The organism is Dechloromonas aromatica RCB, from assembly GCF_000012425.1.
This window is the reverse complement of record NC_007298.1, coordinates 422,880-653,565: the sequence shown is the minus strand read 5'-3', so window position 1 is coordinate 653,565 and position 230,686 is coordinate 422,880. Positions and strand designations below refer to the sequence as shown.

General features: G+C 61.5%; 195 protein-coding genes, 3 tRNA genes, 1 other RNA gene and 1 riboswitch (2 of these 200 only partly in view). Of the genes, 76 read left to right on the top strand and 123 right to left on the bottom strand.

The annotated features are described in order from the left end of the window. The 5 genes in view from DARO_RS03020 to DARO_RS03000 are tightly spaced (at most 8 nt apart) and all read left to right on the top strand, a layout consistent with a single transcriptional unit that may run on beyond the window. A protein-coding gene (locus DARO_RS03020) for an alpha-amylase/4-alpha-glucanotransferase domain-containing protein (protein WP_011286349.1) crosses the window boundary here: on the top strand, positions 1-684 show its 3' portion. Its footprint begins 1,290 nt before the window's first position; the window shows 684 of its 1,974 coding nt (coding positions 1,291-1,974); its start codon lies off the left edge, out of view; its stop codon occupies positions 682-684. Beyond that, positions 681-3,251, top strand: coding sequence for an alpha-glucan family phosphorylase (gene glgP / locus DARO_RS03015; protein WP_011286348.1), 2,571 nt, complete (start codon positions 681-683; stop codon positions 3,249-3,251). Before DARO_RS03020 ends, glgP begins: the two co-directional genes overlap by 4 nt. Then, complete coding sequence (gene pgi / locus DARO_RS03010) at positions 3,248-4,828, top strand: glucose-6-phosphate isomerase (protein ID WP_011286347.1); 1,581 nt, start codon at positions 3,248-3,250, stop codon at positions 4,826-4,828. Before glgP ends, pgi begins: the two co-directional genes overlap by 4 nt. Before the next feature lie 2 nt (positions 4,829-4,830). Next, a complete protein-coding gene (gene glgA / locus DARO_RS03005) occupies positions 4,831-6,288 on the top strand; it encodes a glycogen synthase GlgA (RefSeq protein WP_011286346.1) in 1,458 nt (485 codons plus the stop codon). Positions 6,289-6,296: 8 nt separating this feature from the next. Beyond that, positions 6,297-6,788 (top strand): dihydrofolate reductase, encoded by a 492-nt coding sequence (locus DARO_RS03000; protein WP_011286345.1) that lies wholly within the window; start codon positions 6,297-6,299, stop codon positions 6,786-6,788. A 9-nt stretch (positions 6,789-6,797) separates the two neighbouring features. Here DARO_RS03000 and DARO_RS02995 read toward each other — a convergent pair whose 3' ends face one another. The 4 genes from DARO_RS02995 to DARO_RS02980 form a co-directional block, all read right to left on the bottom strand. Beyond that, positions 6,798-9,026, bottom strand: coding sequence for an arginine/lysine/ornithine decarboxylase (locus DARO_RS02995; protein ID WP_011286344.1), 2,229 nt, complete (start codon positions 9,024-9,026; stop codon positions 6,798-6,800). 71 nt (positions 9,027-9,097) lie between these two features. Continuing rightward, the gene (dcd, locus tag DARO_RS02990; RefSeq protein ID WP_011286343.1) at positions 9,098-9,664 is read right to left on the bottom strand and encodes a dCTP deaminase; all 567 of its coding nucleotides are present in this window, start codon (positions 9,662-9,664) and stop codon (positions 9,098-9,100) included. Positions 9,665-9,735: 71 nt separating this feature from the next. Next, entirely contained in the window at positions 9,736-10,827 is a 1,092-nt protein-coding gene (gene apbC, locus DARO_RS02985) for an iron-sulfur cluster carrier protein ApbC (protein ID WP_011286342.1), read from the bottom strand. A gap of 76 nt (positions 10,828-10,903) precedes the next feature. Further along, on the bottom strand, positions 10,904-11,587 hold the full coding sequence (locus tag DARO_RS02980; RefSeq protein WP_011286341.1) for a response regulator transcription factor: 684 nt from the start codon (positions 11,585-11,587) through the stop codon (positions 10,904-10,906). A gap of 196 nt (positions 11,588-11,783) precedes the next feature. On the opposite strand from DARO_RS02980, the gene metG reads away from it, so the two are divergent. Next, the gene (gene metG, locus DARO_RS02975; RefSeq protein WP_011286340.1) at positions 11,784-13,874 is read left to right on the top strand and encodes a methionine--tRNA ligase; all 2,091 of its coding nucleotides are present in this window, start codon (positions 11,784-11,786) and stop codon (positions 13,872-13,874) included. Positions 13,875-14,291: 417 nt separating this feature from the next. Next, a complete protein-coding gene (locus DARO_RS02970) occupies positions 14,292-14,618 on the top strand; it encodes a hypothetical protein (RefSeq protein WP_011286339.1) in 327 nt (108 codons plus the stop codon). On the opposite strand, the gene DARO_RS02965 is transcribed toward DARO_RS02970, so the two are convergent. After that, positions 14,615-14,809: a ribbon-helix-helix protein gene (locus DARO_RS02965; protein ID WP_011286338.1), complete on the bottom strand. Its 195-nt coding sequence runs from the start codon at positions 14,807-14,809 to the stop codon at positions 14,615-14,617. The two genes, DARO_RS02970 and DARO_RS02965, sit on opposite strands and share 4 nt — an antisense overlap. Before the next feature lie 105 nt (positions 14,810-14,914). On the opposite strand from DARO_RS02965, the gene DARO_RS02960 reads away from it, so the two are divergent. Further along, the gene (locus DARO_RS02960) at positions 14,915-16,606 is read left to right on the top strand and encodes a SulP family inorganic anion transporter (RefSeq protein ID WP_011286337.1); all 1,692 of its coding nucleotides are present in this window, start codon (positions 14,915-14,917) and stop codon (positions 16,604-16,606) included. 12 nt (positions 16,607-16,618) lie between these two features. After that, positions 16,619-16,957, top strand: a complete 339-nt coding sequence (locus tag DARO_RS02955; RefSeq protein ID WP_011286336.1) for a zinc ribbon domain-containing protein YjdM — start codon at positions 16,619-16,621, stop codon at positions 16,955-16,957. Between the two features lie 3 nt (positions 16,958-16,960). Here DARO_RS02955 and DARO_RS02950 read toward each other — a convergent pair whose 3' ends face one another. From DARO_RS02950 to DARO_RS02925, 6 genes are read right to left on the bottom strand one after another with little or no spacing between them, the layout of a single operon-like run. Beyond that, a complete protein-coding gene (locus DARO_RS02950; RefSeq protein ID WP_157037127.1) occupies positions 16,961-17,227 on the bottom strand; it encodes a hypothetical protein in 267 nt (88 codons plus the stop codon). Between the two features lie 39 nt (positions 17,228-17,266). Then, positions 17,267-18,724 (bottom strand): NADH-quinone oxidoreductase subunit M, encoded by a 1,458-nt coding sequence (locus tag DARO_RS02945; protein WP_011286334.1) that lies wholly within the window; start codon positions 18,722-18,724, stop codon positions 17,267-17,269. Then, on the bottom strand, positions 18,721-20,220 hold the full coding sequence (locus tag DARO_RS02940) for an NADH-quinone oxidoreductase subunit M (protein WP_041224683.1): 1,500 nt from the start codon (positions 20,218-20,220) through the stop codon (positions 18,721-18,723). The genes DARO_RS02945 and DARO_RS02940 overlap by 4 nt, the downstream gene beginning before the upstream one ends. A gap of 11 nt (positions 20,221-20,231) precedes the next feature. Continuing rightward, complete coding sequence (locus DARO_RS02935; protein ID WP_011286332.1) at positions 20,232-21,758, bottom strand: proton-conducting transporter transmembrane domain-containing protein; 1,527 nt, start codon at positions 21,756-21,758, stop codon at positions 20,232-20,234. After that, positions 21,755-24,793 (bottom strand): DUF2309 domain-containing protein, encoded by a 3,039-nt coding sequence (locus DARO_RS02930; RefSeq protein ID WP_011286331.1) that lies wholly within the window; start codon positions 24,791-24,793, stop codon positions 21,755-21,757. The genes DARO_RS02935 and DARO_RS02930 overlap by 4 nt, the downstream gene beginning before the upstream one ends. A gap of 1 nt (position 24,794) precedes the next feature. Continuing rightward, complete coding sequence (locus DARO_RS02925) at positions 24,795-26,240, bottom strand: NADH-quinone oxidoreductase subunit M (protein WP_011286330.1); 1,446 nt, start codon at positions 26,238-26,240, stop codon at positions 24,795-24,797. A gap of 200 nt (positions 26,241-26,440) precedes the next feature. Here DARO_RS02925 and DARO_RS02920 point away from each other — a divergent pair, with 200 nt between their 5' ends. The 3 genes from DARO_RS02920 (at position 26,441) to DARO_RS02910 (ending at position 29,677) form a co-directional block, all read left to right on the top strand. Then, on the top strand, positions 26,441-27,040 hold the full coding sequence (locus tag DARO_RS02920) for a peroxiredoxin (RefSeq protein ID WP_041224177.1): 600 nt from the start codon (positions 26,441-26,443) through the stop codon (positions 27,038-27,040). A 144-nt stretch (positions 27,041-27,184) separates the two neighbouring features. After that, positions 27,185-27,772 carry a response regulator gene (locus DARO_RS02915; RefSeq protein ID WP_011286328.1) on the top strand — a complete coding sequence of 196 codons (588 nt, stop codon included), beginning with the start codon at positions 27,185-27,187 and terminating at the stop codon, positions 27,770-27,772. Between the two features lie 387 nt (positions 27,773-28,159). Beyond that, positions 28,160-29,677 (top strand): methyl-accepting chemotaxis protein, encoded by a 1,518-nt coding sequence (locus DARO_RS02910; RefSeq protein WP_011286327.1) that lies wholly within the window; start codon positions 28,160-28,162, stop codon positions 29,675-29,677. Positions 29,678-29,761: 84 nt separating this feature from the next. Here the strand turns inward: DARO_RS02910 and DARO_RS02905 are convergent, their stop codons facing one another. Beyond that, positions 29,762-30,241: a WbuC family cupin fold metalloprotein gene (locus DARO_RS02905; protein ID WP_011286326.1), complete on the bottom strand. Its 480-nt coding sequence runs from the start codon at positions 30,239-30,241 to the stop codon at positions 29,762-29,764. After that, positions 30,238-33,708 carry a DNA polymerase III subunit alpha gene (dnaE, locus tag DARO_RS02900; protein WP_011286325.1) on the bottom strand — a complete coding sequence of 1,157 codons (3,471 nt, stop codon included), beginning with the start codon at positions 33,706-33,708 and terminating at the stop codon, positions 30,238-30,240. Before dnaE ends, DARO_RS02905 begins: the two co-directional genes overlap by 4 nt. Before the next feature lie 99 nt (positions 33,709-33,807). Here dnaE and DARO_RS02895 point away from each other — a divergent pair, with 99 nt between their 5' ends. From DARO_RS02895 to DARO_RS21505, 3 genes are all read left to right on the top strand, one after another. Then, positions 33,808-34,596 (top strand): enoyl-CoA hydratase, encoded by a 789-nt coding sequence (locus tag DARO_RS02895; protein WP_011286324.1) that lies wholly within the window; start codon positions 33,808-33,810, stop codon positions 34,594-34,596. A gap of 167 nt (positions 34,597-34,763) precedes the next feature. Continuing rightward, the gene (locus tag DARO_RS02890; RefSeq protein ID WP_157037126.1) at positions 34,764-35,912 is read left to right on the top strand and encodes an exo-alpha-sialidase; all 1,149 of its coding nucleotides are present in this window, start codon (positions 34,764-34,766) and stop codon (positions 35,910-35,912) included. After that, positions 35,909-36,457 (top strand): hypothetical protein, encoded by a 549-nt coding sequence (locus DARO_RS21505; protein ID WP_011286322.1) that lies wholly within the window; start codon positions 35,909-35,911, stop codon positions 36,455-36,457. The genes DARO_RS02890 and DARO_RS21505 overlap by 4 nt, the downstream gene beginning before the upstream one ends. Here DARO_RS21505 and DARO_RS02880 read toward each other — a convergent pair. The 3 genes from DARO_RS02880 to DARO_RS02870 all read right to left on the bottom strand — a co-directional run bounded on the left by DARO_RS02880 (position 36,435) and on the right by DARO_RS02870 (position 38,609). Continuing rightward, the gene (locus DARO_RS02880) at positions 36,435-37,235 is read right to left on the bottom strand and encodes a response regulator (RefSeq protein WP_011286321.1); all 801 of its coding nucleotides are present in this window, start codon (positions 37,233-37,235) and stop codon (positions 36,435-36,437) included. The two genes, DARO_RS21505 and DARO_RS02880, sit on opposite strands and share 23 nt — an antisense overlap. A 77-nt stretch (positions 37,236-37,312) precedes the next feature. Further along, on the bottom strand, positions 37,313-37,867 hold the full coding sequence (locus DARO_RS02875; RefSeq protein WP_011286320.1) for a flavodoxin family protein: 555 nt from the start codon (positions 37,865-37,867) through the stop codon (positions 37,313-37,315). Positions 37,868-37,901: 34 nt separating this feature from the next. Further along, the gene (locus DARO_RS02870) at positions 37,902-38,609 is read right to left on the bottom strand and encodes a pirin family protein (RefSeq protein WP_011286319.1); all 708 of its coding nucleotides are present in this window, start codon (positions 38,607-38,609) and stop codon (positions 37,902-37,904) included. 105 nt (positions 38,610-38,714) lie between these two features. On the opposite strand from DARO_RS02870, the gene DARO_RS02865 reads away from it, so the two are divergent. Continuing rightward, positions 38,715-39,626, top strand: coding sequence for a LysR family transcriptional regulator (locus DARO_RS02865; RefSeq protein WP_011286318.1), 912 nt, complete (start codon positions 38,715-38,717; stop codon positions 39,624-39,626). A gap of 88 nt (positions 39,627-39,714) precedes the next feature. After that, on the top strand, positions 39,715-42,795 hold the full coding sequence (locus DARO_RS02860) for a CHASE domain-containing protein (protein WP_011286317.1): 3,081 nt from the start codon (positions 39,715-39,717) through the stop codon (positions 42,793-42,795). A 21-nt stretch (positions 42,796-42,816) separates the two neighbouring features. Here DARO_RS02860 and DARO_RS02855 read toward each other — a convergent pair whose 3' ends face one another. From DARO_RS02855 to uvrD, 5 genes are all read right to left on the bottom strand, one after another. Further along, complete coding sequence (locus tag DARO_RS02855; RefSeq protein WP_011286316.1) at positions 42,817-43,443, bottom strand: ParA family protein; 627 nt, start codon at positions 43,441-43,443, stop codon at positions 42,817-42,819. Next, positions 43,440-44,765, bottom strand: coding sequence for a TAXI family TRAP transporter solute-binding subunit (locus DARO_RS02850; protein ID WP_011286315.1), 1,326 nt, complete (start codon positions 44,763-44,765; stop codon positions 43,440-43,442). The genes DARO_RS02855 and DARO_RS02850 overlap by 4 nt, the downstream gene beginning before the upstream one ends. Beyond that, positions 44,762-45,736: a quinone oxidoreductase family protein gene (locus DARO_RS02845; protein ID WP_011286314.1), complete on the bottom strand. Its 975-nt coding sequence runs from the start codon at positions 45,734-45,736 to the stop codon at positions 44,762-44,764. The genes DARO_RS02850 and DARO_RS02845 overlap by 4 nt, the downstream gene beginning before the upstream one ends. Positions 45,737-45,792: 56 nt before the next feature. Beyond that, a complete protein-coding gene (locus tag DARO_RS02840) occupies positions 45,793-46,551 on the bottom strand; it encodes a YdcF family protein (RefSeq protein WP_011286313.1) in 759 nt (252 codons plus the stop codon). Between the two features lie 80 nt (positions 46,552-46,631). Further along, positions 46,632-48,773, bottom strand: a complete 2,142-nt coding sequence (gene uvrD, locus DARO_RS02835) for a DNA helicase II (RefSeq protein ID WP_011286312.1) — start codon at positions 48,771-48,773, stop codon at positions 46,632-46,634. A gap of 250 nt (positions 48,774-49,023) precedes the next feature. Between uvrD and DARO_RS02830 the strand changes: the two genes are divergently transcribed. The 4 genes from DARO_RS02830 (at position 49,024) to holA (ending at position 53,942) form a co-directional block, all read left to right on the top strand. Continuing rightward, on the top strand, positions 49,024-49,374 hold the full coding sequence (locus DARO_RS02830) for a hypothetical protein (protein WP_011286311.1): 351 nt from the start codon (positions 49,024-49,026) through the stop codon (positions 49,372-49,374). Positions 49,375-49,628: 254 nt separating this feature from the next. Then, a complete protein-coding gene (leuS, locus tag DARO_RS02825; protein WP_041224677.1) occupies positions 49,629-52,241 on the top strand; it encodes a leucine--tRNA ligase in 2,613 nt (870 codons plus the stop codon). A gap of 9 nt (positions 52,242-52,250) precedes the next feature. Further along, a complete protein-coding gene (locus DARO_RS02820; protein WP_011286309.1) occupies positions 52,251-52,769 on the top strand; it encodes an LPS assembly lipoprotein LptE in 519 nt (172 codons plus the stop codon). A gap of 165 nt (positions 52,770-52,934) precedes the next feature. Continuing rightward, positions 52,935-53,942 carry a DNA polymerase III subunit delta gene (gene holA, locus DARO_RS02815; protein ID WP_011286308.1) on the top strand — a complete coding sequence of 336 codons (1,008 nt, stop codon included), beginning with the start codon at positions 52,935-52,937 and terminating at the stop codon, positions 53,940-53,942. On the opposite strand, the gene DARO_RS02810 is transcribed toward holA, so the two are convergent. Next, positions 53,943-54,185, bottom strand: coding sequence for a hypothetical protein (locus tag DARO_RS02810; protein WP_011286307.1), 243 nt, complete (start codon positions 54,183-54,185; stop codon positions 53,943-53,945). Between the two features lie 113 nt (positions 54,186-54,298). Here DARO_RS02810 and DARO_RS02805 point away from each other — a divergent pair, with 113 nt between their 5' ends. The 7 genes from DARO_RS02805 (at position 54,299) to ybaK (ending at position 59,337) form a co-directional block, all read left to right on the top strand. After that, complete coding sequence (locus DARO_RS02805) at positions 54,299-55,555, top strand: glutamate-5-semialdehyde dehydrogenase (RefSeq protein WP_011286306.1); 1,257 nt, start codon at positions 54,299-54,301, stop codon at positions 55,553-55,555. A 66-nt stretch (positions 55,556-55,621) separates the two neighbouring features. Beyond that, positions 55,622-56,797: an acyl-CoA dehydrogenase gene (locus DARO_RS02800; RefSeq protein ID WP_011286305.1), complete on the top strand. Its 1,176-nt coding sequence runs from the start codon at positions 55,622-55,624 to the stop codon at positions 56,795-56,797. 20 nt (positions 56,798-56,817) lie between these two features. Further along, on the top strand, positions 56,818-57,306 hold the full coding sequence (locus tag DARO_RS02795) for a methylated-DNA--[protein]-cysteine S-methyltransferase (RefSeq protein WP_011286304.1): 489 nt from the start codon (positions 56,818-56,820) through the stop codon (positions 57,304-57,306). After that, complete coding sequence (xerD, locus tag DARO_RS02790; protein WP_011286303.1) at positions 57,284-58,192, top strand: site-specific tyrosine recombinase XerD; 909 nt, start codon at positions 57,284-57,286, stop codon at positions 58,190-58,192. The genes DARO_RS02795 and xerD overlap by 23 nt, the downstream gene beginning before the upstream one ends. A gap of 10 nt (positions 58,193-58,202) precedes the next feature. After that, positions 58,203-58,604, top strand: coding sequence for an alternative ribosome rescue aminoacyl-tRNA hydrolase ArfB (gene arfB / locus DARO_RS02785; protein ID WP_011286302.1), 402 nt, complete (start codon positions 58,203-58,205; stop codon positions 58,602-58,604). Next, positions 58,601-58,810 (top strand): hypothetical protein, encoded by a 210-nt coding sequence (locus tag DARO_RS02780; RefSeq protein WP_041224176.1) that lies wholly within the window; start codon positions 58,601-58,603, stop codon positions 58,808-58,810. The genes arfB and DARO_RS02780 overlap by 4 nt, the downstream gene beginning before the upstream one ends. A gap of 35 nt (positions 58,811-58,845) precedes the next feature. Further along, a complete protein-coding gene (ybaK, locus tag DARO_RS02775; protein ID WP_011286301.1) occupies positions 58,846-59,337 on the top strand; it encodes a Cys-tRNA(Pro) deacylase in 492 nt (163 codons plus the stop codon). A 91-nt stretch (positions 59,338-59,428) separates the two neighbouring features. Here ybaK and DARO_RS02770 read toward each other — a convergent pair whose 3' ends face one another. Next, complete coding sequence (locus DARO_RS02770; protein ID WP_011286300.1) at positions 59,429-59,779, bottom strand: dihydroneopterin aldolase; 351 nt, start codon at positions 59,777-59,779, stop codon at positions 59,429-59,431. 75 nt (positions 59,780-59,854) lie between these two features. Between DARO_RS02770 and plsY the strand changes: the two genes are divergently transcribed. The 3 genes from plsY to DARO_RS02755 all read left to right on the top strand — a co-directional run bounded on the left by plsY (position 59,855) and on the right by DARO_RS02755 (position 61,657). Then, positions 59,855-60,451: a glycerol-3-phosphate 1-O-acyltransferase PlsY gene (gene plsY, locus DARO_RS02765; protein ID WP_011286299.1), complete on the top strand. Its 597-nt coding sequence runs from the start codon at positions 59,855-59,857 to the stop codon at positions 60,449-60,451. Between the two features lie 417 nt (positions 60,452-60,868). Next, positions 60,869-61,369: a thiol peroxidase gene (gene tpx / locus DARO_RS02760; RefSeq protein WP_011286298.1), complete on the top strand. Its 501-nt coding sequence runs from the start codon at positions 60,869-60,871 to the stop codon at positions 61,367-61,369. A gap of 9 nt (positions 61,370-61,378) precedes the next feature. Continuing rightward, entirely contained in the window at positions 61,379-61,657 is a 279-nt protein-coding gene (locus tag DARO_RS02755) for an AraC family transcriptional regulator (protein ID WP_011286297.1), read from the top strand. A 109-nt stretch (positions 61,658-61,766) separates the two neighbouring features. Here DARO_RS02755 and tsaD read toward each other — a convergent pair whose 3' ends face one another. Further along, positions 61,767-62,801, bottom strand: a complete 1,035-nt coding sequence (gene tsaD, locus DARO_RS02750; protein WP_041224676.1) for a tRNA (adenosine(37)-N6)-threonylcarbamoyltransferase complex transferase subunit TsaD — start codon at positions 62,799-62,801, stop codon at positions 61,767-61,769. A gap of 138 nt (positions 62,802-62,939) precedes the next feature. Here tsaD and rpsU point away from each other — a divergent pair, with 138 nt between their 5' ends. From rpsU to DARO_RS02715, 7 genes are all read left to right on the top strand, one after another. Beyond that, positions 62,940-63,152: a 30S ribosomal protein S21 gene (gene rpsU / locus DARO_RS02745; protein ID WP_011286295.1), complete on the top strand. Its 213-nt coding sequence runs from the start codon at positions 62,940-62,942 to the stop codon at positions 63,150-63,152. A gap of 83 nt (positions 63,153-63,235) precedes the next feature. Further along, positions 63,236-63,682: a GatB/YqeY domain-containing protein gene (locus DARO_RS02740; RefSeq protein WP_011286294.1), complete on the top strand. Its 447-nt coding sequence runs from the start codon at positions 63,236-63,238 to the stop codon at positions 63,680-63,682. Positions 63,683-63,688: 6 nt separating this feature from the next. Further along, a complete protein-coding gene (gene dnaG / locus DARO_RS02735; RefSeq protein ID WP_011286293.1) occupies positions 63,689-65,425 on the top strand; it encodes a DNA primase in 1,737 nt (578 codons plus the stop codon). A gap of 46 nt (positions 65,426-65,471) precedes the next feature. Beyond that, entirely contained in the window at positions 65,472-67,445 is a 1,974-nt protein-coding gene (rpoD, locus tag DARO_RS02730) for an RNA polymerase sigma factor RpoD (protein WP_011286292.1), read from the top strand. Between the two features lie 7 nt (positions 67,446-67,452). Next, positions 67,453-67,529 (top strand) — tRNA-Ile (locus DARO_RS02725). A 188-nt stretch (positions 67,530-67,717) separates the two neighbouring features. Continuing rightward, positions 67,718-67,969: a hypothetical protein gene (locus DARO_RS02720; protein ID WP_011286291.1), complete on the top strand. Its 252-nt coding sequence runs from the start codon at positions 67,718-67,720 to the stop codon at positions 67,967-67,969. 169 nt (positions 67,970-68,138) lie between these two features. Next, entirely contained in the window at positions 68,139-69,287 is a 1,149-nt protein-coding gene (locus DARO_RS02715) for an ABC transporter substrate-binding protein (RefSeq protein WP_011286290.1), read from the top strand. Positions 69,288-69,351: 64 nt separating this feature from the next. Here DARO_RS02715 and DARO_RS02710 read toward each other — a convergent pair whose 3' ends face one another. The 6 genes from DARO_RS02710 to DARO_RS02685 all read right to left on the bottom strand — a co-directional run bounded on the left by DARO_RS02710 (position 69,352) and on the right by DARO_RS02685 (position 74,048). Beyond that, entirely contained in the window at positions 69,352-70,350 is a 999-nt protein-coding gene (locus DARO_RS02710) for a catalase family peroxidase (RefSeq protein WP_011286289.1), read from the bottom strand. Between the two features lie 32 nt (positions 70,351-70,382). After that, on the bottom strand, positions 70,383-71,177 hold the full coding sequence (locus DARO_RS02705; protein ID WP_011286288.1) for an anti-sigma factor family protein: 795 nt from the start codon (positions 71,175-71,177) through the stop codon (positions 70,383-70,385). Further along, positions 71,174-71,674, bottom strand: coding sequence for an RNA polymerase sigma factor (locus tag DARO_RS02700; RefSeq protein WP_011286287.1), 501 nt, complete (start codon positions 71,672-71,674; stop codon positions 71,174-71,176). The genes DARO_RS02705 and DARO_RS02700 overlap by 4 nt, the downstream gene beginning before the upstream one ends. 9 nt (positions 71,675-71,683) lie before the next feature. Next, a complete protein-coding gene (locus tag DARO_RS02695) occupies positions 71,684-72,070 on the bottom strand; it encodes a hypothetical protein (protein WP_011286286.1) in 387 nt (128 codons plus the stop codon). 64 nt (positions 72,071-72,134) lie between these two features. Further along, entirely contained in the window at positions 72,135-73,289 is a 1,155-nt protein-coding gene (locus DARO_RS02690; protein ID WP_011286285.1) for a methyltransferase, read from the bottom strand. A 102-nt stretch (positions 73,290-73,391) separates the two neighbouring features. After that, the gene (locus DARO_RS02685) at positions 73,392-74,048 is read right to left on the bottom strand and encodes a hypothetical protein (protein ID WP_041224175.1); all 657 of its coding nucleotides are present in this window, start codon (positions 74,046-74,048) and stop codon (positions 73,392-73,394) included. Between the two features lie 276 nt (positions 74,049-74,324). Between DARO_RS02685 and DARO_RS02680 the strand changes: the two genes are divergently transcribed. The 3 genes from DARO_RS02680 to DARO_RS02670 all read left to right on the top strand — a co-directional run bounded on the left by DARO_RS02680 (position 74,325) and on the right by DARO_RS02670 (position 77,759). After that, positions 74,325-75,167, top strand: coding sequence for an AAA family ATPase (locus DARO_RS02680; protein WP_041224174.1), 843 nt, complete (start codon positions 74,325-74,327; stop codon positions 75,165-75,167). Further along, positions 75,168-76,343, top strand: a complete 1,176-nt coding sequence (locus DARO_RS02675) for a VWA domain-containing protein (RefSeq protein WP_011286282.1) — start codon at positions 75,168-75,170, stop codon at positions 76,341-76,343. 696 nt (positions 76,344-77,039) lie between these two features. Next, positions 77,040-77,759 (top strand): PEP-CTERM sorting domain-containing protein, encoded by a 720-nt coding sequence (locus DARO_RS02670; protein WP_011286281.1) that lies wholly within the window; start codon positions 77,040-77,042, stop codon positions 77,757-77,759. A gap of 71 nt (positions 77,760-77,830) precedes the next feature. On the opposite strand, the gene rnpB is transcribed toward DARO_RS02670, so the two are convergent. From rnpB to DARO_RS02655, 4 genes are all read right to left on the bottom strand, one after another. Further along, positions 77,831-78,213, bottom strand: an RNA gene (rnpB, locus tag DARO_RS22065) — RNase P RNA component class A. Between the two features lie 33 nt (positions 78,214-78,246). Further along, complete coding sequence (locus tag DARO_RS02665) at positions 78,247-78,912, bottom strand: thiopurine S-methyltransferase (protein ID WP_011286280.1); 666 nt, start codon at positions 78,910-78,912, stop codon at positions 78,247-78,249. Beyond that, positions 78,909-79,571 (bottom strand): hypothetical protein, encoded by a 663-nt coding sequence (locus DARO_RS02660; protein WP_011286279.1) that lies wholly within the window; start codon positions 79,569-79,571, stop codon positions 78,909-78,911. Before DARO_RS02660 ends, DARO_RS02665 begins: the two co-directional genes overlap by 4 nt. Before the next feature lie 167 nt (positions 79,572-79,738). Further along, complete coding sequence (locus DARO_RS02655; protein ID WP_011286278.1) at positions 79,739-80,215, bottom strand: Lrp/AsnC family transcriptional regulator; 477 nt, start codon at positions 80,213-80,215, stop codon at positions 79,739-79,741. Between the two features lie 132 nt (positions 80,216-80,347). On the opposite strand from DARO_RS02655, the gene leuA reads away from it, so the two are divergent. From leuA to infA, 3 genes are all read left to right on the top strand, one after another. Continuing rightward, entirely contained in the window at positions 80,348-82,054 is a 1,707-nt protein-coding gene (leuA, locus tag DARO_RS02650; RefSeq protein WP_011286277.1) for a 2-isopropylmalate synthase, read from the top strand. 281 nt (positions 82,055-82,335) lie between these two features. After that, entirely contained in the window at positions 82,336-83,217 is an 882-nt protein-coding gene (locus DARO_RS02645) for a transglutaminase-like domain-containing protein (protein WP_011286276.1), read from the top strand. Between the two features lie 30 nt (positions 83,218-83,247). Continuing rightward, positions 83,248-83,511, top strand: coding sequence for a translation initiation factor IF-1 (gene infA / locus DARO_RS02640; protein WP_011286275.1), 264 nt, complete (start codon positions 83,248-83,250; stop codon positions 83,509-83,511). On the opposite strand, the gene DARO_RS02635 is transcribed toward infA, so the two are convergent. The 5 genes from DARO_RS02635 to rsmI form a co-directional block, all read right to left on the bottom strand. After that, a complete protein-coding gene (locus DARO_RS02635; RefSeq protein WP_011286274.1) occupies positions 83,508-84,284 on the bottom strand; it encodes a DUF3025 domain-containing protein in 777 nt (258 codons plus the stop codon). The genes infA and DARO_RS02635 overlap by 4 nt on opposite strands. Further along, a complete protein-coding gene (locus DARO_RS02630; RefSeq protein ID WP_011286273.1) occupies positions 84,281-84,718 on the bottom strand; it encodes a hypothetical protein in 438 nt (145 codons plus the stop codon). Before DARO_RS02630 ends, DARO_RS02635 begins: the two co-directional genes overlap by 4 nt. A gap of 11 nt (positions 84,719-84,729) precedes the next feature. Beyond that, on the bottom strand, positions 84,730-85,764 hold the full coding sequence (gene pyrC, locus DARO_RS02625) for a dihydroorotase (protein WP_198134148.1): 1,035 nt from the start codon (positions 85,762-85,764) through the stop codon (positions 84,730-84,732). Positions 85,765-85,853: 89 nt separating this feature from the next. Then, positions 85,854-88,712: an MASE3 domain-containing protein gene (locus DARO_RS21500; RefSeq protein ID WP_011286271.1), complete on the bottom strand. Its 2,859-nt coding sequence runs from the start codon at positions 88,710-88,712 to the stop codon at positions 85,854-85,856. Positions 88,713-88,848: 136 nt separating this feature from the next. Continuing rightward, positions 88,849-89,688, bottom strand: coding sequence for a 16S rRNA (cytidine(1402)-2'-O)-methyltransferase (rsmI, locus tag DARO_RS02615; RefSeq protein ID WP_011286270.1), 840 nt, complete (start codon positions 89,686-89,688; stop codon positions 88,849-88,851). Between the two features lie 10 nt (positions 89,689-89,698). Here rsmI and DARO_RS02610 point away from each other — a divergent pair, with 10 nt between their 5' ends. The 6 genes from DARO_RS02610 (at position 89,699) to DARO_RS02585 (ending at position 93,877) form a co-directional block, all read left to right on the top strand. Further along, on the top strand, positions 89,699-90,061 hold the full coding sequence (locus tag DARO_RS02610; RefSeq protein WP_011286269.1) for a YraN family protein: 363 nt from the start codon (positions 89,699-89,701) through the stop codon (positions 90,059-90,061). Then, the gene (locus DARO_RS02605) at positions 90,039-90,404 is read left to right on the top strand and encodes an HIRAN domain-containing protein (RefSeq protein WP_011286268.1); all 366 of its coding nucleotides are present in this window, start codon (positions 90,039-90,041) and stop codon (positions 90,402-90,404) included. Before DARO_RS02610 ends, DARO_RS02605 begins: the two co-directional genes overlap by 23 nt. 41 nt (positions 90,405-90,445) lie before the next feature. After that, on the top strand, positions 90,446-91,036 hold the full coding sequence (locus DARO_RS02600; protein WP_011286267.1) for a phosphoheptose isomerase: 591 nt from the start codon (positions 90,446-90,448) through the stop codon (positions 91,034-91,036). Further along, entirely contained in the window at positions 91,036-91,701 is a 666-nt protein-coding gene (locus tag DARO_RS02595; RefSeq protein WP_157037268.1) for a BON domain-containing protein, read from the top strand. The genes DARO_RS02600 and DARO_RS02595 overlap by 1 nt, the downstream gene beginning before the upstream one ends. Before the next feature lie 82 nt (positions 91,702-91,783). Continuing rightward, positions 91,784-92,167 (top strand): DUF6394 family protein, encoded by a 384-nt coding sequence (locus DARO_RS02590; protein ID WP_011286265.1) that lies wholly within the window; start codon positions 91,784-91,786, stop codon positions 92,165-92,167. Positions 92,168-92,185: 18 nt separating this feature from the next. Further along, positions 92,186-93,877, top strand: coding sequence for a potassium channel protein (locus DARO_RS02585; protein ID WP_011286264.1), 1,692 nt, complete (start codon positions 92,186-92,188; stop codon positions 93,875-93,877). A 25-nt stretch (positions 93,878-93,902) separates the two neighbouring features. Here DARO_RS02585 and DARO_RS02580 read toward each other — a convergent pair whose 3' ends face one another. The 10 genes from DARO_RS02580 to DARO_RS02535 form a co-directional block, all read right to left on the bottom strand. Continuing rightward, positions 93,903-94,325 (bottom strand): nuclear transport factor 2 family protein, encoded by a 423-nt coding sequence (locus tag DARO_RS02580; RefSeq protein WP_011286263.1) that lies wholly within the window; start codon positions 94,323-94,325, stop codon positions 93,903-93,905. 1 nt (position 94,326) lies between these two features. Next, positions 94,327-95,082 (bottom strand): SDR family NAD(P)-dependent oxidoreductase, encoded by a 756-nt coding sequence (locus DARO_RS02575; protein ID WP_011286262.1) that lies wholly within the window; start codon positions 95,080-95,082, stop codon positions 94,327-94,329. Beyond that, on the bottom strand, positions 95,079-95,612 hold the full coding sequence (locus DARO_RS02570) for a DUF3833 domain-containing protein (protein WP_011286261.1): 534 nt from the start codon (positions 95,610-95,612) through the stop codon (positions 95,079-95,081). The genes DARO_RS02575 and DARO_RS02570 overlap by 4 nt, the downstream gene beginning before the upstream one ends. Continuing rightward, positions 95,609-96,832 carry an MFS transporter gene (locus tag DARO_RS02565; protein ID WP_011286260.1) on the bottom strand — a complete coding sequence of 408 codons (1,224 nt, stop codon included), beginning with the start codon at positions 96,830-96,832 and terminating at the stop codon, positions 95,609-95,611. Before DARO_RS02565 ends, DARO_RS02570 begins: the two co-directional genes overlap by 4 nt. Before the next feature lie 654 nt (positions 96,833-97,486). Next, positions 97,487-98,038: a chalcone isomerase family protein gene (locus tag DARO_RS02560; RefSeq protein ID WP_011286259.1), complete on the bottom strand. Its 552-nt coding sequence runs from the start codon at positions 98,036-98,038 to the stop codon at positions 97,487-97,489. Further along, entirely contained in the window at positions 98,007-99,191 is a 1,185-nt protein-coding gene (locus DARO_RS02555; protein ID WP_011286258.1) for an SAM-dependent methyltransferase, read from the bottom strand. Before DARO_RS02555 ends, DARO_RS02560 begins: the two co-directional genes overlap by 32 nt. Continuing rightward, on the bottom strand, positions 99,188-99,952 hold the full coding sequence (locus DARO_RS02550; protein ID WP_011286257.1) for a DUF1365 domain-containing protein: 765 nt from the start codon (positions 99,950-99,952) through the stop codon (positions 99,188-99,190). The genes DARO_RS02555 and DARO_RS02550 overlap by 4 nt, the downstream gene beginning before the upstream one ends. 7 nt (positions 99,953-99,959) lie before the next feature. After that, positions 99,960-101,279 (bottom strand): FAD-dependent oxidoreductase, encoded by a 1,320-nt coding sequence (locus DARO_RS02545; protein WP_011286256.1) that lies wholly within the window; start codon positions 101,277-101,279, stop codon positions 99,960-99,962. 10 nt (positions 101,280-101,289) lie between these two features. Beyond that, on the bottom strand, positions 101,290-102,090 hold the full coding sequence (folE2, locus tag DARO_RS02540; protein WP_011286255.1) for a GTP cyclohydrolase FolE2: 801 nt from the start codon (positions 102,088-102,090) through the stop codon (positions 101,290-101,292). Positions 102,091-102,115: 25 nt separating this feature from the next. Beyond that, a complete protein-coding gene (locus DARO_RS02535; RefSeq protein ID WP_011286254.1) occupies positions 102,116-102,673 on the bottom strand; it encodes a glutathione peroxidase in 558 nt (185 codons plus the stop codon). Positions 102,674-102,781: 108 nt separating this feature from the next. Here DARO_RS02535 and DARO_RS02530 point away from each other — a divergent pair, with 108 nt between their 5' ends. Together DARO_RS02530 and rfaE2 are read left to right on the top strand one after the other, a co-directional pair. After that, a complete protein-coding gene (locus DARO_RS02530) occupies positions 102,782-103,687 on the top strand; it encodes a MerR family transcriptional regulator (RefSeq protein ID WP_011286253.1) in 906 nt (301 codons plus the stop codon). 102 nt (positions 103,688-103,789) lie between these two features. Next, positions 103,790-104,278: a D-glycero-beta-D-manno-heptose 1-phosphate adenylyltransferase gene (gene rfaE2, locus DARO_RS02525; RefSeq protein WP_011286252.1), complete on the top strand. Its 489-nt coding sequence runs from the start codon at positions 103,790-103,792 to the stop codon at positions 104,276-104,278. A gap of 103 nt (positions 104,279-104,381) precedes the next feature. On the opposite strand, the gene DARO_RS02520 is transcribed toward rfaE2, so the two are convergent. The 4 genes from DARO_RS02520 to DARO_RS02505 all read right to left on the bottom strand — a co-directional run bounded on the left by DARO_RS02520 (position 104,382) and on the right by DARO_RS02505 (position 108,926). Beyond that, complete coding sequence (locus DARO_RS02520) at positions 104,382-106,274, bottom strand: potassium transporter Kup (RefSeq protein WP_011286251.1); 1,893 nt, start codon at positions 106,272-106,274, stop codon at positions 104,382-104,384. 76 nt (positions 106,275-106,350) lie between these two features. Further along, a complete protein-coding gene (locus DARO_RS02515) occupies positions 106,351-107,199 on the bottom strand; it encodes an HDOD domain-containing protein (protein ID WP_011286250.1) in 849 nt (282 codons plus the stop codon). Between the two features lie 37 nt (positions 107,200-107,236). Further along, positions 107,237-107,707: a single-stranded DNA-binding protein gene (locus tag DARO_RS02510; protein ID WP_011286249.1), complete on the bottom strand. Its 471-nt coding sequence runs from the start codon at positions 107,705-107,707 to the stop codon at positions 107,237-107,239. Between the two features lie 16 nt (positions 107,708-107,723). Continuing rightward, positions 107,724-108,926, bottom strand: coding sequence for an MFS transporter (locus tag DARO_RS02505; protein WP_497463020.1), 1,203 nt, complete (start codon positions 108,924-108,926; stop codon positions 107,724-107,726). A 279-nt stretch (positions 108,927-109,205) separates the two neighbouring features. Here DARO_RS02505 and aspA point away from each other — a divergent pair, with 279 nt between their 5' ends. From aspA to DARO_RS02470, 7 genes are all read left to right on the top strand, one after another. Next, the gene (gene aspA / locus DARO_RS02500; protein ID WP_011286247.1) at positions 109,206-110,630 is read left to right on the top strand and encodes an aspartate ammonia-lyase; all 1,425 of its coding nucleotides are present in this window, start codon (positions 109,206-109,208) and stop codon (positions 110,628-110,630) included. A 39-nt stretch (positions 110,631-110,669) separates the two neighbouring features. Next, complete coding sequence (locus DARO_RS02495) at positions 110,670-111,971, top strand: dicarboxylate/amino acid:cation symporter (protein WP_011286246.1); 1,302 nt, start codon at positions 110,670-110,672, stop codon at positions 111,969-111,971. Positions 111,972-112,075: 104 nt separating this feature from the next. Next, positions 112,076-112,831: a sulfite exporter TauE/SafE family protein gene (locus tag DARO_RS02490; protein WP_011286245.1), complete on the top strand. Its 756-nt coding sequence runs from the start codon at positions 112,076-112,078 to the stop codon at positions 112,829-112,831. Positions 112,832-112,870: 39 nt separating this feature from the next. Then, positions 112,871-114,721 carry an ATP-binding protein gene (locus DARO_RS02485; RefSeq protein ID WP_011286244.1) on the top strand — a complete coding sequence of 617 codons (1,851 nt, stop codon included), beginning with the start codon at positions 112,871-112,873 and terminating at the stop codon, positions 114,719-114,721. Continuing rightward, positions 114,718-116,049: a sigma-54-dependent transcriptional regulator gene (locus tag DARO_RS02480; RefSeq protein ID WP_011286243.1), complete on the top strand. Its 1,332-nt coding sequence runs from the start codon at positions 114,718-114,720 to the stop codon at positions 116,047-116,049. Before DARO_RS02485 ends, DARO_RS02480 begins: the two co-directional genes overlap by 4 nt. Positions 116,050-116,314: 265 nt before the next feature. Then, on the top strand, positions 116,315-117,274 hold the full coding sequence (locus tag DARO_RS02475; RefSeq protein ID WP_011286242.1) for a LysR substrate-binding domain-containing protein: 960 nt from the start codon (positions 116,315-116,317) through the stop codon (positions 117,272-117,274). Positions 117,275-117,543: 269 nt separating this feature from the next. Then, on the top strand, positions 117,544-118,110 hold the full coding sequence (locus DARO_RS02470; protein WP_041224170.1) for a hypothetical protein: 567 nt from the start codon (positions 117,544-117,546) through the stop codon (positions 118,108-118,110). A 412-nt stretch (positions 118,111-118,522) separates the two neighbouring features. Here DARO_RS02470 and DARO_RS02465 read toward each other — a convergent pair whose 3' ends face one another. Continuing rightward, positions 118,523-119,308, bottom strand: coding sequence for a M48 family metalloprotease (locus DARO_RS02465; RefSeq protein WP_011286240.1), 786 nt, complete (start codon positions 119,306-119,308; stop codon positions 118,523-118,525). 230 nt (positions 119,309-119,538) lie between these two features. Here DARO_RS02465 and uvrA point away from each other — a divergent pair, with 230 nt between their 5' ends. Continuing rightward, on the top strand, positions 119,539-122,364 hold the full coding sequence (gene uvrA, locus DARO_RS02460) for an excinuclease ABC subunit UvrA (protein ID WP_011286239.1): 2,826 nt from the start codon (positions 119,539-119,541) through the stop codon (positions 122,362-122,364). Next, positions 122,361-122,735 carry a diacylglycerol kinase gene (locus DARO_RS02455; RefSeq protein ID WP_011286238.1) on the top strand — a complete coding sequence of 125 codons (375 nt, stop codon included), beginning with the start codon at positions 122,361-122,363 and terminating at the stop codon, positions 122,733-122,735. Before uvrA ends, DARO_RS02455 begins: the two co-directional genes overlap by 4 nt. 8 nt (positions 122,736-122,743) lie before the next feature. Here the strand turns inward: DARO_RS02455 and DARO_RS02450 are convergent, their stop codons facing one another. From DARO_RS02450 to DARO_RS02415, 8 genes are all read right to left on the bottom strand, one after another. Continuing rightward, the gene (locus tag DARO_RS02450; protein ID WP_011286237.1) at positions 122,744-124,411 is read right to left on the bottom strand and encodes a phosphoethanolamine--lipid A transferase; all 1,668 of its coding nucleotides are present in this window, start codon (positions 124,409-124,411) and stop codon (positions 122,744-122,746) included. An 89-nt stretch (positions 124,412-124,500) separates the two neighbouring features. Next, positions 124,501-125,760, bottom strand: a complete 1,260-nt coding sequence (locus DARO_RS21495) for a GGDEF domain-containing protein (protein ID WP_198134091.1) — start codon at positions 125,758-125,760, stop codon at positions 124,501-124,503. 64 nt (positions 125,761-125,824) lie between these two features. After that, complete coding sequence (locus tag DARO_RS02440) at positions 125,825-126,577, bottom strand: ABC transporter substrate-binding protein (RefSeq protein WP_011286235.1); 753 nt, start codon at positions 126,575-126,577, stop codon at positions 125,825-125,827. Between the two features lie 81 nt (positions 126,578-126,658). Beyond that, the gene (locus DARO_RS02435; RefSeq protein ID WP_011286234.1) at positions 126,659-130,063 is read right to left on the bottom strand and encodes a UvrD-helicase domain-containing protein; all 3,405 of its coding nucleotides are present in this window, start codon (positions 130,061-130,063) and stop codon (positions 126,659-126,661) included. Between the two features lie 3 nt (positions 130,064-130,066). After that, positions 130,067-132,805, bottom strand: coding sequence for a PD-(D/E)XK nuclease family protein (locus DARO_RS02430; protein ID WP_011286233.1), 2,739 nt, complete (start codon positions 132,803-132,805; stop codon positions 130,067-130,069). A gap of 27 nt (positions 132,806-132,832) precedes the next feature. Then, positions 132,833-133,564: a helix-hairpin-helix domain-containing protein gene (locus tag DARO_RS23005; protein WP_083761470.1), complete on the bottom strand. Its 732-nt coding sequence runs from the start codon at positions 133,562-133,564 to the stop codon at positions 132,833-132,835. 49 nt (positions 133,565-133,613) lie between these two features. Continuing rightward, the gene (locus DARO_RS02420) at positions 133,614-135,803 is read right to left on the bottom strand and encodes a patatin-like phospholipase family protein (protein ID WP_011286231.1); all 2,190 of its coding nucleotides are present in this window, start codon (positions 135,801-135,803) and stop codon (positions 133,614-133,616) included. 61 nt (positions 135,804-135,864) lie between these two features. Continuing rightward, entirely contained in the window at positions 135,865-136,518 is a 654-nt protein-coding gene (locus DARO_RS02415; RefSeq protein WP_011286230.1) for an OmpA family protein, read from the bottom strand. A gap of 168 nt (positions 136,519-136,686) precedes the next feature. Here DARO_RS02415 and DARO_RS02410 point away from each other — a divergent pair, with 168 nt between their 5' ends. From DARO_RS02410 to DARO_RS02400, 3 genes are read left to right on the top strand one after another with little or no spacing between them, the layout of a single operon-like run. Further along, positions 136,687-138,747, top strand: a complete 2,061-nt coding sequence (locus DARO_RS02410; RefSeq protein WP_011286229.1) for a site-specific recombinase — start codon at positions 136,687-136,689, stop codon at positions 138,745-138,747. A gap of 9 nt (positions 138,748-138,756) precedes the next feature. Continuing rightward, the gene (locus DARO_RS02405; protein WP_011286228.1) at positions 138,757-140,436 is read left to right on the top strand and encodes an autotransporter assembly complex protein TamA; all 1,680 of its coding nucleotides are present in this window, start codon (positions 138,757-138,759) and stop codon (positions 140,434-140,436) included. Position 140,437: 1 nt separating this feature from the next. Continuing rightward, positions 140,438-144,094, top strand: coding sequence for a translocation/assembly module TamB domain-containing protein (locus tag DARO_RS02400; RefSeq protein WP_011286227.1), 3,657 nt, complete (start codon positions 140,438-140,440; stop codon positions 144,092-144,094). Here DARO_RS02400 and DARO_RS02395 read toward each other — a convergent pair. From DARO_RS02395 to DARO_RS02360, 8 genes are all read right to left on the bottom strand, one after another. Then, on the bottom strand, positions 144,091-146,598 hold the full coding sequence (locus DARO_RS02395; RefSeq protein ID WP_011286226.1) for an ATP-binding protein: 2,508 nt from the start codon (positions 146,596-146,598) through the stop codon (positions 144,091-144,093). The two genes, DARO_RS02400 and DARO_RS02395, sit on opposite strands and share 4 nt — an antisense overlap. Before the next feature lie 115 nt (positions 146,599-146,713). Further along, positions 146,714-149,797, bottom strand: coding sequence for an efflux RND transporter permease subunit (locus DARO_RS02390; RefSeq protein WP_011286225.1), 3,084 nt, complete (start codon positions 149,795-149,797; stop codon positions 146,714-146,716). Continuing rightward, entirely contained in the window at positions 149,794-150,930 is a 1,137-nt protein-coding gene (locus DARO_RS02385) for an efflux RND transporter periplasmic adaptor subunit (RefSeq protein ID WP_011286224.1), read from the bottom strand. The genes DARO_RS02390 and DARO_RS02385 overlap by 4 nt, the downstream gene beginning before the upstream one ends. Positions 150,931-151,040: 110 nt before the next feature. Continuing rightward, positions 151,041-153,044, bottom strand: coding sequence for an acyl CoA:acetate/3-ketoacid CoA transferase (locus DARO_RS02380; protein ID WP_011286223.1), 2,004 nt, complete (start codon positions 153,042-153,044; stop codon positions 151,041-151,043). A gap of 27 nt (positions 153,045-153,071) precedes the next feature. Beyond that, on the bottom strand, positions 153,072-154,469 hold the full coding sequence (locus DARO_RS02375) for a GntP family permease (RefSeq protein ID WP_011286222.1): 1,398 nt from the start codon (positions 154,467-154,469) through the stop codon (positions 153,072-153,074). 161 nt (positions 154,470-154,630) lie between these two features. Then, positions 154,631-156,037, bottom strand: a complete 1,407-nt coding sequence (locus DARO_RS02370; RefSeq protein ID WP_011286221.1) for a sigma-54-dependent Fis family transcriptional regulator — start codon at positions 156,035-156,037, stop codon at positions 154,631-154,633. A 15-nt stretch (positions 156,038-156,052) separates the two neighbouring features. Next, positions 156,053-156,637 (bottom strand): CBS domain-containing protein, encoded by a 585-nt coding sequence (locus tag DARO_RS02365; RefSeq protein WP_049758414.1) that lies wholly within the window; start codon positions 156,635-156,637, stop codon positions 156,053-156,055. A 186-nt stretch (positions 156,638-156,823) separates the two neighbouring features. Beyond that, positions 156,824-156,899: transfer RNA gene (locus DARO_RS02360), tRNA-Ala, on the bottom strand. Positions 156,900-157,011: 112 nt separating this feature from the next. Here DARO_RS02360 and DARO_RS02355 point away from each other — a divergent pair. After that, the gene (locus DARO_RS02355) at positions 157,012-157,350 is read left to right on the top strand and encodes a 4a-hydroxytetrahydrobiopterin dehydratase (protein WP_011286219.1); all 339 of its coding nucleotides are present in this window, start codon (positions 157,012-157,014) and stop codon (positions 157,348-157,350) included. 31 nt (positions 157,351-157,381) lie between these two features. On the opposite strand, the gene DARO_RS02350 is transcribed toward DARO_RS02355, so the two are convergent. The 7 genes from DARO_RS02350 to DARO_RS02320 form a co-directional block, all read right to left on the bottom strand. Beyond that, positions 157,382-158,377 (bottom strand): L-threonylcarbamoyladenylate synthase, encoded by a 996-nt coding sequence (locus tag DARO_RS02350; protein WP_011286218.1) that lies wholly within the window; start codon positions 158,375-158,377, stop codon positions 157,382-157,384. Then, the gene (locus DARO_RS02345) at positions 158,374-159,516 is read right to left on the bottom strand and encodes a 5-(carboxyamino)imidazole ribonucleotide synthase (protein ID WP_041224169.1); all 1,143 of its coding nucleotides are present in this window, start codon (positions 159,514-159,516) and stop codon (positions 158,374-158,376) included. The genes DARO_RS02350 and DARO_RS02345 overlap by 4 nt, the downstream gene beginning before the upstream one ends. A 17-nt stretch (positions 159,517-159,533) precedes the next feature. Beyond that, the gene (locus DARO_RS02340) at positions 159,534-159,863 is read right to left on the bottom strand and encodes an SMR family transporter (RefSeq protein ID WP_011286216.1); all 330 of its coding nucleotides are present in this window, start codon (positions 159,861-159,863) and stop codon (positions 159,534-159,536) included. Positions 159,864-159,875: 12 nt separating this feature from the next. Further along, positions 159,876-160,376 (bottom strand): 5-(carboxyamino)imidazole ribonucleotide mutase, encoded by a 501-nt coding sequence (gene purE / locus DARO_RS02335; RefSeq protein ID WP_011286215.1) that lies wholly within the window; start codon positions 160,374-160,376, stop codon positions 159,876-159,878. Next, complete coding sequence (folD, locus tag DARO_RS02330) at positions 160,373-161,227, bottom strand: bifunctional methylenetetrahydrofolate dehydrogenase/methenyltetrahydrofolate cyclohydrolase FolD (protein ID WP_011286214.1); 855 nt, start codon at positions 161,225-161,227, stop codon at positions 160,373-160,375. Before folD ends, purE begins: the two co-directional genes overlap by 4 nt. Positions 161,228-161,300: 73 nt before the next feature. After that, on the bottom strand, positions 161,301-161,912 hold the full coding sequence (locus tag DARO_RS02325; RefSeq protein WP_011286213.1) for an indolepyruvate oxidoreductase subunit beta: 612 nt from the start codon (positions 161,910-161,912) through the stop codon (positions 161,301-161,303). After that, complete coding sequence (locus DARO_RS02320; protein WP_011286212.1) at positions 161,909-163,783, bottom strand: thiamine pyrophosphate-dependent enzyme; 1,875 nt, start codon at positions 163,781-163,783, stop codon at positions 161,909-161,911. Before DARO_RS02320 ends, DARO_RS02325 begins: the two co-directional genes overlap by 4 nt. 186 nt (positions 163,784-163,969) lie before the next feature. On the opposite strand from DARO_RS02320, the gene DARO_RS02315 reads away from it, so the two are divergent. The 5 genes from DARO_RS02315 to lpdA all read left to right on the top strand — a co-directional run bounded on the left by DARO_RS02315 (position 163,970) and on the right by lpdA (position 171,239). Continuing rightward, a complete protein-coding gene (locus DARO_RS02315; RefSeq protein ID WP_011286211.1) occupies positions 163,970-164,569 on the top strand; it encodes a cytochrome c oxidase subunit 3 family protein in 600 nt (199 codons plus the stop codon). A 2-nt stretch (positions 164,570-164,571) separates the two neighbouring features. Further along, entirely contained in the window at positions 164,572-164,868 is a 297-nt protein-coding gene (locus DARO_RS02310; RefSeq protein ID WP_011286210.1) for a hypothetical protein, read from the top strand. Between the two features lie 254 nt (positions 164,869-165,122). Beyond that, complete coding sequence (gene aceE / locus DARO_RS02305) at positions 165,123-167,798, top strand: pyruvate dehydrogenase (acetyl-transferring), homodimeric type (RefSeq protein WP_011286208.1); 2,676 nt, start codon at positions 165,123-165,125, stop codon at positions 167,796-167,798. Positions 167,799-167,810: 12 nt separating this feature from the next. Further along, positions 167,811-169,451, top strand: coding sequence for a dihydrolipoyllysine-residue acetyltransferase (gene aceF, locus DARO_RS02300; protein ID WP_011286207.1), 1,641 nt, complete (start codon positions 167,811-167,813; stop codon positions 169,449-169,451). A 12-nt stretch (positions 169,452-169,463) separates the two neighbouring features. Further along, entirely contained in the window at positions 169,464-171,239 is a 1,776-nt protein-coding gene (lpdA, locus tag DARO_RS02295; protein WP_011286206.1) for a dihydrolipoyl dehydrogenase, read from the top strand. Positions 171,240-171,313: 74 nt separating this feature from the next. Here lpdA and DARO_RS21490 read toward each other — a convergent pair whose 3' ends face one another. Continuing rightward, positions 171,314-171,805, bottom strand: a complete 492-nt coding sequence (locus DARO_RS21490; protein ID WP_011286205.1) for a TssQ family T6SS-associated lipoprotein — start codon at positions 171,803-171,805, stop codon at positions 171,314-171,316. 8 nt (positions 171,806-171,813) lie between these two features. After that, positions 171,814-173,187 (bottom strand): serine/threonine-protein kinase, encoded by a 1,374-nt coding sequence (locus tag DARO_RS21485; RefSeq protein WP_011286204.1) that lies wholly within the window; start codon positions 173,185-173,187, stop codon positions 171,814-171,816. Between the two features lie 142 nt (positions 173,188-173,329). Between DARO_RS21485 and DARO_RS02280 the strand changes: the two genes are divergently transcribed. Genes DARO_RS02280 through DARO_RS02270 form a run of 3 tightly spaced genes read left to right on the top strand, consistent with a single transcriptional unit; the run spans position 173,330 to position 175,370 of the window. Next, positions 173,330-174,145: a Stp1/IreP family PP2C-type Ser/Thr phosphatase gene (locus tag DARO_RS02280; RefSeq protein ID WP_049758409.1), complete on the top strand. Its 816-nt coding sequence runs from the start codon at positions 173,330-173,332 to the stop codon at positions 174,143-174,145. Between the two features lie 15 nt (positions 174,146-174,160). Then, on the top strand, positions 174,161-174,853 hold the full coding sequence (locus DARO_RS02275; protein ID WP_011286202.1) for an FHA domain-containing protein: 693 nt from the start codon (positions 174,161-174,163) through the stop codon (positions 174,851-174,853). Positions 174,854-174,878: 25 nt separating this feature from the next. Next, positions 174,879-175,370 carry a thioesterase family protein gene (locus DARO_RS02270; RefSeq protein WP_011286201.1) on the top strand — a complete coding sequence of 164 codons (492 nt, stop codon included), beginning with the start codon at positions 174,879-174,881 and terminating at the stop codon, positions 175,368-175,370. On the opposite strand, the gene ppk2 is transcribed toward DARO_RS02270, so the two are convergent. The 12 genes from ppk2 to DARO_RS21480 form a co-directional block, all read right to left on the bottom strand. Next, entirely contained in the window at positions 175,367-176,485 is a 1,119-nt protein-coding gene (ppk2, locus tag DARO_RS02265) for a polyphosphate kinase 2 (protein ID WP_011286200.1), read from the bottom strand. The two genes, DARO_RS02270 and ppk2, sit on opposite strands and share 4 nt — an antisense overlap. Positions 176,486-176,541: 56 nt before the next feature. Then, entirely contained in the window at positions 176,542-176,997 is a 456-nt protein-coding gene (locus DARO_RS02260) for a histidine phosphatase family protein (protein ID WP_041224658.1), read from the bottom strand. A gap of 199 nt (positions 176,998-177,196) precedes the next feature. Further along, positions 177,197-177,934: a class I SAM-dependent methyltransferase gene (locus tag DARO_RS02255; protein ID WP_011286198.1), complete on the bottom strand. Its 738-nt coding sequence runs from the start codon at positions 177,932-177,934 to the stop codon at positions 177,197-177,199. Between the two features lie 50 nt (positions 177,935-177,984). After that, entirely contained in the window at positions 177,985-178,344 is a 360-nt protein-coding gene (locus DARO_RS22715) for a hypothetical protein (protein ID WP_157037124.1), read from the bottom strand. Continuing rightward, positions 178,335-178,410: transfer RNA gene (locus tag DARO_RS02245), tRNA-Phe, on the bottom strand. Before DARO_RS02245 ends, DARO_RS22715 begins: the two co-directional genes overlap by 10 nt. Before the next feature lie 85 nt (positions 178,411-178,495). Then, on the bottom strand, positions 178,496-180,001 hold the full coding sequence (locus tag DARO_RS02240) for a sensor histidine kinase N-terminal domain-containing protein (protein ID WP_011286196.1): 1,506 nt from the start codon (positions 179,999-180,001) through the stop codon (positions 178,496-178,498). Beyond that, entirely contained in the window at positions 179,979-180,650 is a 672-nt protein-coding gene (locus tag DARO_RS02235) for a response regulator transcription factor (protein WP_011286195.1), read from the bottom strand. Before DARO_RS02235 ends, DARO_RS02240 begins: the two co-directional genes overlap by 23 nt. Before the next feature lie 324 nt (positions 180,651-180,974). Beyond that, positions 180,975-182,654 carry a cation acetate symporter gene (locus tag DARO_RS02230; RefSeq protein WP_011286194.1) on the bottom strand — a complete coding sequence of 560 codons (1,680 nt, stop codon included), beginning with the start codon at positions 182,652-182,654 and terminating at the stop codon, positions 180,975-180,977. Between the two features lies 1 nt (position 182,655). Next, entirely contained in the window at positions 182,656-182,964 is a 309-nt protein-coding gene (locus DARO_RS02225; RefSeq protein ID WP_011286193.1) for a DUF485 domain-containing protein, read from the bottom strand. A 215-nt stretch (positions 182,965-183,179) separates the two neighbouring features. Further along, the gene (gene groL / locus DARO_RS02220) at positions 183,180-184,832 is read right to left on the bottom strand and encodes a chaperonin GroEL (protein WP_011286192.1); all 1,653 of its coding nucleotides are present in this window, start codon (positions 184,830-184,832) and stop codon (positions 183,180-183,182) included. Positions 184,833-184,872: 40 nt separating this feature from the next. Continuing rightward, the gene (locus DARO_RS02215; RefSeq protein WP_011286191.1) at positions 184,873-185,163 is read right to left on the bottom strand and encodes a co-chaperone GroES; all 291 of its coding nucleotides are present in this window, start codon (positions 185,161-185,163) and stop codon (positions 184,873-184,875) included. Between the two features lie 236 nt (positions 185,164-185,399). Beyond that, positions 185,400-187,547 (bottom strand): diguanylate cyclase domain-containing protein, encoded by a 2,148-nt coding sequence (locus DARO_RS21480; protein ID WP_011286190.1) that lies wholly within the window; start codon positions 187,545-187,547, stop codon positions 185,400-185,402. 147 nt (positions 187,548-187,694) lie between these two features. Here DARO_RS21480 and dacB point away from each other — a divergent pair, with 147 nt between their 5' ends. Genes dacB through DARO_RS02190 form a run of 3 tightly spaced genes read left to right on the top strand, consistent with a single transcriptional unit; the run spans position 187,695 to position 190,455 of the window. Beyond that, positions 187,695-189,134 (top strand): D-alanyl-D-alanine carboxypeptidase/D-alanyl-D-alanine endopeptidase, encoded by a 1,440-nt coding sequence (dacB, locus tag DARO_RS02200; RefSeq protein WP_011286189.1) that lies wholly within the window; start codon positions 187,695-187,697, stop codon positions 189,132-189,134. After that, complete coding sequence (locus DARO_RS02195) at positions 189,127-189,822, top strand: hypothetical protein (RefSeq protein ID WP_011286188.1); 696 nt, start codon at positions 189,127-189,129, stop codon at positions 189,820-189,822. Before dacB ends, DARO_RS02195 begins: the two co-directional genes overlap by 8 nt. A gap of 24 nt (positions 189,823-189,846) precedes the next feature. Beyond that, positions 189,847-190,455 carry a YitT family protein gene (locus DARO_RS02190; RefSeq protein WP_011286187.1) on the top strand — a complete coding sequence of 203 codons (609 nt, stop codon included), beginning with the start codon at positions 189,847-189,849 and terminating at the stop codon, positions 190,453-190,455. Here the strand turns inward: DARO_RS02190 and DARO_RS21475 are convergent. From DARO_RS21475 to DARO_RS02045, 32 genes are all read right to left on the bottom strand, one after another. Further along, positions 190,452-192,815 carry a response regulator gene (locus DARO_RS21475; RefSeq protein WP_011286186.1) on the bottom strand — a complete coding sequence of 788 codons (2,364 nt, stop codon included), beginning with the start codon at positions 192,813-192,815 and terminating at the stop codon, positions 190,452-190,454. The genes DARO_RS02190 and DARO_RS21475 overlap by 4 nt on opposite strands. A 65-nt stretch (positions 192,816-192,880) precedes the next feature. Continuing rightward, complete coding sequence (locus DARO_RS02180; protein WP_011286185.1) at positions 192,881-193,282, bottom strand: membrane protein; 402 nt, start codon at positions 193,280-193,282, stop codon at positions 192,881-192,883. A 3-nt stretch (positions 193,283-193,285) separates the two neighbouring features. After that, positions 193,286-193,783, bottom strand: coding sequence for a GNAT family N-acetyltransferase (locus tag DARO_RS02175; protein ID WP_041224653.1), 498 nt, complete (start codon positions 193,781-193,783; stop codon positions 193,286-193,288). 60 nt (positions 193,784-193,843) lie between these two features. Further along, entirely contained in the window at positions 193,844-195,217 is a 1,374-nt protein-coding gene (gene cbpB / locus DARO_RS02170; RefSeq protein WP_011286183.1) for a peptide-modifying radical SAM enzyme CbpB, read from the bottom strand. After that, positions 195,214-195,381 carry a modified peptide precursor CbpA gene (gene cbpA / locus DARO_RS23215; protein WP_011286182.1) on the bottom strand — a complete coding sequence of 56 codons (168 nt, stop codon included), beginning with the start codon at positions 195,379-195,381 and terminating at the stop codon, positions 195,214-195,216. Before cbpA ends, cbpB begins: the two co-directional genes overlap by 4 nt. Positions 195,382-195,466: 85 nt before the next feature. Next, positions 195,467-195,667, bottom strand: a riboswitch (cobalamin riboswitch). Between the two features lie 19 nt (positions 195,668-195,686). After that, the gene (gene ubiD, locus DARO_RS02165; RefSeq protein WP_011286181.1) at positions 195,687-197,150 is read right to left on the bottom strand and encodes a 4-hydroxy-3-polyprenylbenzoate decarboxylase; all 1,464 of its coding nucleotides are present in this window, start codon (positions 197,148-197,150) and stop codon (positions 195,687-195,689) included. Beyond that, positions 197,147-197,569, bottom strand: a complete 423-nt coding sequence (locus DARO_RS02160) for a cytochrome C (RefSeq protein ID WP_157037123.1) — start codon at positions 197,567-197,569, stop codon at positions 197,147-197,149. The genes ubiD and DARO_RS02160 overlap by 4 nt, the downstream gene beginning before the upstream one ends. Next, positions 197,566-198,456 (bottom strand): 4-hydroxybenzoate octaprenyltransferase, encoded by an 891-nt coding sequence (gene ubiA / locus DARO_RS02155; RefSeq protein WP_011286179.1) that lies wholly within the window; start codon positions 198,454-198,456, stop codon positions 197,566-197,568. The genes DARO_RS02160 and ubiA overlap by 4 nt, the downstream gene beginning before the upstream one ends. Positions 198,457-198,515: 59 nt before the next feature. After that, positions 198,516-199,277 carry a hypothetical protein gene (locus DARO_RS02150; RefSeq protein ID WP_011286178.1) on the bottom strand — a complete coding sequence of 254 codons (762 nt, stop codon included), beginning with the start codon at positions 199,275-199,277 and terminating at the stop codon, positions 198,516-198,518. A 108-nt stretch (positions 199,278-199,385) separates the two neighbouring features. After that, positions 199,386-200,339, bottom strand: a complete 954-nt coding sequence (locus tag DARO_RS02145; protein ID WP_011286177.1) for a sensor domain-containing diguanylate cyclase — start codon at positions 200,337-200,339, stop codon at positions 199,386-199,388. A gap of 29 nt (positions 200,340-200,368) precedes the next feature. Beyond that, complete coding sequence (locus tag DARO_RS02140; protein WP_011286176.1) at positions 200,369-201,193, bottom strand: hypothetical protein; 825 nt, start codon at positions 201,191-201,193, stop codon at positions 200,369-200,371. 128 nt (positions 201,194-201,321) lie between these two features. Further along, positions 201,322-202,746 carry a radical SAM protein gene (locus DARO_RS02135; protein WP_011286175.1) on the bottom strand — a complete coding sequence of 475 codons (1,425 nt, stop codon included), beginning with the start codon at positions 202,744-202,746 and terminating at the stop codon, positions 201,322-201,324. After that, the gene (locus DARO_RS02130; protein WP_011286174.1) at positions 202,743-202,979 is read right to left on the bottom strand and encodes a hypothetical protein; all 237 of its coding nucleotides are present in this window, start codon (positions 202,977-202,979) and stop codon (positions 202,743-202,745) included. Before DARO_RS02130 ends, DARO_RS02135 begins: the two co-directional genes overlap by 4 nt. Beyond that, entirely contained in the window at positions 202,976-203,734 is a 759-nt protein-coding gene (locus DARO_RS02125) for a prolipoprotein diacylglyceryl transferase family protein (RefSeq protein WP_011286173.1), read from the bottom strand. The genes DARO_RS02130 and DARO_RS02125 overlap by 4 nt, the downstream gene beginning before the upstream one ends. Next, the gene (locus DARO_RS02120) at positions 203,731-204,033 is read right to left on the bottom strand and encodes a hypothetical protein (protein ID WP_011286172.1); all 303 of its coding nucleotides are present in this window, start codon (positions 204,031-204,033) and stop codon (positions 203,731-203,733) included. Before DARO_RS02120 ends, DARO_RS02125 begins: the two co-directional genes overlap by 4 nt. An 85-nt stretch (positions 204,034-204,118) precedes the next feature. Beyond that, positions 204,119-205,999, bottom strand: coding sequence for an MFS transporter (locus tag DARO_RS02115; protein WP_011286171.1), 1,881 nt, complete (start codon positions 205,997-205,999; stop codon positions 204,119-204,121). Then, positions 205,996-207,243 (bottom strand): amidohydrolase family protein, encoded by a 1,248-nt coding sequence (locus DARO_RS02110; RefSeq protein WP_011286170.1) that lies wholly within the window; start codon positions 207,241-207,243, stop codon positions 205,996-205,998. The genes DARO_RS02115 and DARO_RS02110 overlap by 4 nt, the downstream gene beginning before the upstream one ends. Beyond that, a complete protein-coding gene (locus tag DARO_RS02105; protein WP_011286169.1) occupies positions 207,233-207,580 on the bottom strand; it encodes a hypothetical protein in 348 nt (115 codons plus the stop codon). The genes DARO_RS02110 and DARO_RS02105 overlap by 11 nt, the downstream gene beginning before the upstream one ends. 16 nt (positions 207,581-207,596) lie before the next feature. Then, positions 207,597-209,738 (bottom strand): bifunctional acyl-ACP--phospholipid O-acyltransferase/long-chain-fatty-acid--ACP ligase, encoded by a 2,142-nt coding sequence (gene aas, locus DARO_RS02100; RefSeq protein ID WP_011286168.1) that lies wholly within the window; start codon positions 209,736-209,738, stop codon positions 207,597-207,599. After that, positions 209,738-210,049: an ArsR/SmtB family transcription factor gene (locus DARO_RS02095; RefSeq protein WP_011286167.1), complete on the bottom strand. Its 312-nt coding sequence runs from the start codon at positions 210,047-210,049 to the stop codon at positions 209,738-209,740. Before DARO_RS02095 ends, aas begins: the two co-directional genes overlap by 1 nt. Positions 210,050-210,645: 596 nt before the next feature. Then, positions 210,646-210,954 (bottom strand): SDR family NAD(P)-dependent oxidoreductase, encoded by a 309-nt coding sequence (locus tag DARO_RS23000; RefSeq protein WP_198134090.1) that lies wholly within the window; start codon positions 210,952-210,954, stop codon positions 210,646-210,648. A gap of 124 nt (positions 210,955-211,078) precedes the next feature. Further along, complete coding sequence (locus DARO_RS22995) at positions 211,079-211,450, bottom strand: hypothetical protein (protein ID WP_198134089.1); 372 nt, start codon at positions 211,448-211,450, stop codon at positions 211,079-211,081. Positions 211,451-211,523: 73 nt separating this feature from the next. Further along, the gene (locus tag DARO_RS02085) at positions 211,524-212,336 is read right to left on the bottom strand and encodes a T6SS immunity protein Tli4 family protein (RefSeq protein WP_011286165.1); all 813 of its coding nucleotides are present in this window, start codon (positions 212,334-212,336) and stop codon (positions 211,524-211,526) included. A 50-nt stretch (positions 212,337-212,386) separates the two neighbouring features. Continuing rightward, positions 212,387-213,469, bottom strand: a complete 1,083-nt coding sequence (locus tag DARO_RS02080; RefSeq protein ID WP_041224166.1) for a T6SS immunity protein Tli4 family protein — start codon at positions 213,467-213,469, stop codon at positions 212,387-212,389. Then, positions 213,459-215,804 (bottom strand): phospholipase D-like domain-containing protein, encoded by a 2,346-nt coding sequence (locus tag DARO_RS02075; RefSeq protein WP_049758403.1) that lies wholly within the window; start codon positions 215,802-215,804, stop codon positions 213,459-213,461. Before DARO_RS02075 ends, DARO_RS02080 begins: the two co-directional genes overlap by 11 nt. A 110-nt stretch (positions 215,805-215,914) precedes the next feature. After that, entirely contained in the window at positions 215,915-216,133 is a 219-nt protein-coding gene (locus DARO_RS21470) for a hypothetical protein (RefSeq protein ID WP_049758399.1), read from the bottom strand. A gap of 48 nt (positions 216,134-216,181) precedes the next feature. After that, on the bottom strand, positions 216,182-218,617 hold the full coding sequence (locus tag DARO_RS02070; protein WP_011286162.1) for a type VI secretion system tip protein VgrG: 2,436 nt from the start codon (positions 218,615-218,617) through the stop codon (positions 216,182-216,184). A 384-nt stretch (positions 218,618-219,001) separates the two neighbouring features. Further along, positions 219,002-220,141, bottom strand: coding sequence for a T6SS immunity protein Tli4 family protein (locus DARO_RS02065; protein WP_011286161.1), 1,140 nt, complete (start codon positions 220,139-220,141; stop codon positions 219,002-219,004). Then, positions 220,138-222,444: a phospholipase D-like domain-containing protein gene (locus DARO_RS21465; RefSeq protein ID WP_049758394.1), complete on the bottom strand. Its 2,307-nt coding sequence runs from the start codon at positions 222,442-222,444 to the stop codon at positions 220,138-220,140. Before DARO_RS21465 ends, DARO_RS02065 begins: the two co-directional genes overlap by 4 nt. A gap of 41 nt (positions 222,445-222,485) precedes the next feature. Continuing rightward, on the bottom strand, positions 222,486-225,770 hold the full coding sequence (locus tag DARO_RS02055) for a type VI secretion system tip protein VgrG (RefSeq protein ID WP_011286159.1): 3,285 nt from the start codon (positions 225,768-225,770) through the stop codon (positions 222,486-222,488). Between the two features lie 157 nt (positions 225,771-225,927). Continuing rightward, positions 225,928-228,231: a penicillin-binding protein 1C gene (pbpC, locus tag DARO_RS02050; protein ID WP_041224164.1), complete on the bottom strand. Its 2,304-nt coding sequence runs from the start codon at positions 228,229-228,231 to the stop codon at positions 225,928-225,930. A 45-nt stretch (positions 228,232-228,276) separates the two neighbouring features. Beyond that, positions 228,277-230,686, bottom strand: partial view of an alpha-2-macroglobulin family protein gene (locus DARO_RS02045; RefSeq protein WP_011286157.1) — the end only. Its footprint extends 2,774 nt past the window's final position; the window shows 2,410 of its 5,184 coding nt (coding positions 2,775-5,184); its start codon lies off the right edge, out of view; the stop codon is at positions 228,277-228,279.

The window sequence follows — 230,686 nt, the reverse complement described above, 5'->3', positions numbered from 1 at the left end:
CACGAGTTGAGCAGCTACCCGCTGAAGCACAATTTCGGCGATACGCTGCGCCGCTACCACGAGCACTATCACGACAAGATCGCCCACGGCCCGAGCGAGCATAGCGGCGAAGGCATCGCCTCGGCCCACGACATCGTCCGCTTCAAACATCCGATCAGCGCTGAAGACATCGTGCCGGATGCCCTGCCGCGCGCTCTCTGGCTGGACAAACTGGATGGCGCCACACTGGGCGATTACGTCCAGGCCGAAGGCTCGCTCAGCTTTGCCCGCCCGCACATCACCAAGACGTACACGCTGGAGGATTCAACAGTGGCCATTACCTGGCAACTGAACGGTCTGGCCGGACACCACTTTGAAACCGCACTCAACCTGGCCATGCCCAGTTGCGATGGCTTCCTCGGCCGCTACATGCTGGCCGACGGCAGCATCCCCAGCGGCTTTGGGCTGCCCCTGCACCTGCCGGCAGCCACCACGCTCAGCCTAGACGACGGGGTACTGGGTGGTCGATTGATGCTACAAACCTCCCTGGCTGGCGAAATTCACGGCCAACCACACCAAACCGTCTCCCAATCGGAAGCCGGCTTTGAGAAAATCATGCAGGCGGTCGAACTCCGGCTCGGCTGGACCATCCCCGACAATTGCCAGACCCTGCAACTCCAACTGAACATAGAACCCAGACCATGACCGGAACTGTTTACAACCTCGAAGTCAATCCGCTGCTGCCGGAACGTCTGGAACGCCTCGAAGAACTGGCCAACAACCTCTGGTACAGCTGGGACCGCCCGACCCAGGGCCTGTTCGCCAGCCTGTCGCACTCACTGTGGAAGGCGACTAACCACAATCCCAAGGCCTTCCTGAAGCGGGCCGACCAGAAGCGCCTGGAAGCGATTGCCGAAGACCCGGTCTTTCTCGGCGCCCTGAATCGCGTCGTCTCGTCCTACGACACCTACCACGAGATGCCGAACATGGCCCACGTGCACGGCCAGCCCTTCGCCGACGACGACCTGATTGCCTACTTCTGCGCCGAATTCGGTTTCCACGAAAGCCTGCCGATCTATTCCGGCGGTCTCGGCATCCTGGCCGGCGACCACTGCAAGGCGGCCAGCGACATGGGCCTGCCCTTCATCGGCGTCGGCCTGCTCTACCGCCAAGGCTATTTCCAGCAGACACTGACCGCCGACGGCCATCAGCAGGCCACCTACAACGATTCGGATTTCGATGACCTGCCGGTCACTCCCCTGCTCGATGCCGACGGCCGGGAAGTTCTGGTCGCGGTCGACTTCCCCGGCCGGACCATCCAGGCCAAGGTCTGGGAAGTGACTGTCGGCCATGTCCGATTGATCCTGCTCGACACCTGGCTGCCGATCAATAGCGCGCGCGACCGGGAAATCACCCACCGCCTGTACGGCGGCGACAAAACGACGCGCATCGAACAGGAAATCCTGCTCGGTGTCGGCGGCACCCGCGCCCTGGCCGCCCTTGGCCTGAAACCAACGGTCTGGCACGTCAACGAAGGCCATGCCGCCTTCCTGATCCTCGAACGCATCCGCGGCCTGATCAAGGGCGGCCTGCCCTATGCCGCCGCCCTCGAAGCGGTCGCCTCGAATGTCGTATTCACGACGCACACGCCGGTGCCGGCCGGGCACGATCATTTCCCGGAAGAAATGATCCGCAACTATTTCAGCGCCTGGTGCCATGATCTCGATCTGAGTTGCGAACATCTGATGAACCTCGGCGCCGAACCGGGCAAGACAGACTTCAACATGACTGCCCTGGCCCTGCGCGGCTCGCGTCACCACAACGGCGTATCGCGCATCCATGGCGACGTTTCGGCCGACATCTGCCGCTACCTTTGGCCGCAAATCCTGCCGGAAGAGAATCCGATGGACTACGTGACCAACGGCGTCCACCTGCCCACCTTCCTGGCGCCGGAGTGGTTCGAAACCTTCGAGCACTATCTTGGTATCGGCTGGCAGGAAAGACAGACCCAGCCGGGCAACTGGCACGGCATCGACGACATCCCCGATGCCACCTACTGGAGCATCCGCCAGCAGTTGAAGTCCAAGCTGCTCAAGCTGGTCCGCGAACGCATCCGCGAACAACACCACCGCAATCAGGGCTCGCCGTCACACCTTGATCGCCTGCTCAAATACGCCGACCCGGACAACCCGAACATCCTGACCATCGGCTTCGCCCGCCGCTTCGCCACCTACAAGCGGGCCGCGCTGCTCTTCCAGGACCCGACCTGGTTACGCGAGATCATCACCCAGGCCAACCGGCCGGTGCTCTTCCTGTTCGCCGGCAAGGCCCATCCGGCCGACCTGCCGGGCCAGGAGATCATCCGCAAGATCGCCGAAATGGCCAAGCTGCCGGAGTTCGAAGGGCGCATCCTGCTCGTCGAAGGCTATGACCTGCACCTGTCGCGCTCTTTGGTCGCCGGCGTCGATGTCTGGCTGAACAATCCGATCTACCCGCTGGAAGCGTCCGGCACCTCGGGCATGAAGGCCGCGATGAACGGCGCACTCAACCTCTCGGTCCTCGATGGCTGGTGGGGTGAAGGCTATGACGAAGGCGACGGCGGCATCGCCAACGGCTGGGCCATCAAGCCGGTGCCCGGCCACCTCAGCGATGTACAACGCGACGCCGAAGAGGCCCGCACGCTGTACGAACTGCTGCAGGATCAGGTCATCCCGACCTATTACCGGACCGGCCCGATGGGCTATTCGCCGGAATGGGTAGCGATGTCGAAGCGCTCGATTTCGACCATCTCGCCCCGCTTCAATGTGACCCGCATGGTCAGTGAGTACGTCAAGAAGTTCTACTCGCCGGCCGCCGTCCACGGTCGCCACTTCGCGCAGGCCGACTTTGCCGTCGCCCGCAATGTGGCCGACTGGAAAGCCAAGGTCCGTGCCGCCTGGTCGGGCGTCCGACTGCAGCGCATCGACACGCCGGAGCGCCGCCTGAAGTTCGGCGGCTCGGTCCGCATCGAACTGGCCGTGCAACTGAACGGCCTGCGCCCGGAAGACGTGACGCTTGAAGCCCTGTTCGGCCGACCCGGCCGCGACGGAGGCATCGGCCGCGTCCGCCATTACCCGCTGACCTGCGACGGCCAGAACGATCACGGCGAAATGCGCTACCAACTGGAACTGACGCCGGAACTGTGCGGCAAGCTGGAATACCGCATCCGTATCTTCCCGACCCATGCGTCACTGACCCACCCTCTTGAAACCGGATTGATGATCTGGCTATGAACCCTATCGACTCCCCGGCCTGGCGGGCGCTCGCCGCCCACGCCGAGGCTATCCGCCCGCTGCATCTGCGCGACCTGTTCGCGACCGATCCGCAGCGCTTCGAGCTTTTTTCTCTACACCACGATGGCCTGTTGCTCGACTATTCGAAGCAACGCGTCAGTGTCGAAACGATGGCCCTGCTCCGCGCCTATGCCGAGACGGCCGATGTCACCGGCTGGCGCCGCAGGATGCTGGACGGCGAGAGCATCAACCACACTGAAGGCCGCGCTGTCCGCCACATGAGCTTGCGTGCCGGCGACCAGGCGCCGGCCGAAGTCCGTGCCGCACTGGCCCGCCAGCAGGCGTTCTGCGAAAGCATCCATAACGGCGTTTGGCGCGGTTTTTCCGGCGAGCGGATCACCGATGTCGTCAATATTGGCATCGGCGGCTCCGACCTTGGTCCGCGCATGGCGGCCCTGGCCCTGTCGGCGCGGCAACAACCGGATATCGCGGTGCATTTCATCGCCAATGTCGACAGCGCCGACATCGCGCCGCTGCTCGCCAGCCTGAACCCGCGTACCACGCTGTTCATCGTCGCCAGCAAGACTTTCACGACGCTGGAAACCCTGACCAATGCCCGCACTGCCCGCGACTGGCTACTCGCCACGGCCGGCCAGGAGAGCGCCATTGCCCGCCATTTCGTCGCCATCTCGACCAATCTCGAATTAACCAAGCAATTCGGCATTGCCGACGACAACGTCTTCGAGTTCTGGGACTGGGTTGGTGGCCGTTTCTCGATCTGGTCGGCCATCGGTCTCTCGCTGGCCCTCGCCATCGGCTGGAAGAACTTCGAGCAACTGCAGGCCGGCGCCCGGGCCATGGACCGGCACTTCATCGACACCCCGGCCGACGAGAACCTGCCGCTGACGCTGGCCCTGCTCAGCCTGTGGAACACCAATTTCCTCGGTGCCTCGACCGAGGCCATGCTGCCCTACAGTCAGTCGCTGCATCTGTTCCCAGCCTATCTGCAGCAACTGGAAATGGAGAGCAACGGCAAGCAGATCGACCGCGACGGCAAGCCGCTGAACATCGCGACCAGCCCGGTGATCTGGGGCGAGTCCGGCACCAATGGCCAGCACTCGTTCTACCAGCTCTTCCATCAGGGCGGCCACCTCATCCCGGCCGACTTCGTGGCGCTGCGCGAAGCTGATTTCCCCCTGCCCGGCCATCACGCCTCGCTGCTGGCCAATTGCCTGGCCCAGTCCGCCGCCCTGGCTTTTGGTCAAACGGCTGAAGAAGTCCGTGCCGCAGGCATTCCGGAGGCCCTGATTCCCTACAAGGTGTTCCCCGGCAATCAGCCGTCGAACACCCTGCTGCTGCCCTCACTCGATCCCTACACGCTGGGGCAGTTGCTTGCCCTGTTCGAGCACAAGGTCTTCTGCCTGGGTGTGCTGTGGAACCTGAATGCTTTCGACCAATGGGGCGTCGAACTCGGCAAACAACTGGCCGGCCAGCTGACCCCGCTGATCGAGGGCAACGGCGATCTGTCAGCCTTCGACAGCTCGACACGCGGCCTGATCACGGCCCTGAAAGGATAATCATGAGCTCGCTCTCGATTCTCTTTGCCACCTCCGAAATGGCCCCCTGGGTCAAGACCGGTGGTCTCGGCGATGTCGCCGCCGCCCTGCCTGCCGCCTTGCGCAAGGCCGGCCACGACATCCGCGTCCTGCTGCCGGCCTACCCGGCGCTGAAACAGGCTTTCCCGACAGCGACGACGGTCGCTGAACTGCCCGCCTTCGCCCCGGGACTGCCGGCCTCCCGGCTGCTTGCCGCCCAGACCGGCAAGCTGGAATTGCTGCTGCTCGACTGCCCGGAACTCTACGACCGCCCGGGCAACCCCTATCTCGATGCCACTGGCCGCGACTGGCCCGACAATGCGCTGCGCTTCGGCCTGCTGTCGCGGGTTGCCGCCCGCCTCGGCCAGCCGGATTCACCGCTGAGCTGGCAGCCCGACATCGTCCACGCCAACGACTGGCAAACCGCCCTCGCACCAGCTTACCTGCATTACCAGGGCGGTGCGGCCAGCGTCGTCACCGTGCACAACATCGCCTTCCAGGGCTGCTTCGGTCGCGAAATGCTGGCCGCCCTTGGCCTGCCGGAACACGCCTGGCGTTTCGATGGGGTCGAATATCACGACCAGCTATCGTTCCTGAAAGCCGGCCTGCAACTCGCCTCACAGATTTCCACGGTCAGCCCGACCTATGCCCGGGAAATCCAGGACGAGCATTTCGGCTATGGCCTGGCCCCGCTGCTGCGCCACCGCAGCGCGGAACTGCGCGGCATTTTGAACGGCGTTGATACCGACCTCTGGAATCCGGCCACCGACCCGGTACTGGCGACCGGCTATGCGGCCAACCGCCTGGCTGCCAAGCGGACCAACAAAGCGGCACTGCAAACCGAAATGGGGCTGGAGGTCACCGCTGACCGCCCGCTGTTCGGTGTGATCAGCCGTCTGACCAGCCAGAAAGGCCTCGACCTGCTGCTCACCGTCGCCGAAGGCCTGCCCGAGCTACCGGCCCAACTGGTCGTACTGGGCAGCGGTGACAAGCTTATGGAGGCGGGTTTCGTTGAGCTGGCCAAGCGCTTCCCGGCGCAGATTGTCGTCAAGATCGGCTTTGATGAAGGCCTTGCCCATCGTATCGAAGCCGGCGCCGACTGCTTCGTGATGCCATCGCGCTTCGAACCCTGCGGCCTGAACCAGATGTACAGCCTGCGTTACGGCACGCCGCCCATCGTTCGCGCCACCGGCGGCCTGGCCGATACGGTCGTCGATGTCTGTGAAGACACGCTGGCCGACAAGTCGGCCAACGGATTTGTGCTCGACGGCGACACGCCGCATGCACTCTGGCTGACCATCGAGCATGTATGCCGCACCTGGCAGGACAAGAAACTGTGGCAGCGCATCCAGCAGAACGGCATGCGCCGGGATTTTTCCTGGACGCACGCCGCCAACGAATACGTTGCGCTCTATCGCGACGCCATCGCTACCCGAGCTTAAGCACCAGCATGCCCGAAATCATTCTCATCGCCGCCGTCGCCAAAAACCGGGTGATCGGCAAGGACAACACGCTGATCTGGAACCTTCCAGAGGACATGGCGCACTTCAAGGCGCTGACCGCCGGCCAGACCGTGGTCATGGGTCGCAAGACCTGGGAGTCGCTGCCGCCACGTTTCCGCCCCCTACCGGGTCGCCGCAACGTCGTGATCAGCCGCCAGGCCGATTACGCCGCCCCCGGCGCCGAAGTTGCCAACTCGCTGGAAAACGCCCTGCAACTGGCGTCGACGGCTGAAAGCGTTTTTATCATTGGCGGCGAGCAGATTTACAAACAGGCGATGGCAGTCGCCGACCGCCTTGAAATCACCGACGTCGACCTCGAACCGGCAGGCGATGCCTGGTTCCCGGAAATCGCAGCAACCGACTGGTCAGTCACACAAAAAAACACCCCGCCCAGCCAAAGCGGAACGGGGTTTTCTTTTGTGACCTATCGCCGCAAATAGCGGCCGGGTTCAGCGCACGCAATCGACGTAGTAGCTGCCGTCCCCGCCCTTGACCAGACCGTGCACGTCGGTCTCGAAGCCGGGGAAGCGGGCGTTGAACTCGCGGGCAAACTTCAGGTAGCTGCAGATCGTCTTGTTGAAGCGTTCGCCCGGAATCAGCAGCGGAATGCCCGGCGGATATGGCGTCAACAGCACCGCGGTAACCCGGCCTTCAAGGGCATCGACTGGCACGCGCTCGATATCGCGATGCGCCATCTTGGCGAAAGCATCGGCCGGACGCATGGCCGGGACCATGTCCGACAGGTACATCTCGGTGGTCAGACGGGCGACGTCATTGTGTTTGTAGACGCTGTGAATCTGCGTGCATAGATCGCGCAAACCAACCCGCTCGTAACGCGGATTCTTCTGCACGAACTCGGGCAATACCTTCCACAGCGGCTGGTTCTTGTCGTAATCGTCCTTGAACTGCTGCAGCGCGGTGACCAGCGTGTTCCAGCGGCCCTTGGTGATGCCGATCGTAAACATGATGAAGAAGCTGTACAGGCCGCACTTCTCGACGATAACGCCGTGCTCGGCCAGGTACTTGGTCACAATGGCCGCCGGGATGCCGAATTCGTCGGCGAAATCGCCATCGACGTCGAGGCCCGGGGTGATGATCGTTGCCTTGATCGGGTCGAGCATGTTGAAGCCGTCGGCCAGATTGTTGAAGCCGTGCCAGCGCTCGCCCGGCTTGAGCATCCACGCCTCACGTTCTTCGATACCCTCTTCGGACAGGTCGTCCGGCCCCCAGACCTTGAACCACCAGTCGGCGCCCCACTCTTCGTCCACCTTGCGCATGGCGCGGCGGAAATCGAGGGCTTCGGCAATCGACTCCTCGACCAGCGCCGTACCAGCCGGCTCTTCCATCATCGCCGCCGCCACATCGCAGGAAGCGATGATCGAATACTGCGGCGAGGTCGAGGTGTGCATCAGATAGGCTTCGTTGAAGATGTCGCGGTCGAGCTTGTAGTTGTCGGCATCCTGCACCAGGATCTGCGAGGCTTGGCTGAGGCCGGCCAGCAGCTTGTGGGTCGATTGCGTCGAGAAAATCATCGACTCCTTGCAGCGCGGACGATCGGCGCCGATGGCGTGGTAATCGCCGTAGAAATCGTGGAAGGCGGCGTGCGGCAGCCAGGCTTCGTCGAAATGCAGGGTGTCGATCCTGCCGTCGAGCATGTCCTTGATGTCCTCGACGTTGTAGAGGATGCCGTCGTAGGTCGACTGGGTGATCGTCAGCACGCGCGGCTTGGCGGTCTTGTCGGTGATGAAGGGATTGGCGGCGATCTTCTTCTGGATGCTCTCCCAGGCGAATTCGCTCTTCGGGATCGGCCCGATGATGCCGAAATTGTTACGCGTCGGCATCAGGAAAACGGGGATCGCCCCGGTCATCATGATGGCGTGCAGGATGGACTTGTGGCAGTTGCGGTCAACAACCACGACATCGCCCGGTGCGACGGTCGAGTGCCAGACAATCTTGTTCGACGTCGAGGTGCCGTTGGTCACGAAATACAGATGGTCGGCATTGAAGATACGGGCTGCGTTGCGCTCGGAAGCGGCCACCGGGCCGGTATGGTCGAGCAACTGGCCGAGTTCCTCGACAGCATTGCAGACGTCGGCGCGCAGCATGTTCTCGCCGAAGAACTGGTGGAACATCTGGCCGACCGGCGACTTAAGGAAGGCAACGCCGCCCGAGTGGCCAGGGCAATGCCACGAATACGAACCGTCGGCCGCGTAGTGGGTCAGCGCCCGGAAGAACGGCGGCGGCAGCGAATCGAGGTAGGCCTGCGCCTCACGCTTGACGTTGCGGGCGATGAACTCCGGCGTGTCCTCGAACATGTGGATGAAGCCGTGCAGTTCGCGCAGCACGTCGTTCGGGATGTGGCGCGAAGTGCGCGTTTCGCCGTGCAGGAAGATCGGAATCTCGGCATTACGATTGCGGATTTCCTTGACGAAGGCGCGCAGCTCGGCCAGCGTTTCTTCGGGCTCCAGCGCCAGTTCCTCGTCGTCGATCGACAGGATGAAAGCCGAGGCGCGGCTCTGCTGCTGGGCAAACGAGGTCAGGTCGCCGTAACTGGTCACCCCGACCACTTCCATGCCTTCCTTCTCGATCGCCTCGGCCAGGGCGCGGATACCGAAGCCCGAGGTATTTTCCGAGCGGAAGTCCTCGTCGATGATGATGATGGGGAAGTGGAAGCGCATGGTGAATCCTTAAAAAGCGGCGACCCGCCGCAGCGGGTCACAGAATAAGACGTTTTCGTTACGGTCTGGCGTCAAATCTTGGGCAGGGTAACGCCTTCCTGCCCCTGGTACTTTCCGCCACGGTCCTTGTATGAGGTTTCGCAAATCTCGTCGGATTCGAAGAACAGCACCTGGGCACAGCCTTCGCCGGCGTAGATCTTGGCCGGCAGCGGCGTCGTGTTGGAAAACTCCAGCGTCACGTGGCCCTCCCATTCCGGCTCGAAGGGCGTCACATTGACGATGATGCCGCAGCGGGCGTAGGTGCTCTTGCCAAGACAGACGGTCAGCACCGAGCGCGGAATGCGGAAGTATTCCATCGTGCGGGCCAGGGCAAATGAATTTGGCGGAATGATGCAGACGTCAGACTCGATTTCGACGAAAGACTTCGGATCAAAGTTCTTCGGATCGACCACGGTCGAGTTGATATTCGTGAACACCTTGAATTCGCGGGCGCAGCGGATGTCGTAACCGTAGCTCGACGTACCGTAGGAAACAATTTTCTGACCATTGGCTTCGCGCACAAGCTCTGGCGAAAACGGCTCGATCATGCCGTGCTCTGCCGCCATACGGCGTATCCACTTATCTGATTTGATGGTCATTTTTCCGGTTCCGAACGACAAAAAACAAAGGCGGGATTTTACCCGCCTTTGTGTGTGGTTTTCACAAAAACTTAAGTGTTCTGAACCACGATATTGGGGAATTTCGAGGTCATGTCCTTGGCCTTCTCGGCAATCTTGACCGCCACACGGCGGGCGATGCCGCGATAGATCTCGGCCGTGCGCGAATCCGGGTCACCGACCACGGTCGGCTTGCCGCCATCGGCCATCTGACGAATGGCCATTTCCAGCGGCAGGCTGCCCAGAAATTCGACGTCGTAGTCCTTGCACATCTTTTCGCCACCGCCCTCGCCGAAGATATGCTCTTCGTGGCCGCACTTGGAACAGATATGGATACTCATGTTCTCGACGATGCCGAGGATGGGGATATTCACCTTTTCGAACATCTTCAGGCCCTTGCGCGCATCGATCAGCGCGATGTCCTGCGGCGTGGTGACAATCACGGCGCCGGTCACCGGCACCTTCTGGGCCAGCGACAACTGGATATCGCCAGTGCCTGGCGGCATGTCGACGATCAAATAGTCGATATCGTGCCAGTTGGTCTGGCCAAGCAGCTGGTCGAGGGCCTGGGAGACCATCGGGCCGCGCCAGACCATCGGCGTTTCGACATCGACCATGAAACCGATGGACATCGCCTGCAGACCATAGGCCTCGAGCGGCTCCATGCTCTGGCCGTCCTTCGATTCCGGCTGTTGACCGGCCAGGCCGAGCATTTGCGGCTGTGACGGACCGTAGATATCGGCATCGAGAATACCGACACTGGCGCCTTCCTGAGCCAGCGCCAGGGCCAGATTGACCGCTGTCGTGCTCTTGCCGACGCCGCCCTTGCCGGAAGCCACTGCGATGATGTTCTTGACGCCCGGCATCAGCTTGACGCCCATCTGCACCGAGTGAGCGACGATCTTGGTATAGACGTTGGCCGAAATATTGCCGACACCCGGCACCGAACGCACGGCAGCGATCACCTGCTTGCGGATGGGATCGATCTGGGTCTTGGCCGGATAGCCGAGCTCGATATCGAAGGCGACATCGTCACCGTCGATCTTGATATTCTTCACCGCCTTGCCGGCGACGAAATCCTTACCTGTATTGGGATCGACCGCAGCAGAAAGTGCAGCCTTGATTTGCTGTTCTGAAAGACTCATGAAATCTCCGGTTTTGGGTGACCGCCGGGAATACCCGACCAATTTTGTCTAGTATAACCCAAACCCGGAGAGAGGATCAGGCCTGCTGAACCGTATCCAGTCGATAACCCTGGCCATACACCGAGGAAAGCATCAAGCCACTTTCACCAGCCAGCCCCAGCTTCTTGCGCAAACGACTGGCATGCGTATCGACCGTGCGGGTATCGACCCCGGCTTCCTTCGACCAGACGCTGGTCAGCAATTCCTCCCGCGACAGCACGCGGCCCACGTTACGCAGTAGGATGACGGCCAGCTCGAATTCACGCTGGGTCAGTTCGACGTCCAGCCCGCCCAAACAGATGCGCCGCCCCTCAAGATCGATTTCGATGCTACCGAAGCGCAGGGTGCTGGAACGCGGCTTCCGGCGACGCAGCAAGGACTGAACCCGGGCCAGGAACTCCATGTAGCGAATCGGCTTCGGAACATAGTCATCGGCCCCGAGACGCAGGATATCGGCCGCCGCCTCTTCATCGGTACGAGCGGTGCAGAACAGGACCGGCACCTCCCAGCCACAATGTTCACGGACTTGCTTCAGAACTTCGTCACCACCGATATCCGGCAGATTCCAGTCAATGACGAAAAAGTCGAAACTCCGGCTCTTGAGGGCCTCGATACAAAGCTTGCCCTCGGCAAACACCTCAACCTGATGGCCTTCACTCTTTAAAAGCGCCTTCAGGACCTCAGCCTGGCTTCTGCTGTCTTCAACGACCGCAAAGTTCATATACCCTCCCATTTTTGTTGAATTTTGCGCCCAACCAGCCCCCGGAGCAACAATGCCACCGGCAAATTTACCAAGTGATCACACTCGTTTACTTTCCGTAACAAATTCAGGCGATGCTAATGAATCTCCGTTTGCAACTCATCACCATGATTCCTCGCGGTAAAATCGCGCTTTACCTTTAAAGCACCGGCCTCTCATGTCGCGCAAAATCCTTGTCACTTCCGCTCTGCCCTACGCCAATGGCGCCATTCACCTCGGCCATCTGGTCGAATATATCCAGACCGACATCTGGGTACGATTCCAGAAGATGTCCGGCAACGAATGCTGGTACGTCTGCGCCGATGACACCCATGGCACCCCGATCATGCTGCGCGCGGAAAAGGAAGGCATCACCCCGGAACAACTGATCGCCCGCGTGCATGGCGAGCATTCCCGCGATTTCGCCGGTTTCCATGTCGGTTTCGACAATTACTACAGCACACACTCCGACGAAACCCGCGACTGCGCCAATGACATCTATCTGAAGCTGCGCGCTGCCGGCCTGATCGAAACGCGGACCATTGAGCAGTATTACGACCCGGTCAAACAACTCTTCCTGCCGGACCGCTTCATCAAGGGCGAGTGCCCGAAGTGCGGCGCCAAGGACCAGTATGGCGACAACTGCGAGTCCTGCGGTGCCGCCTACGCGCCGACCGACCTCAAGGAACCGTACTCCGCCATTTCCGGCGCCAAGCCGGAACTGCGTACCTCTGAACACTATTTCTTCAAGCTGTCAGACCCGCGCTGCGAAGCCTTCCTGCGCCAGTACACCAGTCGCGACAACGGCGTGCTGCAGAACGAAGCGGCCAACAAGATGCAGGAATGGCTGGGCGCTCCCGGCGAGAACAAGCTGACCGACTGGGACATTTCACGCGACGCGCCCTATTTCGGCTTCGAGATTCCCGATGCGCCGGGCAAATACTTCTATGTCTGGCTCGATGCACCGATCGGCTACATGGGCTCGTTCAAGAACCTGTGCGCGCGCAACGGCCTCGACTTCAACGAATACTTCAAACCCGACGCCAAGACCGAGCTCTACCATTTCATCGGCAAGGACATTCTTTACTTCCACGCCCTGTTCTGGCCGGCCGAACTGGCCCATGCCGGCTTCCGCACGCCGACCAAGATCTTCGCGCACGGTTTCCTGACCGTCGATGGGGCCAAGATGTCCAAATCGCGCGGCACCTTCATCACCGCTGAGAGCTTCCTGAAGACCGGGCTGAACCCTGAGTGGCTACGTTATTACTATGCGGCCAAGCTGTCGGCGACGATGGAAGACATCGACCTCAGCCTCGATGACTTCGTCGCCCGCGTCAATTCCGACCTCGTCGGCAAGTACGTCAATATTGCCAGCCGTTCGGCCGGCTTCATCACCAAGCGCTTCAACGGCCAACTGGCCCCGGCCACTGCCGAGCTGCCGGCCATCAAGGGCATCCAGGAAGCCGCCAGTCGCATCGCCGAGCTTTATGAAGCCCGCGAGTTCGGCAAGGCCATGCGCGAAATCATGGCGCTGACCGATGCCGCCAACCAGTACGTCGACAGCGTCAAGCCCTGGGAGCTGGCCAAGCAGGAAGGCAAGGAAGTCGAACTGCACGCTGCCTGCACCAATGCGCTGAACCTGTTCCGCCTGCTGACCGTGCTGCTGAAGCCGATCCTGCCTATCGTTGCCGAGAAGGTCGAGAAATTCCTCAACATCGCCCCGCTGCACTGGGCCGACACGCAAAGCCTGCTCGCCGGCGGCCATGCGATCAATGCTTACGAGCACCTGATGACCCGCGTCGATCCCAAGCTGATCGAAAAGCTGGTCGAGGCCAACAAGGAATCGCTGGCTCCGGCGCCGGAAGCCCAGTCCCAGCAGCGCCATGCCGAACACCAGCAAAACGAGGTGACGGCCGAAAGCCCGTGGGAACCGTTCTGCAATATTGACGACTTCATGAAGGTCGATCTGCGCATTGTTCGCATCGCCAACGCCGAACACGTCGAAGGCGCCGACAAGCTGGTGCGCCTGACGCTGGATGTCGGCAACAACGAAACCCGCAATGTCTTCGCCGGCATCAAGGCGGCTTACGACCCAGCGCAGTTGATCGGGCGACTGACCGTCATGGTCGCCAATCTGGCACCGCGAAAAATGAAATTTGGCCTGTCGGAAGGAATGGTTCTCGCGGCCTCTGATGGCGAAGGAAAAACCCCGGGCATCTTCCTGCTATCGCCGGATTCCGGCGCTCAGCCAGGCATGCGCGTCAAGTAAATTGATGCCAATGGAAACGGCCCGCTTAGCGGGCCGTTTCCTTGCTGCGGCGCAACAAAAGCGCCCATCAACTTCAAGTATCACTTTAACTTAGCACCCCAATCTAGCTACAGGGTTTAGGCTTTTGAAACTATCCACAAAAACTGTGGATAAGTCTGTGAATGAAACTGGAGGCAATGCGCTAAGTGACCGTTCCACAAGGTTTTTTGTTACCCTGCCTGAAACTTAAGCTCATTCGCAACCTGTTGATTTAAAACGATATATCAAAATCACCGGTTAATTCAACAAATACACCAGCCCATAATCACCCCGTCTCAACAAGCGCCCCGTCACTGTGCATAACTCAAACCTTGACATTCAGTTTGTCAAGTCTTTTAGAAGACTATTTGCCAACCACCATCGAGTACCGCCAATCCCATGCTCAAACCATCAATCCGCCCGCCACGCCCGCAACTGACCGGACCGATCTTCGCCTATGCCCTGGCCGATGTTTTTGGCCTGTCTTGCGTTGGCATTGGCGCCAGCTGGTTTGCCGCCGGCAAGGGGGCCATCATTGCCAACTTTCCGACCTCAATGGCGGAGGCCGTCATCTGCACAGCCGGTGGTGCAGCGGTCATGCTCTGGTCGGTTGCCCGCATCCTGCGCGAGATCGCCAAGCAGGCGCCGGAAATGCAGGCCCGCTACGATGCCTATATCGCCGCCAACCACCCGGACAAAATTCGCCCAAGTAGCGAAACAGACTAGTCGCCAGCCTTGTTGTTTGGCTTGAGCCAGTCGGGCAACTCACGACTGCCGGCATTGTCGATGATGTACTGACGAACCAGACGACGCACCACCTGCGATGATGTCAGGTCATTGGCCGCGCAGATTTCCTCAAAAATTTTCTTCTTCTGGGGATCGATCAGGATCGTCAGACGTGCAGTTCGGTTCTCCATGCTTCGCTCATATTAGGGTTGTGTCACACCATATTAACATGTGATTAACATTGACGATTAATCATACACTCATATAATGCAGCGCTTACCCTGTGAGCCCATTCCATGAAAATCGCCTTCCACCCGAAGTTGCTGGATTGCCTGCCGACCTACAATCGAACGCAGCTAGGCCAGGACATCGCGGCAGGGATTACGGTTGGCGTACTTGCACTGCCACTGGCCATGGCCTTCGCCATTGCCTCCGGCTGCTCACCGACCGCCGGTATCTGGACGGCCATCGTCGCCGGTCTGATCACCTCATTATTGGGCGGCTCACGCGTGCAGATTGGCGGCCCGACTGGTGCCTTCATTCCCATCATCTACGGCATTGTCGCCATTCACGGTTTCAGCAACCTGCTCGGGGCGACCATGCTGGCCGGCGTCTTCCTGCTTGCCATGGGCCTGGCCCGCATGGGACAGCTGATCCGCTTCATTCCGGTGACCGTCGTCATCGGCTTCACCAATGGCATCGCGGTCGTCATCTTCCTCGCTCAGATCAAGGATTTTTTCGGCCTGAAAATCGAGAGCCTGCCCGCCGAATTTTTCCACCGCATCAAGACGCTGGCTGCCTACGCCGACACTGTCGACCTGCCAACCCTCGGGCTGGCCTCGGCCTGTTTCATCTTCCTGCTTTCGTATAACTGGCTGGCCCAGCGCATCGCAATACTGCGCCGCGCCCCGGGCCCGCTCGCCGTCCTGGTCGTCGGCACCCTGGTTTCCTACATCTTCGACCTGCCAGTCGAGACCATCGGCAGCCGCTTCCACGGCATTCCACAAGAACTGCCCCACTTCGGCCTGCCCGACCTGTCGATCCACGATTTTGGCCAGCTGATCTCGCCGGCCATCACCATCGCCCTGCTCGGCGCCATCGAGTCCCTGCTCTCGGCCCGCGTTGCCGATGGCCAGATTGACGATCGCCATGACCCGAACCAGGAACTGGTCGCCCAGGGACTGGCCAATATCGTCGCCCCGCTGTTCGGCGGTTTCGCCGCCACCGGGGCCATCGCCCGGACGACAACCAACGTCAAGAGCGGCGGCCGGACACCGATCGCCGGCATCATCCACGCCTTTGTGCTGCTCGGCGTCGTGCTCATTGCCGCCCCGCTCGCCTCCTACGTGCCGCTCGCCACGCTGTCGGCCATCGTCATGGTCGTTGCCATCAACATGGGCGAATGGCACGAGTTCAGGGAATTGCAGCGCTACACCTACAACTACCGGATCATCCTGCTCGCCACCTTCATCGTCACGGTGCTTTTCGATCTGACGATTGCCGTCGAACTCGGCATGGTGCTGGCCTGCCTGTTCTTCATCTACCGCATGTCGGAGCTGACCCGTGTCGAGCGCCGGCCGCTGCGCGAAGAGGCCAGCGAGCCGCAATTCCTCTACCCGGACGGCACGATGCGGGTTGCCGCTTGGCAACTCTTCGGCTCGCTTTTCTTTGGCGCGGTCAACAAGCTCGAAGCCCTGCTTGACCCAGCCGCCGGCCATCCGGAAGTCGTCATTCTCGACATGACGCAACTGATCCAGCTCGACACGACCGGCCTTGAAGGACTGGAAAGCCTGCTCGACAAGCTGAAGAAGCGCGGTTGCACGCTGCTCGTCTGTGGCCTGAACTCCCAACCCGGCTCGCTGCTTTATCGCTCCGGCTTCGTCGATCACCTGGGCGATGATAATGTCTGCCCGGACCTCTCCAGCGCCCTCCAGCGCGCCTACATCCTGCTGCCCAATCTGATGGGCAGCCATGAAGAAGACTACTGAAAAGGAATCACCATGAGCGGCTTGCCCACCTGCCCGAAATGCAATTCGGAATACACCTACGAGGATGGGGACAACTACGTCTGCCCGGAATGCGCCCATGAATGGCCGAAGACCGCCGTCGAAGCCAGCGAGGAAAAGCGCGTCTGGCGCGATGCCAACGGCAATGAACTGCAGGATGGCGATTCAGTGACCGTGATCAAGGACCTGAAAATCAAGGGCTCGTCATCGGTCGTCAAGGTCGGCACCAAGGTCAAGAACATCCGCCTGATCGAAGGCGATCACGATATCGACTGCAAGATTGACGGCATCGGCGCGATGCAACTGAAGTCAGAGTTCGTCAAGAAAGCCTGATTTTCAAGCGAACTGTTTGGCCAGCAGCATGTACAGCAAAGGGCCGAACAGGCAGATTGCCAAAATGATTGCCAACAGCGAGCCGACGCTCTTCCGGAGTTTCGGCTCGGCAATCAGCGTGCTCAGGGTAATCAGCGCCAGCACGAACCAGAAAGTCCCGATGTAATGTGCCGATGCGCCGTCTGCGGTATCAAATCCACGCCGGCCGATCACGAACGACCAGTCGAAAATGACTGCAACAATGCCCAGCAGGGCAAAGACCGCCGCCATCAGCCGAGTGGTTAATCGTTTGTCAGGCATACAACACTCTCAACGCACCAAACCAGCCGCCCAGACCTCGGCAGCCGGTCGGACAATCTCGATCCAGGGCCCGGGATAAATACCGATGCCGGCGATCATGACGATCAGCGCGACCAGCACCGCCCATTCGCGTGGTCTGAGGTCCGTTGCCTGAGCCACACTCTCCCGCTCGACCGGACCAAAGAAAGCCTTTCGGTAAAGCGCCAGAAAGCCCCCCGCAGCAATCGACAGGCCGAACAGGGCGGCCATGCCGGCCCCGGTATGGCTGTGCAGCGCGGCGATGATGAGCAGGAATTCACCGGGAAAACTGCTGGTCCCCGGCATGCCCACCCCGGCCAGGCCACAGATCAGGAAGCCGGTAGCGAGCAAGGGCATGGTTTTGGCCGCCCCGCCGAGCGCATGGATGTCGGTGGAGCCGGTGCGTTGGCGCAGGAACTCAAGCAGGATGAAAGCCCCGCCGGTGGCGACGGAGAAACTGAGCAACAGCGACACGGCCCCTTGCGCCCCTTGGGCCGTGTAAGAGGCCAGACCGAGCACGGCCAGCCCGACGTGGCAGATGCTGGCGTAGGCTAGGCCGACGCGCAAGTTGCTCTGGGCCAGCATGCCGACCGCGCCATACAGGATGGCTACCGTACCCAGGCCGGCGAGCAGCCAGTGCATGTCGAGCGCGGCGTCCGGCGCCAGCGGCACGGCAAAGCGGATCAGGCCGAAGGCCCCGAGCTTCAGGCCGACCAGCAGTGCGGTCAGCGAACCGGGCGCCGCCAGCGAAAACTGCGGCAGCCAGGTATGCAACGGCACCAGCGGCACCTTGACGCCAAAGCCGATCAGGCAAAGCAGGAAGACCGCCGTCTGGGTCGAACGCGGCAAGGGAGCCGCCAGTAGCGCCATCAGGTCGAAGGTCGGCACCGACTGGCTGACGGCGAGAATGACGAAGGCGAGTAACAAGGGAATACCGCCGGCCAGCATGATCAGGAAGTAGCGGGTCGCGGCTGCCGCACGGCCGGTCGTCACGCCCCAGCGGCCGAGCAGGAAGTAGAGCGGCACCAGCGTCAGCTCCCAGAAAACGAAAAACAGCGCGGTATCGAGCGCACAGAAAATACCCAGATTCGCCGTCTGGAGCAGAAGCAGCAGGCTGTAGTGCAAGCGCGGTGCATCGTGCACCGCATTCCAGCTGGCGACCAGCGAACCGAGGAAGAGCAACGCAGTCGCCGGCAGGAAGAGCACGGCAATACCGTCGATCCCCAACAGGTAATGCACATTCAGACTGGCAATCCACGACACCCGCTCGACAAGCTGGAAACGCGCTCCAGACGGCTCATAGGCTGCCAATGCCGCAACCCCGAGCGCCAGTGTGATGATCATGCTCAGCGCGACCACCGGCCGGGTGGCACGGGATGGCAACAACCAGATCAGGCCAGCCCCGGCCAGCGGCAGGAAAACCAGCAGAGAGAGCAGCGGCAAATTCATCGGGCGAACCTCGCTGCCGCTGCCTGGCTGGCCGTTTCCGTCAGATACAGCCAGGGTTCGGTGAAAAAGCCAATGGCCAGCATGGCGGCCAGCGCGATACCGCAGACGAGATATTCCATGGGCAGTGTCTTGTCGACATCGTGGCCGCCAGCCTTGGCCTGCGACAGAAAAGCCTTCTGGAAAGCCCAGAGCAAGAAACCGGCGGCAGCGACATTACCGAGTGCCGTCGCGACGGTCGACAGCGCACCGAACTGGTCAATCGAGGCCTCCAGAATCAGGTGGGCGGCATCGAAGCCCGGCGTCCCCGGCATGCCGACAATGGCCAGACCGAAGATCAGGAAGGCAATGGCCAGGAAGGGAATGCGCTCAAACAGGCCGGACAGTTCGTGCAACTCGGTTGTTCCCGTCCGCCGGAAGACGAAGCCGACGATGAACCACATGCCGGTCACCGCCAGCCCGAAGTTGGCGGCCAGCAGCATGCTGCCCTGGATGCCGGATTCGTGCAGGCTGAACAGGCCGATGACCAGCAGGCTGGTATGGCTAACCACGGCAAAGGCGAGCAGACGACGCAGATTGGTCTGCTGGAAGGCGAGCGCCGCCGTAAAGAAAACCCCGGCCATGGCAAAGCCGACGACGTAGGGCTGCCAGTACTGGACCGCCGCCGGGGTCAGCGGCAGCACGAAACGCAGCATGCCGTAGATGCCGACCTTGACGCCAACCATCAGCGCAGGGGCAACGGCGATCAAGCCATGCTGCGCCATGTTGGGCAGCCAGCCATGCAGCGGAAAGAGCGGCGTGCGCACGGCCAAGCCGTAGAAGAGCAGGTAGAAGGCCGCGGTCTGGAACTTGCCGACCGGGATGGCGCCAACCAGATCGAACAGGTCGAAGCTCCAGCGCCCACCGGTCGCCTCGGCATGCCCCCAGCCGAGCACGAGGCAACCGGCCGCGAACAAGGCCCAGCCAAAGGCCTGATACTGGACAAAACGGGCCAGCGCCTGGATTTCGGCCCGCGATGAAGCCCAGCGCCGCAGCAGGTAGACCACCGCCCACAGTTCCAGCGCCGAGAAGGCCGCGAACCAGGCGACATTGACTGTGACCAGCATACCGGCCAGCCCGGCCTCAGCCAGCAGTAGCACGGCAAACAGGCGGCCCGGCGAGATCATGCCGCGACTCATGCCGTATAGCGTCATCAGCAGGGTGAGCAGCGCAGCCACCAGCAAAAAGAGCAGGCTCAACCCGTCGACAGCGACGTGGTAGGCCAGCGGCACGAAGCGTTCGGCCAGTTGCAGCGACGGCGACAAGGGGTTGATATGGCTGACCGTGACGATGGCCAGAAGCAGTTCGGCCAGCGCGAAGACCTTGCCGGCGACCACCGCCGTCGCCCGCTCCTTGAAGGCGAACACGACTGCCGCCCCGAACAGCGGCAGCAATTGCAATAGCAGAAGCAGCGGCAAGCCGGCCTGCTGGTACCAGAAGATTTCGCTGAGCGGCTTCATGGCGCTGCCCATTAGAGGATCACCACGAAAGTCGCCATCACCGCCATCATCAGGTAGCGCGGCTGTTCGAGCAGATGTTCCAGCGTCCGCAGATAGGCACCGGCCCGGTGCATCAGTTTTTCCGCCATGCCGCCCTTGCCGCGCAGCAGCAGGCGATACTCGATATGTTGCAGCACATCGGAAACGGCCGCCAGCACTCGCCCCGGCAAGCCATCGGCGACGACCAGCGGACGATCGGCATGGACCGCCTTGCCTTGCCCGGGCTGGCCGATGGCATGGTCAATGAAATGCTCTTCGAGGGCGCGCACATCGCGGGAAAAGGATTCGGTCGGCTCAACGAGCAACGTATGCGACAGCTTGTCGAGCCAGAAGCGTTGCAGGGCAATCGTGTACAGCAACTGGTTGTGGCGCAGCCAGGCCGGCGGCGGTGGTGGTCGGTCGCGAGTCATGGCCAGCCACGACGGGGCAAGCAGGAACTGCCAGATTCGCCAGGCGGCATGCAGGCAGAGATGAACCAGCGCCAGCGTCGTCCAGCCCAGGCCGATGGCCACGAACATCAGCGAGACCTGGAACAGCGTCGCGAAGATCAGGGCCGACTTGACGTCGGTCTGCACCAGCCCGCACAGCCAGGCATAGATCGCCGTCAGCAGGCCAGCGACGACCAGCCCGAACATGACATCCGGCACCTGCACCAGCAGCGGCTCAAGACGCAGCATCAGATAAACCCCGGCGTGGATCATCACCGCGCCGTAGAAAATCGCCGACGAGGGCGTCGGCCCCTCGAGCGCCCTGCTGATCCAGGCCGAAAAAGGTAGTTGGGCCGACTTGGCCAGCGCCGCAATGACAAAACCGATGACCAGCAGGCGGTCGTTGACCACGCTGATCTTCGACGCCAGGGACAGGGCCGTCCATTCGAACCCGCCCAGCCAGGTGGCGGCCAGACCGAGACCGAGCAGGAAGCCGGCATCGCCGCCCCGGTTGGTAATGAAGGCGAACAAGGCATTACCGGTCGCCACCGGCCGATGCCAGGCGTAGCCGATCAACAGGAAGGATGAGACGCCGCACATTTCCCAGCCGACGAAAGCGAGCAAGCCGTTGCCGGCCAGCAGCACGAGCTGGATACCGGCCAGGAAAAAGCTGAGCGCGATGAAGAAGCGGTGGAAGCCTGCCTCACGGTGCAGGTAATTGGCCGAGAAGCGGATGACCAGCCAGCCGATCAGCGCCGTCAGCGTGCCCAGGGTCAGCGACAACGGGTCGAGCATGAACGAGAAGGTCGCCTCCCAGTTGCCGGTACCGAACCAGTGGCCGAGGCGGCGGTGGCCCGGCGCACCATGCAGCAAGGCCAGACCGTCGATGGCGAGCAGCAGGACCAGTCCACCGAACGCAGCCAGCGAGGACAGGCGGGCGGTCAGTGACTCGGCAGCATCGCCACTGGCCAGCCCAAGCAGCACGCGGGCACCGTTGATGACCACGACCAGCAACGGCAGGGCCGGTACCAGCCAGACCCAGTTCGGCAAATGGTTTAGCAAGGCACTCATCGAACGCCTCCAAGAATGATCGCCGGGGCCAATGGCTGGGACTCGCCGGCAAACCAGTCCACCGAGCGCGCGACCTGCGGCAGCACGGCCTGACCGGACCACGGCAGCCAGCCACGGCGTGGGCAATAGAGATCGATGGCGCCGGTGATCGGGTGTTTGGCGGCCACGATGATCCACTCGTTATTGATCAGTTCCTGCAGGGGAGGCTGACGGCCGACGATGGCAGTCAGTACTTCTGGCGTTTGCTCGACGACAACCAGCAGACGCATCGGCTCATGAATTTCGACCATCTGCCACGGCAGGCCGGTACGCAGGTCGGAATCGGCGCCTTCCATGACCCCGAACAGGCCGGTGATGTTGTGGGTGATCTTCGAACCACAACCGAAGCGCTCGTTGTCGACGGTCGAGAAATAGTATTCGAGAGCGATGCCGGCGCCGACCGGGCCGGCGGCAAGCAGGATGCCTTCGACGATGCAGCCGTCGTCATCGCCGACCGGATCATAGGAAATCAGGAAGACCCGGCGGTCGAGGAACAGGCCGCGACTCATCTGCCGGCGGCCGATAAAGGCAGCAGCGTTGGTCGCGTGGCCCAGTTCGGGCCGGGCCTGGGAAATATCGTTGGCGCGGCCGATCATGTGCTGGCGGGCCTTCCACGGCGACGGTTTGAATGGCGCCGAAGCCAGACGGCGACAGCGTTCTGCGGCGTGGGCCCGGCAGGCTTCGGCCATCTGGCCAAGCAAGCGATCGACGGCAGCCTGGAAACGCTCGGGCGTGCTGTCGAGGTCATACCACTCGATGCCATCGTCGCAAGTGTTGTGTTCCGCCGCAACAAACCAGGTGCTGTCGGGGATCGACAGACCGCGTGCTGCGAGTCCGGCACGCACGGCCGGCCGGTTGGCCATCGCCGCAAAAACCCGGGCATTCGGCCCGCCATGCTTGCCGGAACAGGCCCCGCAATCGTAGGCCGACAGATGCGGGTTGTTCTGGCTGCCCGAACCGTGACCAAACATCAGGACCAGCGGCGCAAAGCCCGCGGTCAAGCCGATCATGCGCAGGAAGGCTTCGACCCGTTCGATCTGCTCGGCATCGGTCAAGCCGAGCTGCGGCTGCTCCGGCGTGGCGGCCACCGGCTGCTCGGCGGTCAGCCCCAGGCGGGTCGACACCCGGCCTTCGTATTGCTCGCGCCAGCGCCGCGCCGTTTCGCCGAACCAGCCGGGTACCAGCGTCACCGCCAGCAGTGAAGCTAATGCGGGCACAGCGCCGAGCGCCGTCAGCACGGGACCGGCCACGGCACGGCGACGGGTCGCCTGATAGAGCCGCTCATTCCAGCGCAACCGTTTTTCACGGCGAGCCGCATGCCCGGCCAGCGAGCCCTCCTCGCCTGCGGCAGGCAGCTCGCGGAGCAGATGGGTCGGCTGGACGACGACCGGACAAAGCGCGGTTTTGCCGGCATCATCCAGCCCCTGCCAGAACATCGGCACGCCGAAGAAACCTGCCGCGCCATAGGTGGCGACATCGGGGGCTATTTCTTCGAGGTGGCGGCGTGTGCCCTCCTCCCGGTCATCCATGCACATGACGACCTGGGCCGATGGCGCGGCTGGCGTGGCCTGGCGTGGATGATTGGCGGTCAGCGCCGAGAAAAGCTGTTCGCGGTAATGGCGTTCGTAAGCCAGCAGCCAGATATGACCGCGCTGCAACGATGACAGGCTGGCGGCACAGGTTTGCAAGGCCGTCAGATCATCGCCACTCAGCATTTCCAGATCGGCTGGCGTCAAACCAAGTTGGCGACTCAGACCAGCCATTTGCCAGGCAGCACCATCGTCCTGCGCTGCCGCCATCGCGGGGGCCAAAGCCGCAGCCAGACGCCGCCATTCAGCCACGTCAACATGCCCTTCCCGAGCCAGCTGCACCAGATGTGCCGCCCGCCCCAACAAGTCCTCGGGCAGGCCAGGCTCATGCAGCGCGGCGCGAACCAGAAACTCCTCGGGTCGGGCGGCGTAATAGGCGTGCAATTCGGCCAAGCTTAGCGGCGACCCCGCCAGGCGGCGCAACAGATCGTCGGTCAGCAGGCGCTCGAGCAAGACGCGCACGGTCAGGTAATCGAGCATGGCAATCGGCGTGCCATCGCCGCGACCGGGATTGCGGTCACGCCACAGGAACATGCCGGACCAGCCAGGAAGTTCGAGACTCAGGCGCTCAAGATAGCCATACCACTGGCTGTGATCGGGCACCAGCCTGGGCAGTTCTTCGAGCAGCACATCCAGCGGGCTATCCGGCAGGTGCAGGATTTCGTCGCGCGCATTGGGCAACTCATCCATTTCCCAGGCCATATCGAGTCCGGCACTGGCCCGCCAGGCGGCGAAGAACCCCTGTCCCTGCGCCGGGTTGCGCCAGGCAGCAACGCCAAGATCGAGGTGGGCTGCCAGGTGACGCTGCAGGATGCTGCGCGTCCATTCAAGCACATCCTCCCCGCTCAGGTATTCAAGCAGGGCGCGCCAGGTCCACGTCCGGCCGACGCGACCACAAAGCGCGTCCCAGCGGGCCAGCGCCTGCACCTGCCAGTTTTCCGACGCCCCCTTGCTTGGTGCCAGCTCGACCGAGCGGCAGAAATAGGCAAAGAGCGGATCATCTGCGAGCGATGTTTCATCAAGCAGCCATGCCTGGCGGCAGGCATTGGGCGCTTCGCAACCGAATCTCAGACTGGCCAGCAGAATGTCGCGCCGGGTCAGGTTGCGGACGACCGGCTGATCGAGATCGCCGACGCCAAAATCATCCAGCGCCGCGCTCAGGTCATCCGGGCTGATCCGCCCGCTGGCCAGACATTCGCGGAAACGCGATTCCGGCCAATACGTTGTCGCCCCGGTCAGCGCCTGGGCAGAGGCCAGCGCCTCGGTAAAAGGCAGATGCTGGAAGCCATGCAGGGTATTGTGATGCACGAAATCGCGAATCGGCGCCTGAGCCGGCAGCACGTGCGTCAGATGCTCCACCCAGTGGGCCAGTCGTTCGCGGATGGGCAATTCGTGCGCGGCGCTCATATTAGCCCCCGAACAATCCGGCGACCCGGCCAACGCTACCGGCAATCAATTTAAGCAAGGGCGCCGGCCACAGGCCAAGGACCAGTATGCACGCGGCGAGCAGGCCGCCACACAAGGTTTCGGTACGCGTCATGTCCGGCAGATCCATCGTCTCGCCTTTCAGACATAGGCGGCCGATCACGCGCAAGCTGTAGGCAGCGCCCACCAGCATGGCCACCCCCAGCAGCAGTACCCAGCCTCCCCAGCGGGTGTAGCCGGCCACCAGCACATGCAGTTCGGCAATGAAGCCGGCGCTGCCCGGCAGACCGATGGCCGCCAGCAGGCCAAAGGCTATGAAGAAGGCAAAACGCGGCGCCTTGCCGAGCACTGAACCATAGTCGGCAAGGTCACGGCTGTGCGTGCGCTGGTAAAGCAGGCCGACGACCAGGAACAGCGTGGCAGCCGTCAGGCCATGCGCCACCATCTGCACCACCGCCCCGGTCAGGCCGGTGACGTTGAGCGTGGCAATGCCGAGCAGGACCACCCCCATGTGCGAAATCGACGAATAGGCGACCATTGCCTTCAAATCCTGCTGCCGCCAGGCGAGGATGCCGCCGTAGAGCAGGCTGATGAAAGCCAGGATGGCCAGCCAGTCCTGCGTCGCCAGCAGTGCAGCCGGCAAGGTTTCGGCTGCCCGGATCAGGCCGTAGGCGCCCATCTTGAGCAATACACCGGAGAGCAGGATCGAAACCGGGCTGGGCGCCTCGACATGGGCCAGCGGCAACCAGCCGTGCAGGGGAAAGACCGGCATCTTGACGCCGAAGCCAATGAACAGGCCGGCGAAGATCAGCAATTGTGTATTCAGCGGCAGCCCGCGCCCGCCCTCGGCCATATCGGCCATGGCAAAACTGTGTCCGGGCGCTGCGTCGTAGAGAAAGAGCAGCGCGACCAACATGAACACCGAGCCACCCAGCGTATACAGAAAGAAATTCAGCGCCGCCCGCTGGCGGTTCGGCCCGCCCAGGCGGTCGATCAGGAAGAACAGCGGCAGCAGCGTCGCTTCCCAGAAGACATAGAACAGCGACCAGTCGCGCGCCGTGAATACGCCGAACATGGCCGACTCAAGGAGCAGCACCAGCATGAAATAGAGGCGCGCCCCCTGCTCCATGCGCCGCGATACCAGCACCGCAATCAGCGACAGCAGGGCCGTCAACAAGACCATGGCCAGCGAAATGCCATCGACGCCCAGGGCGAAATAGGAACCGAGCCGGACATTCCAGGCCCGGCTTTCGAACATCTGCACCGCCGCTCCGGCCGGCTCGAAACGGGTGGCCAGCCAGAGGGCATAACCGAGCGAAGCCAAGGCAAAAGCCATCGCGACCTGCCACAAAGGCAAAGCGCGACGCGCCGGTAGCACCGCCAGCAGGACAGCCCCCACCACCGGCAAGAAAACCAGCACCTTCAGCATGTCCTGGCCCCTCCGCCAGTCAGCTCGGCTATCTTTATTTTCATACTGGGATTATGCCAGCGTACAGCACTTTCCAGACACGCCTTGCCAAAGCCAATGCAGCCGTATGAGCTGGAATGCTGGTTTGACACGACATGGCTGCTTGGTTAAATTGCATGTTTCCCCCCAACCTCAAAACCGATCACGATAAGGAGTTCCCCATGGCCGTTCTCGTTGGCAAGCAAGCCCCGGATTTCACCGCCACCGCCGTTTATGGCAACAACGAAATCAAGGAACTGAAGCTGTCCTCCTTCAAGGGCAAGCCTGTCGTTCTCTTTTTCTACCCGCTCGATTTCACCTTCGTCTGCCCGTCCGAACTGATCGCTTTCGATCACCGCCTGGAAGAATTCAAGCAGCGCGGCGTTGAAGTGATCGGCGTCTCCATCGATTCCCAGTTCACCCATCTGGCCTGGAAGAACACCGCCGTCAAGGAAGGCGGCATTGGCCCGGTTGGCTATCCGCTGGTTGCCGACGTCAAGCATGAAATCTGCCGCGCCTACGACGTCGAACTCGAAGCTGCCGGTGTCGCCCTGCGCGGTTCCTTCCTGATTGATAAAAATGGCACCGTCATGCACCAGGTCGTCAACATGCTGCCGCTCGGCCGCAACATCGACGAAATGCTGCGCATGGTCGATGCCCTGCAGTTCTTCGAAGAAAACGGCGAAGTTTGTCCGGCCGGCTGGAACAAGGGCAAGCCGGGCATGGTCGCCTCCACGGAAGGTGTCGCTGCTTACCTGGCCAAGAACGCCAAGAAGCTGTAACACTCGCCGTTTCCAGCCCACGCTGTGGGCTGGCCAGAAGAAAAACCCCGGTCGCATTTCTGCCGGGGTTTTTTTCCATTGTTATTTTCCTGAATAACAGGATAAAATTTAGAGAATTTGTAATTTCATCAGAGACAATCGATCATGGCAGAACCAGAATATCTCAGCACCCGGCAAGCCGCCCTGCGTCTGGGCGTTTCACTCGGCACTGTACAGAACATGGTGGAAAACGGAGCCCTTGAGGCCTGGAAGACTGCTGGCGGTCACCGCCGCATCCCGGTCGCCTCGGTCGATGCCCTGCTCGCCCGCCGGCGCAACCTGACGCCTAGTGCGCAAGAAGGTGGTGGCCAGCTCGACATTCTGGTGGCCGAAGATGACCACACGCTGCAAATGCTCTACCAGATGACCTTCGATAGCTGGGGGTTGCCGATCAAGCTGCGCATCGTTGCCAACGGCTTCGACGGCCTGCTGCAAGTCGGCCAGCGCGTTCCCGACATTCTGATCGCCGACCTGATGATGCCTGGCATGGATGGTTTCGAAATGATCCGTCGCCTGCGTGCCAATGCCGATCTGGCGAGGATGGACATCATTGTGGTCAGCGCCATCGACAGCGAGGAGATCAAGAAGCGTGGCCTGCCGAACGACATCACGATCTTCGGCAAACCGATCCCCTTCCACGAAATCAAGGGTTTCCTGCTCGGTCGCATTGCGGCTCGCCAGCGCGCCTCCTGACGGTCTGAAAAAAGCGTTTCCAGAAGCCTGATTTTCTGCAGTTACCGGAAGCAGGCGCTCTGAACGCATGCCTGTGCATCAAGCACCTTCGCACACACTTAACTGACGAAAAACTTATTTGGCAACACTTGCCCGATTGACTCGCCAAAAGAGGCAATCCCTGGTGCCCCCTGTCGATCAGGCACGGCCAATCGCCACACATTTGCTTTTTTATTTTTGGAACTTCGCCGGACTGTCCGGCGGCAGTAATGCGCCACGAGACAAGAAGCCGGCAACCACGTACCGACAAGCCTCGTCCTTAGTGACAAGCATCTGAGCGCAGGCGTATGATCTGGCCACCTTTTGCCCTATCCCGGCAGGCCATAAAAACAGATCAGGAGACGATCCATGGGATTATTCGGTAACAACGCAGCGCTCGAAAAAATTGACCGCGATATTGCGGCAATCGCCGAGGGTTCCGCAGATTTGTCACATTCGGTCGGCACAACCGGAAATGATGCGGCGGGAAGGATTTCCGGAAATATCAACCGTTTCTTTGGGCGTGTTCGCAGCCTGATTTCGCATTCCCGCGAACGAAGCGTCAGCATCGCTGCCGATGCGGCCCGGATGAACCAACTGGTCCAGCAGACGGACGATGCGGTACGCCGGCAGGAAGCCTTGGCCGCCACGGTTTTCGACTCAAGCAACCGCGTCAATCAGGCGGTTGGTGAAGTCGCCATGAACTCCGACGCCATCCAGTCGTCGACCCAGAACAACCTCGACCTCGCCCAACGTTCGCTTGAGCAGATGGAAACCGTCGCCTCGACGATGCGTTCGACCAATGCCCACATCGAACATTTCTCGTCGACGGTGAGCGAACTGCACACCAGCTCGATGAAAATCAACGAGATCGTCTCGCTGATCAACGACATTTCCGATCAGACCAACCTGCTGGCACTGAATGCCGCCATCGAAGCTGCTCGCGCTGGTGAGGCCGGACGTGGTTTCGCCGTCGTCGCCGACGAAGTGCGCAAGCTGGCCGAAAAGGTCAAGACCGCCACCCAGGTGATCGGCCAGAACACCCAGTCGATGATCAATCTGGTTTCCGACACCTCGGCCAAGACGCAAACCATTGTCGGCGAGGTGACCAGGGCCAACGGCTATATCGAAACCTCGGCCGCCGACCTGACGACCATGGTCGGCGATTTCAAGCAGACGACCGAGCAGCTTGCCACTATTTCCAGTGCCATCTACAACCTGCGCGAAAGCAACCAGGCCATCCATAGCGAAGTCGAAGAAATTCGCGATCACTCACGCGAGATTTCCGGCCGCATGCGGCAGTGCATCGACTCGGCCAAGACCTTGCGCGAATCGACCGAAGACCTGCAATGCACGCTGGCCGATTTCCGCACTGGCAACAACATGTTCGACACCCTGCACGACAAGTGCACTGCATTCCGCGATGACGTCGCCGGAATCCTCCAAAAGCTGGCCGACCGCGGCGTGAACATTTTCGACCAGGCCTACAAGGAAATCCCCGGTTCGAACCCGAAACGCTACACCACTGCCTACGATAACCAGTGCGACGGCGAACTCACCCGCCTTTACGATAATCTGCTGCGCGAGGTGCCTGGCCTGGTCTACTCGCTCTCCATGGATACCAACGGCTATGCCCCGGCCCATAACGCAGTGTTTTCCAACCCGCCGAGTGGCGATCCGGCCATCGACCTGGTGAAATGCCGGCACAAGCGCATTTTCAATGACCCTGTCGGCATGAAAGGTGCGAAGAACCAGAAACCTTCGCTGTTCCAGACCTATGTTCGCGACACGGGGGAAATCCTCGCCGACCTGACGATGCCGGTCATGGTCAACGGCCGCCACTGGGGCGGGGTGCGGATCGGCTTCAAAACCGATCTGGTCAAGTAATCCGAGTCCGGCAGCCAGCTGCCGGGCAATAAAAAGGCGCCGCAAGGCGCCTTTTTATTGCCCGGAGATCCATTCCCGCCCAGGTCACACTGATCCACCGAACATCTGGCGCAAACCGGCCAGATAAGCAGGCGCCTCGGCCGAGCCCTCGACCGGCGCCCAGGCAGCCCGTTCATCGGGCGCGATTGGCACATAGGGACCCGCCTTGGCTTCGAAGATGACAGTTCCCGGCTCAAGCGCGAATACGGTGTGGAAAACCCCATGCGGAATATCGACGCCCAGCACCTCACCGCCGGCACGCAGCGCCACCTGCTCTTCCGCCACCCCATCCGCATCGAAAAACACAACTCCCAGGCTGCCGCGCAGGACCAGTAGCGTTTCGTCCTTGGTCGGACTGAGATGCCGGTGTGGCGGCACATAGGAATCCGGCTCGATGGCAATCATCAGGCGATGCGCCGGATAGACGTCGTCGGGATGGAAATTGCGGTGCACGCGGCGGCGTGGCGCTTGCCGGGCCGAGTCGACTAGCGCCACCATCATCGATTGGTCGAGCCACCTGATCATTGGTATACGATCTCGACGTTTTCCGGCTGCAGCCAGCCGTTCAGCGCCTCGAGCAAGGCATCGTCGAGCCGGACGCGCGAGGCCGCGCCGAGCACCAGTTCGCATTCGGCAAGCTCGTTGCGATAACGGATACGCACTGGCGCCGAGCCTGGCGCGAAAGGCGTCAGCAACGACTTCAGCCGTTGGGCATCAGCGTTGCCGTTCATCTTGAGCAGCAGATGCCGGGCAAAACGCGCCCTGGCCTCGCCCAGCGTCATCAGCTTGTCGGCGACGACGCGGTTGCCACCGGAGAAGTCGTCGTAACTGACCTTGCCTTCGATCACCAGCACTTCATCGGTGACGATCTTGGCGCGTTCGGCCTCGAACAGTTCATTGAAGACCGAGACCTCGACCATCCCGGTCCCGTCGTCCAGCTGCACGAACAGCATCTTGCCGCGCCGGGTCATCTGGGTGCGGACGCCGACGACCAGACCGGCAATGGTCGTCATTTCCTTGGCCGGTTCGAGACGGTTGAGTGGCCGGCGAATGAAACGCGACAGCTCTTTCTTGCAAGTGTTGTAGGGATGCCCGGAGAAGAAGAAACCGAGTGCCGTCTTCTCTTCCATCAGCTTGGTCTTTTCGTCCCATGGCCGGACGTTGACGTATTCCGGCGCATGCTCATCGGCCACGTCAGCCATATCGAACAGGCTGGTCTGCATCGCATTGCGCTCGGCCTGCTCGGCGAAATCCATGGCCACGCCGACGGTGGCCAGCAGCTTGCAGCGATCCGCCCCCTTCCCCGGCGCGATTTCAGGTGCGATGGTATCGAAAGCCCCGGCCTTGATCAGCGCCTCGGTGGTCCGGCGATTGACCATGCGCTTGTCGCAACGCATGCAGAAGTCGAAGAGGTCCTTGAAGGGACCGCCCTCGGCCCGTGCCTTGAGAATGACATTGACCGCCTGCTCGCCGGTGCCCTTGACCGCCCCCAGGCCATAGCGAATGGTGCCGCGGTCGACCGGCTCGAAACGGTAATTCGAGACATTGACGTCCGGCCCGAGCACCTTGATCTTGTTGGCGATGGTGTCTTCGTAAAAGATCTTCACCGAATCGGTGTTGTCGAGATCGGACGACATCGTCGCCGCCATGAAGGCCGCGCAGTGATGCGCCTTGAGCCAGGCAGTGTGATAGGTGACCACTGCATAAGCGGCGGTGTGCGACTTGTTGAAGCCGTACTCCGCAAACTTGGTCATCAGGTCGAACAGCTGCTCGGCCAGCGCCGGGTCGTAGCCTTTTTCCTTGGCGCCCTGGGCGATGGTCTCCCGGTGCTTGGCCATTTCCTCGGGCTTTTTCTTGCCCATCGCCCGGCGCAGCATGTCGGCGCCACCCAGCGTGTAGCCGCCGATGATCTGCGAGATCTGCATCACCTGTTCCTGGTACACGATGACGCCGTAGGTCGGCGACAGGCAGGCAGTCAGGTCGGGGTGGAAATAGTCGATCTTCTGCTGACCCTTCTTGCGCAGGATGAAGTCGTCCACCATCCCGGAACCGAGCGGGCCGGGACGATAGAGCGCGAGCACAGCGATGATGTCTTCGAAACGGTCGGGCGCCAGCTTCTTGAGCAGCTTCTTCATGCCCTCCGATTCAACCTGGAAGATCGCCGTCGTGTTGGCATCTTTCAGGATCTGGTAGGCCGCGGGGTCCTTGAAACCAAGCGACATCAGGTCGAGCTTCTCGCCGGTCATCCGGCGGATGTACTCGACGGCCAGCTCGATAATCGTCAAGTTGCGCAGACCAAGGAAGTCGAACTTGACCAGACCGGCCTTCTCGACGTCGTCCTTGTCGAACTGTGAGACCGGCGAGGCATCGGCGCCAGTCGCCTGGTAGATCGGACAGAAATCGGTGATCTTGCCCGGCGCGATCAGCACGCCGCCAGCGTGCATGCCGACGTTGCGGGTCAAGTCTTCGAGGCGACCGGCCAGGTCGAACAGTTCGCGGATGGTCTCGCCATCCCCGTCGCCTTCCATCATCTGCTTGAGCTGCGGCTCCTGCTCCAGCGCCTCAGCCAGCGACACCGGCTTGTTCTGGACGATCGGGATCAGCTTGGAAATACGATCGCACATCGAGTAGGGCAGGCCGAACACCCGGCCAACGTCGCGGATCACCGCCTTCGAGGACATCGTGCCGAAGGTGGCGATCTGGCTGACCGCATCGGCACCGTAGTGCTCGCGAACGTATTCGATCACCCGCCAGCGGTTGTCCTGGCAGAAGTCGATATCGAAGTCGGGCATCGATACCCGTTCCGGATTCAGGAAACGCTCGAAGAGCAGCGCGTACTCCAGCGGGTCGATGTCGGTGATGCGCAGCGAGTAGGCCACCAGCGAACCGGCACCCGAACCCCGGCCCGGCCCGACCGGGACGCCGTTTTTCTTGCCCCAGTTGATGAAGTCGGCCACGATCAGGAAGTAACCCGGGAAGCCCATCTGCAGAATTGTCTTGCACTCGAAAACCAGGCGCTCGTCGTATTCCGGCCGGCGCTGCTGGCGCACCTCCGGGTCCGGATACAGCTCGGCGAGGCGGACTTCCAGCCCCTTCTTCGCCTCCTGGACCAGATATTCGCCGTCGGTCATGCCCGGCGGAATCGGGAAATCGGGCAGGAAGTTCTTGCCCAGGGTCATCGTCAGATTGCAGCGCTTGGCGATTTCGAGGGTATTTTCCAGCGCTTCCGGCAGGTCGGCAAACAGCTCGACCATCTCGGCCTGGGTCTTGAAGTACTGTTCCTCGGTATAGAGTTTCGGGCGGCGCGTATCGCCCAGCACATAACCTTCGGCAATGCAGACCCGCGCCTCGTGCGCCCGGAAGTCATCGCGATTCATGAACTGGATCGGGTGCGTCGCGACCAGCGGCAAGCCAAGCTCACCGGCCAGATCAGCCGTTTGCTGGACGATGGCCTCCTGCTGCGGCTGGCCATAGCGCTGCACTTCAAGGTAGAAAGCGCCGGGGAAAATCGCCTCCCAGGCCTTGGCCCGTTCGCCAGCCAGATCGAAATTACCGTTCAGCAGGGCCTCGCCGATATCGCCGAGATGCGCGCCAGACAAGGCAATCAGGCCATCGCTGCCGAGCTCGGCAAACCACTCGCGACGAATTTCGGCCCGGTCACGTCGGCCTTCGACCAGATAGGCCTTGGTCAGCAGTTCGCACAACTGCTGGTAACCGACCCGGTTACGTACCAGCAGCAACAGCCGATAGGCATCCTCCGGCGCATCCGGATTGGTGATCCAGACATCCGCCCCGGCAATCGGCTTGACCCCCTTGCCCCGCGCCCCGGTATAGAACTTGACCAAGCCGAACAGATTGCCCAGGTCGGTCATCGCCATGGCCGGCATGCTATCGCCGGCGGCGCGCTTGACGGCATCACCAACCCGGACGATGCCGTCGGTGACTGAATATTCGGAATGGAGACGGAGGTGAACGTAGCGCGGGGAATTCATCCTTGCGATTTTACCGCGACCGGATATGGGCAGCCGATTACATTTCGTCGACGCATCGGCTAGATTAGCGGTTTCAAATAAAACAGCCGGAGACAAGCCATGACCCAGGAAGAACCCCTCGTTTTACGTCAGGACCGGGCCGATGGCCTGACCACGCTGACCCTGAACCGTCCGGGGCAGTTCAATTCGCTGTCCAAGGACATGCTGACCGCCATCCAGGCCGAACTGGATGCCATCGCTGCCTCCGATAGCGTGCGCGTTGTTGTCATCGCCGGTGCCGGCAAGGCCTTCTGCGCCGGGCATGACCTCAAGGAAATGCGCGGCAACCACAGCAAGGCTTTCATGCAGGCGCTGTTCAAACAGTGCGGCAAGCTGATGCTGACGATCACCCAAATGCCGCAGCCGGTGATCGCCCGCGTGCACGGCATCGCCACGGCGGCTGGCTGCCAGCTGGTCTCGATGTGCGATCTGGCGGTAGCCGCTGATGTGTCGAAATTCGCCGTTTCCGGCATCAATGTCGGTCTCTTCTGCTCGACCCCGGCCGTCGGCCTGGCCCGCAACCTCGGCCGCAAGGCAGCGCTGGAGATGCTGCTTACCGGCGAATTCATCGACGCCATGGAAGCCAAGGCCAAGGGCCTGGTCAATCGCGTCGTTCCGGCCGATGCACTGGATGCAGAAATCGAACGTCTGGCTGGCAGCATCCTGGCCAAGAGCGCGGTCGCCGTGCGCATGGGCAAGGGCATGTTCTACCAGCAGCTGGAAATGGGCCTGAGCGAAGCCTACGAGTACGCCAGCGAAGTGATGGCCTGCAACATGATGAGCGATGACGCCGGCGAAGGCATCGACGCCTTCATGCAGAAGCGCAAGCCGGTTTATACCGGGCGCTAGACGTCTTCGCTGAACCCGGCCTGTTGCGTCATCAGCATTCGGCCGGCTTCACATTCGCGGCTAGCCGCAATACCACCTTGAAAGCCGGCGTCACGGCCGGCTGATAGACTACGCCACAGCACGCCGCCAGCCCTGGCTGGACATCTCACTTTGCGTATTTTCCCCTGTTGATCGTAGCCATCCAAACCATGCAGCCCTTGTCGCCAGCAGTGATCCACCATGGCAGCGCCGGGCTGTTTCTTGCTGCACTGGCAGCCGCCTTCCTGCGCCTGCCAGCCACCGAAGCACCGGCCTTTGTGCCGCCCCCCGTCGTCGCCAGCCCGCTGCCGGCCGACATGACACGAAGCAACCTGCCTTCAGCCGGTGCCACGGCCGGACCGGCAAGCCTGACCCTGCTGGCCGACGGCAAGGTAGCCGCGGCCTGGCTGGCCGGACCGGGTAACGATAACTCGGCGGCGACGATCTGGTTGTCGATCCTCGGTCGCAGCGGCTGGAGCCAACCCTTGCCAGCCGCCACCCGCGAAAGTACGGCCGCCGGCACTTTTGCCCACATGAGCAGCCTGGGACGCCCGCTTTTGCTGGCCGAAGGCAGCTGGCTACACCTCTGGTACGAAAGCCTGCCGCTCGGCAGCGGGGCAGGGGCGGCCATTGTCCATAGCCTTTCCACGGATGGCGGCAAGACGTGGAGCAAAGCGGAACGACTGCAAACCTCGCCGCTCGGCACACTGGGCAACGGACTGGGCGGACCGCCTCTGATGCTTGCTGACGGCGGCCTTGGCCTGCCGCTCGACCAGCGATTTCCGAAGCAAGGCAGCGAGTGGCTGCGCCTGTCGGCGACCGGCCGGATAGTGGACAAGAGACGGCTGGCCCACGCGGCACCAACGCTGCAACCGGCGGTTGTCGCCCTCGACGACCACAGGGGGCTGGCGGTGCTCCGCGACAACCGCGCCGGCACCAGCCGAGCCACGCTCAGCACGACCAACGGCGGCCAGACATGGGAAACGGCCAGCGAACTCGCCCTGCCCGCCCCGGACGCACCTGTTGCGCTGCTCCGCCTGGCCAGCGGCCGCCTGCTGCTGGCCGGCAACCCGCAACAGGGCAAGGAAGCGCTGCAGCTGTGGCTCTCGGCCGACGATGGGCAAACCTGGGCGATGAAACGCATCGTCGAAGCGGCCAGCGATGGCGGGGCCGAATTCGCTGATCCGGCCTTGCTGCAGGGGCGCGATGGCCGCATTCATCTGACCTACACCTGGCGCCAGCAGCAGATCAGGTATGTCGCATTTACCGAAGCATGGCTGGCGGGAGGCGCACCATGAACCTGACCGCCGCCTACGGCCTGCTTGCCCACGGGCTGATTTTTGGCGCCATGGCTGCGCTTTTGCCGCTTGGCCCACTGCACCAGCGCGTCGTGCTGACTGCGACCGCCACGGCGCTGCTCGTCGGCATCGCCCCGGCGATGCATGGCCTGTTCGGCACGCCATCGGCGACGTTGCTGCAACTCGCCATCCTTCAGCTTGCCAGGCGTACACCGTCGCCGTTCACACAGCCGGTCGCCGCTGGCCTGCTCACCTTCGCCCTGTTTTTCTACCCGCTGGCACTCGGCTGGGGGCCATTCGACCCCTATGCCTTGGGCTACCAGCCGGCACCGCTGCTCGCCGCCCTGCTGGCACTCGGTCTCGCCCTATGGTGGCGGCGCCAGCCCGGCTGGCTGACAATACTCGCCATTGACCTGCTGGCCTACGCCAGCGGCATTTTCGTCAATTTGTGGGATGCGCTGTTCGACCCGCTGCTGGTGCTGCTCGCCCTGGCGATTGTTGTCCGCCAGTGGGCGATCCGTTTTATCGCGTCAAGGAATCGCTGATCAGGCGGCGAATGTTGCCGGCCTCGAAGGGCTTGTCGCAGATGGCTGAAACACCGGCCCGCTCGACGGCGGCCAGACGGCCCATGTTCTGTTCGCTGGTCACCATCAGTACCGGCACCTCGGCCTGCCAGCTTTGCGTACGGATGTATTCGGTCAGTTCGCGACCATCCATTTCCGGCATGTTGTAGTCGGTAATCACCAGATCGACCATACTTTGCTCAAGCAGGGAGACTGCCTCCTTGCCATTGACCGCCTCGGTGATGCGCTCGATGCCCAGTTCTTCGAGCAGACGGCGCAGATGACGCCGGGACGCCAGACTGTCGTCGACCAGCAGGACGCGCAAATTCTCGATTTCGGTCACATCGATGTCTTCCGGCGGATTCAGGTAATCCGCCGCAGCAAAGAGCGCCCGCGACAACTGCTGCTCGGTAAACGGCTTGCTGACGATACTGCACGCCCCCGATTGACGCACCGGCTCCAGCACCTGTGGCCGCGTTTCACTGGAAACGAGAATGAAGGGAATGGTTTCCATGTCGGCGTTGGCACGCATCGCCGTCACCAGCTCGGTGCCAGCCAGATCGGGCAGATAGAGGCTGCTGATCACGATCACATATTTGTGTTCCTGCTTGAGCGAAGCCAGGGCAGCACTGGCCGTTTCAACAACGGTCACCTTCTTGACGCCCTGATGTTCCAGCATGCGCTTGACCAGATGAGCCTGCATGGATGAAGGCTCAACCAGCAGGACAGACAAATCGGCCAGTGAGGTAGTCAGTGCCATGCGATCACTCCGAAACGAAGGTAATAGATCACTATAGCACTGCCTTGGGAGGCGCTCACCCCCAAGGCAAAGCGGGTTTAGCCGCGCAGGCGGGCAGCCACCGCAGTAATGCGCTGGCCGTACTGACGAGCCGTATCGAGATCGCCCTGCGGGATTTCATCGACGCTGGCATCGGACGGCGAACGGACAAGCAGGCCGACCGAACCACCCAGATGGTTCACGTCGGCATGCGTGGCAGCCTTGGTGTTGGACGGCAGGAGACCGAGGCTGACCCAGATGCCGCCATGCTGCGAAGCCAGCGTCTGCAACTGGATCACCGTCGCGCCCTTGTCGCCGACCGGGCTGGCGCTGTTGGTGAAGCCGCCGAACACCTTGTCCTGCCAGGCGCGGGCATACCAGGGCTTGGACGATGCATCGGCGAATTTCTTGAACTGCCAGCTCGGGCCACCCATGTAGGTTGGCGTGCCGAAAATGATGGCATCGGCGGCGGCCAGCTTGTCCCAGCCGCCTTCGGGCAGGTTGCCTTCGGAATCGATGGCCAGCAGTTCGGCCGCAGCACCTTCGGCGACGACTTCGGCAACGCGCTTGGTGTGACCGTAACCGGAGTGATAAACGACGATCGTCTTGCTCATGGCTGTTTTCCTTTAAAAGTTTGTTGGGGTTGGTTTATGCAACAGGCGGCAGGTCGAAAAGCAGGATTTCCGCTTCTTCGCCGGCCAGAAATTCAAGTTGGGTTTCATCGGCAATCTTGGCGCCGTCACCAGCGACGAGGCGTTGCCCGTTGACCGACAATTGGCCACTGACCACCTGCACATAGGCCAGCCGACCGGCCGCCAAGCGGTACTCGGCCGCTTCGCCGGGAACCAGAACGCTCGCCCACAAGCGGGCGTCCTGACCGATCGTCGTGCTCCCCTCCGCCCCGTCAGGCGAGGCCACCAGCCGCCAGCGACCGCGCAATTCCTCAATTGGCAGCGCCTGCTGCTCGTAACTGGCCGGTGTGCCATGTTGCGACGGCTCGATCCAGATTTGCAGCAAATGGGTTTCCTGATCCGGCAGCGGGTTGAACTCGCTGTGCCGGATGCCCGTACCGGCACTCATGCGCTGCACCTCGCCACGCCGAATGACGCCGCCGTGGCCAAGACTGTCCTTGTGCTCCAGTGCCCCGGACAGGATGTAGGTGACAATTTCCATGTCGCGGTGGCCATGCGTGCCGAAACCCTTGCCGGGCGCCACACGGTCTTCGTTGATGACGCGCAGCACGCCCCAGCCCATTTCGGCCGGATCGTAATAATCGGCAAACGAGAAACTGTGCCTGGCACGCAGCCAGCCATGATCGGCATAACCTCGCTCGGCAGAAGGGCGGACTTGGATCATTGATAATCCTTTGTGAATTGATTGTATGGATTAGTTTCGATATTAGGCCTAGAGTTCAGGCGTTAATAGCGAATTATTGCGAGGCTATCGTTCAATTATTTTCACATGAAGATTTCATTCGACTTGTTACTCATCCTCGACGCCATCGACCGTCACGGTAGTTTCACCGCCGCCGCCACGGCGCTGCATCGCGTCCCGTCGGCGCTATCGCACGCCATCGCCAAACTGGAAGGCGAGCTTGGCGCCACGCTGTTTCACCGCGAAGGGCGGCGTGCCACGCTGAACGAGGCCGGACATACGCTACTCGAAGATGGCCGCCACCTGCTGCGCAGCGCCAGCGAGCTGGAGCGCCGCGTCCAGCGCATCGCCCAGGGCTGGGAGGCCGAATTGCGCATTGCCATCGACACCATCATTCCGGTCGAGCGCATCTACCCCATGCTGGAGCGCTTTTATGCCGCCGGTCACAGCACCCAGCTTCGCCTCAGCTACGAAGTGCTGGGCGGCACCTGGGATGCCCTGGCCACCGACCGGGCCGACCTGGTGATCGGCGCCAGCGGCGACATGCCGGCCCGCAGCGGCATCGCCACCCGCCTGCTGTGCCGGCACAGCCAGTTCGTCTTCGCGATTGCGCCAAGCCATCCGCTGGCCGCCTGGACGGAGCCGATTCCCAACAGCGAACTGCTGCGCCATCGCACCATCGCCATCGCCGACACCTCGCAGGAACTGGCCGCACGCACGATCGGCCTGATCGAAGGCCAGGACATCCTGCGCGTTCCCGACATCCGTGCCAAGGCAGCCGCCCAGGTGGCCGGCCTCGGTATTGGTCACCTGCCGCGCTGGCTGGCCGATCCGGAAATCGCGGCCGGACGCCTGGTCGAGAAAGCGCTGGCCGACCCACGCCATCCGATGCCGCTGCACCTGGCCTGGCGCACTCGGCAAAGCGGCAAGGCGCTGAACTGGTTTCTCGATAGCCTGGCGGAAAAAGCAAATATCGACCGGCTGACCCAGGGGCTATAAACACGGGCGATAAATCTGGACTTTCCTGCTATCCACGCCGCAGCAATAAAGTGTTATGGTGATTCCGTAAACACCAAATTGGGTAATAGTGAAAATTTCGCCAACCCACGCTCCGATCTGCGAAAAACGCCCCTCCCCGGCGCGCTCCGTATTTAGCGAAGGCGCCGCGTGGCTGGCACTTGGGCTGATCCTGGCTGTCACCGCCGCAATTTGCGCGCTGGTCCGCGAAACCACCGAAGAACAGATTTACCAGCGCTTCCTTTACCGTGCCGAGCAGCAGCGGAGCAACATCCTTTTCCGGCTGGAGGCACACGCCCAGGTTCTGCGCGGCGCAGCTGCGCTGTTCGATGCCAGCGAGACAGTAGACCGCCGCGAATGGCGGGATTACATTGCCCACCTTCATCTCGCGAAAACTCTTCCCGGCATTCAGGGGATCGGTTTTTCGCTGATGGTCTCCCAGCGTGACAAGGCTGCTCATGAACGCGCCATGCGTGCCGAAGGCTTTCCGGATTACGCCATCACGCCGGCCGGTACGCGGGAGCGCTACAGCAGCATCATCTATCTGGAGCCATTCGCCGGTCGCAACCTGAAAGCATTCGGCTATGACATGTTTGCCGAACCGGTTCGCCGGGACGCCATGGAATATGCCAGGGATTATGGCGAACCCGCCCTCTCCGGCAAGGTCACCCTGGTTCAGGAAAACCAGCAAGACGTTCAGCCAGGCTTTCTCATTTACGTTCCCGTGTATCGCCCATCGATGCCGCACGAAACGATCAAGGAGCGCCGTACAGCGCTCCTTGGCTTCACCTTCAGCCCATTCCGCGCCGAGGATCTGATGCGCAGCGCGGTCAGCCGCGACAACAAGGACGTCGAGATCGAGCTGTACGACGGCGAGATCAGGCCGGAACGCCTTCTCTTCGACTCCCATATTGATCAGAGCAGTGCGTCGCAAGGTCGGCAGCAAGTAGAACTCCCCATCGAATTCGGCGGCCATCAATGGATCGCCCTCTTCCGCAGCCGGCCTGAATTCGACAGCATCACTGCCTCGCAACTGCCGATCAGCATTGCCCTGATCGGCACACTGATCGGCTTGATGAGCTTTTTCTGGCTGCTCCGGAAAAACCGCTTTCAGCAAAGCATCACCGCCTACGCCGACCGACTCGAAGAAAACGAAACACGTCTGCGCACCCTGATCAACACGATGCCCGACATCGTCTGCCTGAAGGATGGCGCCGGCCGGTGGACAGAAGCCAACACCTTGCTGCTTCGCCTGTTTGCGTTGGAAAGCGTCGGCTATCAGGGAATGACCGGCGGCGAGCTGGCGGCTGCAGGCCACTTCGACTACGCCAGGCTGGCCGCGCTGGAAGCGTCGGATGAACAAGTCTGGCTGAACGGAGAACGACTGCACGACGAATTGACCATCCCGGTCGAGGGTCAGCACGACCGTATCTTCGACATTGCCAAGGTTCCCCTGTTCGCCGCGGATGGTTCCCGACACGCGCTGCTCACCGTCGGGCGCGACATTACCGAACGCGTTGAAACGGAAAAGGCTTTGCGCTCAGCCGAACGCAAGTTCCGGGGACTGATCGAGCAATCGCTGGCCGGGGTCTACATCATTCAGGGCAGATGTTTCCGCTACGTCAACCCGTACTTTGCCCGGATTTTCGGCTACGACTCGCCGGATGAAATCATCGACCAGCCGCTGTTCGAGGAGCTCGTCTCGCCACAAGACCGACAAATGGTGGCCAACAATGTCCGGCGACGCCTTAACGGGGAGATGGAAACCTTGCATTACAGCTTCGTCGGCCAGCGCAAGGACGGTTCTCCGGTCGACGTTGAAGTCTTCGGCACGAAGGTCGACTACGAGGACCAACCGGCACTGATCGGGGTCGTCATCGACATTACCGAGCGCAAGCAGGCCGAAGCCGAACTCAAACGCCATCGCGAAAACCTTGAGGAACAGGTTAACGCCCGCACCGCCGACCTGCTCCTCGCCAAGGAAGCCGCAGAGGCGGCCAACCGCGCAAAAAGCACCTTCCTGGCCAACATGAGCCATGAACTGCGTACGCCAATGAATGCAATCATCGGCATGACGCACCTGCTGATCCGCGGCAATGAAAACGCCAGTCAACGCGAAAAACTGGCCAAGGTCAGCAATGCGGCCGATCATCTGCTGCATCTCCTCAACGATATCCTCGATCTGTCTAAGATCGAGGCCGAGCGCCTGACGCTGGAAAAAATTCCGCTGCGCATCAGCGATATCGTCGCCAATGCGATCAGCATGGCTGGTGAAAAGATCGCAGCCAAGGGCTTGCAGTTCAATCAACAAATCAGCCCGCAACTGGTCACGACCGAACTCATCGGCGATCCGCTTCGCCTGCGCCAGATCCTGCTCAACCTGCTCGACAACGCCCTGAAATTCACTGCCCAGGGCAGCATTTCGCTCAGCGCAAGCGTTACCGATGAAACATCAGAAAACCTGACTATCCGTATCTCGATCGAAGATACCGGAACCGGCATTCCCGACGAGGCAAAGGATCGAATATTTGCCCCGTTCGAGCAGGTGGATGGTTCAACCACGCGCCAACACGGCGGCACCGGACTCGGCTTGAGCATCGTCAAGCAACTGATTCACCTGATGCACGGCAAGATCGAAGTCAGCAGCACGCCAGGCATTGGCAGCTGCTTCACGCTGACCGCACGGCTCGACAAAGCCCCGTCCAAGCCACGGCATCAAGCCACGCCAGAAAGACCCGTTCGCGCCCCGCAACCCCTCACCCTCGGGAACAAACAATTGCTGCTGGCGGAAGATGAACCGGTCAACCGCGAAGTCATGCTCGACCTGCTCTCGGACATCCCTGGCCTGCGTGTCGACATTGCCGAGAACGGCGAGCGCGCCTTTGAACTGGCCAGCACCCGGCACTACGACCTGATCCTGATGGACATGCAAATGCCGAAGATGGATGGTCTGGAGGCCACACGGGCGATCCGCCAGCTATCCGGCTATGCCGAAACCCCCATATTGGCCACGACCGCCAATGTATTCAACGAAGACCGGGAGCGCTGCATCGAATCGGGGATGTCTGACTTCATCACCAAACCCGTTGAACCTGGGCTGCTGTACACCAAGCTTTCATCCTGGCTTGCCGCCAACAGCGGAGCTGACTGAACCGACGTTTCGAGCAGCCTATCAGTCGGCCTCGACCCAATCGACAATGGCCTGCCATTGCTCGATGTCCCGCTCGGCCCGTGACGGCGGCAGGTCAAAAATGGTCATTCCGGCCGCGGTGGCCTGCACATAGACCTGCGTATCGCGCAGATAGGCCAGTACCGGCAAATCGAAAGTCGAGAAAAACCGCTCAAGCTCACCAGCAGCCCGGGTCCGGGCATCGACCCGCATGCCGATCACCGCCACATCGGCCTTGCCCTTGCGCACCGCCTTTTCGGAAAGCAGTTCGGTCAGGAAATGACGCGTCGCCAGCATGTCGAACATCGACGGCTGCACCGGCACGATGACCCGTGTCGACAACTTGAGCACACGCTCCAGCATCTTGCCGTGCAGACCGGCCGGGGTATCGAGCACGACGTGCGAAGTCCCCTTGGGCGGCCGGGAAATCTTGTCGTCGCCGACTTCCCAGGTATCGATGGTCGGCAGAGCGAACGGGCGAATGGCCAACCATTCGCGCGACGATTGCTGGCGGTCAATGTCGCCGAGCATGACGTCCTCGCCCTTGTTGGCAAAATAGCCGGCCAGATTGGTCGCTAGCGTACTTTTACCGGAGCCGCCTTTGGGATTGGCGACAAGAAAAGCCTTCATGCTTGTTTTTCCCGTTTATCGAGGATGCTGCGCACCAGATTGACGTGTTCGCGCAGGGTATAGACCAGATCGGTGAAGCCGAGCGGCACATGCAGCTGACTGGCCTCGATATCGAGCGCATCCAGCCGATCGCGGTAGTGTGTCAGTTTCGCCGGGTCGAAATGATGCGTCAAATCCTCCTCCAGGAACTTCAACTCGCCGTAGCAGAGGAAGACCTTGCGCCGAATCCGCCAGGTGTAGATGGCCGGCGCCACCTTGAGCAGCGGTATCAACAACGCAAAAATCGGCACCAGCATGACGATCAGCCGGTCGACCAGCACGGCCAGCCAGAACGGCAGGTAACGTTGCAAGAAGGGCGGTCCGGACTTGAAATAGCGCGCCGCATCAGGCGACAGCGGCAGCATCTGGTCCTTGTAGGACGGAAACTCGCCGGCATCCTGGAAGAAGCCGGACTTGCCATGCACATCGCTGGCGGCATGCAGCAACAAGGTCTGCAAAGCCGGATGCAGGTCATCGCGGATGATCAGGTTGGCCGTCGGGGCCAGCACCTTGATGTCATCCGGCGGGAAATCGCGCACCAGATCGGCTACGCCGTGCGGAAAAGTCAGTTTGGTCAGGAAGGGGAAACGGCGCTGATAGGCCCCGGCCTGGGAAAAGCTCATCAGCTTGATCCCCGGCGAGCGTAACAAGACCTGAACCACCGGGGCATTCTCGGCAGCGATGATGAAAGCCGCGTCGATCCGTCCCTGCTGCAACTCTTCGGCCGCGTTCAGGCCGGACAGTGGCACCAGATGATCGCCGGCCGGTATGTCGTTGGCCTTCAACAGTTGCTGCGCCAGCTGGCGCACCCCGGAACCTTCCTGGCCAATGGCAATCCGTTTGCCGCGCAACTCGGTCAGCCGCGTCAGTTCCTTGTCACTGCGATAGAACACCCAGACCGGCTCATAAAACAGGCTGCCCAGCGACAGCAAGCCGGAATCGTCCTCGGCATCCGGGTCTTCCTTGGGCGGCACGACGCCCCCCTGGACAAAAGCAATCTGCGCCTCGCCGTTCTTCAGTCGCTCGATGTTCTCCAGCGAACCGGCCGAAGCCTTGACCTCAAGCGTGACGCCATCCTTGGCCAGAATCGTCGCGTAACGCTGGGCAAACTGGTAATAAGCACCGCTCTCGCCGCCGGTCGTGATGACGATTTTTTTCGGCGGCGCCGGCTCGACAAACTGGTAGGCGATCGCAAAACCGATGGCCGCCAGAAGGATGATCCACCACGCCGTGGCGAACAAATCCCGAAGCGAGAGTAGCCCCGCCTTGATCTTGGCCATCATGGCAGCAGGATGGTGGAACCCGTCGTCTTGCGCGCTTCAAGATCACGGTGTGCCTGAGCGGCATCCTTCAGCGCGTAAGTCTGGTTGACCTCGATACGGACCTTGCCGGAGACAACGGCATCGAACAGTTCCGCCCCGAGCGCCTCCAGGTCGGCCCGCTTGGCCGTATAGGTGGCAATGGTGGGCCGGGTAATGAACAGCGAGCCCTTCTGGGAGAGGAGCAGCAGATCGAGTGGCGGCACTGGTCCGGAGGCATTGCCGTAGCTCACCATCATGCCGAGCGGCCGCAGGCTGTCGAGCGAACCGATGAAAGTATCCTTGCCGACGCCGTCATAAACGACGGCCACCCCTTCGCCCGCGGTGATCTCGCGCACCCGCTGCGTGAAGTTTTCGCTGCTGTAGTTGATCACATGGTCGCACCCATGCGCCTTGGCGAGTTCCGCCTTGGCTGACGAGCCGACCGTACCGATCACCGTCGCCCCCAGCGCTTTTGCCCACTGACAGGCGATCAACCCGACACCGCCAGCAGCCGCATGGATCAGGACAGCATCGCCCGGCTGCACCCGATAGGTCTTGCGCAGCAGATAAGCCGCGGTCAGCCCCTGCAGCATCATGGCCGCCCCGGTCGCGAAACTGATCGAATCGGGCAATTTGAGCAGGCGATGCGCCGGAATATTGCGCACTTCAGCATAGGCGCCGAGCGGGCCACCGGCATAAGCGACACGGTCACCAACCTTGACCTCCCCGACGCCTTCGCCGACCGCTTCGACCACGCCAGCCCCTTCCATGCCGATGCCCGACGGCAGGGTCAAGGGGTACAAACCGGTCCGATGATAGGTATCGATGTAATTGAGTCCGACCGCATGGTGACGAACCGTTGCCTCGCCGGGTGCCGGCGCGGGAAGATCGACATCCTCCCAGCTCAGCACTTCCGGTCCGCCGGTCTGGTGAAAGCGAATAGCGTGGGGCATGGTCATCTCCTCGTTGTCGTTATCGGAACAGCGCGAGGTTATCACCCTGCCGGACTTCATTCCACCGTGAGGGCCAGCCAGACGATCCCCAGCCACTCATGCAGGGCGTAGAAGGAGTTATGCAGCGCCGAGGCGCTGGGTAGAATATCGGCCACACCGATTGTCCCAACGCCGCCCGTCTTGAAGTGCGTTGGCGCCGGAATGACCTCCAGCCCGGCAGCCCGGAACAGGCGAACTGCCCTCGGCATGTGGAACGCCTGGGTGACCAGCACGATGCGCCGGACGCCGGATTTCTTGAGAATCGCCGCCGACAGCGCTGCGTTCTGGATCGTGTCCATCGACTGCATTTCGCGCCAGCGCACCGGCACCTTGAATTCATTTTCCAGGATATCGGCCATCACCTCGGCTTCGGAGCGCGTCGCATTGACCGGCCGCCCGCCGGAAACCAGCACCGGCAGATCAAAGCGGCGGGCCAGCGTGGCACCGTAGCGGGTTCTGAGCAAGGTCCGGTCCGTCGCGGTATCACCGCCATATTCCTCGGCATTCAACTCCAGCCCGCTACCCAGCACGACGATGACCTGCCCCCCCGCCGCATCCTGCAAGACCGGCCCGGCTCGCCGCTCCAGCGTTCCCATCAAGCCCGCGCCGACCAGCGGCAAGGATTGCAGCAGAAGCAACAAGGCACCAAGGAAAGCCAGCGAAAAAGCCCAGCGCCGGCGCCGGCCGAGACCGGCAATGGCCATCAGCAACAAGCCATTTCCGGGCGGAAGCAGCAAAGAGGACAACAGGCTCTTCAAAAACAAGGCAATGGACATCGGGCCAGCCAAATGACAATCAATTCCGAAGCAGTCTGGCCATGCGCACTGCGCACGTCAAGACAGGGCAGCCGAACGAATCACACCGGGGTCAGTTTCGCGTACTCCAGCGCCAGCCATTTCATGCCGGCACCACCGAAATTGACCTGAACCCGCGCATCGCTCCCACGCCCCTCGGTAGACACGATCACACCGACACCGAATTTGGCATGCTCGACCGTCTGCCCGACCCGCAAACCACCGGCGGCAGGCTCGGCGTAACCGCCTCCGAACGAGCCAAAGGCCGGCACGGCCGTGGCCGACTCTGCCTTCTTGTTCAGCTTGCGCATCAGGCCTTCCGGGATTTCGTCAAGGAAGCTCGACGGCACGCAGTAGCGCGTCTGGCCATGCAGCATGCGGGTCTGCGCACAAGACACATAAAGCCGCTGACGGGCCCGCGTCACGGCGACGTACATCAGCCGGCGCTCTTCCTCCAGCCCATCCTTGCCCTCATTGACCGAGTTCTCGTGCGGGAACAAGCCCTGTTCGAGGCCGCTGATGAACACCACGTCGAACTCCAGGCCCTTGGCGGCATGCACCGACATCAGCTGCACCGCCTCCTGCCCTTCGCCGGCCTGGTGCTCGCCCGCTTCCAGCGAGGCATGCGCCAGGAAGGAAGCCAGCGCCCCGCCTTCGCCAATAGCGCCTTCGTCGTCAACGAAGGTGGCGGCGGCATTGATCAGTTCATCAAGGTTTTCCAGGCGCTCCTGCCCTTCCTTCTCGACCCGGTAATGCTGGGCCAGTCCGGACTTTTCGACGACATGTTCGATGATCTCGGGCAAGGGCAGATTGGCCGTTTCCTGACGCAAGGTCTCGATCAGGCGGACAAACGCGCCCACGGTCTGCCCTGCCTTGCCGGTCAGGGATGCCGCAGCGTTATAGAGGCTGGAATTGATCTGGTGCGCCGTGGCCTGCAGGTTTTCCAGCGAACGGGCGCCGATGCCACGCGTCGGGAAATTGACGACGCGCAGGAAGGCCGTGTCGTCGTCCTGATTGCCCAACAGGCGGAGATAGGCCAATGCATGCTTGATTTCCTGGCGCTCGAAGAAGCGCAGGCCGCCATAGACCTTGTACGGCACACCCTTGGTAAACAGTTCGTGCTCCAGCACCCGCGACTGGGCATTCGAACGGTAAAGAATGGCAATTTGCGTCGGCGAATTGCCATCGCGGACCAATTCGCGAATTTCCTCGACAATGAAACGCGCTTCGTCGAGATCCGAATACGCCTCGAACGCGCGGATCGGCTCACCGTCACCGGCATCGGTCCACAGATTCTTGCCCAGACGCTCGCGGTTGTTCTTGATGATGGCGTTGGCGGCAGCCAGGATGTTGCCGTGCGAGCGGTAGTTCTGCTCCAGGCGAATCACGTTGGCACCGGCGTAGTCACGCTCGAACTCGCGCATGTTGCCCACCTCGGCGCCCCGGAAACGGTAAATCGACTGGTCGTCGTCGCCCACCGCAAAGATATGCGCCCCACCGCCAGCGAGCAATTTCAGCCAGGCGTACTGCAACACGTTCGTATCCTGGAATTCATCGACCAGAATCTGCCGGAAACGCTGCTGATAATGCGCCCGCAAAGGTTCGTTGCGCTGCAGCAATTCGTAGCAGCGCAGCAGCAGTTCGGCAAAGTCACACACCCCCTCGCGATTGCACTGATTCTCGTACTCGGCATAGATCTCGACGCGCTTTTGCGTGTAGTTGTCGTAAGCCTCGGCCTGTGCGGCACGCACACCCTGTTCCTTATGGGCGTTGATGAAATGGCACAACTCGCGCGGCGGATATTTTTCGTCATCAATATTCAGGTTCTTCAGCAAGCGCTTGACCATGGCCAATTGGTCAGCCGAATCGAGAATCTGGAAGGTCTGGGGCAATCCGGCCTCGCGAAAATGCGCCCGCAGCAAGCGATTACACAGGCCGTGGAAGGTACCGATCCACATGCCGCGCACATTGATCGGCACCAGCGAAGACAGGCGCGCCGTCATTTCCTTGGCCGCCTTGTTGGTGAAGGTCACCGCCAGAACCCCATGCGGGCCGACCTGTCCGGTCGAAATCAGCCACGCAATGCGCGTCGTCAGCACACGAGTCTTGCCGCTCCCTGCCCCCGCGAGAATCAATGCATGGACGGGCGGCAGGGTAACCGCCTGCAACTGGGGGGAATTCAGATTGGCGAGCAGATCGGACATGAATTACTTCACATAAAGTTATTACTAAAGGCGTAGAATGAACGCCAAAAAAAGCAGCGCGGGAAATTGGTCGGACCAATTTGTTGCTATTGTGCAACGCAACAAATACAAGTCGACAGTTTTTTTACACACTGCAAAAGTGCGCACAAGTATACTTGGCAAAAAATATATTGCAGTGCACAAAACTTTTTGCCCACAAGGCAGTCGTAATGCATAAGTAGCTACCGCTACCAGTAGAAGGAGTAACAGCATGAACAGCATGAATGCACCCAAGATCCTCCCCTGGATCGCCCGCAAGGCTGGAATCAGCGATGAACTGGCCCTCAAGCTCTGGCGTCGCGCCGTCAGCGAAGCCGAGTACCTGACCGGCAAGGCCGAAGGTTCCGAGTTCTGGGGCCTGTCCGTCGAGCGTTTCCTGTCCATCGTCGAAGACGAAGTCGGCAACACGCCGTCCTACAGCCTGAGCCCGGCCCCGCAAATGTCGTGGATGTGGCGTCACCAGACCCGGATGTCCCTGCTCTCGCTGATGGCGGCAAAGAACGCTTACCGCTGCTGGCAGAATACATTCGGAGACATGTACGGCCAAAAAAAAGCAGCGTGACCGGGCGCCGCTAGCGTGATACCCGGCGATTGCGGAGCGTGCAGGCTCCGCAATCGCGCCCCTCCCGGTCACAACACCCCGCAATCCCCCCAGCGCTTCGCGCATTCGCCCGTCGCCGACGGCGAACTCGCACCAGAACAGCCGAAACCTATCGGCCACGCACCGTATTTGCGGCCATCGGCTAATCGCCTGAGCTGAACCGGTATAATCCGCGGTTAATCTCCGATTTTCAGCGAATGAATTCCGCCATGCCCATGCAGGACAAATACACCCCGGCCGACATTGAGCGCGCCGCCCAGCAACACTGGGACAAGACCGGCGCCGCCCGCGCCGTCGAAGACGCCACGAAACCCAAGTACTACTGCCTGTCGATGTTCCCGTATCCGTCCGGGAAACTGCACATGGGCCACGTCCGCAACTACACGATTGGCGACGTGCTGTCGCGTTTCCACAAGATGCAGGGCTACAACGTGCTGCAGCCGATGGGCTGGGACGCTTTCGGCATGCCGGCCGAGAATGCCGCGCTGCAGAACAACGTGCCGCCAGCCGGGTGGACCTACTCCAACATCGACTACATGCGCCAGCAGCTCAAGTCGCTCGGCTTTGCCATCGACTGGGAGCGTGAATTCGCCACCTGTACGCCCGAGTATTACCGCTGGGAACAGTGGTTGTTCACCCGCCTTTATGAAAAGGGCCTGGTCTACAAGAAACTCGGCACCGTGAACTGGGACCCGGTCGATCACACCGTGCTCGCCAACGAGCAGGTCATCGACGGCCGCGGCTGGCGCTCCGGCGCGCTGATCGAGAAGCGCGAGATCCCCATGTACTACATGAAGATCACCGCCTACGCCGAAGAACTGCTGTCTGAACTGGACAATCTGCCGGGCTGGCCGGAACAGGTCCGCCTGATGCAGAAGAACTGGATCGGCAAGAGCACCGGCGTACGCTTCGCCTTCCCGTTGGCGGACAATCCGGACGAAAAGCTCTGGGTCTTCACCACCCGCGCCGACACCATCATGGGCGTCACCTTCGTCGCCGTCGCCGCCGAACACCCGCTGGCCACCAAAGCCGCTGCCAACAATCCGGAACTTGCCGCCTTCATCGAGGAATGCAAGAAGGGCGGCGTCGCCGAAGCCGACATCGCCACGATGGAAAAGAAGGGCATGCCGACCGGCATCTACGTGACGCACCCGCTGACCGGCCAACAGGTCGAAGTCTGGGTCGGCAACTACGTGCTGATGAGCTACGGCGACGGCGCCGTGATGGCCGTTCCGGCCCACGACGAGCGCGACTTCGCCTTCGCGCTGAAATACAACCTGCCGATCAAGCAAGTCGTCGCCGTTGATGGCGAAACGGCGTTCAGCCATGAAGCCTGGGCCGAGTGGTACGCCGACAAGGCCAAGGGCAAGCTGGTCAATTCCGGCAAATACGATGGCTTGGGCTACGAAGCCGCAGTCGACGCCATCGCCGCCGACCTCGCCGCCAAGAACCTCGGCGACAAGAAGGTTCAGTTCCGCCTGCGCGACTGGGGTATTTCCCGCCAGCGCTACTGGGGCTGCCCGATCCCGATCATTCACTGCAAGACCTGCGGCGACGTGCCGGTACCCGACGACCAGTTGCCCGTCGTGCTGCCCGAGAACGTCGAGATCACCGGCGCCGGCTCGCCGCTGGCCAAGATGCCCGAGTTCTACGAGTGCCAGTGCCCGAAGTGCGGTGGCGACGCCCGGCGCGAAACCGACACCATGGACACTTTCTTCGAGTCGTCCTGGTACTTCCTGCGCTACGCCTGCCCGGACAACACCACGGCCATGGTCGACGAGCGCGTCGCCTACTGGTGCAAGGGCGGCATCGACCAGTATATCGGCGGCATCGAGCACGCCATCCTGCACCTTCTATACTCGCGCTTCTTCACCAAGCTGATGCGCGATGTCGGGCTGATCGGCGACCTCGGCGAGCCCTTCGCCAACCTGCTGACCCAGGGCATGGTCGTCGCCCCGACCTTCTACCGCGAACTCGACGGCGGCAAGAAGCAGTGGATCAACCCGGCCGACGTCGATGTCGTCACCGATGAGCGCGGCCGCCCAACTGGCGCCACGCTGAAGACTGACGGCTTGCCGGTAGTCATCGGCGGCACCGAAAAGATGTCAAAGTCAAAGAACAACGGCGTAGACCCACAGGCCCTGATCGACCAGTATGGCGCCGACACGGCCCGCCTGTTCATCATGTTCGCCTCGCCGCCCGATCAGTCGCTGGAATGGTCGGATGCCGGCGTCGAAGGCGCTTACCGCTTCCTGCGTCGCCTGTGGAAAACCACTTACGACCACCTCCAGGCCGGTCTGGTTGCCGCCAGCACAAGCAACGATGGCCTGAGCAGTGCCCAGGCCGATCTGCGCCGCAAGCTGCACCAGACCATGGGCAAGGTCGCCGACGACTACGGCCGCCGCAAGCAGTTCAACACCGCCATTGCCGCCGTGATGGAACTGTTGAACGCCTACGACAAGTGCGACCTCAAGGATGCCGCCGGCCGCGCCCTGGCCCAGGAAAGCCTGGAAAGCATCGCCCTGCTGCTCTTCCCCATCGTCCCGCACATCGGCCAGGCGCTCTATGCCCAGCTGAGGCCGGGCGCCGATGCTGGCAACGCGGCCTTCCCGAAGGCCGACCCGGCCGCGCTGAAGCAGGACGAGATCGAGCTGATGGTGCAGGTCAACGGCAAGCTGCGCGGCGCCATCCGCGTCTCCGCCGAAGCCGACAAGGCGACGATCGAAGCGACTGCGCTGGCCAACGAAGATGCCATCAAGTTCATGGAAGGCAAGCCGGCCAAGAAGGTCATCGTCGTACCGGGCCGCCTGGTCAACATCGTCGCTTAAGGAGCCGCCATGCCGCTGTTGCGCCCACTGCTCGCCCTGATCCTTGCCGTTGCCCTTGCCGGCTGCGGCTTCCATCTGCGCGGCGTGGGCAGCGGCAACCTGCCCTACAAGACGATGTACATCTCGCTGCCGGACACGGCTGACGTCAATATCTGGCTGCAGCGCTACATCAAGGCCAGCGGCAGTACCGAGATCGTCGATGATGCGAAGTCAGCCGAGGGAATCTTCCAGCAAGTGTCCGACACGCGCCAAAAGACCATTCTCAGCGTCAATGCCCTGGGCCGGGTCCGCGAATACCGTCTGCAACTGGACTACCGCTTCCGTGTCGTCAACCAGAAGGGGCAGATCCTGGTCCCGACCAACGAAATCAACCTGACCCGCGACATCACCTTCGACGACTCCAACATCCTGGCCAAGGATCTGGAAGAAGGCCTGCTCTGGCGCGACATGAACAATGATCTGGTCAATCAGATCATGCGGCGGCTGAGCGTCATCAAGCCGAAAAACCCCGACCTCGAAGAAGAATAGTGGTCTGCCCCACAGATAACGAAACATGAAAACTCGTCTTTGTCCCGTTGGCGTTGTTGCTCATCCTCGCAATAGCTTCGGCTATTGCTGCGGTTCGCGCCTAGCCGGCGGAACAAATCCTTCGCTTTCATTCTGTTCCGCAATCTGCGGGACAGACCACCTGTAATGCTGCTCAAGGGCGAACAGCTCGCCGCGCACCTCGAACGCGAGTTGCGTCCGCTCTATGTGCTGTATGGCGATGATCCGTTACTGGTCATTGAAGCGGCCGACGCGATCCGCGCCAAATCGCGGCAGCAGGGCTACAGCGAACGCGAGGTGCTGACCGTGCTGCCGCAGTTCGACTGGGGAACCCTGCTCTCCGCTGGCGGCAACATGTCGCTGTTCGGCGATAAAAAACTGATCGACCTGCGCATTCCCACCGGCAAGCCGGGCAAGGAAGGCAGCGCAGCATTGCAGCAGTGGTGCCAGCACCTGTCGATGGACAACATGCTGCTGATTACGCTGCCTGAACTCGACTGGCGTGAGGAAAAGGCCGTCTGGTTCACTGCACTGGTCAATGCCGGCGTGGCGATCAAGCTGATGGCCCCGCCGCTGGCCGAACTGCCGGGCTGGATTGCCGGTCGCCTGCGCCGTCAGCAACAGAGCGCCGACCTGGAAAGCCTGAAGTTCATCGCCGAACGCGTCGAAGGCAATCTGCTCGCCGCCCATCAGGAAATCCAGAAGCTCGGCCTGCTTTACCCGACCGGCCAACTGAGCATGGCGCAGATTCGCGAGGCCGTGCTCAATGTTGCCCGTTACGATATTGATGGTCTGCGCGAGGCGCTGCTGGCGGGCGACATCGGGCGCCTGACCCGGACGCTGGATGGCCTGATGCAGGAAGGTGAAGCGCCACCGCTGGTCCTGTGGGCGATGAGCGAGGAAATTCGGGCACTGACCATCATCCGCGCCGGTATGGATGCCGGCAAGCCGATGGATATGCTGCTCAAGGATGCCAAGGTTTGGGGGCCACGCGCTACCCCGGTCAAGAAGGCGCTGCAACGGCTGTCGACTTCCGCACTGGAAGCAGCCCTGCAGCACGCTGGCAAGATCGACCGACTGGCCAAGGGGATCGGCCAGGGAAATATTTGGGAAGAGTTCCTGCGGCTCGGCCTGCGCCTCACCGCCGCAAAATAATCAGGCGGCTTCTGCCGAATCGTCGGCGGGCACGTCCGGTTCAAGGTCTTCCCAAATGCAGGAACACTCCTTGCGGACATCGTGAAGCCCGGGCTTGGCCGCTTCCTGCACCAGGCATTCGCCCTCGCAGTCTTCGGAAACCACTACCAGTTTCATTTCGGCATCTACGTGGCGTTCGCCATCCCAGTAGCTGCATGTGGCGCAGACCTTGACCTCGGTCGGCAGTATCAATTTTTCGGCCATCTGATCCTCGATGGAAAGCCCTGTTGTCGTTGCGGATAAGAGTTTACCCTGTTCAGGAAGTTCCCCGTAATTTGTCTGGCTATAATGTTTCTTTGCCCAGCACAAAGAACATCATGGACATCAAGCACTACATGCACACCGTCGGCCGCCAGGCCCGTGCTGCTTCACGCCGCCTGGCCGGCGCCACGACGGCCGAAAAGAATGCTGCCTTGCTCGCCATCGCCGCCGCCATCCGCCGCGAAAGTGCCGCCCTGGTCGCCGCCAACCAGGAAGACCTGACCGCCGCCCGTGCTGCCGGCCTCGAAACTGCCATGCTCGACCGCCTGACGCTATCGGCCAAGGGCGTTGAAAGCATGGCCGAGGGCGTAGAGCAGGTGGCCACGCTGGCCGACCCGATCGGCGAGATGACCGACATCAAGTACCGCCCATCCGGCATCCAGGTCGGCAAGATGCGCGTGCCGCTCGGCGTCATCGGCATCATTTACGAGGCTCGCCCGAACGTCACCGCCGATGCCGCGGCACTGTGCCTGAAATCCGGCAACGCCGCCATCCTGCGCGGTGGCTCGGAAGCCATCCGCTCCAACCGCGCCATCGCCGCACTGGTCCATGAAGGCCTGAAGGCGGCCGGCCTGCCGGCCGAATCGGTACAGGTCATCGACACCACCGACCGCGCCGCCGTCGGCGAGCTGATCACCATGCGCGAATTCGTCGATGTCATCGTGCCGCGCGGCGGCAAGGGCCTGATCGCCCGCCTGCTGGCCGAGTCGCGCGTGCCGATGATCCAGCACCTGGACGGCAACTGCCACGTCTATCTGGAAGCAGAAGCCGACCCGGCCAAGGCGCTGAAGATCGTCGAGAATGCCAAGACCCAACGCTACGGCACCTGCAACACGGCCGAATCGCTGCTCGTCGACCGCTCGGTCGCCGCCATGCTGCTGCCGCCGATCGCCGCCATGCTGACCGCCAAGGGCGTCGAGATCCGCGGCTGCGCCGAAACGCAAGCCATCGTGCCGAACGCCATCGCCGCCACGGAAGAGGACTACTACACCGAATACCTGGCGCCGATCATCTCGGTCAAGGTCGTCTCCGGCATCGATGAAGCGATCGAGCACATCAACCAGTACTCGTCGCACCACAGCGAGGCCATCATTACCGACAACCATCCGAAGGCCATGCGTTTCCTGCGCGAAGTGGATTCGGCCTCGGTCATGATCAACGCCTCGACGCGCTTCGCCGATGGCTTCGAGTACGGCCTGGGCGCCGAAATCGGCATCTCGACCGACAAGATCCACGCTCGCGGCCCGGTCGGTCTGGAAGGGCTGACCAGCCAGAAGTGGGTGGTACTCGGCGACGGCCACGTCCGAGGCTAAGCCGCTTCCGTCGACTCAACACAAGCATCCCCGCTCCGGCGGGGATGCGCTTTTCGGAGAAACCACATGGCCAAAGCCAGTTTCAACTGGGAAGACCCGCTGCTGCTTGATTCGCAACTCGCCGCCGATGAGCGTCAGGTCCGCAATGCCGCACGAAGCTTTGCGCAAAAGGCACTGGCCCCGCGCATCCGCGACGCTTTCCGCAACGAGACGACCGATCCGGCCATCTTCCGCGAAATGGGCGACATGGGCCTGCTCGGCCCGACCCTGCCACCACAATACGGCGGCGCCGGCCTCAACTACGTTTCCTACGGCCTGATCGCCCGCGAGATCGAGCGCGTCGATTCGGCCTACCGGACGCTGCTCAGCGTGCAATCCTCGCTGGTCATGCTGCCGATTTATGCTTTTGGCAGCGAAGAGCAGAAGCAGAAGTACCTGCCGAAACTGGGCAAGGGCGAATGGATCGGCTGCTTCGGCCTGACCGAGCCGAATTCCGGTTCCGACCCCGGCAGCCTGGCCACCCGCGCCCGCACCGTGCCCGGCGGCTGGAAGCTGTCCGGCAGCAAGAACTGGATTTCCAGTGCGCCGATCGCTGACGTTTTTGTCGTCTGGGCCAAGGACGACGATGGCGTGATTCGCGGCTTCATTCTCGACAAGGGCATGCCCGGGTTGTCGGCACCGGTCATCCACGGCAAGGTTGGCATGCGCGCGGCGATCACCGGCGAAATCGTCATGGACGAGGTCTTCGTACCAAACGAGAACCTGCTGCCCGGCGTCAGCGGGCTGAAGGGGCCATTCACCTGCCTGAATTCCGCCCGCTACGGCATCGCCTGGGGCGCGCTGGGTGCCGCCGAGGCCTGCTGGCATACGGCCCGCCAATACACGCTGGATCGCAAACAATTCGACAAGCCGCTGGCTGCCAACCAGCTGATCCAGAAAAAACTGGCCGACATGCAGACCGAAATCACGCTCGGCATCCAGGGCGCGCTACGCCTCGGCCGCATGATGGACGACGGCAGTGCAACACCGGAAATCGTCTCGATGATGAAGCGCAACAGTTGCGGCAAGGCCCTCGACATCGCCCGCACCGCGCGCGACATGCTTGGCGGCAACGGCATCTCCGACGATTTCGGCGTTATCCGGCACTTAGTGAACCTGGAAGTGGTCAATACCTACGAAGGGACGCACGACGTGCACGCCCTGATCCTTGGCCGGGCCCAAACCGGGATTTCGGCTTTCTAGGCATCCTCGGAGGCTCCCCAATGCAAACTCGACCGAACCAGACCTATCAGGCCATCGTGGCCGCCCCCGGTTTCTGCCTGGGGGTGCAGTGTGACGATGATGAAATCACCGGCATCGACTTTCTCGAACCACGCCCGGAAATCGCCGCCAGTTCTCCGCTGGCCGCCGAAGCAGTGCGTCAGCTCAAGGCCTACATCGCCGACCCGCATTTTGCCTTTGGCCTGCCCCTCAGACCAGCGGGCACGACCTTCCAGCGCCGTGTCTGGGAACAGATTTCCGCCATCCCGACCGGCCAGACGCACACCTATGGCGAAGTTGCGAAGAACCTGAAGAATGCCCCACGGGCCGTCGGCCAGGCTTGCGGATCGAACCCTTACCCGGTCGTCGTCCCCTGCCACCGCGTCGTCGCCACTGGCGGCGGACTGGGCGGTTTCTCCCGCGAACGGGGCGGTTTCCTGCTCGACGTCAAACGCTGGTTGCTGACGCATGAAAATAGCCTCCCAGGCTGACCTTTCCGAGATCGACAATTTCTGCGATGCCCTGTGGCTGGAAGACGGTCTGGCCAAGGCGACGCTGGACAGCTATCGCTCCGATCTCAGCCGGCTGGCCCTGTGGCTGGCCAACAACGCGTCCGAACCGCTGCTCGACCTGCACGAAACGACGCTGACCGCCTTTATCGCCCATCTGGCCAAGCAAACCCGCGCTACCTCGCAAGCGCGCTACCTGTCGACGCTGCGCCGTTTCTACCGCTGGCAACTTGGCCGTGGTCGCATCGTCGCCGACCCGACGCTCAAGCTGGCCAACCCGAGCCGCCCGTCGCGCCTGCCCAAGGTGATGTCGGAGAAGCAGGTCGAAGCCCTGCTCGACGCCCCCGACCTCGACACCCCGCTCGGCCTGCGCGACCGCGCCATGCTGGAAACCATCTACGCCACCGGCCTGCGCGTCTCGGAACTGGTCAATCTCAGGTTGCACGAAGTCAGTCTGGCCGACGGCGTCCTGCGCGCCCTCGGCAAGGGCAGCAAGGAGCGTCTGGTGCCGCTCGGCCAGCTGGCCATCGAGTGGATCAAGCGTTACCTGAATGAAGCCCGGCCGGACATCCTGAACGGCCAGCACAGCGACGACCTGTTCATCACCGCCCGTGGCGGCGGCATGACTCGCCAGGCCTTCTGGCAACTGATCAAGCGCTACGCGCTGATCGCCGGCATCGCCCCGGACAAGCTTTCCCCACACGTCCTACGCCATGCCTTCGCGACCCACTTGCTCAACCACGGCGCCGATCTGCGCGTTGTTCAGCTCCTGCTCGGTCACGCCGACATCTCGACCACCCAGATTTACACCCACGTCGCCCGGGAACGCCTGAAGACCCTGCACGCCGTGCATCATCCTCGCGGCTGAAAGAATACGCATGCCACCGATTGCCCTCAACGAAAGCGAAGTCGAATTCATCGCCATCCGTGCCCAAGGGGCGGGCGGCCAGAACGTCAACAAGGTGTCGAATGCGGTGCATCTGCGCTTCGATATTGCCGCCTCCAGCCTGCCCGAGGAAATCAAGGCGAAGCTGCTGGCCATGCGTGACCAGCGGATCAGCAGCGACGGCATCGTCGTCATCAAGGCGCAGAAGCATCGCAGCCTCGAACGCAACCGGGAGGATGGTCTGGTCCGCCTGCGCGAACTGATTGCGGCGGCTGCCTTCGTGCCGACCGTGCGGCGGGCGACCAAGCCGAGCCGCAGTTCGCAACGGAAGCGCGTCGACAGCAAGGTCAAGCGCGGCCAGGTCAAACTGCTGCGCAGCCGTATCGACGAATGACCAGTGGCATCAACCCGCCCGACACGCCATTGCCACGGTGCAACCAGTGCGCCCATTACTTCATCACCCATGAACTGCCGTTCCGCTATGGCTGCCGGGCGCTTGATTTCAAGAGCCGGCGCCAGCCGGTGCTCGATGTGATGGCGGCCTCCGGTCAAAGCTGCTTCTATTTCCAGCCCAAATCGCCCTCAAGCCAGGCGGGGTAGAATAAAACCCGGACCATGAACTGATCGCCACTCCCATGAGCAAAGCCGAACACGCCCCCGAAACCCAGGCCACCAAGTTCCTCAAGGCGAACAAGGTGCCCTTCTCCACGCACCTGTACGCTTACGAAGAGCACGGCGGGACCAAGGTTTCCGCCCGCGAGCTGAATGTGGATGAACATGCGGTCGTCAAAACGCTGGTTTTCGAAGATGAAAACGCCAAGCCGCTGATCGTGCTGATGCACGGCGACTGCAAGGTATCGACCAAGGAACTGGCCCGGCAGATCAATTGCAAGAAGGTCGAGCCGTGCAAGCCGGAAGTCGCCAATCGCCACACCGGCTTCCTGGTCGGCGGCACCAGCCCGTTCGGGACAAAGAAGGCGATGCCGGTGCATGTTGAAAAGACCATCCTCGACCTGCCGCTGATCTACATCAACGGCGGCCGGCGCGGCTTTCTGGTCGGCATCCATCCGCACGACATCCTGCGCGTCCTGCACCCCAAAGTCGTCGAGGCGGCGCTCAAGGCTTGAAACTACCGAGCCTGAGGCACTTTCGCTGCCAACCGGCAAAGCGAAAAAATCGAATTTCTTCTAACCCCGCTCAGCGACGGGGTGAAGCGCTTCAGACCGAGCGCTCGATGATCACGCCGACACGCTTGACGCCTGGCATCATGCCCAGCTTGGCGACAGATACGAGCACCCAATGGACAGCGAAGGTTTCCAGCACGTAGGTCGCGACATGCTCGGCCAGCGCCTCGATCAGGTTGAAGTGCACCGCGGCGAGGTCAGCACGCAAACGATCTACCACCACCGCGTAATCCACCGTATCGCGAATGTCGTCGCTGGCCCCGGCCGAGGCGGTGGATACACCGATCTGCAGGGAGATTTCGACCGTCTGCGGCATGGCTTTCTCGCGCGGATAGATGCCTATCCAGGTTTCGGCGCGAAGTTCTTCGAGGAAAATGATGTCCATAGGGCGGTCGACCGCAGCAGCGGTGTAAAATTTGGCGCGATTGTACCTCAGCGACCAAAGTCACCTAAGCGCCCCATGCAAATAGCCATCGCCCTCGTTGCCGCCTACCTGCTCGGCTCCGTTCCCTTCGCCATGATTTCCTCAAAACTGTTCGGCCTGGCCGACCCGCGCACCTACGGCTCAGGCAACCCCGGTGCCACCAATGTGCTGCGCAGCGGCAACAAGAAAGCCGCCCTGGTCACCCTGATCGGCGATGCGCTCAAAGGCTGGGCGGCCGTCTTCATCGCTCAGCGCATGGGTTTCTCCGACAATGTGATCGGCCTCGTCGCGCTGGCCGTCTTCCTCGGCCACCTTTACCCGATTTTCCTCAAGTTCAAGGGCGGCAAAGGAGTCGCCACCGCCGCCGGCGTGCTGATCGCGCTCGATCCCATGCTCGGCCTGGCCGTCGCCGGCACCTGGCTGTTCATGGCCTACGCTTTCCGTTACTCATCGCTGGCCGCCGTCGTCGCGGCGGCCATGGCCCCGGTCATTTCCGTACTGATGCATGGCGGCAACGGCCAGACCGTGGTCGTCGGCATCCTTGGCATGGCCCTGATCGGCAAGCATTGGCAGAACATCCAGCGCCTGATGGCCGGCCAGGAATCCAAGATCGGCAGCAAGAAAAAAGCCTGAAGCCGCTGCCTGACTGATCAAAACGACAACGCCGGTTCGCCGGCGTTTTTTTTCGCCTACCCGATAGCAATTACCAATCCCATATATTCGATCAATCGATTGGGGCAATAGAACATCCCTGCCTAGACTGAGTCCATCAGGTCAGCACGATCTGGCAAATGTCAGGAGGCCAACATGATTTCCCGTTTTATCGATCGCTGGTTTGAAGAGCGTGCGGCATGGGAGCCGAGCATCGACATTCTAGCCAACCTGCCGGACAATTTTTGACAGCTTCACCGCCGGGCCGATATTGACGGCGGGGAAGTCGTGGCCAAGCCCCTCGGCATCACGATCTAATCCTGTCTAATCAATGAACCAAAGCGGAGCGCCCCCATCCAAAGGGGACTCCGCTTTCAATCACAATCACAAGGACATGCAATGACCCAAAGCGTCACCCTCGGCGGCAACGCCATCACCATCGCCGGCAAATTCCCGAACAAGGGCGACAGCGCGCCGGCCTTCTCGCTGGTCGCCAAGGATCTGTCCGATACCACGCTGGCCAGCTTTGCCGGCAAGCGCAAGATCCTGAACATCTTCCCGAGCATCGACACACCGACCTGCGCCACATCCGTCCGCCAGTTCAACGCCAAGGCCAACGGCCTGCCGAACACCGCCGTGCTGTGCATCTCAGCCGACCTGCCGTTCGCCCAGGCCCGCTTCTGCGGCGCTGAAGGCCTCGATAACGTCGTCACCCTGTCCACGCTGCGTGGCCGCGAATTCCTCGAAGCCTACGGCGTCGCCATCACCAGCGGCCCGCTGGCCGGACTGACCGCCCGCGCCGTGGTCGTCCTTGATGAAAACGACAAGGTGATTCACAGCGAACTGGTCAGCGAAATCAAGAACGAACCCGATTACGCCGCCGCCCTGGCCGCTCTCTGAGGTCAAACCATGCCGACAAGCACCTTCAAGGAATTCGAAGCCCAAGCTCTCGCCGAAGGATTCGACGAGGTGCTTGAACGCACTTGGCCGGCCGACGCCACGCTCGACACGCACACCCACCCGTTTGCCCTGAAAGCGCGGGTGGTGGCTGGCGAGATGTGGCTGACCATTGGCGATCGAACACAACACCTCAAGGCTGGCGACGACTTCGCGCTGGACCGCGAGGTCGCGCACGCCGAGCGCTATGGCCACCAAGGGACAAGCTACTGGGTAGCACGACGCAACTAAGGGCTGTGCACCGTGGGCAAGAAATGCTGCAAGACCAGCCCGCCTTGCAAGAACGGCCCAAAACGCCGAAAAAAGCGGCGCCGCGCCATCAACGCAACGGCGCAACCTGCTACTTCGTTGGGCTGACCGACATTTCCATCAATGGCCAGCGTGGCTGCACGGCAAAACTCCCTGCCGCCTTGGACGGCGAGCCGGACTGCAAACGCAAGCAACCGGCCAGCGCAATCATCGCGCCGTTATCGGTACAGAATTCCAGTTCGGGGTAATAGACACGGAAACGCTTGCGTTTGGCCTCGTCGTTCAAGGTGGTGCGCAACTGCTTGTTGGCGCCGACCCCACCGGCCACCACCAGCTGTTTCAGTCCGGTCTGCTTCATCGCCTTCAGCGACTTCTTGACCAACACCTCGACAATGGCCTCCTGAAAGGCCCGCGCCGCATTGGCCTTGAACTCGTCGCTCATTGCATCGGCGTGCTCGCGAACCAACGTCAGGACCGCTGTCTTCAAGCCGGAAAAGCTGAAACTCAGATCACCGGAATGCAGCATCGGTCGCGGCAATTCATGAACCCCGGGCGTTCCCTGTTCGGCCAGCTTCGACAGTAAGGCACCACCGGGATAAGGCAGGCCGAGCAGCTTGGCACTCTTGTCGAAAGCTTCACCCGCTGCATCGTCCAGCGTTTCGCCGAGCAGTTCGTACTCGCCAACGCCGGTCACCTTCATCAATTGGGTATGTCCGCCGGAGACCAGCAGCGCAACAAATGGGAAGGTCGGCGGATCGCTCGACAGCAGCGGCGACAGCAAGTGGCCTTCAAGGTGATGCACCGGAATGGTCGGTTTGTCGATGGCCAGCGCCAGCGCTTCGGCAAAGGCGCAGCCAACCAGCAAGGCGCCAGCCAGACCGGGACCGCGTGTGTAAGCGACGGCATCGACCTCATCCAGCATTTTTCCGGCCTGCCCGAGCGCCTCGCGCAACAATGGCACGACCCGGCGGATATGGTCGCGCGATGCCAGCTCCGGCACGACGCCGCCGTACTCGGCATGCATTGCCACCTGGGAATACAGGGCATGGGATAACAGGCCGGCTTCGCTGTCGTAGAGCGCAATGCCGGTTTCGTCACAGGAGGATTCGACACCGAGGATCAGCATGGCACACATTTTAACACTTGGAGCAGCAAGGTTTTTTAGCATATACTTATCGGCTCTCTGCAAACATGCAGACACAAATTTTGCGCGCACTGTCGTTTACTTGACCTGACAGGCGCCTAACGGAAGGGGGTGATTTACATGCCGAACATTCGCGTCAAGGAAAATGAGCCGTTCGAAGTTGCTATCCGCCGCTTCAAGCGCACGGTTGAAAAGACTGGTCTCCTGACCGAGCTGCGCGCCCGTGAGTTTTACGAAAAGCCCACGACCGAGCGTAAGCGTAAGGCTGCCGCTGCTGTCAAACGTCAGCACAAGCGCCTCCGTAGCCTGACCCTGCCGCCGAAACTGTACTAATCCAGTCCGTTTCGCTGCACAAAAGAGCCGCCAGCCTTCAACAGCCGGCGGCTTTTTTCTTTGAATTTCCAAAAAGATTGACCATGAGCCTTAAAGCACGCATCACCGAAGACATGAAAACGGCCATGAAGGCCAAGGAATCGGCCAAGCTGAGCGCCATTCGCCTGCTGCTCGCCGCCGTCAAGCAAAAGGAAGTCGATGAACGCGTCGAACTCGACGACACCGTCGTCGTTGCCGTCATCGAAAAGCTGACCAAGCAGCGCAAGGACAGCGTCACCCAGTACGAAGCTGCTGGCCGCCAGGAACTGGCCGATGCCGAGAAATTCGAAATCGCCGTCCTTGCCGCCTACCTGCCGGAAAAGATGAGCAGCGAAGAAACCGCTGCCGTCGTCGCCGCCGCCGTGGCCGAAACCGGCGCCAAAGGCCCGGCCGACATGGGCAAGCTGATGGGCGTCCTGAAGCCCCGTCTGGCCGGCAAGGCCGACATGGCGGAAGTCTCGAAACTGGTCAAGGCGGCGCTTGCCGGTTAAAAAGCGGTGATTCCTGATTCGTTTATTCAGGACTTGCTGGCCCGGGTCGACATTGTCGACCTGGTAGATGGCTACGTACCGCTGAAGAAAGCCGGCGCCAACTACGCTGCCTGCTGCCCGTTCCACAACGAGAAATCGCCGTCCTTCACGGTCAGCCCGACCAAGCAGTTCTACCACTGCTTCGGCTGCGGCGCCCACGGTACGGCGATCAGTTTCGTCATGGAATACCAGGGCCTCGGCTTTGTCGATGCCGTCAAGGATCTGGCCACCCGCGCCGGCATGCAGGTGCCGGAAAGCGAAGGGCGCAGCTTCAAGGACGAAAAGCCGGGTCAGACGCGGACGCTGATCGAAATCATGGCCCGCGCCGCGGCCTACTACAAGGATCAGCTGAAGAAGTCGCCGCACGCCATCGAGTACTGCAAGAAGCGCGGCCTGACCGGCGAAATCGCCGCCCGCTACGGCATCGGCTATGCCCCGGACGGCTGGCAGAACCTGCAGGAAGTCTTCCCTGACTACAACGCCGACGAGCTGAAAATCGCCGGACTGGTCATCGAAAACGAAGCCGGCCGCCGCTACGATCGCTTCCGTGACCGCCTGATGATCCCGATCATCAATCCGAAGGGCGAGATCATCGCCTTCGGCGGCCGGATCATCGACCAGGGCGAGCCCAAATACCTGAATTCGCCGGAAACCCCGCTCTTCGAGAAGGGCCGCGAGCTGTTCGGCCTCCCCCAAGCCCGCCAGGCCCTGCGCGAAACCGACACCGCCATCGTCACCGAAGGCTACATGGACGTCATTGCGCTGGCCCAGAACGGCGTCGGCAATGCAGTCGCGACGCTCGGCACGGCGACCACGGCCACCCATGTCACCAAGCTGCTGCGCCAGGTCGACCGCATCGTCTTCTGCTTTGACGGCGACAACGCCGGCCGCAAAGCGGCATGGCGGGCCCTGGAAAATTCGCTGGAAGCCCTGGCCGACAACAAGCGCCTCGGCTTTATCTTCCTGCCCCAGGAGCATGACCCCGACAGCTACATCCGCGAATTCGGCAAGGAACAGTTCGACCGGCAAGTCACTCAGGCCATGCCGCTCTCCGACTTCCTGCTGCGTGAACTGGCCCAGCGCTGCGACCTGACCAGCTCGGAAGGCAAGGCCCAGCTGATCTACGAGGCCAAGCCACTGCTGCTCAAGCTGCCGACCCCGCTGCTGCGCCTGCAGCTGGTCAAGCGCCTGGCCGAAGCCAGCGGCTTTGCCCAGGCCGAAGTCGAGCGCCTGTGCGAACTGAAGTCCTACACGCCGGCAGCGCCGCCCAAGGCCAAGCGCACCGCCCCGTCGCTGACCCGAAACCTGTTGCGCATCGTGCTGCACAAACCGCAACTGGCCGCCCAGCTGCCGATAGCACTGCTGCCCGACACCCCGGAGCGTGCCGCCCTGACCCGCCTCCATCAGCTGGTCACGGCCAATCGCGAGACCTCGAGCTACGCCGGTCTGCGCGAACAGCTGCGCGGACTGCCTGAAGAAAGCGTCATCGAAAATGCCGCCTCGGAACTTCTCGGCCTGCCGTTTGACGAAGAAGGGGCGGAGATGGAATTCCGCGACACGCTGGAAAAACTTCAGGAGGGCGGCGAGAAGCGCGCCTTCGCCGAACTTCAGGTCAAGGCTCAGCAGTTCGGCGTGGCCGGACTGAGCGCCGCCGAGAAACAGGCCTACATCCAGTTCCTCACCACCAAGGCAAATCGTAGCTAAGTTGTGGTAAAATCTACGGTTTTCTCGAATTCTATGGATCGTGTTCATGGCTAAGGCAAAAGACACCGCTAAGGAAGCCCCGAAGGCTCGCACCAGCAAGGCCAAGGATAAAGCCGCCGAAAAGGCGCTGCTCCAGGGCCAGATGGCTGAGACGCCGGAACCGCTTGACGCCGAAGCGCGCAAAATGCGCCTCAAGGCCCTGATCAAGCTGGGCAAGGAACGCGGCTACCTGACTTACGCCGAAATCAACGATCACCTGCCGGATGACGTCGTCGATGCCGAAAGTATCGAAGCGATCATCTCGACTTTCAGCGAAATGAGCATCCAGGTCTTCGACGAAGCCCCGGCTGCAGAAGACCTGCTGATGTCCGACACTGCTGCGGTTGCCGCCGACGACGAGGAAGTCGAAGCGCAGGCCGAGCAGGCCCTGTCCACTGTCGACTCCGAATTCGGCCGCACCACCGACCCGGTCCGCATGTACATGCGTGAAATGGGCTCGGTCGAACTCCTCACCCGCGAAGGCGAAATCGAGATCGCCAAGCGAATCGAGGAAGGCCTGAAGCACATGATCCAGGCGATTGCCGCCTGCCCGACGACGATTTCCGACATTCTCGAATTGGCCGCCAAGGTCGAATCCGATGAAATGCGCATCGACGAACTGGTCGACGGCCTGATCGACCCGAACGCTGTCGAAGAAGCCCCGGCGGCCGAAATGCCGGAAGCCGAAGAAGACGAAGAAGAAGACGGCGATGACGACGGCGAGGGTGCTGGCGGCGGCGCCGCTGCGGCCTCCCTGCTGCAACTGAAGACCGATGCCTTGGAGCGCTTCAAGAACATCAAGGGCATCCACGCCAAGATGCAGAAGATGCTCCCGACCAAGGGTTCGCACGACAAGGTGTACATCAAGCTGCTGCAACAGGTTTCCGACGAACTGATGAACATCCGCTTCACCTCGCGTTCGATCGAGCGCCTGTGCGATAGCGTGCGCGGCATGGTCGAGCAGGTTCGCGGTTGCGAGCGCAAGATCCAGCAAATCTGCGTGGACCGCGTCAAGATGCCGCGCCCGCACTTCATCCAGTCCTTCCCGGGCAATGAAATCAACCTCGACTGGGCCGATGCCGAAGTCGCTGCCGCCCCCAAGACCTACGTTGCCATCCTGACCCGCAACGCGCCGGACATCAAGGAAGAGCAGAAGAAACTGCTCGCCCTGCAGGACCGTATCGGCATTCCGCTCAAGGACCTGAAAGACATCAACAAGCAGATGTCCACCGGCGAAGCCAAGGCCCGCCGCGCCAAGCGCGAAATGACCGAAGCCAACCTGCGTCTGGTCATCTCGATCGCCAAGAAATACACCAACCGCGGCCTGCAGTTCCTCGACCTGATCCAGGAAGGCAATATCGGCCTGATGAAGGCGGTGGACAAGTTCGAATACCGCCGCGGCTACAAGTTCTCCACCTACGCCACATGGTGGATCCGCCAGGCCATCACCCGCTCCATCGCCGACCAGGCACGGACCATCCGTATCCCCGTGCACATGATCGAAACGATCAACAAGATGAACCGGATCAGCCGCCAGATCCTGCAGGAAACGGGTGCCGAACCCGATCCGGCGACGCTAGCCAAGAAGATGGACATGCCGGAAGACAAGATTCGCAAGATCATGAAGATTTCCAAGGAGCCAATCTCCATGGAAACCCCGATCGGCGACGACGACGACTCGCACCTCGGCGACTTCATCGAAGACTCAGGCACCCTGGCCCCGGCCGATGCCGCGATGTATTCCAGCCTGCGCGGCGTCACCAAGGAAATCCTCGACACGCTGACGACGAGGGAAGCCAAGGTACTGCGCATGCGCTTCGGCATCGAAATGAACACCGATCACACGCTGGAAGAAGTCGGCAAGCAATTCGACGTCACCCGCGAACGTATCCGTCAGATAGAAGCCAAAGCCCTGCGCAAGCTGCGTCACCCGACCCGCTCCGACAAGCTGCGCAGTTTCGTCGACACGAACAACAGTTAAGTTTTCCGGGCCTGTAGCTCAGTTGGTTAGAGCAGAGGACTCATAATCCTTTGGTCCACGGTTCAAGTCCGTGCAGGCCCACCAGCATCATCAAGGACTTAGGGGTCGATCTCTAAGTCCTTTTCCTTTCAACCTCAACCATGTATCACTTTTGTAAGGGCCGGCACGCTACTCGCCGCCCTGTCGACCATACGTAAATGCCCGATGCAGCAATTAACCACCAGTGATCTACACTGAATTTATTGGCCGCTGACCGGCAAAAGGATGTAACTATGCACACAGAATCAGTTCTCACCTACCTCAAGAAGCATGGCCAGCTTCGCGATTCCGAGATTGCTTCGGGTACCGGCTTCGCGCTGCCTGAAGTTCGTGCCTGCCTGAAGGAACTATCGGGCCGAGGCGACATTTCCTTGTGCAGCATGACCGTCTTCGAAAACGGCAAGGCGACCGAGGGATTGTTCAGCCGGGTATCCGGTTACTTCCCCAAGCCTGCCCCGGGCAGAAAACCCGGCGTAAAAACCTAAGCGCACCAGCAACACACAGCTGGCCAACGCAATTGCGGCGGCCAGCTTGAATGTTGATACCTGGCGACAAGTGGCAGCGCTTTTTCTTTTTGGGGCCACAGCCTCACTGAAGTCCTGGCTGGCTGCCTATAATTCACGGCTGAACCTAATTCCCCCTAGGAGTCATGCTGTGCTCTGTCGCAAACTTTCCTCTTTAGCCCTGCTGCTGTTGGCAAGCACCGTCGCGCTGGCGGACATCCGAATTGGCGTGATCGCCTCGTCAACCGGCCCGACCGCTGTCGTCGGCATTCCGCAAAAGAACACGGTCGCCCTGTTACCGACCGAAATCGGCGGCCAGAAAGTCGAGTACATCGTCCTCGATGATGCGTCCGACCCGACCAATGCCGTCACTGGCGTCAAGAAGCTGATCTCCGAACACAAGGTCGATGCGCTGATCGGGCCGACCACGACGCCGGCGGCGCTGGCCATGCTCGATTTCGTGGCCGAATCCCGCGTCCCCCTGGTCACCACGGTAGGTTCATCGGCCATCATCCTGCCGCTCGATGACAAGCGTCGTTGGGTATTCAAGACGACCCAGAACGATGACCTGATCGCTGGTGCACTGATCGAGCACATGTTGGCGGCCGGCACGAAGACGGTCGGTTTTATCGGCTTCAACGACCCCTACGGCGAAAACTGGTTCAAGGTGTTCACCGCCATGGCCGAGAAATCCGGCCTGAAGATGGTCGCCAGCGAACGCTTCAACCGGACTGATCAATCGGTCACTGGACAGGCACTGAAAGTCATGACCAGCAAGCCGGATGCCGTGCTGATCGCAGCGACGGGTGGTCCGGCCGTTCTGCCGCAAACAACGTTGCAGGAAAAGGGCTACAAGGGCCGCATCTACCAGACGCACGGCGTGGCGACCAACGACTTCATCCGCATCGGCGGCAAGGCCGTCGAGGGCACGCTGATGGCCGGCGGCCCGATGCTGGTGGCGGCCGACCTGGCCGGCAACAACCCGATCAAGGCCGTCGCCCTGGGCTACGTCAAGGCCTACGAGGGCAAATACGGCGCCGGCACGATGTCCACCTTCGGTGCCAACACCTACGACGCTGGCCTGCTGCTGCAGAAGGCGATCCCGGCCGCCCTGAAGAAGGCCAAGCCCGGCTCGGTGGAATTCCGCGAAGCCCTGCGCGATGCGCTGGAGCAATCGAAGGAAGTGGTCGGCGCTCAGGGCATCTTCAACATGAACGCGCAGAACCATAACGGCATGGACGCGCGCGCCCGCGTCATGATGGCCGTCAAGGACGGCAAGTGGGTGCTGCTCAAGGACTGAGGATGCTCATCCCGTCATGAAGCAAGGCCGGCCAACTCAGCCGGCCTTTTTATTTGGCAAAGACTCAGCGTTCGCTCAGTCGCTTGCCGAAGGAGACCGCATAAGCCGGCGAACGGAAGCGCAGCACCGGGTCGTCGGTCGGCTGGATGCCGGGGGCCATGACCAGCGGATCGAAGTTGATCGGCTCGCACGGCGCCCCCTTCTGCGCTTCGGCACTGCGAATGGTCAGCGTACCGGCCTTGATGCGCGGCCGCTCGGCCGGCCAGAGGACGGTCGGATCGGTCTCGCTGTCGCCCGGCTGGCCGATGCTGACCATCATGTCCCAGCGCACCGCCCCCTGCTTGGCCCGTTCGATCAAGGCTGATTCGAGGAAATTGGCGCCGGCCGTCTTCAGCTCGTCATCGCTCAGGCGCTTTTCACCATCCTGCGGCACGAACTGCCAGCGCACCAGCGTCGCCTTTCCCTTCTTGTCGACGAACTTGAAGGTGTGGATACCCCAGTAGCTGCTGCTGGCGTAGCTGGCCGGTGGATTGTTGCTAGCCAGATACTGGGCCTGCGCCTGGTTGTCCGGATGACTGGCCTTGAAGGCCTTCATCTTTTCGGGGTCCGGCTTGCCGGTCGCCGGGTCGGGCTGCAACGCCTGCATCAGGTCGAGGAAGGTCTGCGGATTGGCGGCGCCGAACATCGGCGTGTTGAGCATCGTGATGTGATGCAGCTGGCCTTTCGGCAACTGGAATTGCAGAGCCATGCCCCGGGCGCTCTTGGCCACATCGGGTGCCTTCGGGTTGCCACCGGACAGCGAAAAGCGGGCAACAACCGGCACCGGCTTGCCGGAAAAGAGCGGCGAACGACTGAGCTTTGCCGCTTCTTTCGTACCGACGAATTCGCCGGCGGCGCAGGTGCCCTTGATGTGGTTGCGCCGCTCGCCAGGCGTCACACCGAACACTCCTTCAACGGCAGCGACGACCTGACTGGCGTCGGGCGTTGGATCGGCCGCCATCGTCGCATGGGGAATGAGGGCCGCCAGGGCAAGCACGGGTACGGTAAATTGGGTTCTCTGCATGGGGAAACTCCTTGGGTGAGTCGTTGTTTGGTTTATTTTTGATCGAGCTGGTCGTAGACCGCGGTGGCAACCTTGGCCAGTTCGCCCTTGTCGATGCCGGCCGACAGGGCATAGCCGAACTTGCCATCGACCCAGTAGAAGACATTGACCGGGCCTTCGCGAGCGAAGCGGAAGCCGGTATCGCGCTTCTCGATGCTTTCGGTGGTCACGTACAGTGTCATGCGCTGGCCACTGGCATCGTGGTACATGAACTGGGCGACCGGGCCGCTATTGCCGGGCAGCAAGCGACCGCCGACCAGTTCGTAGCCGAGGGCACCGAGCTTGGGCGGCCTGACCGGCGTGCCGAGCCGCTTGCTCAGCCATTTGACCAGCGCCTCTTCCTGATCCGCGGCAATTTCAACCGGGCGGCGCACGTCCGGGCTGTACACCACATGCGCCACGGCCGCCTGATGCGACAGCGGCACCATGCGGGCCATGCGGTCGCCTTGCAAATACTGGCCGTGCGCCAGCCAGCCGCCGGCACCACCCAGTGCGGCAACCAGCAGTCCGGCTGCCAGGCGCTGCCACAGGCCGCCGGTCCAGCCACCACCGGTCGGCGCTCTGAGCGGTTGAACCGTCAGGATCTGCAGGCGTTCCGGCAAGGGTTCGTCGAGCATCGGCTGGAACAGCGCCTTAAGCGCCTGCTTCTGGGCCCGATAGGCGACGACCCGTTCGGCATCCCCCGGGTTCAGTGCTAGGTGTGCCTCGAGCACCGCCTGCCACTCCGGCGTCAGCGCATCATCGACATAGGCTTGCAGTTCGTCTTCAGTGATTGGTTGCGAGGTCATCGTACGAGCCTCAGGTTTGCTGTTTGCTGGCGGCCATCCATGACCACACGCAGCCTTTCTCGCCCGCGCGACAGGCGGGACATCACGGTGCCGATGGGAATGCCGAGCAGGGTGGCAATATCGGCGTAGCTCATTTCTTCCAGTGCGACCAGCAGCAGGATTTCGCGTTGCTCGTCGGGCAATTGGCGGAGCGCAGATTCGAGGTCCATCAGTTCGAGCCGGTCAGTCTGCGTCGGGCGGAGCGGCACCTCGGCAGCGTCCTCATCCAACGACGTGATTGCCAGGCCGGCACGCCGCAACTGGTCGATGCGCAGGTTGTGCATGATGCCGAACAGCCAGGCGCGCAGGTCGCTGCCCTGGCGCCATTGGCTAATCCGGCTCCAGGCGCGTTCCAGAGTGTCTTGCACGAGGTCGTCCGCCGCCGCACGGTCGCCGAGCATCGCCCGCGCGTAACGGCGCAGGCGGGGCAGTTCGGCGAGGATGGCGCGGCTGTCCACGTTTCCGGGTTACGGCTTGGCGGTGTGCCAGACGTTGTTGAAACCGTCGCCCGTCCTGTCGCCCGGCTTTTGGTCCTTGGCCCAGTAGTACAGCGGCTTGCCCTTGAAGGCCCACTGTTTCTTGCCGTCGTCGCGATTGACGACGCTGTAGTCGCCACTGGCCATGTCGCCATCCATCGCGAACAGCGGCGGCCAGTTGGTGGCACACGGGCCGTTGCATAGGCTCTTGCCGCTGCCGGCGGCATCCTTGTCGAAGGTGTAGAGGGTCATGCCGCCGGCGCCGGTCAGCGCGCCATCCATGACTTTCGCCGGCGCTGCCGCATACATGCCGCCCCCGGCACAGGCAGCCAGGGTCAGCGACGTCAGCAGCGCGCACATCAACTTGGTTTTTTTCATGATCGTCTCCGTTGGTTTTGGGGTGCTACACCTTCGTAAACGGATCAGACCATCGTTTTATTCCCTAAGTTTTTCCAAGCCGCCACAAAGAAGTGACTTCAGCTGCCCGTGCCGCGTGTAGCGGGTCACTCGCATCCTGCGCCTTGGGGTGTTTCGGATGCGTATCGAGACGGCCGATCACCTTCAGTCCGGCCTCGGCGATCCATGCCAGCAGTTTTTCGCGCGAACGCAGGCCGAGCAATTCAGCGATGTCGGAAATGATCAGCCAGCCTTCGCCGCCATCGGCCAGATGAGCCGCCAGGCCGGCCAGGAAGCCGCGCAGCATGCGCGAATCCGGGTCATACACCGCATATTCGACCGGCGATGTGGGCTGGGCCGGCAACCAGGGGGGATTGCAGACGACCAGCGGGGCCTTGCCCTCGGGGAAGAGGTCGGCCTTGACGATGCGAACAGCAGCCGCCAGCCCCAGTTGTTCGATATTCTCGCCGGCGCAGGCAAGCGCCCGCGCATCCTGGTCGGTAGCGACGATCTGCGCCACGCCGCGTCGGGCAAGCACGGCGGCGATGATGCCGGAGCCGGTGCCGATGTCGAAAGCCAGGTCGCAGCCGGCCGGAATCGGCGCTGAGGCGATCAGATCGACGTACTCCCCGCGCACCGGCGAGAAGACGCCGTAATGCGGATAGATGCGCCCCTGCACCGCCGGCACCGGCACGCCCTTCTTGCGCCACTCGTGGGCGCTGATCACAGCGAGCAGTTCGCGCAGCGCGACGAGGGAATCCTCATCGGTCGGCGCTCCGTAGGCGGCATGGCAGGCCTCGGCCACGTCCTGCGCCCGGCGCAAGGGCACCGTGTAGTCGGCGTTCAACGGCACCAGCAGGCGATTGAGCAACGCTGCCCGCTGGCCTTGCGTTTCGCGGTGGCGGGCAAAGGCTTCGGCCGGCGTTTTCGGTGCCTTGCCGCGCTGCGCGCCGAAACGCCGATCCGCCCGCTTGGTCAGCGCCTGCATCAGGTGCCGGGCATTGACCCAGTCGCCGCGCCAGAGGAGCGCCGTGCCGGATTCGAGCAGGCGGAAGGCGTCGTCGGCGCCGGTCCGGTCGTCGGCGATGCGGATGTCGGCATGCGGCGCGATGCCGGCTTCCGAGCGCCAGCGAACAGTATCTTTCTCTCCTGACTCTAGCCAAGCGACTTCTGGGAAGCGGGGAATTTTCATGGCGCGCATTCTAGGCCAGAAGTTTAATACATCAGTAGATTCCTCAGCAGCAAGCTAGAGCCCTGCTGGAGAGAACACTCGCAATGAATCGTTTTCCAAAGCACCCTAAATTCACTCAACATAGAGATACTTTGTTTCCGTGTTTGTCCAGACCTCAGGCTCGCCATTCTTGGCTCGCCTAAAAGCGTAAAAACGAGCTCGTATTTCATACAACGCATGCCTCTGAAGCGTAATTGCTTCAGTTTCGCGATAGGACGTGTTCGGTTTGATAACGTAAATCTCGTCCCAACGCCTCGTGTTTCGATAACTGTATTTTTTTTCTAGAATGTTGTAGCGAGGAACAACTCTGATGTCATCAGGCGCATCCTCCGCAATAGGCGCATCTTTTGAGGGAATCGAATGCCTAGTTACACTGAGCGTAAGCCCTTCGCCTGAGTACTGTTGCTCTCCACCATCGTCATCAGTGTGCGCATAAGGATTAATTGCACGACGTCCCTTATTGGTTAGATCAATATTTACGAGGACGATGCATTTCGAGTCCGATATGGGGATCGTTTCAGTATTTACCCTCATATCCAAGACTGATGCTGCACGATCATTTTCCTCCAGTTGAGATTGATAGTTCAGGTAGGCTATCGTCGCTACCGAGAGAGCCCCTGCCACACCAACTATCGAGAACAACTTCGAAAACGTATCAAGTTGAAGATTTCTTCGTTTCCACCAAGCCTCTTTGTCATTGCTTACCGGAGCCACTTGCAGTTCGCTCATCATTGCCTCCATTTCACCTTCACAACAAACAAAATATCTAAAAAGACACCTCTGTCCCTCAACAGCAATGTTCAGGAAGCCATTACGCCTATACACAAGAACCGGATATCTCATCCCCCTTCTTAATCATCAATTTAATTTCACTATGGTGCTTAGCCTTGGCGATAAACGCCATATGCATAATACCCTTAGCAATAATCAGTACCACAACCAATGGCACTTCCGGCGCGTCCTTTAGTCATACAATCCCCGCATCCCCAGCCGACAAGAAGAACCATGAAATTCGAAGGTACCGATAGCTACGTCGCCACCCGCGACCTGACCCTGGCGGTCAATGCCGCCGTCGCCCTGCAACGCCCGCTGCTCATCAAGGGCGAACCGGGCACCGGCAAGACGCTGCTCGCCGAGGAGGTGGCGCGGGCACTGAACATGCCGCTGTTCCAGTGGCACGTCAAATCGACCACCAAGGCACAGCAAGGTCTTTACGAATACGACGCCGTATCCCGACTGCGCGACTCGCAACTCGGCGATCCGCGCGTCGAGGACATCTCGCACTACATCGTGCATGGCGTGCTGTGGCAGGCGTTTGAATGCGATGAGCCTTCGGTGGTCCTGATCGACGAAATCGACAAGGCCGACATCGAATTCCCCAACGACCTGCTGCGCGAACTCGACCGCATGGAATTCCACTGCTACGAGCTGCACCGCACCATCAAGGCCAAACACCGGCCGCTGATCATCATCACATCGAACAACGAGAAGGAACTGCCCGACGCCTTCCTGCGCCGCTGCTTCTTCCACTACATCAAATTCCCGGACAGGGAGACCATGCAGCGCATCGTCGGGGTGCATTTCCCGGTGCTCAAGCACGAGTTGCTGAAGGAAGCGCTGGAGGTGTTCTTCGACCTGCGCGAAGTGCCCGGCCTGAAGAAGAAGCCGTCGACCAGCGAATTGATCGACTGGCTGAAACTGCTGCTGGCCGAGGACATCCCGCCGGAAGCCTTGCGCGCCAAGGAAGCCAAGGATGCCATTCCGCCGCTGCATGGCGCGCTCCTGAAGAACGAGCAGGACGTGCATCTGTTCGAACGCCTGGCCTTCATGAGCCGCCGCAAACCGTAAATGCTGGTCGATTTTTTCCTGCACCTGAAGTCGCGCCAGTTACCGGTGTCGACCAACGAGTTGCTGGCCCTACTCGAAGCCCTGGAGGCACGGCTGGTGACGGGCAGTCTGGACGACTTCTACCTGCTGTCGCGCACCCTGCTGGTCAAGGACGAAACCCTGTACGACCGCTTCGACCGGGCCTTTGGCGAATATTTCAAGGGCGTCGAGGCGCTGCCCGGTTTCGATGCCATGGTGCCGGAGGAATGGCTGGAACTGGCTGCACGGAAACATCTGTCCGAAGCCGACCGGGCCCGCCTGCAGAAGCTCGGCTACGAGAAGGTGCTCGAGCAGTTAAAGGAGCGGCTGGCCGAGCAAAAGGAACGCCACGCCGCGGGCAGCAAATGGATCGGCACGGCCGGCACCTCGCCCTTCGGCCACGGCGGTTACAACCCGGAAGGCGTGCGCATCGGCGGTGAATCGGTCGGCAACCGAACGGCGATCAAGGTCTGGGACCAGCGCGAATTCCGCAATCTCGACGACTCGCTCGACCTCGGCGTGCGCAACATCAAGGTCGCCCTGCGCCGGCTGCGCCGCTTCGCCCGCAAAGGTGCGGCGACCGAACTCGACCTCGACGGCACTATCGCCGGCACTGCCCGTAACGGCGGCTGGCTTGACCTGCACCTGCGCCCGGAGCGGCACAACGCGATCAAGGTGCTGCTTTTCCTCGATGTCGGCGGCTCGATGGACGACCACATCCAGGACTGCGAAGAACTGTTTTCCGCCGCCCGTTCGGAATTCAAGCATCTCGAGCACTTCTACTTTCACAACTGTGTCTATGAAGGCGTGTGGAAGGACAATCATCGGCGCCACAGCGAAAGATTGTCGACCTGGGAAGTCATCCACACCTACGGCCCGGACTACAAGCTGATCTTCGTCGGCGATGCCAGCATGAGCCCCTACGAGGTCGGCCGCCCCGGCGGCAGCGTCGAACACTGGAACGAGGAAGCCGGCGCCGTCTGGCTGCAGCGGATGATCGACGCCTGGCCGCGCGCCGCCTGGCTCAACCCGCTGGCCGAAAATTACTGGGGCTACACGCCATCGATCGGCATGATCCGTGAAGTCATCGGCAACGACCGGATGTTCCCGCTGACGCTGGACGGCTTGGAGCGTGCCATGCGCAACCTGTCAAAATAAAATAACTGGAATATTTTCAGTTTCACAAAATAAGTGAAATCGTGAATGCGCCGATTCCCGTAACAACCACCACCCACCAGCCGCGCAAACTCACTCCTCCACGCTTTCTGCAGACCCGCCCGGACTACGCTGGGCCACTGGCACCATCTAGCTGCTATAGAAAGAGGCTCCGCATTTTCCAAGCAACCTCCAGCAAACAACCAGTCCCAAGCCCCCGATTCGATCTCCGCAGGTGGCGGCGCCAGAGCATGGAACTCATTGATGCCAAAGATGAAGTCAATGGCGCTGGTATCGGAAAATCACCAAGGGCGTGGCTTTGAGCATGCAAAAAACGCAGCCTGACCGCCAATCTTGGCGTAAACGTTCCTAACTTGCCCCCGTCGATAGCCACAGCAGCTGTAATGGGTTGCCGAGCGCCAAAAACTGCTCAGCCACCAAGGAAGTCACGGCAAGATCGCGCCGAAATATTGACTTGTTACATAAGAAAAACTTGCATGCGAGGGCGTGTCGATAAACTTTACATATCGTCTTGCACCTCCCAGCAGCCCCACCCGACCAAGCGGCTAAGCATCTAAATTAATGGCAGTTTTAACAAACGGGCACGGACTATGCATAGAAATCACCGAAGGAATTTCCAATACCTGATTTCTGTTATTACACCAGGCATCCAATATCTGTTTTGCGGAGGAACAAAAAATGACATTCGGTACCATCTTCAAGAAAACAGCCTTGTCCGCTGCCTTGGCGCTAGCGCTCGCTGGTTCGGCAACCGCAGCCGTAACCTACAATCAGGACCTTAGCGCCCCGAGCGACATTCCCGGCCTGACCGGTTTTCAAACCACCGGGGCAATGATGGGCGGAATGCAGGTAGTTGCAACTTTTGTAGAAGGCAACGGCAGCACTTTCACTGAAAGCCGTAGCTGGGCAGCCACTGGTGCCACCTCGGGTGGCGTGACCGGCACAGGCTGGTCACTGACACAGACTGGCGATACCTACGCAGGCTTGTGGAGTTTCAATTTCACGAACGTAGGCACAACAGCCCCGTTTACCCTGCTGACACTATCTCTGAATGGCAACTCTGGGTTGACCTTATTTGACCGTTATTTTGACGGCACTGCCGGTACCACTGGCTCTTTCAACGGTACGGACCTCAGTTTTACTGACGGCACCATCAGCGCCGCAGTGACCTACTCGGACGTTGTTGGCGTTGGCGGCGCCTTGCCAGTAGAAGATATCTTTCATCAAGTTTTTATCAATTTCAGGGAAGGGATCGCAACATCCTTCCAGTTTTTGCAGGACACCGACAACGATAGCCGGTTTAACCAGCCTATTCCCGAGCCGGGCACGCTCAGCCTTCTTGGCTTGGCGTTAGCCGGCGCGAGCTGGAGAGCTCGTCGGCGTCAAGCCAGCAACTGAGAGAAGGCATAACCCTGCCGCAACGCAAGCCCTACAGTGTCTGTAGGGCTTTTTCTTGTCAGCTGTCGATATTGGAAAGCCGGCCGATAAGCCGGGTTTTGTTCCCCTCTTGCGAGGTTCGGCAATCATTCCTCTAGGCCTGCCGTCACCGACAGGCTCAAGCAACCTACCCGGAAGCAGCGCGGGCCACGCCTCAGCTTCCCTATTTGGTCTTGCTCCGGATGGGGTTTACCGTGCCGTCCGCCGTTACCGTGGACGCGGTGAGCTCTTACCTCGCCGTTTCACCCTTACCTGTGCGTCTTACAACGCCATCGGCGGTCTATTCTCTGTTGCACTTTCCGTTGCCTTAGGTCTTGCGACCGTATAGCACCCAGCCGTTAACTGGCATCCCGCCCAATGGAGCCCGGACTTTCCTCCCGGCACTTACGTGCCCAGCGATTGCCTGGCCGACTTTCCAGCGCGGATTATACGCGTGCCACGCCGACAATCAGCTCGGTAGCAGGCGATAAAACTTGTGCTCGATGGGTAGCGGCGGCGCATCAGGCGTCTCGGGATTCATTTGAAAACTGGGCGCAACATGCACCAGATCGACCGTGAAGCGTTCGGCATAGAGCGTCAACAACTCCTCGGCCACATTGGGTTCAGCACCATCGGCATCGCCTTCTTCCGGATCTTCTGCAGTCAACAGGAATATCGGGCAGGTTTCTGGAATCAGGGCGTGGAGGTGCGCAACATAGATCGCCCGAACCGATTCCGGCAAGGCTGTCAGCGCGGCGCGATCATATACCGCGGAAATTGGCCCAAGATCAGCAGCCGTCAAGGCAAAGATGTCGCCGCAAAAAATGCGTATCGGCCCGCTCGACCATTCGGTCAGCCGGCCCACCTGTCGGCGAGCCGGCAGCAGACCGTTTTCGCGAAAAAAAGCCCGGACGGCGATTGGGCTCAACTCAATGCCAATCACCTCGCAACCTTGCTGCGCCAACCACAGCAGGTCCAGGCTTTTCCCGCACAGCGGCACGAATACCCGGCTGCCCTCCGCCAGGTTCAGGCTATGCCAGTAGCGAATCAACAGCTGATTGACAGTCTTCTGATGGAATTCGATATTCCGGTCACGCCAGCATTGCTGCCAAAGTGCATTGTCGGGATTGCTCATGAGACAAGGCCGCGATGAAAATGCAGGAAACTGCCACGATAGGCCTCGCCATCGGCGAAGGTGCAATCTGCCTTGGATTCGCCATAGAGGTAGCCAAAACCCGCCATGGCCCGACGAAAGGCCGGGCGGTTGCCGCGATTGGGATCGACGATCAGTACCTCGCCGCCAAGCGCCGAATGACGGTCGATAAAAGAAGCTAGCATCAGCGGCTGATCGCGCTCGTAGAGCACGTCACTGCCGATGATCAGGTCGAACAGCCCAAGCTCGGGATTGTCCCGCCCCCAGTTGCCATCAGCGTAAGTCATCGGACCAAGGTGGTTGAGGAGCAGATTCTCTTCAAGGAAAGGACGGCTCATCGGGTGGGCATCGCTGGCCGTCATGTCGCCGGAGCGCCGATGAACGACCAGGCTGGCCAGGCAAAGGCCGGCCCCGATCTCGAGGATACGCTTGCCGACCAGATCAAAGCTGTCCATGGTCCTGGCGAGTACACGGGCCGATGGCCAGATCTGCCCGAACAGCGACCAGCTGGCCGGTGAAATGCCGGCGGCTTCCGCTTCACCTTCGGGGTCGTGGTATTGCTGGCGATCGAGCAACGAGCGAATTTGATAATCCGAATTGCCGATGGCAACGGTCTGGAACCGGACCTGATAACCAGGCATTGGCACCTCTTCTCTGGAGGAAAGCGTGTTTGCACGTCAGAAAATGTTCCGATCGAACGGGCACAACGCTTTCAAGAAGAGCGATGCAGGGCCGAAAAGGCACTCGCTGGGGAGACCGGACAAGCCGGTTCCGCTAGGGTAACACCGGTCCCCCCCCCGAGCTATCGTTACCTTGAGGCCTCGACTAGTGGCAAGGCCGTTTTATCGACCACCTTGCGCAGCACGAAACTGGAATGCACACCGGTGACCCCCTGAATGCGGGTGATCTTATTGAGTAGCAGATCCTGATACCCATCCATGTCCTTGACCACGACCTTCAACTGGTAATCCGACTGCTGACCAGTGATCAGCAGACACTCAAGCACTTCCGGAATTTCCGAAATCGTCGCTTCCAGGTTGGCGAAGCGTTCCGGCGTGTGCTGGTCCATCGAAATGCCGATCAGCGCCATCAACGACAGGCCGAGCTTCTTGGCATCAAGCATGGCGCGATAACCGGTAATCAGCCCCGACTCCTCAAGCACCCGCACGCGACGCAGGCAGGGTGATGGCGAGAGGCCGATACGGTCTGCCAGATCCTGGTTGCTGATACGGCCATCGGCCTGCAGGATGGCGAGAATTTCGCGATCGTAACGATCAAGTTCCATTTTATTGCTCAGTAAATTTATATTGAAAAATTATCTGCCAATTTAATGCAAATTCATAGCCAATTTCGCAAGCACCTGCCGCTCGCTTTAGCCTAATATTTCGCCATCGCAAAACGTTTTCCGGAGCACATCATGATTGCCAACCCAGCCACCAAATACACCGCTTTTCCGCCGGTCCAGCTTGCCGACCGCCAGTGGCCGAACCGCACGATCACCCAGCCGCCGATCTGGATGAGCACCGATCTTCGCGATGGCAACCAATCTCTTTTCGAACCAATGAATGCCGAAAAGAAGATGCGCATGTTCAAGCTGCTCTGCGACATCGGCTTCAAGGAAATCGAAATCGCCTTCCCGTCCGCCTCGGAAACCGAATTCGGCTTCGTCCGCAATCTCATCGAAGGCGGCCACATTCCCGACGACGTCACCATCGAGGTCCTCACCCAGGCCCGCGAACACCTCATTCGCCGCACCTTCGAAGCACTCAAGGGCGCCAAGAAAGCCATCGTCCACGTCTATAACGCGACCAGCAAAACCTTCCGCGACAACGTCTTCGGCATGAGCAAGGCCGAGGTCGTGCAGATGGCCGTCGATGCCGTCAAGCTCATCCGTGCGCAGGCGGAAGCCATGCCGGACACCGAAATCATCCTCGAATACAGCCCGGAACTCTTTACCGCCACCGAGCTCGATTTCGCCAAGGAAGTCTGCGATGCGGTCACCACCGCCTGGGGTGCGACGCCGCAGCGCAAGGTCATCCTCAACCTTCCGACCACGGTCGAGATCGCTACGCCCAACATCTACGCCGACCAGATCGAGTGGATGCACCGCAACCTCGCCCGGCGCGACAGCGTGATCATCAGTCTCCACCCGCACAACGACCGCGGCACCGCCGTCGCCGCCGCCGAACTCGGCCTGATGGCCGGCGCCGATCGCGTCGAGGGCTGCCTCTTCGGCAATGGTGAGCGTACCGGTAACGTCGACCTCGTCACCGTCGCCCTCAACATGTACACGCAAGGCGTCCATCCCGGCCTTGATTTCTCGGACATCAATGCCGTCGCCCGTGCTTTCGAACACTGTAACCAGCTCCCGATCCACCCACGCCACCCATACGTCGGGGATCTCGTTTTCACGGCCTTCTCCGGCTCCCACCAGGACGCCATCAAGAAGGGGTTTTCCGCTCAAGAGGCGGCAGAGCAATGGTCAGTGCCCTACCTCCCGATTGACCCGGCCGACGTTGGCCGCAGCTACGACTCGGTCATCCGCGTCAACAGCCAGTCGGGCAAGGGGGGCATCGCCTATTTGATGGAAACCGAACACGGTGTGGTCATGCCGCGCCGCTTGCAGGTCGAGTTCTCCGGCGTCGTCCAGCAACACACCGACGCCCATGGCGGCGAAGTGAGCGCTGACGGCATCTGGGCCATGTTCGCCCGGACCTACCTCGACGCCACCACCCCGATCCGCTACCGCGAACACCACCTCTTCGAACAAGGGCGCAATCAGGGCATCCGCTTGAACATCGACATCGACGGCACGCCACACATCCTGACCGGCGAAGGCAACGGCCCGATCAACGCCGCAGTCCACGCCCTGCAGAGCGCCGGCATCAACATTCAGGTGCGCAGCTACGAGGAACGTTCGATGGTACCGATGGGTGAAGATGGCAACGCCCGGGCCTGCGCCTTCATGGAAATCGCCGGCAAGGGTGGAGACAAGAGCGGCGGCGAATGCTACGGCGTCGGCGTCGACAGCAATATCGTCACCGCGTCGATCAAGGCCTTGCTCAGTGGTGTCAATCGCCTCGGCGCCGCCCGGACGAGCGGCGACCAATCGCAAGCCGCCTGAGGCACCACGCAATCCCTTGCCAAAACATCGGCAAGGGATTGAATTTTCTAATACTTTCCTTGCTTACCGGCATTTCGGCGCGTAGAATTCTTCCAGCCTCGTGTTGTATAGCCTTGGCCAATTCGTTCTGCCCGCGTAAATGCTGTCCCTGCCTTATCTTCGCTCCGCGAACCACCGGCAAGCCGTACTGATCATTTCCCCGTCGCAAAGCGCCGTTTTATTGCTCGCTTGAGCGCTTCCGGCTTTTCCGGACTTCCGGATGCCGTCACTTTGGGGAATACATGGTCCGCATCCAGTTCGCAATCGATCTGCATTATGAACTGAACTATCCGGGCGCCGATTTCGTTTTCAACATCCACGCGGCACAGACCGCCAGCCAGGCCATCATCAGCGAAAACCTGGTGGTCAGCCAGCAGGTACCGACGGTCATCCAGACCGCCCCGGCCACGCACGCCCGCTTCCTGCGCCTGACCGGTGCCCCCGGCCCACTGCACATCAGCTATCAGGCGCTGGTCGATATCGACCACCATATCGGCAACCCGGACCTGATTCCGGAAACGCCGATCGGCCAATTGCCGCTCTCGGTACTGAACTACATCTACCCCAGCCGCTACTGCCAGTCCGACCGCCTCGCCAATCTTTCGATGAGCGAATTCGGCCATCTGCCCAAGGGCTATCGGCGCGTCGAAGCCATCCGCAACTGGGTGAACAAGCACGTCGCCTTCCGCAGCAACACCACGAGCTCGACCACATCAGCGCTCGATACGGTGACCGATCGCGTCGGCGTCTGCCGCGACTTCGCGCACCTGATGATCGCCATCTGCCGCGCGCTGAGCATTCCGGCCCGCTTCACGACCGGGATCGACTACGGCGCCGATCCGGCCCTCGGCCCGACCGACTTCCATGCCTACGTCGAGGTCTTCCTCGGCGGTCGCTGGTACATGTTCGACCCGTCCGGCACCGCCATTCCGATGGGCTTCGTCCGCCTGGGTACCGGGCGCGACGCGGCCGATGTGTCCTACGCCACCATCTTCGGCAGCGTCTCCTCGCCGCCGCCGTTGATTTCCGTCACTGCCATCACCGAACCCGGCCGCCCGTGGGAATTACCCCGCCACCGGCCGGAGGCGATTTCGACCGATGCTTCACCGGTCGACGCCGGCTAAACCCCATTTTTCAATTACTGGAGAAAACACTTGGCTAAAGAAGAACTACTTGAAATGCAAGGCGTCGTGAACGACGTCCTCCCCGACACCCGCTTCCGCGTCACGCTGGAAAACGGCCACGAACTGATCGCCTACACCTCAGGCAAGATGAAGAAGAACCACATCCGCATCCTGGTCGGTGACAAGGTCACGCTCGAGCTCTCGCCCTACGATCTGTCCAAGGGCCGCATCACCTTCCGTCACATCGAGAATCGCGGCACACCGAATCCGCAAGCGCAGCGCCGCCGCTACTAATCTTTAGCGCGCCGTCCCGGACGAAACTGCCAGGTATCGTCGTAGTAGTCCGGGTTCTCGCTTTCTGGCGTCACGCCGGGGATCCCCAGCAGGGGAAGAGGCTGGAAGTCACGCGGCCGGTTATATTTACCGCTCGTCAGATCCACCGCCAGCAAGGTGTCGACCGCAGCGACTTGCGCCTCGGTCGACATAAGAAGCCAGTCCTCACTCACTTCGTAGAGCACCGCCTTGGCGGTCAGCCCACGAAATGGCTTGAGCAACTGTTCGTAGGTCGCGTGGCCGAAGATCACGAAGCGCATGCTACTGATCACCTCGGTCCGCCGCTCGACAAACAACTCTTTCCAGCAAAACCCACGCAGCAGGTCGAGCAATTCCGGCCGACTGGACAAGACGACGATGCCACATTCGTCAAAGTGGGTCAGCACATCCCGCGAATTGGTGCGCTTTTCGCCCGGCGCCTGCATGGCGCGCATGTGAGCGGCACTGACGGCGATCTTGGTCTTCGGAAAGCTCAGCCAGACCAGCGCGTTGAAGAAATCGTGCCAATTATCCGGCCTGGTTTCGACCTCGCCGCTCTCCCAGATCCGGCACTCGTAGACCAGACCATCCGGCTGCGGTGGTACGAAACGAATTCTTTGGCCATTTTCGGCATGTATCGGAAATTGCATGGCCAGTTGAGCCACGGCTTGGGCATCGGGTCGCAGCGGCAGGCGCTCAAGCCAGCGCTGTAACGGCTCGAACAGTGGCGACGCGTAAAGGCTGGCAGCGCTCACTCGTCAGCAGCGGAGGTGTCTTTTTCTTCCTTGACGAAGACCAGTTCGCCGTTCTTGACGAGGAAAGTACCGATCATCTGCCCCATGCCCTCGACCGGCTCGCTATCCATCTTGGCGAAACTCTCGCAGGTCTGCGTCTCGGTGGCAAACATGCGCTTGCCAACCTTGATGATGAAGGCACCCGATGGCACCTGATAGACCTCGACCTTGGTCTTGTCAGTCCCTGTACCCATATTATGCCGGCGCATACAGGCCGGCATGCGCGAAACGACAAGATACAGATTGACCTTGCTGTCCCAGAAATAGGGCTGCTCGCGAATCAGTGACAGCACATGCTCGCGGCTGTTGTCGATTTCATACGTCGCACCGTCGTTCACACAGGCAGAGAGCAGCGGCACTGCCAGCAACGGCAGGAGGAGATGGCGCAGACGCATGATGGGTTTCCTCAGAGCATTTTCCAGGACAGCGTTTCGCCGGCGCGCAGCGGAACGATGGTGTCGGTGCTGATGTACGGGTAGTCGGCCGGCACGGTCCAGTTTTCCTTGACCAGCGTGACGGTGCCACTGTTGCGCGGCAGGCCGTACCAGTCCGGGCCATTGAAGCTGGCGAAAGCTTCCAGCTTGTCGAGCCCGCCAGCCTGCTCGAAGGCTTCGGCATACAGCTCGATCGCCGCATAGGCGGTGTAACAGCCGGCACAGCCGCAGGCCGCCTCCTTGGCGCCCTTGGCATGCGGCGCCGAATCGGTGCCGAGGAAGAATTTCGGATTGCCGGAAATCGCCGCCGCGACCAGCGCCTCGCGATGCGTCTCGCGCTTCAAGACAGGCAGGCAGTACCAGTGCGGCCGGACACCGCCCTGGAAAATGGCGTTGCGGTTGTACAGCAAGTGGTGGGCGGTGATGGTCGCCGCCACGTTGGCCGGCGAGCCGGCCACGAACTCGGCCGCATCCTTGGTCGTGATGTGCTCCATGACCACCTTCAGCGTCGGGAAGCGCAGGGTCAGCGGTAGCAGCACGGTGTCGATGAAGACCTTTTCGCGGTCGAAGAGGTCGATCTTCGGATCGGTCACCTCGCCGTGCACCAGCAGCGGCAGGCCGACGCGCTCCATTTCGGCCAGCGTGTCGTAGGCCTTGGCGATGTCGGTCAGACCAGCATCGGAATTGGTCGTCGCCCCGGCCGGGTAAAGCTTTACCGCCTTGACGAAGCCCGAGGCAGCGGCTTTGGCAATTTCACTGGCCGGCGTGTTGCCGGTCAGATACAGCGTCATCAACGGCTCGAAGCAGGCGCCGACCGGCAGCGCGGCCACGATACGGTCGCGATAGGCAGCGGCCTGCTCGACGGTCGTCACCGGCGGTTTCAGGTTCGGCATCACAATGGCGCGACCGAACTGGCGAGCGGTATGGGCAAGGACGGACGCCAGCGCTTCGCCGTCGCGCAGGTGGAGATGCCAGTCGTCGGGACGGGTGATGGTCAGTTGCATGATTGTTTCTCTGGGCAGTTTTCGCGATTTTAGCAGGGAGGCCCAGCACATCGCAGGCGTTTCCATCATCGCCGAGTCAAGGCAGCATCCAATCACGCACCCGAAACAAGGCGCTCAAAGTCGCCAATTGGCAGCGGCCGACTAAAAAGATAGCCCTGATAGCAGTGACACCCAATACCCGCCAGCAGTTCGCGCTGCGCCTCGGTCTCCACACCTTCTGCGATCACGCCCAGTCCGAGGCTCTTGGCCAGGGCGACAACGGAACTGGCAATCGCCACATCATTGGCGTCGACCAGCACGTCACGAACGAAAGACTGATCGATCTTGAGCTGACTAAGCGGCAGGCGCTTGAGGTAGGAAAGCGACGAGTATCCAGTACCGAAATCATCCAGCGAAAATCCGATGCCAATTGCCTTCAATGACTGCATTTTGGCGATTGTCGCCTCGACATCATTGACCAGCATGCTTTCAGTCAGCTCCAGTTTCAGGCGGCCGGGGTCGGCACCAGCCTCGCGTAATACTGTCGTCACCTGTTCGACGAAATCCGGCTGACGCAACTGAACGGCACTGACGTTTACAGCCAGGACCAAGCCCGCCATCACCGGTGATTCAGCCCAGCGGGCCAATTGCGCTGCCGCCTGCTTCAGCACCCAACTGCCGAGCAGCACGATATCCCCGGTTTCCTCGGCCAGAGGAATAAAAATAGCAGGAGACACCATGCCACGCTCAGGGTGCTGCCAGCGCAAAAGCACTTCCGCCCCTTCTATTCTTCCATCCTCACCGATCTGGGCCTGATAGTGCAGCAGGAACTGCTCTTCCTCAATGGCGTATCGCAACGCCTCTTCAATGGCCGCCCGTTCCCTGAGTGCAATTTCCATGCTCGGATCAAAGAAACGAACGGTATTCCGCCCCGCCCCCTTGGCCTGATAAATGGCGAGATCGATCTGCCGCATAAGGGACTCGATGCTCTCCTGCTCGCCCTTGAACAGTGTGGCCCCGATACTCACCGTGTTGCGATGAATAACGTTCCCTAACTGGAATGTTCGCCCCAGTTCGGACAGCAGATAACGTGCCGCCGCTTCGGCGCCCTGCATGGCTGCGCTTGGATCAGTTCCCAACTCAGACATAATCACCGCAAATTCGTCGCCCCCCAGGCGGGCGACGGTGTCACTCTCACGCGAGCATCGGCGCAGGACTTCGCCAACCTGCTTCAGCAAAAGATCCCCGACATTGTGGCCAAGGGTATCGTTGAGTGTCTTGAAGTTATCGAGATCGACGAACAACAAGACGCCATAGTTACTGCTGGCGCGGCATTTCGCCATCACCTGACTCAGTCGCTCCTGCAGCAGGATGCGGTTGGGCAGACCTGTTACCTGATCATAATAGGCCAGTTGATGAATTCGACTTTCGGCCAGCTTGCGTTCGGAGACGTCCTGATGCAAGCCAATGTAATGGGTGACCTCACCGGAGTCGCCAAGCACCGCGGAGATTGTCAGCCACTTCGGATATATCGAACCGTCTTTGCGACGATCCCATATCTCGCCCTGCCAGACCCCTGAACTCCGGATGCTTTCCCACATTTTTTGATAGAACGCCGGATCGTGTCTGCCTGAACGGAGGATGCGCGGCGTCTGGCCAACGCACTCCTCGACGGCATAACCGGTGTCTCTGAGGAAGGCCTGGTTGACCCGCAGGATGACACCATTCGCATCGGTTACCAACATTGCTGTCTGGGACTCGAAGGCGGCTGCTGCGAGGCGCAGGTCGGCCTCGATCCGCTTGCGCCGGGTAATGTCATGGGCAATACCCAGCGTCCCGATTGCCTGCCCATCCAGATAAAGCGGGGTCTTCGTCGTTTCAAAAAGTCCGCTATAGCCATCTGCGGCAAACTCGAGCCACTCTTCGTTGCTCAAAGGGCGTCCGGCTGCCGTCGCGGCGCGATCTTTCTCGCGAAAGAAGTCGGCTAGGTCCTTGTCGAAAAAATCGTAGTCTGTCTTGCCCAGGATGCTCTTTTCCGGCGCCCCGAGTAAACGCTCGAATGCCTTGTTACAGGACATGAAAACGCCATTCGCATTCTTGACGAAGACCGGGTCGGGAATCGCTGACAGCAGGGCCTGCAGACGCGAACGCTCCAACTTCATTTCACGGAAAGGGGCCAGCACTCCAGCGTCGAACATCGCCCGATAAACCATCAGGTAGGCAACAGCCTTGTAGACATGACCGAGCAGATTGAATAGATCGGTCACCTCGCCATAAAGCGTGAAGAACATCTCGGCGAGCCCTTGTACCCAGGCGGCGGCAGCCAGCCAATGGAGATTGGCATTGTCCGTTCGCTTCGCCTTGACGAGCAGCCCCCAGGCAGCGAGTGCATAGAGTGCAGCCAGCAGGTACTCCGCGCCGATCTTGAAGGGGGTCAGCCCCTCGCCCGGCACAAAGGTCCGGGGAAACCACTGCGGATGCATCAACCCAAGCCACCAGGCGCAAGCGGCAACGACGACAACCCCGGCGACCAGACAATTGCCGGCACAAGCCGACAAGTCGCGCTTTGGCAGCACGGCAATGCCCAAGAGTGCCGCTGCGGCAACATAACGCCCGGCCAGCCAGAAATTGATCGCCTTTTCCGGTCCGCTAGGCGTTAGCAGATCCGGCATTCCGGCATAGGAAAGGGTATGCCCGAAGTCAATCAGGCATACCGCCAGGAATCCGGCGCCAAGCAGAATCTTGTCACTGTTGCCTGGCTGCCTGCGGAGATTCCAGGCCAGCGCGAACACCATGCATGCAACCGCCATGGCGACGAATTCCAGCGCGGTATGAACGGGAAGATATTGCGCGGGCGTTGAAAAGAAACGAACCGACGGCAACGCCCAGCCCAAGGCCAGGCCCAGCGTAAGAATGACACACCAAAGTTGCGGCGAGACCCCCGTTTCGCCGCGCTCCATCACAGGAGACACACGCCCGCTCCGCTCCACACCCCTCCTCCCACGTCGGCCGCTAACCGAACAACTCCCTAAGTTTTTGAATTTTTTCCGAATATACCAAAACCAGGAAGAACTGAGTCAGCAAGCGCTCGGCAGATCCAGCGTAAAGCTATTGCCCTCTCAGCAACAAGGCGCGTTCATACAGCGCATTCTTGGCCGCGCCGGTGATTGTCGAGGCCAGCTTGGCGGCCTGTTTGACCGGCAGCCCTTCAGCCAGCAGTAGCTTCAAGACCCGCTCGCCTTCGCCGCTCTCGGTCTCCGCTGGGGCACCGGAAAGCATCAGCACGAATTCACCGCGTTGGCGATTGGCATCTTCCTTGAGCCAGTCGAGCGCTTCGGCCAGCGGCAGGGAATGAATGGACTCGAACAGCTTGGTCAGTTCGCGGGCGATGACCAGGGTACGCTCGCCAAACACGGTCGCCATGTCCTCCACGGTTTCCAGAACGCGGTGCGGCGCTTCATAGAAGACCAGCGCACACGGCTGCTCGCGCAACGCCTCCAGCGCCTGCCGGCGCTGGCCACCCTTGGATGGCAGAAAGCCGTAGAACAGAAAATGCTCGTCAAGCAGACCGGAAGCCGACAGCGCGGTCGTTACCGCGCAAGGCCCAGGCAACGGAACGACCTTGCACCCGGCGGCACGAACAGCCGCGACGATGCGGGCACCGGGGTCGGAAATACCCGGTGTGCCAGCATCGGAAATCAGGGCGACCGCTTCGCCGGAGCGCAGTTTTTCGACGATACGGGCGGCAGCTTCGTGTTCGTTATGCTGGTGCGCCGGTATCGTTCGTGCCGGCGCACCAAGCTGCTTGAGCAAGGGGCCGCTGTGCCGGGTATCCTCGGCGGCGATCCACGGCACGGTGCGCAGGACTTCTTCAGCCCGACGAGTCAGATCGGCCAGATTTCCGAGCGGCGTCGGGACGACATACAATACGGCGGATTCTTCCGTCATTTTTATCAGCATGCAGGTAAAGGCCAACGATACCACCACTGCGCGCGGCCGCGAAGCCGAGGACAGGGCGGCTCGCCATCTGGAGCGCGGCGGCCTGCGCGTCGTCGAGCGCAATTTCCGCATCCGCGGCGGAGAAATCGACCTGATCTGCCGCGATGGCAAGGGGCTGGTCTTCGTCGAGGTGCGCCAGCGCAGCCGCAGCGACTTCGGCGGGGCTGGGGCCAGCATCACGGCTGGCAAGCGCCGGCGCATCGTACTGGCGGCGCAGCACTACCTGCTCGGCAAGCCAGATTGCGACTGCCGATTCGATTGCGTCTTGATCGATGGCGAACAGTTGGAATGGATCAAGCATGCGTTTTCTGCTGACGATTAGCCTGCTCTGCTGGCTGGCGACAGCCCAGGCCGAGAGCATCCGGGTGCTGGTGCAAAATTCGCCACTGGCCGGTAGCCAGTACTACGCGGTTGGCGAGTTGTGGCAGGAGATGAAAGTCGGCGATGGACTCGACCTCTTTCGCGAACCTGATAACAAGCACGACCGCAATGCCATTCGCGTCGAATGGCGCGGCCACAAGCTGGGCTATGTGCCGCGCGCCCAGAACCGCGCGGTTGCGGCGGCGATGGATGCTGGCGACCGGCTCACCGCCCGCGTGTCGTCCCTGAGCGACAACAAAAATCCATGGCAACGGGTGGCGTTCGAAGTGTTCGTGGAGCTGTGAGGTAGAATGCTTCGATCTACAGCCTTAAACCTTTGAACGATATGGATCTCATCGCCCGCGTTGCCAAGAATTTCGAAGACAGCGCCCAAACCAAGCTGAACGCCGTCGACATGATGGCTGCCCCGATTGCTGCCGCCATCGAGACTATGACCAACTGCCTGATCAACGGCGGCAAGATTCTCGCCTGCGGCAACGGCGGCTCGGCCGGCGATTCGCAGCATTTCGCCGCTGAACTGATCGGCCGCTTCGAGGCCGAGCGTCAGGAACTGGCCGCCATCGCGCTGACCACCGACAGCTCGATCCTGACCGCCATCGGCAATGACTATTCGTTCAACCAGATTTTCTCCAAGCAGGTGCGCGGCCTCGGCCATTCTGGCGACATCCTGCTGGCCATTTCCACCTCCGGCAATTCCGGCAACATCATCGAAGCCATCAAGGCCGCCCACGAACACGACATGCACGTGATCGCGCTGACCGGCAAGGGCGGCGGCCAGATCGGCGAAATGCTGCGCGACGCCGATATTCATCTCTGCGTACCGGCCGACCGGACGGCGCGCATTCAGGAAACCCACCTGCTCGTCATCCATTGCCTGTGCGATGGCATCGATGCGCTTTTACTGGGAGTCGAATGATGCAAAAAGCCAAACTCAGCCTGGCTGCCCTGCTGATGATTGCCGCCCTGCCCGCCTTGCAGGGCTGCGTTGAAGCCGCCCTGCTCGGCACTGCGGCCGCCGCCAGCGTGATGTCAGCCCATGACCGCCGCTCGACCGGCACCCAGACTGACGACGAGACGATGGAATGGAAGTCCAACAATCACGTGCCGGCACAGTACAAGGACCATTCGCACGTCAATTTCACTGCCTTCAATCGCCGCGTGCTGATCACCGGCGAAGTACCGAATGAAGAAGCCAAGTCGTCGATTGAAAGCGAAATCCGCAAGATCGAGGGCGTTCGTGACGTTATTAACGAACTGGGCATTGGTCCGGCGACGCCGCTGGGCAGCCGCAGCAACGACAGCTTCATCACGTCCAAGGTCAAGGCTCGCCTGGTTGACACCAACCAACTGTCCGCCAACCACATCAAGGTGCTGAGCGAGCGCGGCATTGTCTACCTGATGGGCATCGTCAACGAGCGAGAGTCCAAGGTGGCCATCGCCGTCGCCCGCACTACGGCCGGCGTCGTCAAGGTCGTCAATGTGATGGAAATCGTCAGCGACGATGAAACCCGCCGCCTCGACAATCAAGTCCTCGGTGCCCGTTCGGCGCCACCGCAAAGCGCCCCGGTCGAGAATCGCTGACCCCCTCGCCGGGCAAGGCCCGACAGGAGTAAGCTGACAGGGCGTGCCGCATGGCACGCCCTGATTGCATTTGGGGGGCATCATGAATCTCGAAAAAGTCATTTTCGGTTTCTTCATCCTGTTGGCAGCCACGCTCAACTTCGGATTTTTCATCGGCGACATCGCCAGAGCGGAGTTGCATAGCGTCTACGAACTGGCGGCCGCGCTGTTCGTCAGCCTGATCGCCACCGCGCTCAAATTCGGCGACCGCACACAGATCGGCGCCATCCACCTGTCCACCAGTCTGGTCGCCGACCTGCAACTGATCGCCGCCGCCGTCACCTGGGGTATCGCCGAACACGTCACCGGCGTCGGCATGACGGCGCATGTCACGTCCAGTGTCGTTTCCCTTTCTGGCGGTGCGCTATTCGCCAATATCGTCTCGGTCATCATCCTGATCGTCGAAACGGTCATGCTGCGCCGCTAGGCCAGCCGGGAGCCGCGCGTGAACAGCGCTTTCTTCCTTGTCCTCCGGCGCATGCGGGCGCCGATCATTGTGCTGATCGTCATCTATGCGATCTCGGTGGTCGGTCTGACGCTGGTGCCCGGCGTCGATGCCGAAAGCAGGATGACGGCACCGCTCAGCTTCTTCCACGCCTTCTATTTCATCAGCTACACCGCAACCACCATCGGCTTCGGCGAGATTCCCGCTGCCTTTTCCGATGCCCAGCGCCTGTGGGTCACCGTCTGCATCTACCTGACCGTCGTCGGCTGGTCCTATTCGGTGGTCACGCTGATTGCCCTGCTGCAGGACAAGGGTTTCCAGAACACGCTGACCGCCAACCGCTTCACGCGTCGGGTTCGGCAGATCAAGCAGGACTTCTACCTGATTTGCGGTTGCGGCGAGACGGGCAGCCTGATCGCCCGGACCTTCGACCAGATCGGCCAGGCTTTCGTCGTCATCGAGAAAGACGAACTGCGGGTCGAAGAACTCGACCTGCTGGATTTCAAGACCGACACCCCCGCCTTTGCCGCCGATGCCCGCCAGCCCGACAACTTGCAACTGGCCGGTCTGATGCACCCGAAATGCCGCGGCGTACTGGCCATCACCAACGACGAGCAGGCCAATCTGGCCATCGCCATTGCCGTTCGCCTGCTCAACCCGGACATTCCGGTCATCGCCCGCGCCGAACAGGGCAGCATCGCCGCCAACATGGCCTCCTTCGGCACCGACTTCATCATCAATCCCTATGAACGTTTTGCTGACCGGCTGGCGCTGGCGGTTTCCTCCCCCGAACGTTTTCGCCTGATCGAGTTGCTGACCAGCCTGCCCGAATCGCCGATCCCGGAAACCCTGCGCCCGCCGCGCGGCCACTGGATACTCTGCGGCTACGGCCGTTTCGGGCATGCCGTCGCCGAGCGACTGCGCGGCACCGGCATCACGCTGACCATCATCGACCCAAGCGCCCCCGATGCCAACCGCGAGATTGCCGGCGACGGCACGGAAGCCAGCACCCTCCACCAGGCCGGCATCGAGCACGCGACGGGGATCGTCGCCGGCAGCCGCAACGACATCAACAATCTCTCGACCGCCATCACCGCCAGCGAGATCAAGCCCGATCTGTTTGTCGTCGCCCGCCAGAACCATGCCGCCAATAGCGCGCTATTCACCGCCTTTGACGCGGATTTCACCGTCTTGCCCAGTCGCATCATCGCCCAGGAATGCATTGCCATCCTGACGGCGCCACTGCTGGCCCGTTTTCTCGATCACGTCAGCCAACTGGCGGAGAGCCACTGCGAACAACTGGTCAAACGCCTGCAAGAAGCCAGCGGCGGCCTGACGCCAGTCATCTGGGACATTCGTCTCAATGCCGCCGAAGCCCCGGCCACCTGGCAGGCGCTGATGCACGACCGGAAAATCCGCCTCGGCGAAATCCTGATCGATGGCGCTGACCGCGACAGTCGCCTGCCCGCGGTCCCATTGCTGATCGAACGCGGCCGCGACTACGTTCTGCTTCCGGCCGATGACTTCCGGCTCGAAGCGGGTGACCAACTACTGTTCGCCAGTGCCTTATCCTCCCAACGCAAGCTTGAGCTGACCCTGAAAAATGCCAATGAACTCGACTACGTGCTCAGCGGCCAGGAAAACTCCGGCAGCCTGCTCGGCAAGCTACTGAAAGCCAACTCGCAGCCCTGAATCGGGAAGCGCACTTTGAGCTCCTTCAAGCAGCCAGCACCCGGCGCAAGCCGCGCATCAGGGTGCCAAGTCCGGGCAGCTTCATGTATAGCTCTTCGCCGGTATCCCAATAATCGCGGTGGTAATTGACCTTACCCTCAGCGTCGAACCTGAGGTGCGAAACGCCGCGCATGACCTGCGCTTTGCCCTTGCCCCACAGTCGAACCCGAAAATAGAACTCCCAGACCAGCATGGCACCATGCTGATCGACCACTTTCTCGGTGACGACAAAGCGTGGCTCGGCGACCTGGCCGAACATGTGAGTGAAGATGCGCTGGATGGCAGTAATGCCGCGCACCTCGTTGAACGGGTCCTTGAAATAGGCGTCGGCACTGTAGAACTCGGGAAAGCGGGCCACGCTGTCCGGAGCGAAGTCGTTGTAAAAGCAGATCAGCTGGTCGAGCGTCATATCAGCCTCCGGTAAAACGACGAATCAGCGGAAAGTACCAGCCATAGGGCAAATGGGCGAACAGCTTCATCAGGCGGGTAAAGCGCTTCGGAAAATGGATTTCGAAATTCCCTTTGCCGAAGCCGTCGACCATGGCCCGTGCCGCCTGTTCCGGCGTTTGCAGGGCGGGCATGGCGAAATCATTTCTGGCGGTCAGCTGGGTCGAGACAAATCCTGGGTTGATCACCCAGACGCCGATGCCCTTGGGCGCAAGATCGAGATGCAGCACTTCGGCAAAATGGATCAGCGCCGCCTTGCCCGGCCCGTAGCACAGCGCCTTGGGCAGGCCGCGGTAACCGGCGACACTGGCGACGAAAGCAATGCCACCGCCCGGCCTAAGATCGGCCAGAACGCTATCCGCAAGGCGCATGGCTCCGTTGAAATTAACGTCGATAACCCGCTCGGCCACAGCCAGATTGAAGTCGTCAGCCCGCATTGGCACATAGTCACCGGCCAGATAAACGACCAGGTCGACGCCGCCCCAGACTGCCAGCAAGCCTTGGCGTGTCGCGCCCAGACTGACCCGGTCGGTGGCATCACAGGGCAGAAGCAAGGCATCGCCAAGACCCAGCGCCAGCAACTTGTCGACGCTGCGCGCCGACAGGGCCAGCCGAGCACCGCGCCCGGCCAGTTCGCGGGCCAGGGCAGCACCGATACCGGATGAAGCGCCAAGCAGCCAGACTCGCTTGCCTTGCCAATCGGTGATTTTCGGATTCATGGCGCTGACTGCCGCTTGACGAAGCTCAGCGTCACTTCGCCCAGGTTGAAGCCCCATTTGGACATGTACGAGCGGTTCATCATTACCTTGTCGTCCATCAGGAACATCCAGTCGTCGAAGTCGACGTTGTAAACCTTGCCGTCGACCGGCAGCGCCAGCACATAACGCCAGCGCAGCGCATTGCCGGAGACTTCGCCGATTGCCTCGCCGATCACATCATCGGCCTTGCCTCGATAGGTGCCATCCGGCTGCCGGGTCAGCGTCCAGACACGACGCGAGGTGGTGCCATCGGACCATTTGAAGTGCTCGTCGAGCACGCCGACATCGCCGCTCCATTTGGCGTCAATGACCACGTGGAAGCGTTTCTTCACCTCGCCGGAGCGCCCCTGGAACATCCCCCAGGCGTCCAGCGTGCCATTCAGGTAGGTTTTCAGGTCGAGGGCCGGCTGTTCGGCGCGATATTGCTCGACGCCGGTCGAGGCACAGGCGGTCAGGCCGAGAGAAAACAGGGCAGCAGCAAGCAGTTTCATGATTCAGACTCCAGGGAATGGCGCCAGCGCCAGAGCAGGGCCGCGGCCAGCGCCTTGAAAGCGAGCGGTAACAGGGCGTAGGCAAAGGTCAGCGCCGGCAGACCGGCACTACTGCCCGGCACGTAGCCGAGCAGCGCCAGCAAGGGCAGGGAAAGCCCGGCGGCCAGCGCCAGGTTGAGTTTCGAGACAAAGTTCCAGACGCCAAAGCAGGCCCCCGGCTGCCCCTGACGCTCGCCAAGATCGGCGGCGATCGCTGACGGCAGCGCCAGATCGGCACCGAGCGTCAGCCCGGAAATGACACAGATAGCGGCAAACGTGGCGACATCATGAGCGCCGAGCAGACTGGCCCCGGCGAAAGCCAGGATCGCCAGCCCCATGGCCAGCCCCCAGGCGGCGACCCGACCAATGCGGCCGGCCAGGCGCACCCACACGGGTAAGGACGCGGCACCGGCAATGAAATACAAGGCCAGCAACGCTCCGCTGTTGGCTTCGGCCTGCAAGACATCGGCGACAAAAAAGAGGAAGAGCGTCGCTGGCAGCGCCGCGGCAATGCCATTGACGACAAAAACCAGCAGCAGGCGACGGAAGGCCAGATCGGCAAAGACGCGGCGCAGGCTGGGCAGGAGCGCCTGATTGCTGGCCGGCAAAGGCTGCCCGACCCCGACCCGGGAAAAGGTCGTGGCGGCCGCGATCAGCAGCAAGGGGGGCAATACCCAGCTCAGCCGGGCGATGCCATCGTTCAGGCTGGCGGCAAGCACCGTCGGCAACGCGGCGGCGAGCACGACGCCGAGCAGGCCAAAACCTTCCCGAGCAGCGGTCAGCCGGGTGCGTAGTGCCGAGTTGATGCCCACATCCGCCCCCCAGGCCTGATAGGCGACGGTCGCTGCGGAAAAACCGAGGTAAGTCAGGGCCAGCGAGGCGAGCAGCCAGAGCCCGACATTTTCAGCGGGCGGATTGAGCAGGGCGACGAAACCGAGCCCGAACGGCAGCAAAGCCAGCGCCACCATGCGCCGCCGCGATACGCGGTCGGCCAGCCAGCCCAGCCAGGGGTCGATCCCGGCGTCGAGCAACCGGGCGCCGAGCAGGATGAAGCCGAGCAGCGCCAGCGGCAGGCCGGCTGTTTCTGCGTAGAAACGCGGGACGTGGACGTAGATGGGCAGGGCGGCAAAGGCCAGCGGAAGCCCGAGCAGGCCATAGGCGAGGATGCGGGAGGGGGTCATGGGGATAGTGCTCCCATGGCCCTCGAAGCTTGATCAGCACATGGATTTTTAGGGTTACGCTCGTTCGACGGTTGTTTTTCGCGCTTGCGGCGCGCCGCACTTTCTTTTGCTTCGCCAAAAGAAAGTACGCAAAGAAAAGGCGACCCAAGGGCGGCGCCGGCTTCGCCGGTTTCCTGTGCTACTCGGTCTTCGCGGGCGCTGCGGAACTCGGGCCTACGGCCCTCAGACAGTCCTCGCGCTATTTCCGCGAAGCCCTGCGTTGCTCGGCGCCTTCCATGGGCCCCGGAAAATCGCCCCGAATCCAAAGAGTAGTCGCTTTGCAAAAATGTATTGTGTGTCGCATAGGTCGATCCATGACGCCTTTCGGGCCCCTTGCGAGGCGCTGAGCAACGCAGGCGGGCCGGGGGTAGTCGGCTTGCATTGTCTGAGCCGCAGGCGAGTTCTGGCAAGCCGCCCGGACTGCCGAGTAGCGCAAGGAACCCCGAAGGGGCGCCGAGCCAGGGTCGCCTTCTTCTTTGGCTACTTTCTTCTTGGCGACGCAAGAAGAAAGTAGCTCGCGCCGCAAGCGCGAAACCCGGCGGTTGAACCCGCAGGAAACCCGCACAAGGGTCTGAACCCAATTCAGCATAGGCGAGAACGCAACCGTTGCTCATCTCAGACCGCCGATCGCTTGAGCAGGGCCGCGCGCAAATCGGGCGCGCTGGTTTTCGGGTCGAGCCAAATGGCGAAGAAGGCTCGGGCGAAAACCGGATCGTCGATGCTGCCGAGCTGGCGATCATTGAAATGAAAGACGGCCGCCTCGGCACGATACTGGCCGATGATGTGGTCACCTGGCTTGACGTCCGGAAACAGCCGAGCCATCTGCTCACCCCAGCGCTTCAGGCTCACTTCATCGGCAATGCCGAGGTTGCGGATTTCCTTGACACTGGCTTCGGCAATGGCCTGTCCGGCAATATTTCGCTTGTAGGTCAGCTTCAGTGCCAGCGGCGGGCGCAAGGGGTCGTCGCCGGCCCACAGCGCGGCCTCGTAGACGAGAAAGCCGAAACGTCGGAATTCGCCGCTGCCCCAGCGACTCAGGCCGGCCATCGGGTCGGTGTCGGTGCTGGCGTAGGCCGACAACGGCGCAGCCGCCAGCGCCAGCAGCAGGCGCCGACGGCTGGTCGAGAGCACCGGCTCAGGAATGCGTGAGTTCGAACTGGACGACATCGATATTCCCGGCCAGGAAGCCAGCCTCGCAATAGCAGAGATACAGGTGCCACAGGCGACGGAAGTGCTCGTCAAAACCCAGCGCCGCGATCTGCGGCCACTTGGCCTCGAAGGCATGCCGCCATTCGGCCAGGGTGCGGGCGTAATCGAGGCCGAAGGCGTATTCGTTGCGCACGAGCAGCCCCTGTTTGGCCGCAGCGGCGCGGAACGCCTGCCGCGACGGCAGCATGCCGCCCGGGAAGACGTATTGCTGGATGAAATCGGTGCCCTTGCGATAACTGGCGAACAAATCGTCACGGATGGTGATGCTCTGGATCACCGCCCGGCCATCCTGCTTCAGCGCCTGAGCCACCGTCTTGAAATAGCCCGGCCAGAAACGTTCACCGACGGCCTCGAACATTTCAATCGAAACGACGTGATCGAACTGCTCCTGCGTATCCCGATAGTCCTGCAGGCGAAGATCGGCCGTCGGCACCCGCAGTTGGGCCCAGACCAGCTGAGCCGGCGACAGCGTCAAGCCGGTCACGGCCAGGCCGCGCTGCACGGCCTTTTCGGCAAAGCCGCCCCAGCCGCAACCAATTTCCAGCACGCGCTGCCCGGGTCCGGCCTTCAGGCAATTCAGGATGCGGTTGTACTTGGCATGCTGGGCGGCTTCCAGCGAGCCATCGTCCGCTTCACGATAAATGGCGGCCGAGTAGCTCATGGTCGGGTCGAGCCACAACTGGTAAAAGTCGTTGCCCAGATCGTAGTGCGCCATGATGTTGCGCTTGCTGCCGGCCCGGCTGTTGCGATTCAGCCAGTGACGGACGCGGGCCGCCAGCAGGTTGCGCCAGGAGCCATACACCGCCTTCTGCAGCGCGTCGCGGTTCCTCGCCAGCAGCCTGAGCAGGCCGGTGATGTCCGGCGAATCCCAGTGACCGTCGAGATAGGCCTCGGCCAATCCGATATCGCCGCGGGCCAGCACCATGCCGAACATGGCTTCGTCGTGCACCTGTAGCGTGACGCCGTGCTCGCCATTGCCAAACAGGGCGCAGGAACCGTCGGGCAAGCGCACTTCCAGCATGCCGCCCTGAATTTTTTCCAGCAGGTCGAAGACCAGACGGGTGTCGCGGGCCAGGCTTTGACTGCCGCTAAAGATCATCGTGTTGTTCATTTTGTCGATTCCCGGAGGGGTTGAGAGACATGGGCGCCACGGAAGGGCACCCCTTTCAGCCAGAGTTTCAGGGCTTGCCAGTGGATACGGAAAAGCACGCCGGCGGTCATCAAGGGCATGCGCAGGAAAGCACCGAGCAAGGTGGCTGCCCGCCAGGCCCGGGGTTTTCCGGAGATCGAGGTGAGCAGCAGCTCGCCCTCGGCATCGTCGTAGTCGATCCGGGCCAGCGGCACCGGCCGGTTCAGATGGAAGCGAAAGCGGTAGCCGCCTTCGATCTCGTTGAATGGCGAAACGTGGAAATCCTTGTCGGCCCGTAGTTCCTGGCCGTCGCGCAGCGGTGCGCCACCCGGGTTGTGCAGCAGGTAACTGCGGGTGCCGCCGAAGGTGTTGTTCACCTCGGCCAGCACGGCGATCAACTCGCCGGCCCGGTCATGGCAGAACCAGAAACTGACCGGGTTGAAGACCAGCCCGAAAACACGCGGGAAGGTCTGCAGCATGATTTCGCCATCGTCCGGCAGGCCGCGTTCGCGCAGCAGTGCCGTGATCCACGGCAAGAGCGGGCTGCCATCGCGCGCCCCATGATCCTTGCTGCGGAAGCTGAGAATGTTGCGCCGGTCGACGCTGAAAATTCCGCAATTCGTCGCGGCCAGATCGCGCACTGGCAGCTGGACATAGAACACCGGATAGACGAAGGCATTGACCACCGGGCGCAGGCGCCGGTGCATCACATGGCCGAGGAAGAGTTGCGGGCGGAAATTCATGGCAGCCTCAGGCGCTTTCCGTTTCCCGCAGCACTTCGGCGACACCCTGCCAGGGTGCGCTGACGCCCATGCCGTTGACCACACGCAATGCCGATTTCAGCCCATCCTCATGGAAGCCGTAGCTGCCCCAGGCGCCTGCCAGCCAGATACCGTTCTCGCCTTGCACCCCGGCCAGTTTCTGCTGGGCCGCAATGGCCGGGCCGTCGAAGATCGGGTGGGCGTAGTCGAATTCGGCCAGCACCTTGGCCGGGTCGGGTTCGCGCGCCGGATTCAGCGTCACGACAACCGGCGTCTTGAAAGGCAGCGGCTGCAGCTTGTTGATCAGGTAGGAGACGCCCACTGGCTGGTCACCCGGCTCGCCTTTGCCGGCGAAGTAATTCCAGGCCGACCACAGTTTTTCATCGCGCGGCAGCAGGACTCGGTCGGTATGCAGCACGGCGCGGTTCGGCTGGTAGCGGATGGCCGACAGCACCTCGCGCTGCGCATCGCTGGCCGTGAAGCCGAGGATGGCCAGGGCCTGATCGCTGTGACAGGCCATCACGACCTGGTCGAAATGCTCGCTGCCGGCGGCTCGAACCACGCGCAACCCCTCGGCCTCACGGGTCACGGCGCTGACCGGGCAGGCCAGGCGAATGATCGCGCCATTGGCGTCAAGCTCGGCGGCGATCTTCCGGACGTATTCGCGGCCGCCGCCTTTGACGGTGCGCCACATCGGCCGGTCGAAAACCTGCAGCAGGCCGTGGTTCTGGCAGAAGCGGATGAAGGTGGCGAGCGGCATGTCGAGCATCTGGCCGGTCGGGCACGACCAGATCGCCGCCGCCATCGGCAGCAGGTACCAGTCGGAGAAGGCGCTGGAATAGCGTCCGGCACTCAGAAAGTCGCGCAGGCTGCGCCGGTTGTCCGGATGCGTCGCCAGCCAGGCGCTGCTTTCACGATTGAAGCGCAGGATGTCGGACAACATGGCCCAGAATTTCCGGCGAACCAGATTGCGCTTCTGGCCGAAGACGGTGGCCAGGTTGCTGCCGGCCCATTCGAGATCGGGATTTTCCAGGCTGACTGCGAACGACATCTCGGTTTCGACGCTGTCGACACCGAGCAGCGCAAACATCGCAATCAGGTTCGGGTAGGTCTTTTCGTTGAACACCAGAAATCCGGTATCGACCGGATGCGACTTGCCTTCCAGCGCCACCTCGACGGTATTGGTATGGCCGCCGAGATAGGCGCCGGCCTCGAACAGCGTTACGTCATGCTGGCGGCTCAACAACCAGGCGGAAGCGAGCCCGGAGATGCCGGCGCCGACGACGGCGATACGTTGTCTTTTCACCATGATCTCCCTCTTACTCATTGCAGCCGTACAGTTCGGCGTAGGCCGAGTGGTTGTGGATGGACTCGAAGTTCTCGGAAGCCACCTTCCATTCGGCGATGCGCGGCTCGTTCATCAGGCGCAGCGCGATGTCGCGGACGAGGTCTTCGACGAACTTCGGGTTGTCGTAGGCACGCTCGGTCACCCACTTTTCGTCCGGCCGCTTCAACAGGCCGAAGACCTCGCAGGACGCCTCTTCCTCGGCAATACGCACCAGATCCTCGATGCTCATTGGCGAACGCAGTCGCGCCTCCAGCGTGATATGCGAACGCTGGTTGTGGGCGCCGTAATCGGAAATCTTCTTGGAGCAGGGGCACAGGCTGGTTACCGGCGCCACGACGCGCAGGGTCAACGTTGCGCTTTCCCATGCGCGCTGATCGACGATCAGCGTCGCATCGTAGTCGAGCAGGCTCTCGACACCGGAGACCGGCGCCATCTTGCGGATGAAGTAAGGGAAAGCCAGTTCAATGCGGCCACTGCTGGCATCCAGACGCAGCAGCATGTCGGCCATCATGCGCAGCAGGCCGACTTGCGTCAGAGGGCCAGTGCGGGCTTCGAGCAACTCGACGAAACGTGACATGTGCGTGCCCTTGACCTCAGGCGGCAAGCCGACGCTCATCGCAAAGGTCGCGACCGTGCTGGTCAATTCACCGGCCGCATTTTCCAGTTGCAGGGGATAGCGCAAGCCCTTGACGCCGACGCTCTGGATGGCGAGGCGGCGCGTATCGGCGGCGGCTTGGACGTCGGGCAGAAAGATGTTTTCCGGGGCATTCATGTTTGGCTCCTGGGGTTACGCTGGCTTATTTGAGGAATTCGTCGATTTTCTTCAGCAAGTCCTTGTCATCCGGCTTGGTGAAGCTGGTGTAGGCAACAACTTGCGTCGCATCGCGGTTGATCAGGTACTTGTGGAAATTCCACTTCGGCTTGCTGCCGGTGATCTCGGCCAGCTTCAGGTAGAACGGGTGAGCGCCCTTGCCCTTGACCACCGTCTTGCTGACCATCGGAAACTCGACGCCGTAGGTCAGCCGGCAGAAATCGGCAATTTCCTTCTCGCTGCCCGGTTCCTGTTCGCCAAAGTCATTGGATGGAAAACCAAGCACCACCAGGCCCTTGTCCTTGAGCCGGGCATACAGCTTTTCCAGCCCGTCGTATTGCGAGGTGAAACCGCAGTAGCTGGCCGTATTGACGACCAGAATGACCTTGCCGGCGTACTGGCAGAGCGGCATCGGCTTGCCATCCTGCAGGCTGGCGAAGCTGTGATTGAGCAGTGGCGGGCATTCAGCGGCAGCCGCAACAGGCACGACCCCCACCGTAATCAGGGCGGCAATTCCAAAGCAGCGTTTCAGGCTAGAGAACATGTTCAACTCCTCGTTCGATTTGTCCTAGACAAACAGGACGTTTGTTCGTAAGATAGCCAGCAAAAGTTGGCTTGTCAACGGTTTGTCTAACATTTGTTCAGGACAAATATGAATACTCCTAGTTTCAACATCGCCGCCGTTGAGCGGGATACCGGGCTTTCCAAGGACGTCCTCCGCATGTGGGAGCGGCGCTACGGATTTCCCGTGCCGGAACGCGACCTGAATGGCGAGCGTGTCTACCCGGCCGACCAGGTCGACCGCCTGCGTCTGATCAAACGCCTGATGGATCAGGGACATCGCCCAGGCAAACTGATCGCGACACCGGCCGAGGAATTGACGGCACTCGCCCCCCGCCGTGCCCGCGCCAGCGAAAGCATCCCGACCGGCGAAGGCGAGGACCTGACCGACCTGCTGGCACTGATCAAGCAACACGATGCCGCCGGCTATCAGCAGGCCATGCAGCAGCGACTCGCCCGCCAGGGTTTACAGCGTTTTGTCCAGGACACGGTTTCTCCGCTGACCCACCAGGTCGGTGAAGCCTGGGAAGACGGCAGCTTCGAAGTGTTCGAGGAGCATCTGTTCACCGAACTGACCAAGCGCCTGCTCCGTCAGGCCATCGCCGCCCTGTCCGGCGGCCCGCGCCGACCGCGCGTGCTGCTGACCAGCGTGCCGGATGAGACGCACATCCTCGGCCTGCTGATGGCGGAAGCCATGTTCGCGCTGGAGGGGGCCGAATGCATCCCGCTCGGCACGCAAATGCCCTTGCTGGAGATTGGTCGCGCGGCCGAAGCACACCGCGCCGACATCGTCGCTCTGTCCTTTTCGACCGCCTTCCCGCAACGACAAATTCCCGCCCTGTTGCAGCAACTGCGCATCGTTCTGCCGGACGGTATCGAGCTTTGGTGCGGCGGCGGCGGCATCGCCCGGCTCGCCGCACAGGACGGCATCCGCCTGATTCCTTCGCTGGACAGAGCGATCGATGAACTGAACGAGTGGCGCACCACCCACGCTTGAAAACCGGATTGCGCAGCAACCAGGCCGAACAGCAAGAATGCTTAATTTGATGCTCGGCCAACAGGCACTAAAATAGACACTTACTCCATTCGTAAAGCAGCCATGTCCTACGCCTCCCCTTCCTTCGAATCGAAAATCTGCCCGCCGCACCAGCTGGCTGCCAGAGCCGCCCAGTTAGACCACCCGCTGGTGTTCACCAACGGCTGTTTCGACATCCTGCACCGTGGCCATGTGACCTACCTGGCCCAGGCGGCCGCTCTCGGCACGAGCATGGTCGTCGCGCTGAATACCGATGCCTCGGTCAAGCGTCTGGGGAAGGGCGACGACCGTCCGGTCAATGCGCTGGAAGACCGCCTGGCGGTCATGGCCTCGCTGGCCTGCGTTTCGCTGGTCACCTGGTTCGATGAAGATACGCCGCTACAACGCATCCTCGAATGCCGCCCCGACATCCTGGTCAAGGGCGGCGACTGGCCGGTGGACAAGATCGTTGGCTGCAGCGAAGTCCGCGGCTGGGGTGGCACGGTGCATTCGATCCCCTTCATCCACCAGACATCGACGACGGCGCTACTGGAAAAGATCCGCCGCCTCTGAGGGCTGCATATCGCCAAGCGCGACAGACATCAGCCAGCCCAAACCGGTCCTGACAGAGAATAGAAATTCGCCAGCGGATGGCCGCTGGCGCTGGCGGTCGACGCTACAGAACGACCTGAGTGCCCAGCTCAACCACGCGGTTGCTGGGAATCTTGAAGAAGGCCGTGGCCGAGCCGGCATTGCGGAACATGGCGACAAAAATCTTCTCGCGCCAGAAAGCCATCTCCGAACCAAGACGCGGAATCAGGGTTTCGCGACCGATGAAGTAAGAGGTTTCCAGCGAACTGAAGGCCAGCCCGGCGTCGGCACACAGCGCCAGGGCCTCCGGCACATTGGGAATGTCCTTGAAGCCATACTGGATGACGACACTCCAGAAATTTTCCTTCAGCTGCCGGACTTCGACCAGGTCGATATCCGGCACATAGGGCACATCGAAGAACTGGACCGAGAGCAAGACAACGCGCTCGTGCAGCACCTTGTTGTGCATCAGGTTGTGCAGCAAGGCATGCGGCACCCCCTTCGGGTCGGCATTCAGGAATACGGCCGTCCCCGCCACCCGGGTCGGCATCGACGAGGCCAGGGAATCGAGGAACATCGACAGTTCCAGGCGTTCCCCGCGCAGACGGTCGGAGAGCAACTGGCGACCACGCTTCCAGGTCGTCATCAGGACAAAGACGCCCATCCCGGCCACCAGCGGGAACCAGCCGCCATCCGGTATCTTCAGTATATTGGCGGCGAGAAAGACCAGCTCGACCGACAGGAAGCAGGCGAACAGCAGGCCGGCCTTGAACCATCCCCATTTCCAGACCTTGGCGACAACGACCGTGGCAAGAATTGAGGTAATGACCATGTCACCCGTTACTGCAATACCGTAGGCGGCGGCCAGGTTGTTCGATGATCTGAAGCCGAGAACGAGGATCATCACCGCCACCATCAGACCCCAGTTCACCGCCGGCAAATAGATTTGTCCCTGTTCCCGGTCGGAGGTGTACTGCACTTCCATTCGCGGCACGAAGCCGAGTTGCATGGCTTGGCGGGTCACCGAGAAGGCACCGGAAATCACTGCCTGCGAGGCAATCACCGTGGCCAGCGTGGCCAGCCCGACCAGCGGATAGAGCGCCCAATCCGGCGCCGAGAGGAAGAACGGATTCTTGGCTGCCTCGGGATCGCCGAGGATCAACGCGCCCTGACCAAAATAGTTGAGCACCAGCGCCGGCAGCACAAAGGCAAACCAGGCACGGGAGATCGGCTTGCGGCCAAAGTGTCCCATGTCCGCGTAAAGCGCCTCGGCACCGGTCACCGCCAGCACGACATTACCCATCGCAACCAGCGAATGCGCCTTGTTTTCAAGCAAAAACTCGATGCCATAGGCCGGGTTGAGCGCCATCAGGATCGCCGGGTGATCGACGATGTTATGCACGCCCAGCAAGGCGAGGGCACTGAACCAGACCAGCATGACCGGGCCAAAAAAAGCCCCGACCGTTGCGGTCCCGCTCCGCTGCACGAAAAACAGGATAAACAAGACGACCATCGTGAGCGGGATGACGAAGGGCTTGAGCGCCGGCGTCGCGACCTCCAGGCCTTCGACGGCAGAAAGTACGGACATCGCGGGCGTCACCATGCCGTCGCCGTAGAACATCGCCGCCCCGAGGACACCGACAATCATGATCCATTTTGCGTGCTGCGGCTTGTCGTGCACCGTATGCAGCGCCAGGGCGATCAGCGCCATGATGCCGCCCTCGCCGCGGTTGTCGGCACGCATGATGAAGGTGACGTACTTGACCGAAACGACGATCACCAGCGCCCAGAAAATGAGCGACAGGCTGCCGTAAATATTGAGCATCGTGACCGGAATCGGGTGGTTGCCGGCGAAGACCTCCTTCACCGCATACAACGGGCTGGTCCCGATGTCACCATAAACCACCCCGAGCGCAGCCAGGGCCAGCGCGGCAAAGCGCTGGCCGGTGACATCCGCCGTCTGTTCGTGACTGCCCATCAAAGCTGCTCCCCGTCGACCGCCCACCCCGATGGAACGGGAGTTTCCTGCTGATCCTGATCCGGCGCCAGGCGGCTTAGCCGCCGAGCGCCACCTTCAGCGACTGCACTTCCTCTTCGGATTCCTCGACAATTTCAGCCAGCGTCTCGGCATCGAAAAGCTTATCCAGCACCGAGGTATCGACTGCCCCGTCGAGTTCCGGATCACGCCAGGACGAAGTCCGGTTGGCGATCTTGTTGGCCACATAAAGGACATCTGACAAGTTGCCGATCGACTCGATCTCGCGATCAGTCTCGTGCTCCTGCACAGCCAGCAATACCGACTCCGGCGAACCGAGCGCCGACAGCAGGGCATGACCGATGTTGTCATGCCAATCGACCAGCAAGGCATGCAGCTCAACCTTGTCGTTGACCAACTCCGGGAAATTGGCTGCACGCGACATCAGGTAGAACACCCCGAGGTCGTGCACCAGACCGGCAAACATCGCCTCGTCACCATTGATCTTGGCCATCTTGCGGGCCAGCACGCGGCACAGTGCAGCAACATGCGAGGTATGCTCCCAGAGCCGCTGGGAAATACCTTCGAAAGGCTGCATCTGCTTCGACTTCAGCAACTGCTCCATGGCCACGGCAAACGACACCGTACGCACCGCCTCCATGCCGACGCGAACGATGGCATTCTTCACGTCGGCAATCTCGCGCCCACTCGGATTCAGTGCCACCGAGTTGGCCATGCGGATGATCTTGGCGCTCATCAACGGCTCGGCACCAACCAGCTTGGCCAACTGCTCGACGCTCAGGTTCGGATCCTTTAGCGCGGAACGCACCTGGAAAGTGATGTCGAGAAAGGTCGGGAAGGTGATCTCGCTACCGGAAAGATCCCGGGCGATATCTTCAAGTACCTTGAAGGTGACGGCATTGGCCATGCTTAAAATCCTTTAAAACCTGGGTCGCAGGTATATCTCAGAACGGAATGTCGTCGCCGAGATCGTCAAACGAAGGCTTCGGCTTGTTCTTCGGCGGCGCCGGCGAGTAATCGGTCGGTTCATCGTAGCCGCTACCACCGCCACCACCGCCGCCGGCTGGAGCGCCCATGCCCTGGCGGGAGCCAAGCATCTTCATGTCGTCGCAGCGGATCTCGGTCGTGTAGCGTTCCTGGCCATCCTTGTCGGTCCACTTGCGGGTGCGCAGGCTGCCCTCGACATAGACTTGCGAGCCCTTCTTGAGGTACTGGCTGCAAATCTCGGCCAGCTTGCCGAACGCCGAAATGCGGACCCACTCGGTCATTTCCTTGCGCTCACCGGTCTGCTTGTCCTTCCAGCTTTCGGTACAGGCGATGCTGAAATTGCAGATCGCCTCGCCGCTGGCGGTGAAGCGGGTTTCCGGGTCACGCCCCAGATTGCCGATGCCAATCCATTTGTTAACCGATGCCATTACCAATGTCTCCTAACTATCGTGTCGCCGCGGCGACCGGGCGCCGTTGCGGAAAATTCATGGAATTTGCGACCACCAGCCAGATCAGAACCAGACCTGTGCAAGCGGCGAAAACCGCATTATCGCCGAAATGCTGCGCAATATATCCGCCCGCTGCACCACCAATGAACAGACCGATGGCCTGTGTCGTGTTGTAGACGCCCAGCGCCGCGCCCTTGGCGGCCGGCGGGGCAGTGCGCGAGACCAGCGACGGCAGCGTCGCTTCCAGCACATTGAAGGCGACGAAGAAAAGCAACAGCCACAAGGCCAGCGCCCAAAGGCTTTCGTGCAATACGAACAGGCCGGCCTGGACAACGACGAGCAGGCCAACGGCGGCGATGAAGATGGGGCGCATCTTGTCCTTGCGCTCGGCCGCGATGATGGCCGGCACCATGATGGCAAAAGAAACCAGCACGGCGGGCAGATAGACCTTCCAGTGCGACGCGGCTTCCAGGCCACCATGATTGACCAGGGCGTGTGGCAGTACGACGAACATGGCCATCTGCACCATGTGCAGCGTGAAGATGCCGAGATTCAGGCGCAGCAGATCGGGATCGAAAATCACCCGGCGCAAGGGCAGTTTTTCATGGCCTTGCGGTGCCGGGGCCGGTGGCACGGCCTTGATCAGCAGGACGATGGCGGACAGGGCGAGCACACCGGTCATGATGAACAGCCCGGACATGCCGATCCAGCCATAGAGAATCGGCGCGCCGACCAGCGACAGGGCGAAGACCAGGCCAATCGACGAGCCGATCATCGCCATCACCTTGGTTCGATGTTCCTCGCGCGTCAGGTCGGCAGCCAGCGCGGTGACCGCTGCCGAAATTGCCCCGGCGCCCTGCAGCACGCGGCCAACGATGATCCAGTTCATGTCCGGCGCCCAGGCGGCGACGAAGCTGCCCAGCGCAAAAATCAGCAGGCCGACGACGATGACCAGTTTGCGCCCGAAGATGTCCGAGGCGATGCCGTAGGGAATCTGGAAAAAGGCCTGGGTCAGGCCATAGGCGCCGAGCGCAAAACCAACCAGGGCCAGGTTGTCGCCCCCGGGCAGGGTTTTCGCGTAGACCGAAAACACAGGCAGGATCAGGAACAGGCCGAGCATGCGCAGGGCGAAGATGGAGGCCAGCGAGGCGCCGGCGCGGCGTTCCTCGGGGCTCATGCGATCAGTGGGGGCGGACATTATGGTCTGGTTATGTTGCATTGCAGCGGAGTGAGAAATATTAGCAGGTTTGCCCGCCTGACCGCAGGAAGTCCGTCAATCCGCCCCGGCGTTCGGTTTTCCGAACACCCCGAGCGGGAAAAATCCGGTTTTCCGATGAGCCTCCGGTAAACCCTCCTTCACGACTCCTTTAAAAGCAGCCACTTGCAACGCCGACAACCCCTGGCACGCCATGTGCAATAAAACAAGGCGCCCACGGCCTTGATGCCGGCGGCCTTGAACAAACAAAGGAGACAAACGATGACCACCACTCCCTTCCGCCTCGAGCATGACCTGCTTGGTGACCGCGAGGTTCCGACCGCCGCCTACTACGGGGTACACACCCTGCGAGCCCTTGAGAATTTCCCGATCACCGGCATCTCGATCGCCGTCTATCCCGACCTGATCCGCGCCCTGGCCCAGATCAAGAAGGCCGCCGCCCAGGCCAACCAGCAACTCGGCCTGCTCGATGCCCGGCGCGCCGGCGCCATCGCCGAAGCCTGCGGCGAGATCATCGACGGCCAGTGGCACAACCAGTTCGTCGTCGATGTCATTCAGGGCGGCGCCGGCACCTCGACCAACATGAATGCCAACGAGGTGATCGCCAACCGTGCGCTGGAACTGCTCGGCAAGACGCGCGGCGACTACAAGACGCTGCACCCGAACGAACACGTCAACATGAGCCAGTCGACCAACGACGTCTATCCGACGGCGCTGAAGCTGGCCACCTATGTCGGCATCTTCCGCCTGGTCGAGGCCATGGCTTATCTGCGCAAAGCTTTCGAGCGCAAGGCCGACGAGTTCGCCGACGTGCTGAAGATGGGCCGTACCCAGTTGCAGGACGCCGTGCCGATGACCCTCGGCCAGGAGTTCTCGACCTACGCCGTGATGTTGGGCGAGGACGAAGAACGCCTGAAGGAAGCCGCACTGCTCATCCGCGAAATGAATCTCGGTGCCACCGCCATTGGCACCGGCATCAACGCCCACCCGGACTACGCCCCGCTGGTCTGCCGCAAGCTGGCCGAAATCAGCGGCATCCCGGTCGTCACCGCGCCCAACCTGATCGAGGCGACGCAGGATTGCGGCAGCTTCGTGCAACTGTCCGGCGTCCTGAAGCGCGTCGCCGTCAAGCTATCCAAGGTCTGCAACGACCTGCGCCTGCTCTCTTCCGGCCCGCGTGCCGGCTTCAACGAGATCAATCTGCCGCCGCGCCAGGCCGGTTCGTCGATCATGCCGGGCAAGGTCAATCCGGTGATCCCGGAAGTGGTCAACCAGATCGCCTTCGAAGTGATCGGCAACGACACCACCGTCACTTTCGCCGCCGAAGCCGGCCAGCTGCAGCTCAATGCCTTCGAGCCGATCATCGCCCACAGCCTGTTCAAGAGCGCCCTGCACCTGACCAACGGCTGCCGCGTGCTGGCCGACCATTGCGTCAATGGCATCACCGCCAACCGCGATCAGCTGCGCGAATCGGTCGAGCGCTCGATCGGCATCGTCACCGCCCTCAACCCGTACATTGGTTACGCCAACGCCACCGAAGTCGCTGCCGAAGCCTTCCGTAGCGGGCGCGGCGTGGCCGAGGTGGTCATCGAACGCGGTCTGATGAGCCCGGAACAGCTGGCCGAAGTGCTGCGTCCCGAGGTGCTGACCCGCCCACAAGTCATCCCCCTGCCTGTCGCCGCCTGATCCGGGCGTCTTTCCACTCAGCATCCCAAGGAAACCATCATGAAAATGAATCGCCTGACCACCTGGATCGGCATCGCCATGCTACTCGGCGTCATCGTTGGCTATGCCTGCAATGCGCTCGCCCCGTCACCGGCCGCCGCCAAGGAAATCGCCGGCTACTTCGGCATCCTGACCGACATCTTCCTGCGCCTGATCAAGATGATCATCGCCCCGCTCGTCTTCGCCACCCTGGTCGCCGGGCTGGCCAACATGGGCGACTCGAAAACGGTCGGCCGCATCGGCGGCAAGGCACTCGGCTGGTTCGTCGGCGCCTCCTTCTGCTCGCTGCTGCTTGGCCTGATCTTTGCCAACCTGCTGCAACCGGGCGTCGGCCTCAGCGTGCCGCTGCCGGAAGCGAGCGCGACACTGAATCTGAAAACCAGCGCGCTGAACCTGAAGGATTTCATCACCCATGTCTTCCCGAAGAACATCTTCGAAGCCATGGCGGCCAATGAAATCCTGCAGATCCTGGTCTTCGCCGTGTTCTTCGGCCTGGCCCTCGGCCATCTGCACAACCAGATGGCGCGCAGCCTGGTGTGCACGATGGAGGAAGTCGTCCATGTCATGCTCAAGGTCACCGACTACGTGATGCGCTTCGCCCCGGTCGGGGTGTTTGGCGCAGTGGCCGGTGCGATCACGACCAACGGCCTGGGCATGCTGCTCGTTTTCGGCAAGCTGCTGGTCAGCTTCTACGCCGCCCTGGCCGCGCTGTGGATCGTGCTGATCACTGCCGGTTACTTCGTGCTCGGCAAGGACATCTTCCGCCTGCTCAAGCTGATCCGCGGTCCGATGCTGGTCGGTTTCTCGACGGCGAGCAGCGAATCGGTTTATCCGAAGCTGATGGAGCAGCTGGAAAAGTTCGGCATCCGCAACCGCGTCGTCAGCTTCGTGCTGCCGCTCGGCTACTCGTTCAACCTCGACGGCTCGATGATCTACACCACCTTTGCCGCCCTGTTCGTGGCCCAGGCCTACGATATCCCGATGACGCTGACCGCCCAGATCACCATGCTGCTGGTCCTGATGGTCTCGTCCAAGGGCATCGCCGGCGTGCCGCGCGCCTCGCTGGTCGTCGTCGCCGCCGTGCTGCCCATGTTCAACCTGCCGGAAGCCGGCCTGCTGCTGGTGCTCGGCATCGACCATTTCCTCGACATGGGGCGCACCGTCACCAACGTGCTGGGCAACGCCATCGCCACCACGGTGGTCGCCAAGTGGGAAAACGCCATCGACCCGGTCCCTCCCGAACTGGCCGACGCCGACGAGGCGCTGCCGGTCCCTGAAGAGCCTGCCGCCCTGGCCGCCTGAGTCTTTTTGTCTCCTCCGGGTTCGACTCAACCCTCGAACGTCGAACCCGCTTGTTTGCCCGGTGCACCGCACCGGGCTTTTTTTCCCCTATCCTGACAACCACCATGATCGACTGGACCCTCCTCGCTCCCGCAGCCTTCTTTGCCGGCATGGTCGACGCCGTGGTTGGCGGCGGCGGCCTGATCCAGATTCCCGTCCTGCTCGGCCAATTTCCGCAGACTGCCATTCCGACGCTGTTCGGTACCAACAAGGTCGCCAGCATTGCCGGCACCGGTGCCGCCCTGTGGCGCTATGCGCGCCGCGTACGCATTCCGTGGGCCGTTGTCCTGCCCGCCACCGTTGCCGCCCTGCTCGGCGCCTGGGGCGGAGCCGCGCTGGTTGCCTGGCTGCCGCGCGAAACCATGCGCCCGCTGGTCGTCGTCATGATGATCGCGGTGGCGGTCTATACCTTCATGAAAAAAGATCTCGGCCAGCAGGTGACGCGCGTCATCGACGGTCGCGACCGCTGGAAGGGCGCCCTGTTCGGCGGCCTGATCGGCGTCTACGACGGCTTCTTCGGCCCGGGCACCGGCAGCTTCCTGATTTTCGGCTTCGTCCGCCTGTTTGGCATGGACTTCGTGCAGGGCTCGGCCAGCGCCAAAGTCATCAATTTCGCCACCAACCTGTCGGCCATCGCCTTCTTCGCCAGCCACGGGCCGCTGCTCTGGCAGGTCGGCCTGGTCATGGCCGTCTGTAACCTGGCCGGCTCCTGGGTGGGCACCCACCTGGCACTCAAGCATGGTGCCGGCTTCATCCGCAAAGCCTTCCTGGGCGTGGTCGTCGTGCTGATTGCCAAGCAACTGGCCGACCTCTTCGGCTGAGCGCGGTAACATAGTCCATCCTGCACCGTTCGCCACCCGATGCCCCGACTCCGCTCCCTGCCGCTGTTGCTGCTCTGCCTGCTGCTGGTCGCCCTGAGCGGCTTCTCGGCCTACCGCATCGCCCAGCGCCTGGGCATCGCCGACCTGCAGGCGACCGGCCTGCACCGGCTCGATCTCTATGCCGCCAGCTTGGAACGCGAGATCAGCAAGTACGCCTTCCTGCCCGGCACGCTGAGCCTGGAGCCGGAAGTTCTCGACCTGCTTGCCGGGACAGCCGGCGACAGCGCCGCCGCCCGTGTCAACGGCTATCTCGAAAAGCTCAACGAACGTGCCGGCACGCTGTCGATTTACGTCATGGACACCCGCGGCAAGGTGCTCGCCACCAGCAACTGGCGGCGTCCAGACAGTTTTCTCGGCGAAGAGCTGTCCTTCCGCCCCTATTTCCGCGAGGCGCTGGAGAGCGGCAACGGCCGTTTCTTCGGCATCGGCACCACGCGCGGCGAGCCCGGCTATTACCTCGCCTCGGCACTGACCGGCGACAACGGCACGCTGGGCGTCGCGGTGATCAAGGTCAGCCTCGAACAGTTGGAAAAATCGTGGACCACGGTCGAGGCGCCGGTGCTGGTCGCTGACGAAAATGGCGTGGTCATCCTGTCCGCCGTGCCCGGCTGGAAATTCACCACCCTGCGCCCGCTCGACGACAGCACGCGCGCCGCCTTCGACCACACCCAGCAATACAACCGGCGCGCCCTGCAACCCCTGGGCATCAAGCAGATCGAGGACTACGACCACGGCGCCCGCCTGGTGCGCATTGCCGCCAACGGCCCGGAAACGGTGTCGGTCTACCCGGTCACCGGACGCTTCCTCGAACAGTCGCGCACCCTGCCCGGCACACCGTGGACGCTGACCGTGCTGTCCCATCTCGAACAGGTCGACGACCTGGCCCAGAGCCGCGCCGCGCTGGCCGCCATCGCCGCCGCCTGCCTTTGCCTGCTTGGCGTCATCCTGAACGAACGGCGCCGCCACCTGCGTGACCGGCTGGCTGCCCGCGAAGCCCTGCAGCAGGCGCACGATGAACTGGAACGCAAGGTTGAGGAACGCACCGCCGACCTGTCGTCCGCCAACCAGCAACTGCAGGACGAGGTCGGCGAACGCATCCGCGCCGAGCGCACCCTGCGCGCCGCCCAGGACGAACTGGTGCAGGCCGGCAAGCTGGCAGTCATCGGCCAGCTGTCCACCGGCATCGCCCACGAACTGAACCAGCCGCTGGCCGCGCTGCGCACGCTGTCGGCCAACGCCGAGCGCTTCCTGGAACGCGGCGATGTCGACACCACGCGCACCAACCTCGGCCGCATTGCCGACCTGGTCGACCGCATGGGCCGGATCACCGGCCAGTTGCGCAATTTCGCCCGCAAGTCGAGCGGCCAGTCGGCCCCAGTGCCACTTTGCCACGCGCTGGACAACGCGCTGGCCCTGCTCGATGCCCGCATCCGCCGTGCCGGTGCCGAGATCGAGCGCAGCTGCCCGGTCGATGAGCCGGTCGCCCTGTGCGATGCCAACCGGCTGGAACAGGTGCTGATCAACCTGGTCGGCAACGCGCTCGACGCGATGGCCGACCAGACCCGCCCGCGCCTCGAACTGGCCTGGGAATGCGCGGAGGGCATGGTCCGCCTGCATGTCCGCGACCACGGTCCCGGTCTCAGTGACGAGGCGCTAGCCCATCTGTTCGAACCCTTTTTCACCACCAAGCCGGCCGGCGATGGCCTCGGCTTGGGCCTGGCCATTTCCGCCGGCATCATCCGCGACTTCGGTGGTAGCCTGCACGGGGCCAACCACCCCGACGGTGGCGCCATCTTCACACTCGAACTCCCGCTCGCCCCCGCGCCATGACCGACGACCTGAAAATCCTGATCATCGAAGACGACCCCGATGTGGCGCTCGGCTGCGAGCAGGCGCTGCAACTCGAAGGACTGGCCGCCGAATGCGCCGGCAGCGCCGAACTGGCACGCCACCGCCTGCATGCCGACTTCCCCGGCATCGTGATCAGCGATATCCGCCTGCCCGGCCAGGATGGCCTGAGCCTGCAGCGCGAACTGCACGCCCTCGACCCGGAATTGCCGGTGCTACTGATCACCGGCCACGGCGATGTGTCGATGGCCGTACAGGCGATGAAGGATGGCGCCTACGATTTCCTGCAAAAGCCCTTTGCCCCCGAGCAGCTCGTCGACATCGCCCGCCGCGCGCTGGAAAAGCGCCGGCTGGTCCTCGAAGTGCGCGCCCTGCGCCGCCAGCTCGACCAGCGCAATCTGCTCGAAGCCCGCCTGATCGGCAACTCGGCCGGCATGGCCCGCGTCCGTGGCCTGATCGGCGCCCTGGCCAGCAGCGCGGCCGACGTGCTGATCCACGGTGAGACCGGCACTGGCAAGGAACTGGTTGCCCGCTGCCTGCACGACGCCAGCCCGCGGGCCAAGGGTAATTTCGTCGCCATCAACTGCGGCGGCCTGCCGGAAACGCTGTTCGAAAGTGAAATCTTCGGTCACGAGGCGGGTGCCTACACCGGTGCCGGCAAGCGGCGCATCGGCAAGATCGAGTACGCCAACGGCGGCACGCTGTTTCTCGACGAAATCGAAACCATGCCGGTCCCGATGCAGATCAAGTTGCTGCGTGTGCTACAGGAGCGCACGTTGGAGCGGCTCGGGTCGAATACGGCGATTCCCATCGACTGCCGCATCATTGCCGCGACCAAGGAAGACCTGACGGCATTGTCCGAGCAAGGAAAATTCCGTGCCGACCTCTACTACCGCCTGTCGGTCGCCAACCTGCCGCTGCCACCGCTGCGCGAGCGGCGCGAGGACATTCCGCTGCTCTTCGAACACTTCCTGCTGCAAGCCGCCGCCCGCCACGAACGCGCCGTGCCTACGACATCCGCCGGCCGCATGCAGCAACTGGTCGGCTACCACTGGCCGGGCAACGTGCGCGAATTGCGCAACGTCGCCGACCGCTGCGTGCTCGGCATCGAAGCCGGCTCGCCGCCTTTCGGCCAGCCCGCCGGCGATGCGCCGCGCCCGCTGGCCGAGACCGTCGACGCCTTCGAACGCGCCCTGATCGCCGACGCCCTGCGCCGCTATGGCAGCCTGGCGCGCACCGCCGAAGCCCTGCTCATCGCCAAGACAACACTGCACGACAAGATTCGGAAATACGGTTTGCACGGCGAGTGAGCCGCCCAAAAGCAAAGGGCAGACCGGCAATGCCGGCCTGCCCTTGTTCCATTCCCCTGCCGGGGCAACGCTTCCGGTAAAAAGCGCCTGTCCGGACCAACCGGAGCCGGGTTCGGCTACTGCTTCCCGGCTCGTGGCCAGAAGGGTCGGTGCAGATCAGTTGTTGCCATTAGAACGCAGACGAATCCATCTGAAAAATTCAGAATTACGATATAGCCATCTTGAAAAACGATAGACTGACTGTTCTGCATCTATCCGTACCGACATGGAACTGCGCCAGCTCCGCTACTTTCTCGCCATCGCCGAACACGGCAGCTTCTCCAAAGCTGCCAGCTCGGTCCATGTCGCACAATCCGCGCTCAGCCACCAACTCGCGCAACTGGAAGACGAACTCGGCCAGCCGCTCTTTCACCGCCTGCCGCGCGGGGTGGCGCTGACACCGGCCGGTCGGGCCTTCCATCCGCATGCCCTGTCCATCCTGCGCCAGGTCGAGGATGCCCGGCACAGCGTCACCCAGGCCGAGGGCGAGACCGTCGGCAAGGTCATTTTCGGCATCCCGCATAGCGTTTCACAAGCGCTCGCCCTGCCGTTGCTCAAGGCCGTACGTGCCGCCCTGCCCCGCGTCGAGCTGGAACTGACCGAAGAACTGACCGGCAACCTGATCCCGCAGTTGCGGACCGGCCTGATCCACCTGGCGGTTCTTTTCGACGACGGCCAACTCGACGAATTCCGCTGCCACCCGCTGCTCGAAGAAGCGCTGCTGCTGATCTCCCCCGCCGAAGCACCCGACGCGCCAAGCGGCCCGATCAGCCTGCGCGACGCCCTGCGCCTGCCGCTGATCCTGCCCGCATGGCCCCACGGCGTCCGCCCCATCGTCGAGGCGGCCGCCAGACAAGCCGGCCGCGCTGCCCCCAACGTGGTTGCCGACATCAGCTCGATCAGCATCCTGCGCACCAGCCTGCTCGCCGGCCTCGGTCACACCCTGCTACCACCGATGCCACTGCTGCACGAACTGGACAGCGGCGCCCTGCGGGCCACCCCCATCGCACCGGAAACCCTGACCCGCCGCATCATGCTCTGCGCCTCCCGCCAGATTCCCGCCTCCGCCGCCACCCTGGCCGTCGCCCATGTGGCGCAGACATTGGTCGGCCAGCTCTGCGCCGATGGCAGCTGGCGTGAAGCCCAACTGATCGCGACCGAATCGCCGCCTTTTATTGAGAGTTAAACGGGCTCGGGCGTTGCTGGGGAAAATTGATAGCTGCCTTCGGCCACAACCAGCCATGAACGATTTGTCCAGATAGCGGACATCGAAGCGTCCGTTTTATTGAAGCTGTTATACGGAATCGACCACCGCATTGTCCTTGCTGGACGCACGATTCGAGCAGCATAATGGCTTCATAAAAAACAATTTAATACGGATGAAACGGGGCCGTTTAATCGCAGTTGGGCATCATAATTAATCCGGTCTGCAAGAGATTAAGCTCGGGAGGCGAAATGAACACTATCAAGAAGATGCTGGCAATCGTCGCCATATTGACCCTAGTGCCAATCCTCGCGTATTTGTTTTTGCTAGGCCAAAGCCACGCATACGTCTCGGATCTATCGCTAGAGCAGGACTTCGCTGAGAACGCGGGCCTCCTCTGGAAGTGGATGGCAGATATAAACCTGCCCGGTATTGGCCGTCCGGGAGTCATTCATGTCGAGAGGCTTGAAGTCGTTCACGCTCTTCGTAATAGTGTGTTCGTCTTCTGCACAATTGGAACGGTGGCTCTTATTTCGGTGCCTGCAATCCTTGCTGGAATTGTACTGACACCTATTGGTCTTTTCACCGGTGACTGGAAAACGTTTGGCATAGGATTGCTATGCTTTCTCGCATCTCCATTGTCGTTGGCATTAGCAGCACTTAGCGCACTATTGATCTGGGTACTGTTTTTCCTCCAGCCATGTACCCCAGGCTATGTCATTGTCTGGTTTCTATTAGGTGCTCCAATTGCGGCGCTCGGTGGACTCTTCGGGGCTGCGCCTGCGGGAAGCATCGTTATCATCATCTTCAAGGAGTGACTGTTGTGGCGGACTTTCTTCAACCGTCTAGGCACTCCCGGCCAAGGAGGCCATTCAACTGTGTCGACCGTATCGAAGAGTGCGTTGGCTCGATCAATTGTTCAAACTGACCATCTAGCCATCGGTTGTGTTTCGGCTGGGAACTGGGTTCCAAAATGGCAGCCCGCTTGAGTCCCAACCTCGCGCTACAGCGGGCTTTGCTCGCTTACGCGGTCAGCTGAGCTCAAACCGTGAACGGCAGCTTTCCAATTCGACCTACTTCCGCTTAGGGCACATAGCCGCCCGTTGCATAGCGAATGAAGCTCAGTCTCTAGAAAACCCGGCTCACCCTTCGGATTCCAGGCGCAAAAAAACCCGACGGCACTAACCGTCGGGCAAGAGGCCATCGGGGTCGGATGGCTAGTTGGTGTCCTTACTTCTTCGCAGCGATGCGGTCGCGGATGTGCTGGGCGCGGCCGGAGGACGATGGATGCGAACTCCGCATGCTGTTGCTGTCACCCAGCTTGGCGAGCTTTTCAAAGGCGGAAATCAGGCCCTCGCGCTTCAGCTTGGCAGCGGTCAGCAGGTCGAAGGAGTAATCGTCGGCGTCGCTTTCCTGAGCTTGCGAGAATTGGGCATTGACCAGCTTTTCGGCAATGGCGCCAATGTCGGAAGAACTCAGGGCGGCAACGGCGGAATTACCCGAGACAGCTGCGATCTGGCGGGCAGCGCCGGCGGCGTAGGCGACCTGCATGGATTTCTTGGAGTGGCCCAGCGCGACGTGCCCGATTTCGTGGCCGACCACGCCACGGATTTCGTCGTCGGTCATCAAATTCATCAGACCGGAATAGACGCGCACGCAGCCGTTGTTCATGGCCCAGGCGTTGACGTCCTTGGTCTCATAGACCTTGTAGCTGATGGCGACGCCATTGACGTCCTTGGGCATGCTCTTGGTGATCTTGGCGAGGCGCAGGGCGTACTTACTTTTCGGTGCCGCGATCTTGGACTGGCCGTCGAGTTCGGCGCAGGACTTGTCGGACAGTTGCATGACCTCGGCGTCGCTCAACGTAGCCGCCTGGGCAACCGATTTGCCGGCGCTCATCAGGCCTTCAGCATTGGCGGCAGAAACGGAATTGCCGGTATTGCTACAGGCACTCAGGAGCAAGGCGGACAAGGCTGCGACAGGCAAGGCACGGACAAGTGGCGAGACAAATTTCATGGCAGGAATCCTAATTCGTTGACGGGATGGCCACCCAGCGGCGGCCGAGCTCGCAATTTTATCACTTTGACATAATCCGAAATGCATTATTTATGCAATAGCGATGTTTTTGGCCTTAGCCATCCAACAAACGACGAACAAGCAATGCTGTATAAAAAAACAGCCGTCCGTGCATATCGCCGGGGTTTTGCGTATAGTTCATTCCTCTCCCCAACCGTTCCCGAGCAGCGATGGAAACCATCCGCATCCGCGGTGCGCGCACCCACAATTTAAAGAACATCAACCTCGACCTGCCGCGTGATCAGTTGATCGTGATCACCGGACTATCCGGCTCCGGCAAGTCCTCCCTGGCCTTCGACACCTTGTACGCCGAGGGACAGCGCCGTTATGTCGAATCGCTGTCGGCCTATGCCCGGCAGTTCCTGCAGTTGATGGAGAAACCGGATGTCGATCTGATCGAAGGCCTGAGCCCGGCCATTTCCATCGAACAGAAGGCGACCTCGCACAACCCACGGTCGACGGTCGGCACCGTGACTGAAATTCACGACTACCTGCGCCTGCTCTTCGCCCGCGCCGGCACGCCGTACTGCCCGGACCACAACCAGCCGCTGGAAGCGCAAACCGTGTCGCAGATGGTCGACACCGTGCTCGCCCTGCCGGCCGAAACCAAGCTGATGATCCTCGCCCCGGTCGTTGCCAACCGCAAGGGCGAACAAGTCGACCTGTTCACCGAATTGCGCGCCCAAGGCTTTGCCCGCGTCCGTGTCGATGGCACGGTCTATGAGATCGATGCCGTACCCAAGCTGGCCAAGACCCAGAAACACACCGTCGACGTCGTCGTCGACCGCCTGAAGGTGCGTGACGACATGCGCCAGCGCCTGGCCGAATCCTTTGAAACAGCGCTGCGCCATGCCGAGGGCCGAGCCATCGCGCTGGAAATGGACAGCAACGTCGAGCATCTTTTTTCGGCCAAGTTCGCCTGCCCGGTCTGTTCCTACGCCTTGCAGGAACTGGAACCGCGCCTGTTCTCGTTCAACAACCCGATGGGCGCCTGCCCGAAGTGCGACGGCCTGGGCGTCATCCAGTTCTTCGACCCGAAACGGGTGGTCACCCAACCAACCGCTTCGCTGGCCGGCGGCGCGATTCGCGGCTGGGACAAGAAGAACCAGTTCTACTTCCAGATCATCGAATCGCTGGCCGACCATTACGGTTTTTCGGTCGATACGCCATGGAACGACTTGCCGGAAAAGGTCCAGCAACTGGTCCTTTACGGCTCAGGCAACGTGGCCATCAACTTCCGCTACCTGAACGAGAAGGGCACCCGCTTCGACCGCAGCCACAGCTTCGAAGGCATCATCCCGAACCTGGAACGGCGCTACCGCGGCAGCGAATCGAACGCCGTGCGCGAGGAGTTGGCGAAGTACGTCAGCAGTTCGGCCTGCCCGAGCTGCGCCGGCACCCGGCTGCGCATTGAGGCACGGCATGTTCGGGTCGGCGACAAGACCCTGTATGAAATCAGCCGGATGCCGCTTGGCGAGGCGCGCAATTATTTCAACTGCCTGACGCTGACCGGCGCCAAGGCACAGGTGGCCGACAAGATCCTCAAGGAAATCACCGCCCGCCTGAGCTTCCTGATCAACGTCGGCCTCGATTACCTGTGCCTCGAGCGCTCGGCCGAAACGCTGTCCGGCGGCGAGGCGCAGCGCATCCGGCTGGCCTCGCAGATCGGCTCGGGCCTGACCGGCGTCATGTATGTACTCGACGAACCCTCAATCGGTCTGCACCAGCGCGACAATGATCGTCTGCTCGAAACATTGAAGAACCTGCGCGACATGGGCAACACGGTATTGGTCGTCGAGCATGACGAGGATGCCATCCGCGCCGCCGACTACGTCGTCGACATCGGCCCTGGCGCCGGGGTGCATGGCGGTTTCATCGTTGCCCAGGGGACGCCGGCCGAGGTTCAGGCCAATCCGCTATCGATGACTGGCGATTACCTGTCCGGCCGCAAATCCATTTCTGCCCCGAAAACGCGCCGGGTGCCGGATCCGAACAAGCAGCTCAAGGTCGTCGGCGCCTACGGCAACAATCTGAAGGACGTCACGCTGGAAATCCCCGGCGGCCTGCTTACCTGCATCACCGGTGTTTCCGGCTCGGGCAAATCGACGCTGATCAACGACACGCTGTACGCGGCGGCCGCCAGACACCTCTACGGCTCGACCACGGAACCCGCACCACACAAGGAAATCATCGGTCTGGAGCTGTTCGACAAGGTAATCAACGTCGACCAGGCGCCGATTGGCCGCACGCCGCGCTCCAACCCGGCGACCTACACCGGCCTGCTGACGCCGATCCGCGAGCTGTTCGCCCAGGTACCCGAATCCCGCGTCCGCGGCTACGGGCCGGGACGCTTCAGCTTCAACGTCAAGGGCGGACGCTGCGAGGCCTGCCAGGGCGACGGCATGATCAAGGTGGAGATGCACTTCCTGCCCGATATCTACGTCCCCTGCGACGTCTGCCACGGCAAGCGCTACAACCGCGAAACGCTGGAAGTCCAGTACAAGGGCAAGAACATTTACGACATTCTCGGCATGACCGTCGAGCAGGCGCGAGAGTTCTTCGACCCCGTCCCCAACATCGCGCGCAAGCTGCAAACACTGGTCGATGTCGGCCTCAGCTACATCACCCTGGGCCAGAGCGCGACCACGCTGTCCGGCGGCGAAGCCCAGCGCGTCAAGCTCGCCCTTGAACTGTCCAAGCGCGATACCGGCCGCACGCTGTATATCCTCGACGAGCCGACCACCGGCCTGCATTTCCAGGACATCGAAATGCTGCTCAGCGTCCTGCAGCGTCTGGCCAACAACGGCAACACCATCGTCGTCATCGAACACAACCTCGACGTCATCAAGACCGCCGACTGGATCGTCGATCTCGGGCCGGAGGGCGGCGATGGCGGGGGCCGCATCCTGGTCAGCGGCACGCCTGAAGAAGTGGCCAAATGCAAGGCCAGCCATACCGGGCGCTTCCTGAAACCTTTGCTTGAGAAAAAGAAATGACTGACGCCGCCGCCTTCAAGGGCAAGAAGGGCCTGACCCGTTTATGGAATGCCCTCGGCTACTCGCGCGACGGACTGGCTGCCGCCTGGAAAAACGAAGCCGCCTTCCGTGAGGAAGTTCTGCTTGCCGTGATCGCCATTCCGCTGGCCGTATACCTTGGCAAGACTGGCATCGACCGGGCGCTGATGGTCGGCAGCATCATCCTGATCCTGATCGTCGAAATCCTGAATTCGGGACTGGAGGCCGTCGTCGACAAGGCTTCGCCGGAGAAGCACGAACTGGCCAAACGCGCCAAGGACATGGGCAGTGCCGCTGTGCTGCTCAGCCTGATCAACGCCGCGGCGATCTGGGCCTTCGTTCTACTGGGCTAAGGCCAGGCTCAGCCCTTGCGACACTTGGCCGAGAAGTCCATTTCCGGCGCGTAAACGCTGGTCTTCACGTCGAGCAGACCAAGGAAGGTGTGGAACAGATTGTCATGCGACTGTGGCGAGGCGGCGACCTTGCCAAGGCAGGCCGTATCCAGCGCAAAGCTTGGCGCGAAGCCCGGCGAAAACCACATCACCATGGGCACCTTGGTCTGCACTTCCGGGGCAATCTTGTAGGGCACACCGTGCAGGAACAGGCCTTTTTCGCCCAGCGATTCGCCGTGATCCGACACGTAGAGCAGCGCCGAGTCGTGGCTTTGATGGTCGCGCAGCGTGCGGACCAGCGAGGCGAGCACATGATCGGTATAGCGAATCGCATTGTCGTAGGCGTTGACGATGCTGTCCTCCGAGCAATGCGGCAGATCGGGATCCTCGCAGGCCGGCTTGAAAGCTTTGAACTCATCCGGATAGCGCTTGAAATAGGCCGGCCCGTGATTACCCATCTGGTGCAGGACGATCATCAGGTTGCCCGGCGTTTCGTCGACCAGTTGTTTCAGGGAATCGACCAGCGCGCCATCCTGACACTCGCCGCCAAAACAATGGTCCGGTGACTTGGCCAGATCGGGACGAATCGATTCGACGCCCTTGCAGACCCCCTTGCAGCCCGACTGGTTATCCACCCAGACGACACGGAAGCCGGCCCGGGCGACGACATCAAGCACCGACTCGCTGTTCCGGATGCGCGCCTCATCATATTTTCGCCGCCCCCAGGGCGAAAAGATGCAGGGCAGCGAGGTTTCGGTATCGGTGCCACAACTGGTCACGTCGGCGAAGTTGATAATGCCGGCCTCGGCGGCCAACTCCGGCGTGGTCTGGCGCGCATACCCGGACAAGCCCCAATTGGCGGCACGTACTGTTTCGCCAAGGACCATGACCATGACCACCGGCTTGTCGCGATTTTTCCAGCCGGGGCCGGGCTGCGCATCGGCGCCGACCGGTTCGCGCGCGGCCTCGACGGCCAGCGCCTGACTACGGCTCACCTGAACCAGCGAATAGAGGTAATTGGCCGGCGTCACCAGGAAGCGGAACTCCCGGTTGTTGCGCATCAGTGAGGCGATATCCTGAAAATTCAGGAAAATGGCACCGCCCAGCACGAGCAGGGCCAGCACGATTGAACCGAGACGAACCAGCAGCGCCCGGCCGACGGTGCGCTGCTTGAGGCGGAGACGGCTGAGCAGCCACAAGGGGAGTGCCGCGTAGAGCAGCAGTTGTGGAATCAGCGACCAGGTCATCAGGTCGCGCGCTTCCCGGACATCGGTCGCCAGCACATTGCGCAGCATGTTGGTGTCGAGATAGACCTTGTAGCGCGTCATGAAGTGAACGGCGAAGGCCGTCGCGACGAGCAGCAGGGCCAGCAGCGGTTTGGTTGTCCACCGTGTCATGAAAGGGCTGAGCATGATGAAATGCACGGCAGCCAGACCGACCAGCAGCGAGCCTGCCAGCAGCCAGCTTCCCGGCTGCGCCATGTCGTAGCCGGCCAGCATGCCACGCAGGAAAAGCTGATTGCAGAACAGGGCAAAGAACAGGCTGACCAGCAGCGTCACCGTCTCGATGGAGGCGATCACCTGCCCGCCGGCCAGGCGTTGTCCGAAGCGAAGAAGCGCATCCAGCAGTCGACGCATAAAAATACCCAAAAAATTCAGCCCGGAATTTTAACTGGCAAGCGGCAGCCAATCCGGGAATTTCTTGTGCTGGATTTGTGACGACCGACTCAGGCGCCGAGCACCACCCGGTTCCGCCCGAGGCGCTTGGCCTCGTACAGGGCGTCGTCGGCATGCTTGAGGGCGATTTCGATCGGGCATTCACTGGCATCGGCCAGCCCCATGCTGACCGTCACCTTGACCGTCCGGCCATCGGGCAGGCCGATTTCGGCGTTGGCGCAACTGGCGCGCAAGCGCTCGGCCAGCGCCTCTGCCTCGGTCGGCGAAATTTCCGGGAACAGGAAAGCGAACTCTTCACCACCGTAACGACAAACCAGATCGGACTGCCGCGAGGAGTCCCGAACCAGATCGGCGAAGGCACACAACACCGCATCGCCGGCGGCATGACCATAGGTGTCGTTCAGTTTCTTGAAAAAATCGAGGTCGGCCATGGCAACCGTGACCGGCCGCCGATAGCGCTGCGCCCGCTGCAGTTCAGCCTCGGCCGACTGCATGAAGAAGCGGCGGTTCATCAGGCCGGTCAGGCCATCCTTGTTGGCCAGTTTTTCCAGGACCTGTCGTGCCTGTTCGTTCTGGATCAGCAAATCATGGTGCTCGCGAATCGCCTCTTCGACGGCCTGTATCTCGAGCATTCTCGACGTGTCGAAATCCGGCAAGGGACTGGCCGCACTCAGATTGGACAGGGCATGATCGATCCGCTGCAGGGGCTGGATCAGGTGGCGACGGACGAGGACGATGAAAGCCAGCAGGAACAGCCCAACCAGTAGCAGGGCAATGATCAACTTGTAACGTGCCAGCCGCATGGCGTCTGCCGCCACGTTCAGGTCACTGGTGGCAAGATTGATTCCCTCGATCGACACATCGTCGACCTGTATGCCAAGACGTGACGCCAGGCGCTGCCACTCTTGATAATGGATCGCCGGCCGCTGTTCGTCGCGTACCGATTGACGCACCACCTCGCCAAGAAACTGTTCCGTTTCGCGTGCCAGCTTGGCCGCCCCGGGGTGCTCCAGAACGCTGGGGTGGCTGGCGATCAGGGTCACGACAAACATCGACTGCTGGCGCGAGGCATGCGAACTGACTGCAAAAATACGCTCGCCTTCCTGGCGTAGCTGTTCAAGGTTTCTGGCCAGCCGCTGATAGCGAATGATTTCCGGCACGGTTTGTTCTTCAAGATGCGCGTTCGCATCGATCACCCGCTGCTGGTCCATGGCCAGCAGAACCACCGCCAAGCCGAAAGCCAGCACGAACAGGGCAGCCAGAAAACCGAAGGCGCGCCCGGCATGCATCCCCCTGGGCGCCTTGATCACGGACGGCAAACCAGAATGAAAGGAGGCGCAATGTAGCGCGACCAAAAACCTTGAAGAGAAGGCATCAACTCACCCGGAAAGGCAAAAAGCGGGAATTGATCCGATCATACGTCCCATTACGCTTGATGCGATCAAGCGCCGCATTGATTTCTTCTCTCAGCCCCGGACGACGCGACGAGATCCCGAACGATGCATCGCCACTCAATTCCGGCGCACGCAGAACGGTGGGGGCCAGCCCGAGCCGCCGGAATGGGTCGCTCTTCTGCAGCTGCAAGGCGCTGATCATCGGGACCAGAGCAGCCTGGGCCTCACCACCAAGCAGCACGCCGGCCAGATCGGCATTGTTACGAACCTGATGCATTTCCCAGCCCTGCCGGCGGGCGTAATCCTCCTGCGCTGAGCCATGAACCACAGCCACCCGGATACCGCTACGCCCCGGCACGACATCCGGCCGAGCCAGCCAAAGGGATAACGAGCGGTAATAGGGTTTGGCAAAAAGCAGGCGTCCACGACGCTCGGCTGTTTCAAAAACCGCTGCCGCAGCAATATCGGCCTTACCCTTGGCCACCGTGTCGAGCAAAGTGCTTTGATCGGCCACGTCAAAGGCGCAATTGGCACGAATTTCCTGACACAGGGCACGGGCAATCTCGACACTGAAGCCCGTCAGCTGCCCGGTTTCATCCCGATAGGACATCGGCGGGGAATTCTCCAGCACCACGACACGCAGTACCGGCTCCGCAGCACGCACCGCGCCTCCCAGCAGGCCGGCTGCTGGCAAGGCAAAAAACAAGAGAGAGATGGCCAAACTTCGGAGCATGCTGACCGCATAAAAATGCCGACTTGCAAGTATAGTCCATTTGAATATGACGGTGTTACTGGTCCATACCCTAGGGCGAGTTTATTCAAACAGGCTGAACTGGGCAGCGCGGGCCGAAGGCATGGCCGCTGGCAACTCGATCAGGCGCCCCTGCAACGGAAAATAGATGGCCAGGCGCAAGGGCAGCGGATCGCCAGCAAACAGGCTGGCATAGCGTTCGAGCTGCGGCCGGTAGCTTTCGGCTCTCTGCGGCAATTCCGCGTCAGGCAAGCGTACCGTCTTGTAATCAATGATCCAGCGGCAGGCATCGGCCACGAAAACACGGTCGATCACGTGATTGACCGTGAGCGAGCCATCCGTGCTGCTCCAGGCCTGCTCGGCGGCAGATTGCGGGTGATCGGTGAGCAACCAGCGCCCGGTATCGGACGCCAATGTACTGACCAGGGCGGCGACCACTTCGCCAGCACCACTTTCGGCGTCGGCCTCGCTGTGCCCTTGCGCCTGCAACCAGCGTTGGTATACCGGTTGCAAACCGGAAATCCGTTTGTCTGACCAGGCTGGCAAGCCATTTTTTGCGATCAGCTCCAGGCAGCGGTGCACCAGGGTACCGACCGAGGCCTCCAGCGACAGGGTACTTTCCGGCGTATCGAGATCGACTGGGTTATCTGCCGGACGGACGCCTTCGGCCGGCGACCGCAAGGCCGGCGGCACATGCACCTCCCGGAGGCGAACCAGCGGTGGCACGAAAGTCGCCGGGTCGATGCTGGCACGAGCGGGTTCGCCAGACTCGCCCTCAGTCAGCGCCGCCAAAAATTCGCGCTGCGCCACACCCGGCCACAACAGCTTGAGCAGCGTGCCATTGGCCGGCGACTTCAGCCCCTCCTCCTTCTTTGCATCGGCCACGGCGATGCCGAGCAGATGCAAGCGGCGGATGGCGCGGGTGGCCGCGACGTAGAGCAGTCGCTCATCTTCGTGCGCGGCCCGCTCGGCTTCGAGCTTTTTAAGGTAGTCGTAGGCGGTTGGCTCACCATTGCCGGCGCCTTTCTGCTTGATTGGCGCGACCAGCAGGTGTTCATCGCCATCGGCCCCGGCGACCTCATCCCAGAGCAGCAGGCTGCTGTCGTTGCCACCGGTTTCGCGGTGCAGGCCGGGCAGGATCACCGTATCGAATTCGAGGCCTTTGGATTTATGCACCGTCATCATCTGCACGGCATCACCCAGCGGGTCGGACGGCGCATAGAGTTCGGCGGCATGGGCAGCCAGGGTTTCGGCGCTCAGCGTACGGCTGGCGACCAGCTTGTCGACCAGCGCGAAGAAGGCTTCGACATCGTTCAGGGCTTCCGGCGCTTCCAGGCAACGTGGTCCGCCCAGCATCAGCCAGACACCTTCCAGCCAGCGCCGCGGGTGCTGGCGGTCGCGGCCGGCGAAGGCCTGGTGCAGCACGCCAAGCACATGTCTCAATCGTTGCTGGCCGTCATCGGATAGCCGGGCGAGGCGGGCCTCATCCTGCATCAGTTGCCAGATCGTCGATTTCTTGTCGTCGGCGGCCAGCGCATGCAGATCGGCCAGTTTCAGGCCACACCACGGAGCGCGCAGCAGGGCCAGCCAGTGGACGCGGTCGGCGCGGTGATGCAGGGCACGGAACAGGGTCAGCAAATCCTGCACATGCTGGCGGCCATCCAGGCCTTCGATATCGACCGCTTGGAAACGCAGTTCGGGCGCGCTGCGCCGGATCTCGCTGACCAGCGCATCGAGGTGGCTGCGGGCGCGAACCAGCACGGCGATGCGTTCGGCTGGCGCGGCGCGGCGGGCTTCCCGGATGATGGTGAGGACCCGGCGAGCCTCCTCACCGGCGGCGTCCCCCCCTTCGTGCTCGATGACCGGATGCACGACGACGCCGCTATCGGCACGCGGCGAACGGGTCGCCGCCGATTCGGCATAGCGCACCGCGCCGGCCTCCGGGCTGTCCTCGGCCGGGAAGATGCTCGGGAAGGCGGCATTGACCCAATCGACAATGCCCGGGTAGGAGCGGTTGTTGCGGAACAGCCGCAGATGGCCAAGCCGGATATCGCCGATGCCACGCTCGCGAACGCGCAGGAACAGCCCGACGTCGGCCTTGCGGAAACGGTAGATCGACTGCATCGGGTCGCCGACCACAAACAGTGTCCGGCCGTCGTCCGGCATCCAGCCACGCGTCAGTTTTTCGATCAGGCCGACCTGGCTCGGGCTGGTGTCCTGGAATTCATCGACCAGCAGATGGCGAATCCGGTAATCGAGCGCCTGCGCCAGATCGGTCGGCGCATCGTCATCGCCCAGCGCCAGCCCGGCCCGGGCGGCGATCTCGATGAAATCGACCTCGCCGGCTTCCTGGAAGGCCAGCCACAATTGACCGGCCGCCAGCCGGAGCAGGCGCGAGAAGCATTCGACGGTGGCCCACTCGGCCTCGCTCAGTTCCGGCTGCGGCAATTTGACCAGCATGGCCAGCGCCGCTTCCAGCCCATCCACGCTGCGCAGATCGCCGAGCAATTCGAGCATGGCTTTCTTCTGGTCGGCCAATTCCTTGTCAGCCGGAAAACCGATGCGCTTGTCGACCGACTTGCGTAGTGTGCCGGTGCCAGTCAGCAGCAGTCCGGCCAGCGCTTGCCAAGTTGGCAGATCGGCAATCGCCGCAGTCAGCGGCGAGCTCCAGTCGGCAATGGCATCGAGCAGGCCCGGCGCATTGGCCGCCGCAAAGCGGGCCAAGGGCATCAGCAGCGATTGCATCCGCCCGTCGAGCAAGCCGCCGACCGCGGCCAGATCGCGCTCGATCAGCGCTGCAAAGCCGGCTTCGACTTCGCGCTTCATCGCCCCGCTTTCGATGCGCGAGGCGTGGTGCAGCCACTGGTCGCGACGGCCAAGCATGGCTATCAGCAATTTTTCCAGGCGGCCGGCGTTGTTATCCATGAAAGCCAGCGCCTCGGCGATCACCTCGGCATCGTCGCTCCCGGACTCGACCATTTCCAGTGTCCGCCGCGCTGCCGTCGCGTAGTGCGCCTCGGCATCGTCGCTGACGCCCGGCTGGCTGCCGAAGCGGCTCAGGTAGGGCATCTGGCGGGCCAGACTTGCACAGAGGGAATCCAGGGTCGTGATGCGCAGCCGGCCGGGATGGCCGAGCAAACTCCAGCCGCGCTCGGCGTCATGCGCCAGCACCTGCCTGGCCAGCCCGAAGGTCAGCTGCTTGTGCGGCTGTTCCGGCAGTTTGTCGCCGGACGCCAGTTCCAGGCTGCCGAGGATGCGGTCGCGCATCTCGGTGGCTGCCTTGTTGGTAAAGGTCAGCGCCAACACCTCTTCTGGGTGCTCGACCACGGCCAGCAGGCGCAGGTAACGCTGCGTCAGCAATTCCGTCTTGCCGGCGCCGGCCGGTGCCTCGACGATGAAGGAGGCAACCTCCAGCGCCCGCTGCCGGGCAATCCTGTCTTCTTCAAGGCGATCGATGGCAAGCACCATAAATTAACGCCCAATCTCGCTGGAGGAAACCGGGAAGGTTTGGCCAAGCAAGCGGTTGGCCGCCTCGCTGCCCGAATGGGCAACGAACCCGGCCAGCAAGCGGCGCCGTTCCGGCAAGCGGAGCAAGGGCAGCACCTCGCAATACTGCAGGTCTTTTTCGTTGGCGAACACCACGCCGGCCTGCCCGGCCTTCACTTCTTTCGCCACCGCATGCAGGCGTTCCCGCCAGTGCGTGATCACGGCGATCCAGTCCGGAAATTCAGCCGGATCGAAGATTTTCTGCTTGTCGTCGCCGATGCCCTGTACGCCGGGCAGGATATCCTTTTCGTCAGCCACGCCGGCGAACCCCGGTTTGTCGAGCAGCACCTTGGCGAAAACGACGGCCGTCACCTCGTCATTGACCAGCGCGGCGTAGATTGGCAACTGCGGCTCGGTAATACGCTGTTCGGCCCAATTTTTGGTATCGATGGCGGCCCCGGTCTTGTAGTCGATGATGATCTGCCGGCCATCGGCCAGGCGGTCGATGCGGTCGACCACCATCTTGACCTTGATGCCTTCGATTTCAACTTCGGCCGGCTGTTCGCAGGCCACGACCTCGAAAGGCAAGCCACGCCTGGCTTCGACCTGCAGCCAGAGATCGAGCAGCTTGGCCAGACGCGCTGCCTCCAGTTCGCGGAAACGGGCCGGCAGCGTGGTGCGACGATCCAGTTCGAAATGCTGCAGGGCCTTGCCGACCGCTTCGCTGATGGCCTGCTCGCGTGCCGCCTCATCAAGCGCCACCAAGGCATCAAATGAAGCGATCGCCGTCCAGAAGGCTTCCAGCGCTTCATGAACCAGTGTGCCGCGCGCCGCCGGGTCCAGTCCTTCGACGGGCTCTTCCATCGCCTCACCACCCAGCCGGTACTGGTAGTAGGCCCAGGCCGGGCAAATGGCTTGAGCTCGCAACACCCAGCTGCCACCGGAAACCTTCTCGCCCTCGGCCACAGGTGGCGCCAAGGCATCATCGATCTGGTCGACCGACGAAACAGCTACGCCAGCCATTTGCCGGGCCAAGGTTTCGAGCTCGGCGTTTTTTTCGCCAGCCAATGGAATACCGGCAATCAACGGACTGGGGCGCAGCACGCGATTGCCCTCGGCCCGCGCATAGGAAAAGGTCACCACCGGCGCCGAGTGCGACAAGCGGACATGGACGCGCCGGGCAAAATCGAGCTCGACCTCGGCGCTGGCATGCGCCGCCCCGACCGCGCGCAGCATCTCGGCCGGCAGCAGCGGATTCGGACGCGGCGGTGGTGGCCACTGATCGTCGTTCATGCCCATCACCCACAGCGCATCGAAGCCCAGGCCGGCACTTTCGAGCACGCCCAGCACCTGGATCGCCGGGCGGCCGCGCGTTTCCGGCTGGAACAGACGCTGGCGGCAAAGCTGCGACAGGCGGCGCACCGCTTCGGCAAAGGCCAGCGGGCCAAGCAGCGCATCGAGCCGGCCAAAACCGTCGAGCACCTCGCCAAAGGCCTGCCGCGCCTGGAATTCATGGCTGGACAAGGGCCGGTCGCCGGGCCAGCCGGCCGCCTTCAGGCAGTTGCGGAAGACGCCGGACCATTGCCCGGGCAACAACTTGCGGGTCGCTGCGCCGGCCGTCTCGACAAAGGCTTCGAGCGCCGCGATCGTTTGCGGGCAAAGCGGCGGTTCGTTTTCGGCCAGCCGTCCGGCCAACTTGATCAGCGCAGGCAAGGTGGTGAAATAGGGCAAATCGCGACGTAACGCCGCATCGAGCCGGGCCCGGCCATCCGCCTCAGCTTCGGCAGCCGACCAACCGCCGGCCAGCAACAATCCGGACAGGCGCCCCTGCTCGACCTTGGCCCGGCCGCTGCCCAGCGCCAGCAGATCGAGTCCGACGCGGATCAGCGGCAGGTCGGCCAGCGCCCGACCGAGCGAAAAATTGAAACAGCGCGGCACTTCGGCCGCATCGGGGCGAATCAGTGCCGGATGCAGCACATCGTCGAGCAGGAATTCCAGCCGGTCGCGCACCCCGGCCAGATCGGGCGCGACAATGCCGAGCCGGCAATCGGGACGGGCCACCAGTTGCTCCCTGGCCCAGGCCACAACGGCATGGCATTCAGCCTCGACATCGGCACAGGCTAAGCGCTCCTGCGCGCTGCCTTCAACAGGAAAGTCCGGCGAACTTTCGACGATTACGCCCCGCACCGCCAGCGCTGCCATCAGATCCTGTTCGAGCGGCGTATAGCGGTCGAAACCGGCGAGGATAATCACTGACGGCAGCGCGAAATGGCCAGCCGCGATCAACTCGATCAATTGCCGCTGCAGCCCGGCAGCATCGATCCAGCCAGCGGCCCGGCAGCGCTTGTCAAAATCGGCCTGCCAACCGATGAACAGCTTCGCCTCGTCGGAGAGCTCGCCGCCCCCGGGTTTCAGTTTCCAGACGCGGCACAAGGCCTGTGCCTCAGCGGCGGAAGCCGCCATGCCCTGGATGTCGAACAGCGGCGCCGCCTCGGTCAGCGCGGCAGCGATGACCTTTTCCCAGAGCAGGCGCTCGGAAAAGGCATCGAGCGCCACCGGCAAATCGGCGATACCGCTCAACAGTGCTTCATCGGCCAAGGTCGCCAGCCACTGACCGAGCGTCAGCGCCTGCCGGGTGCGCCAGACGGCCTGCTCAGCCGGCAACTCGCCGCGCAGGGTTTGCGCCAGACGCGTGGTAGCGCAGAGAGTCAGGCTATCGCTCAAGAAAACCTCAAAGAACGCGCCTGGCGCTTAATAGGAGGCTGCCGGACCAGCTGGCGCGGCGGGTTTGGCCGGCGCCGCCGGTGCAGCTGGCTTGGTGGCGGGTGATGCCGGCTTGGCTGGAACAGCAGGCGGGCTGGCTGGCTTCATTGCGGAAGCGGGAGCAGCAGCCTTGGCCTCGTTTGCCGCCTTGCCGGGCATGGCTGGGCGGGCCGGTGCCGCCGGGGCGGTCAACTTTTCGGCGGCGACTGCCGGAACTGCTTGCGGCTTGCTGTCGACTGCCGGTTTGCCTGGCATGGCCGGTTTTGCCGGTCCTGCCGGGGTGGCTGGTTTTTCAGCTGCGACGGGGGCCGGGGCAGTCTTGCCGGGCAAGGCCGGTGCGGCGGGGCGAGCGGCTTCCTGATTCGATTTGACCATCGGGCGAGCCGGCGGTAGCGCCGCGGGTTTCGGGGTTTCCGCAAGCGGCCGTGCGGCCGGCGTTGAGGCCGTAACCGGCGCGCGGGAGGTGCCGCTGACCACGACGTCGGGACGCAGGTCCTTCAGGGTGGCCGGTCCGATGCCAGGCACATTTTGCAGTTCGTCGACCGATTTGAACGGGCCATTTTTCTTGCGGTAGTCGACAATGGCCTTGGCCTTGGTCGGGCCAATGCCCTTCAAGCCGTCGAGCTGCTCCGGCGTCGCGGTATTGATGTTGATCTGGGCAAGCGCAACGCCTGCCCATAACAGACAGGAAGCCATCAGCAACAGGAAACGTGATTTCATGTTTTCTCTCCAGAACGGTGAATTGGTCAGTATGCCACCGGTTTTTGGCTCAGGGCGTACCGACAAACAGGAAAAGGTTGGAAACCCGGCTGGTCGAGTAACCGAAGCCGACATAGGCCATCCCGAGCGGCGTTTGGCCGCCCAGATAGACGGCGGCTGAATCGAGAATGCCACTGCGATTGGTCTCGGTATAACGCTTGCCAAGCTGTACCGCCTCTAGCGCCAGGCCGAGGCGCATGTCGCCGCGCAGACCCAGCGGCAGGCTGCCGATGATCTGCTCGGTGCGCAGGCCGGCATAACGGACATCGTCGCCAATCAGCTGATTCGGGGCAAACGCCGTCATGTTCAGGAACCCGCCCAGTTGGGCCGCATCATAGACCGGCAGCTCGCCACGCGGCGAACCGGTATAGCGAAAACGGGCATTGAAGACGGTGCCGCCCAGTGAAAAGGCGCCCTGCAGGTTGGCATCGGCCCGCGAATAACCGGCTTCCGGCGAGTCGAAATAGGACAGTTGCGCCGCCCAGCCTCGGGTCGGGAAGTGCATGCGGTCGAACTGGTCGAAGTCGAGGCCGATCTTCCAGCCGCCAAAGGCCTGGTCAGCCTTGGGCAAGGACGGCACGCCGATATCCGGGTCGTAATAGCGGTGGCGCTGCAGCCAGCCCAGGCGCAGCGGACCAAGCACGCCGACGTTGACGCCCAGATAGGTGCCAAAGCCGCTTTCGGTGACCTTGTATTGGGCAATTCGCCGGTCATCCTGATAAATATTGAGCCGGCTCTGCTCGACGCCGGTCGTCGCTTCGGCAAAGAAGCGCTGCCGCGCATCCAGTGGCTGGTAGAAATTGGCGCCAAGGCGGTTGGTCGACCCCACATCGCCGGTCACAAGCAGCTCTCCCCCCAGGCGATTGAGCCAGGTCGAGTGATAGGCAGCACGCAGCCCGAAGGAAGTACCCTGGCTGTTGTCGGCCTGAAGGTTGATGCCGAAGCGCATGTAATCCGGCCCCCAGCGCTTCTCCAGCGGCATCACCCGCAGGATGTTCTTGTCGCGCTGGGTCAGCACCGTGTAATCGACGCTTTCGTACCAGCCGTCGCCATACATGCGCAGCAGGTCGTGGTTGATCGCCGAGGGACGAATGGTTTCGCCAGGCTCGACGTGCAGATGGCGCTCGATCGCGGCGGGATTGACCTTGTTCAGCCCGGTGATCTGGATTTCGTCGATCCGCGGCGAAGTCCTGCGCCGGACCTCGATTCCCTGCCACCAGGCCAGGTAAGCTGCCTCGTCGAGCGACAGCTGAGCCAGTTGGGGGCGCATCGCTTCGGCGGCCTGCCGGCCAAGGTCAGCCGCCTCGGCATGCTTGCTGAAATCGCCTGCCGTAATCGCACCCAGTTCGGGCTTGATGTAAATGTCGCCCTGACGCAGCAGGGTCAGCGAACGACTGACGTTCTGCTCGGTCAGAATGGCGATCATCTGCGCCGAAACGGTAAGCAGCGAGCCGATTGCTTCGGCCTTGAGCAGGGGCGAACCGACATTGACGGCAATGACCACATCGGCCTGGCAACGCTCGCGCACTTCGGCGATCGGCAGATTATCGACCAGGCCGCCATCGACCAGCTTGCGGCCCTGATGATCGACCGGGGCGAGCAGACCGGGCACCGACATGCTGGCACGCATGGCCTGCGTCAGGGGACCGTCGCGAAAGACAACGCGCTCGCCGGTGCCAATATCGGTCGCAATGACCGATAGCGGTAGCGGCAAGTCCTCGATATTGCGCTCGCCCTGATTGGCCCGCAGCAATTGGTTGAAGAACAGCTTGATCTTCTGACCGGTGACGACGCCGGGCTGGTACTTGACTCCGTCGGCCATGACGCCGCTTTCCGAGCCGGGCAGGAAACGCCGGGCCATCTGCTTGTTGCGATGACTCAGTTCGGCGTATTCCGGATCATCGATGAACATGTCGCCCCAGTCCGCCGCCGCCAGGTTCTGGCGCATCGTCGCCGGTGACATGCCGGCGGCCCAGGTACCGGCCACCAGTGCCCCCATGCTGGTACCGGCAACGCAATCGACCGGAACGTGCAATTTCTCCAGCACTTCCAGAACGCCGATATGCGCCGCACCGCGCGCCCCGCCACCACCAAGAACAAGGCCAATACGTGGCCGTGCGGCATCGGCGGCGACCACAGCGGTCGACGCCGAGACAAGGACTGCAATCAGCAGGCGGGACAAAGGGCGGAGGAGCGACATGATTTTTCCAAACGTAAAAAAGCCCTGCCGAGGCAGGGCTTTTCGGTGAAGCGACGGCCGATTACTTGGTGCCGATGACTTCGATGTCGACGCGACGATCCGGCTGCAGGCAGTCGATCAGGGCCTTGGTCTTGGCATTGCCCTTGCACTTGTCGCCGGTGACCGGCTGCTTCTCGCCCTTGCCTTCGGTGTAAACACGGTTGGCTTCGATGCCCTTGGCAACCAGGTATTCCTTGACCGCGGCAGCGCGCTTCTCGGACAGCTTCTGGTTGTAGGAATCGGAACCGATGCGGTCGGTGTGGCCAACGGCCAGGATCACTTCAAGCTTGATGGCCTTGGCCTTGGAGACCAGCTCGTCGAGCTTGGCTTTACCAGCCGGACGCAGGACAGCCTTGTTGAAGTCGAACAGGGCGTCAGCAGCGACGGTGATCTTTTCACCGGACGGCTTCACGCCAGCAGCAGCGGCACCGGCCGGGGCTGCTGCGGGGGCAGCGCCGCAAGCGGAAGCCGGCAGCAGGTCCTTGTCGCACTCGCAACCGGCCTTGTCGGCAGCGGCAGCGGCCGGGGTCCAGTAGCCATCGCGCCAGCACAGACCGAAGCCGCTCTTGGCGACGACGTCACGCTGGTCGATCAGGTAAACGCGCTCTTGCGCAACAGCAGAGAAGCCGATGCCAGCCAGCAGGGCCAGAACCAGAGATTTCTTGACGATATTCATTTTTCAGCAGTCCCGGTAATTAATTAGGATGGATGTACTAATTCAAACGTTTCCCATTCTATTACGAATAGTCACACTTCAACCACTTGTCACGTACATCGCAAGGACTTTATCTCAAGTAACATGCCTAGTCCGGCGACATAATCGTCTCACCATGGCACCGACAAAATGATCAAAAAACTGCGCGCCTGCCTCTACTGGTTTCTCGGTAAAACCGCCCCCCTCGGCAACCCGATTGCCAATGCGCTTGAGCGCTTCCGCGATGCCGAGGCCGATACGCTGGAGCTGACCCGGCAGCTCGTTGCCGTCCTGCGCCCGCAGAATCGGCGCGACCACGCCGCACCGGAACGCTATCTGGCCATGCTCGAGCAGCTGGAATCCGATGCCAGCCTGCGTGCGGCATTTCGCGGGCATATCGTGCATTTCATCGCCACCCGCCGGCTGGTCACCTTTTTCACCGAGAGCGGCATCCTGCCAGGCACCGGCTTCTTTTCGGAATGGTGGCGCATCCTGGGTAGCCGCCTGCTGCCTGAGGTTCCCGATGAAAGGCGGCTCAAGGACTGCCTGCACGTCATTTACGACCGGGCCAGCGACTGGCGCTGGCTGGAAGACATCCCGGCCGAGGCCTCGCAACGCTTCTGGGAACTGATCGCGCCGGCTGAGGAATTACGCACCATCGACTGGCGCAGCATTCAGGAGCAGATGCTTGACGGCATGCTGCTGCTCGCCCACCGGGTCAGCGGTCTGGGCGTGGAAAGCGAGCTGATGCGCGCTTCGCCCAATTTCGACGACGACACGCCACGTTTCGTCGCCCTGTCGGCCGAGGCGCTTGATTTCGTCAATGCCTTCCGCGCCGCGCTGAACGATCCCGAACAAACCCCGGATGACGGCAGCCAGTTGCTGGTCATCGCCGACCAGTGCCAGGACACCCTGCAGCGGATACGCAAGCGGGCACTGACGATCGGCACCAGTCTGCATCTATCCTATCTGCTGACCCGCAGCGAACAAAGTCTCGAACGCCTGCGCGATCTCGCCGCCATTCTGACGGCCGGCGAGCAATCGACCGCCCGGGGCGAAGCCATCCAGGCCTGGGTCGAATTTGCCCATGCCGCTTTCCTGGCCGAAAACCGCCGCAACAGCCTGCGCTTCTACATCGGCCAGCTGTCGCATTTGCTCGCCGTGCGCGTCACCGAAAATGCCGCCCGCTCCGGCGAACACTACATCTGCGACACGCCGGCCGACTATGGCCGGATGTGGCGTTCGGCCGCCGGCGCCGGGGTGCTGATCAGCCTGATGGCGCTGCTCAAGATCAAGGCGGCGGCACTGCATGCGCCGCTGTTCGGCGAGGCCTTCATGTTCAGCATGATCTACGGCCTGGGTTTCGTCATCATCTTCCTGCTCGGCATGACGGTGGCGACCAAGCAGCCGGCGATGACCGCACAGACGCTGGCCAGCCTGATCGGCGACCTGAAATTGAACCGTAGCGCCGACCTCGAGCGCCTGGTCGACGTGATCGCTGCCGTCAGCCGCAGCCAGCTGGCGGCCATCGCTGGCAATGTCATGGTCGCCCTGCCGGTGGCCATTGCCGTCGGGCTCGGCCTCGGTTTTCTGGCGGATGTACCTCCGATCACCGTCGACAAGGGGGCCCACCTGCTGGCCGATCTCGATCCGCTGAGCTGGGCGCTGCCGCATGCCGCCATTGCCGGCTTCTATCTGTTCCTGTCCGGACTGATCACCGGCTATTTCGACAACCGTGCCGCCTATGCCGACATTGGCCCGCGTCTGGCTCGCCTGCGCTGGCTACGGGCATTTTTTGGTCAGGAACGGGCGGGCCGCATCGGCAATTACATCCAGGAACGGCTCGGCGGCATCATGGGGAATTTCCTGTTCGGCTGCATGCTCGGCTCGACCGGTGTGATTGGCACCATCCTCGGCCTGCCGCTCGATATCCGGCACATCGCCTTTGCCTCGGCCAACCTCGGCTACGCGCTGACCGGCTTCCAGTTCGAACTGCCGCTCAAGGCCGTTGCCTGGGCCGCCTTCGGCATCGCCGCCATCGGCTTTACCAATCTGGCGGTCAGTTTCACGCTGGCCCTGCGCACCGCCATGCGCGCCCGCGGCATCAGGTTCGAGCATGGCGGGCCCTTGCTCAAGGCCATCTGGGTCCGACTTCGCCTCCAACCGCGCAGTTTCCTGCTGCCACCACGCCAAGCCAGCGTCGACGCGTAAAATGACGGCGTGATCGCCCGCCGCCTGCCTCTCCTGTTGCTGCTCTGCCTGGCCCAACCCGTGGTTGCGGGTGAACTTGATCTGCAGGCCCCCGATAACATCACCAAGCTGCTCGCGCCCTATCTGCCCGACGAGGCGGGCAGCCCGGGCAAACTGCAAGGCTTGCTCAGCGAAATCCTCGCCACCGAGGGCTATTTCTCGCCGGTCTTCGAATTTGCCGAAAAGGGCGACGGGCTCAAGCTAACACTCGACCCCGGCCTGCGAACCACGATCAACAGTCTCGATCTGCTGATCGATGGCCCGGTCGAGGCCGGCACCCGGAAAGCACTGATCGACGACTGGGCCTTGCCGGTTGGCCAGCCCTTTCGCCAGGAGGGCTGGAACACGGCCAAGCAGCAGATCCTCTCCCGCCTGCTCGCCGTCGAACACGCCGATGCCCGATTGCTCGACAGCGAGGCGAGCATCGACACCGAAGCCCACCGAGCCGACCTGCGCGCCCACTACGATGCCGGCCCACGCTACCGTTTCGGCCCGCTGCACGTCGAGGGGCTGCAAAATTATTCGCCCGAACTGATCGAGCGCTACAACCGTAGCGTGCAGCCCGGCCAGCCCTATCGCGAGGACAAGCTGAACGCCCTGCAGACGACGCTGCAATCAACGCCCTACTTTGCCTCGGTGCAGACCATGCTCGACCGGGACGCCGTTGAGGTGCATGACGACGGCACGGCGACCGCCCCCATCCTGGTTCGCGTTCGCGAACGTTCGCCGCACCGCGTTTCCTTCGGCGCCGGCGCCAGTTCCAATACCGGGGCCCGGGTCGAATTCAATTACCACACGCCCAATCTGTTCGCTCAGGCCTGGGAACTGGACAGCGGCCTGCGGCTGGAACAGAAGCGGCAGACCGCCTATGCCGACGTTTTTCTGCCGCCGGACGAGCGCAACCGCCGGCACAGCGTCGGCGTGATGGCCGAAGCGACCGACATCCAGAACCTGAAGACCGAGCGTTATGCCTTTGGCGCCCAAACCATCCAGCAGCGCGGCAGCGTCGAACAACGCCTGTCGCTCAACTGGCAGAACGAAAAACGCGACCCGGACGGGGCATCGCCGGTGACCAGCCGAGCGCTGGTACCCAACGGCACGTGGACCTGGCGTCATGTCGACAGTCTGATCGAACCGCGGAACGGGACCGTGCTCCAGGGGCAGATCGGCGGCGGTTCGAAAGCCGCCCTTTCCGACCAGAATTTCATCCGTTTCCATGCCCGCTTCCAGCATTACATCCCGCTCGGTCGTGTCGATACGCTGACCCTACGCGGGGAAATCGGCTACACGCTGGCCGATTCGCGGCAACGCATCCCGCAGGACTACCTGTTCCGCACCGGGGGTGCCAGCTCGGTGCGTGGCTACGCCTACCAGAGCCTGGGCATCAAGGAAGGCAACGCGACGGTTGGTGGCCGCTACCTCGGTATCGCCAGCGCCGAAGTGACGCACTGGCTGGACGAGGCCTGGGGCATTGCCGCGTTTGTCGATGCCGGCGATGCGGTCGATTCGCTGCAGGATATCCGTCTGGCGGTCGGCTACGGCCTCGGCGCCCGCTGGCGCAGCCCGGCCGGGCCGATCGGCGTCGACCTGGCCTATGGCGAACGAACCCGCCAGGTCCAACTGCATTTCTCGCTGGCCATTCCGTTCTGACATGCTACGCCGTAAGCTCCTCCTCGCCAGTACCGTCATCCTGATCGCTTCCGCCACCTGGTTGACGACCAGCGAAAGCGGCCTGCAAGCGACCACACGGCTGGCCTCCAGCCTGACCGGTGGGCAGTTGCAGATCGAACAAGCCAGCGGCCGGCTGAGCGGACCGCTGGACCTTGGCCGCCTGCACTGGCAGAGCACTGGTCTCGACATCGAAGCGACGCAAATTCATCTCGACTGGTCGCCCTCCGCCTTGCTGCACGGTACGCTGCAGATCGCCGAACTTACCGTCGGCCACCTGCACATCGCCAACCAGCCAAGCGCCAGCCCAAGCATCGCCCCGACTGATCTGCGCCTGCCGCTGGCCATCGAGGTACAAAAACTGGCCATTGCCACGCTGTCCTACGGCGAGGCCTTCACGGCCACCGATCTCGCCGCCCGCCTGAGCAGCGATGGCCGCCAGCACCGCCTCGAGGACTTTCATGCCCAGACCGCCGGCATCACGGCCAGCGCTCGCGCCACGCTGGATGGCGCCGCCCCGTTCCGGCTCGAGGCAAGCGCCGAGATCGCCGGCCGGCTCGATGAACGCGCCCTGGCCATGAGCGCCACGGCAGACGGCCAACTCGAACGGATCAGCCTTTCCGCCGTCGCCAGCCAGGGCATTGCCGGCCACGCCGAGGTAGTGCTCACCCCCTTTGCCAACGCCGCTTTTGCCAGCGCCCGCATCCTGCTCGAAGACATCGACCCGGCCATCTGGCTGGCCGGCGCGCTACAAGCGCGGCTCAGCATCACGGCCGATGTCCAGCCGGAGGGCGACGGCATCGTCGGCAGCTTCGGCCTGACCAACCACCAGCCCGGCCCGCTCGACCGCCAGCGCCTGCCGTTGAACACCCTGGCCGGCACGCTGGACTGGCAGGGCAACACGGCGCGCTTCGCCAGCCTGCATGCCGCCCTGCCCGGCGATGGCGATCTCGATGGCAGCGGCGAATGGCAGGATGGCGCGCTGAAACTGGCCTTGACTGCCAGCCGGCTGGATGCCTCCCGGATCGCCTCGATACTGCGCCCGACCCGACTGAACGGGCCGCTGGCCACGACCCTGGGTGCCAAGCGCCAGGATTTGAAAATGGCGCTGAAAGACAAGACCTTCAGCCTGCTCGTCGAAGCCAGTCACGCCGATGGCCGGGTCGAGCTGCCCCAACTGCAACTGGCCGCCGGCGATGCCCGCCTGAATGCTCATGGCGAACTCGATCTGAAAAAACCGCGCCGCTTTGCCGCCGAAGGTGAGCTGCTGCGCTTCGACCCCAGCCGTTTCGCCCGCTTGCCAAGCGCCCAGATCAACGCCAGCTTCAAGGCCGGCGGACAACTGGCAGCGCAGCCGACGATCGATGGCAGCTTCACGCTGAAGGACAGCCGGCTGGCCGGCCAGCCCCTGTCCGGGCAAGGCCAGATCCGGGTTGCCTGGCCGCGGATTCCGCAGGCCGACATCCAGCTCGCCTCCGGCGTCAACCGGCTGACCGCCCACGGCGCCTACGGTCAGCCCGGCGACCTGCTGAGCATACAGATCGAGGCCCCGCAACTCGCCCCCTACGGTCTGGAAGGCGGCCTCAGCAGCCGCTTCGAGCTGACTGGCGGGGCCCAAAATCCCAGACTGGCCGGCACACTGAATGCCGCCCGGCTCGGTCTGCCCGGCGTCATCCGTCTCAACGAGCTGAGTCTGAAGAGCGAGGCCGGCAGCGAAGCCAGCTCGCCACTGATCCTCGACATCAACATCGCCAGCATCGACATGCCGGACCAGCCCAGCCTGCTCAAGCTCATCCGCTTTCAGGGCAACGGCACGAACCAGTCGCACCAGCTGAATGCCAGCGCCGAAGTGGCTGGCAAAAATCGACTGACGCTCGCCGCCGAGGGCGCGCTGGGCAGTGACTACAGCGCTTGGCAAGGCAAGCTGCTGGAGGCTCGCCTGAACAGCACCGACCAGGCCCGCAATTTCCGCCTCGACGCCCCCGCCCCCATCAAGCTCGCGGCGACCGGCTGGAGCATCGGCCCGATCCGCCTGGCCGGCGACCCGCTCGACTGGCAAGCCACTTTGCAGGCCAGCGCCGATGCCCGACAACTCCACACCAGCCTCAATGCCCGCGGCAGCCGGATCGGGCAAGTCGATGGCGAGCTGAGCGCAGCCATGCGCGGGGCCTGGTCGCTCGACCGGCAAGCCCGCTGGCAAGGCCGCCTGAAGAGCGACATTGCCGATCTTGGCTGGCTGGCCGAGCTGATCGGCGAAGGCTGGCAGAGCGAGGGGCGCCTGGCTGGCGAACTGCAACTGGCCGGAACGCCGGCCGCCCCGCTGAGCAGCGGCCGCTTCCGGGGCGAAAAACTGGCCCTGCGCCTGCCTGGGCAAGGCCTCAACCTGGCCAACGGCGAGCTCGATGTCGACTTGCGCGCCAACCTGCTGCGCATCAACCGGCTTGGTTTCGACAGCCTGCTCCAGGCGCTACCCCGTCCGCTGCGCCTTGAAGTGCGCGACGATCTGGCCGGGCTGACCCAAAAACCCGGGCGCCTCGAAGTCACCGGCGAAATGCGGATCGATCAGGGCCAGGCCCAGGACAAAGCCTTCCTCGATATCCACCTCGACCGGCTCGGTGCCTACCAGTTGCCGGATCAATGGGTGGCCGTCTCCGGCGACGGCCGGCTGACCTGGCAGGATGGCACCCTGGGCGCCCAGGGCAAGCTGGCCGTCGATGCCGGTTACTGGCAACTGGCGCCCAGCGGCATGCCCCGCCTGTCCGACGACGTGATCGTCAAGCGCCCCGGCAAAGACAAGGCAGCTGCCACGCTGCGTCCCAAGCTCAATCTTGATATCACCACCGACCTCGGCCGCAATTTCCGCTTCAACGGCGCCGGCCTGTCCAGCCGTCTGGGTGGCGAAATCCGGATCACCGCCCGTGGCCGCGACCTGCCGCGGGCGAGCGGCACGATCCGCACCCGCGACGGCCGCTTCGATGCCTATGGCCAGAAACTGGAGATCGAGCGCGGCATGCTGAACTTCAACGGTCTGCTCGACAACCCGGGGCTGGATGTCCGGGCCGTGCGCAAGGGCCTGGCGGTCGAGCCCGGCGTGCAGATCAGCGGCACGGCGCAGAAGCCGGTGGTCAAGCTGGTGTCCGACCCGGAGCTGCCGGATGCCGAAAAACTCGCCTGGCTGGTCCTCGGCCACGGCCCGGAACAGATGGGGGCGGGCGATGCAACACTGCTCTTTTCCGCCGCCGGCGGCTTGCTCGGCAACGACTCCGGGAACGTCATCCAGCAACTGAAGAAAACTTTTGGCTTCGACGAATTCGGCGTGCGCCAGGGCAATCTGGGCGACACCGGGGGGCGGCAGCAGATCAGCCGGGTGGCCGGTGGCAACAGTGTCGATACGACGAGCACGACCGGCCAGCAGATTCTCAGCGTCGGCAAGCGCCTGTCATCCAATGCCCTGCTCTCCTACGAGCAGACGCTGGGCCGGGCCGAAGGCATCGTCAAGCTGACCGTCAACCTGACCCGCCAGATCGCCGTGATCGGCCGCGCTGGCAGCGACAATGCGCTGGATGTGTTCTACACACTGACTTTCGGGCGGGATACCGCGGCCGACAAAGCCCGCCCGCCAGCGGGACAAAAGCCCTAGCGCCCAGGGCGCTCGCTGCCCAGCCATTTGCCAAGCAGTTGCTGCAACTGATCATGATTGATCGGCTTGGCCAGAAAATCGTCCATGCCGGCCGCGATGCAATGCTCATAATCCTCGGCGAATGCCCCGGCCGTCAGCGCCACGATGACCAAGCGCGGCTGGTTGTTGGCTTGTTCCCAGGCGCGGATTTTTCGCGTCGCTTCAAGACCATCCATGAGCGGCATCTGGACATCCATCAGGATCAGGTCCGGGCGCTCCGCAGCGGTGGCCGCCTGCGTCGCCTCAAGGCCATTCTCCGCCGCATTGGCCTCGATACCCAGCTTGCGCAACATGGCCTGGGCGACCCTGAGGTTCACCATATTGTCGTCCACCACCAGGATCCGCCTCGGCGATTCGCTCGCAGCCCTCGGCCGCGAATCGCCGACAGACGCTCGTTCAGCTTCACGACACTCCGCACCGGCGGCAATCAATTCTGCCCTGATGCGGAACCAGAATCGAGCCCCCTGTCCGGACTCGCTCTCGACGCCGACCTCGCCCCCCATCATTTCGGCAAGGCGACGGACGATCGACAAACCAAGACCCGTTCCGCCATATTCCCTGGTCGTCGAACTGTCCGCCTGGGAAAAAGGCTTGAACAGCAGGGACTGTTTATCCACGGGAATACCGATGCCGCTGTCACTGACCGAAAACTCCAGAAGTGCCGTTCCTCGGTCACGGTTGATTTCGCGGGCATCAACCCGGACAAACCCCTGCGTGGTGAACTTGACCGCATTGCTGACCAGATTGGCCAGCATCTGGCGCAGGCGGGTCGAATCGGCCCGATAGCGAGCCCCTCCTGTCCCTTGGCAATCGGTGTCGATCACGATGCCTTTCTCGCGCACCGCGCCGGTGAACAGCGTCACGGTTTCCCGAACGAGCTGGGCAGGATCGAAGGCGACAGCGGAAAACTCAAGCTTGCCCGCCTCGATCTTGGAAAAATCGAGAATATCGTTGAGCAAGGTCAGCAAGGTCTGGCCGGAATTGAGTATGGTCCGGGCGTATTCATTGCCCTCTTCTTTCGACAAGTCCGGCAACAGCAGCAGTTGTGCCATGCCCAGGATGCCGTTCATCGGAGTCCGTATTTCATGCGACATCATCGCCAGGAAGTTGCTCTTGGCCGCATTGGCGGCCTCGGCGGCCTCCTTGGCGGCATAGACGGCTGTAATGTCGATACGGAAGCCGACGATGAAACCTTCCGGTGTCTTGTGCTCGCGAATTCTCAGCCAGCGGCCATCGTCCAGCGCCTGGATCAGATCGCTATTCCCACTGCGATGTACCGCCAGACGCTCGGCCACCCACGCATCGATCCGGCCGATCGCTTCCGGGTACTGGCCGCGCTCGGCGCCGGCACGAATGATTTCCTCGAACGTTTTCCCGGGGACCAGCAAGTCCGCCGAGGTCGGGTAATAAGCGCGATACTGCTCGTTGCAATAGGCCAGTCGGTCGTTTTGGTCATAGATGACGAAAGCCTCACCGATCGTATCGACCGCCGAGCGCAGCATGGCCTGGCTGTCCTGCAGGCGCTTTTCCATGTCGGCCCGCAAGGAAAGGGCTCGAAAGAGCAGCAGCAGCAAAATCACGATCGCCAGGCTGATCGCGCTTGCCGCAGAAACAATCACCACGCGATGGGCGCGGTAGGGCGCCAGAACGCGGTCGACGGAATGACCGACGACAAAGCTGAGCCCATATTCCGGCAAGCGGTAAAAACCATAAATCCGCTTGACCCCGTCCAGTTGCGCCTGGCGGCTGAAGCTTCCGGAAACCGGTGCCTGGGCTTGCAGATACGGCGTTCCGGAAATCCGCTTGCCCATGGCCATATCGTTATCCGGCTGGCGCGCCATGATGTCGCCGCTGTCGGTGACAATGATTATCACGGCATCGGGCGCCAGCTTTTCCCGGAATGACGCAAAGTTGTCCGGGCTGACAGAAACGACCAGAACTCCCTTGAAACCATCCTTGGTGATGATTGGCCGGGTGAACTGGATCGACCATTTTCCGGACACCTTGCCCTTCAGCGGCTTGCTGATGAACAAGCGATCGCGGCCATCCAGATGAACCCGAAAATGTTCGCGCTGGCTGAGATCGAGACGTTCCTTTGGCGCGCCGAGATTGGAATAGGCCAGCCAGCCGTGCTCATCGATCACCGCCACCTGAAAGGCAATATCCGCCATGTAGTCCTGGCGATGCTGAACAGCGGCGGCAAAACTGGCGGGGTCGCCATCCCAGCGGGTCCGTAGATCAAGCAGGATTTCGTTGAGCCGTTTGATCAGGGACAGGGTGTTCTCGGCATAAGCCTGGGCCTGGAACTCGGTCGAGTGCTCGACTTCGTGCAGATCGCCCATCTGACGGCGATCCAGTTCATAAAAGGTCACTAGCCAGATAAATGCCAGACAGCCGATCAGCGCCAGCCAGAATCTGGCCCTGAGGGAGAGTTGTCCGTAAATTGCGGGGGGTGATTCAGCCACCGTGAGTCCTGTCTGGTCATCGCTTCAGTCTGGCAAGCCAATACATTCTGGGCGACTGGACAGGCTGCAAGCGCAAATTGATCGGCCCGATTATCACCAATATCAGGCCAGGCGGCTATCTCTCAGGCGATAGTCGTCGGCTTCGCGACGAACTGAACTTGGTCCTGACCAGGAGAATCAGGTCATCGACATAGGTAAACACCACCGGGATGACCAGCAAACTGAGGAAGGTCGAGGTAATCAGGCCGCCAATGACCACAATCGACATCGGGGCGCGAAAGCTCGGATCAACCCCCAGCCCGAGCGCGATCGGCATCATGCCGGCGCCCATTGCCACGGTGGTCATCACGATCGGCCGCGCCCGCTTGCGGCAGGCATCGAGCAAGGCACTCCAGCGATCCAGGCCGTGTTCGCGCCGCGCCAGCACCACGTAGTCGATCAGCAGAATGGAATTCTTGGTGGCGATCCCCATCAGCATGATCAGGCCGATCATCGACGGCATCGACACTGCCTTCTGGGTGATGAACAAGGCCAGGAAAGCCCCTGGCACCGACAGGATCAGCGCGGCCAGGATAGTCACCGGCTGGACGAAATCCTTGAACAGCAGGACCAGCACGATATAGATGCAGAGCACGCCGGTCGCCATGGCCAGGGCGAAGCTGGTGAACAACTCGCCCATCGCCTCGGCATCGCCGACCGTCGTCTGGATGACACCGGGCGGCAGTTTGGCCAGACTGGGCAGCTTGAGCGCCATCGCCTCAACCTCGCCGAGCGGCTGGCCGTTCAGCTCGATTTCGAAATTGATGTTGCGCAGGCGATCGTAGCGGTCGATTTCGGCCGGGCCGCCGCCAATGCTGACCGCCGCGACGTTAGCGAGCATGACCGGGCCGTGGGCGCCGGGCACACTCAGGCGTTCGAGCAGGGCAAGGTCGGTGCGGGCAGCCGGCGGCAGCTTGACGACAATGGGTATCTGGCGCTGAGCAAGGTTGAGCTTGGCAAGGCCCTGGTCGTAATCGCCAGCCGTGGCGATGCGCAAGGTGTCGGCGATGGCGGCCGAAGTGACGCCGAGATCGGCCATGCGGGCGAAATCCGGGCGGACGACCAATTCCGGACGGACCAGGCTGGCCGTGCTGGTGATGTTGCCGAGACCGGGAATTGTCCGCAGTTCGCGTTCGACGACGCGGGCATGTTCCGACAGCAGCGCGCCATTTTCACTGGCCAGTACGAGAATGTATTTGGCGTTACCCGAAGCCAGTCCAACCTTCACTTGCACACCGGGGATCGCCGTCAACGCCTGGCGCAACTGGTTTTCAATCGCCTGCTTACTGGTGCCGGAACGCTGGCCGCGCGGCGTCAGATTCAGCGTCAGCGTGGCCTTGCGGACTTCGGCCGCACCGGCCGGCGCAAAGGGATCGCTGCCTGCCTTGCCGCCGCCCACGGCGGTGTAGACCAGCTTCACATGTTGATTGGCTTCGGCGATGGTCCGCGCCTGCTCGGCGGCGGCCAGCGTCTCCTGGAAGGTCGCGCCCGGCGGCAGCGACAGGTAGATTTGCGTCTGCGACAGATCGTCCGGTGGCATGAACCCCTTGGGCAGCAGCGGCACCAGCATGAAGGAACCGACAAAGAAGGCGGCGGCGGCGAGCAGGGTCACGATGCGGTGCTGCAGGCACCAGGCCGCCCAGCCCTCATAGCGCTTCAGCCAGCCCGGTGTCGCTTCGGTGTGGCTGACCGGTTTCAGGAGGTAGGCGGCCATCATCGGCGTCAGCATGCGAGCGACGACCAGCGAGAAGAAGACGGCAATGGCCGCGGTCCACCCGAATTGCACGAAGAACTTGCCAGCCACGCCGCTCATGAAGGCAGTGGGCAGGAAAACGGCAATCAGCGTGAAGGTGGTGGCGATCACCGCCAGGCCGATCTCGTCGGCCGCTTCCATGGCTGCCTGGTACGGCGACTTGCCCATGCGCAGGTGGCGCATGATGTTCTCGATCTCGACAATCGCGTCATCGACCAGAATACCGACGACCAGCGACATCGAGAGCAGGGTGACGACATTGAGCGTGAAGCCCATCAGGTACATCGCCGCGAAGGTCGGAATCGCCGACAAGGGCAGCGCAGCGGCGGCCACAAACGTCGCCCGGCCATCGCGCAGGAAGAGCCAGACGACCAGCACGGCAAGCAGCGCGCCTTCGATCAGCAGCTTCATCGAGCCGTCGTAGTTTTCGATGACCGGGTCGACAAAATTGAAGGCTTCGGTGATCGCGATGTCCGGGTGCTCCGCCTGCAGCTTGTCCAGGGAGCGCTTGACGTTGTCCGCCACCTCGACCTCGCCGGCGCCCTTGCTGCGAGTAATCTCGAAGCCGACCACCGGCTTGCCGTTGAGCAGTGCCGTCGTCCGCTGTTCGCCGACCGTATCGATGACGCTGGCCACCTGATCGACCCGGAGATGCCGGCCATCGCTTAGCACGATGTCCATGGCGCCCAGTTCGTCGGCACTCTTCACCGTGGCGATGGTACGCACCGACTGCTCGATGCCGCCCACGTCGGAACGGCCGCCCGAAGCCTCCTGCTGAATCTGCCGCAACTGCCGGGAAATATCCGCGGCCGTGGCGCGCAGCGCCAGCAGCTTGGCCGGATCGAGTTCGATGCGGATTTCCCGCGTCACGCCGCCAACCCGCGACACGGCGCCCACACCGCGCGCCGAGAGCAGCGCCTTGGTCACCGTATTATCGACGAACCAGGACAAGGCCTCGTCATCCATCCGACTGGAAGCGACCGTGTAGGTCAGGATCGGGGCGCCGGACAGATTGACCTTGCTGATCACCGGGTCCTTCAAATCTCCCGGCAAATCGGCACGGATACGGGAAACCGCATCGCGGACATCATCGATCGCTTCCTGCGTCGGCTTTTCCAGGCGGAACTCGACGGTCACGATGGCCGTGCCGTCCTGCACCTTGGTGTAAATGTGCTTGATGCCCTGCAGCGTCGCCACCGAATTCTCGATCTTGCGCGCCACCTCGGTTTCCATCTGGGCCGGCGCAGCGCCGGGCAGGCTGGCCGTCACCGTCACGGTCGGCAGATCGATGTCCATGAACTGCTGGATCTTCATCGCCTTGAAGGCCATGACCCCTGCCAGGGTCAGCATGACAAAGAACAGAATCGCCGGCGTCGGGTTCCGGATCGACCAGGACGAAACGTTCATTGCGCGGCGCCCGTCACGATCTTGACGGCATCGCCATCGGCCAGGAAGCCGACACCGGATTCGACGACCCGCGCCTCGGCCGCCAGCCCGGAAACCACCTCGATCCGCTCGCCAACCCGCCGGCCGAGCAGCACCTTGGTCTGCGCCACCCTATCCACGCCCTCCAGCCGGAAAACATAGGCAAAGCCTTCGCGCAGCACAACCGCCGATTGCGGCAGGGTCAGCGCCGGACTCTGCGCCAGCTCGAATTCGCCGCGCGCGAACATGCCGGCCCGGATGGCGCCCGAGACCGGCAGATCGACATAAACCAGCCCGTTACGGGTTTGCGGATCGACGCTGGGCGCCACCGCCCGCACCGCTCCCTTGACGCTTTCACCACTCGGCGCGGTCAATGTCGCCACCACGCCGGACTTGACCCGGCCGAGATCGGACGACGGCACTTCGGCCCGCCATTCCAGGCGCCCGCCGCGAATCAAGCGGAACAACTCCTGCCCAGGCTGGGTCAGCGAACCCACTGTCGCGCTGCGTGCCGAAATGACGCCATCGTCAGGGGCCAGCACATCGGTCTTGTCCATCCGCAAGCCAGCCGCCTGCAAACGAGCCCGAGCCGCAGCAAGACGAGCCTGCGCGGTGTGCAGGGCCGTCTGGTACTGGGTATTCAGTTGTGAGCTGTAGAAGCCTTTCTCTCTCAATTCCGTGGCCCGCTCGGCATTGCCCTTCGCTTCGGCGGCGCTGGCTTCGAGCTCAGCCACCGAAGCTTTCGCCTCGGCCAGTTCGCTGGCCACGGTATCGCTGGCAATGCGGGCCATGACCTGGCCTTTTCTGACGCTATCGCCGACCTGGACACGGACCTCGGTGATCCGGTAATTGGCGATTTCGGCGCCGATCACCGCCTCCTGCCAGGCCACGACATTGCCGGTGGCCGGCAGGACCAGCGGCCAGTCCAGCGTTTGCGGCGAAGTCAGGCGGACGGTCAGGGCCGGCCGCACCGCAGCGGCAGATTTTGGCGCCTCGACGGGGGTCGGCGTCCCGGAGCGCGACCAAAAGAAAGCGCCGGCGGCCGCCAGCATGGCGAGCCCCAGCGCAATACGGGTCTTACGCCCGGCAAGCCGACCCGAAGAAGTTTTTTCCATGCCCAAACCTGTGTCCGCCACGTCCAGAAAGAAGCCCTTTTGCAGGGCAACAATCCGCCAATGATACCGCGGCCCGGATCTATGTCAGCGCCGTAATGACCCTTCGGTCATCACGGTTTCGCCAGTTGCTCCTTCGCTTCGGCCTCCGTTTCGCTGATCTTGGGCGCAATCTGTCGTTTCTCCAGCGCCTCGCCGAGCTTCATGCGCAGGAAGGTGCTCGAGGTATAGCGGGTGACATCGTGGTAATGGCGATCGACCACGCCCTTGACCATGGTGATGTAGTCGTCGATCAACTCCGGCAGGATGCTGAAACGGTCGTAATTGACGATGGCATTGACCTTGTGGCCGATCGGATCGAGGGCGGCATCGACTGCTGCCTCGATGCGCCGGATATCGTCTCCGTTGCGCACATTGAGACCGGAAAAGTCGAGGAAGAACAGGTTCTGCGCCGCATCGAAAGTCAGCCGCTCGGCCAGTGGGGATTCCAGCAACTCCGGACGAATGCCCATCGGCTCCTCGCGGAAGATGCGCTCGTCCATCAGGGCCGGCTGGCCATCGATGATCGGTGGAAATTCCATCTTGTCGAGGATGTCGCGCTGCAGGTCCACGCCCGGGGCGATCTCGATCAGTTGCAAGCCTTGCGGCGTCAGCTGGAAGACACAACGTTCGGTAATGTAGATCACCGACTTGCCGCGCCGTGCCGCCTCCGGCCCGCTGAAAGTCCGGTGCTCGACTTCGTCGACAAACTTGATCGACTTGCCGTCTTCCACGATCTGCAACTGGCCGTCCTTGATGGCCACATCCAGATTGCCGGCCGTGAAGGTACCGACGAAGACGACCTTCTTGGCATTCTGCGAAATGTTGATAAAGCCGCCGGCACCGGCCAGCCGGGGGCCGAACTTGGAGACATTGAGGTTGCCCTGTTTGTCGGCCTGCGCCAGCCCCAGGAAAGCAATGTCCAGCCCGCCGCCGTCGTAAAAATCGAACTGGCTGGGTTGATCGATGATCGCTTGGGCATTGGTCGCCGCGCCGAAACTGAGACCGCCGGCCGGCACCCCGCCGATGACGCCGGGTTCGGCGGTCAAGGTCAGCAGGTCGATGATGCGCTCCTCGGTGGCCACATTGGCAACACCTTCCGGCATGCCGATGCCGAGATTGACGATGGCGTTGGCCTTCAGCTCCATCGCCGCCCGCCGGGCGATGATCTTGCGCTCGCTCATTTCCATCGGCGCGATGGCCGACATCGGAACCTTGATTTCCCCGGCAAAAGCCGCGCTATACGGCTCGCTGAAGGTCTGCATGTGGTATTCCGGCTTTTCCGCCACCACCACGCAATCAACCAGAATGCCGGGAATCTTCACCTGCCGCGGGTTCAGCGTGCCGCGCTCGGCAATGCGCTCGACCTGGACAATGACCACCCCGCCGGAGTTGCGCGCCGCCATTGCAATGGCCTGCGCCTCCAGCGTCAGCGCCTCTTTTTCCATTGTGATGTTGCCATCCGGGTCGGCCGTCGTGCCACGAATGATCCCGACATTGATCGGAAAGGCCTTGTAGAACAGGTATTCCTCGCCGTCGATTTCCATGATCCGGACAAGATCGACCTTGGTACAGTCATTCAGCTTGCCGCCACCGAAACGCGGGTCGACGAAAGTCCCCAGCCCGACCCGGGTGATGGTCCCCGGTTTGCCTGCCGCTATGTCGCGGAACAGGTGGGTGATGACCCCCTGCGGCAGGTTGTAGGCCTCGATGCGATTGGCCACTGCCAGCGCCTGCACCTTGGGCACCAGCCCCCAATGCCCGCCGACGACGCGGGCCAGCAGGCCATCGTGGCCGAGATGGTTGAGGCCCCGGTCCTTGCCATCGCCCTGCCCGGCCGCATAGACCAGGGTCAGGTTGCGCGGGCTGCCCTGGCCGTGCAAGTCGGCCGCCTGGCTCTCGACGAAGCGCTGCTCCAGCGCCACCGCGATATTCTCGGCAAACCCGATGCCGACGAAACCGCCGGTCGCCACCGAGTCCCCATCACGAATCAGGCGCACCGCATCGCGGGCCGAGACCACCTTGCCGGTGTCGGACGCACGCAATGAAGCGGCCATGGGATGACGTGATTCTGGCATGTCGTGTCTCCTCCGTATTTGTTCTTGTTAAACGATACCAGTGGCGTAGAAGACCGCGATCACCACGAAGACGGCAGCCGTCTTGATGCAGGTAATGGCAAAGATGTCCTTGTACGACTGACGATGGGTCAGGCCCGTCACCGCCAACAGCGTGATCACCGCACCATTGTGCGGCAGCGTGTCCATGCCGCCGGACGCCATCGAGGCCACCCGGTGGAAGACTTCGAGCGGGATGCCGGCCGCCTGCGCGTTGGCAATGAAGGTTTCGGCCATCGCCGCCAGCGCAATGCCCATGCCGCCGGAAGCCGAGCCGGTAATGCCGGCCAGCGCGGTCACGGTGATCGCCTCATTGACCAGCGGATTGGGAATCGCCGACAAAGCATTGGCCACGACCAGAAAACCGGGCAGAGCAGCGATCACGGCACCAAAGCCGTATTCGGAAGCGGTATTCATCGTCGCCAGCAGGGCACCGCCGATGGCGCTCTTGCTGCCTTCACCGAACTTGCTGAACACCATTTTCCAGCCAAACACGAAAACCGTCGCAATACCGATCAACAAGGCGCCTTCGACCGCCCAGATGGCGGCCACTGCCTTGGTCTGCTGAACCACCGGCGCCGCCTTGCCGATCACGGCCGGAATGAAGGAGACCTTCTCGCCGTACAGGGCCGGAATCGCCGTGGTAAACACCTTGTTCATCACGCCAACCATGATCAGCGGCAGGATGGCAATCAGCGGATGGACCAGCTTTTCATTCTCGAACGGCTCCGGCTCGTTGCTGTGCCCGTCGCCATAGCCTTCACCGGCGGCAGCCGCACGGCGACGACACCATTCCAGATAGCTCAGGCCGCAGATCAGGATGAAGACGGCACCAATCACCCCCAACCACGGCGCTGCGTAGATATCGGTCTTGAAAAAGGTGGTCGGGATGATGTTCTGGATTTGCGGCGTACCGGGCAACGAATCCATCGTAAAGGTGAAGGCTCCCAGCGCAATGGTGCCGGGGATCAGACGCTTCGGAATCCCGCCCTGGCGGAACATTTCCGCCGCGAACGGATAGACCGCAAAGACGACCACGAAGAGCGAGACACCGCCGTAGGTCAGCAAGGCGCAGACCACGACAATGGCCAGCATGGCCCGCTCGCGACCGATCAGCTTGATCACCGCGGCGACAATCGATTTTGAGAAGCCGGAAAGCTCGATCACCTTGCCGAACACCGCCCCGAGCAGGAAGACCGGGAAGAAGTTCTTCACGAAGCCGACCATCTTGTCCATGAAAAGGCCGGTGAACATCGGTGCGACCAGGTTGGGATCGACGAACAGCACCGCCCCCAATGCCGCAATCGGCGCAAAAAGAATGACGCTGTAGCCCCGATAGGCCACGAACATCAGGAAAGCCAGCGACGCCAGCACGATCAGAAAGTCCACGATTGTCTCCTCGATGAATTGTTGTAAAGCCGGAACATGTGCACGAGGTGTGCCACATTAATCAACTCGTTGAACAATATGGAATTTCTTGAAAACCGGACGACTGTGACATGCGCCCCCTGTTTGCCTGGCCGGACAGGGTGTCCAGACTGGCAGACAGGTCAGGCCGACTCGGCGTCGACACCCAGCGCTGAAATTTTTTCGTACAAGGCCGCGCGCGAAATGCCGAGCTGCCGCGCCGCCTCGGCCTTGTTGCCCCGCGCATGACGCAGCGCCAACCGAATCGCCTCACGCTCGGCCTGCGCCACCGCTTCTGCCATGCCAATCGGACGCAGGCTGACCACTTTCGGCGAGTCGAGCGGTACCGCCGGCATCACCGCCTCGAGATCGTCGGCCTCCAGCGTGTCACTATCCGACATCAGCAGCGCCCTCTCCAGCACATTGGCCAGCTCCCGCACATTGCCCGGCCAGTCGTGCCGGCACAGGCGATTGATCGCCCCGGCGCTGATCCCGCGCGGGGGCATCCCCTGTTGCCGACAGACATGGTCGACCAGGTAGTCGGCCAGCAAGGAAAAGTCCTCAAGGCGTTCACGTAGCGGCGGGGTATTCAAGGTGATGACATTGAGGCGGTAATAGAGATCGGCTCGAAACTGCCCGTCGGCAACCATTTTTTCCAGGTTGCGACTGGTCGCCGCGATCACACGGACATCAACCGTGGTCAGACGATTCGAACCGACCGGCTCGAACTCCCCTTCCTGCAAAGTTCGCAGCAGCTTGGCCTGGAGGGCTGGCGACATGTCGCCAATTTCATCGAGAAACAGCGTGCCGCCATCGGCCAGCTTGAACTTGCCATCCCGGCCATTGCGCTCGGCGCCGGTATAGGCGCCCGGCGCCACGCCAAAGAATTCGGCTTCGAGCAGCGTTTCGGGTATCGCCGCAATATTGACCGCGACAAAGGATGCATCGGCCCGCAAACTCGCAGCATGGATCGCCTGCGCCAGCAACTCCTTGCCAGTGCCGGTCTCACCAAGGATAAGCACCGAGGCCGTCGTCCTGGCCGCCCGCCGGGCCATCTGCTTGACCGCGCTGCATGCCGCTCCGGTCCCGACAAAACTGGCGAAGGTGTATTTTGTCCTGCGCGCCTCGGCCAGTTTTTTCCGGGCCTCGGCCAGGTCGCTGCGCAATCGCTGGTAGCGAGCCATCAGCGATGCCATCTGGCGCGGATCGTCATAGAGCATGAAGCCGACGGCGCCGACCACCTTGCCCGCCTTGTCGTGCAAGGGCAAGCGGGTGACAACGAAGGCCGCCTCGCCGAACTCCATGATGTCGAGCATGATTGGCCGCCCGGTTTCCACCACCTGCCGCATCAAACTGTTCGGAATGACCTTCTCGATTTCCTGACCAACCACGCACGCCGGAACGGCAATCCCCAGACGTTCCGGGTAACGCTCGTTCATCCAGACGATGCGCGCCGCGGCATCGACAATCACCGCCCCCTCGCAATACTCGGCGTAATGCGCGAGCAGCGATTCCGAGGCGAGTTGCCGCAGCTCCTCAGCCGAGGTCATGGCTGAGCACAGTCCTCAGTCGGCAAGGGCCGCCTCAATCTCGGCAAAAGTACTGGCCAATTCGAAGCCGAGCACCGGCACACCGAGCAGGCGGCCGATATGGGTGGCCGAGAACAGGCCACGAACCCGCGGCAAGCCGGTGACTGGATCGACATCCTCGACGAGCATGTGCTGGCGGCCAAGCCGCTTCAGCGCATCGAGAATATCCGCGACGCGGGCATGCAGCACCTCATTCAGATACAGGGTATCGACATGGCCGATCGGCGTCATCAGGTCGGCCACCAGCAACTCGTCCCGCTTGCAGCCACGGGCTTGGGCGACCTGCATCGGCTTTTCACCAAGAATGTCCCGCGCAGTGATCAAACCATCCACCTGATCATCACCATTAGCCACCATCAGCAGGCGAACCCCGCGCGAAATCATCCTGGCGTTGGCCAGGACAACCGATGCATCTGCGGCAATGGCGACGACATTGACCCTCAGAAAATCAGTCATCGCCTCGATCGCCGGCGAATCCGGGCCAATCAGGTTGTACCCGGAAACACTCAAGGTGACATCTTTTGAAATTTTGTGCGTACGCACTTTGGCAGCCAAAGTCATGTCTCGATCCTCCATTCGGTGGAACTTCAGAAAGCTCATACTCACGGGGTGGCTTATTGATTTATTGCTCATCCCGGACACCCAGTATTCGGCGAATTTCGACACATTACAAGCACCCCAAGGGAAAACCCTAAGCGGGGAACAAAATAAAAAGGCCTGAAAAATCAGGCCTTTTTTATTTGTCGATGGTGGAGAGGAGGAGGATCGAACTCCCGACCTCCGCATTGCGAACGCGGCGCTCTCCCAGCTGAGCTACCCCCCCAACGTCGTGTGATTCTAGCGCACTCCATTTCGCTTATCAAAGCAGCGAGCGCACAGGAACCAAGTTGGCACTTCGCAATCTGATTTCGGAGGATTCAACAGGAGCAATCACCATGGCAACGAGTTGCAACCTGGCCGATCGGCAATGCACGCCATGCGAAGGCGGCATTGCTCCGCTGGAAAACTCTGTCGCCGCCGTCATGCTGGACACGCTGCCCGGCTGGACACTCGACGGGCAGCGACTGGACAAGACTTATGTTTTTCGTAATCACTACGAGGCGATGGCCTTCGTTAACGCCATCGCCTGGGTTTCGCACCGGGAGAATCATCACCCGGAACTGATCGTGGGTTACAAGGATGTCCGCGTCCGTTACTGGACGCATGCCATCGGCGGCCTGTCGGAAAACGACTTCATCTGCGCCGCCAAGCTGGAGAAACTGCTGGAAATCTGACGCAGGCTGCCGACGACAAACCGGAATGTGTTCAGGCCTGCCCGGCTCCGGCCACCGCCCGCCGCAGGCGATCGGCAACGGCAGCCCAAGCTGAGTCTTCCGGTATTGCTTCGACAACGATCAGATCGACCCCGGCGTGGTCCATGTCGCGCAGAGCGGCATAGATATCGTGGGCATAGCCGACAGGATCGGCCGGCATCAGGCGCCAGGCGTGCGGCATGCCGGCCTGCGGGGGCTGATTGGCACTGATCACGGCACACTTGCCGCCACGATGGCGCTGGGCGTTGATGAAGTCGAGCAGGCGTTCGCCAGCCACCATGCGCAGCGGGGTCACTGGCGCGTAGTGAGCTTCAAGCGAGCCGGAAACCCGTGGCGCGCCGACGGCGGTTTCAATGGCCGGACGGCGGCCGAGAATGGCTTCGAGGTGCAACGGCGAGATGTGGCCCGGTCGCAACACGACCGGTTCGCCACGCGAGCAGTCGACGATGGTCGATTCGATGCCAACGGCGCATGGCCCGCCGTCGAGAATCATTGACACCGCGTCGCCGAGTTCTTCGGCGACATGCGCAGCCGTCGTCGGGCTGATGCGGCCGAAACGGTTGGCCGACGGGGCGGCAATGCCGGCATGCTCGCCAGTCGCAGCGGCAAAGCGACGCAGCAGTTCGAGTGCAACGGGATGGCCAGGCACGCGCAGGCCAACGGTATCCTGGCCGCCGGTCACGGCGTCGGGAACCCAGGCCTGCTTTTTCAGGATCACGGTCAACGGGCCGGGCCAGAAAGCCTCCATCAACTCCCAGGCCACGGCAGGCACCTGTTCAGCCCAGCGGTCGACGGCATCGTGGCCGGACAGATGGACGATCAGGGGATGATCGGCCGGTCGCCCCTTGGCAGCGAAAATCTTGGCCACCGCAGCCGGGTTGGCTGCATCCGCCCCCAGGCCGTAGACGGTCTCGGTCGGCATGGCGACCAGCTCGCCGGCGCGTAGCAGTTCCACTGCGCGCTGATAATCGGCCTCTGTCGGGCTCATTCGTCCCTGATGCCGATGGCGGCACGGGCAGCCAGAGCGGCCTTTTGCACGGCCTCGGCGTTGTCCCCGATCACCGTGAAGTGGCCCATCTTGCGTCCCGGGCGGGCGTGGTGCTTGCCGTAGAGGTGCAGCTTCAAGTTGGGCACGGCATGCAGCTTGGCCCAGTCCGGCTCGCGGTAGGTTTCGCCGTCGTACCAAAGGTCACCGAGCAGATTGACCATGACCGAGGCCGAGTGCGCCCGCGGCTCGCCAAGCGGCAAGCCGCACAGGGCACGCACCTGCTGCTCGAACTGGTCGGTCACGCAGGCGTCAATGGTGTAGTGGCCGCTGTTGTGCGGCCGCGGTGCCATTTCGTTGACGATCAACTGGCCGCGGCTGATGAAGAACTCGACGCCCATGGTGCCGATGTAGCCGAGCTTTTCAGCAATACGGGCAGCGACCTCCTCGGCATCACTCTTGACGCAAGCGGTGGTGCGCGCCGGCACGATGGAAACGTCGAGGATGCCCTTGGTGTGCTGATTTTCGCCGGTCGGGAAGCAGGCGACCCGGCCGCGCTCGTCACGGGCGAGGACGACCGAGACCTCGTAGTCGAGCGTCAGGCGCTGTTCCAGCACGCACTGTTCGCCCTTGAACTGACCGAAGGCGACCAGCGCTTCCTCGCGGTTATGGACCGTGGCCTGCCCCTTGCCGTCGTAGCCGAAGCGGGCCACTTTCAGGATGGCCGGAAACAGCGAGGCATCGGCATTACGAATGTCGTCTTCGCAACGGATGGCGGCGAATGGACCGTGCGGCAGGCCGTTGTCGCGCAGGAAGGACTTTTCGGCGATGCGGTTCTGACAAATGCCGACGGCCGCTGCCGACGGGCGTACCGGCACGAACTTGGCTAGATAATCCAGCGTATCGGCGGGCACGTTCTCAAACTCGGTGGTGATTGCGGCACAACCGGCGGCAAACTCGTCAAGCGCCGCATAGTCGTTGTAATCAACACAAAAATGGCGTTCGGCGATCTGGCCGGCCGGCGAATTCTTGTCCGGATCGAGCACCCAGACCTGATAGCCCAGTTCGTGGGCGGCCGAAACGAAGAAGCGGCCGAGCTGGCCGCCACCGAGCATGCCAAGGGTAGCTGGAGGAAGAATCATTGCAGACTTTACCGGCATCAATGAGGAACAGTTTTGGAAAAAACGTTAAGAACAACGACCCCGGCGACGATCAGGGCAATGCCCAGCATCGCCGCCAGATCGAGGACTTGGCCGTATACAAAAACAGCGACCAGCGAAACGAGAACGATGCCGACCCCGGACCAGATCGCGTAGATAATGCCGACCGGCATCAGGTTTTGCAGGATGGACAGGCAGTAAAAGGCGATGGCATAACCGGCCACCACCAGTACCGATGGCCAGAGCCTGGTGAAACCTTCGGCAGCCTTCAGCGCCGAAGTGGCGATCACTTCGGCCACGATGGCAACAGCCAGGTAAAGATGATGCATGGCGATGCGCGCTTAAACCCCGGGGAGTTTCATGGCCAGGACCTTTTCGGTCTGAGCCTGGCGGAAGGCCTGCAGCTTGGCATTCAACGCCGGGTTCTCGTTGGCCAGCATGGCAACGGCAAACAGTGCTGCATTGGCGGCACCGGCTTCACCGATGGCGAAGGTGGCGACGGGAATACCCTTCGGCATCTGGACGATGGAATGCAGCGAATCGACACCGGACAGGGCTTTCGATTGCACCGGCACGCCGAGCACCGGCACGATGGTCTTGGCGGCCAGCATGCCCGGCAGGTGGGCGGCACCGCCGGCCCCGGCAATGATTGCCTTGAGGCCACGCTCGCCAGCCATGGCGGCGTAATCGAATAGCAGATCCGGGGTGCGGTGAGCGGAAACGACACGGGCCTCGAAGGGCACGCCGAAATCCTTGAGGATGACGGCGGCGGCCTGCATGGTCGGCCAGTCGGAATCGGAACCCATGACGATACCGACGACGGGTTGTTGCACGGCGTTCATAGTCCGGCCTTTCGTTCGGCCGCTTCGATGGTGTTGGCGAGCAGCATCGTGATGGTCATCGGACCAACGCCGCCGGGGACCGGGGTGATCTGGCCAGCCACTTCCAGGCAGGAGGCGAAATCGACGTCGCCACACAGTTTGCCGTCGGGCAGGCGGTTGATACCGACGTCGATGACGACGGCGCCCGGCTTGACCATGTCGCCGGTGACGAATTTCGGTTTGCCGACAGCAGCGACCAGAATATCGGCGCGGCTGGTGTGAAACTTCAGATCCTTGGTGCGCGAGTTGCAGACGGTAACGGTCGCACCGGCGTTGATCAGCAGCAGCGCCATCGGCTTGCCGACGATGTTGGAGCGGCCAATGACGACGGCTTCCTTGCCGGTCAGGTCAACGTTGCCCTTCTCGAACATCTTCATCACGCCGTACGGGGTGCACGGAATGAAGCGCGGATTGCCCTGGGCCAGTGCGCCGACGTTTTCGGCATGGAAGCCGTCAACATCCTTCTCGGCCGAGATGGCTTCGAGGACGGCTTCTTCATCGAAGTGTTTGGGCAACGGCAATTGAACGAGGATGCCGTGGATATTCGGGTCAGCATTCAACTCGGCAATCTTGTTGAGCACCGTGGCCTGATCGATCGTGGCGTCGTAGGTGATCTTCTCGGAGTGCATGCCGATGGCCAGACAGCCATTGACCTTGTTGCGGACATAAACTTCGGAAGCCGGGTCAGCCCCGACCAGAATGACCACCAGACCTGGCTTGTGGCCCTTGGCCGTCAGAGCCTCTACCCGTGCCTTGAAGCCTTGGCGAAGTTCTTCGGCCAGCGCCTTGCCGTCGATAATTTGAGCTGTCATCGTCGCATCCAACAAAAATGAAAAGGGGAAAGGCGATTGCCTTTCCCTTTGAATTTGATCGATTTTACCAGAATCAGGCGACGGCTGCTTCGGCCGCTCCAACGGCCGCCCGTCCAGCCTCGAAAGCACGCCGGTTCAGTTCGACCAGTTTCTCGCCTTTGCGCTGGAAACGCTTGAGCACGCAGTCGAGCAAAACTTCGGCGCCGAACGGCAGCTGATCGGCAATGGCGCCGAGCATGACCGTGTTGCCGAGGCGAATATCGCCTAAATTTTGTGCGATGGTTGTGGCGTCAAAAGCGACGACCTTGTTGCCGCACTTCCTGATCTCGGCCAGAGGATCTTCCGGATAGTCGAACAAGCCCAGCTCAACGACCGGCGGCACCAGTTTGGCCGTGTTCATCAGCGTGATGCCGCCCGGTTTCAGCATGTGCTGCCAGCGCATTGCCTCGGCCGATTCAAAGCCGAGCAAGACGTCGGCCGTGCCCGGCGTAATCTGCGGCGACAGCACTTTTTTGCCGAAACGCAGGTGCGAGGAAACCACCCCGCCACGCTGCGCCATGCCAGCCACTTCAGTCTTCTTGGCGTCGTGACCGAGGGCAATCGCCGCTTCGGCCAGAATTTCGGTCGCCGTCATGACGCCCTGGCCGCCGATGCCGACAACGAGGATATTGGTATTTTCGCTCATGCTGAACAGCCCTTCGTGACCAGTTTAATTGGCGAGACCGGGGCGTAATGCACGATGGCACCCGGCGCACAGGGCTGGACGCAGAGGGTGCAGCCAGTACAAACCGAGCTTTCGATACGGACGAAGGCGAGGTCGACCTCGCGGCCGCTCGGCTTCACTTCCTTGGCACGCCGCGTGACGTGGATGGCCGGGCAGCCGACATCGATACAGTTGCCGCAGCCGGTGCACTTGTCCTCGATCACTTCGAAGGGTTTCAGCTTGTGGTAATCCTTGATCAGCACACAGGGCTGGTCGGTGATGATCACCGAAACGTCCGGCACCTTCACTTCGTCGCGAATAGTCTTGAACAGTACCGGCAACTCGTACGGGTTAACCTTGTGAATGCGCTCTTCCTTGACGCCGAGCGCCGACACCAGCTTGGCGAAATCAACGCGCGGCGAATCGTCACCGTAGATGTCGCGGCCGTTGCCCGGGTTGTCCTGACCACCGGTCATGCCAACAGCCCGGTTGTCGAGCAGCAGCACGGTGACGTTGCCCTTGTTGTAGACCATGTCGAGCAGGCCTTGCATGCCCATGTGCAGGAAGGTGGAATCGCCGATCACGGCGACGATCCGCTTGTCCTTGTCGGCCTCGCCGCGCCCCTTGTCCATGCCCAGCGCGACGCCCATCGAGGCGCCCATCGACACGCAGGTATCAAGCGCGTTCCACGGATGGCCGGCACCCAGCGTGTAGCAGCCGATGTCGCCGGAAATGTTAAGGTTGCGCACTTGCGACAGCGTGTAATAGACGCCGAGGTGCGGACAGGCGACGCACATGGTCGGCGGCCGGGGGAAAACCTTCATCGGGACCACGGAGTCCATCACCGGCACGGGTTCGCCGAGCAATTTGGCGATGGCCGGCTTCAACACGTTCGGCGACAACTCGCCCTGCAGCGGCAGGATTTCCTTGCCAATGACCTTCAGGCCCTGGGCTTTCAGTTCGGTTTCAATCAGCGGTTCGACTTCCTCGACGATCACCACCTGCTCGACCATGGCCGCCAGTTCGCGGCACTTCTCGAACGGCGCCGGGCAGGAAAAGCCAAGCTTGAGGACCGGCGCGTTGGGGAAGGATTCCTTGACGTGCATGTAGGCCGGACCGGAGGCGATAAAGCCGACGCGCTTGTCGGAACCGGGTTCGATGAAATTCAGGGCCGACTTTTCAGCCTCGGCACGCAAGGCGATATCGCGCTGGAACATCAGCGGAATACGCTTGCCGGCGTTGCCCGGCACCATCACGAAACGGGCCGGCTCCTTCTTGAAACCAGCACCGACGTACTCATTCCGCTCGCCGACCGTGACCAGTGACTTGACGTGATTGATCCGGGTCGTCATGCGCAGGATGACCGGCACCTGGAATTTCTCGGACAGCTCATAGGCGAGCTTGGTCATTTCGTAGGCTTCCTGCGAATCGGCCGGCTCGAACACCGGCACATGCGCGAAGCGGCCCCAGTAACGGGAATCCTGCTCGTTCTGCGAGGAAGACAAGCCGACATCGTCGGCGATGGCGATCACCAGGCCACCGACCACGCCGGTCAGGGTCAGCGTCATCAGCGCATCGGAGGCAACGTTCATACCGACATGCTTCATGCAGCAGAATGAACGCGAGCCAGCGTAGGCGGCGCCGATGGCGACTTCGAGCGAGACCTTCTCATTGACCGACCACTCGGCGTAGAGATCCGGATAGGTCGAGATCACTTCCAGCATCTCGGTCGACGGTGTGCCGGGATAAGCCGCAGCGACCTTGACGCCGGACTCCCAGACCGCGCGGGCGACCGCTTCATTACCTGACATCAGAACCCGGCTTGCTGCCGGTGCGGGCATGACTGCCGCCATATCGACTCCTCGAAAGCGCAATGCGAAACCCATGATTATAGAAAGGTGATTTTTTGACCATTTGATACAAAGCAAGTGATCGAATCTTTTTGTTTCGTGTCACATGAACCTGATCCGTTGATGAACATCAATGCCCGGCACAAGGCGTAACGGAACAATGAAAGCCACCCTACCCTTGGCAAAAAAATGACCGCCGTCACCATCGACGAACCCCCCCCGCCGGAAGACAGCACCCGCCGCATTCCCGGCAACAAGGGGATGTGGGCCGGCATTACCTGCGAGTTTGTCGAGTTCACCGTGCTCTTCGCGGTCTATTTCATAGCCCGCGCCCATTTTCCCGATGCCTTTCACGCCGGGGCACAAAAGCTCTCAGTCATTTCCGGCACGACCATCACCCTGTTGATGATCACCAGCAGCTACTTCATTGCCTGCTCGCTCAACGCCATCCGTCAGGACAAGCATCGCGCCGCCGTCATCTGGCTGGTCGTCGGGCTGATCATCGCCCTCGGTTACCCGCTGACCAAGGCGCTGGAAATCAACTGGAACCTGGCGCACGGCATCAACGGCGAATCAGGCATCTTCTTCACTGTCTATTACTACCTGACCTTCACCCATCTGGTGCATGCCACCTGGGGCATCCTTGGCATCCTGTGGGTGCTGGCCCGACTGCTATTCCACGGCTATTCATCCAGGGACTACGCCGGCCTGGAGGCACTGGCCTGTTACTGGCACGCCACCGACATCATCTGGCTGGTCATCTTCCCGCTGTTCTACGTGCTGGCCTGAACATGGACACGAAAACCAATCATTTCCGCCAACTGACAGCCGCCTGGCTGGCGCTCGTCACGCTGACACTGCTCAGCCTGGGGCTCAGCGAGTGGTTCCGGGACATCCGCCTGCTACCGCTGCTGGTGGCGGCCATCATGTGGATCAAGGGGGCCGTGGTCGCCCGCTGCTTCATCGAGTCGCATGTCGCTCATCCATTTATCAAGCGGGTCTTGAAGGTCTTCATCGGCATCGCACCAATCGCCTTGCTCGCCACCGCCTTCTTCGGCAGCACGCTGGCCCGCTGGGCCACGCTCTAGGCCTTCGCAACCCGCGAGGATTGCCGCGGCAGGTGGTATTGCCGCCCCACTGCATTTCCCCGCTCAAAGCGCGCCGTAAACATGCACGAAAAATGCGAGGTATGCGCTCGACTATATTGCACGATGCGAATTTTGTTTTTACAATGCGGAACGATGATTAGGGAAAACACGGGCTCGCGAACCGACTCGTAACGAGCTAAAGTTGTTTTGCTCAACAGGCAAAACAGAATGAAATGCAACCTAGGAGACAAACCATGGCCGAACAACCGAATGCCTTGCCTGACCCCGCTGACGTAGATCCGCAGGAAACAAAAGAATGGATGGACGCCCTCGACGGCGTGATCAACCAGGAAGGTCCCACCCGCGCCCATTACCTGATTGAAAAGGTGATCGGCCAAGCCCGTCTGCAGGGCGTCGACATCCCCTACTCGGCCAATACCGAATACATCAACACCATTCCGGCCCACCAGCAGCCCAAGTACCCGGGCAACGCCGACATGGAAATCAAGATTCACTCCTACATTCGCTGGAACGCCATGGCCATGGTCGTGCGTGCCAACAAGGACACCAACGTCGGCGGCCACATTGCCTCCTTCGCTTCAGCCGCCGCCTTGTACGACGTCGGCTTTTCGCATTTCTGGCGCAGCATCAATGATCCGTCCGGCGGCGACCTGATCTTCTTCCAGGGCCACTCGGTGCCGGGCGTTTATTCCCGCGCCTTCATGCTCGGCCGCCTGACCGCCGAGCAGATGGACAACTTCCGCCAGGAAACCGACGGCAAGGGCATTTCGTCCTATCCGCACCCGTGGCTGATGCCGGACTTCTGGCAGTTCCCGACCGTTTCCATGGGCCTCGGCCCGATCCAGGCCATCTACCAGGCCCGCTTCATGAAGTATCTCGACTCGCGCGGACTGGCCAAGGCCGGTGATCGCAAGGTCTGGGCCTTCCTCGGTGACGGCGAGACCGACGAAGTCGAATCGCTCGGCGCCATCGGCATGGCCGGTCGCGAGAAGCTCGACAACCTGATTTTCGTGATCAACTGCAATCTGCAGCGCCTGGACGGTCCGGTGCGCGGCAACGGCAAGATCATCCAGGAACTCGAATCCGAGTTCCGCGGTTCCGGCTGGAACGTCATCAAGCTGATCTGGGGCACGCAGTGGGACACGCTGTTCCAGCGCGACAAGAAGGGCATCATGAAGCAGCGCATGATGGAACTGTGCGACGGCGAGTATCAGACCTTCAAGGCCAAGAACGGCGCCTACGTTCGCGAACACTTCTTCAACACGCCGGAACTCAAGGAACTGGTCGCTGACTGGACCGATGACCAGGTTTGGCAACTGAACCGCGGCGGCCACGACATCTTCAAGATTTTTGCCGCCTACAACGCCGCCGTCACCCACAAGGGCCAGCCGACGCTGATCCTGGCCAAGACCATCAAGGGTTTCGGCATGGGCCAGGCCGGCGAAGCGATGAACATTTCCCACCAGCAGAAGAAGATGGACATCGAGCAGATCGGCCGCTTCCGCGACCGTTTCGGCCTGCCAGTGCCGGACGACAAGCTCTACGAACTGCCCTACCTGAAGTTCGCCGAAGACTCCGAGGAATACAAGTACATGCTTCAGCGCCGCATGGACCTCGGCGGCTTCCTGCCGCAGCGCCGCCGCAAGGCCGAGCCGCTGCAGATTCCGGCCCTCGACACCTTTGCCGCTCTGTTGAAGGCATCCGGCGAAGGCCGCGAGTTGTCCACGACGATGGCCATCGTCCGCATCATGAACATGATGTTGAAGGACAAGAATGTCGGCAAGAACGTCGTGCCCATCGTGCCGGACGAGTCCCGCACCTTCGGCATGGAAGGCATGTTCCGCTCGGTCGGCATCTGGAACCAGGAAGGCCAGAACTATGTGCCGGAAGACCACGACCAGCTGATGTTCTACAAGGAGTCGAAAACCGGCCAGGTACTGCAGGAAGGCATCAACGAATCCGGCGCCATGAGCGACTGGATCGCCGCCGCCACCTCGTACTCCGTGCATAACGTGCAGACCATTCCGTTCTACATCTGCTACTCGATGTTCGGCATGCAGCGCGTCCTCGACCTCTGCTGGGCTGCCGGCGACCAACGCGCCCGCGGCTTCCTGATCGGCGGTACCGCCGGTCGTACGACACTGAACGGCGAAGGCCTGCAGCACGAAGACGGCCACAGCCTGATCCTGTCCAACCTGATCCCGAACTGCGTTTCCTACGACCCGACCTTCCAGTATGAAGTCGCCGTCGTGGCCCAGGACGGCATGCGCCGCATGTTCCAGGAGCAGGAAGACGTCTTCTATTACCTGACGGTAATGAACGAGAACTACGAGCACCCGGAAATGCCGGTCGGCGCCGAAGCCGACATCATCAAGGGCATGTACCTGTTCAAGAAGGGCGCCGATTCGGCTGCCCCGCGCGTTCAGCTGCTCGGCTCCGGCACCATCTTCCGCGAAGTCATCGCCGCTGCCGACCTGCTCAAGCAGGACTGGGGTGTCGAGGCCGACCTGTGGGGCTGTACCAGCATGAACGAACTGGCCCGCAACGGTCAAGACGTCCAGCGCTGGAACATGCTGCATCCGCTGGAAGCGCCGAAGCTGTCGCACGTCGAAGAGAAGCTGGCTGGCGCCAAGGGCCCGGTCATCGCCTCGACCGACTACATCAAGCTGTTCTCCGAGCAGATCCGCCCCTTCGTCAAGGCACCGTACGTCACGCTGGGCACCGATGGTTTCGGCCGTTCGGATACCCGCGAGAAGCTGCGTCACCATTTCGAGGTTGATCGTCACTGGGTCACGCTGGCTGCCCTCAAGGCACTGGCCGACAACGGTGAAGTCAAGCGCGAAGTCGTCGCCGCCGCTCTGGTCAAGTACAACCTTGACCCGAACAAGCCGAATCCGCTGAGCGTTTAAGGGAGAGACAACATGAGCCAAATCATTGAAGTCACAGTCCCCGATATCGGCGATTTCGACAGCGTTCCGGTCATCGACCTGTTCGTCAAAGTCGGCGACACCATCAAGGTTGACGACGCCATCGTCACGCTGGAATCCGACAAGGCCACGATGGATGTTCCTTCCACCGTTGCCGGCGTCGTCAAGGAAGTGCTGGTCTCGCTCGGCTCCAAAGTCGGCGAAGGCGCCCTGCTGATCAAGGTTGAAACCGGCGGCGCTGCGGCCGAGCCGGCAGCCGCCCCTGCTCCGGCGGCGCAAGCCGCTGCGCCGGCACCAGCACCCGCTGCTGCACCGGTCGCTGCTGCGCCTGCAGCCGGTGGTGGCGTGGTTGAAGTCAAGGTCCCGGATATTGGCGATTTCGCCGAAGTCCCGGTCATCGAGTTGTACGTCAAGGTTGGCGACGCCATCAAGGTTGATGACGCGATCGCCACGCTGGAATCCGACAAGGCGACGATGGATGTTCCGTCCACCGTCGCCGGTACGGTCAAGGAAGTGCTCGTCCAGATCGGCTCCAAGGTCGGTGAAGGCACGGTTCTGATCAAGGTTGAAAGTGGTGCCTCGGCTCCGGCCGCTGCCCCGCAAGCTGCTGCTCCGGCACCTGCTGCTGCAGCTCCGGCTCCCGTTGCCGCGCCTGTTGCTGCTCCGGCAGCCGCATCCCCGGCCGCACTAGCCCCGGCACTGGCCGCTGGCAGCAAGGTTCACGCCTCGCCGTCGGTCCGTGCCTATGCCCGCGAACTCGGTGTCGATCTGAACAAGGTGCCGGCGACCGGCCCGAAAAACCGCATCGTCAAGGAAGACCTGACCAAGTACGTCAAGGGCGTCATGTCCGGTGCTGTAGCCGGACCGACTGCTGGCGGCGGTGCCAGCCTCGGCGGCGGTCTCGATCTGCTGCCCTGGCCGAAGGTTGATTTCGCCAAGTTCGGCGAAATCGAGGTCAAGCCGCTGTCGCGCATCAAGAAGATTTCCGGCCAGAACCTGTCGCGCAACTGGGTGATGATCCCGGCCGTGACCTATCACGAAGATGCCGACATCACCGATATCGAAGCCTTCCGCGTGCTGCTCAACAAGGAAAACGAAAAGGGTGGCGGCGCCAAGCTGACCATGCTCGCTTTCCTGATGAAGGCTTGCGTCAAGGGCCTGCAGAAATTCCCGGAATTCAATTCCTCGCTCGACGGCGACAATCTGGTGCTGAAGAAGTATTTCAACATCGGTTTCGCGGCTGATACCCCGAACGGCCTGGTCGTGCCGGTGGTCAAGAATGTCGACAAGAAGTCGGTCTTCGAACTGGCGCAGGAATCCGGTGATCTGGCCAAGCAGGCGCGTGACGGCAAGCTGAAGCCGGCCGACATGTCCGGTGCCTGCTTCACGATTTCCAGCCTGGGCGGTATCGGCGGCACTTACTTCGCACCGATCGTCAATGCACCGGAAGTCGCCATCCTCGGCGTCAACAAGTCGGCCATGAAACCGGTCTGGGACGGCAAGCAATTCGTGCCGCGCCTCGTCCTGCCGCTGTCGCTGACCGCCGACCACCGCGTCATCGACGGTGCGCTGGCGACCCGCTTCAATGTCTATATCGCCCAGCTGCTGGCCGACTTCCGTCGCGTCGCGCTGTAAAGGGGAATGACCATGAGCAATCTGGTAGAAGTCAAAGTCCCCGATATCGGCGATTTCGCCGAAGTGCCGATCATCGACCTGTTCGTCAAGGTCGGCGACAGCATCAAGGTGGATGACGCGATCTGCACGCTGGAATCCGACAAGGCGACGATGGATGTACCGTCGCCGGTCGCCGGTGTGGTCAAGGAAGTGCTTGTTCAGCTCGGCGCCAAGGTGGCCGAAGGCTCCTTGCTGATCAAGGTCGAATCCGGTGCTGCGGCGGCTGCCCCGGCCCCGCAAGCCGCCGCCCCCGCTGCCGCTCCTGCAGCGGTGCCGGTTGCTGCCCCGGTCGCCGGCAGCCATGCCGGCGGTGCCGACATCGAGTGCGAAATGCTCGTCCTCGGCGCCGGCCCCGGCGGTTATTCCGCCGCCTTCCGCTCGGCCGACCTCGGCATGAAGACGGTCATCGTCGAGCGCTACGCCACCCTCGGCGGCGTCTGCCTCAACGTCGGCTGCATCCCGTCCAAGGCCCTGCTGCACGTCGCAGCCGTCATGGAAGAAGCCGAGCACGCCAATGACCTCGGCGTCACCTTTGCCGCGCCGACTGTCGATATCGACAAGCTGCGCGCCCACAAGGACAAGGTCGTCGGCAAGCTGACCGGTGGTCTGGCCGGCATGGCCAAGGGCCGCAAGGTGGAGATCGTGCGCGGCTACGGTACGTTCATCGACCCGCACCACATCGAGGTCGAAGTGACCGATGGCACGGGCCAGGACAAGACCGGCGCCAAGAAGATCGTCAAATTCCAGAAATGCATCATCGCCGCCGGTTCGGCCGCCATGCATCTGCCCTTCATTCCGAAGGACCCGCGTATTGTCGATTCGACCGGGGCGCTCGAACTACGCTTCGTGCCGGAGAAGATGCTGGTCATCGGCGGCGGCATCATCGGCCTCGAAATGGCCACGGTCTATTCGACGCTGGGCGCCAAGGTCGATGTCGTCGAAATGATGGATGGCCTGATGCAAGGCCCGGATCGCGACGCCGTCAAGGTCTGGGAGAAGCAGAACGCCAAACGCTTCGACAAGATCATGCTGAAGACCAAGACGGTGGCTGTCGATGCCAAGGATGACGGCCTCTACGTCAAGTTTGAGGGCGAAGGCGTCTCGCCGGAACCGGTCAAGTACGACATGATCCTGCAAGCCGCCGGCCGCACGCCGAACGGCAACAAGATCGGTGCCGACAAGGCTGGCGTGGCCGTGACCGAGCGTGGCTTCATCAATGTTGATGCCCAGATGCGCACCAACGTGCCGCACATCTTCGCCATCGGCGACCTCGTCGGCCAGCCCATGCTGGCCCACAAGGCGGTGCATGAGTCGCACGTCGCGGCGGAAGCGGCGGCGGGCCAGAAATCGGCCTTCGACGCCTCGGTGATCCCGAGTGTCGCCTACACCCACCCGGAAGTGGCATGGGTTGGTGTCACCGAAGATCAGGCCAAGAAGGATGGTCGCAAGATCGAAGCCGCCAAGTTCCCGTGGGCAGCCTCCGGTCGTGCCATCGCCAACGGTGCCGATTACGGCTTCACCAAGCTGATCTTCGACGCCGAAACGCATCGCGTCATCGGCGGGGCGATTGTCGGCCCGAACGCTGGCGACATGATCGGCGAAGTCTGTCTGGCCATCGAAATGGGCTGCGACTCGGTCGATATCGGCAAGACCATCCACCCGCACCCGACGCTGGGTGAAACGGTGGGCATGGCCGCCGAAGTGGCGCACGGCACCTGTACGGATGTTCCGGCACCGCGCAAGAAGTAACGACGCTAATCCATTCTTGGCGTTCGGTAAGGGCGATGGTTTCCACCGTCGCCCTTTCTTCATCTAACGGAAGTCTAGGGCGCCTTACGCGCAGCCTTCAGTTTGCGGAACACTGGTCCCCAGGTCGGATGCCCAGCTTCCGCCGGGGTCAGATCGAAAGCAGGATCGGCCGCCATCGCCTTGCCAAACTCCTCGCGGCACTGTTTTTGACGCTTGCCCACGCAGTGCATGAAAGCCAGATACTTGTGTCCCCGCGCCTGCTCTGCACCGGAGTCCAGCCCCAGGGCCAGGGCATTCTGCAGTTGCCGGGCGGCCTGTTTGTAAGCCCCATCTTCATAGCTGGCGACACCGGCGGCCAACTCCTGCTGCGCCTTGCTTAGCGCTTGCGGAGCCGTTGGAACGCTTTTCGCCTGTCCACTCCCGGTCTTCTGATTGCCCCCCCCTGCCTTCTGATTGCCGCCCCCCTCGGTCTTGGGAGCGGATTGGGAAGCGCAGGCAGCACACAGCAACACGACCATGCACAGGGCCGTAAAACGGGAGAGTGCAGGAGAAGTCGGAAGGAACATGGAAAGACTCACTGGAATTTGTGCTTGATGCGGATGTTCTTGTCGGCAACCACTTCGACCACCTGCCGATGGGGCGGGAAGTTGGTATTACGCACCTCGACATGATGCTTGCCCGGCGACAGCCGTACTTCAGTCAACGGCGGGGACACGCCGGCCATTTTGCCATCGACAAAGACTTCGCCCCACGGCGCAATTGCCAAGCGGACCACCCCATCGGCCAGCGCCACAGGAACCGATGCCGCACTCTCGGATTTTACTTTGGCCGCCTTGCTACCTCCTTCAGTAGCCACCCCAGGCACTTTTGGCGCAAGGCTTTCAGGGGCTGGAACCAGTGGCGACGAGGCATTTTCCGCGACGCTAACCGCCGGCGCTGCCTCGAACCTTGGCTTGCTTCCGTAATACCAGAACAGCGCGCCAACGATCGAAACCACGGAGGCCAGTGCCGCAGCCGTCAGCCACGGGGACGGATTAACCTTGACCAAAGCAGGTGACGAAGCATCGCGCCCCTGGCGCTTGTTACGGACTTGGTCATCGCCCTCGGCCTTTTTCCTGGCTTCGCGCAGCATGCGCCGGCATTTGCGCAGGTCTGCCGCCAAATCCGTCGCGTTCTGGTAGCGCTTGTCCGGATCTTTCGCCATGCTCTTGGCGATCAGACGGTCGAATACTCGCGGCAATTCTGGATTGAAACTCGACGGCAAAGGCGGCGCCGCGTGCAACACCTGGTAAAGCACCGCCGTCAATTCTTCACCGTCAAAGGCAGGGCGCCCAGCCAGCATCTCGTAGAGCACGGCACCAAGGGAAAAGATGTCAGAACGGCCATCGACTTTCTGGCCGGTCACCTGCTCGGGCGACATGTATTTCGGCGAACCGAACGCGGTCCCCTCGACGGTCGTCGAACCGCTCGGAATCAAGGCGACGCCGAAATCGGAAATCTTCACCGAACCGTTATCAAGGACCATGATATTGGCCGGCTTGATATCACGATGGACAACCCCATTGGCGTGGGCAAAGGCCAGGCCATCGGCCACATCGGCGGCAATTTCAGTGCACCGCTCGGGCGGCAGGACGACACCGGAATCGAGCAGTTCGCGCAGACTCTGCCCGTTCAGGTATTCCATGGCGATGAAGGCCAGGCTTTCATTGCGTCCGACATCGTGAATGGTCACGATGTTCGGGTGACTCAGGCGCCCGGCCGATTTAGCCTCGCGATAAAAACGCTGCTCGAAGGCAAGCGCCTCATCTTTAGACAGACCGGCACAGGCAACTGTCTTGATCGCAACGGTACGCTCGATCAGTGGATCGTGAGCCCGGTATACGGTTCCCATCGCTCCCTGCCCCAGCGTTCCGGTGATCTTGAATCGCCCCAGTTGTTCGATTGCCATGTCAAAAAATGCCGATGTAATATACCGCGTGCGGACGAGGGTTGAATATCGTCTACCGGGATAGATAGTGTCAAGAAAGGCAAAACCGATATGCTATATTTCAGCGCGTTTTCCCGCTCCTCACTGGCTTTTCGCTGACAAATTGAACAAACAACGCTTTTCCCTCGAAGCCATCGCCCTTTCCGATCCCGGCCGGATGCGCGCACTCAATGAAGACGCCGTTGCCGTCGATGTCGAGTACGGATTCGCCGTCGTCGCCGACGGCATGGGCGGCCACAACGCAGGAGAAATCGCCAGCCGGATCGCCGTCGACACCCTCCGCGAACGCCTGCCGATCAAGATCCAGCAATTTCGCGCCGGCGCACGCCAGCCGCGACCACATCAGTTCGCCGAGCAGTTAATCGGCGAGGCCAACCGTGCCATCTACTCCACGGCGGCCGGCCACGCGAACTGCAAGGGCATGGGCACAACCATCGCGCTCTGGCTGATGCATGGTGAGCATGCCGCGCTGCTGCATATCGGCGACTCACGCATCTACCGCCTGCGCAACGGCCAATTGCAGCAACTGACCCGCGACGACTCGCTGCTCCGTGATCAGGTCGAAAGTGGGCTGATTTCGGCCAACGAAGCCGCCAGCTCGCACAACCGGCACTTCGTTACACGCGCCCTCGGCCTCGAGCTGCAAACCGCAGTTCATATCCACGAAGAAGCCCTACGGGCCGGCGACCTTTACCTGCTCTGCTCCGACGGCTTGACCGACATGGTCGAGGACAGCGACATCGAGCTGATTCTGGACCAGCTAAAAACCAATCTGGAATTGGCTGCCCAACACCTGATCCAGCTCGCCAACGACTACGGCGGAGCCGACAACATCTCGGTGGCACTCGTGCGCGTTTTTGATACGGCGCCGGAAAAATCCGGCCTGCTCGGTCGCCTGCTAAGCTGGCTGAAGCGCTGAAGGGGAGACAGAATCATGGCAAAACTCGTGCTCAGCCTGAACGGCACCGTGATCAACCAGTTTTTTACCGACAAGCCCAACCTCTGCATCGGGCAGGCTGCCGACAACGACATCGTCATCAACGACCCTTTGGTTGGCGAACACTGCGCTCACATCGTGGGCATCGGTGAAGACCATATCCTGGAAAGCCTTGAGGGCGACTACGGCATCTTGGTCAACGGCAAGGCGTGTTTTCGCCAGATACTGCAGCATCGCGACATCATCCATCTCGGCGCCTACCATCTGCGCTACCTGAATTCGCGGGTCTCCTCCGAGCTCAACATGGATCGCACCATGCTGATTGAGGCACTACCTCTTGAAGCGCAAGCCGGCAAGGCAATCACGTCGCTACCCAGCGCTCGCCCCAACAAGATGTACTTTCCCGAAGGCTACGTCCAGATTCAGAAGGGCCGGGGACATCACCTGCCCGGCGAGAACGTCGCGCTCGATCGCGTGGTGACCACATTTGGCACCCCCGGCGAACAACTCGTCGTACTGACCCGCCGCCCACAGAAAATTTACCTCACCCACGTCGAAGGCCCGCAGATGCCGCGCGTAAACCAGAAGTCGATCGGCCGTGAGCCGGTCGCCTTGCAAGATGGCGACCTGATTGAAGCCGCCAGCCATCGCCTGGAATTCCATTTGGGCCGACCGCCCACCAAACGCTAGCCGACTCTGCCGCCCCGTCCAGACAATGACCCCTACGCCCCCGCAAGCCCGCCGCTCCACTGAAGAGCAATCCCGCCTCGAAGCCACGCTGCGCGATGTCTTCGAGCACAAGCTCTGCTTCAACGAACTACTCGGTTTCAAGGTCGAGTCACTCGATCCGGCTGCGCCGAAAATCAGCTTCGCCATGCGCCAGGATTTGATCGGCCACTTCCTGCATGGCCGGCTACACGGCGGCGTGATCGCTACCGTGCTCGACACCGTTGGCGGCCTGGCCGCCACGGTCGCCATTGCCGAGAAATTCAGTGGCGAAACGACAGAACAGGTCGGTCATCGCTTTGGCCGCATCGGTACCATCGACCTGCGCACCGATTACCTGCATCAGGGCATCGGCAAAAAATTTACGGCCACCGGCCGGGTAACCCGACTCGGCGGCCGTATCGCCTCCGTGCAAATGACGCTGGAAAACGAGACCGGTCAGCTCATCGCCACCGGCTGCGCCTCCTACGTGATCAGCTAGAGAATCGGCACCCCCTGGTGCTCGCCGCGCTCAAAGACCACATTGGCGCGGCCGACGATCAACGGATCCAGGTTGCCGATGCGATCCGTATCCTTGTTGTTGTACGGCAGTTTGTGCAGCACATAGCGCATGGCATTCAGGCGTGCGCGCTTCTTGCAGTTCGACTTGATCACCGTCCACGGCGCATCGGCGGTATCCGTATGGAAGAACATCGCCTCCTTGGCCTTGGTGTAGTCATCCCACTTGTCCAGCGAGGCCATGTCGATCGGTGACAGCTTCCACTGCTTGAGCGGATGCACCTTGCGCTCGCGGAAACGGCGACGCTGCTCCTCACGGCTGACCGAGAACCAGAACTTGATCAGATGCGTGCCATTGCGCGCCAGCATGCGCTCGAATTCCGGCGCCTGACGGACGAACTCTGCATACTCCTGATCGGTACAGAACCCCATCACCCGCTCGACTCCTGAACGGTTGTACCAGGAGCGGTCAAACAGCACGATCTCGCCATTGGTCGGCAGGTGCTGCACATAACGCTGGAAATACCACTGGCCACGCTCCATTTCGCTCGGTTTTTCCAAGGCGACGACACGGGCGCCCCGTGGATTCAAGTGCTCCATGAAGCGTTTTATGGTGCCTCCCTTGCCCGCCGCATCGCGGCCTTCAAACAGGATCACCACCTTTTGCCCGGTTTCCTTGACCCAGGCCTGCAGCTTCAGCAACTCGACCTGCAGGCGATATTTCTGCCGCTCATAATTGCGGCGCTGCATCAGGTTCTTGTAGGGATACCCCCCTTCGCGCCAGTCCCTGACCAACTCATCGTCCGGACTGGTCGGCAACGCCTCGGCCACCACACCCTGCTGCTTGAGCAGCCCCTTGAGCAGCGCAACCGACTCTTCCGGCGGCATTCCGGCGATCACATCGCGCATGGCCCCCAATTTCGACTCTTGGGCACCATCGACGGCCGCATGGACGGTAAATCCCTCAATCCCGTCAGGCGTCAGTGTTGGCGCGATATCGCCACTGGCTACTGCGCGCTGGCGAGGCGGACGCGATCTGGGCTTTTTGGTTTCGGCGATTGCCGGCGATCTTGCAGCTATTTTCTTGTTGGTAGCCATGCCCTCTCCATCGATTGATGCGAAGGACTTATTTCACGCCTATCCGGCGACCTTGTCTAGTCCAGCAACTCGACTGGAATCATCGCCCGCAGCACGGTCTGCGTTTCATCGCGACGCACGCGGTTACTCAGCCACCACAGCGCGCCCTTCTTGATGCTCCACTCCGACTCCTGGCCGGCCAGCAGCAATGAGGCAAAGCGCCCCAACGATGGCTGATGCCCGACAATCAACACGGCGCCTTTCGCGGTCGGCCAGCCGGATGCCGCAATCAACTCCGAGACGCAAGCCTCCGGTCCAATTTTGCGATTTGTTTCAAAAGGCAGTTTCAAGGCCTCGGCGGTCTGCTGAGTTCGCACGGATGGACTAACGATGATCCGCAGATCCTTGGGCTGATGCTGACGAATCCAGGCCCCCATCGCTCGTGCCTGCTTCTCGCCTCGCTCAGTCAAGCGCCGCTTCAGATCGTCTTCACCATCCTCGGCTTCAGCGTGCCGCCACAGCAACAAGTCCATGATCGTGTCTCTCGGAAAAGCCGGCATTATCAATACCTAATGTTACTGCAGCATTGCAACGTCATCATGAATTCCAAAGGCAGAAAACAAAAACGGCTTCCATCCCGGGAAGCCGCTCCAACGCTGGTAACAATAGTGCGAAGCGTGGACACGCATATTTTCAGGCACTTGTTAGCGCACTCATTATGAGCAAGCCTCACTAGGGTTTTAATGACCTCTTGGGGTAAATATCGAAACGACTGGATTTACCTTCCAGCACATAGCCTACCTTTGGACCCAAAACGCTGGGCGCCTTTCTCGGGCGTTTGACCACGACCCGATGCGTCGCCAATTTCAGCGCCGCCTCGAGGAGCGAGGAGGCATCCAGATCGTCACCGACCAAGGGGCGGAGCATGCTCATTTCCTTTTTGACCAGCGAACTTTTCTCGCGATGAGGAAACATCGGGTCAACATAGATCACCTGCGGCGGATCGCCCTCCCAGGCATTCATCAGCTGGATGGCATCGCCCGTTTGCAAATGCATCCGCTCGATGATCGGCCTGACATCCGGATCAAGGCGAGCACGCTGAAGGCCATCCGCCAGCAAGGCCGCGATCACGGGATGTCGCTCGATGAGCCTGACGTTGCACCCCAATTGCGCCAGCACAAAGGCATCTCGCCCCAGTCCGGCCGTGGCATCAAGAACGTCGGGACGAACGCCTGGCTGGATACCCACGGCCTTGGCAATCATCTGACCACTGCCGCCGCCCTGCAAGCGCCGGTGCGCCAACGGACCACGGACAAAATCCACCGACAAAGGCCCCGGCGCATGCGGGCCAAGCTCTTGCAGTTGCAAGCCTTCCGTGCCGACCTGCAAGACAAAGTCAGCTTCGCCGCTGCTGGGCAGATTGAGCGCTTCGGACAAGGCAAGGGCCGCGCTGGCAAACGCCGGGCCCATAGACTGAACACGCCCTCTGGCCTGCGTATGAGCGCCTTCGTCGCAACCGATCAAGACTGGCCTTCAACTCCGGCAGTCACCGGTGTAGATGGAGAGTCAGCACTCTCCAGAGGCTGATCTGACAGCCCCCCTGGCTCTTGCTCGCCACCTTTGGCGAGCAGCTTCTGGCGCCGCTTTTCCTCTTGCTTGCTCTTCTTCGCAAGATCTCTTTGCCGCTTTTCGAACTGATAATTGGGTTTGGCCAAGAGGCCTCCTGTAAATGCCGCAAGGGCATGGTGAAGCACTTCGAATCGACCGTGGCAGGAAAAGCCGCACCGGCAATCCACCGGCATGCGGACATTTGCCCGCTGAAATGAAAAACGGCAACCTGAATGGGTTGCCGTTTTTGCTATGAATTTTTTGGTGGCCAATCGCGGAATCGAACCACGGACACGCGGATTTTCAATCCGCTGCTCTACCAACTGAGCTAATTGGCCAAACGAGGGCGCATTATAGCGATGTCACCGGCGCTCTGCAACTAGCCAGAGCATATTCCGCAGATCGGTGATTCAATTCGTCTCTTCAGGTGCCAATAGGTGGCGACTGACGATAAAGCTCGGAGAAATCATCTGGCGGCGGCGGTGGCAACGGTGGCGGAGACCAAGCCGCAAAGGCAATGCGGGCAATTGCCCCCTTGCCTAGTGGATTTGGACGCAGGCTGGCGCGCGAATCGTGCTGCATGGCAATTTCCTGAACGATGGCCAGGCCAAGACCACTGCCCTCGGTCGATGCGTCATCAACGCGATAGAAGCGTTCGAAAACCAGATCAGCCTGCTCCTCGCTGATACCGACGCCGTTATCTTCAACCTCCAACAGCACCGTGTCGGGGTTAACCACAACCCGACAGGTCACGCGACCGCCGGCCGGCGTATAACGCAAGGCATTGTCGATAAGATTCTTGGCCAATTCACGAAGCAGGAAGGAGTTGCCGCTGATCATTGCCGGACCTTCCGACTCGTAGCCGAGATCGATATCTTTCTCGATGGCAACGGTCACCCAGTCTTCAACCACCTCGCGCACCAGAAGGGAAAGATCGAGCGGTTCATGGCGGCGCTGCGCCAACTCGCCGCCTTCGGTACGGGCCAGCGTCAGCAGTTGATTCACCAAGCGGCCGGCACGATCCACCCCGGTCGCTATCTGGCGCAGGGCGTGACGTAATGCCTCGGGATCAGTTTCACGAATGGCAAACTGGGCCTGTGTCTTCAATCCGGTCAGCGGCGTCCGTAGCTGATGGGCCGCATCGGCGACAAAACGCTGCTGCGCCTCGACACTGCGCTTCATTCGTTCGAGCATTTCGTTGAAGGCTTCGACCAGCGGCTCAAGCTCTTCAGGCACCCGCCGTGTGGCGATTGGCGACAAATCGTCCGGCTGACGGGCATCGATCGTCTGGCGCAGACGAGTCAGGGGCCGCAAACCGCGAGACAAGCCGAACCAGACGAGCATGACCGCCAGCGGAATAATGATGAATTGCGGCAGGATAACGCTGGCAACAATCTTGTTGGCCAGTTGACTGCGCTTTTCCGTGGTTTCGCCAACCTCGATGACCACCCACTGCGACTTCGGCATGTTCGGCTCAGCCAGATAGGTATAAGCCATTCGAAGATCCTGCCCCTTGAAATCAGCGTCTCGCTGATAGATTTCGCCGGAAACCATGGCGTCGTCCAGTGGCAGTTGGCTCAACGGCAACTCCTTGTCACCAGCCAGAAAACGCCCGTCAAAAGTCACCACATGGAAATACACGCTGTCCGTTTCGTCGGCTCGCAGCAAGGCACGAGCTGATGCCGGCAAGGAGAGTTGTGGCTTGCCATTGACCAGTTTGACTTGGCGGGCGATCGCCGCCACATGCTCACGCAAGGCCTGGTCATAAGGATAATTGGCGACGTTGTTGGCAAAGTAATGCGTGAAGGCAATACTCAACGGCCAGACAAAAAGCAGGGGCGCCAGCATCCAGTCGAGGATCTCGCCAAACAGCGAGCGCTCGGTCTCGGATGGTGGCGTCGGAGAATTACTCGCCAGGGGGGCGCTCAAGGCAATAACCCAGACCACGAACGGTCGCGATCTTCACGCCGCCCGGCTCGATCTTCTTGCGCAGGCGATGGACATAAACCTCGATGGCATTATGGCTGACTTCCTCACCCCAGCCACAAAGATGATCGACCAGCTGGTCCTTGCTGACCAAGCGCCCCATCCGGCTCAACAGCACTTCCAGCAAGCCAACTTCACGCGCCGACAACTCCAGGGTTTGGCCCTGTATCTGAGCGACTCGTCCAACCTGGTCATAAGTCAGGGCGCCACACTGGATGGTCGGCGAGGTACCAGCCGAGCGGCGGGTCAAGGCCCGCACCCTGGCTTCAAGCTCAGGCAGCTCAAACGGCTTGACCATGTAGTCGTCCGCACCCAGGTCAAGCCCCTTGACGCGATCGCCTGTGCCATCAAGGGCCGTCAGAATCAACACCGGCAACTGCGAATTACGCGCCCGTAGTCGCTTGAGCACCTCAAGCCCGGAAAGCTTGGGCAAACCGAGATCAAGAATCAGCAAATCGTAGGATACCGTGACCAGTGCCGTGTCGGCCTCCATGCCATTGGGTGCCCAGTCCACAGCGTAACCGCCCTGCCGTAGGGAGCGGGATAAGCCATCCGCGATGATGGCGTCGTCTTCAGCGATAAGGATGCGCATTTATCCGATTGTTGCCTTAGGAGGCGTAAGATTTCTGTAAGCCAGTCGCATTATCCTGAGCGGGCTGTTCTCCTTTTATGGTCTCGGAGTAGGTGGCTTACGCTGCTACTCAGGGGGTGGCCCGATCCTGCACTGGGTACCCCCTACCGTTTTTTCCCCGCCAAACCCATACAGTCTATCAAATAAAACGCACTGCGATTCCCGCAGCGCACAAGCACGCCCATATTATTCGGCGAGCAAGGCTTGGCCATTCATATCCATCGGAATTCAAGACGAAAAAAAGCCCGGGAAACCCCGGGCTTTTTGTGACGAGATTAAGTCGTCTTAGTGCGAAGAAGCAGTCGAGGCACCCAGACCAGTCTCGGAGCGCAGTTGCTGAGACGGGTACAGAGCACGCTCCTTCTTGGCCTGTGCGGAGTTGTCCAGAATGGACACCAGCCAGATGGTCACGAACGCAGCGGTCATCGAGAAGATGGCAGCAGAGTTGTACGGGAACCAGGCGGAGCCCTTCGGATTGTGCATCACGGCTTCCCAGACGCTGGCGGAACCGATGGTCAGGACCACGGCAGAGGCCAGACCGACGAAGCCACCAACCACGGCCCCCTTGGTCGTGCAGTTTTTCCACAGCACGGACATGAACAACACCGGGAAGTTGGAGGAACAGGCGATCACGAAGGCCAGCATCACCATGTAGGCAACGTTTTCCTTCTCGAAGGCGATACCCAGAACAACAGCCAGGATGCCGAGCAGCACGGTCGTGATCTTGGAGACACGCAGCTCCTGTTCGGAAGAGCAACCCTTGTTGAACACGGAAGCGTACAGGTCATGGGACACGGCAGAAGCGCCAGACAGGGTCAGACCCGCCACAACAGCCAGGATGGTTGCGAAGGCCACGGCAGAGATGAAGCCGAGGAACACGTCACCACCAACCGCCTTGGCCAAATGCACAGCAGCCATATTGCCGCCGCCCTTCAAGCCCTTGGCGATTTCGCCGCCGACATAGAAGTCGCCCGGGTTTTGCACCAGATTGGTAATGGCGCCGAAACCGATGATAAAGGTCAGGATGTAGAAGTAACCGATCCAGGTGGTTGCCCAGGCAACCGACTTGCGGGCTTCCTTGGCGTTCGGCACGGTGAAGAAGCGCATCAGGATGTGCGGCAGACCAGCGGTACCAAACATCAGCGCCATACCAACGGAGATGGCAGAGATCGGATCCTTGATCAGTGCGCCCGGAGCCATGATGGCGTCGTGCTTGGAGTGAACTTCAACCGCCTTGGTGAACAAAGCTTCCGGCGAGAAACCGAACTGCAGGAGTACGGAGACGGCCATGAAGGTGGCACCAGCCAGCAGCATGCAGGCCTTGATGATCTGCACCCAGGTCGTGGCGGTCATGCCACCGAACAGCACGTACATCATCATCACGGAACCGACGAGGATTTCGGCGTACATGTACTCCAGACCGAAGAGCACCTTGATCAGCTGACCGGCACCGACCATCTGCGCAATCATGTAGAAGGCGACGATAACCAGGGAAGCGGAAGCTGCAAAAACGCGAACCGGGGTCTGGGCGAAACGGTAGGAAGCCACGTCGGCGAACGTGAACTTGCCCAGGTTACGCAGACGCTCGGCCATCAGGAAGGTGATGACCGGCCAGCCGACCAGCCAGCCGATCGAGAAGATCAGGCCGTCGAAGCCGTTGGCGAACACCAGACCGGAAATACCCAAGAAGGAAGCAGCGGACATGTAGTCGCCAGCAATCGCCAAGCCGTTCTGGAAGCCGGTGATGCCACCACCGCCGGTGTAGAAGTCAGCAGCGGACTTGGTCTTGGAGGCCGCCCACTTGGTGATGAAAAGCGTGCCGCCGACGAAGACCGCAAACATGGAAATTGCGATCCAGTTGGTTGCCTGCTGGGTGGTGTTGCCAAGGTCGGCACCGGCGGCGATGGCGCCACCGGCAACCGCCATGGCCAGAAGGCCAGCAAGAATTTTGGTGAATTTAGTCATCTTACTTCTGTGCCTCCCGAATGATGGCTTCGTTGGTCTCGTCAAACTCGCTATTGGCGCGGCGAACGTAGATCCAGGTGAGGAGGATGGTGAAGGCGATGACGCCAACGCCGAGCGGAACACCGAGGCTGGTGGTCATGCCGGCACCCAGCTTGGTAGCCAGGAACGCTGGGTCATAGGCGACCAGCACGATGAAGCCGTAATAAGCGGCGGCACTGATGATAGCCATGATGATCGAGTATCGACTGCGCATGGCAATAAACTCGTGGAACTTCGGGTTCGCGGTGACCCGATCTAGTGTGTCTTGCATTGATTTGCTCCTCAGATTTTGTTTATAGAGGCATTGCTGCGAAGCGTAATTTAGGCGCGGCGTCTTACAGCTAACTTACAGCGCGTAATCAATTCCGAAACGTTTAATTCGATTAATTCAACATACTTAAAAATTGGCATTTATCTGCTTTTTTTGCCAACAAAAAGCCCCGCACAAGGCGGGGCTTTCGTTGAGCTTGAAGGCTCAGCAGGACATTACATGCCCATGCCGCCCATGCCGCCCATACCACCCATGCCGCCCATGTCAGGCATGCCGCCGGCCGGCTTGTCTTCAGCCAGCTCAGCAACCATGCATTCGGTGGTCAGCATCAGGCCGGCTACGGAAGCGGCGTTCTGCAGTGCGGTGCGGGTGACCTTGGTCGGGTCCAGCACGCCCATTTCAACCATGTCGCCGTACTCGCCGGTGGAAGCGTTGTAACCGTAGTTACCCTTGCCACGCTGCACCTTGTCGACCACGACCGACGGCTCGTCGCCAGCGTTGGCAACGATTTCGCGGAGCGGCTGTTCCATGGCACGGAGAACGATCTTGATGCCGGCATCCTGATCGTGGTTGTCACCCTTCAGCTTGCCAACGGCAGCGCGGGCACGGATCAGGGCAACGCCGCCGCCGGCGACGATACCTTCTTCCACAGCAGCGCGGGTAGCGTGCAGGGCATCTTCAACGCGGGCCTTCTTTTCCTTCATTTCGACTTCGGTAGCTGCGCCGACCTTGATGACGGCAACGCCGCCAGCCAGCTTGGCAACACGTTCCTGCAGCTTTTCCTTGTCGTAATCGGAGGTCGCTTCTTCGATCTGGATACGGATCTGCTTGACGCGAGCTTCGATGGCAGCAGCTTCGCCGGCACCGTCGATGATGGTGGTGTTTTCCTTGGCGACTTCGATGCGCTTGGCCTGGCCCAGATCCTTCAGGACAGCCTTTTCCAGCGTCAGGCCGGTTTCTTCAGCGATGACGGTACCGCCGGTCAGGATAGCGATGTCTTCCAGCATGGCCTTGCGACGATCGCCGAAGCCAGGAGCCTTGACGGCAACGGTCTTCAGGATGCCACGGATGTTGTTGACGACCAGGGTAGCCAGGGCTTCGCCATCGACATCTTCAGCGATGATCAGCAGCGGACGGCCGGCCTTGGCAACTTGTTCCAGGATCGGCAGCAGGTCGCGGATGTTGGAGATCTTCTTGTCGAAGAGCAGGACGAACGGGTTTTCGAGCAGGGCTTGCTGCTTGTCACCGTTGTTGATGAAGTACGGGGACAGGTAGCCGCGGTCGAATTGCATACCTTCGACGACGTCCAGTTCGTTGGCCAGGGACTTGCCGTCTTCAACGGTGATGACGCCTTCCTTGCCGACCTTTTCCATGGCATTGGCGATGATTTCGCCGATGTCGGAATCGGAGTTGGCGGAAATGGAGCCAACCTGGGCGATTTCCTTGGTGGTCGTACAGGGCTTGGAGAAAGCCTGCAGTTCAGCGATGGTGGCAACCACAGCCTTGTCGATACCGCGCTTCAGGTCCATCGGGTTCATGCCGGCGGCAACGAACTTCATGCCTTCGCGAACGATGGACTGGGCCAGCACAGTGGCGGTCGTGGTGCCATCACCGGCGATATCGGAGGTCTTGGAAGCGACTTCCTTGACCATCTGGGCGCCCATGTTGGCGAACTTGTCTTTCAGTTCGATTTCCTTGGCGACAGAAACGCCGTCCTTGGTGACGGTCGGGCCGCCGAAGGAGCGCTCGAGCACGACATTGCGACCCTTGGGGCCGAGGGTAACCTTGACTGCGTCTGCCAGGATGTTGATGCCTTCGACCATGCGGGCGCGGGCGGAATCACCGAATTTGACTTCTTTAGCTGCCATTTAATAGCTCCTGAATTCTGTAGATTGAAAGGCTTGGCGCTTAAGCGACCAGAACGCCCATGATGTCTTCTTCACGCATGACCAGGACTTCCTGACCATCGACCTTGACGGCCTGGCCGGCGTACTTGCCGAACAGAACACGGTCACCCACCTTGACGTCGAGAGCGATCTGCTTGCCGTTGTCGTCACGCTTGCCCGGGCCGACGGCCAGAACTTCGCCCTGATCCGGCTTTTCACCGGCGGAATCGGGAATGACGATGCCGGATGCAGTGGTGCGCTCGGCTTCAACGCGCTTGACGATCACTCGGTCGTGCAAAGGACGGATATTCATAAAACTGACTCCTGAAAATGAGTTGCGACAAACTGGAAATTGGCCGGTTACGCGAAAGCGCAGTGCCGGGACCGAGACGGAAGCACTATTAGCACTCGTCGCCGGTGAGTGCTAATAATAGGGGCGGAACCTTCCTATTTCAAGAGGCCGTTACGCAAAAACGCGGATTGAACCCGACCTGCCCCATTTGGCAGCGGGTTGACCGGCGGCACTTTCCCCGACGCCGAGGCGGAAAATTAGTGGCCAGGCGGCACGTACAAGCGATAGCCGTTACGTCCGGATTGCTTGACTGAATAGAGAGCCGCATCGGCGCTGGCCCGGATCGCTTCCAGATCTTCGCCGTGGCGCGGATAAATGGCCACCCCGACGCTGGTCGAAATATTGATCGTGCCGGCCGACAGGAGAAACGGTCGAACCATCGTCTCGACGACGCGCTGCGCCACTTCTTCAATCTCGGACTGACTGCCAGTCTTGGGCAGAATGACGGCGAACTCGTCCCCCCCCAGGCGGGCCACCGTATCCGACTGGCGTACGGCCTGCGTCAGCCGATGGCTGGCCTCAATCAGTAACTCGTCACCAGCGGCATGGCCAAGCGTGTCGTTCACGATCTTGAAATGATCGAGGTCGATGTAAAGCAAGGCAAATTCCTCGCTATAGCGTCGGGCGTGGGTCAGCGCCACCTGCAAGCGGTCATAGAACAGGGTGCGGTTCGGCAAATCGGTCAGGGGATCGCTTTGCGCCCGATGGCGGAGCAGTTCCTCGACCTCCTTGCGCTGGGTGATATCGATGAAGGTCGCCACATGGCGGCCACCACTCTCTACACCCTCGCCACGAATCGCCGAAATTGCCAGCCAGACGACGTAGACTGTCCCGTCCGGACGACGATTCCAGATCTCCCCGGCCCAGTGCCCCTCTTTTTCCAGGGTTTCCCACATTTCGCGGAAAAAGCCGCTCTCATGCCGACCCGAACCAAGGAGACTGGGATCCTTGCCCAATACTTCCTGTGGCCGGTAGCCCGTAATGGCCGAAAAAGCAGGATTGACCTGAATGATCCGATTCTGGGCATCGGTCACCACAATGCCTTCGGCGGCATTCTCCATAACGGCCGCCGAAATCTGCAGCGCCCGTTCGTTTGCCAGGCGGTTGGTCACATCATGCACACTGAGCACCCATTGTGGATACTCCGAAGCACTCTCGATGCGCGCCACGTGGACATCGCCGACCCGGACCTGGGAACCGTCCAAACGGCAAAAATGGGCACGTACCGTGGGCGAAACAGGTTCGCCGCGTGCGCGACGGGCCAGCCGCTCGGCCACCATGCTGCGATCCTGCTGGCAAACAAAATCAAGGATCGGCCGATCAATCATTTGACTGGGTGCAAGCCCCACCAGAGCAGCCCCCTGCTCATTGGCAAACACAATGACAAAATTCGGCGCCTGCATGATCAGAATGGCGTTTTGACTGGTTTCGATGACCGAGCGATAGCGTGCTTCGCTTTCTGAAATCTGGATTTCCTTCCGCTTGCGCTCAGCCACCTCCCCAATCAATTGCTCGTTGGCAGAGGAAAGCGCCTGGGTCCGCTCGGCAATCAACTTTTCCTGCCCGGCCGTGACCGCTTTCAGGTGCAGAAAATGCTGGCGTGAGCGCCTGATCACGAAATGCATCAGTAGCGCAAACATCAATGCCCCGGCACCGAAGACCAGCATTATTCGGCGCCGCTGATCGCGACGAACCGAGAGGATTTTTTCAGCTGGCATCGACACGCTGATGCCGCCCCGGATCTCACCAAGCCGATAGCCCTGTTCAGAATGGCAATTCAAACAGGGCTGCTTGACGAACAAGGGGGCCATATAGCGATGCATAGCCCCTTTTTCACTCTGCACCAGCGATAGAACTTCACGCTTGCCGCCCTCAAAGGTCTCCAGGGCATCGACCTCCCAGGCGTCCGGCGTATTGGCCGGACGAATCGGTTTCAGGCTGGTGATGTGGAATTGAACGCCATCGGCCTGCTCCGCAATCTCGGCAATCTGGCGAGTCATGAAGGCCGGATTGACCATGGTCAATTGCAAGCCATCCGTTGTCTGAAGATCGCGCTTCGGATGCTTCAGATAGGGATTCGGTTGTGTCGCCTCGGTCACCCGAACATAGACGCCGCCATGCTTGGCATTCCAGTCACGGGTCAGCTCAACCAACCGAAAAAGCGCGGCTCCCCGCTCACGGGCGAGGGTTTCGATGTTCTCATCGATCTGGCTGAATTCCATTGACACGCCAAGCCAGCACAGCAGGGCTACCAGAAGATAGGCCACGGCCAGCCAGACCTGGTAGCCCAGGACTAGAAGCGAATCGCTCCCGGTTTTGGAAGGCTGGTTGACGACATCATTCATGAAGAAACAACTCGCCGAAGCACACTGACGGTCAAAATAACATCAAAACTCGGACAGCACGCCGGGTTTTATCAAGATAAGGCCCACCCTCGGAATTACCCCAGTGAGTGGTAGGCTAACACCTTCGAATTCCCCACCCTAATCCGGATGTTCATCAAGAGACTCGCCCCCCTGATCCTGGCCGGGATTTCCCTGGCTGCGCTGGCCGACGGCCTGCCCCCCAGCGTACTTGGCGCGCTGAAGGCGGCGCAAATTCCCGCAAAAAATGTCGCAGTCGTCATCCAGGCGGTCGATAGCGGATCGCCACTGGTCGCCCACAACGCAAGCCAGGCGATGAACCCGGCGTCGGTGATGAAACTGGTCACCACCTATGCCGCCCTTGATCTGCTTGGCCCGGCCTACACCTGGAAAACCACGGTGTGGACTGAAAGCGCGCCGGTTGATGGCATTTTGAGCGGCAATCTGTATATCAAGGGCAGCGGTGACCCGCGCTTCGCCATCGAACACCTGTGGTCCCTACTCCGCCAGTTGCAGGTCCGTGGCATCCGGCAGATTGCCGGCGATGTCGTGCTGGACCGCACGGCCTTCAACGTACCGAGCATCGACCCCGGCGCCTTCGATGACAAGCCAATGCGCCCTTACAACGTCGGCCCGGATGGTCTGCTGCTCAATTTCCGATCCCTGCGCTTCACGCTAGTGCCGGACAACGGGAAGCCGCGCGTGCTGATGGAAACGCCGAGTGAAGGCCTGCGCGTCGACAACCAGTTACGCGCCGGCAACGGCGACTGCGGCAGCAACTGGAAGGACTTGATCAATGTTCGCCTGATTCCGGAAAACAGCGGCAACCGGCTGGAATTCACCGGCACTTATTCGGCACTATGCGGCGAGAAACCCCTGAACCTGTCGCCGCTGCCGGCTGACGCCCAGGCCGACGGATTGATCCGCGCCCTGTGGAAGGAACTCGGCGGCAACCTGAATGGCCAGGTTCGCGGCGGCACCGTACCGATAGGCGCCAAGCTGCTGGCTCAGCACGAGTCGGCCCCGTTGGCCGACGCGGTGCGCGACATCAACAAGTTCAGCAACAACGTGATGGCGAGGCAGGTTTTCCTCACTTTAGGCAATGATTCAGCACCAGCCACGGCCGAACGCTCGAAGCAACGAATCAGCGACTGGCTGGCCGCCCGCAACCTGCGTTTCGGCGAACTGGTGCTCGACAACGGTTCCGGCCTGTCACGCGTCGAACGGATCAGTGCCGACAGCCTGAACCGCCTGTTGCTCGACGCCTGGAAGAATCCGGTGATGCCGGAGTTCGTGTCCAGCATGCCCATCGTCGGCATCGACGGCACGATGAAGAAGCGCCTGAATAGCTCCGAGGCGACCGGCCGCGCCCATATCAAGACCGGCACGCTGGATGGCGTCAAGGCGGCATCGGGCTACGCGCTGGATGCGCTGGGGCGCCGCTACGCCTTCACCTTCCTGATCAACCACCCGAAGGCCCAGGCTGGCAGCGCGGCCATCGACGCCCTGCTCGTCTGGGTGGCCCAGCGCCGGGTTGGCGAGAAAACACCGGTGCTGGAAAATGAGTGAGCGCTCGCCCTTTGTCGCCGATTTCCTGAACGAAAGCGGCCTGAACCGCCAGTTCGTCTTCGACCTGAGCGCTCTACCCGCTGACATCGCCGACAAGTTGGCGCCGCAAGCCGGCGAGCGCCAGTTGATCCTGTTTGGCCATGGCGGACGACTGCTGTGGGAATGCGTCAAGGCATCCGGCCTGACTGGCGAAAACCCCATAGACGACTACAGCATCCGCACTGTCGAACGCTGGTTTGCCGAGCAGGTGCCCGGCCACCGCTACCGCATCCTGTTTCCCGGCGAGCAGCCGATCGGCCTGCAGGCCTTGGGCAAGCTGGCCGGATGGCACCATCCGTCGCCGATCATGGTCGGGGTCGACCGTGAATGGGGTAGCTGGTACGCCTATCGGGCCGCGGTCATTGCCGACACCGATTTTGCACCATCGCCGGCCGAGGAGGCACGCAGCCCGTGCCCGAGCTGTGTAACCAAACCCTGCGTTGCCGCCTGCCCGGCCGATGCCCTGCACGGCGACCAGTTCGATCTCGAGCGCTGCAGCCGCTACCGCCTGCAGCCGGAATCAGCGTGCGCCCACGGCTGCCTGGCCCGTCAGGCCTGCCCGGTGGGCAGCCAGCACCGTTATGAAGACGCCCAGATCATGCATAGCTATTCGCGCTCGCTGGCCGTAATCCGTCAGTACTACCGCTGACAGGTTCCAGAATTGCCTCCTGCCATGACAACACCTGAAAGCCATCGCCACAACCTGTTCGAAGACGCCCAGGCCCTGCTCGTCGCCCCCTTGCTGGTCGCCTTTGCCATCTTCCTGTTCCGCGAAGCCGGCCTGCTGACCGGCGGCACGGTCGGCATCGCCTTCCTGATCCACTATCTGAGCAGCTGGCCGATCGGACTGGTGCTGTTCGTGGTCAATCTGCCCTTCTATGCACTGGCGTTGCGGGCCATGGGCAAGGCCTTTACGGTCAAGACCTTCCTGTCGATCACCCTGCTCTCGCTGTACACCGAATTGCTGCCGGCACTAATCCACCTGCAGTCGCTGAACCGTGGCTTCGCCGCCGTGATGGGCGGTTTTCTGGCCGGGATCGGGCTGCTGATCCTGATCCGCCACAAGGCCAGCCTGGGCGGCCTCGGCATTCTGGTCATCCATTTGCAGAACACGCGCGGCTGGCGAGCCGGCAAGCTGCAGATGGCGGCCGATTTCCTGATTCTCGGTGCGGCAATTTTCGTGCTTGACCCGGTCAGCGTCGGCTGGTCCATCGTCGGTGCGCTGGCACTCAATCTGGTGATTGCGGTCAATCACAAGAACGGGCGCTACATGGGCACCTAATGCCCGGCCTGCCGCTCGGCTTCGAGCAACCAATGCAATACCCTGGCAAACAGTTTGTCCGGACTGAACGGCTTGGCCAGGTAGTCGTTCATCCCGGCCTCCAGACAGGCCTGGCGATCCTCGGCGAAGGCGTTGGCCGTCAGGGCGATGATCGGCAGCCGCTCCCGCTGCGGCATGGCCCGAATACGGCGGGTCGCCTCCAGACCATCCATTTCGGGCATCTGGACATCCATCAGCACCAGGTCGTAATCCCGTTCGCGGACCCGCTCAACCGCTGCCACGCCGTTTTCAACGACATCGACGACAAGCAACTGGTCTTCGAGCATTTCGACGACGACCTCGCGATTGACCCAACTGTCCTCGGCGAGCAGGACGCTGCGCCCGGCAAAGCGATGACGCAACAGTTCATTGGCGGCATTGACGACAGCACCTTCGCTGGCGTTCGGCGCAGGCTCGCCATCGGCCAGGCAGACAGTAAACCAGAAGCGACTCCCGACGCCCGGCGTACTGTCGCAGCCGGCATCGCCACCCATCAGCTGGGCCAGTCGCCGCGTGATGACCAGCCCGAGCCCGGTCCCGCCATGGACGCGGGTCGACGAGCTGTCGACCTGGTGGAAGGGCTGGAATAGTTGTGTCCGAGACTCAGGCGACATTCCCGGCCCGCTATCGACGACTTCGAAGCGGATCAGATGGCCGCTATCGTTGCGCGATAGTTCATGGCAACGCAGGACGACGCTGCCGGCCTCGGTGAATTTGACGGCATTGCCCAGATAGTTGAGTAGCGACTGGCGCAAACGCACGGCGTCACCGTGCAGGCCGACCGGCAATTCGCCAAACTCTTGGCGCAGGGATAGCCCCTTGCGCCGCGCCTCGTCAGCCAGGACTTCGAGTGCACCGGTACACACGACAGACAGGTCGAGCGGCTTGGCTTCAAGCGTCATGCGGCCAGCCTCGATTTGCGACAGGCTGAGTACGTCATGAATGATTTCGAGCAGATGCTGACCGGCCGCATCGATCCGGTCCAGTCGTTCGCCCTGCTTTTCGCTGACACCGTCGCGCCGCATCAGATAGGCCATGCCGGTAATGGCATTGAGCGGCGTCCGAATCTCGTGGCTCATGTTGGCCAGGAAGGCTGACTTGGCACGGTTGGCCGTTTCCGCCAGATCCTTGGCCACGGTCAGCTCGCGGGTTCGCTCGCGGACCACACCTTCGAGGTTTTCCCGATACTTGGCGAGCTCCCGCTCGACCTGCTTGCGCTCGGTGATATCCCGGGCGCTGCCGACAGTGCCGATCACCTGCCCCGAACCATCGACGAAGGGGGCCTTGAAGGCATCAATGCACAGATAACGCCCCCGCACATTGCCCATTTCTTCGAAAGCGCTCGGTACGCCCCGGCGCAGGGTTTCGAGGTCCGTCGCCAGACATTGCTCGCCGAAAGTGAACCATTGGCTGTCCTCCGGATGCGCGGCGCGCTCCCGCTCGGCAAAGAACAAATCGGTCTTGCCCACCGGCTCGCCGGTGTCGCTGGCACACAGCAAGCAACTGGCCATCGCCTGATTGGCGAAGAGGTAGCGTCCTTCCAGATCCTTGGCCCAGATCATGTCGGGTACGTTGTCGCACATCAGGCGCAGCATGGCGGCCAGCCGCGAGGCGTTTTCCTCGGCTGCCGCCAGCGCGGCTTCGATCCGGCAGCGCTCGACGATTTCGTCGTGCAACTGCAGATAGCCTTCGATGGCCTGGGTGGTCCACCGTGTATTGGCCGCACCGCGAAAGAGGATGAGGGCAGTCGTAAAGACGATCACGATCGCCAGAAAACCAAAAAAGCTGTCCCCTTTTTCATGCCAGAGCCAAACGTAGCGAACCAGCACGGGACCGGAGGCAATCAGCGCGATTTCAGTATAGAAGCGCTGCAGCACGGCATAAGCCAGTGCCGTGACAGACACCATGCCGTATGCCAGGAAGACCGCCAGCGCGTGGTACAGAGGATCAGCGTCAACCGGTACCAACACCGTACCGGTCGCTACCGATACTGCGGCAAAGAGTCCGAGCAGTCGGCGCCGGCGGAGGTGAGACTCGGCGTTGTCGATGCTGAGTCCGACATGCCGGACCCATGCTTCGTAGCCAATCATTGCCAGGCAGGTCAGCAGGGTCACGCCGATCCAGGCAAAAATGGTGTTTTGCCCCGCCCCTGATTTTTCGAGCGCCGTCGTGAAGATCAGCGAAACCAGCGCGATCCTGATCGCATTCCCTGGCGCATGACCAAAAAAGGTTTCGATACGAATCAGGTGGATGCGCCGCTCGATAGGCAGTTTGCTCGCCGCTTCGCCAAAGCCGGCCAGCGAGAAGAAATCACGCTTCACGTCCCCCCTCCCCCGGCAAAATACAATATTTCCGATTTTGCCAGTTATGTCATTTTATTGCCAGCTCAAATTGATCTTACGGCAAAGAGTGCCGTCCAGCCGCGAATGACGCGATAGCCGACCCACAAGCCAAGCAAGGCAATCAGAATCCAGGCAACAGGGATGCCGATGATGGTGATGATCAGCAAGCCATAAACGATCAACCACAAAAGGGTGAACCAGAAGGTGCGAATCTGCCAGCGGAAGTGACTTTCCAGCCAGGTACCGCTGACCTCGCCCCGCTTCAGGTAATTGAGAAAGACCGCCACCAGGGACGGTAGACCAAAGACGAAACCACCGGCCACCGTTGCTGCCGAAGTGACGCCGATCAGCACGGCAATGGCGTGCAGGCCGTAGATGAAGTGAGTGTATTGCACCAGAGAAAGGCGCACGCCCTTGAGATCGTCGACGGGAACGGGTTCCTGCATGGCTTATTCCTCCGGGAGATATTTCTGCATGAGCAGCGCATGGCCGGCTGCCGGGTCGAGCACATAGGGCGCGAATCCGGCCTGTCGATAGGAAGCCATTGCCCGCGTGTTGTTGGAAAGCACCTCCAGCGTCAGCTTACAGCAACCGAGTTGCCGGGCGCGTTGTTCGGCCCAGGCCAGCAGCGCCTGGCCGATGCCCTGGCCGCGCAAGTTTTCGCGCACCACGATGTCGTGGACGTTGAGCAGCGGCCTGGCGGCAAAGGTGGAGAAGCCGGCGAAGCAGTCGATCAGGCCGACCGCCTTGCCGTCGAGCCAGGCCAGCGCGCCATGAAAGCCCGGAACTTCCTTCAAGGTACTGACCAGATGGACCTTGGCGTAGTCCGAAAGGCCGTCACCGCCACCCATCGGATCACGGGCGTAATGCTCGAGCAGGTCGTGAAAGGCCTCAACGTGGCAGAGATCGGCCAGATCAGTGGCGGTAATGACAAGACGGGAATGCATGGCTGACGGTGCCTGAAAGCAGGAGAAGGGCGTCATATTAAAGCGCCCGCCCGGCATTTCTCAACTCATCACAAAAACGGTTTCCGTTCCCTCGTCCCAGCCGTCCCACAGATAGTCATCGGCCTTGCCATCGGCGATCAGGCGCAGGGCGTAATTGACCTGCTCCTTGTAGAAATCGCAGAAGGCGCCGATCTTGTCCATGCCGCCGTTCATCTCGAAGGCTTCGGCCGGACAGGGCGAGCCGCAGAAGTGGCGGATCGCGCAATCGCCGCAGGGGCTGAACCGATCGACGTCGCGCGTCGTCACCTCACGGAAGGCGGCGGAATCCAGCGCCGCCTCGACCCCGCCAGTCAGCAGGCTGCCGCCGTTGAAGCGCGGCAGGCCGATGAACTCGCTGCACGGGTAGAGGCTGCCGTCGGCGGCCAGCGCGAAGAAGGCACGGCCACCGCCGCAGGGCGAGATGTCGCACATCAGCCGGCGCGCCGTCGGGGCCAGGATGCCGATCAGGATATTGGCGAAATTGGCGACCATCAGCTTGCGCCCCGTTTCCTGGTAAAGCTCGTAGGTCCGGTCGAGGGCGGCGAAGAAGGCCTTGCCCATGTCGCCATCGGCCGGCTTGACGCCGCGCGCCCCGGGCAAGGTGCAACGCAGGGTGTTGAGCATGCAGGTCGGCACTTCGTTGGCATGGAACAGCTCGACCATGTGCGTCAGGTAGGGCAGATTCTCCGTCGTGCAGGTCGTGATGACACTCCACGAACCGTAGCCACGCAGCTTTTCCATGGCTCGCAGCACTTTGTCGTGCACGCTCTTGCCGCCCCAGGTCCGGCGGGTCGCATCGGTAATGCCAGCGACCGGGCCGTCGAGCGACAGGCCGATGCTGACATTGCGCGAGGTCAGGAAGTCGAGCGCCGCATCGTCGAGCAGCGTGCCATTGGTCTGCAGACCAAAGACGAAATCGTCGGCGAAAGCATCGATCGCCGCGAATACAGCGGCCTGGTTCATCAGCGGCTCGGCGCCGTGGAAGATGGCGCGCGGCTTGCGATCGGCCGGCATCACCGAACGGAAATAGTCGCGCAGCTTGCCCAGCGAAGCGAGCAGCGTCTCGACCGGCATGTGGCTGCCGCTGCTGCGCTGGCTATCGGGCAGATAGCAGTAGGTGCAATTGAGATTGCAGCGCTCGGTCGGGTTGAGATAGACGCCGGAAGGCTTCAGGCCGAAACGGAGGGCGTGCAGTTCCCGCGAAAACAGTTCGGCCATGGCGCCATAGGCGGCGAGCAGGGCCGGATCGCGGCCAGCTTCGTGAATACGGGTCTTGTCGACCAGCGCCCAGAAGGCCGTCTGTGGATCAGTGACTGCGGCATAGAGCGGGTGGCCGATATCGAGCGCTTGGAAAAGCGTGCCGCGGGCGGCACGCTCGGCGATTGCTGCGATCACTTGGCCGCCTTCCGATCCATCAGCACATAGTGCGAGAGGCCGATGCCGTCCGGGTTGCAGCTCTTGCGGATGGCGATGGTCGGGGCCACCGGCTGCGCATGCTGGGCAGCGGTCGGCTGGGTTTCAACGGTATTGGACGCGACTTGAGAAACGATCTTGGGCATTTTCCACTCCTCGGGAAGACAAAAACAAAAAAGGCCCCGGCTGAGTACACGCGGGTTGCATGTACTCAGCCGGAGCCCTTGCCTTGGCTCCAGTCAGGAATCGATTCGTCTTCTGGCTTCCGGATCAGCCGAAGCGCTGCGCCTTCCCTGCGGAGTCAAGCTCGCAAGTGGCTGGTCTAGCGACCATGCAGTCTTCGTCCCCGGTTACAGCGGCGGGCCCGCCACGGATTCGCACCGTGTTCCGTATTTCGATTCCAACAGGAGCGCCGATTCTCTCAGGCCGGCGAGTCGTGGGTCAATTCATCCTAAATGCCTAGTTCCTGCCACATTGTGTCGACGCGTTTCTTGACATCGGCATCCATGACGATGGGCCGACCCCACTCGCGGGTCGTTTCGCCCGGCCACTTGTTGGTCGCGTCCAGTCCCATCTTGGAACCGAGGCCGGCGACCGGACTGGCGAAGTCGAGGTAATCGATCGGTGTGTTGTCGACCAGCGTCGTGTCGCGCGTCGCGTCCATGCGCGTCGTCATTGCCCAGATCACTTCCTTCCAGTCGCGGATGTCGATGTCGTCGTCCACCACGATGATCGTCTTGGTGTACATGAACTGGCGCAGGAAGCTCCAGATGCCGAACATGATGCGCTTGGCGTGGCCGGGGTAAGCCTTCTTGATACTGACAATGGCCATCCGGTACGAGCAGCCTTCCGGTGGCAGGTAGAAATCGACGATTTCCGGATACTGCTTCTGGAGCAGCGGTACGAAGACTTCATTGAGCGCGACCCCCAAAACCGCTGGCTCGTCGGGCGGCTTGCCGGTGTAGGTGCTGTGGTAGATGGGGTTCTTGCGCATGGTGATGCGATCGATGGTGAACACCGGGAATTCGGCCTGCTCGTTGTAATAGCCGGTGTGGTCGCCGTACGGCCCTTCAAGCGCCATCTCGCCGGGGTGAATGACGCCTTCCAGAACGATCTCGGCCGAAGCGGGCACCTGCAACCCGGAACCAATGCATTGCGTCAGCTCGGTCTTGCCACCGCGCAGCAGGCCGGCGAACTGGTATTCCGACAGCGAATCGGGCACCGGCGTCACAGCACCGAGGATGGTCGCCGGGTCGCAGCCGAGCACCACCGCCACCGGGAAAGGCTGACCGGGATTAGCCAGCTGGAACTCGCGAAAATCGAGCGCCCCGCCGCGATGCGCCAGCCAGCGCATGATCACCTTGTTCGGGCCGAGCACCTGCTGGCGATAGATGCCGAGGTTCTGCCGGTTCTTGTGCGGCCCCTTGGTGACCACCAGGCCCCAGGTGATCAGCGGCGCGATGTCGCCCGGCCAGCAGTGCTGGATCGGCAGGCGCGACAGATCGACATCCTTACCCTCCCAGACAATCTCCTGACACGGCGCGTTCGACACCTTCTTCGGCGCCATGTTGAGCACCTGCTTCAGGATCGGCAGCTTGTCCCAGGCATCCTTCAGCCCCTTGGGCGGTTCCGGTTCTTTCAGGTAGGCGAGCAGCTTGCCGACTTCGCGCAGGGCCTGCACCGACTCCTCGCCCATGCCGAGCGCCACCCGTTTCGGCGTGCCGAACAGGTTGGCCAGCACGGGAATGCTGTGCCCCTTGGGTTTCTCGAACAGGATGGCCGGCCCTTCGGCACGCAGCACGCGGTCGCAGATTTCGGTCATTTCGAGGTAGGTATCAACCTCGACGCCAACGCGCTTCAGTTCGCCGGTCTTTTCCAGTTGCGACATGAAGTCGCGCAGATCGTGATATTTCATCGGGTGCGATACGAGAAGTGGCAGCCGACACAGGCTGAGGTCAGGTTGGGCAGCAGGGCAATCGCCTTGTCGCGGTCGCCGGTCTTGGCGACGCTAGCGAATTCGCTGACCGCCTTGTGGCCATCCATGCCGATGCCGTGCATGGCCGGCGGCATGTGCGGGCCAGGCCTTGCATCGAAAGGCTTGCTGCGATGCTTGCCCATGGCCGACATGCCGAGCTTGGTCTCGGCCGACTCTCCGGCTTCCTTGACCTTGCCTTCGGCCATCAGCGACAGCACTTCATTGACGGCGACCAGGTTGTCGAGCATTTCCTGGCGCAGTGATTCCTGCGCCGGGGCGGGTAGTTTGGCCAGTTGGCGGGTGTCTTCGGCAAATGCTCCGGTCGACAGGCAGAGCAGGACAAAAATAAGGACTTTCACCACAAGTTCCTCCCTGAAACCAGAAAATCGACGACGATGCCGACAAAAATACTCAACCCAACCCAGTTGTTGTGCAGAAAAGCCTTGAAGCACGGCATCCGTTCCCGGCCGCGAATCCAAGTGTAGTGCACGCCCATGATGCAGGTCGCCACGGCCAGTCCGGCGTAAAAAGCCGGGCCTCGGTTCAGCGAGTAGCCAATCCCGCCGATGATGGCGAGGGTCACGCCATAGCACAGCATCACAGCCGCCACATCGAAACGGCCGAAGGTGATGGCCGAGGTCTTGATCCCGATTTTCAGGTCATCGTCGCGGTCGACCATGGCGTATTCGGTGTCGTAGGCCACCGCCCAGAATACATTGGCGAGCAGCAGCCACCATGCTTCGGCGGGCACTTCGCCGAGATGCGCCGCATAGGCCATCGGGATGCCGAAACCGAAGGCAACACCGAGATAGGCCTGGGGAATGGCGAAAAAGCGCTTGGTGAAGGGATAGCTCGCCGCCAGGAAGACGGCTGGCAGCGAAAGCCAGATGACCAGCGTATTGCCGAGAAATACAACCAGCAAAAATGAAAGCAGAGACAGCCCGGCAAACAGCGCCAGCGCCTCCTTGGTGGTCACCTTGCCGGCGGTGAGCGGGCGCTCTTTCGTGCGCTCGACGTGCTTGTCGAAATCGCGGTCGGCGTAGTCATTGATCACGCAGCCGGCTGAACGCATCAGCACCGTGCCGAGGATGAATATCCAGACCACGATCCAGTTCGGCCGGCCGAGCGCCGAGAGCCACAGCGCCCACAGCGTCGGCCAGAGCAGCAGCAGGATGCCGATCGGCTTGTCGAGCCGCATCAGTTTTTCGTAGAGGTTGATTCTTTCTTTGAGCGCGGGCCAGTTCATCCGGTGATTTTACCTTGGCAAGTACGGTCAAATGCAGAAAAGGGCCGCCTCTTGGCGATTCAGGCCGTGCCGGTCCGGCTCGCCTTCTGCCAGGCCACCACCGCCTGCCCGGAGTAAGCCAGAATGGCCTGATAGCGTTCCGGCGACAGGGCGTGCCGCAGCGAAGCAAAGAGTTGCTGCGTGCCCTCCTGGGCCTGCGCCGATTCCGGCACGATATCGGAAAGCAGAGCGATCTGGATATTGGCCAGCGCGTCGGCCAGCAGGCGCCAGCCCAGTTCCGGCATCTGCTGATTGAGCGCCACCATCATGCTGCCCAGCGGCTGCACGATGCCTGCGGCCTGCTCCGCATTCTCGCAGGCGGCCATCGCATGCCACAGCGCCAGATGGATGCCACGGCGCAGATCGACCTTGAAGTCGATGGCATCCGACTCGACCGCATCGATCTGCTCGAAATAGGTCTGGAAAAGCATGTCATTGCGCGCGTCCAGCCGGGTGCGCAAGCCGCCGATCAGTGCCGTCAGGGCATGAATGGCATCCAGCTTGAAGGCCTGGGTATACGCCAGCCCCCACTGGTCGAGACCACTGATCAGCAGGGCCAGACGTAAGGCACGCGCCTCGTCACTGGCACCGCCCTGGCACCAGTCGTAGCAATGGGCCGCCACCTCGCCGAGCACGCCGACATCCGGTGCGGCATCGGCCACCACCGCCTGGCGGAAGACCCCGGCAAATACATCCTGGGCCATCCGCGCTGCCAGTCGCTGGGTATCGGCATTGGCCAGTGCGGCGAGCTGGTCGGCAGGTATTTGGACGGCAGTGTTCATGGACTTCAACCTGAAAAAAAGGAAGCATTTTACCGGGGGAATGCCGCTCACACTGACTGCTACGGCACGCCGGTCAACTCAGGGGAAAATCCGGCGCCGCGCTTCCGCTCAGCAGCAAACGCGATTTCGTCCGTTCCGCTTGGCCCGATAAAGCTTGTCGTCAGCCCGCTCGATCAAGGTCATGTACGAACTTTCCTCGCCGGGAAGCATGGTGCACACACCAACGCTGATCGTGATCGTGCCCGCCGGCGAGAGGGCGTGCGGAATTTTCAGGGCAGCCACCACTTCACGGCACTTCTCGGCAATCTGCTGGGCCGCGTCAGATGGGGTCTGCGGCAGGACAAAGGCGAATTCCTCGCCGCCGTAGCGGGCAAACAGATCCGTCGAACGCAAGGGCATCTGGCTGACTTCGCGGGCCAGACGGATCAGGCACTCATCCCCCTTCACATGGCCGTAATGGTCGTTGTAACCCTTGAAATGATCGACATCGAACATCAGCAGCGACAGCGGTTCCCGGCTACGCTTGCCACGCGCCCACTCGGCGGCCATCGTATGATCGAACAGGCGACGGTTGGCGATGCCGGTCAAGCCATCCTGATTTGACCAGGCCTCCAGCTTGCGATTGAGTTCGAAAACATCCTCCTCCATCTGCTTGCGCGCCGATATGTCGAACATGAAGCCGACCAGGTCGGTCGTCACGCCGTTGGTGTCGCGGATAACATGCACCACATCGCGAATCCACACATAGCTGCCATCGGCCTTCAAGGCCCGGTAATCGGCCTCGTGATCGACGCCCTGCTCGGACTGGCTGATGCAGAAATTGGCCGTCTTTTCCCTATCCTCCAGATGGATGCGCTCAATCCAGTCCATCGCGCCGAGCCAACTGTCACGCGGCCAGCCGAGCAGCGTCTCGATCTGCGGGCCAATATAGTCAAACTGCTTGGTCTGCCAGTTGATCTTCCACGGAATCGCCTTGGTCGATTCGAGCAGGGTCTTGTACACACCCCAGTCGTCGCTGCGTTCGAGCCGATCAATGCCATTGAAGGCCTGCGCTATTTCCATGTTTTCTCCTTTATTGCCAGCGAAACGACTCAGGGCTTCCAGTCAGGCACGACGCCGCGCGCCATGTCGAGAGTTTCCCGGTTGTACATCAGGACGGTGTCTGCCGAGACCATCGCCGGGTCGGCCACCGTCAACGCATACTCGCCGACCAGCGTGCCGTCACCATGAATGGTGTTGGACGGCGTGTACAGGGCGTAGCCATAGGGAATGCGGAAGGCCGTGAAATCGAAGCGTCCGGCCGCCACCGGCTTGCCGATCACGATGTAGCCGCCACATTCAGGCGAAGTCGGGATGTGAATATGCGGAAACGCGTGGGTCTCGACAAAAATGCCACCCCCGCCGCGCTTCTTCATCAGGAAATGCTTCTTGTAGTCCGGCGTGTAGTCGTACTGCATTAGCGCGATCGGGCAATGCTCGCTGGCAATGCTGAAATCACTGCCGCTCGGAACCAGTTGCAAGCCGTAATACAGGACGTTGTCGGGCGTCGCGGTCACCGTCGGGATGGCAAAACCGGGCGGCACAAGCAGCGCGCCCATCGCTCCGAAGGTATTGGCGTCACCGCCACTGACCACCTTGATACCTGCTGTCAGCGCTGCCTGCGTGTCGTACCAGCGGGCTTCGACCGAAGCATGCGGCGGTTTGGCAGCGCTCAGTTGCAGCGGGCGGGCGTCTTCGATATCGAAACGCCAGCTGGCGACCCCGGCTTCGATGAAGGCCACATTCCTGCCGGTCGTCAGTACCGGTTTCTCCGGATCGGGCTGGCCGTCACGGATCGCATAACGGGTAATTCGAACACTCTCGATGACAGCATCACGCAGCAGATGCTTGTGCAATTTTCCTGTCTTCCCGCTCATCCGTTTTTCCCTAACGTTTCCGGCGGCACATCCTAGCAGGCTTTTGTCATGTTCCGTAACATTGTGAAGGCAAAACCCCGTATGCCCCGAAGGGAAGAAAAACGGGGCAGCCCCCAGCCAGCCCAAGCCTAACGCCGGCGCTCGGCAAACTCGATGATCTCGCGCTGAATAGTCGCCGTCTTCTCCGCCCGTTCGCCGCGGTAGAACAGGTTGTAGGCTTCGAACGGAATCAGCCGGCCATCCGGCTGGGCAAAGTGGATGCAGGATTTCTTCAGGGCGCGCAGGTCGAGGTTCGCGGCATCCATGAACTGGACGATCAGCACCCGGAACACGTTCTCGTAGGCAAGTTCCGGCGCTGAAATCACTGGCAGGCAGCAGAGCAGCGCCGACAGGCAATTGGCCTGCGACTCCGGCGAATGATTGGTCGAGAACAGCTTGAACACGGCATCCTTCATGGCCGGATCGCGCTCGAAGACAATGGTGTTGCGCGGCCCGGCCAGCAAGGCTTCCGGCCCGAGGTGACGGGTCAGCGGCATGACCTCGTCGCCCAGTTTCAGCGCATAGCCCATGGCCAGCGTATCGGGGTTGCACGGCACCGGCACGATATCTTCGAGCGTGAACAGGCCCGATTGTTCGGCCACCCGGCGCCGCACTTCGCTGACGGTCAGGCGGTGGCGCTTCGGCTCGAAATCAAGATTCCGCCCGGCATCGGACACCGGCTGCAGCGTCACGCCGCGTACGCAGCGATATTTCAGGCCATGCTGGATGACGGCACCGATTTCCTCGTCGTTGACGCCGCGTTTGACAGTCATCACCAGCGTCGTCGAAATAGCGTGCGCTTCCAGATTGACCAACGCCCGCTCGTGAATCGCCGCCAGATCGGCGCCGCGCATCTGTTGCAGCACCTCGTCGCGCAGCGAATCGAACTGCAGGTAAATTTCGATGCCCGGTTTGTAGGTCGCCAGGCGCGCGACAAAATCCGGCTCCAGCGCCAGGCGCAAGCCGTTGGTATTGACCATCAGATGTCGGATCGGCCGCGCCTTGGCGGCATCGAGAATGGCGAAAAAATCCGGGTGCAGGGTCGGCTCGCCGCCGGACAACTGCACCACATCGGGTTCCCCTTCGTTGGCAACGACGGCATCGAGCATCGCTTCGACCTCGGCCAGCGAGCGATGCGTCTGCCGCTCCGGCCCCGACTCGGCATAGCACACCGGACAACGCAGGTTGCAGTGCTCGGTGATCTCGACCACCGACAGGCAGGAATGCTGCATGTGATCAGGACACAGGCCACAGTCGTAGGGACAACCGTGCTGCATGGCCGTATTGAAGCGTTCCGGCATTTCCGGCGCCTTGACGTACACCTCGCGGCAAAGGCGGTAATACTCTGCATCGTCGGCAATCAGTACCCGTTCGGTACCGTGCGCCGGGCACCACTTGTCGAGGAAGACCTCGTTACCCTTGATGACGATCTTGGCTTCGACCTGGCGCAGGCAGGTGGTGCACACCGAGGTGGTGGTGTCGTAGAACAACCAGGGGCGGTTCTTGCGGCTCATGGCTTTTCCCCTTCCGATTCCTGGCTGGCCGACGGTTCGCGCCGCCAGTTGCGGAAGGTCGCCCAGACCACGGCAACGCCGGCCAGCAGCGAGACGACCCCGATCATTGCCATCCAGCGCATGTCGGAACCTGAGGTACTGCCCAGCACCGTGCACAAACCGCCGGCGGCGACAGCCATCAGGCCGCAACTGATCAGGATGACCCGGCCGAGCACCTTGAGAATCTGCATCATGCGTTTTTCCTTTCCGGAAGGCCGGGCAGCGTCGCCCACAGGCGGACGGTCGCCGGCAAATAAACAATCAGTGCTGCCAGGCACGTCCACTGAATACCAGACAGGCCCAGCGGATAAACATAGGGCACCGGCTTCAGCCCATCGATCAGCAGACGCCACAGCAGATAAGCAACGAGCATCAGCCTGAAGCGCAGCCCTGGCCGATCGGCCAGACGGGCACGCCAGCGCGCCAGCATCCAGGCCAGCACACCGGCCAAGCCGATCTCGTAAAGCTGCGTCGGATGCCGGCCGACGCCGTCGCCAAAATCGATGGCCCACGGTAGGTCGGTCGCTACCCCGAAAGTGCCATCCTCCAGCCCGGCCAGGAAGCAGCCGATGCGACCGATGGCCAGCCCGAGCAGCACCGGCATGACGAAGGCGTCGCCGGTCGAGCGGGTGATGCCGGTCAGCGTCTTGGCGACCTCGACGCCGATCAACCCGCCAAGCAGGCCGCCAACCATCGATTGCCCGCTGAACAACACAGTTGGTGTCTGCCAGTACTGAATGAAGAGATGCGGCATCTCGATCCAGAACACCGCCTTGTTGCCGATCGCCGCACCGAACACGCAGCCGACCGCCACGGCAAATTCGCCGGGCGCCAGAATGCCCGGCCCGCCGGCCCGGCGCTTGCCAAAACGGTACAGTGCGGCACCGATGGCCAGAGCCGCCGCTTCGAACAGGCCGTGGACAAGCGCGGCGTACTCGGCGGGAATCATCGGACATTTCCGTCCGTTTTGTCCGGGCTGGCCTCGTCATTCCCCCCGGTCGCTCTGGCGGCCTCCTGGCGCATCACCATCTCGGCGTAATCTTCTGCGGCCTCCGCACGCGTCGTATCGAGCGCCCTGTTCGCGCCCATGTACAAGCCGACGCCGGCCAAGGCTACCAGCGCCCCCCCGATGGTGACGCCAGCATCCAGAATCACGATGCCGCACAAACTGCCGAGCGTGCCGCCGATGATGACCAGAAAACCGATGGACAGCAGCAAGACCTTGAACAGGTTCATCAGGAACCTCATGATGCACCTCTCCCACACGCCCAGTCGGCGAATGCTCCGTACATCACCATCAACCGGACATGTTGTCCAAAACTGAAATCCCCGCTCATCGCCATTCACCGCGCAATGACTGCACCTGGGCGCGTAAAACTTCCGGTGCCGCATCCCCGGCAGACACCGGCGCCCCGATATTCAATGCGATGTCGGAAAACGCCCCACGCCGGAATGGTGTCTGCATGGCATGGCCATCGACCCGCGAGAAAAAGCTGCCCCACAGGCCGGACAGCGCCATCGGTATGACCGGCACCGGGTTGGCGGCGAGGATGCGGCAGATGCCGGGACGGAAGGGCTGCAGTTCGCCATCGGGCGTGATGTGCCCTTCCGGGAAGATGCCGACCAGATCGCCGTTGGCCAGCGCCTTCGCCACCTCGGTAAAAGCCGCATCCATCATCACGGGATTTTCCTTGGCCGAGGCGATGGGGATGGCGCCGCAATGGCGGAAGACGAAGCCGAGCAGCGGCATCTTGAAAATTCGATGGTCCATCACGAAGCGGATCGGCCGCGGCGAAGCCCCCATGATGATCACCGCATCGGCAAAGCTGACATGGTTGGCGACCAGCACCGCCGCCCCTTCTTGCGGGATGTTCTCCACCCCGGTCATGCGCAGCCGATACACCGCCTTGACCAGCAGCCAGGCGACGAAGCGGAGCAGGAATTCGGGCACCAGTCCGTAGATGTAGATGGCCACCGCCGCGTTGAGCAGCGCCGCGATGCCGAACAGGGCCGGCATCGACAGCCCTTCGCCGAGCATGGCGGCCGCCCCCAGTGCGCCGACCACCATGAACAGCGCATTGAGGATGTTGTTGGCAGCGATGATGCGTGCCCTGTGTTCAGCCGAACTGCGCAGCTGGACCAGGGCGTAAAGCGGCACGATGAAGAAACCGCCGAAGACGCCCAGCATCATCAGATCGAACAGCACGCGCCAGATGGCCGGGATGCTGAGCAGCGCCAACAGTTCGTGCGGCGTCGTGCCGGACAGCCCGACCGGCGAAGCGAAGTACAGATCCAGCCCGAACAGGGTCAGACCGATGGAGCCGAAAGGTACCAGGCCAATTTCGACATGCTTGCCGGACATCCGCTCGCAGAGCATGGAACCAAGGCCGATGCCGACCGTGAAGGTGGCGAGCAACAGGGTCACTGCCGACTCGCCGCCGCCGAGCACGAACTTGGCGTAGGCCGGGAACTGGGCGAGAAAGAGCGCACCGTAGAGCCAGAACCACGAGATGCCGAGAATGGACAGGAAAACCGTGCGGTTCTGCCGGGCGAAGGCGATGTTGCGCCAGGTTTCGCTGAAAGGATTGAGATTGACCTTCAGCTCCGGCGCCGGGGCTGGCGCGACTGGAATGCCGCGACTGGTCAGGTAGCCAGCGAAAGCGACAACGAAGCCGCCGACCGCAATCCAGGCCGGATGCTCGACCGTGCCGGCGAGCAGGCCGCCGGCCAGGGTGCCGATCAGGATGGCGACGAAGGTGCCGGCCTCGATCAGCGCATTGCCGCCGACCAATTCTTCCTCGTGCAGATGCTGCGGGATGATTGCGTACTTGATCGGGCCGAACAGGGTGGAATGGCAACCAAGCAGGAACAACGCGCCCATCAGCACCGGCAGGCTGGTCATGAAGAAGCCGGCAGCAGCGACGCCCATGATGACCATCTCCAGCACTTTCACCAGCCGGGCCAGCCTTGCCTTGTCGTACTTGTCGGCCAGTTGCCCGGCGGTCGCCGAGAACAAGAAGAAGGGCAGGATGAAGATGCCCGCCGCCAGGTTGGCCAGCAGTTCCGGCTTCAGCGTCGTCCAGTGCGCCGCCTGAAAAGTCAGCAGCACGACCAGCGCGTTCTTGAACAGGTTGTCGTTGAAGGCGCCGAGGAACTGGGTGGCGAAGAAGGGCGCGAAGCGCTTCTGTTTAAGGAGTCCGAATTGACCGCTCATGCGTGGCTCGCAGCAAAAAGGCGGCAGGTGTGGAAAATCGCCGGAGAAAAGGAGTGCCCCTGCCAGTTGAGCAGGCGCTTGAGGGTGAAATCGAAGAGCAGCGGGTTGTGCTGGCGCAGGATGTCGAGATCGCTGATCGCCGCTTTCGGCAGCAGACCGGCACGGGCCAGCGCAGAGGTCGAGGTCAGCGGCACGATACCGGGCAGCGGATAGTCGGAACCGTGCAACAGTCGATCGTGCAGGTCGCCGCGTTCGAGCAATGTGCGGATCAGCGCCGGCTTGCGGTTGCGTTGGGTGATGGCCGAAATATCGCCGAGCAGCAGGCCCTTGGCTCGCGGTTCGCTCATCAGTTTGAGGAAGAGATCGAAGCTGCAGCGTGCCTTGCCGTCGTCGTCGATATCGTCACCCAGGGAAGCACAATGGGCGACGATAACTTTCACCCCGGCATCGAGCGCCCGACGCAGGCGCAGCGGGTTGCCGAAAGCTTGCGTGTCGCTGCCCTTGACTGCCTTTTCCTCGCCACAATGGACGATCAGCGGCGTGCCGCTCTCGGCCAGCACGCGGTAGAAGGCATCGCACTTCGCATCGGATGGGTCCATCCCCATCGCGGCAGGTAGCCATTTGACGGCGCGGGCACCGTTGGCGATGGCCAGTTTCAGATCATCGGCAGCCGACGCACGATACGGATGCAAGGAGGCTACCCACTCGAAGCGCGCCGGGAAGTCCCGCGCCAGCTTGGCCGCCCAGGCATTCGGCACGTAGAAGGCCGAATGCTCGGGATGGGAATCGCCCTTGCCGTCGTGGAAACACTCGAAGGCGAAGAGCATAACCTTGAAGCCTTCCGGCATCGCATCGCACAAATTGAGCAGACGGGCGACATAGGCCTGATCGACCTTTCCCGGCGCATCATGGGCGCAGCCGGCATTCATGTAGAACAGACGCTGGGCGTAGTGCAATGGATGCAGCACCGACGACAGTTGCGGCCCGACCACGATGCCGCTACCGCCATCGCCAATGCCGGCCAGATGGACGTGGCAGTCCCAGAGCTGGGCCGGATCGATGCCGGCCCACGCCTGTTGCAGCCACGGGCTGTCGATCAGCCCGGCCGGGATGGCGACGCGGCATTTGTTGACCAGCATCGGCTTGGCCGAACTCCAGCCCGCCGCCGACAGTGCGGCGCCACCGGCCAGCAGGCCGATCAGGCGGCGGCGAGAGAGGTCTATCGGCGGAGATCTAAACGCCATGAGTTGCCCCGTGTAAAAACTGCCTGGTTGCCAGAACAGCCGCGACAACTCCGGTCAGATAAGAGAGGGTCATTCCCAGAGAGAGGTTTATCGCCAGCCCAACATCCCAAGCAGCCGTTTGTAAGGAGGAAAAACTTCCGAAGATGTAGTTTGCCAACGGCACCTGCACCCAGAGAAGAGCCCAGGGCACGACCGCAATGACAATCCAATAGAGCAGAACGGCGAAGGCGGGCCGTAGCGTTTTCCCCATCACGTGCACAATCAAGACGCGATAGAGGACAAATGCCACAAGCGCAAAAGGCAGCGCAGCAACGAGGATCACGACAAGCGCATTCATGGCTTGTATCTCGGGCTCATACCGCTTCCGCCAGACGTTTCAGCGTCACGTAATCGACCTTGCCGGTACCCAGCAGCGGAAGCGCCTCCACCTTGTGAATCTTGCGCGGCACGGCCAGTTCAGGCACGCCGATTTCGCGCGCTTTGGCGGCGAGCAAGTCGCGCGTCAGTTCGCCGTCAGTGGTGAATAGCACCAGCGCTTCGCCCTTGGCCGGGTCGGGCTGGCTGGAGGCGGCGTGGGGCAAGGCTGGCGAGGTCGCCGTCGCCAGTTTTTCGACGACTTCCAGGCTAACCATTTCGCCGGCAATCTTGGCGAAGCGTTTGACTCGACCGACGATCTTGATGAAACCATCCTCATCCAGTTCGACGATATCGCCCGTTTCGTACCAACCCTCACCGATATCGGAGACCGGCGGTTGCAGCACGCCGGGCTTGTCCGACTTCAGATAGCCGGCCATCACGTTCGGGCCGCGCACGTGCAGCAGGCCGCCCTGATCTATTCCAGGCACCGGCACCAGTTTGTGCTCGACGCCTGGAAGCAGGTTGCCGACAGTTCCCGTGCGGTAGGCCATCGGCGTGTTGACGGCGAGCACCGGTGCGGTTTCTGTCGCACCGTAGCCTTCGAAAATACGCAGGCCGAACTTCTCGAACCAGACGTTGCGCACTGACTCGGACAGCTTCTCGGCACCGGCCACGACATAGCGCAGGCGGTAAAAGTCATACGGGTTGGCGAACTTGGCGTAGTTGGCGAGGAAGGTCGAGGTGCCAAACAGCACCGTGCAGCCACGGTCGTAGGCCAGCTCTGGAATCACCCGGTAATGCAGCGGCGACGGGTAGAGGAAGAGACTGGCGCCGTTCAGCACCGGCAGCAGCGCGCCGGCCGTCAGGCCGAAGGAGTGGAAGATGGGCAGCGCGTTGAGCACCTTGTCGTAGACCGAGAAGTCGATCACCGAACGAATCTGCGCGATGTTGGCCAGGATGGCGCGGTGCGGCAGCACAACGCCCTTCGGCTTGCCTTCGGAACCGGAGGTGAAGAGCACGACCGCTGCGTCTTCCGGCGAAGCGGGCAGTTCGAAGGCACGCGGGAAGTGAATGGCGTAAAGGACCAGCCACAGCTTGTCGGCCAAGCCGATCTGTTCGCGCACATCTTCGAGGTAGATCAGTTGCACCCGACTCAGCCCGGCCAACTTGTCCGCCAGTTTGGCTTGCTCGACGAAGGCACGGGAAGTAACGATGGTCTTGATTTCGGCCGCGTCGATGGAGGACTGCATGGCCTCCAGACCGGCCGTGTAGTTGAGCATGGCAGGGATACGGCGGCGGGCAGCCAGGCCAAATATCAGGCCGATGGTCGGCACCAGATTGGGCAGCAGCAGGCCGACCTTCTCGCCCGGCTGCGATAGGCGCTCGATCTGGCGACCGAGGATCAGCGCCATTTTCAGCAGGTCGTTGTACGAATATTCGATCTGTTTGACGTCCTCCAGCAGCCGGCGGCGGCGACCGAAAATATCGGCCGCATCGCACAGCGCGGCATAAAGCGTTTGCTGCGGCCGGGAAGCGAAGATCATTTCCTGCATCAAGCGACGCATCGCCTCGCCGGACTTCCGACGGCGCAATTTGGCGGTCGCCCCTTCCGGCATCGGAAAATGGCGCTCGGGTAGGATGCTCAGGCGGATTTTCGGGAACAGTTCCTTTGGATGCTTGCCCGACAGCCGCGAGAAATAACTGCGTGAGGCACCATCGACCCGCACCGGCACCACCGTCGCACCGGTCTTGGCGGCGACGAAGGCCGGGCCGTCGTAGACCTTCATCAACGAACCAGTCAGCGTGATTCGCCCCTCCGGAAAGATGACCACCGGCCGGCCGGATTCGATCAGACGGATGACCTTCTTCATCGCCATCGGACTGGTCGGATCGACCGCCAGATACTCGACCTGCGAGAGCAGGATGCGGAAGAAAAAGCTGTTGGCGATGGTCGTATGCACGACGAACACCGGATCGATTGGCAAGAACAACCCGATCAAAAGACCATCAAGAAAAGACTGATGATTGGCAACGATCAGCAGGCGCTGATGATCGAAACTCGCCTGCTGCATCGGCACTTCAATGCGAAACAGTAACCGGGCCAGGCCACGCAACAGCGGCCGCAACAACTTGCGCATCAGGAATGCTCCCTCAGGTAATCGAGCACGTTGGTAAAGGTGCTTTCCAGCGACTCGCGATTGATCCAGAACCAGACTTCCTTGCCGAGCTTCTCGGAAGCTAGCACGCCAGACTCATGGAGGATTTTCAGATGGTGCGAGACGGTCGACCGCGCCAGCGTCGACACCTCAGCAATCTGCCCGACATTCAGCCGTTCGCCCGGCTCGAACAACAGCAGAATGCGCTGCCGATGCTCATCGCCCAGCGCCACAAAGATTTTCGACATCGCCTGCCACGCAGGCGGGATCGCTTTGGTGTAATCGTTTTTCATATCGATAATCTTAGTTATATCGACATGTTTTGGTCAAGAACTTTCTTGAATTGCCACTTCTCGTCCGCAGCTCAAGTTGAGACTTTCGCAGCTTAGGTCGAGATAGTTAATATAGGTGGCACAATGGTTTCCAAGGGGTTACAACCACGGAGGACCACAGAATCCCGCAAATCAGGGAACTTGAGTTTTGCGAACTCGTTTGAGAAGCCCCGCTTTCCCAACCGACTTGCGCCCAATCAAGAATTGCACTCAATCAGGCAGAATCTCGGCCAAAGCTGTCATCTATTAGAAGGACTGCCGATGGCAGCTTTACACAAAATCCCGGACATGCCCGCTCGGCGAGGCTGCCCTTGAGTAGCAGATCGAGCACATTCATCAATCGCTACAGCCGCTTCTCTAAACTCTAAAAGCTTGCCACCAGGCGTGTAGATAGCGGTTGGCGTAAGCTTCTTCCAATGCATCCGTCAAAGCTTCCGTACGCAAAGAAATATCGCTCAGAAGTCGACTGTTTGCTGACTGCGTATTAAATGCGCTCTGGTCAAAGTTTTTAAGCGTAATACTGCGCCTAAACTGAGTCACCGCCCTAGGTTCGATGGCTAAAACGGATAAGGGCTTGCGTGCGATTGCAGAACTAACGCGCTCAATTTCTGCCACCAGCGAACGAGCCTCATCTTGGTTGTGGCCGGATAGGGAGCAAGCATTGTCGAACCAATCCAACTCACAACCGAAAGCACATTGACTATCGCGCCGCCACCGTTAGATGACAAAACTGGCGCAAAAGCCTGGCTAACTTGCACCATGCCGAAATAATTGGTTTCGAACAGTTCTCGAGCTACCGCGAGGCTGCGTCCGTTTAAAATTGTGGCGCAGACGGCGATCCCAATTGCGCCACCCAAATTACGCATTAAATTGAACAGGCCTGACGCAAATTTGAGGCGTGCTGGCGCCAAGCTACCTAGAGTAAGAATTACCGTTGGAGCGACCGCGAACTGCTGCGCTATTCCACGTAGAGCCTGCGGAACAAGTAACTCAGCAGCCCCCCAATCGTGTGTGATCGGCGCAAAGTTCCACATGGATAGAGCGAAACAGGCTAGTCCAAACATGAGCAGCCAACGTAAGTCGACGCGGTTCGGCCTCGGCCTTGGCGGGATCGACGGGCAGGCCGATCAGGTCAAAGGCGCTGCCGGGGCGCAGGCTACGCACGGTGCCGCGACCAAGCCAGGTACGGTGCCCGGCTTCTCGGGCTTCCATGACTTCCTGCGGGGTGTCGGCACTGAGCTTCTGGGCGGCGCGGACGAAACCGCTACGGCTGACTTGGCTACCGTCGGAGAGGCGGGTGTTCAGCGTTAGGGCGCGGCCGAGAAAACGGTTCGGCTTCGTATGACGGTCAGTGATTGCCACGGTCAACCGGAAAAAACGGCCAAAATTGCAATGTGTCATGCCATAGAAACTCATGGCTTAAGTCTGCGCGTAACTACTGGCCTCTCCGTTGTCCCACACTTGCCGCTATTTGCCGCGCCAGCTTCAAGACTTCATCCTGCGTCAGGGGCTTGATACCGCGCTTGATCGCATTTTCTCGTTCTTGTTCGACAAAAAAGCGAATATCGGGGGCGGCTTCCGGGGTATCTGGATTGCCTCGGGCAACGGCAAGATAGATATAGTCCTCTTCGGTAGCATTTTTTCGCACGACGGCGAGGAATGTCTCTTGCCCAGGGCGACCATCCAGTTGAAGAGAGCGTCTAGCGGGTGCATGAAAGATGCTCCTCGCCGATTTCACTCGACTTGGTGTCACTTTGGCGCCCCAATACAGATCTGTCCGAAAATCATTGGTAACGGCATCGGGTCGAATATCCCCTCCGGGTTCCGGTGTCGGCTCGGCTGTCTCACTTTTGAGGTTAATCGTAATATCCGGATGCTCCTTGAGACGGTAGGTCATCGCGATGGCGTGTTTTTCCTGCCCGTTGTCCGGAACAAAAACATAAGGGAGACAAAGACCCGGCTCAGAGGGAACATCAAAAAGCTGGCGGGGGCGCAGGCCGGCAGCTATGGATTGGAGCAACGCCTTCGACTGCAACAACTCTGCTCCGTTTTGGACTCTTGTTCTCCAAGAGATATCGGTGTCGATCACCAGCACGGCAATTTCGGAATCGCGCTCGCCCAACAGGCTGCGGTCGTTGACGTTGGCGCTGCCGAGCAGCGCGAAGCGGTCGTCGACGACCATCAGTTTGCTGTGAATGTAGATTTGCTCGGTCACCACGTTTTGTCCGATCTTGGCCCAGTTGCACATTGGCTATCACCCACCAAAACTACGTCTCACGCCCTATGAGCAGGACGCAACTATCGGTTCGGGCGCTGCCCTACACTTGCCGCAATCTGTCGCGCAAGTTTCAGTACTTCATCCTGTGTCAAGGGCTGGATGCCACGCTTGATCGCGTTTTCTCGTTTTTGTTCGACCACCAGACGAACATCGGGCGCAGCCTCCAGAGTGTCTGGGTTGCCTCGTGAAACGGCGTGGTAGATGAAATCCTCTTTATCTTCATCAAGGCGAACAACCGCTAGGAATGTTTCCATGCCGGAGCGACCAGCCAACTGCGTTTGTCGCTTTGCCGGAGCATGCCAGATACTTCGAGCAGATCGAAGGTTGCCTGGTGCGGTTACGGTTCCCCAAAAAGTATCGGTTCGAAAATCGTTCGTGATGGAATCTGGGCGGATATCTCCTCCCGGTTTCGGTGCCGGCTCGGCTGTCTTACTTTTGAGGTTAACCGTGATGTCTGGATGCTCCTTGAGACGGTAGGTCATGGCAATAGCATGCTTTTCCTGCCCGTTGTCAGGAATAAAAACATAGGGCAGACAAAGGCCCGGTTCGGATGGGACATCGAACAGCTGACGGGGGCGTAGGCCGGCAACGATATTCTTTGCGCTTCGTTCAACTTCAGCAAATTCAGCGGCGTCGTTAGAGGTCTGTGACCACGAAAAAAGTGCATCGCCAGCAAAAATATTCAGTGTAATCCGACGGTTTGGTGCAACCCACCCCATGCCCTCCTGCTTTCCAATTGGCCATGCTTGAACGTTGATTTTTTCCTCGGTTTTGTAGGTCTTAGTAACGTTTGCTTTGATTTTTCTTAGCGCGACTAACGCTTCAAGCTTTTCTTCTTTCATTAGAGGATGGGTAACCCGACCTAGCGATAACGCAGTCCAGTCAGCTGTTTCACCATCAGGAAAGCGGGAATCTGGCCTTCCATATTGAACAGAATCCCTGAACCGTTCGCGCCCCAAAATCGCACCCTGATCCGCCTCGCCCGGCAACGCCAGTTGTAAGCGCCCAACGCATTCCTTTGGCCACTCGGAAGGAACCGTTTCCGCGCAACCCGCGCTCCCACAGATGAGTGCTGCCAACAACGCCATAGCGTTACGCCGCATTGCCCACTCCCTTATTTGCTTTGTCGGCTGAAGCCACCGCCGCTGGGGGAGTCGGACTCAGGACACCACCGGGTAGCGGATCCTTCTGGACCAGAATGGCGGTCGGCAACTTGAAGTCCAGATTCTCGTTTTTCGCCCAATGGATCGGCAGTGCCGTGATGAAACCCTTGATGCTCTCCAATCCGGCGACACCATCCGCCTTGAATTGTGGCCTCTTCCAGAATTCCGGTTGGCTGGGCATTGGGGCGGATAGCCCTCCCCCAACCCACGAGGGCAAAACACTACAGGGAATAGGCTCGCCATCATCATCTTTGGCTCCCGACCAATTCTTCGGCACAAACGGAAACGCCTTTTCATAAGCCTCGGCATTGGCCTTGGCCTGTTTCTGGATGGCTTGCCAGCTGGCCGGATTGGCGGGTTGTTCGATGGCCTGCTTCAAATGGCTGGCCGGACGGATGTTGCCGGTGATGCCGAATATCTTTTTCCAGACGCCCATGCGCAAATCGCGGGCAAAGGTGCGCACCGGTTTCTGGCTTCCCGTGCCGACATCGCATTGGCTGGTATCGGTGTCGATCACCAGTACGGCGATTTCAGAATCGCGCTCGCCCAGCAGGCTACGGTCGTTGACGTTGGCGCTGCCGAGCAGCGCGAAGCGGTCGTCGACGACCATCAGTTTGCTGTGAATGTAAATTTGCTCGGTCACCATGTTTTGCCCAATTTTCGCCCAGTTACGCAGGTTGAGTAGCGTAACGTAGCGTTCGCAGGCTTCGACGGGAATTTTCTCGTATTCCTTGTTGTTGGGATCTTTCAGCGCCGATTCGTAGGGCTGTTTCTTATCCTTGAGTTCCTTGGCCCTGAGCGCCCGACGGATGCCATTCAGGAGACTGTGGCTGCCGCCGGCGATGCTTTGCATGGTCCAGTACACCTGTGCCGCAATAGCGTGTTTCATCAAGTCGCCTTCTGGGTGCACCGGCAAGGTGATGTAGACGTGAAATCGCGGTTTCGAGGCATCGAAGATCGCTTGTTGTATCCGCTCGATGAGTGCCCGGCAGATACCATTTTGTGGGGTCTGATTGAGTGCCGCGCTGCTCAACTCATCGGCCTGGCGAACAATGGAGACTGTGCCTCTGCCGATGCCTTTTGAACTATTCCGGATGTACTCTCCAACCGGACTAAGGTCTCTAGGGCTGATTTTTTCCCCAAAATCCGACACAAAAAACTGGCTTTCTATGTAGACGAAGTGTGCTGCGTTCTCGATGAGGCGAATCATCGCTTGCTGGATGCCGTCATCTGTTCCGGCCGACGGTGCCGCAAAGGCTTCCTTGCCTGCCTGGGCATATTCCTTGATCCGCATGGCAGCCGGCGCACTACGCAGAAACTGGATACGTGCCGAACCGGACTTGGGGTAGGACGCAGGGCTGTCCGGCAAGGCCAGCTTGGTCTTGCTCCCAATGTTCCAGCGCACCACGAAATTGCGCACCATGTCCGAAACAACCGGGCCTTCGATGCGGCAATGGACATCCTGCCAGGGCATGCGCGGCTGCATGTGCTCGTCGAGCGTGCTCAGGTCCAGCGTATTGAAGTCGGTTTTTTGCTTATTCGCCAAAGCGGCATTGTCTTCATAAGGGGCTTGCCATCCACCGTTATAGGCTTTGTCGGAGTTTTTTTCGGCAGGCGTACGGTCGTCGGCCGCCTGGGCCGAGAGGATCGGGATTCCTGCCATGCCGCTGCCAATTGATTGCCACACGCTGGGCCGGGTGTTGTCAGCAAGGCCCGACATCAGGTCCGGATCGACCACGTCGCTTTCCTTGAGCGGCTTTGCCCATGCAATGCATGGGTTGTAACGGTTCAATACGGCACGCCCATCGGCATCGGGCTTCAGTGTGTAGGTTTCATCATCGTAACGCCCATAGGATAGATCAAGGCCGCCCATGTAGCCGATCTTGCGGTCCACTACGACGCATTTCTGGTGGTGGCTGAAGTAATTGGCATTGGTTCCGGCATATGACCCGGACAACAAGACGTGAATGGCCTTCTTGTCACCTTTCAGACCCAAGCGCTTGTTGATGTCCTCAAGCACGGCTTTGGTCTGGTCGTCGTATGTTTGGACTGGATTGGTATCGTTCCACGGCATGACGTAAAACTTCACGCCGCGTTTGGCATTCCGGTAGAGCAAATCGTATAGGCGAACACCGGGAGCCAGCAAGGCATCCCACGAAACCTGCCAGCCAAGAATCAATACCTCGCTCTGTGCTGCATCAACGCTGGCAATTAAATCTGCGAAATAAGCTTTTCCAGACAGAAGCGGGATCGCCTTGTTGCCATCTCGCGGCATGGCAAACACATCAGGGCCACTGCCGATCCATGGATTGAAGCAACCGGTAGCGGTATGGGGCTTGCCATCTGTTCCGATAATTTGATGGACTGTTGAACTAGGCTTAGCCATTACACGCCTTTCTTGAATTTCTCGAAGACAGCATTTGCAGAATTCCCCAGTTCGCTCCTCGCCAATGGTGCTGCAAATACGCCGGCTTCGATATCAGCTGCAACGCCAAAGCTATCGGCGAAACCTAATGAATCCAGAGCGTGTTCCAGCTTTTGCTGATCTGTCCAGCCTTCGCGCTCTTTGGTCACTTCTAGCCGTTTAATCTGGCCTTCAAACAAAACCCAAACACCTTTTCCGGAGGAATAGGCTTCTGCAAGCTGCTTCTCCTAGTCTGAAGATAGCGCAAGCATCCCCTGAGCATCGCTTTGGCCGGACATAAGTGTTGCCGAATGGGTTAACGCTTCACTTTCGTCTGCCGCCAACACCATTCGCCAAGAAGTTTCGCTCAATACCGCGCCATCCGGCCCTGGCATATCGGTCAGCTTGAAATCAAATTTTGGAGGCGTAGTTTCAAATGGATTTTCCGGGAACCGTGGCAATCCGTAGTTCTGCTGTTCCGGCCCCGCAAACGACTTCTTGCTCGCATGCACCGTCATCGTCCCCGGGCACTGTACGGTGATGCCGCCGTCGATGGTGATGCTCGCCCCGCCTTGTACGGCGAGGTGGATCTTCTTGGCTGCCGCGAAGTCGATGTGCTGGGTGGCGGAAACGAGTTTGATGTCTTTCTTGGCCAGGAACTTCATTTCGTCGCTTTGGGCTTGCAGGTCGATGTCGTCCTTGGAAGCGATCAGTTTGAGGCCGGTATTGCCGTCGCCGGGATTGATCGCACCTGCCAGCAGGCCGATGGCTTGACCGCTGTGGATTCTGGCTTTGCCGGCAATGGCGAGGTTGGTGTCTTCACCACTTTCGAAGACCAGGGTTTCGCCGTTGGTGTATTGCAGGTTTTGTCCGGCGACGTGGCCGATGCCGGCTTTGCCGGTCTGGACGATGGCGGGGTCGGTGAGGTGCGGGCGTTTGTCGGGGCTGGCGTTGGTGATTTTTTGTTGGGCGTCTTGCTTGGCGGCGCTTTGATCCTTGGCGTCGACCATGCCGCTGGAGACTTTGTGCAGCGCTTTGAGCGGTGCGGCTTCGGGGTCGATCCTGCTTTGGTCTTTGCCCTGGGTGCCGATGGCGCTTGAGAGTTGGACGGTCTGGTGGGTGGCGGCGGCCTGGTTAAGGGTTCTGGCGAGGGTATCAGCTTGCCTGAGCAGGGCCATGGCCGGGGCCATGTCGCCGGCCGGTTGTGCCGTCGATGCACCGGCGGACGGGTGAGCCCAGGTGGTCATGACCAGGCCTTGGCCGCCACGCAGGGCGCCCCAGGCGTCCGTGCGCAACTCCGTGCCGGTGCCGCGGAAGGAGCCACGGTAGTTGTCGGCCTGGTGGATGAGGTGGCCGAGGTTGAGTTCGCTGTGGTGTTGGGTGCTCTTGAGTTGCAGGCGTTGTTGTTGGTCGCTGTCGTCGAGGAGCAGTTGGTTGTAGCCGCTGGCGCTGCCGAATTCCTTGCTCTTGAAGCCGGTGAGGGCGGCGCTGTGGCGGTGGCTGGTTTCGGCGGCGCCGTGCCAGGCGGGGCTGTTGCCGCCGGCGGTGTTGCCCTGGCCGCTCGGGCGGTGGTCGCTGGCGCTATCGAAGACGTTGTCAGCCTGGGTTTTGGTGCTGTCGCCACCCGGGGTGGCGCTGATGCCGCCCTCCCCCTGGCCGTTGTAGAGGGCGCCGAGCAGGTAGGGGCGGTCGATGTCGCCGCCGACGAAGTCGACGAGGACTTCCTGGCCGATGCGGGGGAGCCATTGCCAGCCCATGCCGGGGCCGGCTTGCCGGCTGAGGACGCGGACCCAGCAGGAGTCACGATCATCCGGGGTTTCAGCTTGTTGCCAGTGGAAGCGGATCTTGACGCGGCCGAGGGCATCGCACCAGAGTTCGTCGGGGCCGCTAGGGCTGGTTTGGCCTTCGGGACCAACGACGAGGGCGCTCATCGGGCCGGGTGCGGTGGGCCGGGGATTGATCCGGGCACCGGAACGGTCTTCGAGTTCGGGGCGCCACGGGACGTTGGCGGCGTGAGCGTCGAAGGTGTTGCCGTAGCCGCGCTCGACGGCGAGCTTGAGGAGTTCAGTCGGGAGGCTGGGCGGAGCACTGATCGGGGTCAGGGCATCACCGGTCGCCAGAGCATCGCTGGCGTCGATCTTCTGGGCGCCTTGCCCGAGGCGTTGGGCGATGGTGGCGATGGCTTCGCCGCTCAGGTTATTGATGCCGAGGTGGGTGATGTCGGTGGCGGCGTACCGGTGTTCGGCGTCGGCCTTGGCGGGATCGATGGGCAGGCCGATCAGGTCAAAGACGGTGCCGGGACGCAGGCTGCGCACGGTGCTGCGACCCAGCCAGGTGCGATGCCCGGCCTCGCGGGCTTCCATGGCCAGCCGGCCATAGCGTTCGGCTTCGGCTGCATTGGCCCAGGCGTAGAGGCCGGGGTGGTCGTGGCTTTCGAGGACCGGGGCGTTCTTGCCGCCGATGGGCTGGGCGCTGGTGATGTTGAGGGTGACGTTCTTCTTGGCTTTGTAGTCGTAGGTGATGGCGCTGATCACCGAGCTGGCCAGGCGGTGGCGTTCACCGAAGGCGAGGATGGCGTCCTGATCCTCTTGCGAATCGGCCCGGTGGTAGCGGATGCCCTGGCCGCCATTGGCCGATTGGGAAACGATGTCTTCGGGAAAGCGCTGGCTGTCGGCGAAGATCACGATGCCAACGCCGTCAATAATGCATCTTTGGAAAGGAGTGGAGTATCAAGAACAACAGTGCTCCGCCGACGAAACCGATGCCAAGAAAGACACCCAAGGCGATCCCCGTGATCGTCCTCAATTCCCGAAATCGCTCGCTAATCACCATTAACAGGAATGGTGAACATGCAGGAAAAAAATAAACCCATGGCTTAGTGAAGCTATGGTGCTGAATAAAATCATCGACACCAAAGGGGGACACTATTACTACACACCAGATAATTGAACCTGCCGTCGAAACAAGGAACGATAAAAGGCAACACCTAAAAAATCCCAGCCTTTCTAAATGTTTAGTATCCATTAGGTTCGCTAACGGCAAGTTCAAATTCGAAGAAAACGGCCCAATCAACGCCTTCTGATCGAGCTAGCAATATGATTCGCAATTTCTTCGATCTGATCCTTCGAGAGTGGAGTGCCAGTCGCATTGACATTTTTTCCAACGACGTAGAGCGTCAGGTCAGGGCGATCATCCTTGGGCGTTTTGTCTCCGCGCACGAAGGCGAAATAACCATGATCCAGTGAACCATCCGGATTGGTGATTTCAACGAGACTACGCTTGCCCTTGAAACCTGCCAGTTCGACATCCGGGAAGTGGACCACGCCAGGAATATGCGGATTGATCAGTTGCAGTTTCTTGGCATATCGACCTCTGCCTTGACTCTCCCAGAAATCATTGATGATCTTCTCTGGGGACGCCTTTTCATCGCCATTAGTAAAATTATCGGAAAAATAAATTTCGATTTCAGGATGGTCAATCAGGCGATAAGTCATCGCTACGGCACGCGGCAAGGTGCCGTCATCGGGCAGAAAAGCGTGGTGCAGGCACAGACCTTGTTCCTTGGGCACCTCGAAGATTTCACGCGAGCGGATGTGGTCGGAGATGTATTGAGGCGTAGGAAAGGCGCTTGGGTCAGTTTCGGAATATTTGTAACTAAACAGCCGGTCATCACGCCATAGCAGGTAATAACTTGCATGCCATTTCCAGGCATGGGAGTGCGAAAACGGCGAGGCCATCATTTCGATAAATGGTACCTGTTCGTTGTCCTTCTTGGACACGCTATTGATCAAACGCCTTTTTGTCTGGGTGTAGTAGCTATCCATCGCGCGCTGAAAGCGTTCAAATTCCGCTTTGTCAGCCCGAGGTCCTGTTGTCAAATGAACTGCCCCAACACCGATGGACTGAGTTGAACGCGTCGCATTCCCACTGGTATTTCCTGAAGTCTCAATAACATCTGAGAAATGGTAGTAAGCCATGCCTCTTCCGCCTAGAAATGTGATTGCGGCATCAGTGGGATACATCGGATCATCATCCGGATTCTCAAAGGCTTTGTTAACCAACATGGCAACCTCCACCTTCCCGGGCAACGCCAGCGTAAATCGCCCAACACAATCGGTCTGCCAATCGAATTGACCGGCAGCGCTAGCACATGTGGTCAGAAACAGGCCAAGCATCAGGCAACCTATGACGATGTGTCGAAAGTTCATACTTCCCGTCCTCCGGAAGGTGGCATGCCGGTCAGCACGGTGGGTTTTTCCCCGCTGGCGCCTGGGTATCTGGGGAGCGGCACATCGTTGATCGCGACCAGCGCGATGTGATACCCGAGATTGTTGTTCTCCCGTTCGGTCCAGCGGATAGGCAAAGCCGTGATGAAGCCCTTGATCGAGTTCAGTTGTGCTACGGCATTGGCCTTGAATTGAGTGGCTTTCCAGAAAACTTCCTGGAAGGGCATCAGGCCATTGAGCGACCCCCTCTCTTTGGGCCGTAAAGGATTTTGGCCATTCGGATATTCCCAGCGTGACCAGATAGACGATGCTTCACTCTCGTCAAATATCGATACGTTGCGTGGAACCCAGTCAAACACCGCTTCGTAGGCATCCGTGTTGGCTTGCGCAACCGACTGAATGGCTTTGACGGTCTTGGGATCAGCCGGTCGATCAATCATCCCGGCAAGTTCGTTGGCTGGATGAGCGCCGCCCGTAGGCAGACAGATTTTCTGCTCCAACCCGAAAATCTTGCGCCAGATAGCCTTGCGGGTCGCTCGTGCATGTTTGAGTGTCAGCACCTGCCGGCCTGTGCCGTCGAGATCGGTGTATTCCTCTTGCGAGTCGTGAACCAGCACGGCAATTTCGGAATCCCGTCGGCCCAGCAGGCTGCGGTCGTTGATGTTGGCACTACCGTGCAATACGAAGCAGTCATCCACAATGATCAGCTTGGTATGCACGTAGATTTGCTCGGTAACGTAACGATCCCCCAACTGGGCCCAGTTGCGCAGGTTGAGCAGCGTCAGGTATTGGGGCCATTCTTCAGGGTCGCGTTTAACTTCTTTTAATGCCGCCTTTACTCTCTCCAAAAGGCTCTGCCGCCCAAACACTAACGATTGCATAGTCCAGTGAATTTGGGTCATGGTCGGGCCGGCGTTTAGAAATCCTTCCGGGTGCACGGGCAAGACGATATACACATGAAACGGTGGGTGGCCCTTAGTGATAATGGCTTTTCGGATGCGGTCAGCCAGTGCCTGGCAAACGGCATTACGGATTGGCCCATCGGCATCACCGGGCATAGTGCGCGTTGCCCGTACGCCCCATTTGACGCCTTCATTGACTTCATTTGCTGGGCCAGAGAATGCGGCGTCACGTGCCGGGCTAGGCGCGCCAAACGCCGTCGTAAAAAACTGGTTCTCGATATAAATGTAGTGTCGGGATTCGTTAATCAGCGTCAGCAGTGCTTGGCGTATATCGTCTTCAGCACCTTCTGGTTTTCCTTTTTGGTTGGGAAATGCGGCCTCTGCATCTTTTTCTGCAACTTTGCCTGCTTCCGCATTTCGCAGATTGGCCGATGCGCTGCGCAACACCTGAACGGAACATCCGCTATCTCCCGGTATCGGCTTGGTGGCAATGACCGGTGGATCAAGCGTTGGCACGAGCGCACTGCCTGCACCGATATTCCAGCGCAGAATGAAGCTGGCCGCGACATTGGCGGCAGCAGGGCCATCGATACGCTGCTGAAGGTCTTGCCACGGCATACGCGGCTGCGTTGCCGGGTCGAGGCTCACGCGGCTGCCCGTTTTGACAGGCTGAAGGGCGTGCCCCGTGATGATGTCGTCTAGCACTTTCTTGCGGTTGCCCGCTAGCGAGTACCATCCGCCAAGGAGCAGATCGTGGTCGATTATCTTGCCCACCACCGTTCCGGTAGCTGGAATACACGAATTGTAGCGGTTCATGCCATCTCGACCGTCTGCATCGGCCTTCAGGCAATATGTTTCGTCATCATAGCGACCGTAGGCCAAATCGATACCACCGATGAAGGCAGTCTTTCGGTCGATGGCAACCAGTTTTTGGTGGTGACTGAAGAACATTTCATCTTCGTCGGAGCGTTTGGGCGAGCGATAGACGAACACCTTGCCTTTACCAAGCCTATCCTCCAAGGCTCGAAGCACGTTTTCAGTCGATTTGGCGTAGGTTTCCACTTGAGATGGATTGTCCCACGGCATGAGGTAGATTTTGGGCCCACCGGATTTCTTGGCAATTTCAAGGATGATGTCGACCAAACGGAGTCCATCGGGACCAATTTGCGCATCCCAGTTAATTTGCCATCCAGCGATGAGTACTTCTGATGACGCGCCGCGTAGTGCTTCTATCAACGATGCGAAGTACGCTTTGCCGCTGACCAGCGGAGTCACTGTATTTCCGCCAACCGGGCTAGAAAACTCTTGCCCATAGTGCAAATCGATATTCGTTGTTCCGTAGGAATCGTGTGCTTTCTGGTCCTTTGAAATGACCTGTTGCATGGATCGCTCAACAGCTGGTGACGATCTGGTATTCATACCGGTTAGCCTTTTTTGATCAGATTGAATACGGCTTCCGTTGCCATTGAACCGGCGCAAAGCCTTGCCCACTTGGCGTGCCCTGTTTCTGTCGGCGTACTGCCATCTACGTTGGAAATCATGTCGGTATAGCCAAGCGCGTCCAGCGCATATTCCATTTTTTGCGTATCAGTCCAATCTTCCTTCTCTTGAGTAATGCAGAGTTTCCGTACTTGCCCACCAAATCGAACCCAAATATTGTTTGGGCTATCGTCATATTCGTCTTTCAGGAGGTCTTGCTCGGACTGGCTAAGCGCAAGGCGTCCTTCACCGTTACTTACTCCTTTGAGTAGTGATTTATCCGCCATGCGCGCACCGTCTTCGTCAGACGCACGCACAATTTGCCAATCCAAATCGCTAAGCGGTTTGCCACTAGGGCCAGGTATGTGCGTTAAAAGCATCGAGAATGCGGCAACCGTTTCTGGCAAAGCGGTCTGCGGAAATTGAGGTAGTGCGTAACTTCCTTGTCCCGGCCCCGTAAAACTCTTCTTGCTCGCATGCACCGTAATCGTCCCAGGACACTGCACGGTGATGCCACCATCGATGGTGATGCTCGCCCCGCCTTGTACGGCGAGGTGGATCTTCTTGGCTGCCGCGAAGTCGATGTGCTGGGTGGCGGAGACGAGTTTGATGTCTTTCTTGGCCAGGAACTTCATTTCGTCGCTTTGGGCCTGCAGGTCGATGTCGTCCTTGGCGGCGATCAGCTTGATACCGGTGTTGCCGTCGCCCGGGGCGATGGCGCCGGCCAGGAGGCCGATGGCCTGGCCACTGTGGATTCTGGCTTTGCCGGCGATGGCGAGGTTGGTGTCTTCGCCGCTGGCGAGGACGAGGGTTTCGCCGTTGGTGTATTGCAGGTTCTGCCCAGCGACGTGGCCGATGCCGGCTTTGCCGGTCTGGACGATGGCGGGGTCGGTGAGGTGCGGGCGTTTGTCGGGGCTGGCGTTGGTGATTTTTTGTTGGGCGTCTTGCTTGGCGGCGCTTTGATCCTTGGCGTCGACCATACCGCTACTGACTTTGTGCAGCGCTTTGAGCGGTGCGGCTTCGGGGTCAATCTTGCTTTGGTCCTGGCCCTGGGTGCCGATGGCGCTTGAGAGTTGGACGGTCTGGTGGGTGGCGGCGGCCTGGTTAAGGGTTCTGGCGAGGGTATCAGCTTGCCTGAGCAGGGCCATGGCCGGGGCCATGTCGCCGGCCGGTTGTGCCGTCGATGCACCGGCGGACGGGTGAGCCCAGGTGGTCATGACCAGGCCTTGGCCGCCACGCAGGGCGCCCCAGGCGTCCGTGCGCAACTCCGTGCCGGTGCCGCGGAAGGAGCCACGGTAGTTGTCGGCCTGGTGGATGAGGTGGCCGAGGTTGAGTTCGCTGTGGTGTTGGGTGCTCTTGAGTTGCAGGCGTTGTTGTTGGTCGCTGTCGTCGAGGAGCAGTTGGTTGTAGCCGCTGGCGCTGCCGAATTCCTTGCTCTTGAAGCCGGTGAGGGCGGCGCTGTGGCGGTGGCTGGTTTCGGCGGCGCCGTGCCAGGCGGGGCTGTTGCCGCCGGCGGTGTTGCCCTGGCCGCTCGGGCGGTGGTCGCTGGCGCTATCGAAGACGTTGTCAGCCTGGGTTTTGGTGCTGTCGCCACCCGGGGTGGCGCTGATGCCGCCCTCCCCCTGGCCGTTGTAGAGGGCGCCGAGCAGGTAGGGGCGGTCGATGTCGCCGCCGACGAAGTCGACGAGGACTTCCTGGCCGATGCGGGGGAGCCATTGCCAGCCCATGCCGGGGCCGGCTTGCCGGCTGAGGACGCGGACCCAGCAGGAGTCACGATCATCCGGGGTTTCAGCTTGTTGCCAGTGGAAGCGGATCTTGACGCGGCCGAGGGCATCGCACCAGAGTTCGTCGGGGCCGCTAGGGCTGGTTTGGCCTTCGGGACCAACGACGAGGGCGCTCATCGGGCCGGGTGCGGTGGGCCGGGGATTGATCCGGGCACCGGAACGGTCTTCGAGTTCGGGGCGCCACGGGACGTTGGCGGCGTGAGCGTCGAAGGTGTTGCCGTAGCCGCGCTCGACGGCGAGCTTGAGGAGTTCAGTCGGGAGGCTGGGCGGAGCACTGATCGGGGTCAGGGCATCACCGGTCGCCAGAGCATCGCTGGCGTCGATCTTCTGGGCGCCTTGCCCGAGGCGTTGGGCGATGGTGGCGATGGCTTCGCCGCTCAGGTTATTGATGCCGAGGTGGGTGATGTCGGTGGCGGCGTACCGGTGTTCGGCGTCGGCCTTGGCGGGATCGATGGGCAGGCCGATCAGGTCAAAGACGGTGCCGGGACGCAGGCTGCGCACGGTGCTGCGACCCAGCCAGGTGCGATGCCCGGCCTCGCGGGCTTCCATGGCCAGCCGGCCATAGCGTTCGGCTTCGGCTGCATTGGCCCAGGCGTAGAGGCCGGGGTGGTCGTGGCTTTCGAGGACCGGGGCGTTCTTGCCGCCGATGGGCTGGGCGCTGGTGATGTTGAGGGTGACGTTCTTCTTGGCTTTGTAGTCGTAGGTGATGGCGCTGATCACCGAGCTGGCCAGGCGGTGGCGTTCACCGAAGGCGAGGATGGCGTCCTGATCCTCTTGCGAATCGGCCCGGTGGTAGCGGATGCCCTGGCCGCCATTGGCCGATTGGGAAACGATGTCTTCGGGAAAGCGCTGGCTGTCGGCAAAAAGGCGCAGGCGATGGCCGGCCGGGGCTTCCTTGTCTTCTTCGACGCACCAGCCAAGGCCTTCTTCGGCCAGCAGGCGGGAGACGAAGGCGTAGTCGGATTCGCCGTATTGCACGCAGTAGCTGCGCGGCCGAGCATCGGCCAGGAAGCCGGCGACTTCGTCGCTCCATTGCCAGGCGGCGACGTCGGCGTAGTCGGCAAAGACGGTTTCGACAATATCGATGACGGTCTTTTCCTGAAAGACACGGTTGTGCCGGCCGCGGCTGAGTAGCCAGATCCAGGGCACAACGGTCAGGCGGTAGCGGGCGAACCCGCCGTCGGCACCGAGCTTCTGGGCAGCGCGGACGAGGCCGCTACGGCTGGCCCGGCTGCCGTCGGAGAGACGGGTGTTCAGGGTCAGGGAACGGCCGAGGAAACGTTTGAGTTCGAGATGGGTATCGGTTGCCAGCAGGTCAATGCAGATTTCAAATCCACCGGACAAGGCCTCCCGCCCCCACCAGGCTTCGACCGCCAGATCAGGCCCCGCTTCATCGCGCCAGGTGAGTTCGTAGAGACGAGTGTCTGAGAGGAAAGTCGGGAGCATGAGGAATTGCCGGAGAGGTCAAACAGGAGGTGCATTCGCCATGAATTAATGACGAATGATTTAACCCGAGATTTTACGCGAATTGAATAAATTTTCGTGACTTATTGCACCATTGCCGCAGAAAACCCTCTGTTTCCGGCCACCGACAAGCTGCGCCCTACCTCACGCTGACCGTCAGTCGATCAAACCGCCCCTGATCATCCATCACGGTGATATCGACCCGCCCGGTTTCTTCCAGCCGATGGATCAGCGGCATCGAAGCCGAACGATGCGCAACGAGCCGGCCATTGATCAGCCAATAGACCTGTCCGCGATGGCCGCGCAGTTCGAGGCGGATCACCGGTGGCTGATCCGGGCGCGGGCGTCTCAGCACCTCGCCGTTGGTCAAGCCGACGATACGCAGGCCGGCTTCCGGCTCATTCTTCGCCTGGCACTTGGTATCCCAGGGTGGCGTCTGGGCCTTTTGCCGGATGTCGGCGCTCAGCCAAGGCTCCAGGGCCGCCGGCCAGCGCACCGCTTCGACCGAGCGGCGTGGTCGCGAACTGCATTCGGGCGTTACCCGCAAACCACTGACGGCATCGACCTCGTAGCTGTAGCGCACCTCGCCGCTGCGCAGACGATCCGGAAAAGTCGGTGGTGCCGTGCCGTTCAGCACCCAGGCCAGCGATTGCCGATGGCACAAACTCTCTTCGGCCGGATCGAAGCGCGTACCCAGCGGCCAGCAGATCTTTTCCTGCTGCACGGAAGGCGGGGGAACGCGCGTCGTAGCCGGCTGATGGTCGAGCGCATCGAAAATATCGACCAGCAGCGGCGCGGCAATATTGGCGCCGAAAAAGCCCGGATTGGGCGTGCCATCCGGCCGGCCGATCCAGACGCCGACGGTCAGACGATCCGACACGCCGATCGACCAGGCGTCGCGAAACCCAAAGCTGGTCCCGGTCTTCCAGGCGATGCCGCGGCGAATGCCCGGTCCCTGTTCGACGGCGCGACCGACCGGTCCGCCGGACTCCAGCACGTCGCGAATGATGAAGGCGGCGCCCGGCGACAGCATGCGCTGCTCGACAAGCGGCGCATCCAGCGTATAGCGCGGCTTGCCAGACACGCCCTGACGGGCGAAGGCGGTGTAGGCGCCGACCAGTTGCTCCAGCGTCGTTCCGGCCCCGCCGAGAATGACCGACAGGTTGGGCGTTTCGCCTTTGGGGAAATCCAGCTTCAGGCCACCGCGGCGCAGCGCGGCAACGAAGCGGTTCGCTTCCAGCCGGTCGAGCACCTCGACGGCCGGCACGTTCAGGGACTTGGCCAGTGCTTCGGAAACGCTGACCGCGCCGTGGAAGGATTGCTGGAAATTGCCCGGCTGATAGCCGCCGAAGGATTGCGGCACATCGGCGAGCAGCGATTCGGAGTGGATCAACCCTTCGTCGAGTGCCAGCCCGTAGAGGAAGGGCTTGAGCGTCGAGCCGGGCGAACGCGAGGCGCGCACCATGTCGACGAAGGCGAAGCGGTCGACGTCGCCGAAATCGGCCGAACCGGCATAGGCCCGGACTTCCAGCGTTTCGTTATCAACGACCATGGCGGCCATCGAAACACGCGGCGGCAAGGCGGCAAGGCGGCTGGTCAGCAACAGCTCGACCGTCTGCTGGGCTTGCGCGTCGATGGTCGTGTCGATGCGGAGCCGGCCACGCGCTTCCTTGCGCAGGCGCTCGGCCAGCAACGGTGCCAGCAGGGGATCGCGGATGGTCTGGGCGATGATCGGCTCCTGCAGCGCATCCCGGATTTCGGCATCCGGCCAGACGCCGGCCATGCGGTGCAGCACCTTGTCACGGGCGACACGGGCGCGGGCTGGCTGGCGATCGGGCCGCAAGCGCGACGGCACTTGCGGCAAAACAGTGAGCAGCGCTGCATCGGCATGACTCAGGCGCTTGGCCGGCTTGCCGAGATAGGCCCGACTGGCCGCTTCGACGCCTTCGAGAACCCCGCCCATCGGCGCGTAATTGACGTAGATGGCGAGGATTTCATCCTTGGAGTAATGCAGTTCGAGTTGCAGGGCGCGCAGGATCTGCCGGGCCTTGCCGGGCAGCGTGCGCGGCGTCGGCGCGATGATGCGGGCAACCTGCATGGTCAGCGTCGAACCGCCGGAGACAATGCGCCCATGCCATGCCCATTGCCAGGCGGCCCGCGTCAGTGCCAGCGGATTGACGCCGGGATGCCAGCGGAACCAGCGGTCTTCGTAACGTTCGAGCGCCTGCAGGTAGAGCGGCGAGACGTCTGCAAGCGCCACCGGATGACGCCAGACATGATCGCGGTCCGGAAAGGCCCGCAGCGGCGTGCCGTCGCGGGCAACGATCAGCAGCGCATTCGGCGCATCGCGGCCGGGCACCGGTGGTGGGAAAGCCGCATCAAGGCCCGCCAGTAGCAGCAGGGCGAGCAGCGCGCCCCACTGCCAGCGCGGACGGCGGCTCAACCACCCGCGCCAGGAAATCGGCCAATCCGCGCCGCGCACCGGATCTTAGGGCTTGGCCGGGGCTGGCGTTGGCACAACTGCCGGCGCTGCGGCTGGTGCAGGCACCGGAACAGCCGCCGGCTTTTCCTTCCCGTCGGTCACCGTCAGCGTGGCATCGCCGGTCGCTAGGCCGTAAACGTCCGGCCGGTACATGTCTTCCGCGTAGATCGGCGGGAAGACGAATTTGCCGGGCGTGACGACACGGGCGCGGTAGAACAGGCTGAGCCTGCCCTGCAGACGGGCCGCAACCACAAAACGGTCATCGCGGAACTCGACGTGCTGGATGCGCGGATCCTGCATCGCCTCGGCCGGATTGACGTTGTTGATCAGCGTGCTGGCCATGCCCTCGCCCTGAGCGATGTTGAGATTCTCGATCTCGAGGCCGGCCGGAATGTGATCGACCACCATGCCGGTATTGATCCAACTGCGCGGATTGACGTTGATGCGGACGATAACCGACTCACCGACCTTCAGCGCCCGGCTCTTCAGCGGCTTGCCGTCGGCTTCGAACAGGTCGCGCGTCAGGGCGATGGCGTCGTCGCGATTGGCAGGCATCTTGGCCGGGTTGCCGCTGTAGGCGAGTTGCAGGTAGAGCCTTTCCTTGTGAGTATTCTTGATCCGAACGCCGCCCTGCAAGGCAGCAGCGGACAGAGGCCGGATCAGGGTACCGGAGCCATTGATGGTTTCCGGCTTTTCCTTGCCGAGCACTTCCGCCGTCCAGCCGGCCTCGCCCTCGCCGGCTTTGGCGAAATTGCGGCCGAGCAGGAAGAGCGCCAGTTTTTCCTGGGTGCTGGTGTAGCGGTTCTTGCCCAGTTCGGCGGCTGCAACGGCGACCAGATTGTCCTGGCCTTCAACCTTCAGCTTGTGACGGTCGAGCAAGGCGTAGGACAGCGCCGCATCGCGCAGCGGACTGCCGTAGTCGCCCCACCAGTAGCCGGTATCGCGGCTCTTCTTGACGCCTTCGGCCAGCGCCGTCTGGGCACGCGTTTCGTCGCCCATCAGCTTCAACGCCAGACCGAGATGGACCAGCGCCAGGCCGGAATGTGCCTGCTCGCGCAGGTCGAACATCTGGCGCAGCGTCGACAATGGCGCCTTGGCTTCACGGGACAGCACGTAGGCGCCATAGGCCAGCACGCCGAAGCGACCGGAGCCGCCGTAGCGGTAATCCTGCCAGCCGTTCTGGTTGTAGGTCACCTTGCCACTCGGCAAGCCGGCCGCCCCTTCCTGCAGATTCTTGAGCAGGAATTCCATGGCGTTCTTCTGCATCGCTTCCGGCACCTTGAAGCCCTGTTCGCGGGCATCAAGCAGGAAGTTGCTGATGTAGGCCGAGAGCCAGTACTGGTACTCTGACATGTTGCCCCACAGGCTGAAGCCGCCATTCGGCGCCTGCATGGCGCCCAGCTTGGCGATCGCCTTCTCCAGCATGTCGGCCCGCTGGTCGCGGCTGTAAGGCTTCAGGCCGAACAGCTTGGCGCCTTCCTCATCGACCAGCACATGCGGGTAGGCGGTGCTGGTGGTCTGCTCGGCGCAGCCGTACGGATAGGTCAGCAAGCCCTGGATGGCACTGCGCACGTCGATCGGCGCCTTGTCGGAGAGGATCAGGTGCGACTGGACGGTGCTCTTCAGGAAACCGCCGAGTTCAGCCTCCTTGACCTCGACCGTTTCACCCGGCCCGACAGCCAGCATTTTCAGCACCTGCTGCTGTGGTGTCGCGGCCTGAACCTGCAGGCCAAAGCTGCGCTCCAGCTTGAGGCCGGCCGCACTGCTGACCACCACCCGGACATCGGCCAGGCCGAAGGCATTGCCGGCTTCGAGCGGGAAGCGCAGGGTCTGTTTCTGCTGATCCTTGAGCTCCAGTTCGCGTTCGGCGTTCTGGATCTTCAGGCCATCGGCGTTCTCGATCCGGACCTTCAACTTTTGTGCGACACCGGATAGGTTGTGCAGGTCGAGCGCGATGGTCGCGTTGTCGCCCACGGTCAGGAAGCGCGGCGTCATCAGTTCGGCGACCAGCGGTGCGGCGACGATGGTTTCCGCCTCGGCGCTACCGAACTTGTCCGGTGCGGCAACCACCGCCATCAGGCGCAGGGTGCCGTTGAAGTCTGGCACGTCGAGGCCGATTTCGGCTTCGCCCTGCTCGTTCAGCTGCACCGGCCCGGAGAACAGATCGACCAGACGCACCTTCTTGGGCAGGCTCTTGGTCGCCTTCGGCGCCGCATCGCCACCGAACTTCAGCTTACCCTTCTGGCCGCCCATCTTCTCGATCAGGCGACCATAGACGTCGTACTGGTCGGCGCCATAGCGCAGCTTCCCAAAGAAATGGCCATGCGGATCAGGCGTGGCGTAACGGGTGATGTTGAGGATGCCGACATCGACTGCCGAGAGCGTAACAACTGCCTGCTGCCCGGTCAGGCCGGGA

Bases quoted from the DNA above. Each gene is read 5' to 3' on its own strand.
- glgP (WP_011286348.1), top strand. From the start codon at position 681: ATGACCGGAACTGTTTACAACCTCGAAGTCAATCCGCTGCTGCCGGAA.
- pgi (WP_011286347.1), top strand. From the start codon at position 3,248: ATGAACCCTATCGACTCCCCGGCCTGGCGGGCGCTCGCCGCCCACGCC.
- glgA (WP_011286346.1), top strand. From the start codon at position 4,831: ATGAGCTCGCTCTCGATTCTCTTTGCCACCTCCGAAATGGCCCCCTGG.
- DARO_RS03000 (WP_011286345.1), top strand. From the start codon at position 6,297: ATGCCCGAAATCATTCTCATCGCCGCCGTCGCCAAAAACCGGGTGATC.
- DARO_RS02995 (WP_011286344.1), bottom strand. From the start codon at position 9,026: ATGCGCTTCCACTTCCCCATCATCATCATCGACGAGGACTTCCGCTCG.
- dcd (WP_011286343.1), bottom strand. From the start codon at position 9,664: ATGACCATCAAATCAGATAAGTGGATACGCCGTATGGCGGCAGAGCAC.
- apbC (WP_011286342.1), bottom strand. From the start codon at position 10,827: ATGAGTCTTTCAGAACAGCAAATCAAGGCTGCACTTTCTGCTGCGGTC.
- DARO_RS02980 (WP_011286341.1), bottom strand. From the start codon at position 11,587: ATGAACTTTGCGGTCGTTGAAGACAGCAGAAGCCAGGCTGAGGTCCTG.
- metG (WP_011286340.1), top strand. From the start codon at position 11,784: ATGTCGCGCAAAATCCTTGTCACTTCCGCTCTGCCCTACGCCAATGGC.
- DARO_RS02970 (WP_011286339.1), top strand. From the start codon at position 14,292: ATGCTCAAACCATCAATCCGCCCGCCACGCCCGCAACTGACCGGACCG.
- DARO_RS02965 (WP_011286338.1), bottom strand. From the start codon at position 14,809: ATGGAGAACCGAACTGCACGTCTGACGATCCTGATCGATCCCCAGAAG.
- DARO_RS02960 (WP_011286337.1), top strand. From the start codon at position 14,915: ATGAAAATCGCCTTCCACCCGAAGTTGCTGGATTGCCTGCCGACCTAC.
- DARO_RS02955 (WP_011286336.1), top strand. From the start codon at position 16,619: ATGAGCGGCTTGCCCACCTGCCCGAAATGCAATTCGGAATACACCTAC.
- DARO_RS02950 (WP_157037127.1), bottom strand. From the start codon at position 17,227: ATGGCGGCGGTCTTTGCCCTGCTGGGCATTGTTGCAGTCATTTTCGAC.
- DARO_RS02945 (WP_011286334.1), bottom strand. From the start codon at position 18,724: ATGAATTTGCCGCTGCTCTCTCTGCTGGTTTTCCTGCCGCTGGCCGGG.
- DARO_RS02940 (WP_041224683.1), bottom strand. From the start codon at position 20,220: ATGAAGCCGCTCAGCGAAATCTTCTGGTACCAGCAGGCCGGCTTGCCG.
- DARO_RS02935 (WP_011286332.1), bottom strand. From the start codon at position 21,758: ATGAGTGCCTTGCTAAACCATTTGCCGAACTGGGTCTGGCTGGTACCG.
- DARO_RS02930 (WP_011286331.1), bottom strand. From the start codon at position 24,793: ATGAGCGCCGCGCACGAATTGCCCATCCGCGAACGACTGGCCCACTGG.
- DARO_RS02925 (WP_011286330.1), bottom strand. From the start codon at position 26,240: ATGCTGAAGGTGCTGGTTTTCTTGCCGGTGGTGGGGGCTGTCCTGCTG.
- DARO_RS02920 (WP_041224177.1), top strand. From the start codon at position 26,441: ATGGCCGTTCTCGTTGGCAAGCAAGCCCCGGATTTCACCGCCACCGCC.
- DARO_RS02915 (WP_011286328.1), top strand. From the start codon at position 27,185: ATGGCAGAACCAGAATATCTCAGCACCCGGCAAGCCGCCCTGCGTCTG.
- DARO_RS02910 (WP_011286327.1), top strand. From the start codon at position 28,160: ATGGGATTATTCGGTAACAACGCAGCGCTCGAAAAAATTGACCGCGAT.
- DARO_RS02905 (WP_011286326.1), bottom strand. From the start codon at position 30,241: ATGATCAGGTGGCTCGACCAATCGATGATGGTGGCGCTAGTCGACTCG.
- dnaE (WP_011286325.1), bottom strand. From the start codon at position 33,708: ATGAATTCCCCGCGCTACGTTCACCTCCGTCTCCATTCCGAATATTCA.
- DARO_RS02895 (WP_011286324.1), top strand. From the start codon at position 33,808: ATGACCCAGGAAGAACCCCTCGTTTTACGTCAGGACCGGGCCGATGGC.
- DARO_RS21505 (WP_011286322.1), top strand. From the start codon at position 35,909: ATGAACCTGACCGCCGCCTACGGCCTGCTTGCCCACGGGCTGATTTTT.
- DARO_RS02880 (WP_011286321.1), bottom strand. From the start codon at position 37,235: ATGGCACTGACTACCTCACTGGCCGATTTGTCTGTCCTGCTGGTTGAG.
- DARO_RS02875 (WP_011286320.1), bottom strand. From the start codon at position 37,867: ATGAGCAAGACGATCGTCGTTTATCACTCCGGTTACGGTCACACCAAG.
- DARO_RS02870 (WP_011286319.1), bottom strand. From the start codon at position 38,609: ATGATCCAAGTCCGCCCTTCTGCCGAGCGAGGTTATGCCGATCATGGC.
- DARO_RS02865 (WP_011286318.1), top strand. From the start codon at position 38,715: ATGAAGATTTCATTCGACTTGTTACTCATCCTCGACGCCATCGACCGT.
- DARO_RS02855 (WP_011286316.1), bottom strand. From the start codon at position 43,443: ATGAAGGCTTTTCTTGTCGCCAATCCCAAAGGCGGCTCCGGTAAAAGT.
- DARO_RS02850 (WP_011286315.1), bottom strand. From the start codon at position 44,765: ATGATGGCCAAGATCAAGGCGGGGCTACTCTCGCTTCGGGATTTGTTC.
- DARO_RS02845 (WP_011286314.1), bottom strand. From the start codon at position 45,736: ATGCCCCACGCTATTCGCTTTCACCAGACCGGCGGACCGGAAGTGCTG.
- DARO_RS02840 (WP_011286313.1), bottom strand. From the start codon at position 46,551: ATGTCCATTGCCTTGTTTTTGAAGAGCCTGTTGTCCTCTTTGCTGCTT.
- uvrD (WP_011286312.1), bottom strand. From the start codon at position 48,773: ATGTCCGATCTGCTCGCCAATCTGAATTCCCCCCAGTTGCAGGCGGTT.
- DARO_RS02830 (WP_011286311.1), top strand. From the start codon at position 49,024: ATGAACAGCATGAATGCACCCAAGATCCTCCCCTGGATCGCCCGCAAG.
- leuS (WP_041224677.1), top strand. From the start codon at position 49,629: ATGCAGGACAAATACACCCCGGCCGACATTGAGCGCGCCGCCCAGCAA.
- DARO_RS02820 (WP_011286309.1), top strand. From the start codon at position 52,251: ATGCCGCTGTTGCGCCCACTGCTCGCCCTGATCCTTGCCGTTGCCCTT.
- holA (WP_011286308.1), top strand. From the start codon at position 52,935: ATGCTGCTCAAGGGCGAACAGCTCGCCGCGCACCTCGAACGCGAGTTG.
- DARO_RS02810 (WP_011286307.1), bottom strand. From the start codon at position 54,185: ATGGCCGAAAAATTGATACTGCCGACCGAGGTCAAGGTCTGCGCCACA.
- DARO_RS02805 (WP_011286306.1), top strand. From the start codon at position 54,299: ATGGACATCAAGCACTACATGCACACCGTCGGCCGCCAGGCCCGTGCT.
- DARO_RS02800 (WP_011286305.1), top strand. From the start codon at position 55,622: ATGGCCAAAGCCAGTTTCAACTGGGAAGACCCGCTGCTGCTTGATTCG.
- DARO_RS02795 (WP_011286304.1), top strand. From the start codon at position 56,818: ATGCAAACTCGACCGAACCAGACCTATCAGGCCATCGTGGCCGCCCCC.
- xerD (WP_011286303.1), top strand. From the start codon at position 57,284: ATGAAAATAGCCTCCCAGGCTGACCTTTCCGAGATCGACAATTTCTGC.
- arfB (WP_011286302.1), top strand. From the start codon at position 58,203: ATGCCACCGATTGCCCTCAACGAAAGCGAAGTCGAATTCATCGCCATC.
- DARO_RS02780 (WP_041224176.1), top strand. From the start codon at position 58,601: ATGACCAGTGGCATCAACCCGCCCGACACGCCATTGCCACGGTGCAAC.
- ybaK (WP_011286301.1), top strand. From the start codon at position 58,846: ATGAGCAAAGCCGAACACGCCCCCGAAACCCAGGCCACCAAGTTCCTC.
- DARO_RS02770 (WP_011286300.1), bottom strand. From the start codon at position 59,779: ATGGACATCATTTTCCTCGAAGAACTTCGCGCCGAAACCTGGATAGGC.
- plsY (WP_011286299.1), top strand. From the start codon at position 59,855: ATGCAAATAGCCATCGCCCTCGTTGCCGCCTACCTGCTCGGCTCCGTT.
- tpx (WP_011286298.1), top strand. From the start codon at position 60,869: ATGACCCAAAGCGTCACCCTCGGCGGCAACGCCATCACCATCGCCGGC.
- DARO_RS02755 (WP_011286297.1), top strand. From the start codon at position 61,379: ATGCCGACAAGCACCTTCAAGGAATTCGAAGCCCAAGCTCTCGCCGAA.
- tsaD (WP_041224676.1), bottom strand. From the start codon at position 62,801: ATGCTGATCCTCGGTGTCGAATCCTCCTGTGACGAAACCGGCATTGCG.
- rpsU (WP_011286295.1), top strand. From the start codon at position 62,940: ATGCCGAACATTCGCGTCAAGGAAAATGAGCCGTTCGAAGTTGCTATC.
- DARO_RS02740 (WP_011286294.1), top strand. From the start codon at position 63,236: ATGAGCCTTAAAGCACGCATCACCGAAGACATGAAAACGGCCATGAAG.
- rpoD (WP_011286292.1), top strand. From the start codon at position 65,472: ATGGCTAAGGCAAAAGACACCGCTAAGGAAGCCCCGAAGGCTCGCACC.
- DARO_RS02720 (WP_011286291.1), top strand. From the start codon at position 67,718: ATGCACACAGAATCAGTTCTCACCTACCTCAAGAAGCATGGCCAGCTT.
- DARO_RS02710 (WP_011286289.1), bottom strand. From the start codon at position 70,350: ATGCAGAGAACCCAATTTACCGTACCCGTGCTTGCCCTGGCGGCCCTC.
- DARO_RS02705 (WP_011286288.1), bottom strand. From the start codon at position 71,177: ATGACCTCGCAACCAATCACTGAAGACGAACTGCAAGCCTATGTCGAT.
- DARO_RS02695 (WP_011286286.1), bottom strand. From the start codon at position 72,070: ATGAAAAAAACCAAGTTGATGTGCGCGCTGCTGACGTCGCTGACCCTG.
- DARO_RS02690 (WP_011286285.1), bottom strand. From the start codon at position 73,289: ATGCGCGCCATGAAAATTCCCCGCTTCCCAGAAGTCGCTTGGCTAGAG.
- DARO_RS02685 (WP_041224175.1), bottom strand. From the start codon at position 74,048: ATGAGCGAACTGCAAGTGGCTCCGGTAAGCAATGACAAAGAGGCTTGG.
- DARO_RS02680 (WP_041224174.1), top strand. From the start codon at position 74,325: ATGAAATTCGAAGGTACCGATAGCTACGTCGCCACCCGCGACCTGACC.
- DARO_RS02675 (WP_011286282.1), top strand. From the start codon at position 75,168: ATGCTGGTCGATTTTTTCCTGCACCTGAAGTCGCGCCAGTTACCGGTG.
- DARO_RS02670 (WP_011286281.1), top strand. From the start codon at position 77,040: ATGACATTCGGTACCATCTTCAAGAAAACAGCCTTGTCCGCTGCCTTG.
- DARO_RS02665 (WP_011286280.1), bottom strand. From the start codon at position 78,912: ATGAGCAATCCCGACAATGCACTTTGGCAGCAATGCTGGCGTGACCGG.
- DARO_RS02660 (WP_011286279.1), bottom strand. From the start codon at position 79,571: ATGCCTGGTTATCAGGTCCGGTTCCAGACCGTTGCCATCGGCAATTCG.
- DARO_RS02655 (WP_011286278.1), bottom strand. From the start codon at position 80,215: ATGGAACTTGATCGTTACGATCGCGAAATTCTCGCCATCCTGCAGGCC.
- leuA (WP_011286277.1), top strand. From the start codon at position 80,348: ATGATTGCCAACCCAGCCACCAAATACACCGCTTTTCCGCCGGTCCAG.
- DARO_RS02645 (WP_011286276.1), top strand. From the start codon at position 82,336: ATGGTCCGCATCCAGTTCGCAATCGATCTGCATTATGAACTGAACTAT.
- DARO_RS02630 (WP_011286273.1), bottom strand. From the start codon at position 84,718: ATGCGTCTGCGCCATCTCCTCCTGCCGTTGCTGGCAGTGCCGCTGCTC.
- rsmI (WP_011286270.1), bottom strand. From the start codon at position 89,688: ATGACGGAAGAATCCGCCGTATTGTATGTCGTCCCGACGCCGCTCGGA.
- DARO_RS02610 (WP_011286269.1), top strand. From the start codon at position 89,699: ATGCAGGTAAAGGCCAACGATACCACCACTGCGCGCGGCCGCGAAGCC.
- DARO_RS02605 (WP_011286268.1), top strand. From the start codon at position 90,039: ATGCGTTTTCTGCTGACGATTAGCCTGCTCTGCTGGCTGGCGACAGCC.
- DARO_RS02600 (WP_011286267.1), top strand. From the start codon at position 90,446: ATGGATCTCATCGCCCGCGTTGCCAAGAATTTCGAAGACAGCGCCCAA.
- DARO_RS02595 (WP_157037268.1), top strand. From the start codon at position 91,036: ATGCAAAAAGCCAAACTCAGCCTGGCTGCCCTGCTGATGATTGCCGCC.
- DARO_RS02590 (WP_011286265.1), top strand. From the start codon at position 91,784: ATGAATCTCGAAAAAGTCATTTTCGGTTTCTTCATCCTGTTGGCAGCC.
- DARO_RS02580 (WP_011286263.1), bottom strand. From the start codon at position 94,325: ATGACGCTCGACCAGCTGATCTGCTTTTACAACGACTTCGCTCCGGAC.
- DARO_RS02575 (WP_011286262.1), bottom strand. From the start codon at position 95,082: ATGAATCCGAAAATCACCGATTGGCAAGGCAAGCGAGTCTGGCTGCTT.
- DARO_RS02570 (WP_011286261.1), bottom strand. From the start codon at position 95,612: ATGAAACTGCTTGCTGCTGCCCTGTTTTCTCTCGGCCTGACCGCCTGT.
- DARO_RS02565 (WP_011286260.1), bottom strand. From the start codon at position 96,832: ATGACCCCCTCCCGCATCCTCGCCTATGGCCTGCTCGGGCTTCCGCTG.
- DARO_RS02560 (WP_011286259.1), bottom strand. From the start codon at position 98,038: ATGTCGTCCAGTTCGAACTCACGCATTCCTGAGCCGGTGCTCTCGACC.
- DARO_RS02555 (WP_011286258.1), bottom strand. From the start codon at position 99,191: ATGAACAACACGATGATCTTTAGCGGCAGTCAAAGCCTGGCCCGCGAC.
- DARO_RS02550 (WP_011286257.1), bottom strand. From the start codon at position 99,952: ATGAATTTCCGCCCGCAACTCTTCCTCGGCCATGTGATGCACCGGCGC.
- DARO_RS02545 (WP_011286256.1), bottom strand. From the start codon at position 101,279: ATGGTGAAAAGACAACGTATCGCCGTCGTCGGCGCCGGCATCTCCGGG.
- folE2 (WP_011286255.1), bottom strand. From the start codon at position 102,090: ATGAATGCCCCGGAAAACATCTTTCTGCCCGACGTCCAAGCCGCCGCC.
- DARO_RS02535 (WP_011286254.1), bottom strand. From the start codon at position 102,673: ATGTTCTCTAGCCTGAAACGCTGCTTTGGAATTGCCGCCCTGATTACG.
- DARO_RS02530 (WP_011286253.1), top strand. From the start codon at position 102,782: ATGAATACTCCTAGTTTCAACATCGCCGCCGTTGAGCGGGATACCGGG.
- rfaE2 (WP_011286252.1), top strand. From the start codon at position 103,790: ATGTCCTACGCCTCCCCTTCCTTCGAATCGAAAATCTGCCCGCCGCAC.
- DARO_RS02520 (WP_011286251.1), bottom strand. From the start codon at position 106,274: ATGGGCAGTCACGAACAGACGGCGGATGTCACCGGCCAGCGCTTTGCC.
- DARO_RS02515 (WP_011286250.1), bottom strand. From the start codon at position 107,199: ATGGCCAATGCCGTCACCTTCAAGGTACTTGAAGATATCGCCCGGGAT.
- DARO_RS02510 (WP_011286249.1), bottom strand. From the start codon at position 107,707: ATGGCATCGGTTAACAAATGGATTGGCATCGGCAATCTGGGGCGTGAC.
- DARO_RS02505 (WP_497463020.1), bottom strand. From the start codon at position 108,926: ATGTCCGCCCCCACTGATCGCATGAGCCCCGAGGAACGCCGCGCCGGC.
- aspA (WP_011286247.1), top strand. From the start codon at position 109,206: ATGACCACCACTCCCTTCCGCCTCGAGCATGACCTGCTTGGTGACCGC.
- DARO_RS02495 (WP_011286246.1), top strand. From the start codon at position 110,670: ATGAAAATGAATCGCCTGACCACCTGGATCGGCATCGCCATGCTACTC.
- DARO_RS02490 (WP_011286245.1), top strand. From the start codon at position 112,076: ATGATCGACTGGACCCTCCTCGCTCCCGCAGCCTTCTTTGCCGGCATG.
- DARO_RS02485 (WP_011286244.1), top strand. From the start codon at position 112,871: ATGCCCCGACTCCGCTCCCTGCCGCTGTTGCTGCTCTGCCTGCTGCTG.
- DARO_RS02480 (WP_011286243.1), top strand. From the start codon at position 114,718: ATGACCGACGACCTGAAAATCCTGATCATCGAAGACGACCCCGATGTG.
- DARO_RS02475 (WP_011286242.1), top strand. From the start codon at position 116,315: ATGGAACTGCGCCAGCTCCGCTACTTTCTCGCCATCGCCGAACACGGC.
- DARO_RS02470 (WP_041224170.1), top strand. From the start codon at position 117,544: ATGAACACTATCAAGAAGATGCTGGCAATCGTCGCCATATTGACCCTA.
- DARO_RS02465 (WP_011286240.1), bottom strand. From the start codon at position 119,308: ATGAAATTTGTCTCGCCACTTGTCCGTGCCTTGCCTGTCGCAGCCTTG.
- uvrA (WP_011286239.1), top strand. From the start codon at position 119,539: ATGGAAACCATCCGCATCCGCGGTGCGCGCACCCACAATTTAAAGAAC.
- DARO_RS02455 (WP_011286238.1), top strand. From the start codon at position 122,361: ATGACTGACGCCGCCGCCTTCAAGGGCAAGAAGGGCCTGACCCGTTTA.
- DARO_RS02450 (WP_011286237.1), bottom strand. From the start codon at position 124,411: ATGCGTCGACTGCTGGATGCGCTTCTTCGCTTCGGACAACGCCTGGCC.
- DARO_RS02440 (WP_011286235.1), bottom strand. From the start codon at position 126,577: ATGCTCCGAAGTTTGGCCATCTCTCTCTTGTTTTTTGCCTTGCCAGCA.
- DARO_RS02435 (WP_011286234.1), bottom strand. From the start codon at position 130,063: ATGGTGCTTGCCATCGATCGCCTTGAAGAAGACAGGATTGCCCGGCAG.
- DARO_RS23005 (WP_083761470.1), bottom strand. From the start codon at position 133,564: ATGAAATCACGTTTCCTGTTGCTGATGGCTTCCTGTCTGTTATGGGCA.
- DARO_RS02420 (WP_011286231.1), bottom strand. From the start codon at position 135,803: ATGTCGCTCCTCCGCCCTTTGTCCCGCCTGCTGATTGCAGTCCTTGTC.
- DARO_RS02415 (WP_011286230.1), bottom strand. From the start codon at position 136,518: ATGAATATCGTCAAGAAATCTCTGGTTCTGGCCCTGCTGGCTGGCATC.
- DARO_RS02410 (WP_011286229.1), top strand. From the start codon at position 136,687: ATGATCAAAAAACTGCGCGCCTGCCTCTACTGGTTTCTCGGTAAAACC.
- DARO_RS02400 (WP_011286227.1), top strand. From the start codon at position 140,438: ATGCTACGCCGTAAGCTCCTCCTCGCCAGTACCGTCATCCTGATCGCT.
- DARO_RS02390 (WP_011286225.1), bottom strand. From the start codon at position 149,797: ATGAACGTTTCGTCCTGGTCGATCCGGAACCCGACGCCGGCGATTCTG.
- DARO_RS02385 (WP_011286224.1), bottom strand. From the start codon at position 150,930: ATGGAAAAAACTTCTTCGGGTCGGCTTGCCGGGCGTAAGACCCGTATT.
- DARO_RS02380 (WP_011286223.1), bottom strand. From the start codon at position 153,044: ATGCCAGAATCACGTCATCCCATGGCCGCTTCATTGCGTGCGTCCGAC.
- DARO_RS02370 (WP_011286221.1), bottom strand. From the start codon at position 156,037: ATGACCTCGGCTGAGGAGCTGCGGCAACTCGCCTCGGAATCGCTGCTC.
- DARO_RS02365 (WP_049758414.1), bottom strand. From the start codon at position 156,637: ATGACTTTGGCTGCCAAAGTGCGTACGCACAAAATTTCAAAAGATGTC.
- DARO_RS02355 (WP_011286219.1), top strand. From the start codon at position 157,012: ATGGCAACGAGTTGCAACCTGGCCGATCGGCAATGCACGCCATGCGAA.
- DARO_RS02350 (WP_011286218.1), bottom strand. From the start codon at position 158,377: ATGAGCCCGACAGAGGCCGATTATCAGCGCGCAGTGGAACTGCTACGC.
- DARO_RS02345 (WP_041224169.1), bottom strand. From the start codon at position 159,516: ATGATTCTTCCTCCAGCTACCCTTGGCATGCTCGGTGGCGGCCAGCTC.
- DARO_RS02340 (WP_011286216.1), bottom strand. From the start codon at position 159,863: ATGCATCATCTTTACCTGGCTGTTGCCATCGTGGCCGAAGTGATCGCC.
- purE (WP_011286215.1), bottom strand. From the start codon at position 160,376: ATGAACGCCGTGCAACAACCCGTCGTCGGTATCGTCATGGGTTCCGAT.
- folD (WP_011286214.1), bottom strand. From the start codon at position 161,227: ATGACAGCTCAAATTATCGACGGCAAGGCGCTGGCCGAAGAACTTCGC.
- DARO_RS02325 (WP_011286213.1), bottom strand. From the start codon at position 161,912: ATGAGCGAAAATACCAATATCCTCGTTGTCGGCATCGGCGGCCAGGGC.
- DARO_RS02320 (WP_011286212.1), bottom strand. From the start codon at position 163,783: ATGGCGGCAGTCATGCCCGCACCGGCAGCAAGCCGGGTTCTGATGTCA.
- DARO_RS02315 (WP_011286211.1), top strand. From the start codon at position 163,970: ATGACCGCCGTCACCATCGACGAACCCCCCCCGCCGGAAGACAGCACC.
- DARO_RS02310 (WP_011286210.1), top strand. From the start codon at position 164,572: ATGGACACGAAAACCAATCATTTCCGCCAACTGACAGCCGCCTGGCTG.
- aceE (WP_011286208.1), top strand. From the start codon at position 165,123: ATGGCCGAACAACCGAATGCCTTGCCTGACCCCGCTGACGTAGATCCG.
- aceF (WP_011286207.1), top strand. From the start codon at position 167,811: ATGAGCCAAATCATTGAAGTCACAGTCCCCGATATCGGCGATTTCGAC.
- lpdA (WP_011286206.1), top strand. From the start codon at position 169,464: ATGAGCAATCTGGTAGAAGTCAAAGTCCCCGATATCGGCGATTTCGCC.
- DARO_RS21490 (WP_011286205.1), bottom strand. From the start codon at position 171,805: ATGTTCCTTCCGACTTCTCCTGCACTCTCCCGTTTTACGGCCCTGTGC.
- DARO_RS21485 (WP_011286204.1), bottom strand. From the start codon at position 173,187: ATGGCAATCGAACAACTGGGGCGATTCAAGATCACCGGAACGCTGGGG.
- DARO_RS02275 (WP_011286202.1), top strand. From the start codon at position 174,161: ATGGCAAAACTCGTGCTCAGCCTGAACGGCACCGTGATCAACCAGTTT.
- DARO_RS02270 (WP_011286201.1), top strand. From the start codon at position 174,879: ATGACCCCTACGCCCCCGCAAGCCCGCCGCTCCACTGAAGAGCAATCC.
- ppk2 (WP_011286200.1), bottom strand. From the start codon at position 176,485: ATGGCTACCAACAAGAAAATAGCTGCAAGATCGCCGGCAATCGCCGAA.
- DARO_RS02260 (WP_041224658.1), bottom strand. From the start codon at position 176,997: ATGGACTTGTTGCTGTGGCGGCACGCTGAAGCCGAGGATGGTGAAGAC.
- DARO_RS02255 (WP_011286198.1), bottom strand. From the start codon at position 177,934: ATGGGCCCGGCGTTTGCCAGCGCGGCCCTTGCCTTGTCCGAAGCGCTC.
- DARO_RS02235 (WP_011286195.1), bottom strand. From the start codon at position 180,650: ATGCGCATCCTTATCGCTGAAGACGACGCCATCATCGCGGATGGCTTA.
- DARO_RS02230 (WP_011286194.1), bottom strand. From the start codon at position 182,654: ATGACTAAATTCACCAAAATTCTTGCTGGCCTTCTGGCCATGGCGGTT.
- DARO_RS02225 (WP_011286193.1), bottom strand. From the start codon at position 182,964: ATGCAAGACACACTAGATCGGGTCACCGCGAACCCGAAGTTCCACGAG.
- groL (WP_011286192.1), bottom strand. From the start codon at position 184,832: ATGGCAGCTAAAGAAGTCAAATTCGGTGATTCCGCCCGCGCCCGCATG.
- DARO_RS02215 (WP_011286191.1), bottom strand. From the start codon at position 185,163: ATGAATATCCGTCCTTTGCACGACCGAGTGATCGTCAAGCGCGTTGAA.
- DARO_RS21480 (WP_011286190.1), bottom strand. From the start codon at position 187,547: ATGAATGATGTCGTCAACCAGCCTTCCAAAACCGGGAGCGATTCGCTT.
- dacB (WP_011286189.1), top strand. From the start codon at position 187,695: ATGTTCATCAAGAGACTCGCCCCCCTGATCCTGGCCGGGATTTCCCTG.
- DARO_RS02195 (WP_011286188.1), top strand. From the start codon at position 189,127: ATGAGTGAGCGCTCGCCCTTTGTCGCCGATTTCCTGAACGAAAGCGGC.
- DARO_RS02190 (WP_011286187.1), top strand. From the start codon at position 189,847: ATGACAACACCTGAAAGCCATCGCCACAACCTGTTCGAAGACGCCCAG.
- DARO_RS02180 (WP_011286185.1), bottom strand. From the start codon at position 193,282: ATGCAGGAACCCGTTCCCGTCGACGATCTCAAGGGCGTGCGCCTTTCT.
- DARO_RS02175 (WP_041224653.1), bottom strand. From the start codon at position 193,783: ATGCATTCCCGTCTTGTCATTACCGCCACTGATCTGGCCGATCTCTGC.
- cbpA (WP_011286182.1), bottom strand. From the start codon at position 195,381: ATGCCCAAGATCGTTTCTCAAGTCGCGTCCAATACCGTTGAAACCCAG.
- ubiD (WP_011286181.1), bottom strand. From the start codon at position 197,150: ATGAAATATCACGATCTGCGCGACTTCATGTCGCAACTGGAAAAGACC.
- ubiA (WP_011286179.1), bottom strand. From the start codon at position 198,456: ATGAACTGGCCCGCGCTCAAAGAAAGAATCAACCTCTACGAAAAACTG.
- DARO_RS02150 (WP_011286178.1), bottom strand. From the start codon at position 199,277: ATGAACACTGCCGTCCAAATACCTGCCGACCAGCTCGCCGCACTGGCC.
- DARO_RS02145 (WP_011286177.1), bottom strand. From the start codon at position 200,339: ATGGAAATAGCGCAGGCCTTCAATGGCATTGATCGGCTCGAACGCAGC.
- DARO_RS02140 (WP_011286176.1), bottom strand. From the start codon at position 201,193: ATGAGCGGGAAGACAGGAAAATTGCACAAGCATCTGCTGCGTGATGCT.
- DARO_RS02135 (WP_011286175.1), bottom strand. From the start codon at position 202,746: ATGAGCCGCAAGAACCGCCCCTGGTTGTTCTACGACACCACCACCTCG.
- DARO_RS02130 (WP_011286174.1), bottom strand. From the start codon at position 202,979: ATGATGCAGATTCTCAAGGTGCTCGGCCGGGTCATCCTGATCAGTTGC.
- DARO_RS02125 (WP_011286173.1), bottom strand. From the start codon at position 203,734: ATGATTCCCGCCGAGTACGCCGCGCTTGTCCACGGCCTGTTCGAAGCG.
- DARO_RS02120 (WP_011286172.1), bottom strand. From the start codon at position 204,033: ATGAGGTTCCTGATGAACCTGTTCAAGGTCTTGCTGCTGTCCATCGGT.
- DARO_RS02115 (WP_011286171.1), bottom strand. From the start codon at position 205,999: ATGAGCGGTCAATTCGGACTCCTTAAACAGAAGCGCTTCGCGCCCTTC.
- DARO_RS02110 (WP_011286170.1), bottom strand. From the start codon at position 207,243: ATGGCGTTTAGATCTCCGCCGATAGACCTCTCTCGCCGCCGCCTGATC.
- DARO_RS02105 (WP_011286169.1), bottom strand. From the start codon at position 207,580: ATGAATGCGCTTGTCGTGATCCTCGTTGCTGCGCTGCCTTTTGCGCTT.
- aas (WP_011286168.1), bottom strand. From the start codon at position 209,738: ATGCGCAAGTTGTTGCGGCCGCTGTTGCGTGGCCTGGCCCGGTTACTG.
- DARO_RS02095 (WP_011286167.1), bottom strand. From the start codon at position 210,049: ATGAAAAACGATTACACCAAAGCGATCCCGCCTGCGTGGCAGGCGATG.
- DARO_RS23000 (WP_198134090.1), bottom strand. From the start codon at position 210,954: ATGCGTAATTTGGGTGGCGCAATTGGGATCGCCGTCTGCGCCACAATT.
- DARO_RS02085 (WP_011286165.1), bottom strand. From the start codon at position 212,336: ATGTGCAACTGGGCCAAGATCGGACAAAACGTGGTGACCGAGCAAATC.
- DARO_RS02080 (WP_041224166.1), bottom strand. From the start codon at position 213,469: ATGCGGCGTAACGCTATGGCGTTGTTGGCAGCACTCATCTGTGGGAGC.
- DARO_RS02075 (WP_049758403.1), bottom strand. From the start codon at position 215,804: ATGCCGCGAGATGGCAACAAGGCGATCCCGCTTCTGTCTGGAAAAGCT.
- DARO_RS02065 (WP_011286161.1), bottom strand. From the start codon at position 220,141: ATGAACTTTCGACACATCGTCATAGGTTGCCTGATGCTTGGCCTGTTT.
- DARO_RS21465 (WP_049758394.1), bottom strand. From the start codon at position 222,444: ATGCAACAGGTCATTTCAAAGGACCAGAAAGCACACGATTCCTACGGA.
- DARO_RS02055 (WP_011286159.1), bottom strand. From the start codon at position 225,770: ATGCTCCCGACTTTCCTCTCAGACACTCGTCTCTACGAACTCACCTGG.